Origin of the sequence: Wolbachia endosymbiont of Chrysomya megacephala (genome assembly GCF_008245065.1) — a bacterium.
Classification (GTDB): Bacteria; Pseudomonadota; Alphaproteobacteria; order Rickettsiales; family Anaplasmataceae; genus Wolbachia.
The window spans coordinates 922,742-1,153,427 of the sequence record NZ_CP021120.1 but is presented as its reverse complement, the minus strand read 5'-3'; the positions used below and the strand labels follow the sequence as shown (position 1 = coordinate 1,153,427).

The following is a 230,686-nucleotide window of genomic DNA, read 5'->3' as shown; positions in this document are numbered from 1 at the left end:
TTTTCTTTTCTATCTTTTCGGCGCTTAATTAATTCTCCATTTTCACTATCAGAATAAATACTACTATCTTCTAGATCTTGTTTCTCCAGTTCAGAGAGTATTGATTGTAACTTTAAGCTAAAGTATTCCAGTTGTTTTACGTTCATATATTCTTCATTTTCTGAAGGAACGTAATCTTCCGGTAACTTTATTTTTATTAATTTTTCCATAGCATTATCAATAAAATATATTAAAACTTATATAACATGTAAACACAAAAAATTATACTACCCTCAAAGTAAACACTATAATTTATAATAAACATTTAAAATCCTGGTATGATTAGTTTGGTAAAAAAATTAGTAATAAATGATAATAATCTTACTTATATAGTATGTATTTTTATTATAATGTTAAGTTTATCTTCATATACACTTGAAAACAACAGTAAACAAGAAGTCATATTAACATTAACATGGATATGTGCTACATTTGTTTTGCAGATCTCTACAAATAATTTATTTACATCTGATTATCATGATGGAATATTAGAGCAAATCTTTTTACAGCCACTCTCTTCTAGGCTGATAGTTGCTTATAAAATCTTCGCTCACTGGTTGTTATTTGGGTTACCGATTTCAGTGATTTCTTTCATGTTCAGCTTTGCAATTCTAGGCAATAATATTGAACATTCAATAGCAGTTGGAGTGTCTTTATTATTTAATACGCTGATAATCATTAATATTTCAGCTACTGGAAATGCATTGATGATTGGTCGAAATAACTTAGCATCAGGAGTGTCGCAAATTCTTGTTTTGCCAATGATAATGCCAACTTTTGTATATTTCAAATTGCTAACTCAATTTGAAAATTTATCCTTGAATATTTATACACTACTAATCACCATCTTAGTTTTTGTCATTTTAATTGTTAACAGCACTATAACTACTCACATAGCATTAAAATTTGCTGTGGAGCAGGATTGAAAAAACTTACTAGTTATAGCACTTCTCATAATAGTCCAAAAAAGGTAAGATATGGATTTATAGTAGTGATGGTAAGCATGCCAGCAGCATATAGTTATGACTTAAGGAAAAAGGTAATGGAAGCATTGGATGAAGGAGAGAGTGGAGAAACTGTTGCCAAGAGATTTAAGATTGGAGAAACAACTTTATATGAGTGGAAGAAAAGACGTGAGAAAACGGGAGATTTTCAATCAAAAAAGCTTGGAAGCGTGGCATAAAATTACCGACTGGAATGCATTTGCCGAATTTGCAAATGAGCAAGGTGGCAAAACTCAGTCAGAGATGTTGGGGCAATATTAGTAGACAAACAATTCATCGAGCACTTAAAAATATAGGATTCACAAGAAAAAAAAGACCTACGGATATAAAGAAAGAAATGAAGAAAAGCGAGCTCAATTTTCAAAGGTTATAGCAACAAAAGAACCTAAAGAATTAGTGTATATAGATGAGTCTGGCATTGATAACACTGAACCTATGGGTATTGCCAGAAAGGACAGCGGTTTTATGCCCTAAAATCTGGAAAGAAAACTCAACGAATTAGCATGGTTGCAGCCTTAAGTGGAAGAAAAATAATTGCTCCGTTAACCTTTAAAGGCCACTGCAATATGGATATCTTTAATAAATGGTTTGAGCAGTTTCTGACACCGATTTTGGAACCTGGACAAACTGTTATCCTTGATAATGCTACTTTTCATAAGTCTAATAAGATTTGCTAAAGGAGTTGGTGCAGAAATTTTATATCTTCCTCCATATTCTCCAGATTTCAACAAAATTGAGCATTATTGGTTTGCTATAAAAAACAGAACCAGAAAAAACATTCCTTTATTCAAATCTTTTCGTCATGCTGTCGATTCTTCTTTCTTATGACCTTTTTGGACTATTATGGGAAGGGCTATATTTACTTGTATCTGCTTAGTTAAGGGTGTTAACTTAAGTAGAGATGGAGACATTAGACTTCTTGCATGAATTACAGCGTGTGAAACCATTATTGGATTTCAGACTGGCTGGTTATGCAAGAAATCTAATATCTATCGAAGAGTCAGAAACTTTTATAACTTACCTTTAATCAACCTAACCCATGCGTGCCAATCTCTCTCACCAAGATTGCTTTCGAAAGACAGAAGATCCTTTACGGCTTTTGAGCAAATTTCTTCACTTGGAATTGACAACTCCCTATTCATTGCTAGCATCAGGCATTGAGTTTTACAAGCTTGTTCTAAGTGATACGTATAAAACATTGCTTCTTGTATAGTCTGACCACATGTTATAGATCCATGATTGCGCATTAACATCACAAAATTTTCTTTCAAATCAGCTATTAATCTTTTTCCTTCTGTATCATCAAGTGCCAGGGAATTATAATCATGGTAAGATACCTTATTATAAAAGTGCAGCGCCCACTGACTTATTGGGAGTAATCCATCCTTGAGAGAAGAAACTGCTACAATAGAAGGTGTATGTAGATGAAAAATTGCTTGAATATCTTTCCTTGCTTGATAAATGAAGCCATGGATTACATAGCCAGTTTTATTATATTGATATTCTTTGCCTTCAATTATATTCCCATCAAACGATACTTTCATCAATGAACTTTCATCTACTTCATAAAAACGTATACCAAACGGATAAACATAAAATGACTTTTTATCTTCAGAACGTACAGAGAGATGAGTATACGTATGATCATCTAATTTAAGATAAGATAAAATTTGATAGGCGTTAACTAGGTCTCTTTTCAACTCACTATTTGTTAATAACATAGCTCTTGACTAAAATTTTCTAAAGATTTATACGTAAAAAAAAGTTTATTACAAACTAAAAGGTGAACCTACGTTAAAATACTAAGCACTTTTACTTGCCTTAGGTGATTAGAGTTTACATTTCTAGATTACATAGTATTTTAACTATAAAAGCGACTTTTTATGTAATGTTTCATATGTTTTAAAGCCTTGTTTTTATGTTATTATAATTGTAGGTTTTAATATTAAAAATAATATGATAAACGTTGAGATAAAAAAACAGCTAACAAAATTTTTCATATATATCACTGGTCTTCCAGGAAGTGGTAAACTTTCTACAGCAATAGTATTATCTAGTATGATAAATGCAGTAATTGTAAGTGGACTTGAATATAATCAAACTTCCAAAGAAGCTCGAGATAGAATATATAACACTACACATGTTATGTTTCAGGCAATAGAAGCCTATCCTATGGTTCTGTCGCATCTATAAATTGTAGTACAAGAAGATTGTAAAAACTGGAATTATGAGAGTTATAGAGCCATTAACATAGCAAAATTTTCAAAAGTAGAACCATTATCATTAGCTTTAATAATTTGTCTTTTTTGAATCATACGAATATTTTCTATGCCTGTGATGGTAATCTTTGCAGAATGGAAGCTTTTAAACCCAAGCATTGGTTTTATTAATTTTTTGATAAATCTATGATCTTGTTCAACAATATTATTTAGATATCTTACTTGAAAAACCGTGATTCTATAAGGTTCAGGAATTTCCGTATTCAAGTCATCAAGAGCAGCAATATTACTGCCGCTTTTATCAATTACTACTTTCTCAGGAAGATTATTCCTTCTAAAGGCTTTACGAAAGAATGCAAGTGCTGCAGACTTGTCTCTACGAGTACACAGCAGAAAGGGTTCTGTCGCATCTATAAATTGTAGTACAAGAAGATTGTAAAAACTGGAATTATGAGAGTTATAGAGCCATTAACATAGCAAAATTTTCAAAAGTAGAACCATTATCATTAGCTTTAATAATTTGTCTTTTTTGAATCATACGAATATTTTCTATGCCTGTGATGGTAATCTTTGCAGAATGGAAGCTTTTAAACCCAAGCATTGGTTTTATTAATTTTTTGATAAATCTATGATCTTGTTCAACAATATTATTTAGATATCTTACTTGAAAAACCGTGATTCTATAAGGTTCAGGAATTTCCGTATTCAAGTCATCAAGAGCAGCAATATTACTGCCGCTTTTATCAATTACTACTTTCTCAGGAAGATTATTCCTTCTAAAGGCTTTACGAAAGAATGCAAGTGCTGCAGACTTGTCTCTACGAGTACACAGCAGAAAGTCTACAGTATTGCCGAGACTATCTAGTGCTCTGTATAGATAAACCCATTTACCGTTTAATTTTATGTAGGTCTCGTCCATTCTCCAGCTACTGCCAACCTGCTTCTTCCTTTTCCTCAACTCTTCATCTATCAGTGGCACAAATCTGATAATCCACCTTTGTAGCGTAGCATGATCAATTTTCGCTCCTCTTATACTCATCATTTCTTCCAAATCTCGATAGCTCAAAGAAAATCGACACTTCATGTATACTGATAACATTATTATCTCTGCTGAAAAGCTAAATCCTTTGAAATAGGGCAATAATTTTGGACTAATACGCAACATCTTTGCTTTTTTAAAGATGATTATATTACTTCTTTTCTATTTTCCTACAAATGAAACTGACTTCGCTCTATAGATGCGACAGAACCCTTCATTCGTAGTATGATTTTAGAGTATATTTTGCCATCTATAAAGTTTACTGATACAAAAAAAGGGGAGAATAGCGAGCAGTCCTCTGGTTATGCATCTGATTTAGAAGAAGATCAACCTCCAAAATCAAAAAATCTACAACTATTGCCAACAACTGTAATGAAAATTGATAATGTGGATCCAATAAATAGTGAAGCAAAAAAATCATCTTTATGGAAAAATCTTTTTAAGAAACACAAAAAGAAAGCAGAGCAGAAAACACCGGAGTGCGTTAGTAAAGTATAAGGTAAAGGGAGAAGATTTTCCTCTTTTTGACTATAAAAGTTAAGTTAAGGGAAATCTTCCAATATAACAACATTTAAGAAAATGTACATGATATCAAAGAAGGAATAAAGTAGGAGATAATGCATATAAGTTAGATATATGAGAAGTGTATACCCAAGTGACATAAGTCGTGAAAAATTCAAGATAATTTTACCAGATCTAGAATCTTGTAGAAAAAAACAAAGCCAAGAAGACTTGATTTGTATGATGTATCTTGTGGAGTGCTGTATGTCCTCAAAAGCTGTTGCCAGTGGAGCACAAGAGTTTCCAAAATGGAGAAGTTGTTACGACTACTTTAAAAAATGGGAAGATAAAGAAAGTACTTTGGAGAGTGTTTAAAAAAAATTAGTTAGAAAGAACAATGGTAAGAAAGAGAAAACCAGTTTCTGTATAATTGATGCTCAAAGTGTTAAAAATACAGATAACGCTGAAAGTAAAGGCTATGATGCAGGTAAAAAGATTTCAGGTATAAAGCGTCATATCGTAGTTGATACACAAGGTCTTCCACACGCAATTCATATAAAACGGCAGAAGCAGCTGATCGTAGCAGTGCTATAAAAATGGTTAAAAATGCTAAAGCAAAACTCTCTGAAGTTAAAAATATACTAGTTGATGCTGGCTACACTGGAGAAAATTTTGCAACTCAAATAAAAGATACTATTGGTGCAACTGTTGAGGTGAAGTAAATTGCACAGGTTTTTCGTATTGCGCAAAAGATAGGTTGTGGAACGCTATTTTGCTTGGTTGGAAAAATGTAGAAGGTTATGGAAAAATTGCGAGCGTAAACTCAACACCACCTTACAAATGATCGTTCTGGCTTTTATTGCTTTGCTTCTCGAAAGATTATAAACAGGTTCTAAAACATGTCAATTAGTATTGTAGGATTTTTTCTAACCAAAAGTAATATTTTGATAAAAGGGTTTTAACAGGCTTAATATAAGGTTTTTTATTAACTATACACATTTTTAGAATTTGGTTTAATTTTTTTTAAACTATAAGTTCAACGTATATCAATAAATAGAGTAGAAGAGAATTAAAGTAACCTATATGATTAGGAAGAGATTTTTCTTATTTAATTTTATTTTGCAGATGTATAGTATTTCTTTATTTAGAATTTTGATCTTCGTTCTTTTTTTTAATTTGCAGCTTCTTGCACAGGAAAAACTAGATATGTTTTATGATCAAGAAAGTGATTTGCACCTACCACTACCTGGTAATATGATTATAGATGATGATAATACTGCCCTGATAGCTCATTACAAAAATGACTCTCTCATAAAAGACTCAAGAAAAGTTATCTCATTCGAAATTGATAAGTCTGATATCTACCACTATCGCATAAGAGGAGATGTGCTGATTAGCAAGGGTGATGTTTCAGAAGAAAGATGTTATAGTAGTTACCCAACATTCATGAATTTTAACAGTAAGGAAAAAGTGTGGTTCTGTCGCATCTATAGAGCGAAGTCAGTTTCATTTGTAGGAAAATAGAAAAGAAGTAATATAATCATCTTTAAAAAAGCAAAGATGTTGCGTATTAGTCCAAAATTATTGCCCTATTTCAAAGGATTTAGCTTTTCAGCAGAGATAATAATGTTATCAGTATACATGAAGTGTCGATTTTCTTTGAGCTATCGAGATTTGGAAGAAATGATGAGTATAAGAGGAGCGAAAATTGATCATGCTACGCTACAAAGGTGGATTATCAGATTTGTGCCACTGATAGATGAAGAGTTGAGGAAAAGGAAGAAGCAGGTTGGCAGTAGCTGGAGAATGGACGAGACCTACATAAAATTAAACGGTAAATGGGTTTATCTATACAGAGCACTAGATAGTCTCGGCAATACTGTAGACTTTCTGCGGTTCTGTCGCATCTATAGAGCGAAGTCAGTTTCATTTGTAGGAAAATAGAAAAGAAGTAATATAATCATCTTTAAAAAAGCAAAGATGTTGCGTATTAGTCCAAAATTATTGCCCTATTTCAAAGGATTTAGCTTTTCAGCAGAGATAATAATGTTATCAGTATACATGAAGTGTCGATTTTCTTTGAGCTATCGAGATTTGGAAGAAATGATGAGTATAAGAGGAGCGAAAATTGATCATGCTACGCTACAAAGGTGGATTATCAGATTTGTGCCACTGATAGATGAAGAGTTGAGGAAAAGGAAGAAGCAGGTTGGCAGTAGCTGGAGAATGGACGAGACCTACATAAAATTAAACGGTAAATGGGTTTATCTATACAGAGCACTAGATAGTCTCGGCAATACTGTAGACTTTCTGCGGTTCTGTCGCATCTATAGAGCGAAGTCAGTTTCATTTGTAGGAAAATAGAAAAGAAGTAATATAATCATCTTTAAAAAAGCAAAGATGTTGCGTATTAGTCCAAAATTATTGCCCTATTTCAAAGGATTTAGCTTTTCAGCAGAGATAATAATGTTATCAGTATACATGAAGTGTCGATTTTCTTTGAGCTATCGAGATTTGGAAGAAATGATGAGTATAAGAGGAGCGAAAATTGATCATGCTACGCTACAAAGGTGGATTATCAGATTTGTGCCACTGATAGATGAAGAGTTGAGGAAAAGGAAGAAGCAGGTTGGCAGTAGCTGGAGAATGGACGAGACCTACATAAAATTAAACGGTAAATGGGTTTATCTATACAGAGCACTAGATAGTCTCGGCAATACTGTAGACTTTCTGCTGTGTACTCGTAGAGACAAGTCTGCAGCACTTGCATTCTTTCGTAAAGCCTTTAGAAGGAATAATCTTCCTGAGAAAGTAGTAATTGATAAAAGCGGCAGTAATATTGCTGCTCTTGATGACTTGAATACGGAAATTCCTGAACCTTATAGAATCACGGTTTTTCAAGTAAGATATCTAAATAATATTGTTGAACAAGATCATAGATTTATCAAAAAATTAATAAAACCAATGCTTGGGTTTAAAAGCTTCCATTCTGCAAAGATTACCATCACAGGCATAGAAAATATTCGTATGATTCAAAAAAGACAAATTATTAAAGCTAATGATAATGGTTCTACTTTTGAAAATTTTGCTATGTTAATGGCTCTATAACTCTCATAATTCCAGTTTTTACAATCTTCTTGTACTACAATTTATAGATGCGACAGAACCATGCGAAATCCTTATCACTACTTCGTTGATGATAAAACTTCAGTAGAAAATGCATATCGCTCTTTTAATAATGATATTGAGACTGTAAATAATATTATAAGAAATGCAAAATTTAATATTAATAAATAAGTCCACTAAAAGGTAAAAATGGATTAATATCTATAAAAGATTTTACTACTTGTTGATTAAATTAAAGGGCCAGTAATATTATAGAAAATTTTAGACTTGCAATAATTTTCAATAAGAGCCTCTTGATAAGGTCAATCTGATCTTTCATTTTTTTTTAATTCTGTTTTTATCATACGCTTATTAATTCTTCCGCAAGTAAAATACTATTAATTTGGCAAGATATATGATTAAGATCTCAAGCAAATTAACCATTTCCAGTGCTCAAAATCAAGAGACGTGAGAAGAGTTTGTTTTGGAATGGATTGGTCTACCAAACGATACATACGAACTTTTCTAGATAATAATTTCATTATACGCTGAAATCAGCTATATTGGCTCACTTTTACTAAACCTACGTACGAACTGTTTTGCCTAAGCTTATGAAAATAATTTAAACCTTCTATTTTTATAACCTTATTTCTATGCGGCTTGTTCTCGCAAATATACGACCTTTTTTGCAATTTTAGAAAGAGTCAATAATTCAAATTTTTGCAGCACTAAAATAGACGTTTCTTTAGTTACAACAAGGTCTATTTTTTCGTAAATAAAAATGTTTTATAATAATTAATTATTAGAATGAAAATATCATACTTGGCTCTCAAGAAATTTCCTGTTGTGCAGTGGTAAGGTTTGGAGAAAAAGATTGACTTGGCAACGATAATTTACTAGACTAAAGTTTATATTAAAATACAAAATGGGGTTGCGGGTATGGAATCTGGTTTGGATCACAATTACAATAAAATACTTGATATATTAAAAGGTGCTATTAAAGGCGACGATAATCAAGTTAAAGCAAGAAAACACCTTAGAGTAGAAAGATGGTTGAGGGCTTATATTCAATTAATTGAAGATTTTGATGAGGAAAAACTAATTTTTTTTTCTGATATATTCTCTGATAATTCTTGTTGGGATGGAATAAAATTAAAGAATAAAGCTGTTGGTGAAAGGCTAACTGAAGAAAAAAATAAAAATGGAAAAGAAAATCCGCTTGATCTTGCAGATAGATATTACTTGGCATGTAAATATTGTCTAGAAGATAAGATTCCTGGATTATTTGAACAAGTATTTATGAGATTTAAGAGAAGTGCCTTTGAAGAAGATGGATCTGATGATGATCTGAGAAGAGAATTATTGGAAAATATCGAAGAAACTAGCCCTATAGAAGCTTTCTGGTCTTTTCTTATTGATAAGCAGATTGGAAAACTAAACGAATATAAATCAGTTGAAGGTTTGCAAAAATCCATACAGATAAATTCTAATAAAAACTGGGAAGAAGGTATAGAGTTCTTCTATAATAAATTACACAATGATTCCAGTATTTCTAGTCAAGATAAAGATGATCTGTTAATTGAAGCAGCTTTATCTGCAGTAAAGGGTTACAAAGAAGTAGACACCATAGAGTTTTGCCTGTCTAAAATGGATGATGAGCAAAAGAAAAAATTACTAGATAGAGGTTATAAGGAAAATACTTATTATGCAGTGTTGAATGTGCTAGTAGGTCAGTATTACTTTGATTCTTTTATGGAATTAATCCGATTGTGTAGTCAGATTGAATGTGAACGTTACACAACTTTTTTATCTTCATTATCAGATCAAGTACTGAAGAATCCAGATCTGTCTGAAGAAACAAAAAAATGTATGATGAATGTTTGGGAACGTATAATAAAATTAAAAACTCAAGACCGCGGGGAGCAATCTATTTCCTCTATTTTTGTAGACTATTCAGTTACATATACAATAGCAAATTTAATTGTGGATCCAAGTAGACAAGGGGTAAGTAAAGAAGAAATATTAGGGAAGATATTAAAGCACGTAAAAGAAATGAGTGGTGAAGAGATGATAAAGGTTAAAGATTCTGTATTAAGTAAAATTCAGTTATTTCATGGGGGTAAAAAATTGCAGTTAGGAGAACAAGTATTTTCTAAATTAGCTCAAGAAGCTTCTAAAGAATCAATTTTGCGTGAAGCTGGTGATACTTTGCCACAGTCAAGTCTCAGTACGACTGATACCCCATATAATATAAAATCTTTAAGCCATAGCAAATAGGAGTAATATGCCAAGTAATGTCAAGCCGCTTGAGTTGGTACAGCTTCTGTTAATGAGAAATAAATCAAAAGACGAGTTCCTAGATTTTCAAAAAAGGTTCCAATCGTTTATCAATCAATCTCCTTCTTTTTTGCATTCAGTTGGAAAGCCAGGCTTTTTCCCTAGTTTCTTTTTTGGTATGTTTGCTACTGTATTAGACACAGAACTTGCTACTAAAATTGGTATTAAAAAACTTCATTTTCGTTTTGATGATAATAGAACTTTAAAAATAGCTATATTAACTAATGAGGGACTTAAGTGTATAACGATGTCTGATCAAGTTGATGGTAACATGCATCTAAAGTTCTCTCAAGGAGAGTTAGAAAAAATAGCACAGAAATGGAAAATGGGAGCAGAGTTTGATAAACTAGAAAAAGAAGAGCATGAAATAACAATTACAGGAAAAGAAGTAAAGTACGGAAAGGTTGATCCAGCTTTTAGTAAAAAGACTGATTATTCACAAAAAGGTTTTACAGAAATAGAAAAAGATCGTGACCAACAAGACCTAGAGAGCTTAATTTCAAAATTGAGTAATCAAGATTTCGAAGAAGTAAAAAAGAACGCTAGAAGAATGTTTAATTATATTACAAATGTCTATAAGAAATATGAAAAAGAAACTCTATTTAGCGGTAAAGAATCAAGTCATCATGGGTTTTTAGCTGGGTTTTTGATAAATTTTAAGTATCGTTTTCACCTAAAACTTTATCTCGAATTATTTGCTGGAAAAGGTTACGCAGACATTATTTTACTTGTGCGCGGTTCTGATAAGTCGCTAAGCTCTATTCCTATTATTATTGAGCTTAAAGCAGGTACTGGTGAGATAAGTACAGTGATAAAAGCATTGAAGCAAGCACAAGATTATGTTAAGGGCTCTTTTTCTAACTCTATAAGAATGATTACTATAGCTAATGAAGCTATTTGTGTAGGATTAAATTTTGACATGGTTCATCACGAAAATGTTAAAATTGATGTAGAAAATTTTCTTAGTCGAGAAGGTAATTCTGTAATAGAAAAGTTACTTGGCACTGAAGCAGCGAATGCTGAGGTGATAAGAACACAGCTAGAGTATCTTTACTATGGAATTGTTTGGAGCAATGGTGGAAGTGATAATATTAATTATGTCAGCAGAATGATCTTAGGTCAGCTAGTACTTATTTCTAATATTATTAAGCGTGAAAAGTTAGGTAAACATATTTTTATTTATGATCAAAATGATAAAATGGTTACTGGATCACAGAAACGCCCAGAAGCAGCAAAAGAAAGTATTGAGGATTGTGTTACAACTATAGTGCTAACTTTAGGTAAGAAGGTGCTTATACTCAACATAAATGAAAAAAATGAATTTGCATTGAGAGTGCCAGATAATAAAGGAATTCCTATTGAAAATATTAGGAGAATTCAAAACGTCAATGACATAAAGATACAAGAAATAACCTGTAACTTATACAGTACGCCTAGTAATAAGAATCCATTTGATCAGTACTGTAATAAGAATAAGGGAATTACAGTAAATACGTATGACTCATTGGACAAATACAAAAGAGGTAAAGAAATTTTACAAGGTAATTTTACTCGAATTGTGGAAAATAAAAAATTTAAAGCAGCTTTGAGCAAAGCTATAGAATCTGGTAAATATGATGATTACAAAAAACTATTTGAAGAAATTTCTCATATACTACATCCTTTCAAATCATTAATAAGCAATGAGGCTACATTTCAAGCTGTATTGCATGGTTTATTTAGTAGCTACGGAGAAGATAATATAAAAGTTATTACTGAATTTCAAATAGGTGGTGGAGAGAAGTTGGATGTTATTTTGGTTATAAATGCTACTGATCAAAAAAAAGAATACCCCCCAGTTGGAATAGAGCTAAAATTTGCTAAGAAAGGAGAATTGGATAAAAAAGAAAAAGATGCTAAGGACCAGTTGAAAAGATATAAAGAAGGTGAAGCGTATAAGGTAATTACTGATGCTGGCAAAGTGAAACTGATATATGCTGTTTTTAATAAAGGTGCAACAGATGAAGGTTCCCTTATAAAAATTGGTAATGAGTTTGTAGAGGTAGATGTAAGACATAGCTCTGTGGTTGCTTTTGGTCAACAGCCAGGTAGTCTCCAACAACCTTATGTTAAACAAGCAGGTCTATCTCGAGCAGTTAATCAGTGATCTAGTCTTAAGAAATAGTCATCTTAAGTAGGTTATGCTGTCGGGAAGTTTTGTGACAAAGTTATAGAAGGAAAACAAAATGATCCTGATACGAGTACATGGAGTGCTGTTAAAAGTTCGTTTTCCGATACATTTATTACTAAGCATAATATGAATTACATTTATAGTAATCAATCTCCAGTGAATTCCTTAGATAGCTAAGAGCTAAAAGTATGTATTGTGTAAATAGTTACCAAGGCTGGAAGGTTTTGAACTTTTTTTCACAACACTGATGTTCTTGCTAAAATATTTTTGAAAAAGTTAGTTGACTTATAAATAATTCTCTACTAATACTGGCATGTGTTTGTTTATTCTGCTGAAGTGGCTCCGCAGGTTACTGTATAAGCTTCAGCAGTTTCCGTGCTCCTTTAAAGCATCATGCTCTTATAGTAGTGATATCAAGTATAGGTCTTAACCATGTTGATTTATAGTAAAATTAGCTCAAATTTGGAGTCATAAGCAACTTTTAACCTCTCTATATACTCCATTGTTACTCACCATAAAAACTTAACAAAAGCTTAACGACGTGAGCAGTAAAAAGATTATGGTTATTGACTTAATGTTACATATCGCATACAATATATCATATATCTTAGCTTAAGGGGTAAGTATGAGTGAGTCTACTGGGATGGTAAAATCTATCATCAATCTACTAAAGCCAAAATCCAAATCAGAACTATATGATTTCGAATATGAGTCCATTATAGAACATCTATCATCTAAAGAGCATTTATTAAATGAGCTGATGAATGATATGTGGTACTCAGGAGACTTACCATCAGTCAGAAACTATAATGAACCATTATCTTTGATAGATAGCAAACTTGGATTAAGTGAACAAATTTGTGTTTGGTTTGCTCTGGACCATGATCTTACGCCAAGTCAAAAAATTTTAAACAAAAAGTTACTTAGTGCTCTAAAATGTTTAGCTTCTAACTGTGGTTCATTTGATAATACTGAGCCCCTTGAAGAATTTTTACATGATAATAAAAACAATAAAGATTTAAAAGTGATTCTTAACCTAAGAAGAGGAGAATCTCAATCAACAGTATTGCATGCAATTGCAGGAGCAAACATTGGTGGATTTCGTCGCACAGGAAATCAGGCTATAGATTTACTCTTAGAAGCAGGCGCAGATCCTAACATACAAGATAATAAAGGAAAAACACCATTATACCTTGCTGCTGCCAAAGGTCACCACGATAATGCAAACTCTCTTCTTTTGAAAGGAGCTAAACCTAATATAACAAGTAGAAAGGGCAAAACTCCACAACAAATAGCAACTAATAAACTCTGCTATAATATAGAAGAATTATTTTTAACTGATAAACAGAAAAAGTTGAATAAGGAATTGTATGACTTACTTGTACTCGATTCAGACTGCACTAAAAATTTAAAGGAGTTTTTAAGTAAGCATAAAAGAGATTCAGACCTAAAAGTAGTGCTAAATATTAGGCAAGGAATGGGTGAATCAAAAGTGTTTTCGTATGTTGATCGTTTTGCTTGGGATAATGAAGATCTTGCTCAAGAGTTAAGAAAAATATTTCTAGAAGCAGGAGCATTAGATTATGGTATAAATATTTATCGTCAGCAAAAGAAAGGACAGGTCAGTAAATTACTCGTTAATTTAACCTCAAATCAAAAGGAAAAGTTAAATGAGTTTTCTGATAAGGTGTTTCAGGCTCAAAACATGGCTGAACTTGAAGAGATTGTAAACGATGCTATAAAGTCTGGTGTACGATTAAACTATTCTCTTTCACAAGATTTCTTTTCAGGTAATGAGTACACTTTTACCGATTATGTGATGAAAAAAATCAGTGAGTTGGAAAAAAATCCTAAAGTTGCTAGTAATATAATATGTCAATTAGTATCAAAAGGGGCAGTGTTTGGTAATACAGTTGATGCTAACACACTGACATCAGAATTTAAAGAGCATAAAACTAACCTAAAAAAAGCTTATAGAGATTATATTAGCAATTCTCATAAGTTTATTGAAATCGCAAAAAGTGCAACCAATAGCGAGCTAAAAGATGCAAGAGTAGACAACTCCGTTTTTTACTTAGAATATTCTAAAGATAGTAAAATAGACATTATAAAGATAACAGATGGGGCAAGGGATTTAGGTCTAACAGATGGAGATGTAAAGTGTGGAAGAAATATAGTAAAGATCGGTAATAGTGAAGTAGAAATTAAAACTGAAGATGGCATAAGGAATTATACAGATCTTACAGAAGGCAGCAGTATAGTATTAACTTTCTATACTAGTTTGGGAGAATTGGAAGTTAGATTATATCCTGATGAGAACAATAAAAAATTGATAAGAGTAGAAGTGAGCGATGAAGATCTATTTGAAGAAATAGCAAGTCATGAAGAAATAGGGCAAAATTGCTTATTGGGAGGTTTATCGGTTATTGAAGCTATAGATCAAGGTGTTTTTGCTAGATCTGGTGGATTAATGCATCCTGAAGTAATAAGCGAGTCTAACAACAAATGGACAGAACGTGAAGAGTTAAGAAGAGTTTCTGACTCTAGGGGAGAAATTGCTAGGTAAATTATGCAGCTAACCACTTTTGCATCTAGAGTGATTATGCTTTAGTATATAATCAAGTTCTGTAACACTGTTCTAACCCCAACTATGAATTAGATTGTAGGTAAATTATTGAAAATCACTACTTTTTTAGTTAAGTTTGATCAAATTTAAAAGTAGCGTATGCATCATGCAGCTAATACCAACACTCATTGTTGGGAACGCAAATGATAAATTTGTTTAACTTCTCAATTATAGGCAAAAACAGCTCTTTTTCATGTGTTTCATAACTAACGGAAATTGGTATTAGAAAAATTATACTTGCATTAGCTTTTATTCATGCTAATTATGTACATAATATATCTATAGATTGAGGGATTATGATATTAGAATATATTTTAGGAACTAAGCAAGTTCATGCAAATGGTGGATTAGCTACTGAAGAACAGCACATGGAACGTTTTGGTCAGCAAACTCTGGAGCCTAGTCCATCATTGTTAGATCAAGAACAAACTGATGACTGGCATGAGTCCGTTGTTGAAGACAACAATACTGTTGTTGAAAGTTCTTTTATTCCAGAGAACTCAATTTTAATGAATTTAGCAAATCTGTTAACTGAAAGCGAAAAAGTTTCGATTGATGAATTTCATGACAAGATGGAAAGTATAATGAAAGAGTTTCATGAAAATAGATACGAAAGTTCTGCAAAGGTCACTCTAGAAAAGATGGAACGTTTAATAGATGAACATTTGAAAAGAAAAATAAAGCTAAATTTACGCTGTGATCACTATGAACGTAGTGTGTCGAATTTTATATTTAAAAAAATAATTGACATTGCTAATGCTAGCAGTGTTATGCGTATAACTCCTACTACTATATCACGTTATAAGGACAATGGGGAAGAGGCAATAGATGAGTGGGAAGAGGCTTTAGAACCTTTATTCAATATTGTCAATAAGCTACTATTAGCAGGTGCAAAAATAGAGTCTGATTTTTACAATGATAGAATGATAGGTGAAACTATGTGGGGAAGTGATGAGCCTATTTTTACAGAGTGTAAAAAAATTAAGGACAAACTGAAAAGTATCGCATATGAAGGTTTAATAAATAAGAATGAACAAGTTCAAGATGATGATCTGCAAGTAGAAGTAGATAACAATCTTGTTCTTTTTAGGTGGCCAAAAAACAGTATTGTTGAAGTTGGAAAGGTTATGAATAGTAAGGTGAATGAAAACTTTAGTATAGAAAGTAGCATCCTACAGATTGGAGAGAGTATAGTAAGAGTTGAAAATATAGGAGGAAAAAGAAATTATACAGATGTCTTAGGAGATAGCATTGAAATGTCCTTTACCACTGAAGTAGGCGAGATTAGTATTCATCTGTATCCTAGTGATAGTAATATAATAAAAGTAAAGCTTGATGGAGAGAACCAGGAGAAGTTTAACAAATTAAAAGATAAATCAAGTCTAGGAGAAAGCTGCTTTTTAGGAGGAAAAAGTGTTCTACAAGCTGTTAACGATAAAGGTTTTGAAAGAAACGGTAGAATACTTATAGAGTCAGCTGAAACTATTAAACAATCAAATTTTGTAGTGAAAGAATCAGGTGTCCCATCTACTCTTATGAGGCCAATCGATAGTTTAGACCAGCTGCAAAAGGTGGGAGCTTCGAAAGAAATAGTAGTGTGTTAATGAAGTCAACTAAAATTAGTAAACAAAAGAAAGGTCTTGGAGGGTAAAAAAATTGATGTATCTTCAAAGTAAGATTTTCTTAGGTATAAACTATACTCTCAAGGTGAGAAGAAATAGTAGGGGGATAAGTGTTGACTTAATAATTTAGAGATTCTTCTAAAGAAATTATTTTTCTCTCTTGATGTTTATTCTTTTATAGGTATAGCCTTTTGTGTTTGATTGAATTGACTTTTGTGATACCTACAGAATTTCCTTTATCACCCCAACTATGGATTAAATAAAGAGATAAAAGTGCAGCTAAGAAGAGGAAAACAGGGTAAGCTCAAGTATTTTATCAATAATTAAGAGGTTACCCATGAAGAAAGATATTACAGAACTTTACTGTTGCGTCGAGGATTTTTGTCGCACAGTCGATGATAATTTTGCTAATATGCTCCTATCAAAAGGAAGAAAACCCACTAGAATAACGGACTTCGGAAATTCTCACCATAATTCTATTATATCATCAATCCCCTTGCAAAAGTTTCAAAGCTTTTTACCTACTTTATCTGCCACTTTATAAATCTGAGTTTTCTAAATTGCCAACATATGACCGATTTATCGCTCTTAAATCACGGGTTTTATGGATTACTTTTGCAATGGTTCTGCAAACAAGCAAAAATGACAGGTATTGCCTACATAGACACTTCTACAATCGCTGTTTGCCACAAAAAAAGAATCTCCAAGAACAAAGTTTTTGATGGTTTGGCAGAAATTAGTAAGAGCACATATGGTTGGTTTTTTGGCTTTAAATTGCACTTGGTAATTAATGAAATTGGAATCACTTACTCTAACCAAAGGTAACGTTGATGACAGAAAACCTGTGCCAACTCTCACTAAAAGACTGACCGGACTTTTGTTTGGAGATAAGGGCTATATAAAGAAAGAGCTCTTTGAGAAACTCTTTGATAGAGGCCTAAAACTCGTCACTAAAGTAAAAAAAGGTATGAAAAACGTACTCATTTCACTTAAAGAGAAGATTTTACTAAGGAAAAGATCGATTGTTGAGACTGTTTTCGACTCCTTGAAAAACAAATTTGAGATTGAGCACACAAGACACAGATCGCCAACAAATTTCCTAATTCATGTTTTTTCTGTTCTGATTTCCTATTCCATGCAGTCGAAAAAGCCCTCTATTTCTATGCCTTTCTTTGCTGGCTAATCCATAGTTGGGGTTTTATCAGACCCACCACAAAGTTTAATATTGATAGTACATTAACCATTTATTTCCCAATTCTAGTCTTGTACTTCTCATTCCTACTTCATCCATGTTAGTATTAGAACCATCAAACTTGCTAAGGGGATCTACCACCTCCACTTTAAATTCTATTATAAGCTTTTCACTATTTGGCATATTATACCTTCCATATTCTCATCTACTTACTCAAAGTATTTCCAAGCTTGGTTACTCCTACATCAGAAAGACAAGTTGATACTTTGTCCTTTGAATGGCTGTGAACTGAAGCATTACTTAAATAACTTTGAGGCTCTAAACTTATCTGCTGTTTTTTTGTACCATCAACTTCTAATCTACCATCTCTGTTGTGTAATATCTGCTCTATTGATTGATTTAGCAGACCCTTATTAAATTGAGCTATAAACTTTTCAAATTTCTTCGGACTTAATTTACCAGCTTCTTTACCAGAACATGCTTTCTCTACATATGAGTTGAAAATCCCCGAAATCTCATCAAATTTACCACTCATGATTTTTCCTGTAACTTCTTTCTGTATTTCCACAAAATCAATATTTAATCGATGCATTGACACACCACTTTTTAATCCAGCTTGCTCTACTACTTTCTCAAATTCCTCTGTAATATTTAATGCATAGCCCTGCGCTTCCAGTAATGATACGTGCTGATCTGCTGTAGAAATGTATTTTTGACCTGTAACTTTTCTAATAAGCACATCAAGTAACATGATTGTGCCGTTTATATCTACTGGTGAATCAACTTGTGAGATTGGACTTGTAGTACTTGATACTCCGTCAGACAATGTAGGTTTAGAATCTAATAACCGACCTATTGAGGTTTTTACTGAACCGAACAAACTGTTTATCCATGAAGATAGTGCACTTGCTCTGCTTGTAGCTTTCTTATAGCGCACCTCTTCTGCCTTATTCACTTTGATTTTTTTTCTATTTATTGCAGCAATCTCTATGCCACCTATTACCATAACCTCTACATCATCATATCCTACTGTAGGACTTTTTTCATCTATCATAGACTCAATTTTACCTACTATAGCTTTTCCTTCTATTCTAGCTTTTGTTGTCTTTTCAATAGGTGAATAACGATGACGGTTCCCTCTATGATAAGCATGTCTTTTATGATGACGTATATGCTTTGGTGCAACGTATTCATTTCTTCTTTCTGCCTTCTCTAAAAAGGAAATTATGTTTGTGAAACCTTTATCTCTTGCAATATCTAAAGGCTTCTTACTATTATTGTCACGAATATTAACATCAGCATTTTTAAAAATCAGAAGTTGTAACAAACTAAAATCATGATTATTTTGAACTAAATAACCCATTAGAAGGACAACGCGGTGCAAAGACGTCTTGCCCTGGGTATCCTGAGCATTAACATCAATACCACTGTTAAGCAGCAGCTCTACAATCTTTAACTTAGTATCTTTTAGGTTATTAACGCCGTTATCAACAAAACACTGAGAGATAGCAAGGTGCAGAAATGTCTCGCCGAAATCGTTTTTAGCATTGATAAGAGTATATCTATCATCCCTGTTTCTCATACCATCAAGAAGAGCTTCAAGCAAGTTCGACTTATTCTCCTGGATAGCTTTTCTTATAAGTGACTTTGCTTCTTCAGGCCCTGAGGTTTTTATTAGCTGAGAATACTGTTTCTGTTTTTCTTTATTAAAGTCCATTATAACATCTTGTGGATTGCAAGTAGAAGCTATACATTTTGAGTTAGAAACTATTGTATCATTAAAAGCAAACATCATTTCTCTTGCTGGTTGATAAGTATTCCAGTTCTCTACTTTTACAAGAGTGTTATTTTTATGTGATAGCAATAAGGTATCATTCATAACTTTCATATCGAAATCTAATATAGACTTACCTTTCAAATCAACTAAACCAATATCATTCTTATTAATAGGCTGATTATGATAAATCTGTAACCCTTGTTCATCTGGTTTATAATACCTGAAAGAACTAAAATCATCAGCTCTTTCTCCAAATTCTTCTGGTTCTATAATTCTATTGTTTAGTTCTATAGATAAATCCCAGTTTCTATGAACAAAAGAATAGTAATCTGTGATATATGCTCCTTTATCTGATAACAATAGCAAATCATTATTGAGTTTTAAAAAAAGCACCTTATCTGAATCAAATGTGAAACAATTATAATGATTTAACAGATCAGTACCATTAACGCTAAATCTTCCATCTATTTTTAAGCTATGAGAACAATAATCACGCTCTAGTTCACCATTCTGAAGTTTATAATATTTTTCCCTATCAAATGTTACCGTAACATCTTTATAATCTGGTAGCAGGGTTACATTTAGTCTACTTTTGTTAATCTTTATTTCTCCTTCATTATTCTCTGCAAATTGTATATCATTTAATGTGCTATTTAATTGACTAAAGTCTAATATACCATTTGCTTGAGCAATCGTAATATTAGCACTTTTTTCATCGAAAAGATAAAGATGGTTTATATTACTTGGAGCTTCCCAGTAAAAATTATGGTGCTCTTTATCAGGATAAAAAATATGATTACTAAAACTACCTATAGTACTACGATAATTAGTACTTGATAATTGCTTTGTAATATTAAAGTTCCGATTATCTATTGTTTGCAACTTATCTAACTCATCATCTAATATAACATCACTACCAACGCTTTTTGTTATTTGTAGACTTGCTACTGTTCCAGTATTACTCTCTACTTTCGTTGGAGTTACAAACAAACCATCTGCTGTTTTTATTAATGTCTGTTTATCTACACTTATAGAATCTCCACTTTTATTATAAATATTTGTTCTGTCGTTAACATGAGTTATTTTATCTATATCACTAAAATTTATCGGCAATAATACTAAGCCACTTCCGTGAATAGAATCACCAAAATAACCTTTTATTGTAGCAAAGTTTTTTGCTGTTATTATATCATTTCCACCCTTACCATCTACATAATCTGCATTAGAGAACTTTATATAATTAGTTCTATTACTGCCGATAATAGAATGTATGTTTATTGAATCTGTAGTAAGATTACCTTGTGTTATAACTATATTCTTTTGTCTATCTGCTCCTAAATCACAAGAGAACTTCCCTGCTATGTAAAAGAAATTTCTACCTGAGTTATACACCTTGCAACTATCTAATGACTTTTCAAAATAGTACCTATTTTCTACCTTACCTCTTCTACCTCGATCACCATTTAAAATATCCTTTTCTTGAAAAACAACATTAATATTAGCATTTTGAGCTGTTATATAGTATACGCTTCCATACCCACGGAAATTCTTATTTCTGTATATAACCGCATTATAACAGTCGCTAGGGTATTCTTGTAAAAACCACTTTTCAAATGTTCTATTTAGTAATACATTACTATGATCATATAAGTTATCACATCCTGAGCCAATTCCATTTACAACACAGTCAGTACAGGGAGGATTATCAATTTGTACTTTAATATCGCTATCGTGTGGTCCGCAAACGACACTATAACTTTCAATGTTCGTAGGAATCACTCTAGAATTAATATCACTGATATGAAATGGATATGTAACATTCGTATTGAATCCAAAATCAAACTTAGTATCAACTATTTTTGTGTTAGTACGACAATAAACTCTGAGGAGTTGTATTTCCCCATAAACACGCTTTTCCTTTGTAACCAATATATAAGGCAGCGACATAACTATTTTATCATAATTACCTTTATATTGGCTTATAAGCTTTAATACATATTGTTTATATATACTTTCTGCCTCTATATCATTTTCTATATAATCTGGTACTTTTTTACCAAGAAAGAAATCCCAATACAAATCATGCTTCTCCTGATCTGTAAGATTTATGTGCTCTTCCAATTTCTCTACCTCAAGCTCTGCTTCTACAAATTGCGATATAATAATAACAGCAACTGAAATAGCAGTACCAACTGGACCAGCAAATTCTCCCATTACTCCAGCTTCTATTCCTACGGCTGACATTGTCTCAGTAACAATCGCAGGTACATCTGCAGCTATAAAAATGGAGTTAGTTGCGATGTTTAGGTCAGCAATCTTTATATCTACAGGATTCGTTGCACTTTCCCGAGCTTTTATCGACTCTGCTAACCCTAAAAATGCTGCAAAGTTACCTATAGCAGGTCCCATAACTGGGGCAAACCCCTTTAGCATTTGAGAATCAAGTTTTTCTCCTAATCCTAATATTTTTCCAGAGATTTTCTCACCAATCTTTGGCATTACCCAGAGATTTAATGCATCATAACCTAGGCCTTCTACATCTCCATTTGCTATATGTTTACCAACTAAAAATACTGTAAAGGCAAAACCTGCACTTTCTGCTACTTTCCCTATTTTTTCTGCTACCCCATATCCTCTGAGAATATTTTTGATTTCTTCTTTATTTTCTTTCATCTCCTTTACAATATCCTTGATCTCTGGGTCTATTGAATTTAGATCTACATTTTTAACCTTTGCAATAAATGCTTCTTCAACATTTTGGTCTGTAGCTTCACCTCTAGAGATTCGTTCAGAAACTTTGAAAAGCTGATCATAAAACTCAATATTCTTTACTCTTTCCGCTACCTTGTTAGCATTAAACAACTCTTTAATACGTTGCTCTTTTTCTTCCTCTGTAATATTTTCTTCATCACGTGAGTCTATGCAGTACATGCCTATATTTCTTATTTTTCTTCTTTTAGCTTCTAAACATTCCATTTGAGGCCCAGTTTCAAGCCTTAGCCTTTTTCTTGCACCACCTCTTTCGGGAGAGCTAATCTCACCTTGAGATGTGGTATGATAGACTTCAATACTTTTTATGCTTGCTGTAATTAAATCTTTATCGGACCTACTAGATTGATTAAAAACCATGGCTAAAAACTTGGCTGTTCTCTTATCAGTAAAAGATCTAAGAATTTTATATTTGTCACTCATCTGTTTTTCTGCATGTCCTAATTTTTTCTTTACACTACTATTAGCACATTTTAATTCTATGATAATTGGTTCATCTTCCTCAATAGTAGATTCATCTCCTTGCAAATATGTAAAAGATAGCGCCAGGTCCATTTTCCCTAATGAAGATATATTAGATTCCACATACACTTTAATCTCTTTACCATCTTGCGTTTTTCCATTTATCAATAACCCTTGCATTATTGCTTGAAAGTCCACTTCTCTTTTTATTAATTCCTTAAAAGGCAATAAAGCTTCTACTAAAGGAGATAGTGACTCTTTTAACTTATTTCCCATCATCTCTTCATCTTTACTTTCCTTAAGCAAGTCTACAACATCAATTCCACGTAATTGTTCAATTAAGCTATTTACGTCAACATTCCCTATTCTTTCAAATTTACCCTTGTATCTATTTTTAGAGTTATGAGAGACTTCTTTTATATTTATATCCTGAAAATAAGACTTATCTTTTCTTTCTCCTACTTCAAACCCACCTAGGTTATTCTTTACTCCTGTGTTTATTATCAGGTCGATTTTAACTGCAGAATCAATATCCAGTTCATCAATTGGAGGAATTTTATTACTGTCAAATCTCTTTTGCCTTCTAAGTTCTCTTAATTCACCACTACGTTCTATAATATTTAATATTACTGCTCTATCTTCCCCTTGATTGAATAGTAGAAATGTAGTAGCCTCTCTTCCTATACTTCTATCTTCATTCTGATAAGTGAAAATATTTTTATCTATACTATCCATAGCTAAAATCTGTCCGAACACTAGTTTGCTTAAATAGTTTTTATCCTTACTTGGTATCAAGTGATATAAGTTCTTTAGTTCTGCCTTTAAATTTTCCTTTGCTTCATTGCCATCAAAATCTTTAGCACCTTCTAATAATTGATGCACAAAACCTTGGGATTGAAAAATCTTAGCTTGTTCTGTCTTTACTTCAGCATAACTAATTCCCACTATAACCGCCTCTTCTGCTTTAGTTCTAATGCTGAGGTTATACAAATAACCTTTGTTCTTGATCTGTGTTATAGCTTCATCAGCAGTATGACCTTCTCCTTTAAACTCAACAACTACTGGAACAGGTTTAGGATTTATCCTACCATTTGCATCTTTTGTACGTGACATAAGTATTAAATCTGCACGTCCGTTACCTGCAGCACGTTCAACATAACAATTAAGACCATAACGATATTTAAAATTTAATGCTAAAGCTCCATAAACAAACCTATGATATGCTGCTTCTGAGTTGCCCAGTGAAAACTTTCCCTGATTACTTTTGTATATTTCGGCCAGTTCAAGAAAAATTTCTCTAATACCAACTATTACTTGATCTATACTCTTATCAGAAAGCTGTTTAAATGCACCTTCAAGACTTGTAGACCGACCTATATTGATCTCCTCAAATTCACTAGTTTGAGATGGAGAAGACACCAAATCCTTAAATTTTTCTTTTACTCTATCTCTTTGTTCTCTATATAGTTCGAATGACAGGTTGCCTAAATCTTCTTCAGTACGCATATGAAACGAATACTCATTTATATCTGTGTTATCTATGTCAGAGATCTCTAGTGTTTTTGCTATCTCTTTAAGTTCATCATCATTATAACAATATTTCCGTTTTAAATCCCCATAACCTGTAATTTGATCATTTGTAAAAGCTCTAAGAACCACTTGTTTTCTTCCACTTTTTTCAAGAAAAAAGCATAGTTTTACAATGCTAATCTCATTTTTCAATCCCTCTACTTTCAAATTAGTACGCTTAATATACACCTTATTGATGCCAAGCTTTTCTACTAGACCACTATTAGGAAGGGTTAAAATCGATCCTAATATGCTATGAATAAAAAACTCAGGACTAGATGTTGAACCAATATTTGGAGTTTCACGAAGAAATAAACTAAACTTTTCAGCAAATCCCTTAGGTGCATCGAAATTTACTGAGAGAACAGGGTTACCCTTACTGTTACCTGGATTAATTGGTTCAGTGAGTAATAATTCTATTAACTCAAGCTTGTGTTCAATATGTTTCGCTTCAGCTGTTGCTCTTGGCATTTTCTTATCTATTTCTTCATACTGTGTGTCACTTCCTCAAGTTCTATACTACGAAGTTTCTTTGCTGGACTACTTTCTTCTCCTTCTATTCCTCTCTTTTTGTCATTTTCTTGAATAAGATTATCCAGTAATTGAAAAAACTTATCCCATTTATCTTTCCTCTTTGTAAATTCCTCTCTTGAACAACACCATGTTATACGTTCTTTAAATTCCTCCCTAAATTTTACCATTTCATTTTTTGATGATATACATTCTCGAATGAAGAACTCAATAAATCCCCCCCTATCACCATAAATCAAATCTTGGCAAATATCTTGCCCCCTACTACAAAAAATAAGCCTTTCTTTCTCTTTGGGAGTTGCATCTTGAAAGATCAGTTTGATATTTTCCACATCTTCAACCTTAAATAAGTCTAGTAATAATAACCCACCTGATCCGCATTTATCTATTACATGTTTTGTGTGAGTACTAGGACCTTGCTGCCAAAATATTCCAAAGAGCTTTTGATAATTGTAATCTTTATTACCATCTATCATCTTATTAACGATTACTCTCAATAAACAATCATAACCTTCTTCAGAAAGGAAAGCCCACATATGCTGCGCTGTTTCCATAAAAAAACTCTGCCATGGCCAATCCAAAAAGCACTTTAGCACTTCATAAGAGCAGCTCTTGAACACTTCCATTTGTTGTTCTCTATCCATTTCTGAAAGTAAAAAGCACAAAACATCAATATAATTCTCCCTGGAAAAATCTGTAAACTCACTAACACAGTCACAACGTCTTTTTGCCACATATTCTGCAGTTCTTACTAAGACCTTATCTTTTTCTTCAGGAGTTAACTTTTGTAGGAAATATCTGGTTGCTGCTTCATTGCCACTAACTGCTGAACGTCGAAATGCATACTCATAATGAGTAACACTATCATCTTGACAATATCTTCTTATTATATCGCCTAACTGAGCTGTTTCTTCTTCTATATGATGGGACCAGAACGATACTAGAGGTGATTCATTTATTCTTATTTTCCTAAGATCTTTTCCATAGAGTTTCCTACCACTGATTTGTTTCCATAGGGTGAGAATGTTATCTTCTAAACAATAAGTGCATGCTAATCTATAGCGCTTAGCAATATCTAAATTTTCATCTTGCACTAATATCTTTGCTGTTTTCTCTTTATCAATAGTGCCTTGTGGTGTCCAACAAAGCTTGCTTAAGCTTGCTCTAGCATCTTTGCCACCTAAAAGATTTTTATGATATTGTTTCCATATGAGTATCTGCCAACCTATTGCTTCAACAAAACTTGATAGTTCCTTTTTTAACAATTCTGGCAGCGGAAGTTTTAGTACCTTTTTTATCACTTCATCCTCTACCTTTTGCCATTCTCTTTTTCTTTCACTGACATTTAGGATTGGTGATGAGAAGTAAAACTTTGACGCTAAATCCCAGGCATCATCTTGATTCCATAACGTAATAGCTATTTCCACAAGAGCTTTATGCTTAAGTGATGGCATTAGAGTGTAATTCATTACCTAACCCGATTAAAATACTCAATATACTATGATTTTCTATCGGTTCAAGATAAAACACAGCTAAAAAATTGTGTAAAGTTTAACGGCACAAAAAAAATTCTATTAACCCCAACTATGGGTTAGAAAGAAGTGAAAAAAGGCTGGAAAGTGGGTAAACTCCAAGTAATTCTTTCAATTTAGGAGATTACCTATGAAGAAAGATATTACAGAGCCCAACTTTCGAATGTGTGCCAAACCTTGATTCATCAAAGAAAAATAGCTCTTTTTCTGGATACTTGCCAATAACTTCATTGAGATTTTTTTTTGAATTCCTCTTGTTTACTTTTATCTTGTACGTTGTGTACTGGTCTTGGTGTAATATATGAAAATTTCATCTTTTGTATATGGCGGTGTACTGTAGATTTGCTGATATTTAATCCGAACTTTTCCTGGATTCTTATTCTCATTTCTTTAATGGTAATATTAGGATTTTCTTCTATCCATGCTTCAACTTGCTGTAGTTGAGCCTGATTTAATTTAGTTCTTTTACGGCGTTGTGGAGGAGCAAACAGTTTTTCTTCTCTGCCAAATTTTAAGAATTTTATCCACGAAGTTAGTGCGCTTCTTGAAATGCAATATATTTTTGCTACAGCCGTTATACTATGCTTTTTTGCCGCAATTACAGCATTTAGTTTTTTTGAAACATATGCATTGTTCCTTACTTTCTTCAGCATTTCTTTTCCTCACTTTTTCATCCAATAATTTTGATCTTAATGCCATTTAAACCTCGCTACTTCACTTACTTTAGTATGGCTTTTTTTCCATTATTGTCTATCCGTTCTTTGTATAGTGGGAATGGGAATTGGTATTACTTAATAAATTTACTGATATCGGTATGCCTCTTTTCGAATTTGCCTTGTAAATTCCTTCCATCTCTACATCTTATTGACAGCTATGCAACAAAGCCATTCAGGATCTGCATTATTGTTTAACAGAATTTCGACAATTTCTCTGTAACCTTTTTGAGCTGCAAGGTGTAATGGTACACAATCCTGATTTTCAAGTTAGCATTTTCTCCATTATCTAGCAGCATTTTAGCTATCTGATTCACAATACAAGAGTTCTATTTAGAGCTATTTTCAAAAATCTTTGTGCTTTGTATATGTAGCTTATATTTGTTTGGAATGCTTGACTCCTGATTTATAAAATGCTATCATTAATGATACTACAATGTGTAAAGTGAGGAGGTTATGAATCTTAGACTAATTCAGGAAGAAACAAAAGAAATTCCATTTTGCACAACTCCTTATTCATTGCATTATGAAATTCGAAGGCCACTAATGGAAATGTTTGGGCTAGGGTCTAAAAAAGGCTGTTGTTCTAATCCGTACACTGGGAAGTGCATGATAACTGATAATAAATTAGCCCCTATTGTGCAGCTTACACAAGGAGTGGATGCGGATATAGTAATAGATAACACAACTAAAACAGTATATGCAAAAGAGATTAAAAATAAACAACAAAAAATAGATTTAATATATGATAAGGATCGTATTGGCGCAAAAGAAGTGCATGATATTCAGCTTCTTAAGGCTGGTAAAAGAGTAACAATACCATCTAAATATAAAAGTTTTGAAGATTATAGGAGAGAGCTACAGAAAAAATCTTCTTATATAGTTATAAGGGCTGAAGTAACACAACATTTAGATCATTCAGGAAAGCTGCTGAATGATCCTATAGAAAGCGTTGTTCATTATACTACTTTTCCTAAGTTAAAAGGAAATACCTTAGACTACAAGTATTTTGCTAGAAGTCGAAAGTTAATAGGTAGCAGAAAATCTGAGCTACAAGATAAGTTTAAAAACGTAGTAAAACTGAATGCCTTAATGGCTGCCAAACATAAAGAAGGATTAAGCATTGTGGTACCTAATGCTTTTTTGAGTGGTTTGAGTAATGATGAGCAAAAAGAAGCAAAAATAGCTTTTGTCAATGCAGCAATAGAAGCTGCTAAGGAAATAGAGCAAGATAGTGGAAAATACTCAGGATTTTGTGGGATATTTGTCAATACTGGAAATACTCAAGATTTAAATAAGCTGATAAGCGACAGTGGCATCAAAAGCATTGCTATTAATTATGGTGATCTTAGCGCGCCAAGTAGGGTATCAAAAGAAGGAAAGTTTGCAGAATCTATAATGGGTGAGGGAGTTGGATACGTTGGTAATGGTGCATTATCCGCACGAGGTAATATTGCAGTGGAGGAAAATCTTACTAGAAGAACGTTAGGAGAAACTGTGTTAATGTTTAGTGGAGCATTTAATGAAAAGGTGCTAGATAAAAATTGTGGTTCTGTCGCATCTATAAATTGTAGTACAAGAAGATTGTAAAAACTGGAATTATGAGAGTTATAGAGCCATTAACATAGCAAAATTTTCAAAAGTAGAACCATTATCATTAGCTTTAATAATTTGTCTTTTTTGAATCATACGAATATTTTCTATGCCTGTGATGGTAATCTTTGCAGAATGGAAGCTTTTAAACCCAAGCATTGGTTTTATTAATTTTTTGATAAATCTATGATCTTGTTCAACAATATTATTTAGATATCTTACTTGAAAAACCGTGATTCTATAAGGTTCAGGAATTTCCGTATTCAAGTCATCAAGAGCAGCAATATTACTGCCGCTTTTATCAATTACTACTTTCTCAGGAAGATTATTCCTTCTAAAGGCTTTACGAAAGAATGCAAGTGCTGCAGACTTGTCTCTACGAGTACACAGCAGAAAGTCTACAGTATTGCCGAGACTATCTAGTGCTCTGTATAGATAAACCCATTTACCGTTTAATTTTATGTAGGTCTCGTCCATTCTCCAGCTACTGCCAACCTGCTTCTTCCTTTTCCTCAACTCTTCATCTATCAGTGGCACAAATCTGATAATCCACCTTTGTAGCGTAGCATGATCAATTTTCGCTCCTCTTATACTCATCATTTCTTCCAAATCTCGATAGCTCAAAGAAAATCGACACTTCATGTATACTGATAACATTATTATCTCTGCTGAAAAGCTAAATCCTTTGAAATAGGGCAATAATTTTGGACTAATACGCAACATCTTTGCTTTTTTAAAGATGATTATATTACTTCTTTTCTATTTTCCTACAAATGAAACTGACTTCGCTCTATAGATGCGACAGAACCTTTAATACTGGATGAAGCAACTTCCGCCCTCGACTATAAAAGTGAAAGCCTAGTGCAAAAAGCACTTAGCAAGTTGATGCAAAACAGAACAACAATTATAATTACGCACAGGCTATCAACCGCACTCAAAACTGACAAGATTATAGTGATTAATTGCGGGAAAGTGGAAGAAGTTGGTACTCATGATTCTCTAATGAATAAAGATGGGCTGTATGCAAAATTGGTGAAGATATAGTAAAAACTGAAGGAAAATTTAAATCATATCGTTAGTTGGTATGCTAGATTCATAATCAAAGTTATTAAATTTTTAATCATTTTAATTTATAATAATCTCATAGTATTTTTTTAAGGATCATTATGGTTTATAATTACAGTAATTTACCAAAACTACCATTTACGGGTTATAATCTACCAGCAGCTTTACCAGTATCGAACTATGCACAAGCTTGCACACCTCCAATGGCTTATAATTTACCAGCAGCTTTACCAGTACCAGTATCGAACTGTGCACAAGCTTGTACACCTGCATTTGTACCTTGTACTACTAATTCCTGCCACAATCATTTTAACTCATATCATAACTATTATGATACATGTTATAATCCTTGTGATACGTTTGATTTTTTCTGCTAAGAGATTAGATTTAAATCACTCACAAACGTACGTTCTTTCACTCTTGCTATACGTACTTCCAATAGCACATGGGAAACCGTGTGCTTCACATTTTGCTTTAAAATACAATAAATTTGACTACTGACAGCTTTTTCTTGAAATCTTAGCAGCATTTTGCTGTGGCAAAGCTTTTCAATGCGAATATCTTCTATATTAAAGTCATATTTTGAAATGTACTGTAAGTTTGTATATTCTAATTTTAGCCTCAAAATTATTAAATCATTAACTTTTTTATCCTATAATAATCTAATAGTTATTTTTTAAAGGATTCTTATGAATTATAATTTTTCCTCATCTCCACGTGTTGGTTCATGTATTCCTACGCGCACAGCTTGCACAACTGACCCACGGTACCATAATAATTTTGGTCCACATTGTCATAACCACTTTAACCCACATTGCCATGACCACTTTGATCCGTGTTGTGATAGACTCGAATTAAATATACAGCTTCCTGATATAAAAATACCTCCTTGTCCTGATGTAAAATGTCCTGAGGTAAAAATACCTCCTTGTCCTGATGTAAAATGTCCTGAGGTAAAAATACCTCCTTGTCCTGAGTGTCCTGCTTGTCCAGAACCTAAAAAACCAATTGACTTTTCAAAGCTTTCAATAGTAGTTGATGCAGTTTCTGGAGAGATTAAAGATGCCATTACTAAGAAATCTAGTGGTTTAATGTTTGCAAAATGTAAAGACATTATTGATAAAAGTGACAACAATCTTGAAATTGGTCCAGACAATCGTCTCAAAGGAGCATGTGATAGTAATCCTGAATGCAAAGCTTGTGTGGATGCGATAAATGCTTCTATAATAGATACGCGCACAGAATCAGCATTTTCTCCTGAACAAATGTCAGTACCAGAAGGTATTGTTTATATTATATGAAAGTAATGAAGGTGTATACATTGTTAGTATACACTTCTATTTTATGTTAACTTTTTAGTAACCTTTATTTATTAATGGAGCAATTTTATGTTAAAGAACACTTCCCCTTATTCAAATAATAGGCATGTAAGTCATATACGTCAACTGCCACATATATTGAAAATTAATTTACATACAAGGCTGGATGATGGTAAAGACCCTAAATCCAAGATTGATGATAAAACTAAGAATGAACTGAAAGAAAAGATTAAAAATGAACTAGAGAAAGATCTTAAGTTTGAGATTGGTGAAAAGACTAAGGATGAACTGAAAGAAAAGATTAAAAATGAACTAGAGAAAGATCTTAAGTTTGAGATTGGTGAAAAGACTAAGGATGAACTGAAAGAAAAGATTAAAAATGAACTAGAGAAAGATCTTAAGTTTGAGATTGATGAAAAGACTAAGGATGAACTGAAAGAAAAGATTAAAAATGAACTAGAGAAAGATCTTAAGTTTGAGATTGGTGAAAAGACTAAGGATGAACTGAAAGAAAAGATTAAAAATGAACTAGAGAAAGATCTTAAGTTTGAGATTGATGAAAAGACTAAGGATGAACTGAAAGAAAAGATTAAAAATGAACTAGAGAAAGATCTTAAGTTTGAGATTGGTGAAAAGACTAAGGATGAACTGAAAGAAAAGATTAAAAATGAACTAGAGAAAGATCTTAAGTTTGAGATTGGTGAAAAGACTAAGGATGAACTGAAAGAAAAGATTAAAAATGAACTAGAGAAAGATCTTAAGTTTGAGATTGATGAAAAGACTAAGAATGAGATAAAGGATAAAATAAAAAAAGAAATAGAGGATGAGATAGATTGTAAGCGTGATAAAAATGGCCACGATAAAGGCGACAAAGATAAAGACGGCTTTAATAAGGATGGCTATGACAAAGATGGCTACAATAAAAAAGGCTTTGATAAGGATGGCTACGATAGAGCAGGCTTTGATAAGGATGGCTACAATAAAAAAGGCTTTGATAAGAATGGCTACGACAAAAATGGCTTTAACGAAAAAGGCTTTGATAAGGATGGCTACAATAAAAAAGGCTTTGATAAGAATGGAAAGAAAAAAAGATGGTGAAGATGATGAAAATGGAAAGAAAAAAAATGATGAAAATGAAAGAAAAAAGGTGGTGAAGATGATGAAAATGGAAAGAAAAAAGGTGGTGAAGATGATGAAAATGGAAAGAAAAAAGGTGGTGAAGATGATAAAGATGGAGATGATAAAGTCATAGAAGGTAAACTTGTCGGTCTGGGTCATATTGATAAAGAAATGTGCGGGGCGGATGCTGAAAAATATTCAACAGAAAAGCACGTGGGTAAGCCTGCTTGGTTTACAAGAGACCTTTTGAAACAATTTTTGCCTGAGTTAATGAGCAAAAAGGAGATCATGAGTCATTTTGATAAAGATAGTAAGGATCAATATCATGCACAAAATTTTGGTATAACTTTTAGGTGTGAAGAGGATGAAGAATGTGGAAAAAATATAAATTTTACGTTTGCCGCACCTAGTAACATGTGGTGTAATAAAGCAGGTAATCAAGGAAATGCTGGTTTACAATGTCGACAAGAGATTCGAAGCATCAATACAAGTGCTTGTTGTCCAACTGCTGCACCTTACGGCAATCCTATTTATAGTGAAAACTTTTTTCTGAATGACAAGTGTCCTAATTTGATTTTAGATCTTCCGTTAAAAAAATTAAGGGAGTGTGAAGGTAAAACTATAGTTGCAAAGCTAAAGTCGCCAATGGTTATCGTCGCTCGGGACAATTCTATAATAGATAAAAATGGCCACAAAATTGCTGAACACAAGTATAATATAGTAAAGGATCGTCTAAATTATGAAGGTGAGATACTGGATTCATCTGGTAAGTTGCCTGAAGAATTAGAGAAAGTTCAAGAGACTATAAAGAGGGGTCTGTGGAGTTCTGATAAGGAAGTAAAGCTGAAAATACCTGTTCTCCCAAGTTATTCTCCTGGTGCTAATGATGATGAAGATGAGACTTTCTTGTACTATGATAACGAAGCGGAATGTAAAGAGGAGGTTCTGCAAGCAAAAGCAGAAGCTGAGAAGTTAAAAATACAGGTCCAAAAGGATGGCTATGATGAAGATGAATTTAACAAGGATGGCTTTAATGAAAAAGGCTATCATAGAAGTGATAAGGAAGTACTATTAAAAAGTGCTTTTTCTCATAGTACGCAAGAAGCAAACCTTAACTATTATGACAATGAGGATAATTCTGTTTCCGTTGATACTAATTTTATATAAGACTGAATGTTTTCTGGGCTTTTCAGCTCAGAAAACACTTTTGTAGAAAAATAGAATGAGTGACCTTACTCAGCGTGACGGTAAAATTCTAATCAAATTACATATATGGATTTTGTGACACTTTTGTATAGTTCAACATAGGTAAATTTGAATAATAGCAACAAATAAAACCTTTATATAATGCTGTCAGCGAATAGATGTTCGCTTGGCGTTTCTATGCTTTCATCATTAGTAGGATTAAAGGGGAAATTAAACTGAACAAGATTTGGAAGCTTATTGTTGTTCAATGATTCGTGTAATGCTACTATACCTTTATCGCAGACACTGTCAGAAAGTAAATTAAACTCAGTAATATTTGAAAAACTACCATTCTTTAGCGCATTTATAAATTCCACTCCACCATCAGGGCTTATATTATTAGAAATTAAATCAAGCTTAACAAGATTTGGAAAGTTACCATTCTCTAATAATTTAGTGATTGCTATTGAACCTTGATTACCCATAATACTAGAAGTTACTTTACACTCAGTAAGATTCGGAGCATTAACATTCTTTAATGTCTCATCTAAAACTTCTGCACCCTCAGCATCAATATAACAGTCGTGTAAGATAAGGCTTGTAATATTTGGATTCTCTTGTAAAAAGTTTATTAACTTCTCCATGTGTATATGTAGACTATTTAAGTCTAAGGTATTACCATTAACATATTTATTAAGTTCTACTTCCATCATGTTTATAACTCCTCTGTTAATATAATTCTTATTATAGCATAGATTTCAGTCATTGTCAAGTGTATTAACAAGCTGACACAAGATAACCCTTCAACTAGCCCCACTTATTCGCTATACTGCTACAGGTCTTATAGCTTTTTAGTTAATGAACATTTTCAAGCAGGTTTCCTCTCTAATTTCCAGCAAGTTAAATGAGTTGAAGCAAAGGGGTATTATAAGCACGAATGCAACAAACTTTATTGTAGAACCTCCGAGCAATAGAGCGCATGGAGATATTTACACAAATGTTGCTATGGTGCTTGCAAAGCATGAAAAAAAGAATCCAGTTGAGATTGCAGGGATCTTAGCAGAAGAATTTAAATCTTTTGATGAAGTTGCAAAAGTGGAAATAGCAGGTCCTGGGTTCATCAATATGCACTTGAAAATGGAAGTATGGCATGGGATTTTAAAGCAAATAAATGAGCTAAAAACGGAGTTTGGCACTCTCAACATTGGAAACAATCAGGCCATCAATGTTGAGTTTGTATCCGCAAATCCAACTGGGCCACTACATATTGGTCATGCAAGAGGGGCAGTGTTTGGTGATGTTTTAGCAAATTTGCTAAAGAAAGTTGGTTATAAAGTTACTAAGGAGTACTATATCAATGATGCTGGAGCGCAGATAGATACGCTAATTCGGTCAGTATATTTGCGGTATAAGGAAGCTCTGGGAGAGAAAATTAGCATCGAAAAAGGTTTATACCCAGGTGAATATTTAAAGCCAATAGGGAAGGGGCTAGCTAAAAAATATGGCAAGGAGCTTAGAGAAGAGGAGGATAATCAAATAATTAGAGAGTATACTTTAAGTTCCATTTTAGAGATAATAAAGGAAGACATGAACTTACTTGGAGTAAGTCATGATGTCTTTACTTCAGAGTATGAGCTACAAAAAAATGGCAAAATCGAAGAGAGTATAAAGATATTATCTGATAAGGGTCTAGTGTATGAAGGGTACCTGGAGAAACCAAAAGGTAAAGAGAATGAAAATTGGATTTCCAGAAAAGAAATGTTATTTTGCTCTACAAAATTTGGTGATGATGTTGACCGCGCACTAAAAAAAGAGGATGGTAGCTGGACTTATTTTGCATCGGATATTGCTTACCATTTTGATAAGATATCACGTGGTTTTAACAATATGATCGTAGAGCTCGGCAGTGACCATGGCGGTTATATTAAAAGGCTTAGAGCAGTTGTCTCTGCGCTCAGTGATGATCAAGCAAAGATAGAGGTAAAACTGCATAATATTGTGAATTTCTTCGAAAATGGCAAACCTGTTAAGATGTCGAAAAGATCAGGAAATTTTCTTACAGCTAGGGATGTAGTGGAAGAGGTTGGCAGGGATATAACTCGTTTTATAATGTTAACACGCAAGAATGATATGGTCTTGGACTTTGATTTTGCTAAAGTTAAAGAACAATCAAAAGACAATCCTATTTTTTACGTGCAATATGCGCACGCTCGTGCTCATTCACTAATGCGTAATGCTCCAAAAGAGCTCCCAACAGCAGACCCTTCACTTTTAAAGAAAGATGGGGAGCTATTCCTCATAAAAACCTTAGCAAAGTGGCCAGATGTGGTAGAAATATCTGCAAGGCTTTGTGAGCCACATAGAATTACTTTCTACTTACTTGAAGTTGCAGAAGCGTTTCACGTTTTATGGGGGTATGGCAAAAGTGATTTAAACATGCGGTTCATACTAGAAGATAACTTGAACCTCACCGCTGCAAGAATGTTTCTCGTCCAAGCCTTAGCGCACGTAATCGCTTCTGGGCTTTCTATTTTTAATATAGAGCCTTTGAAAGAGATGAGTTAATTTTAATGCGTAATATTAAATGTGATAATAAATTATTGATGTAAGTACAATAAGGCCAAAAATTATACAAGAGGTCTGTTAAAATCACGTATGTCGATTGTCTTGAAGTCACACAATTGTTCTGTAGAGCTATGTCCTGTAATAATTACTATACCGTTTTGCTCAGAGCGTATTGAGATTAGATTTAATATTAATTCACACGTTGCACTGTCGAGATTACAAAATGGTTCGTCTATCAGCCAAACGTTTGCATTAGAAATTAAAAGGCGAGCAAGCGCAACTCTTCTTTTCCAGCCTGCAGAAAGTTCACCATATCTAATGTTAAATACAGGCTGCAACTGTAAGCAACAAACGGCTGCCATAATTAATTCTCTAGTATTCCGTATTCTTGCCCAGAATTGTATGTTTTCACCAACTGTTGAGCTATCTTTACAGGCATTTTTATGGCTTATATAGACCATGGAAGGTATATAGGATTTTAAGTCATCATATATATCTTTTCCACAGTACATTATATTACCTGACACTGGCGGCAAAAGTCCAGATAAACTTCTGATTAAGCTGGTTTTGCCGCTACCATTTGGACCAGTGATTAAGATTTTTGATTTTGGTTCAGCTTTAAAATTGAGGTTTTTAAATAATACTTTGTTATTACGAGCACAGGATAGATTTTTACATTCAAGCATCTATTGGACCTTTAAAGAGAACTTGGAGCCTAAACACTTCAGTGTATGAACATTGGATAGCTTGCACAACAAACAGTCAGTGTTTGACATACAACTGTACGAACATTGGGTTTGTAGGTAGCAGATGGTGTCATCCCAGTGCTTGACACTGGAATCCAGGAATTTTAAGTAAGCACGCTGAGCTGGTTGGCATAAAAGTAGTTGCTTTATGTTAAAATTAATATTTTTAACTAGATTACATGAAGAGCTGGATCCCAGTGTCAAGCACTGGGATGACACCCTTATACTTGACTGACTATAACACTTAAGAAGTTTAATGCCAGAAAGCAGGTTATACAACGGATACGTCATCTGCCTTTTCCTTTATATTTACCCTTAGTTGAAGACTGAGCTTTTATAAATAGCTCCCAAAATCCTTTCTTATCACCTTCTCTGTGTATCAATTGTGCAAAATGTTTCATTAAACTATTACCCATCATAACCATCTTTGTCCATTTGCCTAACGGTTTTGCTATATCAACTATTTCTAGATCTTCTTTGTAAACTTGCATATTCTTTTGTTTCTCCCTTAGCATTTCCTGTTGTTTCATCAACTCTTTTTGCTTATTTTTTTGATATAATTCATTAAATCTTCTATTTTCTTCCCATTCTTCTTTGAGAACTTTTAGAGGAAATATAATTTTTCTAATGTGATTTTTGTATATTTTTTTCAAAAAGAGAAATACTGCAATTACAGCAAGTAATATTGTACTATATGTAATGATTTGTCCGAACGGCATTTTTATACTCAGCTTATTGGCAAGCGGTATTTATAATTATACCATAACTATAGAAATTTTACAATTTTTTTCTGGATAAAGATAGTAGACTAAAAATTTCTAAAGAACAAAAGCAACGTATTTACGTACAGGCTATCAACTACTACACTCAAAACTGACAAGTGATTAATCATTGGAGAAGGAATCACGGCTCTCTAATGAATAAAGATGGACTGTGTCAAGCTGGTGAGTAAGGTGGAAATTGAATAATTGTTGGTTATCATGCTAGATCTAAAATATAAGTTATAAAATTTTTAATCATTTTGGCTTATAATAATTTCTAAGTTAACCTGAGATTTCCTGAGCTGTGGTTTCTTTTACCCATGTTGAATTCTCAGCTTTTATACTCTAATTTAATTCCAGTTTTGACTGTATAGGAGGTCACAATGTCAAACAATATCTATAGCGATCAAGTTAATAATAGTAATTTATATGCCAACAAACTTTTTTATGGTGAAGAGGGTGAGCAAGTCGAAAATCTAGGAGATCAGGTTGCGGAAGAAGAGGATGCTGTGGAATCACAAAAAGAAATTACAAAATTAGAAGAAGAAGTTGATAAGTTAAAAAAATAAGTTCAAGAAGAAAGAAGGTAGAGGCAGAATTTAAAGGTAAGTTAAAAGAAGCTGAGAATAAAGCTAATAAGGTAAAAGAAGAAAATGATAAGTTAAAATTACAGTTTCAAGAAGAAAGAGAGAAGGTAGAACAAACTAAGAATGAAGCTGAGGCAGCAAAAGAGGAAGTTTTGAGGTACAAAATTGAACAGGAGAAAGAAGAAGTGATGCAGAGTAAGATTGAAGGAGTAAAAGAAGAACTTTTAAAGTGTAAAATTAACATGGCAAAAGCAGAGACTGAGTGGTATAAAAAAGCAGCTGAAGAATGTAAAAATGAGAAAAGAATCGGTACAGATAAACCTAGTATTAAGGTAGGGAATGAAAATGATAGAGGCAAACATGTTACCAATGAAGGAGGGAATGAAAGTGGAGAAATTACATCTCTAGAAATAACACCAGATCTTAGCCTGCCAGGAATTTGTGGGCCTAAGGCTACTTTGTATAAATCGAATAATAAGGACAGGTTCATTAGCTTCCCACACCTTTACATGATAAAGATCTTGAAACTTAATGTCAACATTTCGGTGGCAAATTTATGTTGAATCTATATTCTGTAAGTATGGGCGAAAAAAAGAAGGTTATAATATATACAGATGGAGCATGTTCTGGAAATCCAGGTCCTGGTGGATGGGCAGCTGTGATGATGTATGAAAATAAAAGTGTCTTTATCAAAAAACGTATCTCTGGAGGTGAAAACGAATAACAAAATGGAGTTAAAGGCTGTGATTAACGGGCTAAAGATGTTGAAAGTTTCTTGCAAAGTTGTTTTACACACTGATAGTCAGTATATTAAACAAGGTATAACAGAGTGGATCAATAAGTGGAGAACAAATGGTTGGAAGACAGCCAATAAAAAATCAGTAAAAAACGTTGAGTTATGGAAGGAATTGGATGAAATTGTCTTGCAGCATGATATTAACTGGAAGTGGGTTAAGGCTCACAGTGGTAATACCTATAATGAAGAGGCAGATAGACTTGCTAGAAAGGAATCTAAAAAGCTAAAATATAGAGATTGTGAGGTCAAGAAATCACCAAAAAATAGAGGGAACTCTAAGTTTCATAGATTGGGTGGAGTATTATGGCAATAATTCTTTTAGACACAAAAACTATAAATCGTATAGCAGCGGGAGAGGTAATAGAAAGGCCAGCGAGTGTAGTAAAGGAATTAGTAGAAAATGCAATAGATGCTGGAAGTTCAGAGATAGAGATCAAAATAGAAAGTGGTGGACGTAATCTTATAACTGCGACAGATGATGGAAATGGAATAGAAAAGGACGACTTAGAACTAGCATTTATGAGGCATGCCACTTCAAAATTAAGCGATAGTGAGTTAATAGAAATCAAGCACCTTGGGTTTAGGGGAGAAGCTTTACCTTCAATTGCAGCAGTAAGCAGAATGAAATTATCATCCAAGGCAAGTGGAGCAAAGGAAGCATGGTCTATAAGATATGAGGGAGGAGAAAAAATAAGAGAGATTACCCCTTGTTCTTTGTTGCAAGGTACATATATTGAAATTCGTGACTTATTTTTTGCCACACCAAATAGATTAAAATTTCTAAAAACCGAGAGGGCAGAAACACAAAGCATTGTTGACATTGTAAATAACTTAGCAATGATTAACTATAGTATTGGGTTTACTCTCACTTCCGGTAATAAAAAGCTCTTAAAATATGTTAAGCAAACTTCATTATTTAACAGATTATGTGAAGTAGAAGAAGAATTTCAGAGCAATTCGCTGGAAGTAAAAGAGGAAGAGGAAGGCATCAAACTTACGGGACACATCTGTAAACCAACTATTAGTCGTGGTAATTCAACTCAGATCTATACGTTTGTTAATGGAAGGCCAATAAAAGACAATCTACTCATTGGTGCAATTCGATATGCGTATCAGGACTTTATTCCAAGTGGGAGGTATCCTTTTGCAGTGCTGCACTTAGAGATACCATACAATCAAGTAGATGTAAATGTGCATCCAAATAAATCAGAGGTAAGGTTTCAGAACAAGAGGCTAGTATATGAAATAGTGAGAAGAGGGCTAATAAAAGCGTTGTCAATGAGAATAGGTACTTCTTCAGTGAGTGATATTGATGGATCTAGGTGTCAAGGTATTGGAAAAGAACTGGGTGGTTCGTTTTTTGATGTTAGTGAAAGTCAAAGGAATAATGAGCGTGTTAATAATGGAAAAAGCAGAGAAGTAAAGGGTCGAAAAGAATTTTACGAAAGAAGGCCAAGTCCTTTTGAGAATCAGCTAATGAAAGAATTCAACTTGCCAAATGCAGGAGAGAAAGGCTTATCAGAACGGTCAGAATCATTTGACTATACTGGTATACAGAGATTACCGCTACAAGCGGAGACTATGGTTTTAGAAAGGGAGCAAATTGATTTAATGGAGGATCATCCTCTGGGGTATGCATGCTGTCAAATCTATAATACTTACATTATTGCTGAGGCTAAAGGCAAATTAATTATAGTAGATCAGCACGCAGCTCATGAGAGATTGATATACGAGTGCTTAAGGCAAAAATCAAGCATAAAAAGACAAAAACTTCTTCCTGAAACAGTTGAAATTAAAAACCAAGCTGGAATGGGGATGGTTAAAACTTATAAAGATGAGCTTTTTGAAATGGGTTTTGATATTGAAATACAATCAGAAGATAAAGTAACGATAAAAGAAATACCTGCAATCTTGGGAACAATAGATATAAAAGAGATACTAGTTGATATAGTAGATAAGTTAATGGAAATGAAAGATACGTTGCCAATAGAGGATAAGGTGAATAAAATATCAGCCACAATCGCTTGCCACGGAGCAGGAAGAAAAATGAAATTGGAAGAGATGAATGAGATACTAAGACAAATTGAGAAAACTCCATATTCTGATCACGGAAGACCAACGTATATAGAAATGAAACTAAGTGATATAGAAAAATTGTTTGAAAGGAGATGAGTTCAGTTTGTCAAAAAGGTTGCCAATTAAGTATACGTAACAGCTCTTCTGGTTATGGAGTATAAAATGTGAAAAAAGAGAACAAATGCTCTAATTTTTTAGATTACAAAGTGATAGGACAGGAAGTAAGAAATCTTAGATTAGCAAAGGGATATACTCAAAAAGATTTAGCAAAAAAAATCGGAACAACATATCAGGTAATACTGCAATATGAAAAAGGAACACGCAGAATTTCAATTAAGAAGTTATATGAATTAGCAGAAGCATTATCAACAACTGCTAGAGATCTAGCTTGCGGACAAGAAGTATCAAATGAGGAAAGGTATGAGGAAGAAGAGATATTAAATCTAGTAAGAAGACATAAAGAGATTAAGGACCAAGAATTACGTGAAACGTTTTATTTATTAACTAAATTCATCCGTATTAGTGAGGAAGAAAGTGGAAAGGCAGTAAAAGTAGAGGTGGCAAAGGGTTTAGTTAAGGAAGGAATTTCTGCTCATGTTATCTCTCAAACGACCAGTTTATCTATTGATGAATATGATAATGATGAGAAAAAAATTTCTATTCCGTATAAAGTAGGTCAAAGAATAAAAGAATGGAGGTTGAGAAGAGGATACACTCAGGAAGATTTAGCAAGTAAAGTGGGTATAATAAATCAAAGAATATATGAATATGAACAAGGACGAGCTGGTGTTTCACTTGAAATGTTAGATGAAATAGCAAAGGTACTATTAATTAATATTACAGATCTGCTTCCAGAAACAAGAGAAAATGAGAATAGTGAAGCAGAGCTATCAAGGTTAATAGAAGAATACAAAAAGATTAAAAGCCAAGAACTACGTAATGTACTAATAAAATCTCTGTTTGAAAGCATACAAGTTTGCAAAGAGAAAGTGAAGAGAGTAGAAAAGATGAAAATTGCAAAGAATTTAGTTAAGGAAGGAATTTCTATCAATATTATTTTAAAAACAGTGGGCATCTCTTTAGACGAAATTCAACAAATTTAAAATAAAAAAATCAGTATCTATTAATATCTTTACTTTTTGATGAAAAAATAAGTAAAAAAGATTTAAAAATTGATTTGACTTCACTCAAAAGCTATGGCCTTATGCCAATGCTGACAAAAAAACAGCAGTAAATATATAAAAACATTTTGTTATTAGTGAAGGGTAATTTTTATGAATAATAAGAAAAGTAGTAAGGATCGTAGAGAAGAAATAGAATTCAGAGCATTAGAAAGCAACGGTAAAGCTCTACTTGATCGTGAAGTAATAGAAACGTTTCTAAGTGCAGTGCATGAGAGGGAAGAAGCTCGAATTATTGCTAGAAAGCTAATAGATAGTTTTGGAATAGGAGGAGTTTTAGGCCAGGAAATAGATGACTTGAAAACTATAGAAGGGATAACTGACTCTACAGTAGCAGTAATTTTATGCCTAAAGGAAGCTGCAAAAAGAGTACCAAGAGAAGAGTTAAAAAAAGGGGTTCTGTCGCATCTATAGAGCGAAGTCAGTTTCATTTGTAGGAAAATAGAAAAGAAGTAATATAATCATCTTTAAAAAAGCAAAGATGTTGCGTATTAGTCCAAAATTATTGCCCTATTTCAAAGGATTTAGCTTTTCAGCAGAGATAATAATGTTATCAGTATACATGAAGTGTCGATTTTCTTTGAGCTATCGAGATTTGGAAGAAATGATGAGTATAAGAGGAGCGAAAATTGATCATGCTACGCTACAAAGGTGGATTATCAGATTTGTGCCACTGATAGATGAAGAGTTGAGGAAAAGGAAGAAGCAGGTTGGCAGTAGCTGGAGAATGGACGAGACCTACATAAAATTAAACGGTAAATGGGTTTATCTATACAGAGCACTAGATAGTCTCGGCAATACTGTAGACTTTCTGCTGTGTACTCGTAGAGACAAGTCTGCAGCACTTGCATTCTTTCGTAAAGCCTTTAGAAGGAATAATCTTCCTGAGAAAGTAGTAATTGATAAAAGCGGCAGTAATATTGCTGCTCTTGATGACTTGAATACGGAAATTCCTGAACCTTATAGAATCACGGTTTTTCAAGTAAGATATCTAAATAATATTGTTGAACAAGATCATAGATTTATCAAAAAATTAATAAAACCAATGCTTGGGTTTAAAAGCTTCCATTCTGCAAAGATTACCATCACAGGCATAGAAAATATTCGTATGATTCAAAAAAGACAAATTATTAAAGCTAATGATAATGGTTCTACTTTTGAAAATTTTGCTATGTTAATGGCTCTATAACTCTCATAATTCCAGTTTTTACAATCTTCTTGTACTACAATTTATAGATGCGACAGAACCCCTTATCGCTATAAATCTCCAGGAATTTTTTCTGAACTTTCGTACCAGTTTTCTATAGCTTCATCGATAAAATGAAAGACATTTCCTCTTTTTTCTAAAAATTGATTATACTCTTTAATGATTACTGACCTTCATCTTCTTTGGCATATACTCTACACAATGTTCATTTCTTAATAAAGTAACCACTTTCTTTAGATTTTCTCCCTTTTTTCTCCCATCTCTACTCGCTATGCAACAAAGCCAACTCAGGTTACCTTACTATGTTGTCATCATCTTTGAGTAAGTAATGTTAATAAAAAATGAGTAAATGATCTATTTAATATTAAAAAGATGTTGAATATGGATAAATTGAGTCAAGATACAAAAAAAAGCTGCATTTTTGGTGGCTTATAACATTAATAGTATGTATTATTGCTACCTATTACTACATGAAGTCAAAAGCTGCAGATAATTATAAAACGATATTACGCATTGCTTCTCAAAATTGTAACTTAGAAACTGTAAAATTCTCAGTAAAAAATTTATTAGATACTGATACACACATGCCTAAGTTAACTGCGTTACATTATGCTGCAGAAGGGGATATTTAGAGATAGTTAGGTTTTTAATAGATGAGGGAGTTAACGTAAACATTATTAACAAGTATGTAAGCACAGCACTACATAATGTTGCATATTATGGTGATTTAAGGATTATCAAATTTTTGCTAGAAAAAGGCGCTAATCCTAACATTATAAACGATGATGGAAAAACCTAGAAATGTAGCTGTGTTAAGGTCAAGGCATAACAAAGATAAGCCCTACGATCAAATATTCAACCACTATGGATTAAAATCCATAGTGGTTGAATGCTGAATGACTTTAAGTTTAAAATTGAGAAAGTAGTTGTTATATATATCAGCAAGTATGAGTTAAATTTGTATTATGGACTTGAATAAATTTACCGAAAAAGCAAAAAGCCTAATCCAGAGCGCTCAAATGAAAGCATTGGGAGCTGGGCATCAGATTTTTATGCCTGAACATTTACTTAAAGTAATGCTTGAAGATGAGTCAGGTTTAGTTCAGGATTTGATAGGCACCTGTGGTGGAAATGTTCAGAATATTTCTGATGCTGTGAGTAGTACAATTAAAAAGTTTCCAGTGGTTGGAGGACCAGGTAGTGTTGGACTTCAGCTTTCAAGAGAGGTAGCAAAAGTTTTTGATGATTCAATTGGTATTGCGAGGAGAAATAAAGACACATTTGTTACTGTTGAGCGGTTGTTGCAGGGCCTTGCTGCACAAAAAGATGAAATTGTAGGTAAAATTTTAGCAGAAGGTGGTGTAACACCGCAAAAATTAAATTCAGTTATTGCAGAAATGAGAAAAGGTGGCAGTGCAGACTCTCCAAATAGCGAGGAAAAATTAAATGCGGCAAAGAGGTATACAAAAGATATTACAGAGCTTGCTATGCAAGGTAAGCTTGATCCTGTAATTGGTCGTGATGAGGAAATCAGAAGAACTATGCAGGTATCGTTGAGGCGAACAAAAAATAATCCAGTACTGATAGGTGAACCTGGTGTTGGAAAAACTGCAATAGTTGAAGGTTTAGCAAACAGAATTGTTGCAAATGATGTACCACTTGGTTTGCGTGATGCAAAAGTTTTAGCTTTGGATCTTGGTGCATTAATTGCTGGAACAAAATTTAGAGGGGAGTTTGAAGAGAGACTAAAAGCAGTGATTAATGAGATTTTAAAAGCAGAGGGCAAAGTTATTTTGTTTATAGATGAGCTTCATACTTTAGTGGGAGCAGGAGCGACAAGTGGTGCGATGGATGCTTCAAATTTGCTCAAGCCTGCTCTTGCGCGTGGAGAAATTCGCTGTATAGGGGCTACAACTTTGGATGAGTATCGTCAACATATAGAGAAAGACCCTGCGCTTGCAAGGCGTTTTCAGCCTGTGTTTATTTCTCAACCGACTGAGACTGATACTATTTCAATACTGAGGGGTTTGAAGGAGAGGTATGAGGTGCACCATGGTATTAGAATCACAGATGGTGCAATAATCGCTGCTGCAACGCTTTCTAATAGATATATAACAGATAGGTTTTTACCTGATAAAGCGATCGATTTAATTGATGAAGCAGCAAGTAGGGTTAGAATTGAAATGGACAGCAAGCCTGAGGTTGTTGATGAGCTTGAAAGAAAGATTATACAGCTGAAAATTGAGTCAGAGGCTTTGAAAAAAGAAAGTGATGAAAACTCTAAGCAACGTTTAAAAAAGATAAATGAGGAAATTGAGAGTCTAAACAGTAAATTTGCTGACTTAAGCAGTAAATGGCAGATGGAAAAGAATAAAATAGCTAAAATACAAGAAACTGCTGAAAAATTGGATAATGCGAGGAAAGAGCTAGAATTGGCTCAGCGGAATGGAAATTTAGGAAGGGCAGGGGAATTGATGTATGGTGTGATTCCTCAACTTGAAAATGAGTTAAAAAATCAGGAAAAAGTTACTGATAGTTTCCTAAAGAAAGAAGTTACTGAGAGTGATATTGCAAATATTGTTTCAAAATGGACAGGCATTCCAGTTGATAACATGATGCATAGTGAAAAGGAAAAGCTCCTTAACATGGAAAATGAAATAGGAAAAAGAGTAATAGGGCAGAGAGATGCAATTGAAGCGATAAGTAATGCAGTAAGGCGCTCCCGTTCTGGTGTTCAGGATACTAATCGACCTTTTGGTTCATTTTTATTCTTAGGTCCAACCGGAGTTGGAAAAACAGAGTTAGCAAAATCTCTTGCCGAATTTTTGTTTGATGATCAATCAGCACTTCTACGCTTTGATATGTCAGAGTATATGGAAAAACACTCCGTTTCAAAGTTAATTGGTGCGCCTCCAGGATATGTTGGTTATGAACAAGGTGGCAGATTAACCGAAGCAGTAAGGAGAAGACCATATCAGGTAATTTTGTTTGATGAGATAGAAAAGGCAAATCCAGATATATTTAATATACTACTGCAGATTTTGGATGAAGGTAGACTAACCGATAGCCATGGCAAATTAATTGATTTTCGTAATACCATACTAATTTTAACTTCTAACCTTGGAGCTGAGATGATGCTAAGAGGAGCTACCGAATCTGTGAAAGATGAGGTGATGAAAATAGTTAAGTCAGCGTTTCGTCCAGAATTTTTAAATAGACTGGATGAAATTATTATATTCCACAGCTTAACCAAAGATGACATTGATAAAATTATAGATGTTCAATTCTCTTATTTACAAAAGATGCTTGCTAAGCGTAAACTGAGTATTAGTTTATCGCAAGAAGCTAAAGGACTAATAGCACAAACTGGATATGACCCTGAATATGGAGCGCGGCCTCTGAAAAGGGTAATACAAGAATGCATTCAAAATAATCTAGCTAAGTTAGTTTTATCTGGGGAAATAGTAGAAGGAGATGAGCTAATAGTGTATACTTCTGGTAACGAAATCTTAGTTAAAAAGATCTAGATTCGCTGTGTATTTTTGTTTTGAAAAATGTGTATAAATCATAATGTTAATGTTGAGTCTTTATTTAAGCTAGTTGATCAAGGGAATAAAAAAGAGAAAGAAAAAATTAAAGAGTTTATACAGTACTTTTATAATTTTGTTTATAATAGTGACCTAAAAGTCAACGATAAATTTCTTTTATACATTGCAGAAGATGCATACAACTTCATTCTTAAAAAAGAAAAAGAAGAAAGTAAATTGGCAGTAAGTAATGTAAATGATATTTCAGGAATAGAAGGCAATTTCACTATAATTAAAATCACAAATTATGACATGCCCTTTTTAGTGGATTCTGTCATTTCCACTATTAAGTCAAACGGTTTAACTATATGCTATTATAGTAACAGCATAATTAATGTTCAAAGAAAAAATAGCCTAATAGATAAAATTCATCTTTTAGAAGAAAGTAATGGAATCAAAGAGTCAGTAATATATGTAATTATTAAAGGCATAAGCGGTAGCTTTGTTGATACACTAGAAGAATCTCTACGAAAGACGCTAAAAGCAGTTAACTGCGTTGTAAAGGACTGGCAATTGATGCTCAAGAAGCTTCTTGAGCATCCGGCATTGGATGCTGGAGGCAGAGATTTTCTAGCTTGGTTGAAAAATAACAATTTTGTATTTTTAGGTTATCAAGAATACATTACTAATAAAGAAGGGAAGCTTGCTCTAAGTGGTAAGGAGAGCCTCGGGTTAATGAGAGCAAGTGAAGAGTACCAAAATTCATCAATTTTTTCTGAAAGCTTGAATTCTTTATACATACTAAGATCAGACCTAATCTCAATAGTTCATCGGCGTACCTATATGAATTGTATAGGAGTGAAAGAATTTAATGATCAGGGTGATGTAATAAGGGAACAGCATTTTTTTGGGCTATTTACTTCTATAGCAGAAGTGCAAGATATTCGAACTATTCCGGTAATAAAGGATAAGGTTACAACAATAGAAAAAAAGGCAGGATTTGTTCCTGGTGGCCATAACAATAAAGCTTTAATTTCCATTTTACAGGCATTTTCTTGTGACGAATTATTCCAATCAAATGAAGACGAGTTATTTGAAATTTGCACCTCGATCATGTCTCTTGCGATTAGACCAAGAGTCAAATTATTTTTGAGAAAGGTAGGGAACTTTATTAGTTGCATAGTATTGATACCGATGCGTTATGCTAGTGCAAGACTAATGTTTAAGATACGCGATATATTGAAAGATGAAACGAATGCAGAAAGTTCAGATATTTATAACAATCACATTATCAATGAATATGATTTGATGAAATTACACGTGGTGCTAAGAACCAAAAGCGCTAGCATTTTTGATGATGAAGTTTTGCGTATCGAAAACAAGTTAAGAAACATTACAGAAAAGTGGGAAGATCGTTTTATAGACAATTTATATAATACTTTTAGCACTGTTGAGGATATATTTATCCGCTATTGCAAGGCATTTCCGATAAGTTATCAAGAGAATTTTGAACCTCATGATGCGTATTATGATATGAAAAAATTGGAGATAGTGAGAAAGAAAAAAGTCAGCGAAGTTGATTTGAGGCTTACTCGTGACAATCTCAACTATCAATTGAAGGTTTACACTCCAAGCAACGGAGGCCTTGAATTGTCAAAGATATTAAAGGTTACTAAGAATTTAGGGGCTAAGATTCTATCTCATAATGGTTATTATATAGAAATCAACGGTGGAATATGGATACATCATTTTGTGTTGTCAAGAGTTGATGAATTAATAGACAACATTACTTTAAAAGAGCAGTTTGAGGTAACACTTGTAAAAGTGTTCAGCAAGGAAATAAAAAATGACTATTTTAACAGCTTGATCATTATTGCTGGGCTCGAGTGGAAGGAAGTACTTCTGATTAGAGCGCTAAGCGCCTACCTAAAGCAGACATCATTTAGCTATAACCCAGAATATATCCAGAAAGTAGTATCAGAGTATCCAAAAGTAGTAAGGTATTTAGTAGAATTATTTCATTCAAGATTTGATACTAAAATAGATATTGATAGGGCAGAAACTACTAGCATTTTGATAGAAAAAATTGAAGAACTACTAAAAGAGATCAGCAACGTTTCAAATGATTACGTTTTGCGTTCGATATTTAACTTGATAATGGCAATTTTGAGAACCAGTTATTATCAAGATGATAAGCCATACTTATCTATCAAATTTGATTCAAGTAAAATAAATGGTTTACCTGACCCGCGCCCATACCGTGAATTGTATGTTTATTCAAACCTTTTTGAGGGAATACATCTAAGAGGAGGGAAGTTGGCTCGTGGTGGTTTGAGATGGTCGGATAGAACGGAAGATTTTCGCACTGAAGTTTTGGGACTCATGAAAGCCCAGATGACAAAAAATGCGGTCATTGTACCTGTTGGCGCAAAGGGTGGGTTTGTAATAAAGCAAGTTTATAAAGACAAAAACATTTCAAGGGAGAAAGGTGTTGAATGCTATAAGAATTTCATCAGAGGAATGCTTGATATTACTGATAATGTAGTTGATGGCAAAATAACTCCACCAGAAAATGTGATTAGGTATGACGAAGATGATCCATATTTGGTAGTTGCAGCAGATAAAGGCACTGCTTCATTTTCTGATTATGCAAACGAAATATCCTCTGAATGTAACTTTTGGCTCGAAGATGCATTTGCATCTGGTGGATCAGCAGGTTATGACCACAAAAAGATGGGTATTACAGCAAGAGGTGCATGGATTGCAGCACAACGCCATTTTTGGAGAATGAATAAGGATATTTACCAGGATACAACTGTTATTGGAATTGGAGATATGGCTGGCGATCTATTTGGGAACGGCATGCTGCTTTCAAGAAATATGAGTTTAATTGGAGCATTTAATCATATGCATATTTTTGTTGATCCAAATCCTGATGCGGAAAAGAGTTTCGTGGAGCGTAAACGGCTCTTTGAATTACCGTTTTCCACTTGGATGGATTACAATAGAGATTTGATTTCTCATGGTGGCGGGGTATTTGAACGTAGTAGCAAACAAGTAGAAATTTCTCAAGAAATGAAAAAGTGCTTTGATATAACGGAAGATACATTATCTCCAAATGATTTGATTCGATATTTGCTCAAGGCAAAAGTGGATTTCATATGGAATGGAGGAATTGGCACCTTTGTTAAGGCAAAAAGTGAAAGCCATGGCATGGTTGGCGATAAAGCAAATGATGAATTAAGAGTAAACGGTCATGATATTAGAGCTTCTATGTTTATAGAGGGTGGCAACCTTGGTTGCACGCAGCTTGGAAGGGTAGAATACGCTAAAATAGGTGGGTATATCAATGCAGATTTTATTGATAATTCAGCAGGAGTAATATGTTCTGATCTTGAAGTTAACATCAAGATTGCTTTTGTTGCAATTATGAAAGAAGGGGGAATTTCCTTGGAAAAAAGGAATGAAATACTGGCTAGCATGATAGATGAAGTTGCATCTAAGGTACTTGAAAACCATAACAGGATTGAAACAAAAGCATTGCTTCTTGAGTGCTTGCAAGCTAAAGAAAAGTTGGAGCAGCACCATAAATTATTACTCAGTTTAGAGAAATTTGGGCTGCTAAACCGAGATGTAGAATTTCTTCCAGCTGAAGAAGAGGTAGCAAGAATGTTAACTGATGGAGAAGGTTTCAGTTCTCCTCAGCTTTCTGTTCTGATGTCTTATGCAAGAACAGCAATAAAAAATGAAGTTATACACTCTGAGCTACCTGAAAAAGATTTTTTGTGCCGTGATTACTTACTAAATTACTTTCCACAAAGGATGGTAACAGAGTTCAAGGATTCCATATTGAAACACCAACTTTGTAGGGAAATTATTTCTACTTGCATTACAAACGATGTAGTAAATAGGATGGGCTGTATATTTATTAATAATTTGGTTGAGAGTACTGGAATTAAAGTACATGAAGCAGTTAACATATATATCGTTGTTAATCACCTATATAATTTAAGTAGCCTTTGGCAGAAAATTGATGAATTGGATGGAAAAATTGATGTTGATTCATATTTGCAAGTAGTGAGAAGTGTGCAAAAATTTATTGGTAGGGTATCATTTTGGTTAGTAAAAAATCTTGGTAAGCTTAATCTTGTAGAACTAGATGGTGTTACAAAATTTAGGGGTGCAATTGAAACTTTAGGCCATGATATTTTAGATGATCGCCTGTTAAAGATCTATAATCATGGATTAACCTCTTTGGTAGAGCTTAACATAAATAAAGATCTAGCAAAAAAGGTTGCTGATTTACATATTCTTATTTATGCGCTGGACGTTATATCTGTTGCTGAGCAGACATCTTTGTCCATCCTTGAGGCTGGTAGAATATACTTTGAATTAAAGTCGCTGCTAAGATTTGATATGATTAGAACAGTTGCTGGCAAGATGAAAAGCCATTCTTCCTATTGGGATCGCAGCTTAATTAATGATTTATTAGATGATTTAAGCAATTATCAACATAAGCTAGCTGTTAAAGTTATAAAAGCTACTGATAATCATATAGATAAGGTTCAAACTTGGGCTCTTAATGATAAGGATTATATAGAGCGTTACAATAGCTTTTTAGATGAGATGGTTGCTTCTAAACTTGATTTAAGTAAATTAATACTCATAATCAGGAGAATTAAAGTACTTGCTTCATAGGAAAAATGTTTAATATAGGTCTTTCAGAAATTTTAGTTGTAGCTTTAGTGAGTATAATTGTTTTTGATAAAAGTAAAGTACCTGTATTTCTTAATCTTATTAAAAATATATATAGGTATTTCTGGGTTGTAAAATCAAGAGTTAGGAAATTGTTGAAGGATACCGGAATTAAAGAATTATATGAAGGGCATAACGTTGAAAAAGTCAATTACATAATTGGTGAAGATGGCAAGCTTTATCCTACTTACAATGTAGATAGTACAAAAAATGACAGCAAAAATCCTAGTAGTAGATGATATACCATCTAATGTTAAGCTTTTGGAGGCTCAGCTAAAAGCAGAGTACTATACAGTTATTGTAGCTTATGATGGCGAGGAGGCGATAGATTTAGTAGCGGAACAGCAGCCAGATATTATCTTACTTGATGTCATGATGCCAAAAATGAGTGGTTTTGAGGTTTGTAAGAAGCTAAAGAATGATCCCTTAACGACTTATATTCCAATCATTATGGTAACTGCGCTGCATGACACTCATGATAGAGTGGAAGGAATTAATGCTGGTGCGGATGACTTTCTAACTAAGCCGATAGATGAAACTGCTTTATCTGCAAGAATTAAGTCTCTTGTGCGCTTAAAGATGATAATAGATGAGTTGTGCTTGAGAGGAGAAACTAATGCTGAGATTGGTGGAGTAGCAGAAAGCAGTATTATGGATTATTCTAATCAGATTTTTGATGCTAACATACTTGTTGTAGATGAGGACACCTTTCAAGCAGAGCAGATACACAATGTTCTAAAGCAACGCTTCAGATCAATTAAAATACTGCACGATCCAAAAGAAGCATTAAAGGTTGGTATTAAGGATAATTACGACCTGATTATTTCTGACATGCAGTTTTCAAAAACTGACGGCCTACGGTTGTGTTCTAAGTTTCGTAGTAAAGTAGAAACACGTTATACACCAATTCTGATCCTTTCTGAAGATTATGATAAAAGCAATTTAGTAAAGGCACTTGATGTAGGTGCTAATGATTATTTAACAGTACCTTTAGATGAGAGTGAATTAATAGCTAGGGTTAATTTGCAAGTGAAACGCAAAAGGTATCAAGATGCCTTGAGAATGAATTTATTTAATAATGTAGAAATGTCTATAAAGGATCCATTAACTAACTGTTATAATAGAAGATATTTTGATGCACACTTAAGAAATATTGTTAAGGATTCTGTGGAAAAAGATAGAAGTTTATCTCTTATGATACTTGATATAGATTATTTTAAGATGGTGAATGATAACTTTGGGCATAATGCTGGAGATGAACTTTTAAAGGAAATACAGAAAAGAATTTCTGAAAATATCAGAGTGACAGATTTATTAGCTAGGTTTGGTGGTGAGGAATTTGTTGTTGTAATGCCAGATACCAATGTATCAGATGCGTATACTATTGCAGAGAGAATAAGGAAAATTATTGCCAAAGAACCTTTTATACTTGTGGGTAAAAATACAACCCATAATGTAACTGTGAGCATTGGAATTTCAGCAATGCAAAGATCTGACCTTGATGATGTTAAAAAATTTATAGTACGTGCTGACAAATATTTATATAAAGCAAAAAACAGTGGTAGAAATAGAGTGGTTACTGGTTGAAGTTCTTTCAAATAAGTAGTAACTAAGATTCAAATGATAGCATAAAATTTCTCAACTCCGGAAATTTCGCATTTAACTGTAGAAATAGATATTTATTTAAAAAATACCCTGTAATTTTTAGCCCTAGTCTGAATTCTTGATATGAGTAGCTATTTTGTAGGTTGTTATTGTATACATCGTGCAACATCTGTGGAAAAGGTAGTAATTTATCTGCATAACAGTCACCTACTTTTTTTGACACTGCTCTACCAGTTTTTGGAGAAATAAATTGTAGATTTTCTTTCACACCTGTTACAGCACATTTTGATAGGTCTAACTTAAATCCAAGTTGCGTAAGAAGCAGAAGCTCTAAGTTAAGGTAATGACTTTGCCAAAACTGGCTATTATGTTTTATTACATCGATGAAGTGTCTAAAATTATCATATAACTTGATGCAGGATTCACTTTCTGGAAGCACTTTTTCTAATATAGACGAGAAAGAAACAATAGCAATGCTTTTTAACCTATCTTGAAAGAAATGATGAAGTGGAGATTCAATCAATTCGCACTTTAAAAAACCTAGATTTTCAGGTAATTTAGCACTCCATTCTGCATGTAATAGATTGCTTATTTGAAACTTATAATTACTATTATTTGTTAACCTAGTTAATCCTCTGCACTTTCCATGATTTTTTGTAAATAGAGAAAGAATTAAATTTTTATCACCGTATTTTTTAGCAGCTATAATAACACCTTCATCTTTCCATCTCATTTAGAGTATATTAACCGTATGATATTATAGAGATAATAAAATTAGTGTAGCAAATTTGGGTTTAAGTCAACTGAAATATATTGACTTTATGTGCAATATTAGCTTTAAACCAGTAAAACAAGCTGCTCAACATATGCGCCCTCTCTATTTTAATTATATTCTTCTTTTATCTCTATGTTGTTTTTTGCTTTTTTCAATGAAAGCCCAACCGGATGATTCGTCAGTTATTCCTATACCACAAAGAAAAAAAGAATTAGTTGAAGTAGTACAACCGAGGCAAATTATTGAAATACAGGAAATTGATGAGGGTATTCCAATTCCCAAAAGAAAAAAGGGTGTAGAAAGAAAACTAAGAGAAGACATCAAAGAGGTGAAAAATGAAATAAGAGATAAGAAAAATATTGAGAACAAAGATGATGAATTGGCTGTAACAGAAATTATTAATTCTATAAGGGATAAACTGACAGAGTGTTGGAGCATTCCTGAGGGCATAGTTTATAAAGAAAATTTTAGTATAAAAATTAACTTATTATTATCCAGTAAAGGCGAGATCGTTGTAGCCAACGTAGCAGATAGTAGTTCTTATCAAAATAATCCTCTTTTTAGATCAGCAGCAGATAATGCAATGCGTGCAGTATATAAATGTAGCCCGTTAATTGGCTTACCTGCTGAGCAGCATCACATTTGGCGCGAAGTCACGTTAGATTTTATTGTCCCAAATTTAGGAGAAAAACACTGGACTTAAAGTCCATCCTTTTAAGAATATAATTTTAAGGTGAAAAATCTCAAAGAATGTGGAATATTATAGAAAAAGCAGTCACTCTGTATATATATCACATAGTGTGGATAACAAAATATCGATATCCAGTACTAGTTGGAGATATTGGATGGCTTTGTTGCATGGCTACCAATGAGAAGGTGTGATGTAAGGGATTTACGAGGCAAATTCGAATAGGCGGGAATGTTCAAAAAAGTGTGTCAAGCCGCATTTTTAGTTCAACTCAATTTTCAATCTGTTGGGAAAGAAGATGTCAAGTTGAGACATAGTTAAAGCCCAATTAGGGAGAGCCATAATCCACTTTTGCTCCACTTTTTTTATAGCACAATATACCAACTTATACAAGGCATTTGTACTAGTAAATGAGCCCTTGGTTTTAATGAATTTCCTGATTCGTCTATGCAACCCCTCAATTGGATTGGTGGTATAAATTAGCCTTCTAACAGGGCCAGAATACTTAAAATAACCAGACAAATTTTCCCAATTGTTTTGCCACGATTTTATGACCAAAGGATATTTTCACCCCATTTTTCTTCCAGCTCAAGCAAATAATTTTCAGCGATTTCTTTACTTGAAGCACGATATATTTTTTTCAAATCATTCATGAAAATTTTCACATCTTTGCTGGATACATATTTCAATGAATTTCTTATCTGATGCACTATACATATTTGTACTTCTGCTTTGGGAAATACACTATTTATAGCCGCAGGAAAACTTTTTAGACCATCAACACATGCAATCAGAATATCCTCTACCCCTCTCTCTTTTAGGTCATTTAACACTCCTAACCAGAACTTCACTTTCGGCTAAATAAAAGCCTAGTACTTCTTTTCTGCCATTTTGATCTATGCCTAATATATTATACATGCATTTACTTACACAATGCCCGTCCTCCTTGACTTTGAAAAACATGCCATCCATGAATACTATTGGATATACAGATTGCAGTGGACGACTGCGCCATTCATTGATTAACGGCAGTAATTTGTCGGTAATACTTGATATCTCTGCTGCCGATATTTTGTGGTCATACATCTCCTCTACATGCGATGCTATGTCCCTATACCCTTACTATTACCCACAAATGTAAATGGACTTATAAATAAAGGATTAGAATATTAAAGTTTGTGAATATTGAGGGTATAAAAATGGCAAACAAGGGTAATGAATGGGCTAGAAATGAATTGGGGGATGCTGCACTTGGAGATAAAAGACTGACAGATCGATTAGTAAATATTGCTGATAGTTTAATAAGTTTACCTGAAAGTTCAATCAATCAAGCATGTGGAAGTTGGTCAGAAGCAAAAGCAGCTTATCGTTTTTTTCAAAATGAGAATGTAAAAGGAAGTGATATCTTAACATCGCATATTGCAAAAACTGTTGAAAGAACAAAAACTCATAAAAGGATTCTTGTGATTCAGGATACAAGTTGCATTTCATATATGGGACATGAAAAAATAAGAGGATTGGCAGTTGTTTCAAAAAAACAAAGTAAAGGTATTATGATGCACACAGCTTTTGCGATTAGTACAGAAGGCTTGACATTAGGAATACTAGACCAAAAGCTTTACTCGAGACCATCTATATCTAAAGAAGACCAAGAGCTAGAAAAAAGAAGACGTTGTAGAAACATTAGTATTGAAGATAAAGAAAGCATAAAGTGGCTAGAAAGTTTAAAGAAAACAAATGAAATTATAGATTCAACTCAAACAGAAACTATAACGGTATGTGATAGAGAAGCAGATATTTATGATTTTTTTGAGCTTGCTTACCGTCTTAATTCAGCGGTTTTGATAAGAGCTTGTAGAAACCGAAACGTAAATAAAACATCTAGGTATTCTCGAGAAGAAAAATTATGGCAATTTATAGAAAGGGTTCCTTGTACTGGAAAAGTAGAAGTTGAAATTCCGGCTAGAGATAACAAGCCAAAAAGGATAGCATCTTTAGAAGTTAGAGCTTGTCCGCAAACCATTAAATTCAAGCATATTCCCTCTTTAACATTAATCTATTCATAGCCAGATATATAAAATTTTCAGTAGATGTTGTCAGCAAATCATATTCTTTCGATAGCCTCCTATTCCTATTTATCCAAGCAAAAGTCCTTTCTACAACCCACCTTCTCGGCTGCACTTTAAATCCTGGCTCCACTTTTGGTAATAGCTCTGGTGGTGTATCTTTATGCACCCAAAATCTGCACGGGGGCCTTTTGACAATTTCAATTTCTATGTCATATTCTCTCTTTATGTGATCCTTTAAATCTTTTCCTTGGTATCCCATATCAGCCCACATCCTCCTAACATTAGTGTGTTTTCTCCTCATATTATCCAGCGCTATTTTCACACCATCTCTGTCATTTTCATTCGCAGCTCCGACATAGCAACCAAGCACAAGCCCTTGAGTATCGGTGACTATATGCCTCTTTCTACCTTTTACTTTTTTACTCCCATCATAACCTTTGACCCCCCTTTTTCTGTCGTTTTTACCGATTGACTATCTACTATACAAGCACTTGGCTCCTCATTACTTCCCATTTTGACCTACTATATTTAGTGATATCATAATTCACTTTCTCAAAAATTCCCTGCTTCTTCCATCTCCTAAATTGTTCATATACTGTCTTCCATGGCGGAAAATCGTGCGGTAAATAGCGCCATTGACATCCTGTGCGTAGTACATAAAAAATTGCAGACAATACCTCTCTTTTGCTATGTTTCAGAGGCCTTCCTCCTTTCTTGTATGATACTCTAAAGTTTCTCTCTATTAGCGACCACTCTCTTTCACTTAGATCTGTTGGATACTTTTTTCTCATTTCTAACCCCATTCTAAAACTCATATACTATCCCTTTTCTTGTTTGCGGACAAGCTCTTATAGCACTTCTCATAATAGTCCAAAAAAGGTAAGAATGGATTTATAGTAGTGATGGTAAGCATGCCAGCAGCATATAGTTATGACTTAAGGAAAAAGGTAATGGAAGCATTGGATGAAGGAGAGAGTGGAGAAACTGTTGCCAAGAGATTTAAGATTGGAAAAACAACTTTATATGAGTGGAAGAAAAGACGTGAGAAAACGGGAGATTTTCAATCAAAAAAGCCTGGAAGCGTGGCATAAAATTACCGACTGGAATGCATTTGCCGAATTTGCAAATGAGCAAGGTGGCAAAACTCAGTCAGAGATGCTGGGGCAATATTAGTAGACAAACAATTCATCGAGCACTTAAAAATATAGGATTCACAAGAAAAAAAAGGGTTCTGTCGCATCTATAGAGCGAAGTCAGTTTCATTTGTAGGAAAATAGAAAAGAAGTAATATAATCATCTTTAAAAAAGCAAAGATGTTGCGTATTAGTCCAAAATTATTGCCCTATTTCAAAGGATTTAGCTTTTCAGCAGAGATAATAATGTTATCAGTATACATGAAGTGTCGATTTTCTTTGAGCTATCGAGATTTGGAAGAAATGATGAGTATAAGAGGAGCGAAAATTGATCATGCTACGCTACAAAGGTGGATTATCAGATTTGTGCCACTGATAGATGAAGAGTTGAGGAAAAGGAAGAAGCAGGTTGGCAGTAGCTGGAGAATGGACGAGACCTACATAAAATTAAACGGTAAATGGGTTTATCTATACAGAGCACTAGATAGTCTCGGCAATACTGTAGACTTTCTGCTGTGTACTCGTAGAGACAAGTCTGCAGCACTTGCATTCTTTCGTAAAGCCTTTAGAAGGAATAATCTTCCTGAGAAAGTAGTAATTGATAAAAGCGGCAGTAATATTGCTGCTCTTGATGACTTGAATACGGAAATTCCTGAACCTTATAGAATCACGGTTTTTCAAGTAAGATATCTAAATAATATTGTTGAACAAGATCATAGATTTATCAAAAAATTAATAAAACCAATGCTTGGGTTTAAAAGCTTCCATTCTGCAAAGATTACCATCACAGGCATAGAAAATATTCGTATGATTCAAAAAAGACAAATTATTAAAGCTAATGATAATGGTTCTACTTTTGAAAATTTTGCTATGTTAATGGCTCTATAACTCTCATAATTCCAGTTTTTACAATCTTCTTGTACTACAATTTATAGATGCGACAGAACCCCTAGCAATGGTAAAATTACTTCTTGATCACTGTGCAAACGTTAATATTCAAGAGAGTGAAAGTTATGCAGAACATAATTTTGGTTATGGACGCACACCCTTAATGTCAGCTGTTGTAGCTTGTAATACAGAGATAGCAAGGCTTTTACTTGATAATGGTGCTGATGTTAGTATTAAAGGCCGCGGTTTAACAGCATTGGATTTTGCTAATACTAACAAGGATAAATGCCCAGAAATGTTAGCTTTATTGAAAGAAGGTAATATTAAAAATAGTGATAGCAGAAATCATTGCACATTTACTATGGCAACAAGCAGTGCAACAAAACCTTCTTTTTTATTAATAGTATGTTGAATTGGGTAGGAGCTTCAACTACTGCTGCACTCAGTGGCGTATTTCAAGGCACTCCTGCTTTACCTTTTGCACAACAGCCCATTACCTATTTAGGTGAAAACTCAATCAATTCTTCACAGGTTGGTTTTGGTGGAATGGCTTTTCTAGCTGATGTGGCAATTAGAAAGTTCACTGGGCAAAAATATTCAAGGCCATTCGATGATTCGCTTTTGACATTGGAACAAATTAAAGAAAGAAGGCTTAGCGCTATAGAGAAAGATGTTAAAATGGCAATTAGTAAGTTTGAGAGGCTTGATCAGTGTCCTAGGAGCTCGCTAAGCAACACAACAATATCTAAAGGCATGGATTATCAAAAATCCTTTTAATTCTATCTGAGAAGGCTTTGTTAAATAACTACTTGTGAGGATGTAGGCGTAGAAAACTCAAAATGTACTGTAAGCTATATGCTTAACGCAGAAAAATGGCAGGAGGGTTTAGAAATATTGAGTTAATAATTTATAGATTCTTCTGAAGAAATTATTTTTCTTTCTCGGTGTTTATTATCTTTTAAGTATAGTTTTCTGTGCTAGATCCAGAAAAGGTTATCTGCTTCACATTTTCTACTTTTTCGAGTTTTGTATTTGACAGAACTTCCTTTATCAGACCCACCACATGATTCAGCGGGAGAAGTGCGTTCAGGGACATTTAGGTCTTACGCAATAACTTTGGAGTTCTGGAATCGTTTCATATGCATATTTAAGATTATCACTATTTTTATTATATAATTAAGTTTCAGTTCCTGTAACACAGGTTTACCTCCATTCTTTGTTTGAAACTATTACACATAACATAAGAAAAACTAACCTCTTTTTCAGCCAATACCAGGCTAGTTTTTCTTTCAATTCTAAATTTGTTTTCAACTTGAATTATCATTTCTTATTGAAATTACGTTTATGGAATTACTCAAATCATACTACACTATACTAACTTGATCAGAACTCATAAGCACTTCTTCTTGACTAGCCATAAGCTCTTGTAACTTATTTTCCTGCTTTGCAAGGCACTCAAGTTTCTCTAATTCTGTATTATTATATTCAATGCATCCAAGCTTTGCTGACATCAATTCAGCTGGTTCTGTCGCATCTATAAATTGTAGTACAAGAAGATTGTAAAAACTGGAATTATGAGAGTTATAGAGCCATTAACATAGCAAAATTTTCAAAAGTAGAACCATTATCATTAGCTTTAATAATTTGTCTTTTTTGAATCATACGAATATTTTCTATGCCTGTGATGGTAATCTTTGCAGAATGGAAGCTTTTAAACCCAAGCATTGGTTTTATTAATTTTTTGATAAATCTATGATCTTGTTCAACAATATTATTTAGATATCTTACTTGAAAAACCGTGATTCTATAAGGTTCAGGAATTTCCGTATTCAAGTCATCAAGAGCAGCAATATTACTGCCGCTTTTATCAATTACTACTTTCTCAGGAAGATTATTCCTTCTAAAGGCTTTACGAAAAAATGCAAGTGCTGCAGACTTGTCTCTACGAGTACACAGCAGAAAGTCTACAGTATTGCCGAGACTATCTAGTGCTCTGTATAGATAAACCCATTTACCGTTTAATTTTATGTAGGTCTCGTCCATTCTCCAGCTACTGCCAACCTGCTTCTTCCTTTTCCTCAACTCTTCATCTATCAGTGGCACAAATCTGATAATCCACCTTTGTAGCGTAGCATGATCAATTTTCGCTCCTCTTATACTCATCATTTCTTCCAAATCTCGATAGCTCAAAGAAAATCGACACTTCATGTATACTGATAACATTATTATCTCTGCTGAAAAGCTAAATCCTTTGAAATAGGGCAATAATTTTGGACTAATACGCAACATCTTTGCTTTTTTAAAGATGATTATATTACTTCTTTTCTATTTTCCTACAAATGAAACTGACTTCGCTCTATAGATGCGACAGAACCATAGAATTTAATTGATCACTAAATTTTACATCCTGTTCAAAGCTCCAATCACTTTCCCTACATTTACTAATGCATGCACTACGTAGTTCGTTATTATCCTGATGACTTTTAAGACATGCGTGTATGCAATGGTAATATTGTTCATACGCTTCTTCTCTAGTATTATACGCAGCAGCACTTTTTGTATTACTTTTCATAATATTCTCCTTAATTAAAAAACTAGTATAATATTAATATATAACTGTGAATTTTATACTAAATATAGTACATCTTCTTTTCAGAACAACATAAAAAATCAAACTACCCATACCCTCTCCTAGCATTTGGTTAACCAGCAATCATTTATCGCTCTGCCGTAAGAAGTGTTAGCCACTGCCAAGTATAGCCCTTCCCAGGTTTTGTTGAATGGCAAGGAATAAGGAGGAGTAATGAAAGGAATTTACGAGGCAAATTTGAAAATAGGCATACCTATATCAGTAAAGTTATTAATAAAATAGCATTTTAAAAGCACCTCTTGAGAGCGATTTACCTCAGATTTATTCTTAAAACTAAATCCAAATGTTTTTTTGAGCCTCAGGAAAAAACTCTCGATACGTGAACGTATTTCATACCTTGTCTTCTTTTTCCAGTGGGTAAGTTTTCCTTATACTAATGTTGTTGTTTCTTTCTGATAGATAATCTATATTGCTGCAGATTTTTGCATTTTTTCTTGGCTTTATAATGGGTTTCAAATTGTATTGATTGCACAACTTATATAAATTATCTGTATCATAAGTTCCATCTGCACGCAGAGACTTAATCTTATAGATATCACCCATTTCCTTTAGTATTTTAGATGCTATCATGTGAAAGAAAATTAGTATATCGAACTGCTATTGCCTTTTTGCTGTTTACGTCCAAAGCAACATATAGCTTTCTTATTTGATCTGTACCATTATACTTCCTTATCTTGGCGTTATCTTTGTTATGTTGAGTACTGTTACTATAAATATGCATTACAGTACTATCTATAGCAATTTCAATATTCTCTATGTCATTTTTGGTTCTGTCGCATCTATAGAGCGAAGTCAGTTTCATTTGTAGGAAAATAGAAAAGAAGTAATATAATCATCTTTAAAAAAGCAAAGATGTTGCGTATTAGTCCAAAATTATTGCCCTATTTCAAAGGATTTAGCTTTTCAGCAGAGATAATAATGTTATCAGTATACATGAAGTGTCGATTTTCTTTGAGCTATCGAGATTTGGAAGAAATGATGAGTATAAGAGGAGCGAAAATTGATCATGCTACGCTACAAAGGTGGATTATCAGATTTGTGCCACTGATAGATGAAGAGTTGAGGAAAAGGAAGAAGCAGGTTGGCAGTAGCTGGAGAATGGACGAGACCTACATAAAATTAAACGGTAAATGGGTTTATCTATACAGAGCACTAGATAGTCTCGGCAATACTGTAGACTTTCTGCTGTGTACTCGTAGAGACAAGTCTGCAGCACTTGCATTCTTTCGTAAAGCCTTTAGAAGGAATAATCTTCCTGAGAAAGTAGTAATTGATAAAAGCGGCAGTAATATTGCTGCTCTTGATGACTTGAATACGGAAATTCCTGAACCTTATAGAATCACGGTTTTTCAAGTAAGATATCTAAATAATATTGTTGAACAAGATCATAGATTTATCAAAAAATTAATAAAACCAATGCTTGGGTTTAAAAGCTTCCATTCTGCAAAGATTACCATCACAGGCATAGAAAATATTCGTATGATTCAAAAAAGACAAATTATTAAAGCTAATGATAATGGTTCTACTTTTGAAAATTTTGCTATGTTAATGGCTCTATAACTCTCATAATTCCAGTTTTTACAATCTTCTTGTACTACAATTTATAGATGCGACAGAACCGCTGTGAGTGTGAATGTGTATTTAAATACAAATATTGGCACTATTGTGTACAACAGATATGGTTATTCTGGATTTCAAATTAATTCAGTAGAAAGAGTGCTTGGTAGAAAAGCTAAGGCAGATCATATATTTAGTGCATGTGAAACTAAATTCTTGGATGGTAATGGTGGTAAGGAAGATCAACTTGATTATTTGGAAATAAAAGATAATAACTGTGTCTATGATATACAAGTAATAGTTAGAAATTACACTGAAGTAAATAATCTAGCACTCAAAGGTAACTTTAACTATATTGTACCATTTCAAAAAGGTAGTGCATCTGTTAAATTACTTGCTAATTTCGAAAATAACCATAGGTTTATATTCGACTACTTGCTTGCTGATATTCAGAGTATTGATATTAAAGATCACAATAGTATAAAGTTCGATTTTTCCTCAAAAGTTGCAAATAGTAACTTTAGTATATCTATCTCATATAACATAATGAACAATATAATCTATCAATTAAAAGACAGTGCTGAAATAAAAGTAGGTAAGGAAAGAAACTTGTATGCAATACAGAATACTAATAAAACTATTGATGAAATTATAGAAAGTTACCCAGCTATAGCAAATAAACTCAATATGACTATCGCTGTTCAAGATGGTGATGAATCTATACTTGTTGGCTATGGGAAGTGTGAGGTAATTTACAATAATCCAATCTATAACAGTCACTTAATTGGAAATGGTGGTAAAAACATATACGTAATTACTATAGCCTCAGGTGAGCAAAGATATGAACATAATATTTTTTCTATGCCACAAATAAACATCTACAATCCTGATCAAGCAAGTTCTATAGATACGTTAGATTTACGTAACGTGATAAAAATAATACAAGATGATTTGAAAATACATATTAATCTGCCAAGAATTTTTCAAGATGGAAATGATTTGCTAGTTAGGTTAGAAGCAGAAATGGGACAAAGTTTTTTATTAGAAGTGCTAACAGTAAGATTAAAAGACGGTTTGGATTGGTATGAAAATCTTCATATTATCTCAGATAGTGCGCCTATGAAAATAAGTTCTGAATTAGAATTAAAGCCACTACCTTTGATCTTTGAAAAGGATAAAGAAATTATTGTGGTAACGGGTCAAGATGTGGAGAAAGATGCTGAGCTTATCACGCCTAGAAAAGGAGGAAACAATACGTTTGTTCGTAGTAATGGTCATGATCTAATAATAACTAATGCTTTTGATTCGACTATTACTAAAGATGATTTTTGCAGTATTACACTTAGTAAATTCTATAAAACACCTAAGATGAAAACGTTATCAATAAAATTTACTGATAAAGAGATAGTGTTAAAAGATTATGAGAAAGAAATAAGTACAGCAAGAGAAGTTAATGTTGTGAAAAAAGAATATAAGGATCAAGTGTACGATGATGTGTTTACAGAAGTCATGTTATCTGATCAACCTCATAGACATAGGCAGCACATTAGAAATCGTAGAATGGTGAGTAGCAGTGCAAAACCATCTTCGTGGATAAATCATTTATTTGGTTGGGTAAAAAGCTCTGTGAGTGGGTTATTAGATTCGAGAGCTGCTCTACCTGAAACTTCAGCAAATTATTCTAATACATCTGGTACTAGCCAATTTAGTAGTGAAGTTTGTATCAGTAACAATTTTGGTTTAGGATTCTTCTTATTACAAAGTTTCCTAGATAAAAAATATCCTCTGCCTAAGTTTTGTTCTGCTACTCATGAAGAAGTGCTGGCTGATACACTTAATATAATGGAAGAATTTAAAAAGACACTTAAAAAAACAGCTAAACAATCTGGTGTATCAGTGAAAGGTTTTGACTTTTTTAAAGTGTATTCAGATATAGCAGGTCATGTAAGGAACGAAAGATATTCTAAAATACCAAGTACATTATATTCAGCCGCAGAAGAAGCCTATCCGGAAAATGAGAAGTTTTTGAGTATTTTAAAAGGCAATATTGAAAAGATGTTTGATAAGCAGCAGATAGTTAATGGTGGATATCAACCTAATGACATTGCTGATAATAAACCTAGAAGCTATTTTAATAACACAACAGTGGACAAACAGCTACAAACCCCAGTTATGGATTATCCGAGTCAATAAAGCTTAGAAATAGAGGACTTTTTCGACTGCATGGAATACGAAACTAATGTTGAAAAAGTATGTACCAAAAAATTTATGGGGGATCTGTGCCGAAGCTCAAATTTATTTTTCAAACAACCAAAAACTGTCTCAATAATCAATTTTTCTCAATAGAATCTTCTCTTTTAAAGAAATCAGTGCGTTTTTCATGCCTTTTTTTCACTTGAGTGACGAGTTTTAGACCTCTATCGAAGAGTTTCTCAAAGAGGTCCTTCTTCTTTATCTCTGAACAAAAGTCCTGTCAATTTTTTAGTCAAATTCGGTGTAGGTTTTCTGTCGTCAACGCTGCCTTTAGTTAGCGTAATAACTTGAACTTCGACTATTTCATTGATTACCAGATGCAATTTAAAACCGAACATAGGTAGTCTTTCCTATATTTGCCAACTCTTTGAAAACTTTATTTTTTGCGATCCTTTTTGTGTGGCAAACAGCGATTGCAGTTGTATCAATATAGAGTGATTTTTGCTTGCTCGCAGAACCACTGCAAAAGCATTGCCAAATACCATAAAACCCTGAGTTTAGAGCAACAAATCTATGATACGAAGGGAGTTTTGAAAACTCAGAACTGTACAATAATTTAAGATAACTCAAGTAAAAAAAACTTGAAATTTTTGCACAGCGATTGTGGTAAAGTAAGATTATAGTAAGTATTTCTGGCACGGTAATTTCAGGTATTCTTTTTGTTTTTTTGCCACTTGATAGAAGCTTTTCTGAAAGTTTTTCATCAGGAATGTGACAAAAATCTTCTATGAAACAGTAAAATATCTTTCTTCATGGATAACCTCTTAATTTTTGCTAAAATACCTGAGTTTACCCTATTCCTCTCTTTATTAATTCTACTTTCTAATCCATAACTGGGGTTAATAAGATTACTGAACTTGCTAAAGGAGTTGGTGCAGAAATTTTATATCTACCTCCTTATTTTCCAGATTTTAACAAAATTGAGCATAATTGGTTTGCTATAGAAAATAGAATTAGGAAAAACATTCCTCTATTCACATCTTTTCGTCATGCTGTCGATTCTTACTTCTTATGATTTTTTTTGGACTATTATGGGAAGGGCTATATTTTAACAGTTTTAAAGCTGAAATAAAGAATATAGGTGTAACCACCGAAAAAGACTTTTTCTTATCAAAAAAACACCGTAAAACCCCATCCTTCAGGGCGGGGATATAAGGCGGAAGCGGGTGTTGACACCGAATATGCACAAAAGCATAATAGATTTAGCGGCAGGGCATGCCGTGTTGTGCCTGTGGAGGGGATAGTGCATTTAGCCTCCCGATGAAGCAGGAACCCACCGAGATGATTCAGACTTCGGTCTGAACGTGGTAGGAATCCTTACCCTTTAGGGCGGGGAGGATGTCAACACACGAAGGCACCTCCCCTTCCTTTTTAATAAAAAATATCTATATACCTATTATAATATACGCAAATGTATATTATGCAAAATATAAGCAAGGTTATGCGCTGCTTAAACTTCTCTGATTAGTGACACTCAACTATAAGAGTAGCTTGCATAGCAAAGAAGATACTAAGTATCTTCTTTTTTATAGTTTCATTAGATTTAGATCTGATGACAACTCAGATAAATCGTTCAGCCCTTCCTGGAGCTGAGACGTAATAGAATTGGTTCTGTCGCATCTATAAATTGTAGTACAAGAAGATTGTAAAAACTGGAATTATGAGAGTTATAGAGCCATTAACATAGCAAAATTTTCAAAAGTAGAACCATTATCATTAGCTTTAATAATTTGTCTTTTTTGAATCATACGAATATTTTCTATGCCTGTGATGGTAATCTTTGCAGAATGGAAGCTTTTAAACCCAAGCATTGGTTTTATTAATTTTTTGATAAATCTATGATCTTGTTCAACAATATTATTTAGATATCTTACTTGAAAAACCGTGATTCTATAAGGTTCAGGAATTTCCGTATTCAAGTCATCAAGAGCAGCAATATTACTGCCGCTTTTATCAATTACTACTTTCTCAGGAAGATTATTCCTTCTAAAGGCTTTACGAAAGAATGCAAGTGCTGCAGACTTGTCTCTACGAGTACACAGCAGAAAGTCTACAGTATTGCCGAGACTATCTAGTGCTCTGTATAGATAAACCCATTTACCGTTTAATTTTATGTAGGTCTCGTCCATTCTCCAGCTACTGCCAACCTGCTTCTTCCTTTTCCTCAACTCTTCATCTATCAGTGGCACAAATCTGATAATCCACCTTTGTAGCGTAGCATGATCAATTTTCGCTCCTCTTATACTCATCATTTCTTCCAAATCTCGATAGCTCAAAGAAAATCGACACTTCATGTATACTGATAACATTATTATCTCTGCTGAAAAGCTAAATCCTTTGAAATAGGGCAATAATTTTGGACTAATACGCAACATCTTTGCTTTTTTAAAGATGATTATATTACTTCTTTTCTATTTTCCTACAAATGAAACTGACTTCGCTCTATAGATGCGACAGAACCCTCACAGCTTCTTGAGCAAATCCAGTCAGATCTAAGGTATCAATTCCATCTTCTCCGTACAAGGACCCTTCTATCAGATCTCCCTGTAAAACAAAGATATCATTCTTATTTCCCCCATAATATTCTTTAGACCCATCATTCACTACAAATACGTTCGGACTATCCTTAAATCCCCTGGCATAATCTTCACCTTCTCCTAAATTAATTAGATTATATCCTTCTATCTTGTTATTAGATAAACCAATCGCATTTTCGCATAAATATGACCCATAATTTGGAGCAGGTTCGTCATTTCCCTGCGAGAAACAAAACAATTTTCCACCACTTGGATTATTCGGCCTTGCTCTACTCCATTTTATATCGGTTCCTTTTCCATCAAGCAGTACTTTACTGTCTAAGTCTATCTTAAACTTAACTTTGCATTCTTCAGTGTAAAGTGTAACATTAATTCTTCTCATGCATAATTCTCCAAATCCAGCGCCATCACACTGAAGCACTTGGTATGGCACCTGACGACAAGAACTAACAACTGATTGACCAGTAGGGAATACATAACTTTGAATATCATTATGCTGCTTCAAATACTCAAATCCTTGCTTAACTAATTGGTTGTAAAGTTGTTTTTCTTCTATTAATTCTTCTATATATTGTTCAGGTTGCATACCTATAAATGCACGCAATCCTTCAATAAATTTTTCTCTTCCACTTAAGTGAATCAATTGATCAATCTTATCAACTCTCTTTACTGCCATGTAAACATCAGTACCAATAAATACTACATCTCCAATTTCTGCTCCAATTAGTCCAGTAACACTTGATATTCCTTCTAATATTTCAAAACCTTCAGCAACTTCGATGCCAATCTCTGCAGTATTAACACCTAGGTAAATACTATCTCCTACTACGCCAACTAATTCTTCTTCCGTACCGTTTCTAAATGCTTCTACCTGATTTACCAGATCATAAACAACAAAGGTAGAAGTACCACGAGCAAGAAAAGAAGATGCTACTCTTAAAGATTTACCGAGTAATGCTTTTCCTTCTGAGAGTAAATTTAATCCTTTACGAGATGCAACTTCAGCAACTTTAGCAAATCCTTGACCACCGGCAATAAAGCCAACATTAATCGCTACACCCTGATAATCTCTGTTTAAAAAATCAGCTAAAATATTTTTAGCCATCATTCCATGCATAGTTATGCTAGAGATTTTTTTTACTCTATTTAAATGATTCATGACCTTCTGATTACTGGTAAGCCTATTGACCAAATTGCTAAACCTACCCTTAACTTGCACTTTATCTGCTAGCTCAATTAGCTGAGAACGTTTTTCTTCTGGTATATCTTTTATATAGTCAATAAACTTTTTACTATCTATTTTAATTTTACTAAAATCTCTTTTCTCATCTTTTTCTGTATTGAATTCATCTACGTCTTCCCAAGACAGTTCACATTGGTTCTGTCGCATCTATAAATCCTGGTATGTAACATTTGTAGGAAAGTAGAAAAGAAGTGATATGATCATCTAAAAAAAAAGCAAAGATGTTTCGTATTAGTTCAAAATTATTGCCATATTTCAAAGGATTTAGCTTTTCAGCAGAGATAATAATGTTATCTGTATATATGAAATGTAGATTCTCTTTGAGCTATCGAGATTTGGAAGAAATGCTGAGTATAAGGGGAGCAAAAATTGATCATGCTACGTTACAAAGGTGGGTTATCACCACTGATAGATGAAGCGGTAAGGAAAAGGAAGAAGCAGGTTGGCAGTAGCTGGAGAATGGACGAGACCTACGTTAAATTAAACGGCAAATGGGTTTATCTATACAGAGCACTATTGGTAATACTGTAGACTTTCTGTTGTGTGCTCGTAGAGACAAGTCTGCGGCACTTGCGTTCTTTCGTAAAGCCTTTAGAGAGAATAACCTTCCTGAGAAAGTAGTAATTGATAAAAGCGGCAGTAATACTGCTGCTCTTGATGATTTGAATACAGAAATTTCTGAAGATTGTAGAATCATGGTTTTTCAAATAAAATATCTAAATAATATTGTCGAACAAGATCATAGATTTATCAAAAAACGAATAAAGCCAATGCTTGGTTTTAAGAGCTTCCACTCCGCAAAGATTACCATTACCGGCATAGAAAATATTCGTATGATTCAAAAAAGACAAATTATCGGGGCTAATGATAATGTTTCTACTTTTGAGAATTTTGCTATGCTAATTGCTCTATAACTCCCATAATCCCAGTTTAACGATCTTCTTGTACCACAATTTATAGATGCGACAGAACCCCTCCCGAATCTCCTGGATAGGCATCTATCTCATCAAGAAAGAGGTATTTTACTGGCATAGATCGGAGGCCTACACTGCTGTTTGCTCCAGTTATTACTACTATTCCACCTGGAAATTCCTTACTTTGCACAGTATTGCCTGAATCTCTTGACCTTGGGTCTTTTACTTTACTTTTTAAACATGGTGTACTCTCTATTAACGGCGCAAATCTTCCTTTTGACCAACGCTTTCCCATTTCAACTGTTGGCTGTACTACCAGCATTGGACCTGGTGTCTGATCTATGATATAGCCTATCCAATTGTTACCAGCTTCTGTTCCTCCAATCTGCGCTCCTTTCATGAATACTATTTTTTCAGTTGGTGAAGAAGGAGATAGTGAATCCATAATTTCTTTTAAATAAGGAGTTCTTTCCGTTCTCCATTTTCCTGGCTCTGATGCTGCAGTTGGTGCTAGAACTCGATACTCATTCGCCCACTCTGATACTTTAAGCTCTGGATCTGGTTTTAAACCTTCAGAAAATGATGTGGCGTATATCATATTGCTAGCTCTTCACCATCATTAGATGATACTTCAACATCACTTAAATTAGGACTACTTGTTTTCTCACTTTCGAGTTCATTCAACCACTATGGATTAAAATCCAAAGATTGAGAGAGAGCATAGAATGCTAACTTTCGACTTGAAAGTCACCAAATTTATCTTCTTTTTTAGAGTGATTTTCAATATAATTTTTTATCATTTCGTCAGTTACATTTCCGCTAGTCCTGACAAACTAGCCTACTGCCCACAACCCAATATCTCTTTTTTAGCTCTGGAAAGTTTTGCTGGATTTTTCTGGAACTTTTTCCTTTTATTAACTGCACTAACTTACTAATACTTAAGTATGGGGGTACAGAAACGTATACGTGTACATGACTTGACGCAACTCTACCTCTGATAATTTCTACTTGATTATTTGCACATACTTCTTGTACAACTTCTTTAGCTTTCTGTCCAATATCTCCAACTAGTACTGGATATCGATATTTTGTTATCCACACTATGTGATATATATACAGAGTGACTGCTTTTTCTATAATATTCCACATTCTTTCAGATTTTTCACCTTAAAATTATATTCTTAAAAGGATGGACTTCAAGTCCAGGGTTTTTCTCCCAAATTTGGGACAATAAATTATCCTTATCCTTAAGCTTTTCATTGCTAAATAATCTGTATGCACCCTTAGCTTCTTTCCATCCACTACAGCTTTGATTAATTGATCCAGACACCTTACCCTCTATACAATAGCCTGTTTTAATAAGTCTCTTATTAAGTCTTGTATCTCCTAAATTAACGTGTTTTAACTCTCTTTCCAGCCATTTATCCCCTAAGCCATCAGTATATTGCACATTTGTACTTACTTCACTCATTTTAATCCCAAATTTATTTGGTATCCATTTTACTCACTTTTTTATTTGTGGGTAAAAGTGAGATTTGAATCCGATTGAGAAGTTCTGATCAAGCACGCCATAAGAAAGTCTCTACAAACCTTTTGGCCCAATATTAATTCGGCTATTGATTTTGTCTTTCAGAGTGCTCGAGCAGATCTGACTTCGGTTAGCTATAGCAGCTATAATGTGCTTGCAACAACTAATTCACTACGGCAACTGCACCGTGACAGTGTTTGTATTTTTTTCCAGAGTTACAAGGGCACTTGTCATTTCTTGAAACTTTTGGAAGTCTGCTATTTTTAGTAGAGCGTGACCTATTGCCTATTTCTTGATTGTCTAGCAACTTAAAGTGCGCTAGGCGGTGAATGGTAAGCTCCCTCCACTTTTCAAGCATCGACTCAAACATTAAGAAAGCTTCGCGTTTAAATTCATTCAGTGGGTCTTTTTGCCCCATGGCACGCAAATTTATGCTTTGTCTTAGGCTCTCTAAGACCGAAAGGTGCTCCCTCCATAAATGATCAAGTGTCATGATCATCACTTGTTTCACTATCGTATTCCACAAATCTGTAGTTTGTTGACTATTGAAATATTTTTCTTTCTCAGTAAAAAATTCTTGTATTTTGTCATTTATATAATCCAAGGCTTCTTGTTTATTCAAAAACTCTGCTAGATTAAGCGTTATCCCGTATCTTATGTGGAATTCTTTTGCAATATCTTCAACATAATCTTCGTAATAACCACTTTGTACTATACCTTCTATTATATCCTCATTTACTTCACTATATACTTCAACTAAATCATTGATTTCATTGTTTAAAATATGATTTCTCTGCTTAAAAATAACCTTACGTTGATTGTTAATTACATCATCAAACTTTAGCAAAGACTTCCGCACATCATAATTTCTAACTTCAACTTTCTTCTGTGCTTTCTCAAGTGCTTTATTAATCCATGGGTGATGAATAGCTTCATTGTTCTTTAGTCCCACTTTTTGTAAAAAATTCCTCATTCTATCAGAGCCAAATATTCTCATTAAATCATCTTCAAGTGATAGAAAGAACTTAGAAAGTCCAGGGTCACCCTGACGACCAGAACGGCCACGCAGTTGATCATCTATTCTCCTGCTTTCATGCCTTTCGGTTCCGATAACACATAAGCCACCAGCTTTTATAGCAATTTCCTTATCTTTTTTTACTCTTTCGACTATTTCTTGATATTTTTTTTCTCTTTCATCAGCATTTTTTATTTTCTCGAGCTCTATTTTTGCAATCATTTCAACATTTCCACCAAGCTGAATATCAGTTCCACGTCCTGCCATGTTTGTTGCTATAGTAATGCTGCCTGGTATTCCAGCTTGCGCTATTATGTACGCTTCTTGTTCATGATAACGAGCATTTAGTACTGAATGCTTAAGAGAATAGCTTTGCAAAAGCGCAGAAAGTTTTTCAGAGTTTTCAATACTTACCGTACCAACAAGGATTGGTTGTAGGCGTTTGTGGCATTCTTCTATGAACTTCAATACAGCACTAAATTTTTCTTTTTCTGTGCCATAAATTTCATCGTCAACATCTATTCTTTTAACAGACACATTAGTTGGAATTTTTACTACATTTAATCTATATATATCATGAAACTCCTCTGCCTCTGTTACTGCTGTTCCTGTCATACCAGAAAGTTTGTTGTACATACGAAAGTAGTTCTGAAATGTGACTGATGCTAAAGTTTGACTTTCATGCTGAATTTCAAGATTCTCCTTTGCCTCCAATGCCTGGTGAAGACCATCAGAATATCTCCTACCTTCCATCATGCGCCCAGTAAACTCATCAATAATTACCACCTTACCGTTTTTCACTATATAATCTTTATCAGCAGTAAACAGCTTATGTGCACGAAGTGCTTGATCTATATAATGAGTCAGTATAATATTGCTAGTATCATAGAGCGAGGAATTTTCAGGAATGATGTTATACGATTTTAGTAATTCCTCCACTCGTGAAATGCCATTTTCAGTGAGGAACACTGCTCTACTCTTTTCATCGACTTCATAGTCAGAATCAACTAATTTGATTACTATTTTATTGATATGCTTATATATCTGATTATTTTCCTCAAGTGGGCCAGAAATAATGAGCGGAGTACGCGCTTCATCAATCAGTATAGAGTCTACTTCGTCTACTATCGCGTAATTGAAGCCTCTCTGAACCATATCTTCTTGAGAAAATTTCATATTATCTCGTAGATAATCAAAGGCAAGTTCATTATTTGTTGAGTATACGATATCTGCGCTATAAGCCTTTTTTCTCTCGTCGTCTGTCAAATTATTTGTAATAAATGCAACAGAAACTCCAAGAGAATTATATAATTTACTCATCCACTCTGTATCTCGTTTTGCAAGATAGTCGTTAACAGTTACGATGTGCACACCTTTTCCTTCTAAAGAATTTAGATATGCAGCTAAAGTTGCGACGAGTGTCTTTCCTTCTCCTGTTTTCATTTCTGATATCATGCCATTATGGAGAACCATGCCACCAATTAGCTGAACGTCGAAATGCCTCATGTTAAGGAATCTTCGTGATGCTTCTCGTACAACCGCAAATGCAGGTACGAGAAGGTCATTTAGTGTTTTTCCATTTTTCAGTTCTTGTTTTAATTCCGCAGTTTTACTAGCAAGATCCTCATCAGATAAGCTCTGCATTTCTTGCTCTAGCGCATTAATCTGCTGAGCAATTTTTCTGAAGGATTTTATTATCTTCTTGTTCGTTGATCCAAATATCCTTTTTATAAAAAAAAGTGACAACGTAAAGATGAAGAATATAAGAATAGTTGTTAAAACTAACGTAGAGTCTGGCATAAACTTAGGTAAAGTTTTATTTAATATGAGATTATATTACTAAACGTAACCTGCGGCAATTAGATTCAGAAAATCTTTATTTACAAACTAAGGAAAAGATTCTTGCAGATGAAATGTAAAAGAGTCTATTTATTTTATTAAATATTATAATTAATAATTAAACTTTCTTGATAAATTATTAAAATAGTCTTAAGCTACATGTATAAAACGGTTAGTGGAGTTACAATGTTAAGCAATATTATAAAAGTAAAATTAGAGAAAAATAGTTGTCCTTTTGAAGAATTAGAAGAATTTTTTGCTTCATTAAAATTTGGTACAAAAGGGTTTAAAGATTCTTCATTCAACCACTATGGATTAAAATCCAAAGATTGAGAGAGAGCATAGAAGGTTCTGTCGCATCTATAAATTGTGGTACAAGAAGATCGTTAAACTGGGATTATGGGAGTTATAGAGCAATTAGCATAGCAAAATTCTCAAAAGTAGAAACATTATCATTAGCCCCGATAATTTGTCTTTTTTGAATCATACGAATATTTTCTATGCCGGTAATGGTAATCTTTGCGGAGTGGAAGCTCTTAAAACCAAGCATTGGCTTTATTCGTTTTTTGATAAATCTATGATCTTGTTCGACAATATTATTTAGATATTTTATTTGAAAAACCATGATTCTACAATCTTCAGAAATTTCTGTATTCAAATCATCAAGAGCAGCAGTATTACTGCCGCTTTTATCAATTACTACTTTCTCAGGAAGGTTATTCTCTCTAAAGGCTTTACGAAAGAACGCAAGTGCCGCAGACTTGTCTCTACGAGCACACAACAGAAAGTCTACAGTATTACCAATAGTGCTCTGTATAGATAAACCCATTTGCCGTTTAATTTAACGTAGGTCTCGTCCATTCTCCAGCTACTGCCAACCTGCTTCTTCCTTTTCCTTACCGCTTCATCTATCAGTGGTGATAACCCACCTTTGTAACGTAGCATGATCAATTTTTGCTCCCCTTATACTCAGCATTTCTTCCAAATCTCGATAGCTCAAAGAGAATCTACATTTCATATATACAGATAACATTATTATCTCTGCTGAAAAGCTAAATCCTTTGAAATATGGCAATAATTTTGAACTAATACGAAACATCTTTGCTTTTTTTTTAGATGATCATATCACTTCTTTTCTACTTTCCTACAAATGTTACATACCAGGATTTATAGATGCGACAGAACCCTTTTTCTTACCTCCTATAAACCTCTCGAAGTGTCTTTCAATTTTGCTATAGGATTAATAAACTCAGTGCTTGGTGAAATAATTTCTTCAGTAGTAAAAGGCTTAACGTTTTTCTCAAGATCATTTTTAACTTCATTTGCTTTATCAACAACACTATTGATAATTTTTTTATCTTCTTCTGAGCTTTGCTTATTTTTTGCTGCACGAGAAGAGTCACCAAGCAGTGGAGAGATAACATAATCTGCAGCTTCTTTTGCCAATTTTATATTTTCTCTTTGTGACAAAACCTTTAGCTCATTTAAGTCATTTTTACAAACACTTTTAGCTCTACCTTTTTGCCACTTTAAGTATAGATTTCTCCTACTTTGTAACTTCTCGTCCTCTATAACGTCAAATCTACTATTAACCCTATAATCCAATAACTTAGCAGGAATAATATCACCTTTGTACTCTTCTACTCTATAATAATGATTATTATACATTCCAATTCTTTCAATTATACTCTGCAAATAAGATTGCACCTGTTCTATGTCTCCTAAGTCATCTTTTGTGAATTGAAAAGATTTGTCTTTTAAATTTTTCCTGAATTTTTTCAAATTCTCCACTTTATTTTGATTGTTTTCTCCTGGATAAATCTGATCAAGTAACTTGAGTAAATAATCGCCTTTCATCAATGGTGATATTATTTTATCAAACAATTTAAGATGCACTGGATGTTTCAAACATGCATTAATATGCTCTAAGTAATTATTGAAGCTTTTAGTGTCAACTTCGTCCTGTGTTTTTTCTTTCTGTTGATAAACTTCATTAAATTTCTGATTTAACAAATTAATCTCTTCAACATTTTTAACGCTATATTCTGCTATAATATGAGCATAAGTATCCACATTAGGATCACTTTTTAATCCATTAACTTTCTTTAAAAAACCATTATAAGTACTCCTTGTTTCCAAGTAATACTCGAAACGGATCAAAAGATACTTAGCTGTGATAAGAGCCTTATATAGTATTTTAATTATTTTTACGCCCAAAGTATCACTTCTTTTGTATGGAAAGAACAGTAGTGCATGTTCATCTAAATTTGGAGTGGCATCTTCTTCATTATCCCTTAACTCTTTTTCATAATTATTAAGCTTTCTTCGTGCATGTTTTAATACACCAATAAATTCCTTCTTACTTTTATTGAAGTCATGCTCATTGGTATTGTAAACCTCTATAAATGAATTTAAGGTAATTTGAATACTGTGATCAGCCAGATCGTCAATTCTTTTCAGGCTTTTTATTTCCTGGTTAATATAATCTATTATCTCTGTTGCAAGTTTACTTCCATAAGCTTGTTGATCTGACAGCTTTGCTACTGATTCATTATAGGCATCAATATAATCTCCTTTTTTGAGTAGGTTTATGTCAAAGCTCAATTCACCACTCGAATAGCAAAAGAATGTAGAGTGCCTATTAGAATTTAGGCATCTAAGTCTACCTGGAGCTTGAATAAGTTGTGCAGGCTTGTTCAAGTCAGTAGATATTGGGTCTACTAGCATTCCAACATGTTGTAAATTGATATCATTGTATCCCTGTACCTTGGTAGGATTTACATCATTACCAACTAATCCCATGCGGCACAAAGCATGATAATAATTTTCTTCTTCTAATAGATTTTGATATAAATCTCCTAGCTCAGCTTCTGATAAATAGTCAATTGCTAACTGAGCCAACTGTTCCTGGTTTAAGTCTTTTAAAATTCCTTTTTTATTATAACTGATAGACCAATTATCCTTCTGAGTTCTTGCTTTCTTGAGTTCCTTAGCATGGTATGTATCTAGCTTCATTAGATCTTCATATATGCTTTGATTATCACTCGACAACAATTTCTTTCTTACAAGCTCTAATTCTTCTAATGGTTGGCCACTTATATAGTCTGAAAGCTTACTCTTAAGATCTTCTACAGATAAATTGCCTGAGCGATTTAAATTTTCTAATTTTACTTTGTGCTTATTTTCGTAACAAAAATCTTGTAGTGCTCCTAATGGATATGCTTTTTCATCACAAGAATACGAAGAACTAGAATAGTCTGAATAAGTTAGCTTACTACCATTTTTTAATATCATTTTAAGCGCTTTCCCAAGATCTTCAAGTAGTTTTTTCTCATTTCCTCCTAGAGGTGTAGATCTTGCGAGCTCATCTTGTTCTTTATCACTCAACCCTCTTAAAGAATTCATAAACTTTCTTCTTTCAGCAGATGCTTCTTTTCCCAGTTCACATAAGTCATCTATTTTACTTTCTTCTACTCCATAATATTCAAGATAATCTCTCACTACAGAGTAATTGCCTCTACTTAGCAAAGCTACCAGCTTTTCAGGAATTTGTTCTAATTCTTTAGATGACATCAAGAGGTGAAGTTTTTTATCTTGGTTCCAATTTCTTATTAACCTTATAAACAAATCAGAGCCTTTATTTTCCTTTAGAACATTAATTACAGATTGCATTTGCTGAACAAGCTCTTTCTTTAATTTATCGCTTTGAACACCTTGATCTTTAACATATATTTCTAAATCATGAGTATTATCTAACGCCGCTTTAACTTCTCCAGCTAAGCCTTTCAAATCTGCACACCTCTTTTCATCAAGCTCGTGTCTGTTTAGACCAGTTAAGCATGAAAGTGTATTCTCAATTATTCCATGCATTACGCGAAATACAGAATAATCTGCAATGCCACTGAAATCATAATATTCTTTCACAATTTTTTCTGCTTTTTCTTTTGTAATATTGAACTGCTTAGCAACTTGCTCTGTTATGAGAGCAAACTTTTTTGACTGGGTTACTAACTTATAGCCCGGTTTAGGTTCGAACATTCGCTCTAAGAAATCATAAATCTTCGATTTACTAAACTTTGGTAAGGTTTCGTTTCTACCATATTGCAATATTTCTTTCAGGTTATCTATCTGCTTATTTGACTCAGCTAAAATCAACGCTGGTTCACCAATTACGCTTTGAACATTTCTATACAGATAATTCTCTACTTCTTCTTTTAACTCACCTTCTGTTAAAATTTTATCGCTATATTTATCTTTTTCTTCCTTCTTGAAATCTACATACTCTTCAACGCCATTAGAGTATTCCTTTGCTAGATTTTTACTTTTTACTTTTGTATGAACTTGTAGATTTAAATCTCCATACACACCTGACTTCATTTTATCTGTCAAAGAAAGAGTTTTAAGTAAACCATCATTTTCTCTAATATATTTATGAGTGCTTATTGAAGGCGTTGCACTTAAAAACAGTGTAGGCACAAGTGCAGATAAGATTCCCATACGGTGTTTATACAACTCCTGCTCTGCCACTCGGTGCTCTTCATCAAAGGATAGAGATATAGATTTTTCAATATTTAGCCCAAATTCTTGATCATCAATTGTAACTTTACCATCTTGAATTTTATATTCCTTATCTCCAAATTGAATTTTATCTGCAAGAATCAAAAAATCTTTGCCATCTACGTTTATTTTTCCATTTCTTATTTCAAATCTTTTGTCTCCAATATTAAGAGCGTTTATAATATCAGGAAGCTGTCCAAGACCTATTACCTCTAAAAATTGATTCCAATTTTTCATCAAGCTTTCGCTGCTCAATATAGAGCACCCTTTATCACCGCTTATCTCTTTCAACTCAATATCTTCAATATCGGAGTCAGATAATACTTTTTTCCAATCATCACGTTTCTGTGTTACAAGATCTTCATTAGGTGCTAGGGATATATAAGGTACACCGATTAGCCTAGCAGGCAAATATTCAACAAGTAATTCTATGAATGTTTTTCCAGTTCCTGTTGCAAGTGCAAACTCTTTAGTTGGACTCTTACCTTCTTTTAAGTGTTCTATTGTTTCTTTGATGTAAGATAAATGTTGTGGAAATATTACAATTTTACCAGGCCCACCTACTGTTGCACTTTTTTCTTTACCTTTGATTGTTACACTATAATGGTGATTACCTTTCTTATCTCTGCTGATTGTCAACTCATGCTGTGTGCACAAAGTAAGTAGATCCTCGGCAGTGTAATCTTTCGTATCTTTAATATCTACCGAAGAAGGATCACTTTCATCAAATTTAACACTGTATGTACCTTCTTCCTTCTTCGTTAAAGTTACACTAATTTCTCTTTCACCTATTGTTACTTTATCATTTATTGCATCTTTATTGCTACTCAACAAACTTTCTATTTTTTCTTTAATGCCCTTCGCAATTTGAGAAGTTTTGCTATTTAATTCAATTGACAGCAAGACTCCCAAGTAAGTCTTTTCTAGCCCTTCTATATTTCTCTGTTTTGAATCGTTATCAAACTTTGTGAATATTTGCGCAGATGAATGTACCATGTTTTTACCTTTAAAATACAGTGTTAATATTCTAAAATGAATTATAAAATAGTCATAAATTTTCTATTATTTTCAAATAAATCAGTATTAACTCTTTAATGTACGTTAGTAAAAATCCAAATGATATAACCATTAACAGCAACAAAAACCAAATATCGTGAAAACTGTTTTTCTTTGAATTTGCAGGTCTAATTTATTAATTAATTTAAAATATTACATACTATATTTATTTATATTACTATTAAAATAATAAATTAACTATAGAGAGGTATATAATGAAAAGTATATTTAATAAAGCTAATGCACCTTATCTTGTGAGCGGTGCTTTGGCTACTTCGGCTTTATTGGCATCAGGAGTGTTTGCTATAGCCCCTTACATTGGGTTTTTAGCTCCAGTTGAGCTTTTATAGTCTTGGCCTTCCACTTATTGTTGTTGCTGCTGTGTTTTCTTTTGTAACTATTGCATTTTCATGTGCTGCAATTAGTAAAAACAACACTATTGCTGAGAAAAAAGATCAACTTAATCAACAAAGTAATGAGATTGCTAGCCTAAAAAAGCAACTTGATGAGAAAGAAATTGACGTACGAAATTACAAAAACTCAGAAGAAGGTAATTCTGCTTCTAGGTTAGCAAAAGCAGCAGTAGCAGGAACAATGGCAACAGGAGGAATAGTAGGAGTGATGTTAGGAGGAATAACAGGAGGGATTTTAGGAGCAATAGTAGGACAATCAATATTAGGAGTATATGTTGACAATTCTAAAGAAGGAGAAGCACGGAGAAAAGCGACTGTTGATAATGCTGTACATGTTTGGGATGTATCGCAATCGGCGTTTGGCGTTGTTAAAAGTAGTGTGAAATATACTTGTGGTAGCATTATTGAGTGTTCAAAAAGTAGCATTAACAGTGTAGGAACCGTCTTGAAAAGTGTTTGTAATGTCATTCCTCATTCCACAGCGAATTTAAATTTCTCTTCAATGATTGACTGATAAAAATTAACTCTATTAGGGGAGAATGGCTGAAATTATTTTTTCCTTTGATGTTAAATCTCAAAAAAAAACTGGCGTAAGTTTAGGCGGTGTTGTGTCTGAGCTTACGCACATGCTATATAATATTCTAAATCATATTATCCTTTTGGAATGCATGTAGGCTCCAGGTTATAACAAATGATCTCACCATTCCAAACAAATTATATTAACTTAATATTATTTATCATTAAAAACTCAAATAATATGATCACTTCCGGCAACCAAAACCAAGGACGGTGAGAAGTGTTTTTCTTGGAATCAATTGGTCTACCGCTAGATCCGTGCGAACTTTTCTTTATATCAATTTATTATATAGTAAAAGCAGCTATATTAGCCTACTTCAGCCATATTTACATGCGAACCAATTTACTTGGCTTTGTTGCAAAAATTTCAAGCTTCTATTTTCATAACGCAGCTTTTGCTTAAATTGTTCTCACAAATATACGATCTTTTTATGTTTTTTGGAGAAAGTAAATAATTCAATTCCTTATAACACTAATTAGTATGGTCTTTTCATTAAATTTATCCTTTCAAAAAGACTATGCTTTATTCACCTGCTTTAATGGTATTATAATATTTTACACCTAAACCTACTCTATAAAAATTCACAATACGAATTAGTAAATAGATTATATTCAAATTGATTGTATTTATGATATATAGCGCATACAATATATTACTTGTTTATTTTAGTAGGGGGTATAGGTATGTTTAGTTTTAAGCAGGTAGTACAATATAATTTATTTGGTAGTAACGACCTTGAAGGCAATTCATCTTGTGAATTTGAAGATTTTCCTGAAGAGGTATTTGAGATTAGCAATGAAGAAAATCAAACAATAGATAGTTTAGAAAGCAAAATAGAAAATCTACAACAAGAAAATTTTGATCTTAAAAAAAATGTAGAGTTACAAAAACACTATAAGAAAAGAGTAGAAGAGTATTACGAAGAAGTAAGTGAACTTACCAGAAAAATGCAAACCCTAGAAGGGAAAATTAAAAAGCTTGAAGTTAAATTACAAAAAAAGACGAGAAGTTTAACTGAAAATGATCAAGACATCGAACAGCTAAAACAGAAAGTAGAAATGTTATTATTAGAAACTCAGAACAAAAGTGATGTAATTAAGAACTTAAATAACCAATTAAAAAAGGCAAAGAATGAAATTCAGTTAACAGACAAAATAAATGAAGAGTTACAGCAAAAACTGGATTTGACTGAAGCTGAGTTAAACAGAGTAAGAAAAGAAAGTACAGTGCTGATAAACAGTATAGAGGATTTGAAAGGTGACTATGAAAATCAGATATTAGAAAAAGAGAAGGAACTTAATGATGTAAGAGATCAATTTTGTATTTATTTATTAGAGTATAAAGAACTATTTGCAGAATTCAATAGACTGCAGAAGGAAAACGAAAGTTTAAAACAGAAAAATTTCTATATTAGTAATGAAGTGTCTCTTACAGATGAAATAAACAAAGAAAACGTAAGAGAAGAAATAGCAAAGCTTCAGTTTGTACCTGAAGTGAAAATTAAACATATTATTGATAATAATGACCAAGAATCAACCTTACCAGATAGAGAAGCAGAAAATTATCGAACAAGTGAAGATAAAAACCTTGAAAATAATGATTTCGAGATTGGATTATGGAATGAAGCTGACGATGAAAGTAGCGATGACCAGAAATCAACCTGGCTATATGGAAAAACAGAAAATTGTCGAACAAGTGAAGATGAAAACCTTGAAAATAATGATTTCCCAATTGAAGTATGGAACGAAACGGATAGTGAAAGTGACAATGTTAGCCCTTGCCCTGATTATGATGAAAGTTTTGGTAGGCGTTACAGTCAACTATTCTATGATGAAGCCATAATTCATAAAGAAAAAGATACTTTTGTTTTAATTCGTCAAAAAGATTCTTTTTCTTTAGCGAAAGTAAAACCGAATACAAGAGAAGAAGAAAAGTATGAAAGTATTTGGCAAAAAATAAATAAGATCCATGATTATCTGGACACTTTAGGTTACTCTGGTAGCGAAGAAGATTATGAGGAGTGCGAAAAAGAACTTGATAAAGTTATAAACGAAGCACTGAAACAAGGAATAATGTTCACTTTTCCATATAAATCTGATATGTCCTTGATAGATCGTATAGCTGACACATTCCCAAAGCTATATTTATCTGCTGACACTACTCGAATTTATGAGTTTTTACACAAGAAAAAAATATTTCAGATAATATCAGAAGGTGCATCTTTAAACAGATTTAGCGATGAAGAGCATGGAGATGTAGTAAACGTAATTTGTTCAGATAAAGATACCTTAGGTCAGCGAAAAGCAAACCTTTCAAAGCTGAAGGAGTTAGCACTTGAAAGTATTATAAGTAAAAATGAGCAAATTGATAAACATGACTTTGAACTAGAAATAGATAATGGATATTTTTGTATAGATTACCCACAAAATAGTACTATTGAAGTTGCAAAGATATTCAATAATCAAAAAGCTAAAGATTTAAATCTAAACATTGGTGTACTTCAAGTTGGAAAAAGTATAATTAGAGTTGAAAATATAGGAGGAAGTAGAAATTACACAGACGTATCAGGAGATAGCATTAGAATGTCTTTTACTACCGAAGTAGGAGAAATCAGTATTCATCTATGTCCTAGTGAGAAAGATAGTAATAAAATAGAGGTGAGGCTTGTCGATGAAGTAAGATTTAACAAGTTAGAGAATAAATCAAGTTTAGGGCAGAGTTGTCTGTTAGGGGGAAAAAGTGTTTTGACAGCTATAGAAAATGGATATTTCGAAAGAAATAGTAGTGTTTTTAAAGAGTCAGGTAAGACTATTAAACAGTCAGAGTGTACAATGGAAAATCCATCTAGCTTTCTAGAGGGGGTGAATAAAAATCAATTACTCAGAGTAAATGCAAGAGCTTATGGTCGGGGATTATGATAGTTGCTGTACATTGTAGATATAAAAATAAGGGGGATGAAGATGCGTTTTAATTTAGAGCCGGGAGGTGCTTTTTGTAATGGTAAAAATAAGCTTGTAACTGTTAAAATAAATGATGAAGAAAAGATTAATTTATCTGTAATAGTTTAGACTTAATCGGGAATGTTCAAAAAAGTGTGTCAAGCCGCATTTTTAGTTCAACTCAATTTTCAATCTGTTGGGAAAGAAGATGTCAAGTTGAGACATAGTTAAAGCCCAATTAGGGAGAGCCATAATCCACTTTTGCTCCACTTTTTTTATAGCACAATATACCAACTTATACAAGGCATTTGTACTAGTAAATGAGCCCTTGGTTTTAATGAATTTCCTGATTCGTCTATGCAACCCCTCAATTGGATTGGTGGTATAAATTAGCCTTCTAACAGGGCCAGAATACTTAAAATAACCAGACAAATTTTCCCAATTGTTTTGCCACGATTTTATGACCAAAGGATATTTTCACCCCATTTTTCTTCCAGCTCAAGCAAATAATTTTCAGCGATTTCTTTACTTGAAGCACGATATATTTTTTTCAAATCATTCATGAAAATTTTCACATCTTTGCTGGATACATATTTCAATGAATTTCTTATCTGATGCACTATACATATTTGTACTTCTGCTTTGGGAAATACACTATTTATAGCCGCAGGAAAACTTTTTAGACCATCAACACATGCAATCAGAATATCCTCTACCCCTCTCTCTTTTAGGTCATTTAACACTCCTAACCAGAACTTCACTTTCGGCTAAATAAAAGCCTAGTACTTCTTTTCTGCCATTTTGATCTATGCCTAATATATTATACATGCATTTACTTACACAATGCCCGTCCTCCTTGACTTTGAAAAACATGCCATCCATGAATACTATTGGATATACAGATTGCAGTGGACGACTGCGCCATTCATTGATTAACGGCAGTAATTTGTCGGTAATACTTGATATCTCTGCTGCCGATATTTTGTGGTCATACATCTCCTCTACATGCGATGCTATGTCCCTATACCCTTACTATTACCCACAAATGTAAATGGACTTATAAATAAAGGATTAGAATATTAAAGTTTGTGAATATTGAGGGTATAAAAATGGCAAACAAGGGTAATGAATGGGCTAGAAATGAATTGGGGGATGCTGCACTTGGAGATAAAAGACTGACAGATCGATTAGTAAATATTGCTGATAGTTTAATAAGTTTACCTGAAAGTTCAATCAATCAAGCATGTGGAAGTTGGTCAGAAGCAAAAGCAGCTTATCGTTTTTTTCAAAATGAGAATGTAAAAGGAAGTGATATCTTAACATCGCATATTGCAAAAACTGTTGAAAGAACAAAAACTCATAAAAGGATTCTTGTGATTCAGGATACAAGTTGCATTTCATATATGGGACATGAAAAAATAAGAGGATTGGCAGTTGTTTCAAAAAAACAAAGTAAAGGTATTATGATGCACACAGCTTTTGCGATTAGTACAGAAGGCTTGACATTAGGAATACTAGACCAAAAGCTTTACTCGAGACCATCTATATCTAAAGAAGACCAAGAGCTAGAAAAAAGAAGACGTTGTAGAAACATTAGTATTGAAGATAAAGAAAGCATAAAGTGGCTAGAAAGTTTAAAGAAAACAAATGAAATTATAGATTCAACTCAAACAGAAACTATAACGGTATGTGATAGAGAAGCAGATATTTATGATTTTTTTGAGCTTGCTTACCGTCTTAATTCAGCGGTTTTGATAAGAGCTTGTAGAAACCGAAACGTAAATAAAACATCTAGGTATTCTCGAGAAGAAAAATTATGGCAATTTATAGAAAGGGTTCCTTGTACTGGAAAAGTAGAAGTTGAAATTCCGGCTAGAGATAACAAGCCAAAAAGGATAGCATCTTTAGAAGTTAGAGCACTTCTCATAATAGTCCAAAAAAGGTAAGATATGGATTTATAGTAGTGATGGTAAGCATGCCAGCAGCATATAGTTATGACTTAAGGAAAAAGGTAATGGAAGCATTGGATGAAGGAGAGAGTGGAGAAACTGTTGCCAAGAGATTTAAGATTGGAGAAACAACTTTATATGAGTGGAAGAAAAGACGTGAGAAAACGGGAGATTTTCAATCAAAAAAGCTTGGAAGCGTGGCATAAAATTACCGACTGGAATGCATTTGCCGAATTTGCAAATGAGCAAGGTGGCAAAACTCAGTCAGAGATGCTGGGGCAATATTAGTAGACAAACAATTCATCGAGCACTTAAAAATATAGGATTCACAAGAAAAAAAAGACCTACGGATATAAAGAAAGAAATGAAGAAAAGCGAGCTCAATTTTCAAAGGTTATAGCAACAAAAGAACCTAAAGAATTAGTGTATATAGATGAGTCTGGCATTGATAACACTGAACCTATGGGTATTGCCAGAAAGGACAGCGGTTTTATGCCCTAAAATCTGGAAAGAAAACTCAACGAATTAGCATGGTTGCAGCCTTAAGTGGAAGAAAAATAATTGCTCCGTTAACCTTTAAAGGCCACTGCAATATGGATATCTTTAATAAATGGTTTGAGCAGTTTCTGACACCGATTTTGGAACCTGGACAAACTGTTATCCTTGATAATGCTACTTTTCATAAGTCTAATAAGATTTGCTAAAGGAGTTGGTGCAGAAATTTTATATCTTCCTCCATATTCTCCAGATTTCAACAAAATTGAGCATTATTGGTTTGCTATAAAAAACAGAGCCAGGAAAAACATTCCTCTATTCGAATCCTTTCGTCGTGCTGTTGATTCTGCCTTCCTATGACCTGTTCGGACTATTATGAGAAATGTTATAACCCCAGCATTAACATGAGTATAAGTGTTGGTAGTGTGTCCAACAGCGAAGCAAGGGTCTCATCAAAATGTAAAGAAGTCTATGAACAAATAGAGGAAGAAATGAAAGCAAGCGAAATTTTGCATATTGATGAAATCAGTCACTACAACAAAGGCAAGTTGGGATGGTGCTGGATGTTTGCCAACAATAACGCAAGTCTTATGAAGTTAGCAGATACAAGAGGAATGAGGTTTTTAAAGAATAGTGCATTTTGTGATTACAAAAATCGTGTAATTACCGACAGATATGCAGTTTACAACTACTTCAGTGATGAAAAACGACAAATTTGTTGGGCTCACTTGTTGAGAAATTTCGAGAGGTTATCTCATAGCTGGAATAGTGAAGTAATGAGACTTGGCAATTGTTTAAAAGATGCAGCTAATGGATTATTTGCATTAAAAAATGCTTTGTCAGAAAATGAAATTAGTATTTCAAAGTTCACTAAGCAATCTAAAGAGTTGCGAAGATTTATGCAGTACTGCATGATAAAAATATCTTATATACTTGAAGCAAAAGGAGCTTCACGAACGGTAAAGGGTATTATAAAATCCGAGCCAATGATGTGGACATTTTTGGATGACCCAAAGAATATTCCATTAACGAATAATCATGTTGAACGACAAATACGGCGTTATGTTGTCTATCGTAAGAATTCATATTTTGCACAGTCAGAGCGAGGGAATAGATTCCTTGAGCGGATAATTTCTCTGTATCTCACTTGGAGACAAAAAAAAGTTAAATCCATTTCAAAACCTTTTATCTATTGTCTCTTAAGCCGCACCTCTGAACGGATACCCGTAATTGGGTTTTAAAGCGATTCTACAACCTCAGGGTACAACTATACCACCAAGACCCAAGTTACTCATATAGGGTAGCTTAAAACTCGATTATGAGGTACTTCTAAAGTATCTTTTACCTTAAACTTTCACTTACTAGAAAGAGCCCTGTTCAATTTTATTATGTTTTTTATTCCTTGTAAAATATTTTTTCAAAAAAGTGAACAGTTTTTGTAATTTCGGTGAAACAAGAGCTGGTTTTGGAGGTCTTATTGAAATATAACGACTTTTATCTAAAATTCTTAAGTTGAGTTTTTAGGTAATCTGTATAAATAATTTGTAGATGAAGCTAAAGGAAAAAAGTTTTGCCATAAACATAAGCTACAAAACCCTCTCAATAATTCAAGATGGAGACAAAGATCTAAATTTATTTATTTACGTCTCTAATTTTATCTCGTATAATGGAGACAAAGATTTATATTTTGTGTTTTATGTCTCCATTATTTATTGGTAGAAAAACTGAGTTAAAACAACTACTGGAGCTTACAGAAAAAAATACTGCATCTTTTGTAGTAGTCAAAGGAAGGCGTCGTATAGGAAAAAGTCGTTTAATTCAAGAGTTTGGTAAATACTTCGAGCAATATTACTCCTTTATAGGTTTGCCACCAGAAAAGCATACTACAATGTCCTACCAACTTAATGAATTTTCTAGACAAGTTGCTAGACAATTTAATACATCTTTTGCTAGGTATGATGACTGGAGCGATTTACTATGGGCAGTTGGTGAACGTCTACTATCAGGAAAAACATTATTGCTGTTTGATGAAATTTCTTGGATGGGCTCAAAAGATCCAACCTTTTTAGGCAAAATAAAAAATTTTTGGGATACGCAGCTAAAAAATAATAACAAGTTAATTTTCGTTGTTTGTGGATCAGCTTCATCCTGGATCGAGAAAAATATACTTAGCAGCACTGGTTTCGTAGGGAGAATATCGTTAACTTTAACACTCGGAGAATTATCACTTTCTGATTGCAATGAATTTTGGCCGAAAAATATTTCAGCATATGAAAAATTTAAGGTGCTTGCAGTAACTGGCGGAATTCCAAAGTATTTAGAGGAGGTAAATTTTAAACATAGCGCTGAAGAAAATATTAAAAGGCTTTGTTTTACAAAAGGTGGGTTTTTAGTTGAAGAATTTAATCAAATATTCTCAGATTTATTCATGCGAAAAACGGCTTTTTATAAGCAAATAGTCAGAGCTCTTTCTACTGGAGCTAAAGAACAAGAAGAAATTTGTGCTACTTTAAATATCGTAAGACATGGACGCATTTCTGAGTATCTATATGAACTTGAGCTTGCTGGTTTTATTGCAAAGGATCATACTTGGAGTATAAAAACTGGTACTGATTCACGACTCAGGAGGTACAGACTTCAAGATAATTATTTAAGGTTTTATCTAAAATATATCGAAAAAGATCTAGGAAAAATTAGTCGTGACACCTATTCTATAGGGTTCTTACCAGAGTGGTATACAATTATTGGGCTTCAATTTGAAAATTTGGTGCTGAACAATAGAAAGAGTATACATAATATCTTAGGAATTGATAGAATAATAAGCGAGAATCCATTTTTTCAGAAAAGAACACGTAATAGTGCAGGTTGTCAAATTGATTATATGATTCAAACGAAGTTTAACACTCTCTACATTTGCGAAATCAAATTTTCAAAAGATAAAATTGGTCATTCAATAATACAAGAGTTACAAAAGAAAATAGATGCACTAAATCGTCCAAAAGGCTTTTCATGTCGTCCAGTCCTTATCCACGTTAATGATGTAAGTGATGATGTTATAGATAGTGGTTACTTTTCACACATAATTGATTTTGGAAAATTATTAAATTGTAAGTAATGGTTTTTCTGACTTTAAAATAGTGTCTTTTTAGTTTTTATGTTTATTCTTAACTTATAGAGGTTGCTTATGACTGATACTTTAACTTTAAAAGAGGGAGATATTGAAACGGTTCTGTCGCATCTATAAATTGTGGTACAAGAAGATCGTTAAACTGGGATTATTTTATGTGCTGATAAGGATCAAGAGGATATAGAATATCTTGAACTCGAAGGCTCTAATATTCATGTTGCACAGTATTTAACACAGCTTCCTTCTAAAGAAATTCTTGAAAAGAAGTTGAGAAAGGCTATTTCTATAGCACGTGAAAAACATGCAAGTATTAAGTCAAATCCATGAAAAATATATGAAAGGAATGGATGCTAAAACAGGGAAAGAATTAGAGGGAATAGAGCACTTAAAGCAATCGATAATTGATATACTGACCACTCCTATTAACAGTAGAATAATGAGGAGAGATTATGGGTCAAGATTATTTGAATTGGTGGATAAGCCAATAAATAGAGATTTAACACTTGAGATATATGCAGCAACTGCAGAAGCTTTGGAAAAATGGGAGAGAAGGTTTAAATTAGAGAAAGTGAAGATAACAGAAGTAAAAGAAGGGAGAGTAACATTGAATTTAGAAGGTGTCTATCTTTCAGAAGGTAAGTTCATAAATATTAATGGAGTAGTTGTTTAAAAATGCAGCAGCCAAATATTATCGAACCACTGAACTTTGAGGAAATATTTTTCAGAATGAAAGAAGAGTTAGTGAGTCGGGATGCAAGCTTTACAGGATTGGTGGAAAGTGATCCAGCGATAAAGATTCTGGAGGTAGCAGCATGGCGAGAACTTTTGCTCAGACAAAGGATGAACGAAGCAGTAAAGAGTAATTTACTGAAATTTGCAAAGGGAGAAGATCTTGATAATTTGGCTGAATTTTATGGAGTAGAGAGAGAGAAAAAGAAGAAGAGGATGAAAGATTTAGAAAGAGGGTAAAAGCAAAAATAGCAGGTTGGTCAACAGGAGGAAGTAAGGAATATTATAAATATCATGCACTGTCAGCAGATAGTAGAGTAAAAGATGCACTAGTAGAATCACCTATACCAGGAAAAGTACAAATTTCAATCTTATCAACACAAACTGGCATATTGTCAGAAGAGCTACTAGAAATTGTAAAAAAGCAGGTTACTAGAGATGATATAAGGGTTTTAACAGATACAGTAACAGTAGTTGGTTGCAATATTACGGAAATAGATATTCACAGCAGAGTGAGCGTAAGTTCTTTAATATCAGAGGAAGAAATCAAGAAGCAGTTTATTGAGAAGTTTGAATTAGCAAAAAGATTAGGGTGGAATGTTACAAGATCATGGATAATAGCAAATTTATTTGTAGAGGGTGTAGAAAACGTAGAATTAATCGAGCCAAGAGAGAATGTTGTGGTGCTAGGTAATGAGTGTGCAGTTCTTAGTCATGTTAAATTAGAGGAAATATAGGATTTGAAACGTATTCTTTTACTAGCAAGCACTTTTAAGAAGTTCATAATATTTTTGAATATATTACATTAGCAGTAAATCAATTGACACGATATTACCTCAGATTATATTGTATGTGTGGAGGATACAAAACTTAAATAGGTAACATTAGGGGGTATTTTAATGGCACAGGAACAACAATCAAATGCAAACTTTTGCGGGGCTGTAGGCAGAGCACTACTTTTGCCATTACATGCAATAGTTTATGTGTTTAATCCATGTAACTGGTGTAATTCATCAGATAAGGTTAAAAGAGATGCAAGAGTTGCATTAAAAGAAGTGGTGGATGGCCATCCAAGGGTTTGTTTACACGCAGAAATGTTAAGAAGCAGTGCAGAGTTGGGCATGAAGATCTTGAAAGTTGGATCTGGATTTGTTGCGTTTTCAATACCCAGGTGCTTTTCAAGTAAACTGAAGCAGAAAGAAATTGACGATCTGCAAAGAGAACATCCCAACATCAAGCTTAGTAAGGAAGACAGAACAGCTATTATTGAGATTGATATTGTGGAAATTCAAAGAGGGTTGCATGGCAGAAAAGCTATTATTAACCAAATTGCAAGCAGGATATGTTCAGACCTAAAAGCATTGACACGAGCTGGCATTGAAAAAGTATCATATGGTGATATGAAGCTCATTTACAGTATTGCAAAAGCGTTGCATGATAGCCATAACTATACTAGAAGCGAGGAGAAAGAGATATTCACAAAATCTGATGGTGATATGATAATTTGCATTGCCAACAAAGGTATTGTATCTCTCGGTGGTAGAAATCATAGAATAGAAGATAATAAAAAAAACAGAGTATCTCTCAATGAGCCTGGAAGTAGTATGTCTAATGTAACGGCAAGCAGTTTTTACGTTAAGCAAATTTAGTAACAGATACACTTTTAATGAGGAAATTTCCGTACCAAGGTCAGAACTATCTCTTGTTTACTTATGTATCATATAAGCAAAAGAGTTAGAGCAAGAAAAAGCAAATGAAAAGTTTATTACCGCCAAACGCAACAAAGCAAGAAAAAGTGCTAGTAGAAGCAATCGACTACAAAGTTAATCCAAGTTGCATCAGGGAATTTAAATTTAGTCTCAAAGATGAAATACTGCCGTGGTTGATTGAGGAATATGAATTGGGGGAAATTCTACGTTGGATAAAGGATAAAAGAAAAGCCGTAGTAGAAGGAGTAAAATTTCAAAGACTGAGAGGAACTCCAGCATCACTCAAAATAGCACTAAAGTGGGCGAATATAGAAGATATTACAATTATTGAGGAGCCATCTGGCAAGCACTTTTTTGAATTACAGATAGGAATAAAAGATGTTCCAAATGACTTTTTTGTAGATGCAGTAGTAGAACTTGCAAAACTATCGTTACCAGCAAGATCGCGGCTAATGAGGATTTTCAATGATCACTATAACGTTGATAGGTTTATATTAGATGAAAGCTTTTTTGGAAATTTGTTATCGGATTACTCAGGGATAAAAATTGAAAAAGATGGACCAGTATTATCGTTTGGAAGAGTAAATTTTTTCAGGTCTAGTGGTCCAGTTATTAGGATTATAGAAAACTATCTACGCGATCATTATGAACGAGCTTTAAGCAATGATATATATCGCCTAGAGGTTCTGTCGCATCTATAAATTGTAGTACAAGAAGATTGTAAAAACTGGAATTATGAGAGTTATAGAGCCATTAACATAGCAAAATTTTCAAAAGTAGAACCATTATCATTAGCTTTAATAATTTGTCTTTTTTGAATCATACGAATATTTTCGGTTCTGTCGCATCTATAGAGCGAAGTCAGTTTCATTTGTAGGAAAATAGAAAAGAAGTAATATAATCATCTTTAAAAAAGCAAAGATGTTGCGTATTAGTCCAAAATTATTGCCCTATTTCAAAGGATTTAGCTTTTCAGCAGAGATAATAATGTTATCAGTATACATGAAGTGTCGATTTTCTTTGAGCTATCGAGATTTGGAAGAAATGATGAGTATAAGAGGAGCGAAAATTGATCATGCTACGCTACAAAGGTGGATTATCAGATTTGTGCCACTGATAGATGAAGAGTTGAGGAAAAGGAAGAAGCAGGTTGGCAGTAGCTGGAGAATGGACGAGACCTACATAAAATTAAACGGTAAATGGGTTTATCTATACAGAGCACTAGATAGTCTCGGCAATACTGTAGACTTTCTGCTGTGTACTCGTAGAGACAAGTCTGCAGCACTTGCATTCTTTCGTAAAGCCTTTAGAAGGAATAATCTTCCTGAGAAAGTAGTAATTGATAAAAGCGGCAGTAATATTGCTGCTCTTGATGACTTGAATACGGAAATTCCTGAACCTTATAGAATCACGGTTTTTCAAGTAAGATATCTAAATAATATTGTTGAACAAGATCATAGATTTATCAAAAAATTAATAAAACCAATGCTTGGGTTTAAAAGCTTCCATTCTGCAAAGATTACCATCACAGGCATAGAAAATATTCGTATGATTCAAAAAAGACAAATTATTAAAGCTAATGATAATGGTTCTACTTTTGAAAATTTTGCTATGTTAATGGCTCTATAACTCTCATAATTCCAGTTTTTACAATCTTCTTGTACTACAATTTATAGATGCGACAGAACCATTTCAATATATGTACCTTGCAACAAAGAACAAGGGGTAATCTCTCTTATTTTTTCTCCTCCCTCATATCTTATAGACCATGCTTCCTTTGCTCCACTTGCCTTGGATGATAATTTCATTCTGCTTACTGCTGCAATTGAAGGTAAAGCTTCTGGTTCGGTTCTGTCGCATCTATAAATTGTAGTACAAGAAGATTGTAAAAACTGGAATTATGAGAGTTATAGAGCCATTAACATAGCAAAATTTTCAAAAGTAGAACCATTATCATTAGCTTTAATAATTTGTCTTTTTTGAATCATACGAATATTTTCTATGCCTGTGATGGTAATCTTTGCAGAATGGAAGCTTTTAAACCCAAGCATTGGTTTTATTAATTTTTTGATAAATCTATGATCTTGTTCAACAATATTATTTAGATATCTTACTTGAAAAACCGTGATTCTATAAGGTTCAGGAATTTCCGTATTCAAGTCATCAAGAGCAGCAATATTACTGCCGCTTTTATCAATTACTACTTTCTCAGGAAGATTATTCCTTCTAAAGGCTTTACGAAAGAATGCAAGTGCTGCAGACTTGTCTCTACGAGTACACAGCAGAAAGTCTACAGTATTGCCGAGACTATCTAGTGCTCTGTATAGATAAACCCATTTACCGTTTAATTTTATGTAGGTCTCGTCCATTCTCCAGCTACTGCCAACCTGCTTCTTCCTTTTCCTCAACTCTTCATCTATCAGTGGCACAAATCTGATAATCTACCTTTGTAGCGTAGCATGATCAATTTTCGCTCCTCTTATACTCATCATTTCTTCCAAATCTCGATAGCTCAAAGAAAATCGACACTTCATGTATACTGATAACATTATTATCTCTGCTGAAAAGCTAAATCCTTTGAAATAGGGCAATAATTTTGGACTAATACGCAACATCTTTGCTTTTTTAAAGATGATTATATTACTTCTTTTCTATTTTCCTACAAATGAAACTGACTTCGCTCTATAGATGCGACAGAACCACTCCTCCCTTTCGGTTGATAAATAATTAAAACTAAATAACTCAGCCCCTTCGCTCCATTTCCATTACAGAAACTTCTTCGCTACTACGAGCCGATCCGCCCCTGTTTTCCGCATCGGTACTCTCATCCTTAGAGTTTAGCTCCTCGAATTTCTCCCTTATCATCGAAACGACAGGTTCCCGCAGTTCCACACAATAGCCTAAAATAGATTCACGCCACCTCTATGCCGGACGCCACCTATCCAGTAAACAAGTTCCTGATAGGTTTATCCCAAGAGATTCAGGAGCCCATGGTTTTGACGTCGTCTTTGGAATTTCGACACTTCATCAGTGGTTCATTTTCATTCGCCTCTCTATTTTACACATGATGCATAATTGCACCTTTTCCATAACGCTCACTACCATAGCTCTTTACCACAGCAGCTTATGGCTGTTTGAAGCCTATTCTTGCAAACCGACTTCAAGGGGCCCACCCTCATCTATTGTGCAGCTTTGCACTTAGTTTGCTCATTTTTTTTTAAGCATTCTTTGTGTCTCTACGGCACACCCTTGAATTTTCCATATTTTACTTGAAGAATCTTTTAACGGCGGTTCAAAAATCTTGTAGAACCTTTTTTCAATCTTGATATAATCACCTATGCTAAAGGAAGTAACGTCCTGATCACGTATTTCTATAGAAGCAATTTGATGAGTTAATGCTCCATCTGCACCTAAAGAATACGTAGTATCGGGACGTTTAATTAGCACTTTTATTTTACGAATACCTTCCTTATTTCGATTACAATATATGGCTTCCACTCCTAGATGATCAAAACAATCCTCTAATAATCTTCCTATATTCATCAACTAGAACTAATTTTTACCAAAACTCCCGGACGATGGCACATTGGCAATGGATTCGACTGCGTATGCAAATCAGTTCCTCTATCAAATCTTCTTGGCTCTTGTTTTGCATAGAGTGGCTGACCAAGCGTATTCACTGTCTCATTAAAGTCTGCTGGTGCAAAATATGTTGTAAATGTACTTGCTGTTCCTACTGGAAAACAGTGACCTGTATCTTTCTCAATAAATCTTCTCACGGTTCCTTCAGGGTCAGTTGCTTGCCCTCTATATTCTTCAAATGTTATTCCACAGAATGTAAATCCTGATCTCATATCATTTCGAAGTGCTGCTCCTTCTTGCCATCTCTCATATGCTTCTTTTACTTTAGCATGAGAAGTTAGTGCATCAAAAAACTCAGGGCTTACCAGTGCATGAATCCCGGTCATATATTCACCACTTAAGTTGTCTTCAATATGCCGCAATACTTCCAGACACTTACGTTTTACATCAGTTGTTGCTGTTCCCAGGGCAAAATTTACTACTTTTGGTGTTATTTCAAATTCGTTGTACAGATTTAATAATTCTGACCCATCAGCATCTAAAATTATTCCTTTGAGCGCTCCCATTCGCAAATGCTCTAATGTTATTGCATGTTTGTTTCTCATTAGCTGCAAATGATCAGTTATTACATCTGCCAGCGCTTTCAGTTCACTCTCTGATCCAAATGCCCTTATTCCTTGTACTTCTTCTGGCAGCACTACATCATCATGCGGAATGTGCGGAATCGTAAATGTTCTTACCTTTCTTTTTCCTCTTTTTCCTACTGTTGCTGGTGCTCCGGGTACTTGCGTTGGTAGTAAACTTAACACTCCGTTGTGTTCTTCTATCGTAATATGTCTAAATCTTACTGACCTACTTGGAAACAAATTTAAATTTTCAACACGTCCATAATTTATCGGCAATATATTCATCGCATTTGTTAGTGCCGTCATGCTAAATGCTGTATTCGTAAATGGATTTTGCATTCTTTTTTCCCCTTATTAATTTAAGTTACACTCCCTTGCGGACAATGATCCCTCGTCCTTCAAGTTGCTTTATTGCTGCAGCTTTTTGCTCTTCAGTGATACCTGTTGGCCACACAATTGCATGATCTGCTAGCATTGCTATACGTGTAATGATTACTGCTTTGGCATTTTCTGTCGCATTTACATCACTTACTATCGCACCTATTGCTGTTTGTGTACCATCTGTTGCAGTTGGATTTATTATCTTAATCATGTTATCCTTATCACTACCAACAACTGTACCAAGTTTAAGATTTTGTCCCTTGGCTACCGTTATTTGGTCTCTTGAATATAGACTTGATGCCTCATACTTTAATAAGTCACCTAGATTATTTTGTTCGATTATACAACTCATAAAATTTCCTCATTTATTTTCCCCTTTAGTTTTACCGCCATGTTTGTAATTGTTGTACGCGGCGGTTATAAAAAAACTTAAATACTTGATTGCGCTCTAGTCCTTGCTACCTCCATCATCAACTCTTCTCCTGAATTCTGCGGTATTGCACTCAGTATCTCTGTCTTTTTCGTTCTCTCTGCAAGTAATTCCATTAAAACTTCCCTGGCTTGCTCAATACTTACGCCTTGCTCTATAAATTCTTCTATTTTCTCTGGCATTCGTGATAAGTTACATAAACGTATTAATTCAAGAACTTCAGTACGATACTTAGTTAAATTATCAGTTTCTAGGTCAGTTGTAGTTTGTTCATTCATAGTAATACTCCTGTTTTTATTAATAGATGAAAGAATTGTAATTCCATCTGCAAGACCTATTTCTATTGCTCTCTCGCCAAAATATAGCCCTGCCTCCGTTGATCGAATCTTTTCAATTGAAAGACCTCTGTTCCTCGCTATTAGCTGCACAAACATTTCATATAGTCGGTCTATTTCTTTTTGTAAGCTTTCCAGACTTTCAGACGTCATTGGCTCATGTGGATTTAAATCATTTTTTCTACTTCCTGCAAATACTGTGGTATATTTTATTCCACATTTTTCATTAAATCCACTTTGATCTATATGACTTGCAATTACCCCTATGCTTCCTACTCCTGAGGTTCTGCTCACAAATACCTTTTCAGCGCTAGAGGCTATAGCGTACGCAGCAGAATATGCATCATCATTTGCTATCGCTATTATCCTCTTTTTTGCTCTTGATTCATAAATAAAGTCAGCTAGGTCAAATATACCGTTTACCTCTCCTCCGGGGCTATCTATATCAAGCAGAATAGTTTCTATATCTTTGTTTGATAATGCTTCTTCTATTTCTTCTTGAATTTTCTCATATGATGTCATTCCCAGAAAGACGTCAAAAGCTCCTGGTTTTTTGGTCAAAATTCCATGTATTGCTATTACTGCTGTTTTTTCTATATTCTGATTTACTGCATGTTTTATATTTTTCAAGATAGGTTGTTTTCCGTTATATAGTGACAACAGGTCAAAGCTTTTTTGCTCTATCATCATCGGCCTACATAGCCAGTTGGTTTGTAAAATTTCCATAAAGTAAACGAGATTTATTTTGTTTGTGTCCTGACATCAGAATCAAAGAAAAGGTTGAGAGAATTAGCACGCTTTTTATCTTCTGCTATTTCTTGGTCAATTTCTTCTACATCGTAACCCATTTCTGATACTACTTCCGATCGACTCTTAAATCCATTCCTTACTACCATTTGTTGTGCTTGCTGATCTTTCAGTGGATCGACCCAATCAAACCCTTGTGCTATCCATTTTACTTCTTTTTTTGCTCCTTCTTTTCCCTTTGTCCATTCTTCACCTATGTCTAGTTCTCCAGAAAGTAGTCCTAACTCTAACCATCTATCCCATATAGGACGGCAAAACTGAAATACCATTATGTTATGCTGTAACATTGTACATCTCCTACGAAACTCTATTAATCCTGCTCTAATTGATGAATAATTAACACCTGTTAAATCTCCTGTTAGTTGCTCATATGTTATCCCTGTACCAATCGCTATTGCCCTGAGTTGCTGTCTTATAAACGCTTCATAACTTCCTCCAACATCTGACGGTTCTGAAAATTTTATGTCTTCTCCTGGGTCTAAAAGCTGCATTGTTCCAGGTTCCAGGCCAGATAGTGCTACTCCTTGCTCACTTGCTTCACCTTCTCCCATGATATTTGCTTCTGGATCGAGTCTCGTAATAAATCCAGCAAACATTGCTGCAGTTTTCTTTCTCACCAGCTCTGCATCATCATATTGATCAAGCTCATAAAGCTTCAGCAGTATATTAGAAAGCCAAGGCTCCCCTCTGATTTGCCCAGGTCTTAATGGTCTATAAATATGTAAAACATCATTTGCTGGCACTCTCACTGATTCACCAAACGAGCCTTCACCAGGGTGTTCTTTAAATAGGTAATATGCTTCTCTTTGCCCAAGCTTGTTAAACTCAATCCCGTTTCTTATTACATTACCATTTCCTAAAGTTTGATTTGTTTTATTATCTAAATGTTCAGACTCAAGTACTTGCAGTTGTAATGGCACAGAAAATCTGTCTTCCAGCTTTCTCGTTCTTAAACGTACAAAACATTCTCCTCCCTCTATCATACTTCTGCATACTAGAGCTTGTAATCCATAAAAATCACTTACTCCGTTACTATCTGCTTCATCTGTCCATTTTAGCCATAATTCTTGCACTTTCTTTCGAAACTCCCCATTTCTTGCTTTTGATTGTGGTTTTATTCCTGTTCCAATAGAGTTACTTACTATTGTATCAATAATATTTGCTGCATATGGATTTTTTCTCACCATATCACGTGATCTACTACGTAAAGTTTCAAGGCTTTGAGACAGCAAATTGTTTATACTTCCTAACTCTGGTTGAAAGTGAAAAAATCTTCTTCCTGAGCCTGCTGCATCCCATGCTGAGCTTTTTATCTTTGGCTTACTAAATAGTTGTTTGAATGATTTTAATAACATTTTGCCTCTTTGATTATGCAGCAGTTTGTTGCACAATTTTACATTAAAAAATTACAGCAAGCTGCTGGAGAGTCTGGCTGTTAACACTTATGCATGAGGCTCTTGCACAAATACCAACGCTTATTTTGGGCTGCGTTCATAAATGTCCTTCCGATGTCCCATTGCAGTAATAGTTACTGTGTGTTTTAAGTAGTTTATCCTATAAATTACACGATAATCACTTACTCGTATCCTAAAATACCCTTTGAATTCATGCGATAATGCTTTACCTATTGCTTTAGGGTTGGTTGCAAGACGACTATCTACAGCTCTTCTCACTCTAGATCTTATCGTTTGTGGTAATGCAAGAAAGTCCTCCTCAAGAACTCTTTTTGAATAGATAATATCGTATCCCAGCTTGTATCTCCACCTTTAGACTGTTTTTGCAGATAATATTCTATTCCAATCTACATCCTCACTTCTAATTTCTTCATCACCTCTAGCATCACGCTCAAGAGAAAGCTTAGCCAACTTTATATCTACTTCATCTATTTTATCATCTTCTTCAGATAATTTGCTTGCTTCAATTTCTTCTTCCACTAGGTCCTTTACAACTTCTCCTATAGTTCTATTTTGAACTTTTGCCATTTCTATAAGGTAGTGAGCAAATTCCCCCTCAAAATTTACATTAACATTAAGCCTTTCTTGACTTTGATCCATATTTTAACTAGAAAATACCAATTTTAAACTATAACATTTTTACACAATTTTGTCAATCCCCTTACTTGTCGCAATCACAATTCTTCTCTTCGGTCTCACACCTGCAACTTTCAGTTCAGCTTTAATACGTTGTCTTAAGTTTAGTAAATCATTTATCTGAACTTCAGCATACCTCACAACATGGTCACCATATGCAATTGATACGGTTCTGTTGCATCTATAAATTGTGGTACAAGAAGATCGTTAAACTGGGATTATGGGAGTTATAGAGCAATTAGCATAGCAAAATTCTCAAAAGTAGAAACATTATCATTAGCCCCGATAATTTGTCTTTTTTGAATCATACGAATATTTTCTATGCCGGTAATGGTAATCTTTGCGGAGTGGAAGCTCTTAAAACCAAGCATTGGCTTTATTCGTTTTTTGATAAATCTATGATCTTGTTCGACAATATTATTTAGATATTTTATTTGAAAAACCATGATTCTACAATCTTCAGAAATTTCTGTATTCAAATCATCAAGAGCAGCAGTATTACTGCCGCTTTTATCAATTACTACTTTCTCAGGAAGGTTATTCTCTCTAAAGGCTTTACGAAAGAACGCAAGTGCCGCAGACTTGTCTCTACGAGCACACAACAGAAAGTCTACAGTATTACCAATAGTGCTCTGTATAGATAAACCCATTTGCCGTTTAATTTAACGTAGGTCTCGTCCATTCTCCAGCTACTGCCAACCTGCTTCTTCCTTTTCCTTACCGCTTCATCTATCAGTGGTGATAACCCACCTTTGTAACGTAGCATGATCAATTTTTGCTCCCCTTATACTCAGCATTTCTTCCAAATCTCGATAGCTCAAAGAGAATCTACATTTCATATATACAGATAACATTATTATCTCTGCTGAAAAGCTAAATCCTTTGAAATATGGCAATAATTTTGAACTAATACGAAACATCTTTGCTTTTTTTTTAGATGATCATATCACTTCTTTTCTACTTTCCTACAAATGTTACATACCAGGATTTATAGATGCGACAGAACCCCTTCATACGAGGAATCGTGTTCATCACCACCGTCATACGAAGAATCGTGTCACAGTAGTTTAGGTTATATTCAATCATCTAATCCAATACAGCAAAATCAGTTGTTGTGATGAAGGTATTAAAGAAAACAAGCAAAATTACATTTGTAATTTTGCTTCCTTTATCATCACTTAGAAATAGCTGGTTATGTTATGCTTGCCTATACTTGATTAAGTATATCAATAGGTAAATAAATCTTAATACAACTTTATTATACTGGTAAATACATTTTATAGAATGAAAGCATGGAAGATTTTATAACGGCAAGAAGGAAAGATGATGCTGTGATATCTGTTTCTCAGGATAATGAGAAAAAAAACGTGTTAATCTTGGGACTCAATCAAGCAGCAAGGAATTTATTAAAATGTGAAGAAGGGAATTTACTTAATAAGCCGTTAATCAATATTTTAAGTGCAAGAGCAGCTGAAGATATGAAAAGCTATTTGGAGTATACTGAAGATGGGCGCGATTTGCCCGATATATTGCCAAAAGTGATAGGCTTTTCTTTAATCGACGCTAAAGGAGAAGATATAAAAACAAAGGTAAAAGTTTTTCGCACAACGCAATTTACTAATAGCAAGATTAATTATGAGCTATTGATACGTGACATTAGCCTGTTTCATAAGCTAGCAATGTTTAGGGATAAATATCTGATGGGTAAGAAATATAGAAAACACAACTTGTTTGATATACCAGACAATGATTCAACGATTTTGGAGTTATATGTCATATTGAATTTTGCCTTTGAATATCAAATTAATGCAGTTATAGGAATAATAGGTTTAAACAGCAGTTGTAATAAGGAAAATGATACACTAAAAATTATCATAGAACATTTTTATAAAAATTGCCGTAGTGATGATTTTTTAGGATGTATTGATGAGAATAAGGTACTTTTTATTTTGATGAACTGTGATGCAAATAACACATCTAAAATAGTTAATCGTATACATTCTTCCATTAACAAGCAGTTATTAAAGCGAAAACTATCAAGCATATCAATTATTTATGGAAATATAATTCAAAAACATAGTGTGAAGAATGCTTAAACGCTTTTGTCATTAATTGGTTTGTAGTATCTAAGTTCTACACAATATAAGGATTGTTTTTTATTTCTGTTAAGCTTATATTAAGAATTTAAGCTTACCTATGAGGTTACTAATCACACTATTTTTATCATTACTTGTGGGAGGAAGTGCTAACGCTAGGGTAATTCTGGATAAGGAGATGTTTTATGTAGAACTAGATGGAAAAGTAGATTTAAGATTTGGCTACGCTTTCAATAAAGATTCTTTTAGCTCTACAAAAGACAAGACCTCAAGCTATTCAGACCTGCGCTTTCTTTATTTGCAGCAAGTTTATCCAAATACACAACTGGGGTTTAATGTTAAGGTAGGAGTTTCTGGTATTGCAAACTTAAAGGCACTAGACATAGAAAAGTTAGAAATGGAGAAGTGGTATTTTATCATAAAGAACCAGGAATTTGGATCAATTGAATATGGTAAAGGAAGTTTAGTTAGTCAGAGTATGTTAATTAACACTTCAAAAATTTACACAGCTGCCGGAGGAATAAATGGTCATTGGACAAATTACTCAAATTTGCGCGGTAATGAAAAAAAAGATAATGATCCTGGGTATGATAAAGATGAGGTATTTTGGGTAAAACCCAATATTTACAGCGACTATAATGGACTAGAGCTGAAGTTAAAACAACCAACGATAAACTATATTTCTCCTGAAATCTATAACTTTCAACTTGGACTCAGTTATGTTCCAGGAAAAAATAATTTGCAATATAACAATCTAATAGCCGCTGGTCTTTCCTATAAAAATGGCTTATCAGATGAAATAAATTTTACTACTGCTTTTACTGGTGAGTTTGCAAGAGAAAATTTAACTGATTGCTCGGATGGTACTTCTGAAAATTATAAATGCCGTAATCAATTGCTACACTGGAATTTTGGCTTGAAGCTAAAACTTTTTGAACTTGATTGCATTTTTTCGTACGGTAATGGCGGTAAATCTGGTGAGAAACGTAGTCCTGAAACAAGTAATATGAATTATATAAATGCAGGTGTTGCTTATCATTCTGATTCTCGTAAAGTGAGCTTAACATATTTTAGTAGTAGCAGGGATATTGTAGGCAAAGGTACAAACGAATTAACATCACAGGCTTTCAGTCTTGAATATCCATTAGCTCTTGGCACTTCATACTACTTCGATATTGTAAAATTTAGTACCAAAGAACCTGAAATCGAAAGTAATAACTCCGGGTATGTGCTTTTGGCTGGGCTGAAGCTAAGTTTTTAATGAAATAACCGGTTTGTAAGTGTTGTAATGTGGTAAATAGTAAGCAATGAGAGTAAAATCGAGTTGTTAATATATGTGCTATTTGATATGATAAAAATAACTATTATATAAGATTTTTAATAAAAAGACATTATGTCACTAATCCAAGTGTAGGCGATTATTAATTAGTAAACCAAATCCTTCACAAAAGAGTACCTCATTTGATTCTCTTTTTTCTTTTTTATATATAGAAAAATTAGATAGTATTGTGAGTGCGGTTTTTTCTGTATTCTGATGCTTCTCAATTCTATAGTTCTCGGGTTAAATTTTCTTTTTTTACTGTTATTTCTCTTTTTCGTCGTAAAAAAGAATAGAAAGCTAAGTGAGGAGAAAGCAAATCTTGAACTTAAATTAGAGCGTGAGCTTCAAGAGGCAAAGCGAACTTTACTGAATAAGGATGAAGAGATAGTTGGGTTGAAAGTCAAAAAAGCAGAGCTTGAAGTAATTCTACAAAAAGAGCGTGAGGAAAAGAAAAAGGAAATAGAATTACTAACAAAAGCAGAGGAGAGGCTTACAAACACTTTTAAAGCTCTCTCTCTTGATGCTTTGCAGGTAAACAACAATAATTTTCTGAATTTAGCGAAGGAAGTAATCGATAGTAAGCTAAAAGAAACAGAAAGTGATTTCAAAAAAAGGCAAGCAACGATCAACGAAGTTGTCACTCCAATAAAAGAAAAGTTAGAAAAATTCGATAGTGAAATACGTGACCTAGAGAAGGAGAGGGTAGGGGCCTATGAAGGTTTAAGGGAGCAAATTGGAGCATTAATGAGTCAAACTTCTAGCCTTGCTAACGCCCTGAGGAAGCCTCACATTAGGGGAAAATGGGGTGAAATGCAGCTAAAAAGAGTAGTAGAAATGGCGGGAATGATTGAATATTGCGATTTTTTGACTCAAGCTTCAGTAATTGATAAAAATGAGGACAATTTGTTGCGTCCTGATTTGATAATAAAAATGCCATCAGGAAAGCAAATAATAATAGATGCTAAAGTACCACTTGATTCTTACATGGATGCTATGTCGCAAAATGATTTACAGATACAAAAGGAAAAATTGAAGAATCATTCTCTGGCAATAAAAAAACATATAAATGATCTAGGCAGAAAGGAATATTGGAACCAATTTGAAAATACGCCAGAGCTTGTGGTACTTTTTTTAACAGGGGAAGGGGTTTTCAGTGCAGCACTAGAATGTGAACCAGCTTTGATAGAAATTGGAATAGAAAAAAAAGTAATTATTGCAACACCAATCACTTTAATCGCGCTACTTAGGGCAGTAGCCTATGGATGGAAGCAAGAGATGATAGCTGAAAATGCAAAGAAAATAAGTGAACTAGGCCATATTTTATATGAGCGAATCTGCACAATGGGCGAAAATTTTGATAATTTACGCAGAAGCTTAAAAAGTGCTGTTGATCATTACAATAAAACTGCTGGTTCGCTTGAGGCAAGAGTGTTTCCTGCTGCCCGAGAATTCAATAAGCTTGGTATACATGCAAAAAATAAAGAACTCACTGCTGCAAAAGAGTTGGAATCTTTACCACGCAGTTTACATGCTGAGAGGTTGAAAGTAGATTAGTATTTCAGGTCTCCTTAACTTACATTTGCTGATTAAAACAACTTTCTAAAAATTTTTTTTATATAGCTCAATTTCTGCACATCATTTGCTGTATAAACAGGTATAGTTTGTTGCTCAGTACCAGGTATTTCTACAAAAATTTTGCCCACTTCTTGACCTTTTTTAATTGGTGCGGGTACCATATCTTTATACTCAATACGCACTTTAATTTTATCATGTAATCTGCGGTTATAAGTTATGGTAACATCGTTTGCAACTGTAACGGGCACCTTTTTATCTTTTCCATAAACAATATTTATTTCTTCAACTACGCTATCCTTAGCAAATATTTTCTTGGTATTAAAATGATTTAAGGAATATTGTATTAGTCTTTTTGCTTCCTCTATTCGCTCTTTCTCGGTATCCAAACCATTCACAACAGCAAAAATTCTCCTATCGTTCCGTTTTGCAGATACTATAATTCCATAACCACCAGCACTTGTATGACCTGTCTTTAGACCATCAACTCCAATATCATGGAAAAGTAAAAGATTTTTATTTTTTTGTACAATATCGTTATATGTCAAATATTGTTCAGAGAATAGATCATAGTATTCAGGAAAATCAGTAAAAATCCTTTTTGCCAGTGTTACCAAGTCTTTTGCGCTCATAAAATGGTTTTCATCTGGCCACCCGCTTGAGTTAACAAAATGACTATCATTAAGATTTAAATCTTGTGCAACTTCATTCATTTCAGCAACAAAATTCTCTTCTGATCCTGCGATACCCTCGGCTAGCGCTATGCATGCATCATTACCTGAGGCAATTGTAATTCCTTCAAGTAGTTCTTTTACCGTAACAAATTGACCTTCTTTCAAAAACATAGAAGAGCCTTTCCTTTCCCATGCTTTTCTACTTACTCGAAATTTATCTTCCATTTTTATTATTCCAGCTTTTAGATAGTCAAAAGCTACATATAAAGTCATTAACTTACTCATTGAAGATGGGGCCATTTTTTCCCTGGAATTGTGTTCAAAAATGAACGAGTCTGAAGCTAAATCTAAGACAATTGCTTGCTTTGCTTTGGTTCTAAACTGATATGAGTATGAGTAAAAAGGAAATATAAAAATTAATAGCAAAGTTACTAATTTGCTTAACATATTTATAATTTTAAATTTATAGTGTACTAATTAATAGTATGATTTTGCACGAGCATTTCAATAGATCTCTCGCATAAAACTTCCTTGACAAACTGCGCCAGCCCCCTTATTATGACAATAAGAGTATTTATCCTTGTTTTCGATCCGCGCGGGTTCAACAACAAAAATTCAGTAAAAAACTCAGATATTTATTGGCAAATTACATAAAAATTATAGCGGCTGCATGTCTTTTTTATTTTTTCTACATTCAGCCAAAACGCGCTTATTTTAAGCGTTAGCACATTATTACAGCGCCAATTTACATTATTATAGGGTCAAAACTCGTTACACGGGGATTTTTTTGCCTTTTTTTTTCGCTTGGTAAATTTCTTAACATTTACAGCTAAAGCTTCAGGCCAGCACTTGATGCTGGAAATTTTTTGAGCACAAAAGTTATGCTAGGTTTTTGTTGGTAAGAAACCAGTGTCAAGCACTGGGATGACATAGAAGGAGCACTGGGATGACATAGAAGGAGCACTGGGATGATATATAGAAGGGACACTGGGATGAGGCTACTTGAATGACAAGAAGGAGGGAGCAGGGGATGACAAGAGAGGGGCTACTTTCATTTGCTGTCTTCAAAAATTTACAATTATGCTTCATGTGTTTTATTAAATATTTTACTTAAAAATTCAATTTCTTATTATAAGAGATAAGCAATTCATGAATAATGAAAGATTACAAAAAAGGTCATAGAAAGCGCCTAAGAGAGAGAATTATTTTAGATAACGGACAATCATTGCTTGATTATGAGATTTTAGAACACATTTTATATTCAGCATATAGTAGAATCGATGTAAAGCCAGTAGCAAAGAGTTTGATAGAAAATTTGGGCAGTTTAAATAAAGTTTTTAATGCCGATTTAGAAGCACTGCAAAATATTGAAGGAGTTAATAATGCAGCCATATCTGCTATCTTTTGTGTGAAACAGGCTTTTGTTCGTTCTGCACGAGAAGAAATAAAGGACCTACCTATAATCAATAACTGGGAAAATTTGCTTGATTATTTAAAAGTAAGTATAGGAAGCCTTAATAAAGAAAATTTTCGCGTCATCTATATGAATAAAAGATATCGTCTAATAGCGGAAGATCTGCAGAACTTTGGTACAGTAGATCAAACTCCTATTTACGTTAGAGAGATCATAAGACGCGCTCTTTTGATTGGCTCAACATCGATTGTAATATCCCACAATCACCCAAGTGGAGATATACAGCCTTCAAGTAGCGATATGTTTCTCACTAGACAGCTTGCAGAAGCTTGCAAAAGCATAGGAATAGAATTAATAGATCATATTATTATCACATTTAGTAGCTATTTTAGTTTCAAGGAAAATAGGCTTTTATTAGAGTAGATCTAAAATTGCTTTTGCCATTTTTCTTATTATGAAAGTAAAGCTATACATGAGGTGGTTGCCAGTGGAACAAAAATTTTCCTTCTGGAAGACAATGTGTGATTTAGGTAGTGGCAAATTGAAAGAAATACATGGTATTTGCCACTATTAGAAATCTCCTATTTTGATAAGACTTATGAGGTCTTTATTGGTTTTTTGAATTTTGTTGAAGCACTCACATGCTTACTCTAATATTTTGTTCACAGAGCCTAGTTAGCTCAATTTCAACGTTGATTTGTGAAGCTCTGAGTTCTGTTAGGGGATTTTCTGGTTGAATATCTAGCTTATTCTGTATGTTCGATAAACAAATTAAAGCCGAATCAAAAATTTCATCATACTGCTCTGCTTCATGCACACAATTGATTATTTCCTTAAATTTTTCCACATCTTGCGGCGTATCTTTTAATATTGCTCTTATTTGGTTTAGGTTTTGACGAATTTTTTCCTGATATCCAGCAATTCTCTCTTGATATATATCAATCATTTTTTGACATGAGGTGCCTCTAAATGGGTGTTCTGCTTTTTCCTTTATGTAGGAGCTCTGAAAATTTTTGCAACTAAGGACTGCTTCTCTACATTTTTTTATGTCACTAATTATACTGGTTATTGACTTACTTGCTTTCTCATGTTCTTCTTTTTTGATTATACATTCATCCTTTGTTTGGCTCATTTTATCATACAGATTTCTGCATTCTTTATATGATACCAGCGGTTGTAGTATTCCTTCCTCTACACCTTTATTATAAAAATTCTTCAACTCATCGCTTGATAGTATTCGTATAGCATCTTCCCTTTTACCTTGTGATTTAGGATACTTTTTGTTCAGTGAACTAATATAATTTAATAGGAAACTCTTAGTTAAATCTTCCTTTTTAACTTCTGATAATTTTTCTAGTGTTTCTATATATTTCAAAGTTTCCGCAAAAAGCTGTGCACCAGATGTAGCAAATCCTGGCAGTGGTTTGCTCTGCGCCTTATAAAAATCGGTTTGTAAAAAATCTTCGGCTTGTTTTTTTATTACTGAAAGTTCATTGAAGGCTTTTTCTGGATTGATTTTTTTTAAAATACTAGTAGCTTTTTTAATCGCTCTTTCTCTCTTTTTATTATCTTGTTTTTCGTTTAAGATTAAGCTTTCAGCTTCAGTAAAAGCATTGCCTTGGGCACTTTTGGCAATATTACAAACAACGTTTTTTACAACTTGCTTAGTTGCTACATAATCTATTTCCTTTGTAAAGCAATCAATAAATAGCTGCCAAATTTTTTTGTTAACGGACTTACTTGTCTTATGTTCTAAATCTTCTACATCTTTGAATCCTAAAATAGTATAGAGATTTTTTTCAATTATTGGTTCAGCATGTTGTTTTGCCACTTTACCTTTTATATTGAATAGAAATTCACTAATCTTAGTTGTGCCCATAATATTACCTCACAATATTAATGTTATATAATATAAAGTATAAAAGCTTAATGCTTAATTTTTACTTACTATTAATATAATTGAAGATTAACTTTGTTCCTATATTAAAACTTTAACTCCCAATTTATTATTAGTAATATCATTATATGAATCTTATGCCTGAATTTGGGAATATATTGTTATTGGTAGCCTGTTTGTTATCTTTAACGTATTTGTTTCTACCGTTTAGTTCTTACCGATTCGTCTCCTCTGCCATATTTTTTTGTGTGTCAGCATCAATGGCTATTTTGATCTACTGCCACATTAAAAATGATTTCTCACTTGAAAACGTATATTACCACTCACACACAACAAAACCTTTAATCTATAAGATTTGTGGTGTTTGGGGAAATAAAGAAGGGTCTATGTTGCTTTGGACCTTAGTGCTTGTCATGTATTTATTACTAATGGATATTTATATACCTTCTGTCATCCCAGTGCTTGACTACTTGGATCCAGACAATTTAATTGCAAATGAGTACATCAAATGGCAGTGTAATAAAAACTGGATTCCAGTGTCAAGCACTGGAATGACACCAGAACGAACTAATGGTAGTAAATTAAAAAAAATATCTCTTATCACCCAAGGCTTGATTTGCTTTTGTTTTTTACTGTTCACTTTACTTGAATCCAGCCCCTTCACTAAAATGCCAGGCATTGAAACAGATGGACTGGGTTTTAATCCGATATTGCAGGATATAGGCCTTGCTATTCATCCACCGGTATTATATTTGGGGTACCTTGGATTTAGCATTCCTTTTTCGCTCTCTATAGCTGGATTAATTTTAAATACTGAAGGAAATGTTTGGGCTAAAATTGTCAGGCCTTGGGTACTTATTTCTTGGTCGCTGCTCACTTTGGGCATCAGCTTGGGTAGCTGGTGGGCATATCGTGAACTCGGTTGGGGTGGATTTTGGTTCTGGGATCCAGTGGAAAACGTTTCTTTGATGCCTTGGCTAATTGCAGTGGCGCTGACACATTTGTTGCTCGTTGTACGAAATTTCAATACTTTAAGGAATTTCGCTATTTTACTTACGCTTACAACTTTTATATTGAGTGTGACTGGAACATTTCTAGTCCGCTCAGGAATACTTACCTCAGTGCACACGTTTGCAGATGACCCAAGATATGGACTGTATATATTAGCTCTACTTGGTGTAATTACAGTCAGTAGCTTAGTAATATTTGTAGTGTTTACGAGAAAGAATCACACATCTTTCCAGTATTCGATATTGGAATCTGAAAAGAAATCTGCTACTCAAGTGACAGAAGGTAGAAGATTCTTTTCACGCCTTACGATGATGCTGATGAACAATTTATTATTCATCACTGCCTTTTTCATCGTGTTCGTTGGCACTTTATACCCTACAGTGCTTGAGTATTTAACCGGTGAATTAATTTCAGTTGGAGCACCATATTACAATTCTTTATTTAACTCTATTGCACTAGCTATTCTAGTACTCACCATGATAGGGCAATACTGCAGTTGGCAGGGAAATAGTCTATTGCCAATATTCCGTGAATATAGATTTTCATTTTGTAGTGCTGCAGCTATTTTGCCGTTTATCTTTCACATGGAGCTAATGATTGTGCTATCAATTACCATCTCCATAGCATTATTAATCTTTGTTTTAGAAGCATATAGTAAAAGAATTTGTTTATTTAAGGTAGCATTTGGTGAATCAATTTTATTAGCAAGAAGAGTTTCTAAGTCCTACTATGGAATGATGCTTGCTCATGCTGGAGTGGCAATTCTAGTGCTTGGTATATCTTATTCCGTTGGTTGGCAGGAGAAAAAAGAAAACTACTTGGGAATAGGAGACAGCATAACAGTCAATAAATTTAAAGTTACTTTACGAAATATTGAGCTAATAAAAGAAAAAAATTTCCATGCAGTGAGGGGTACAATGGATATCAGGAATTTGCTGAATAATAAGATATTAGGTGAAGTAACTCCTGAATATAGATTTTACCTTGCGGAAGGTCAGAAAAATGTTGAAAGCAGTATCTACCACAATTTATTTTCTGATATTTATGTTGTAATTGGAGAGATTGATAAGAGTAAGAGCAAAATCGCAGCTAAAGTGCACTATAAACCTGGAATGTCTATAATCTGGCTAGGATCCTTTCTTATCGCTTTTGGCTCGCTCCTTGCTGCTTTGCCTTCTACCAAAAAAGTAGTTCCTTCAGTATCATAAAGTTTGCATTTTTTGGCAATTTAAACTTAAGCTAAGCAACACTAACCTCGCTAGCGAATTTTCTCTGTGTTCTGTTGTACAATAGGAAATAAAGATATATTTTCTAATGAAGAACTTACATGATATATGGAATCTACTTCCTCAGGCCTTTTAAAATATCCCTGCTTAATAGCGTCGTAGACAGAAGAACCACCAAGCAAGCAGTTCTCACCTAACTCTTCTTTATAATTTTTAAACTTTTCCAATATTTCCTCCTTGTTACTCACTTCTACTATAATTTTTCCTTCATCTTGCACATCAGAATACAATCTAGCATCTACTTTTCCCAAATCAGTATGAAAAGTCAGTACTATATTACCTATAAGGTCAGTATAATTTCTTACCCCACCTTCCGTTAAAATTTCTATCTCGCTTTCACCGATTGCTATCACGTCTCTTCGAAATTCTGTGCTTTCATCTGTTCCATTTATGATTTTTGCAACCTCGACTATACTATTCTTTGAGTATTTCAAGCAGAAAGTGAAGTTGTCCATTTTTGCCTCTTTTACCTTACCAGTAGTTGCGTTTTTTGCAGCTTCCAAAAACCTTAGAGAATAATGTATATAGCTTTTACGTGCTTCTTTCAGATTAGCTTTGTGGTCTTTAAACTTCTCTAGTTTATCAATTACAATTATACTACTTAGAGTTTCAAGTACTGCACCTCTTTTTACCAAATTACATACTATGCGACTAGCAACTTCTATGTCCCTTTCAACTTGAAAAATCTTTAATTCACTAATTCTTCTTATTACATAATCTGTAAAATTATACTTATTCTCATAAGTATTTTCATATATATTTCCCTCACAAGTAAGATTGAACCTTACCCTAGATTTTATAGCTTCATTTACAACCTGTTCTAGCTGATTTATGTCTTGAACTTCATCTAATTTACAAAAATATTTATCTGGATCTTGCTCATCTAGTAGAAAATCATTCCCCCATAGATTTACACTTTTGCGCAAATACTTTTTTCCATTATAGTCAGCTTGTGTTTTTTTACGAAAAGTTCCATAAATAACATCATCAGTTAAAAAGCACTCTTTAATATTAAGGTGGGGGTTATTAACTGCAAATTCTATTGGGGTTTTACCTTTTTTATCCTTTATATCAAGATTAGCTCCTTTCCTTAGAAGCAATTTGATAATTGTATCACAATGACCAGAACGAGTAGCATAATGCAAAGGCGTCCTTCCTGTGTCGTCCTTTTCATTAGGATCAGCACCTGAATTCAACAGTAAATCTATGCATTCTTCTGAATTGCTACATTCCATACTTGATAGAATATGCAGTATTGTCAGTTTAGATTCTCCTCTTTTAAGGTTGAGAATGGTTTTTAGATCTTGATTACTTTTATGATCTAGTAAAAATTTTTTAATTTTTTCAACATCGTTCTTATAATCCTTATAAGTAACATGTGGAAAGTCTTTAAAAGTACTTAAGAATTTTTTATTCAATTCCTTCTGACTCTCTGTTAAGTTGGACATGTCAACAAGCCACGTAGATATCAGCTTGCCAAATGCACTTCTTTCGACAACATCCGTTAAGGAGCAGTCATTGCGAAGTAGCAACGAGTATTTAATCAATTCATATTCATCATCTTCTTGTTGCTGTGTTTCTTCTGCTTTCTTAGAGTGCTTAAAATCATTTTTTATTAATTCAATCAAAAGCTTTAATGTGTTAAAACTTTTATGTCCCAATAAAGGATCTGCTTTGTTTTCAAGTAGAATTCTTGCTATTTCTGAATAGCCATTTCTAATAGCCCAGCATAACGGAGTACGCCCGTATTCATCCGCTACGTCAACATTAGCCCTTTTCTCTAATAGGAGTTCTACTATTTCTTCATGTCCATTGATAGTAGCACAATGCAAAGGAGTACACCCATTTTGATTTACTGCATCAACATTAGCCCCCTTGTCTAATATGAGTTCTACTATCTCTTTATTTTCATTGTGAGCAGCACAATGCAAAGGAGTAAACCCATTTTGATCTGCTACATTAACATTAACCCCGTTTGCTATGAGAATCTCTACCACTCCTATACTGCTACTTGCAGCAGCAAAGTGTAAAGTATTCCATCCATCTTGATCTGCTGTATTAACATTACCCCCTTTTTTTATTAAAAGCTCTGCTATCTTTACAAGATCATTTCTAGCAGCTATATGTAACAATGTACTTTGATCATCGAATGTATAATTTATGTTAAATCCATTATCTTGCCACTTTTTATACGTGTCTGGATCTTCTTTTTCCAATTCCTCTTTTACCCTTTCGATTATATTGTTCTCATTTAAGTCACTTATTGTCCTTAATATTTTTAACAACCGTTCATATTTCATAATTCTACCTCAAACTATTTGTTTTTGTACTATAGCTAAAAAAAATTATTGATCCATAATAAAATAACCAACACCAGAGTAAGTGGTTTGCTGCTAACATATTTAAAAATGTTATGAACTTAATAAGAGAAAAAAATACCCCTGTAATGGAGCAATATTTAAATTTGAAAGCTCAATACACGGATCATCTATTGTTTTATAGACTGGGCGATTTTTATGAATTGTTTTTCGATGATGCTATTAAAGCTGCGAAATTGCTGAATATAGTGCTAACCAAGAGGGGCAATTCAAATGGGCAAGAAATACCAATGTGTGGAGTGCCAGCACACAGTAGCGAATCTTACCTACACAAGCTAATAGATTTAGGATTCAAAGTAGCAATCTGTGACCAATTAGAAACTGCTGATGAAGCAAAAAAGAGGGGCTATAAATCCATAGTAAAGCGTGATGTAGTGCGAGTTGTAACTCCAGGTACAATTATAGAAGATTCACTACTGGAGGATAAAAGCAATAATTATCTCGCATCCATAGTTGAACAAAATGACGAATATGCTATTAGTTGGCTTGAATTATCGACGGGAAAATTTTTTCACACTTTAACGAGTTTGAAAGCTCTAGATAGTGATTTATTGCGTATATCACCAAGAGAATTATTAATTTCTGAAAAATTCACTGAGGATGAAAAAATTAGATCGATTTTAAAAAATTATAAAATATCAATTACGCAACACGCACAGAGCTTTTTTGAGTATAGTAAATCTCACAGAACATTATGCGAGTTTTATAAAATCAGGGAACTTGGGAGTATAGGAAATTTCAGCAAAGTAGAAATCATGGCGTGTGGTGCACTGCTTGAATATGTCAGAGTAACGCAAAGGGGCTCCATTCCAAGGCTTGAATTCCCAAAAACCTATAAGCAACAAAATTTCATGCTTATTGATGCTTCAGCAAGGAGAAATCTTGAGTTGTTTTCAACTCAATTTGGTGAAAAGAAAGGTTCACTAATTTCAGTTATTGATCATACAGTTACAGCTTCTGGTGGACGCCTGCTCAAACAAATGCTCGCTTCACCCCTTGCTTGCTCTAAGGCAATTAATTTGAGGCTCAGCACCGCTCAATTTTTTGTAAATAATCATGATTCACGCAGAAAAATACGAGAGATATTATCTAACATTCCGGATATTGAAAGGTCTTTATCGCGCTTAATACTAGGGCGTGGTTCACCAAAGGATATGAACCTATTGAAAATAGGCCTAGGAAAGACTTTAGAATTGTCTGAGTTTCTGTCTACCTTGCATAATTATTGTTTAAGTGAAAAATCAGAAATTAACTCTCAGATGTCATTCCAGTGCTTGACCAGAGAAAAGGAACCAGTTCAGGTGATAAGTAGTGACGAGAGTGAACTAAGCACAATACATAAAAGTCTTGGTAATCATAAAGATCTATTCGAGCTTCTAAACAGCGCTATACTTGATAACAACCTCAGTTCCGTAAAAGAAGGAGGATTTATCAATCCAAAATACAACTCAGAATTATCTGAGTTATCTTATATATTGAACAACAGTAACAAGTTGGTAACTAAGCTCCGTGAATCTTATCGCGACCTAACTGGCATTGCTGCACTCAAAATATTACACAACAATATACTTGGTTATTACGTTGAAGTGTCGGCAAATCACAAAATAACTTCGGATATATTTATTCATAGACAAAGCTTAGCAAATAGCATGCGCTACACTACTAATGAATTGAAAGAACTAGAAAATAAAATTCTTACGGCACGTGATGCTGCAATCGGCTTAGAAATGAAAATTTTTAGTGAACTGTGTAGTGAAGTCGCTAAAGAATCTGAAAAAATTGCTCTTGCTGCAAATGCTTTGGCAAAACTTGATATTAGAACCGCATTTGCAGAGCTTGCAGTGCAAAATAATTACGTAAAACCCATTATTGATGACAGCAAAGAGTTCAATATCTGTAGCGGAAGACACCCAGTGGTTGAAGTTAACGATAAATTCATTGCAAATAGCATCAATTTAGCTGGTATACATCTAATTACTGGTCCTAATATGGCTGGAAAAAGCACTTTCTTGAGGCAAAACGCTCTCATTGCAGTTTTAGCTCACATGGGGTCATTTGTGCCAGCAGAGAGTGCGCATGTAGGAGTGATTGACAAGATATTCAGCAGGGTTGGCGCAACGGATAATATAACAGCTGGTTATTCTACCTTCATGGTAGAGATGATCGAAACAGCAACGATAGTAAATCAGGCAACGGACCGTTCCTTGGTGATACTTGATGAAATTGGTAGGGGCACAGGGGTGTATGATGGATTATCTATTGCACAGGCAGTGATTGAACATATTCACAATGTAAATAAGTGCCGCGCCATTTTTGCAACTCATTATCATGAATTGACTAAAGTAGGTGAATACTTAGAAAATGTGAAATGTTTTTGTATGAAAATAAAAGAATGGAAAGGAGAAGTCATCTTTTTACATGAAGTAATTGAAGGCATTGCAGATGAGTCATATGGAATACATGTAGCAAAACTTGCTGGTTTTCCTGATTCTGTTTTAAACAGAGCAAGAGAAGTATTTGAGGAGCTAAAGGCTTGAGGAAAGTAACATTATATTACTCCACAATTATGGATTTTAGCAATCTATGGCGCTTTAATTTTAGTCAGCTTTCTGAGTAACTGAATTAACGTAGCATTGATCGATTGCCACATTAGTCAAGATTCCAATTCCACCACCTACAACTGCACCTACAGCTCCTAATGCTAGTTGAGTACCAATTCCAGCAGAAGACCCAATGATTAATGGAGCAAGAAAATATAATGCTAAAGCGCAAGTTATTGCAGCTACACTTATAACAGCCAGCTTTCTCGGACAAAAATTTTCTGGTGCCTCAGCACTAGATATAAATGATGATTTTACTAGATTTTTTCTACTTTCATGATCTAAAAAGCCACTCACTGTTCTCATTATAGGACGGGTAGAGCCGTCACCAGTCAAGTCAATTCTATCTTCCACTATATCATGAAGCTCTTTAACTTGAGCTTTATATTCATCCCAATAGTTTGATAACTCTTGTTGGTCATTGAGAAGATCTGGTTTATTTGAAGTTGTTAACCAGTGTGAGTCATGTTCCAAAATATATCGAATTGTAGCTTTCCCTATATCTATATGCCCTTCAGTAATTGCATACTTTAAAACACCTTCTGCTTTTTTCCTTCCAACATTAAGATCAGCACCAGCTTTTATCAATAATTCTACTATCTTTGGAGAATTATGAAATATAGCAATATCTAAAGGGACCATCTCATTACAATCTTTGATATTTAAGTTTGCTTTGTGTTCTATTAAATAACTTATAAATTTTAAGGTTTTATCAGATTTTTGATCGTCTATGTCTTTATGTCTGTAATATATTCTAATTGCAAAATTCAACGCAGTTTGACCCTTTAACGCACTACCACCAATAATTAAGTTCTGATAGCTTTTTACCTCTTGATTTATTAAGTTAACATCCGCACCGTTTTCTATTAAAGCCTTAGCTCCTTCGAAATTGCCTTGTGCAGTTTGCAGATGAAGTAAGTAACGACCAAGATGATCAGTTGCATTAGGATTTGCACCTTGTTCAATCAAATACCTTGCAATTTTATCATTAAATTTGTGATCATAAGTTGCAGATTCTAGTGGCTCAGGATTTTGCGATAACTCATCTTTAGCTATTAAGCTGTTAATCTGACAGATTGATTTTACTGACTCTAAATCTCTTCTTTTAACTGCCTTTGTGACTGCAGCGCTAAAGCTTATACCCTTTTCTATTAGATATTCGGCCATTTTGTTATTAGTAGAACACTTTAATAAATTTGTACCGCTTTGGGAATTAACCTAAGTGACAACATCTCGAATAATGGAACTATTTTCCTCAAAAATTGACTTTACTTTTTCTAAATCATTTTTGGTGACAGTATCAACAAGATCTTTTATTACAGCATTCACCCTCTCTATTTTTAGCTAAAATTTCTTTTAATTCTTCAGGGTTCATAAATACACCTCAACACACATAATAAAAAAGTATATCTAAATCAGAATTGCTTGTGAAGGATCTTTAGATATTATCTTGCCCAAAGGTTAATTTATTTTATAATCTTTTTGTATTCTAGAAATTTCAATTAAATGAACTGTTATAAAACTCACGAGTGTAATGAATTAAGGAAGAATGATGTAGAAAAGGAAGTTATTCTCTCTGGTTGGATGTATCGCAAACGTGACCATGGTAACCTAATCTTTGTTGATTTAAGAGATTTTCATGGGATTACTCAGTTGGTATTCAATAACGATAAAGATTTTTTTGATGAAATTTCGAATTTAAAATCAGAAAGTGTGATTACTGTCACAGGAATAGTCAAAGCTAGAACTGAAGATACGGTAAATAGCTCTATTTCCACAGGAGAAATTGAAGTTATAGTTAGTAATTTACAAGTTGAATCTGAAGTTGAGTTCCACTGTGATGAAGAAATAGCAAAAGAAGAAAGGAGTATATTAGCAAGTATCGCCGGTGAGCAAGAATACCCAGAAAACATGAGATTTAAATATCGTTTTCTTGATTTAAGACGTGAAAAGGTTCGTAATAACATTATTCTACGTTCACAGATCATTTCAGAGCTCAGGAGGCTCATGATAGAGCAAGGATTCTTAGATATTCAAACTCCCATACTTACTGCCTCTTCTCCTGAAGGAGCACGTGATTATTTAGTGCCAAGCAGACTAAATCCTAGTAAATTCTATGCATTACCACAAGCTCCACAGATTTTTAAGCAGTTGCTTATGGTTTCAGGGTTTGATAAATATTTTCAAATTGCACCTTGTTTTCGTGATGAGGACGCAAGGGCTGACCGTTCTCCTGGGGAGTTTTATCAGCTAGATCTTGAAATGTCTTTTGTAACTCAAGAAGATATATTTCAGGTTATTGAATCTACCTTATATAAAGTGTTTGCCAAATTTTCTCGCAAATCAGTTGATAAAGATTTTCCACGTATTACATACAAAGACGCAATGCTCAAATACGGTTCTGATAAACCAGATCTGCGCAATCCACTATTGATCAGCGATGTAACAGAAATTTTCCGTAATTCAGAGTTCAATATTTTCAAAAGCAATATTGAGCGAGGTATGGTAGTCAGAGCCATTCCTGCTCCCAAAACAGCGGAGGAACCACGCAGCTTTTTTGATAAAAAAATAGAACATGCGCAAAAAGAATTAGGTGCTAAAGGTCTTGGGTATATAACATTTGATAAGGACGGCATTGCAAAAGGACCAATTGCTAAATTTCTTGATGACAATAGGTTAAATTCTATAAAAGAAATAACAAATGTAAAGCCTGGAGATAGTGTATTTTTTGCTTCTGATAAGGAAAATGAAGCAGCAATAATTGCAGGGAAAGTTCGCTCTCTCTTAGGATCACAACTAGGTCTTATAGATGACAATATCTTTAAGTTTTGCTGGGTCATCGATTTTCCATATTTTGTATATGATGATAAAAGCAAAAAAATAGATTTCTTTCATAACCCATTTTCCATGCCACATGGTGGCTTGAAGGATTTAGAAGACAAAGATCCACTAGATATCCTTGCTTATCAATATGATCTCGTTTGCAATGGAATAGAGCTTTCAAGTGGGGCGATTCGTAATAACAAACTAGATATTATGTACAGAGCTTTTGCCATTGCAGGCTACAGTAAAGAGGAAGTTGATACAAAATTTGGCGCGCTTGTGCGTGCATTCAGGTTTGGAGCGCCACCTCATGGTGGAATAGCGCCAGGGGTTGATAGAATGGTTATGCTACTTGCAGATGAGCCGAATATTCGTGAAGTAATCTGTTTTCCTATGAATCAGCAAGGAGAAGATGTTCTAATGGGCGCTCCTTCTAAAGTAGATGATAAGCATTTACGTGAATTATCCTTGAAGGTTATTGAATAAAAATTTTTATAGCGGAGTGTGGTAAACTGGAAGTTATGAACGATATTCAAAAAGCAATACTATCAAGCATAATCTGCAATATGATTATATGGTATGAAGTAACTCTGTTTGGAGTTTTAACTCATATAATAAGCAACGTTTTTTTTCCTTCAGAAAATAATTATTTGAGCACAATCAAATTTCTTGGCAGTTTTGCAATTGGCTTTGGATTTAGACCACTTGGTGCGTTTATTTTTGGTTACATTGGAGATAAGTATGGCAGGAGAAAAATTTTACTGACTTCCGTAATATTAGCTTCAATATCGTCTACTGCAATTGCAATTATACCAAGTTTTAGAGAAATAGGAATATTTTCTCCTATATTGCTTCTGCTTTGTAGAATAATACAAGGAATGGCAACAGGAGGGGAAACGAGCATTAACTCAGCCTTTTTAATAGAGCATTCAAGCGATAAAAAGAATTTAGGCTTTTTAGGTAGCATAAAAGCTTTTAGTGGTGCTCTTGGTTCTATTACATGTTTTATAATGATAGCCATTTGCAAAAAGTTTACAGGTGAAAATTATGAGATTTGGGGCTGGAGGTTGCTTTTCTATTTCTGCTCTGTTATGGGCATTATAGGTTTTTTAATAAGATACATAATGGAAGAGAGTCTAGCATATAAAACTCATGACCAAAATAAAAGCTTATCTAACTCTCCCTTTTTAGAATTAATCAAGAATTATAAAAGAGCATTTGTGATAGCAATTGGACTTGGCATTGCTCAAAACGCAATTGTTTATTCAGTAATCATGTTTTACAACATATCTGTAAAAGAGCTTATTCTTTCAGGCATTGATATTAAAAATCTAGTAAGGATCATGGTTGAAATCACATTTGGAACGTCTGCAGTGCTGTTTGCAATACTTTCTGATAAAATTGGAAGAAAAAATGTGATAATTCCTACATTAGTAACTTTAGCTTGTGTTAGCTTGCCGGTACTTTCGCTATTATCATATGCTAATCACTATATTATAACATTCACTTTTCTGTTGATGAGCATACCGATAGGTGCATCTTTTGGAATATATAATTCTCTCGCCTGCGAGTTATTTCCAACGAAAGTTAGATGCACTGGCTTCAGCTTAGCACATAACATATCTGCAGGTATTTTTGGCGGCCTTTCTCCATCGATATGCATATTTCTTATAGAAAAAACTCAAACAAAATTTGCAGCAGGTATTTATCTTACTGCCTGCGCACTAATTAGCCTAATATCTGTACTTCAAATTAAAGCCAAAGATAGAAAAGTTGATTGGTGAAATCGTTTCAGTTGAAAGATAGCACTTCAATAGATTTTTCGATGTGCCTAGGGATAGGAGCAGTAATAGTGATTTCTTTATTATTTGGCAATTTTAAAGATAAAGAATGCGAATGAAGGTGGATCTGATTTACTACCCCATCGATAAAAGCTTTTTTACCACCATATTTACCGTCACCAAGAATAGGGCAATTTATATGAGCTAAATGTGCACGTAACTGATGTGTTCTGCCGGTAATTGGTTGTAATTTTAAATAAGCAATATTATGTTTTAATCTTGATATAATTGAAAAATGCGTAGTGGCATTTTGAAGTGAGTCTTCATCAACGACTACTTTTTCTTGCCCTGAAATATATTTTTTCACCAACGGATAGTCTATTGTTCCATTATCTTTGCTCGGTATACCAAAAGTTAATGCTAGGTAAGTTTTTTTTATCCTCCGTCCTTTAAATTCTTCCATAAGGTATTTGGCAACGCTGGCATTGCATGCGAATATTATTACTCCGCTTGTATCCCTATCCAGCCTGTGAACAATTTTAAATATTTCTCTCTCTCTTATTTGGTCAAGTAAATCACTAATGCTAATTTTTACCTTTATGCCGCCTTGAACAATGACCCCTGCGGGTTTGTTTATAGCTAGTATATATTCGTCTTCATATAATATGTTCTCTCTTAGTAGATTCACTAACTTTTCATTATATTTGCAGTCAGAATTAGTGTTCTCAATATAGTCTAAGTATCTTATCATTATAGTTTGCCCAGAGCTTACCCTATCGCTGGATTTTGCCGTGCAATTATCAACCTTGATTAATCCTTTCCTTAAAGACTTCTCAATTGCAGATTGTTTCAAATTGGGAAAAATTCTTCTAATGTACCTATCGAGCCTAACATTATTGTCTTCTACTAATATGGTTTTGATACCTTCTGACATCTTACTTATAAAAATTTTATTGTGTAAACTAAAATCTAACATACCTAATGTACTTCTCAGTTTCAGCTACTTGCATCGAGTGCTACGTGCTGGAATTTAGAGGATTATTTAACTATTTATAACGGCTTCATATTTTCCTACAGCTGAGTAAAGTGGTAACAATGATAGTTTCTCGATCATAGAGAGGTGAGTATTAGGCTCTTTAGTACTAGGGCCTTGACACGCTTCAGTGTTAGGCCCTAACTTCATACACTCAATGCCGTTAGCTAAAGATGTTACTCTTCTTACATTAACATTTTTAGTGCGATATGACCACCTGCAAGGACTATGTAATATTTGTTCTTTTACTCCATCCATTTCAGCTGAACACGCTTTAGTGTTAGTCTCTAACTGCACACATTTAATGTGGTCAGTTATAAATGCTACTCCTTTTTCATTAAGTTTAGCGTTATACTGTAATTGTTCAATTTGATTAGCTTGATCTCTTATCATACGTTCAAAGCTGATAGATAGATTATGTGATTCTATTTCTCTCAACATATGTGATTCTATGTGTTGCACTGTCATTAATTTTTTGTTTCTGAGTATACTTGATTCTAAGTTAAGCCGCGTAAGTATATCTAGTGCTCTTTGTTCTGCTTCCACTAGAAGATTACTTATGCCTTGATGTTCAGCTAAATCTCTTACAGTTTCACCACAGTGATCAGGCAATAAAGTACTTGCGCCATAACATAGTAAAGTCATTACTACTATCCAGTGTCTATGTTCGAAAGCATAAGCTAAAGGAGATTGCCCTGAGCTATCCTGTGCATTAACATTTGCTCCATATAAAATTAAGGTCCTTACTACTTCCGCATGGCCACCTTTGGCAGCTTTATGTAAAGCAGTTGATTCTAAATCGTCACGTGCATTAGCATTTATTCCAGATTCTAATAGAGCATGTACCATTAGTGTATCACCATGTCCGGCAGCACAACGTAAAAACTCAGCTACCATCAATTTCATCACATCCTTCCATATTCCAAGTTGTGTTATAGTAGTTACTGCTTCTAGATAATTATATGGACAAATAGAAAGTAATATTTTCTGTGGATCATTTGTCTCAATACTTGCTCCATGGGCTATTAGATAATTCATTACTTTTCTATTGCCTTTTGCGGCAGCACAATTAAAAGGAGTCCATCCCCATGCATCCTTATGGTTAACATTTGCTTCATAGTTTATTAAGAGCTCTACTGCTTCCACATTATCATTCGTAGCAGCAATATGTAAGGGAGATCGCCCAATTAACTTATCCTCTATATCAACACTTGCTCTATATCGTGATGTGGCCTGTAATAGGATCTCTAATATTAATGTATTATTCTTTGCAGCAGCCCAATATAAAGGACTCCATCCAAATACATCTACTATCTCAATATTTTCAACAATATTCTTATCATTTTTTATTATACAATTCACCATTGCTTCATCAACATTTGCAACAGCAATATGTAAAGGAGTAAGTTTAAGCGCTCCATTCTTCTTAACATCTGCTCCATTCTCCATTAAGTACTTTGCTACTTCTTCATGGCCATTATCGGCAGCCTTATATAAAGCAGTCAATCTCGCTAGATCCTCTGCATTAACATCTGCATTATTTTTTACTAAGATTTTTGTTATTTCTATATCGCCATTTACAGCTGGCTGATATAAAGTAGTTCGTTGAGATGAATCCAACTGATTAACATTTGCCCCTTTTTCTATTAGCTTGCGTGCTACTTCTGTGTTCCTATCTTCAACAGCCCAATGTAAAGCAGTCCATTCGGAAAACGGACTTGGTGCATTAATATCGATTCCTTTTACTTTAAGCATAGCATTTATTAAATTGTTCAGCTTAAAATCAATAGCTAAATACAATAACGTGTATGAAAAGCGTTCATGCAAACAATCTACTTTAAACCAATGATTTACATCAAACTTATTTTTCTCCCACTCTCTATACACATTTTTACTTGCTCTCTTTAGTGCCTTTAGTGTCTCTAATATCTTTCCTACATCTAGCATCACTGGTACCTTTTCTGAGATCTTTCGTGCATTTAGCACATCCTCTAGCGCCACTGCTTTTGATTCTTCTGATGTCTCTTGTACACCTAACCTTTTTAGCATTCTTTTTACCATCTGTTGAGCATTTGATACCCTTGACTCCTTTAGTATCTTTTTTGCTTCTTCTTTTGTCTGCGGTACATTTACCACCTTTAGTCTCTTTTTTAATGGCTCTTGTGTCTCTTGTACTCTTGGAATCTTGCTTGGTACTTCTAATCCATGCGATATCTCTTCTAACATTCTTAATATTTCTGCTTGCCCTAGTATCTTTACTTCCTTTAATAGCTCTTTTATTCTTTCAATTACATTGTCTTCACTTAAATTTACCTCTTGATCAATTACACCTAATATTATGTTCCACTGTTCATATGTCATTACCATGGCTTTACCTCATACTATAGAGTATTTTTTGATGCTATATATTATGGTAGAATAGTCAACGCATTTTCCATAGCGTAACTTGAGAGTCTAAAAGGACTGTTATTAACTTACAGAAAACCAAGCTTGCCTGAAATCACTTAATTGATTATAATCATAGCTTTTAAGGCAGTAAAATGACAGCTTTTTTTCCTTTGGTTATTTTTTTAATCTTATACCTTGGAAGTGGTGTCTATTTTTTCTTTATTGGAATTGATAATCCGCTTCGCCAAGTTTCACCGGTAATTTGCCTACTACCGGCGCTATTTTTTGCTGTTGCATGCAGTGCAGGTAAAATTCAACGTCACATCGATACTGTCATCGAGGGTATGGGCGATAAAAACACCCTTACTATGTGTTTAACTTTTCTATTTTCTGGAGCATTTTCTGTGGTGACTCAATCAATTGGTAGTGCAGATACTGTTGCTGATTTAATTCTCAAATTCCTTCCAGCAAGATTACTACTGCCTGGAGTATTTTTGGCTTCCGCTTTTATATCAACTGCAATTGGTACGTCTATGGGAGTTGTTGTATTAATGGTACCAATAGCTGTTAACTTAGCAAAAAATGGGGCTTTTGGTCTTGAAATAGGAACTGCAACTGTAGTTGGAGGTGCCGTATTTGGTGATAATCTTTCAATGATATCTGACACTACTATTGCATCTGTTTCTTCACAGGGGGCCACGATAAAGGATAAACTTAAAGTGAATTCTAAAGTAGCATTTGTTGCCAGCATTATAACGCTTGTCTATCTGGCAATTATGGCAGATAGTACAAAAATTATTCCTACATCAAATTTAGATTATTTATCAGTAATAAAGATTATTCCTTATATTTCTTTAATAATCATGGGGTTATTTGAAGTTACTACTTTAGTAACAATAACTATAAATATAATTGTTGCTAGTGTATTAGGGATGGCTTTTTTTGACTATACTATCATTCAACTCTCTCATGACATATATGACGGTTTCAAAAAAGTAAACGAGATAGTGATATTTGCTCTATTTATTGGCGGATTGAGTCATATAATGTACAAGCAGGGTCAAAAGGCATTACACAAACTTATCGATGAAAGCAATATCACAAAAACTAAAGCTGAATTTGTAATAGCGGGCATAGCATCTATGTTTACTGTTTTAGTTGCTAATAATACCATTGCTATTTTATTAAGTGGCGATATTGCAAAAAGGCTCGCGCAAAAGCATAATATTCCGTCATACCGTAGTGCATACTTGTTAGACATTTTTGCTTGCGTTACAAAAGGCATTTTGCCTTATGGTTCCCAGCTGCTGCTAGCAGGTAGCATTGCTTCTGTCTCACCTATTTCTTTGTTAACACAAGTTTATTACTGCTTTATTTTAGCAGCAGTTACAGTAGGTGAAATAATCATCAATGGCAGACGTTGCGCAGCTACAACGGTTCTGTCGCATCTATAAATCCTGGTATGTAACATTTGTAGGAAAGTAGAAAAGAAGTGATATGATCATCTAAAAAAAAAGCAAAGATGTTTCGTATTAGTTCAAAATTATTGCCATATTTCAAAGGATTTAGCTTTTCAGCAGAGATAATAATGTTATCTGTATATATGAAATGTAGATTCTCTTTGAGCTATCGAGATTTGGAAGAAATGCTGAGTATAAGGGGAGCAAAAATTGATCATGCTACGTTACAAAGGTGGGTTATCACCACTGATAGATGAAGCGGTAAGGAAAAGGAAGAAGCAGGTTGGCAGTAGCTGGAGAATGGACGAGACCTACGTTAAATTAAACGGCAAATGGGTTTATCTATACAGAGCACTATTGGTAATACTGTAGACTTTCTGTTGTGTGCTCGTAGAGACAAGTCTGCGGCACTTGCGTTCTTTCGTAAAGCCTTTAGAGAGAATAACCTTCCTGAGAAAGTAGTAATTGATAAAAGCGGCAGTAATACTGCTGCTCTTGATGATTTGAATACAGAAATTTCTGAAGATTGTAGAATCATGGTTTTTCAAATAAAATATCTAAATAATATTGTCGAACAAGATCATAGATTTATCAAAAAACGAATAAAGCCAATGCTTGGTTTTAAGAGCTTCCACTCCGCAAAGATTACCATTACCGGCATAGAAAATATTCGTATGATTCAAAAAAGACAAATTATCGGGGCTAATGATAATGTTTCTACTTTTGAGAATTTTGCTATGCTAATTGCTCTATAACTCCCATAATCCCAGTTTAACGATCTTCTTGTACCACAATTTATAGATGCGACAGAACCAGTGGAAATCAAGTGGATTACAAAATTAAATTTTTAAAGAATATTACTGAAAAAGATCTTCCAGTTTTACTTGCAATCTGGTGTCTGATCATAAAGGAACCAGTTTGCATGACACCATCTGCAAGTTTCAATATCTGTACAGCTGTGGAATTTTTCAAAGCGTTTTTTCTATTGAAGATAAAAGTATCTTTTATATATGATATATAGCAAAATATTAGGGTGCTTATGGTTCCAAATATAGCAATTTTAAGTGGTGGATTTTCTTGCGAAAGAGAAATATCGCTTATGAGCGGAAAAGCAGTAAAGAAGGCGCTTGATAGCCTTTCATATAATGCAATAGAAATAGATGTTGATAGCAACATTGCTCAAAAGCTTAAAAAAACTAATCCCGCTCTTGCTTTTATTGCCCTACATGGACCTTATGGTGAAGATGGCTGTATTCAAGGTTTACTGGAGATTTTAGGTATAAAATATACACACTCAGAAGTTATGGCTTCGGCTGTTGCTATGAATAAAGTGATGTCAAAGCATATATTCCATTCTCTTAATATCGACACTCCAAGAGGCTATGTAATTAGTCGAGAAGATGTGCTAAAAAATAATATTAAAGTTGATTATCCGTACGTCTTAAAACCGATTAACGAAGGCTCAAGCATTGGAGTACACATGATTTTCTCACATGAGGATTACTTAGAGCTGAAAAATAATAGTTCTACTATAATGGAAAAGATGATCATAGAAGAATACATACCGGGTATAGAGTTACATACTGCTGTATTACTGAATGAAGCAATTGGCACTATGGAAATACGACCGAAAAATAAATTCTATGATTATGAAGCAAAGTATACAGATGGATTTGCAGAACATATATTTCCTGCTGAAATTCCTAACAACATATATAGAATAACCTTGGAACACGCGTTAAAAGTTCATCAATTTTTAGGATGTAAAACTGTTTCCCGCTCAGACTTCCGTTATAATCCCCAAAATAACACTTTAAAAATGCTTGAGGTTAATACACATCCTGGCTTTACTGAATTGTCGTTAGTACCAGAAATTGCAAAATTGACAAGAGGAATTGATTTTAATGAATTAGTCAAAATTATTGTCGAAGACAGTTTACACCACAGGAATATTAGAGATCAAGCCGATGTTGAACAATGTTACTAGAAGCCAAAGAAGTTTTTTGCGCAAGTGCGCTCTTGTTATTATCACTGCACTTTTTCTCACATTAGTACTTTATAGTTCACTTGATAAAATAACAAATCGATTCAATTACTACTTTACTTGGTGTAACAATCGCTTATCGAGCTTATTACTTAGCAATGGATTTTTAATCGACAAAGTAACCGTTACTGGAAACAAATTTACAAATGAAAAGGACATTCTAAGTTTAGTAGATAGAACGCAACCTATCATGTATGTATCACTCTCAAAACTAACAGATAATATACAATCTGTAAGCAAATGGATAAAATATGTAAAAATTTATAGAATTTTACCTAATACCTTACACATTGATGTAGATGAACATACACCTTTCGCTCTTTGGAAAGATGATAACAGAACTTCAGTAATTGATTCTGAAGGTAAAGTGATCGTAAATGACTACCCGATAGATAACCTCGTTGTAATTAAAGGACAAAATTCGTTATCAAATCTAAAATTCATTAAAGATATACTAGAGAGAAAAACTCAATTAAGTGATCATATTTCTTCTTGTATTTATGTAGGAAATAGAAGATGGAATATCATACTCGATGACAGTTCCACAGTAAAATTGCCTGAAGATAATCCTTATAGCGCATGGGATTATTTAAGCCACTTGCAAAATACAACCGACTTTACTTTTAGCAATTGGAGCATAATTGATATGCGTGTTGCTGATAAGATCTTTGTGAAGAAGTGATCTGCTCGGTGCTCCTTTTCATTTCATGCAAGTAGCCCTTTCTCTGTCATCCGAGTAGCTTAAAACTGGAATCCAGATTGCAAGTAATTGATTAGGTTGGGTGAGTATGGGTTTTGGTTCTGTCGCATCTATAAATTGTGGTACAAGAAGATCGTTAAACTGGGATTATGGGAGTTATAGAGCAATTAGCATAGCAAAATTCTCAAAAGTAGAAACATTATCATTAGCCCCGATAATTTGTCTTTTTTGAATCATACGAATATTTTCTATGCCGGTAATGGTAATCTTTGCGGAGTGGAAGCTCTTAAAACCAAGCATTGGCTTTATTCGTTTTTTGATAAATCTATGATCTTGTTCGACAATATTATTTAGATATTTTATTTGAAAAACCATGATTCTACAATCTTCAGAAATTTCTGTATTCAAATCATCAAGAGCAGCAGTATTACTGCCGCTTTTATCAATTACTACTTTCTCAGGAAGGTTATTCTCTCTAAAGGCTTTACGAAAGAACGCAAGTGCCGCAGACTTGTCTCTACGAGCACACAACAGAAAGTCTACAGTATTACCAATAGTGCTCTGTATAGATAAACCCATTTGCCGTTTAATTTAACGTAGGTCTCGTCCATTCTCCAGCTACTGCCAACCTGCTTCTTCCTTTTCCTTACCGCTTCATCTATCAGTGGTGATAACCCACCTTTGTAACGTAGCATGATCAATTTTTGCTCCCCTTATACTCAGCATTTCTTCCAAATCTCGATAGCTCAAAGAGAATCTACATTTCATATATACAGATAACATTATTATCTCTGCTGAAAAGCTAAATCCTTTGAAATATGGCAATAATTTTGAACTAATACGAAACATCTTTGCTTTTTTTTTAGATGATCATATCACTTCTTTTCTACTTTCCTACAAATGTTACATACCAGGATTTATAGATGCGACAGAACCGGTTTTTTTACTGAAAGATACATTAGCGTTTGCCGTAAGTTTTACCAAAGTTCATGAGTAATTGTACAATATTTTCCTGAAATTTTCAATAAAGTAAACTTATCTGGAAAGTAATTATGCTGATATAAATATTACAATTTTATTAACACATAAATGCTACCGTGGCGTTAGTTTTTTAATTTAGGAGTATATTATGGTTATACCTACACAAAACTCGAATTCATTAACGTTTCAGGCACGTAACCTATCTCATAATCTCTTTTGCCACAAAAACTGTGAAGAGGCGTTCAATGAAACAGACAAACCTCTATGCAAGGCTAGATGTGACGTTTTCTTTCCAGTGCCTGAACCTCGTTCACAAATTAGTGAGAAATTAATAGATATTGCAAACAATCTCCGTTTTGAGAGTGCACAATTATCGTCTATGGCAGATGAAATAGACGCTTACAATTCAATGTCTATTTAATCAAAAAAATGTAAGTCTATTTTTGTACTCTATGACCCTAAATTTTCATCAAAATAAGCTGTCTTATCCTTTTTTTCTTTATACTCTTCTGCTGTATCTAGGGATTGCTTTTTAGCTGTAATGTTTGGCCATTTTTGCGAATATTCTACGTTTATATTGTAAAATGATTTAAAGATTTTTTGTTCATTATTCAGTAAGCCTTCATCTAGCTCTAGAATATCTTTTATGGAATCATCAGTTACAATTGCATCTACTGGACATTCAGGTATACACACTCCACAATCAATACACTCATCTGGGTTAATCACGAGCATATTTTTACCTTCATAAAAGCAGTCAACTGGACATACTTCCACACAGTCTGTATATTTACATTTTATGCATTTATCTGTAACAAAATGCGTCATAAAACACTGTATATTTACATTATCTTGGGTACACTAAATTGATAAGAAATTCAAGCCTTTTATGAAGATAAATAAATTAAATAACGAAGAATTAGAAATATGGCTAAGCTTGGCTAGAACTGTGGGACCAGTAAAGTTCTTTAGTATACTTAGAGCATGTGGGTCGCTATATGAAGTGCTTAAATATCTTAATAAGTTGACTAACAAGGATTATGGAATTCAAAATGCACGAGAAGAAATTAAGAATGCAGAAAAAATTGGAGCTAAAATAACACCAGCATGTGATCCAGATTACCCTGACATTTTAAGGAATATCTCTGGTTTTCCTCCTGTAATAACTACACTTGGTGATGTATCATTATTAAGTCGTGAGATAATTGCAATAATCGGTGGACGTAATTCTTCAATGAATGGAAGAAATTTTGCCAATAAGTTGGCACTCGATTTAAGCCAAGCTGGTTTCATCATAATTTCTGGGCTTGCAAGAGGGATTGATACTGCAGCAAACAGTGTAATATACAAAAATTACCCCACTATTGCTGTTACAGCAAGCGGAATTGACGTAGTATACCCAAGAGAAAATTTTGATCTATACAAAAAAATTACTGAAAATGGCGGATTAGTAATGACTGAGCTTCCATTTGCTACTAAACCAAAACCTCAGTATTTTCCTCAAAGGAATCGAATTATATCTGGTCTATCGCTGGGTGTTGTAGTGATTGAAGCATCGAAACGTTCTGGCTCTCTAATAACAGCAGATTTTGCTTTAAATCAAGGGAGAGAGGTATTTGCAGTTTCTGGTTTCCCTCTAGATTCACGCTGTAGTGGTAGTAATTATTTAATTAAAAACGGTGCTAAGCTTATCGAATCCGCTGATGACATAATAGAGAGTATTAGGTTTAGTTTACCTCCGCAGCAAAAAAACCTATTTAATGTTGAGCACTATGCTGTTAACCAAAAACAAGAAAAATTGCAACAGGCAAAATATGTTATAGTTGATCATATTAACTCTGTACCTGTTGATATAGATGAACTTATATTAGCAAGCGGACTTTCTGCCAACATAGCTCTAATGGCTCTTTTAGAACTAGAGTTGGAAAACAAAATAGAGCGTTCTCCGGGGAATAAAATATCATTAATTTTCTAGATTGCTTTAGTTATAAGTCCACAACCGTACAAACATTATGGTTTGAGTCCACCAAGAAAGATGTCATTCCAGCGTGTGACGCTGGCTTTCCGTAATCTCACTAAAAACGTTGTATTTTTACATAACTTTTATACTTACTAACTTAATATATAATCAGAATTCCTAGATTCCAGACTCATGCATCAATAGACCTGCTGCAAAAGGTAATGATAAAATGATGGGAGAGAGGTAGAAGAGGAATAAGCAGATAGAGTAAGGTAAAAAAATGAGCTTTAGTTACTACAATATAAAGAAACACCCAAGAAATTTTCGTAATATAACAGGCTTAACTGTAGAAGAATTTGAAAAGTTGATAGAAAAAGTGGGGAACGTTCAAAAAAGTGTGTCAAGCCGAAAAGAAAAGTAATAAATTGATATAAAAAATGAAGGTTTGAAATGAGTCAAGCAAATAGAACGGTTCTGTCGCATCTATAAATTGTGGTACAAGAAGATCGTTAAACTGGGATTATGGGAGTTATAGAGCAATTAGCATAGCAAAATTCTCAAAAGTAGAAACATTATCATTAGCCCCGATAATTTGTCTTTTTTGAATCATACGAATATTTTCTATGCCGGTAATGGTAATCTTTGCGGAGTGGAAGCTCTTAAAACCAAGCATTGGCTTTATTCGTTTTTGATAAATCTATGATCTTGTTCGACAATATTATTTAGATATTTTATTTGAAAAACCATGATTCTACAATCTTCAGAAATTTCTGTATTCAAATCATCAAGAGCAGCAGTATTACTGCCGCTTTTATCAATTACTACTTTCTCAGGAAGGTTATTCTCTCTAAAGGCTTTACGAAAGAACGCAAGTGCCGCAGACTTGTCTCTACGAGCACACAACAGAAAGTCTACAGTATTACCAATAGTGCTCTGTATAGATAAACCCATTTGCCGTTTAATTTAACGTAGGTCTCGTCCATTCTCCAGCTACTGCCAACCTGCTTCTTCCTTTTCCTTACCGCTTCATCTATCAGTGGTGATAACCCACCTTTGTAACGTAGCATGATCAATTTTTGCTCCCCTTATACTCAGCATTTCTTCCAAATCTCGATAGCTCAAAGAGAATCTACATTTCATATATACAGATAACATTATTATCTCTGCTGAAAAGCTAAATCCTTTGAAATATGGCAATAATTTTGAACTAATACGAAACATCTTTGCTTTTTTTTTAGATGATCATATCACTTCTTTTCTACTTTCCTACAAATGTTACATACCAGGATTTATAGATGCGACAGAACCATTATCCATGGTGCTTTAACTTTTCCTTCATTCAGTGCTCCAATCATGCTTACCTCTTTCTTTTAAACCCTGGGCAAATAACCTCTTGACTCTTTGAGACTACCCATATTCATAAAATTCATTGTCCTCTATTCCAGACTCATCTATGTATATCAAGTTTTCTTTCTTCTACTTTTTTTATGAACTCTTTGCGTTTCTCTTTCTCGATAAAGAAAAGTTTTTTTATATGTATAGTTTACTTTGCTAAGGTAGTTATATACTGTGCTTCTACACATATTACAAAATTCTTCAATTATCTTTTCAATTCTAATATCCATCCAGAAATTTGATAAATCTATCCATATCTTTAATCTTATGGCCATATCCTTTGTGATAGCCTGAAGATGGTTTCTGTTTCTTCTTTCCTTTTCCTCCACAAATATATTGTTTTTATGCTCACTTTGAATATTTGACTGATTTTTTTATCGTCATTGTTTTTTTATCGACTACTTTGAAAACACGTTCTTTCAGATCCTCACTATATGGACTTGGCATCTTCTTCTTTCTCATTACTTATTATACCATTATAACCAATTTTGCCATATAGCTAAACCTTTCTTGGGTTAGCTATAGATGATAAAATATTTGATTCTAGTTCTTTATAGTCTACTAATCCGGTAGTTCTATTGGTTCTGTTGCATCTATAAATCCTGGTATGTAACATTTGTAGGAAAGTAGAAAAGAAGTGATATGATCATCTAAAAAAAAAGCAAAGATGTTTCGTATTAGTTCAAAATTATTGCCATATTTCAAAGGATTTAGCTTTTCAGCAGAGATAATAATGTTATCTGTATATATGAAATGTAGATTCTCTTTGAGCTATCGAGATTTGGAAGAAATGCTGAGTATAAGGGGAGCAAAAATTGATCATGCTACGTTACAAAGGTGGGTTATCACCACTGATAGATGAAGCGGTAAGGAAAAGGAAGAAGCAGGTTGGCAGTAGCTGGAGAATGGACGAGACCTACGTTAAATTAAACGGCAAATGGGTTTATCTATACAGAGCACTATTGGTAATACTGTAGACTTTCTGTTGTGTGCTCGTAGAGACAAGTCTGCGGCACTTGCGTTCTTTCGTAAAGCCTTTAGAGAGAATAACCTTCCTGAGAAAGTAGTAATTGATAAAAGCGGCAGTAATACTGCTGCTCTTGATGATTTGAATACAGAAATTTCTGAAGATTGTAGAATCATGGTTTTTCAAATAAAATATCTAAATAATATTGTCGAACAAGATCATAGATTTATCAAAAAACGAATAAAGCCAATGCTTGGTTTTAAGAGCTTCCACTCCGCAAAGATTACCATTACCGGCATAGAAAATATTCGTATGATTCAAAAAAGACAAATTATCGGGGCTAATGATAATGTTTCTACTTTTGAGAATTTTGCTATGCTAATTGCTCTATAACTCCCATAATCCCAGTTTAACGATCTTCTTGTACCACAATTTATAGATGCGACAGAACCGCTACAACTTAATGTACGAAGATTTCTCTTCATATTACATTTTTGTGCCCATAAGAAACGAGTTGCCATTTTCATCAGCTACTTGGATAATAGATATATTCACAAAATTGTTCCATTTTTCTCAATAGATTTTGGTTTTCTTTTCCCCTTATTAGCAGAGCATAAAACTTAGCTTTTTAATAAATCTCATTTTAACTCCAATACACTAACTATGAAACAATCTATATTGCCATCAAAAACGGAATTTATATTGCCAACTTCATGTCCAGTCCTTAAATCCTTTACCATTTGATATGGATGCATAACATACGATCTGATCTGACTGCCCCAACCTATATCGCATTTCTTGCCATATTCTTCGGCCATTTTCTGTTCTTTTTTTTCCAATTCAATTTGATATAAACGTCCTTTAAGTAGTTTAAGTGCTTCATCTTTATTTTTATGTTGAGAACGACCATTTTGGCATTGAGCTACAACGCCTGTTGGAATATGCGTAATACGTACCGCGCTTTCAGTCTTATTGACATGCTGACCACCTGCTCCAGAAGCACGGTAAGTGTCGATCTTTAAATCCTTTTCATCCACAACAATATCTATTGAATCTTCAATCACTGGAGTTACTCCTACACTTGCAAAACTGGTATGACGTTTACCATTTGCATCAAATGGTGATATTCTAACCAATCTATGAACTCCACTTTCGCTTTTTGCCCACCCGTAAGCTTTTTCTCCGATGATCTTTATTGTTGTAGATTTTATACCAACTGCATCACCATCTAATTTTTCTACAACTTCAACTTTAAAATTGTGATAAATTTCTGCCCATCTTGTATACATGCGCATGAGCATCTCAGTCCAATCATTGCTCTCTGTTCCACCGGCTCCTGAGTGGATTTCTAAAAAGCAGTTATTGTTATCTGCTTCACCAGTAAATAAGGATTCTGTCTCTTTAAGTTTGATTAATTTCTCTAGCTTTACTAACTCACCTTTAACTTCAGAAAAAAATTCTTCATCATTCTCATCAATAGCAGATTTCATCAAGCTGATAGAATCGTTGTAATCGCTTTCTAGCTTTGAAAACGATTCTATTTCATGCTTAATTTTAGAGCGTTCTTTTAAAATCTCTTGTGCTTTTTGATTATCTTGCCACAGATTATCATTCGACGCTTGAGAATCCAGCTCTTCAAGACGCAACTTCAATTTTTCTATGTCAAAGACACCTCCTGATAAGAGAAATACTTTTATTTAAGCCTTGAAAGTATTCAAGGATTTCTGGATGGGTTTTCATTATACTTTAGACTTTAATATATTTATTATCACTAACAATAACAGCAAACAAAATAGAAATTTAACCATATAATAGTTAATTCAAAATAATTTTATTATACTTGAATGTTCAATAAAATCAAGTGTGTATATTTATTAAAAAAATAAGGTAAAGTAATGAATATTAAAACAAGTTCTCATTATGGTTTAGACAAAAAGGCTATTGATGATTTAATAGAGTCTCTCGATAATCAAGAATTAGAGAATGTTCGTAATATTGTAAAAACGATAGATAGCGTTCAGTTAGCTTATTTTTTATCTACTTCGATCAATGATCACAGGGAGAAATTAGTTAATATCCTCGATCAACATTTGTTAAGTGATGCCTTAGTACATGTAGTACCAGATTTACAAGTAGAGATCATAGAAATATTGGGAATAGAAAATACAGCAAAGTTACTAATGCTTCTTGATATAGAAGACATAGTAGCTATAGTGAAAGATTTAGATAGAAAGTCTATAGAAAATATACTTAACTACTTACCCAATGCAACTCAAAAATTAGTAGAGGAATTGTTATCATACCCAGAAGAAAGTGCAGGAAGGTTGATACATAAAAATATGGTTATAGCTCCATATTATTGGACGATAAATCAGCTAATGGAATTCTTGCGCAACTATAAAAAAATACCAGAAACATTTTATCAAATTTTCATCATTAACTCAAAATTAGAACCCATAGGCATTTTCAACTTAAATAAGGTAATATCTCACTCAGGAGAAACAATAATAAAAGAGATAATGAGTCAAGATATAAAAATAATTAAAACTGGAATGGACCAAGAAGAAGTAGCAAGAATATTTAAAGATTACTCTCTATTATCAGCTCCAGTAGTAAATAAGAATGGTAAAATTATAGGTGTAATCCTTATTGAAGATGTAATCAAAATTGTTCAACAAGAAGCAGAAGAGGATGTGCTTAAAATAAGCGGTGTATCTTCTAAATCTGATATAAATGCCCCTATACATAAAACTATAATTAAAAGACTACCTTGGTTACTGTTTAACCTCTTAGCTGCAACAATATGTTCTATAGTAGTTGGCTTTTTCGATAACGTAATACAAAGTTTTATAGTACTGCCAATAATTATGCCAATCATTGCATCGATGAGCGGAAATGCAGGATCCCAAACAGTAACACTAACTATCCGGGCAATCGCAACAAAATATCTAACTGAGCAAAATGCAAAAAGAATACTGATGAAAGAATTTTTAATAGGTCTTATAAATGGAGTGATTTTATCTACAATTTCGCTCGTAGTATTAGCAATAAGGTTCCATAGTTTAAAAGTAGAGATCATTTTCGTAGTTTCCATGATTGCAATGTCGATCATTGCAACATTTATCGGCACTTTTATTCCTATAATGCTTCATCGTTTAAGATCCGATCCTGCTGTTTCGTCTTCAATCTTAACATCAGCAACAACTGATATTCTCTCAGCTCTTATATTTTTTGGTCTAGCCACGATCTTTTTATTAAATAGCTGAATCTTGCTATATAAAAATTGCTTTACAAGCTTTAACTGCCACGTTATCATTACTCACAGGTGCATTGAAGAAGAAAAATAACAGTCAATAAAGAAGTAAAAGTACATGAAACTGAGCTGCTTTAGTTTTAAAATAAAAACTAAAATAAGATGCTAAAGTATGCAAAAAAATTCTTGCTTTGCTAGATCTTTTTAGCTACAATGCAGTCTAACGTAATGAAAACATGAGGTGTGAGTTAGATGCATTGTATTATGTATATCACTCAGAAAGCAATTCTCGATTTTTTAAGAGTATATCTAATTTAGTCAGAAGTCAAAAGAAAAGCACACTGTTACTCAGCAATTAAAGTTACCTGGGGTTACCGTGAGGTTTCTACAGTAAATTTGTAGAGCAGTTTAGTACAGCTGTATAAGAATCAAATGAATTAGATATTAAAACCAATCTTCAGAAAAGAGATTTACGGTAAAATAATCAAGTATGAATATTAAAATATAGGGGGTTTTATGTTAGGTAAAGGAAATAAAGGAGAACAAGTAGCAGATGATCGAATTGATTATGTAGATGATGAGTTAACAATAGGAGCAAAAGGAGGTCTTGATCATGAAGATAGATTATCTAGTGGAGAACTTCAGTGTGGACCAAGTCAAGAGAGTCTTGGAGTAACAAGATCTTCATCTATAAGCAGCGGTAGTGTATGGTATAGCGCATCGAATGATACAGCCAATGTTATAAGTCTTACAGATAATGAAGTAGTGGAAAAAGCAACTTTTTTTGTTAAGACTTTTGTTAAAGAATTCGAGGAAAAATTATCTAAATATTTTGAGGAGGCAGAACCAGATTCAAATATACAAAAAATAAGTAAAGTTTCAGCCAGCTTTAATTCTATTTTGAATAATACTATTCCAGCAAGTCCACTAAAATTATTTAGTGTTAAAGTTAATGAGAGTATCAATTATTGTGTTATAGGAAAACAGCATAAGAAAAGAGCGAAAAATATTTTTACAATAATTATACCTTGCTACAAAGCTGAAATGAGAGAGATTTTAGTAAAAGCTGGCTTAGAAATTTTTCACAGGTTTGAGGAACCATTCATAAAGGTTGTAGATATCAATCCCTCTTTTTATCATAGGAGAGTTAAGAAGTTAGCAATAGATGCTGTACATAGAACAATGAATTACCTTTTAACTTCTGAGGAACAAGACTTTTCTGTTGATCTTATAACACAAGGTGTTGTTCTAGATAAGTCAAAAAAGAAAGGATATTTTACGCGTCCTGGATATGAAATAAAAGATGAGCAAGGTGGTGAAAGTTTAGTAACCTCAGAATTGTATGAATGGGTAGGAATAAAGAAAAAAGAAGAAGATGAAACTGTTAATTATTATCAATATAATTCTGAGGAACATAATCTAGAGGAATATAGATGTGCTGAAAAATACGGCTATCGGCTTCCCTTTGAATGGGAGTTAAGAAAGTGGGAAGAGGTAAAACAAAAGTATGTATCCATTAAAGCACCCATAGAAGGATATGTGTATATTTTAAATGATGAAAAAAAAGAAGAATTAGCTCGTTTTATATTAAAGGAGATTAATGGACAAGATCCTGTGAAAAGGAAAGATATAGAAGATGTAAAAGAACATCTTAGAAAACAAGATGAAGATAGGCGTCAATTTTCCTATAGTTTTGGCAAGACACCAGAAAATTTCATTGAAAGAAAAGAGGTGGTAAAAAATTTGAACCTAAGGTTACACAGTAGTAGTCAAGAAGTAAAAATGTCACGAGTAGTCTTAATTAGTGGGAAGTCTGGAATAGGGAAAAGCGAACTTGCTAGAGGCTATGGGTTTAGTGAAAGGCGTAAGGGTACTTGGGCAAGGATTATGTGGATAGATGCCTCGTCATATAACAAGCTTTCAAATTCATTTCATGGGTTGGCTGAAAGGTTAGGGATTTCTAGAAAAAGTGAGCAAAGGAGAGAGAGAAACATTAAATCTATTGTCGAGGATGTATATGAGTATCTTCAAGACACAAAAAGTTTGTTTGTTTTCGATGATGCTAGTAGTTATAAGGAGATTGAAAATTTTTTGCCATCAAGCTTTCCTGTTTTTTCTAATAGAGAAAAACCTTACGTTTTAATTACTTCTCCTAACAAGAATTGGAAAGAAGAAATAGAAGATATAGAAGAAATAAAGTTGGGTAATTTAAAAAAAGAAGAAGCCGAGGAATTTACTCGAAAAGCCTTAGGGGAAGATGAATCACAAGGTAAATCTATATCAGAGTTAATAGAAGAGTTTAATTGTTTTCCATTAGATTTGAAAGCAGCAACATCATGCATTAAACAAAAAGGTCTTAGTATTAGAGAATATCTGGAGGAATATAGAGTAGCTCAGCAATCAAAAACTGATTTTTTGGAGACACAAGTTGTTAATAAAAAATCTTTTAAAGCTTTGAAGGTTAACATTGATAAAATAAAAGAAGAAAAAAATGTTGGACAGCAAGCATATGTTATTTTAGTATTCATGGCTTACCTGGACCCTAATCAAATTAATACAAAAGAAATTTTTTTCAAGAGGGAATCAAAAGAAAATCAACAAAGGGTTTTGAATGCACTTGATCTACTTAATCAGTTCTCATTGATTGGATTAGAGAAAGGGATAGCAAAAATTCATCAAGAAGTACAAAAAATTGTAAGGTTAGAGCAAAGAAAAGAAAAAAGAGAAGAAGAATTTTTAAGAAAAATAATGACATCATTGATGAATAATAACTGTAAAAATGTAAGCCATATCATATCCATTTGGAATTATGCAAGTGAATATAAAAAGTTAGTTAATGAATTTATTGAATCTGATTATGATGGAATGAATATCTTACATTTTCTGGCCAGAGATGATAATGAAGAAGTTATTAAGCTTATATTCAAGAATGTAGATCTAAGTAAATTAAGTAAAATTGTTAATATCAGTGATAAATATGGATCTACTCCTTTAGAATATGCTGTTATATATGATCACTTAGCGTTAGTTAAATACTTTATAGAAAAAGGGGCTGATTCTAAGATAAATAGTGACCAGAGCTTTACCCTTTTAGACTATGCTGCTCTCCATAATCGACTAGAAATAGTTAGGTATTTTATTGATAACGAACATTTTCAGTTTGATAGTACTGTTTTATACTATGCTATTGAAAATAATTGCTTAGAGGTCGTTAGATACTTTATAGAGGAAGAAGAGATTTGTATAAATTTACAAGATGGAGAAGGTAAAAGTTATTTGCACTATGCTGTTGAACATAGTTCCTTAAAGATTTTTGAGTACCTTTTAGAGTACGGGGCTACAGTAGATTTACAGGATAAAAAGGGTATGACTCCTTTGCATTTTGCTGCTAAAAATGGTAGCTTATACATGGTTAAATCCCTTATAAAGAAAAAAGCTGTAATAGAGGTACCGAACAAAGATGTTATGACTCCTTTGCATTTTGCTGCTATATATGGTCACTCAAGCATTGTTCGCTGCCTTGTAGGTCATGGAGCTGACATAAATTTACAGAATAAAAAGGGTATGACTCCTTTGCATTTTGCTGCTATATATGGTCACTCAAGCATTGTTCGCTACCTTGTAGTGAATAACGTTAATACGAATCCAGAGGATATTAGTAATAATGTTCCTCGCTACGAAAGCGCTAGGTACCTTTTTTCTTTAGAACAAGGAGTTAATGTGAAACTTGAACTCAACGATGATTTGTACCATTATACTACCAATTATTACCCAAGTAGTATTTGTTGCTATCAACCTCAATCTACTGTGTGCTCAGCTCCATACTTAAAAATGCAATCACATGAAAGACACCAAAAAGCATTTGATGAATACACTACTAAAAAAAGAAAATTAGAAAATATAAGTGAAGAATTGCAATTTGAAGATAAAAGCACGGTTAACTTAACTCATAGGTCACCTATATCTTCATTTAACAGCGTCTCTGTACAACCTGCAAACAAGGACTTAAGACTATAATTTTACAGTAAGCTATTTAATTTTATTAGGGGAATTTCAAAAAAACAGAGAAATAAAGTAATAAATTGATATAAATTCGCGTAGAACAAGTGGTAGACCATACGATCTCAAAATAAAATCTTCTTACAATAGCTGGTTTTGGTTGCGGAAGTGATTGTGTTGTCTAAGTTATTAGTAATATATACTATTAAGTCAGTATTAATTCGTTAAGAACTTTCATTAAAGATTATCAAAAAAACTTCTAAATAGGGATTGACAAGTTTTAGAGATGGAGTATTTTATGAAAAGTATATTGAGCTACTAATTTTTTATGTATAATAAATATGATAGTGAAAATATTTTTCTTTATATTATGAGGTAGCTGTTTTATTCAGAAAAAGATTTTTTTCTTACTTTGAAATTGAGTTGTTTTTATGGAGGGTTAAATGATTTCTGGTGATGATAATGAATTATTTGCTGCTGTACGTAGTGGAGATGGTGCGACCTGAAAGTCTTCGGTCATATTGTTTAAAAGGAGAGGAATTCATTCAGAAAGAAACTGAAAGGATTCTAAAACTTATTAAACCAGATGTTTTGCCGTCTGAGTCTACGCATCAGTGCGAATCGGGCAACCGGTTGGTGCCAAGCGATGCGGACAATGAACCTCCTCTTGAAAAAGAAGATGCTCAATCGTGAGAGGGGCATAAACTGCAAGCATCATGTGGTTGGAGGGCTAGGCTAGTGGTATGGTGAACGTAAGTGAAGCTTTATAAGTACCGATACGATGAAAGAGCTAAAGATGCTGATAAGCTCTGACCAAAAGGTAATGTGGATAAGTTACATTTTTCATTTCTAGATGTACGCAAATAATAACTCCACCGGTATAGAGAAGCCACCTAACCCACTGTTGTATGACTGGAGAAACAGGGTAAGCCTGTATTTTCGCCTACATGGCAAGCAAACCGCAAGGAATGCTGATGGAAGTGCAGGTAAAGGAGAATGGAGAAAGCGAATGCCATTTTGTAACGAAATGGATAGAATTTGTAACATTAATTCGCGTGAAAACGAGCAGACTTCCATTTGGTCCCTCGTGACAAGAAACTTTGTTAACCACTTAAGGTAGGAAAGCAGATGATTACAAGTAAACCCGTAAGTGCATCTACCGAAAGCTTTGAAGCATGGAAGCAATTGCCATGGAAGAAATGCCAGAAAGTTATTGTGAGGCTACAAAGACGTATTGTTAAGGCTGTCCAAGAAGGAAGATGGGGTAAGGTAAAAGCTTTACAACATCTTCTCACACGCTCTTTTAGCGGAAAAGCTTTGGCTGTTAAGAGAGTAACTGAAAACCAAGGAAAAACCACAGCAGGTGTAGATCGTCAACTATGGTCAACTTGCAATGCTAAATTTCAAGGAATAAAGCAGTTAAAGCAAAGAGGATATAAACCTTCTCCGCTAAAACGGATTTATATCAGTAAATCTAATGGCAAAAGAAGACCTCTTGGAATACCCACGATAAAAGATAGAGCCATGCAAGCATTATATCTGTTTGCTCTGGAACCGATAGCTGAAACGATCAGTGATCGTCACTCCTATGGCTTTAGACCTAAAAGATCCTGTGCAGATGCTACAGTAGCTTGTCATTTGTTACTGGCAAGTCGTAATCAACTACAATGGATACTTGAAGGTGATATCAAAGGATGCTTTGACAACATTAATCATGAATGGCTTATGAAGCATATTCCTATGGAGAAAAAAATTCTGCATAGTTGGTTAAAAGCTGGCTTCCTAGAATCAAAAACTCTGTATCCCACAACTGCAGGTACCCCGCAAGGTGGTATAATTTCTCCAATACTAGCCAATTTAGCCTTAAACGGACTTGAAAAGTTATTGGAAAGTCGATTTGGTAAACTCGGCAGTAGAAAAAGAAACAAAATCAGAAGTGGAGTGAATGTAATCAGATACGCAGACGACTTTATTATTTCAGGTTTCACACATGAAGTACTGGAAAAGGAAGTTAAGCCTTTAGTATCATCTTTTCTTCATGAGCGAGGTTTAATTCTGTCAGAAGAGAAGACAAAGATTACATCTATCACAACAGGGTTTGACTTTCTTGGTTGTAATGTACGTAGATATAATAAGAAGTTAATTATTAAACCTTCGAAAGAAAGTATTAAAAGACTTCTTAATAAAGCACGTACATTGATAAAAGCAAATATAGCGAACACTCAGGCTATAGTAATTAAGTCACTCAACTCTCTACTGAGAGGATGGGGAAATTACTATCACCATGTGTGTGCTAAAAAAGCGTTTAGAAAGATCGACAATGAAATTTGGCATAGTTTATGGAAATGGGCAAAGAAAAGACATCCTCGTAAAGGATTACGTTGGATAAAGAATCGTTACTTCAAAGTAATGGGTCAACGCCAATGGGTTTTTGCTGCACCCATATGCAAGAACAAACCAAAAGAGATACGGTATTTAAGACTGCTTAAGCTGATTGATATACCTATCAGACGACATGTTAAAATCAGAGCGGATGCAAATCCCCTTGACTTAAAATGGAAAAAGTATTTTGATGAGAGAGTGAAACGAACAAGAATGTTAGCAAGCTCTTTCTCAAGAGAAGGTTCTCTACTGTTGGTGTCACCATTAAGAATGATGTTTCCTGAGGAATCATGAAGGACAAGCCGGTTCTAGAAAAGAAGAACTTAGATAAGGGGCTCAAGCGTAGTGTGGGGAAACCTGCATGCTGCGTTTCTAAGGGAGGGGTAGTAGTAATACTGCTTCCTTACCTGACCTAGTCTAGTTGCAGATCTTATCAATAAAGGGGCTGATGTTAATGCTAGGGACAGTAGAGGCAATACTCCTCTGCACTTAGCTGCTCTTGCAGATAAATTACAGGTAGTAGAAAAGCTTATAGAGGGAGGGGCTGATGTTAATGCTAAGAATAATCATGGCGCTACTCCTCTGCACTGGGCTGCTCTTAATCAGAATGTCAATATAGTAGAAAAGCTTATAGAGAAAGGGGCTAATGTTAATGAGAAGAATAAATATGACAATGTCCCTCTGCACTATGCTGCAGGTTATGGTAGCTTAAGTGTAATAGAAAAGCTTATAGAGAAAGGGGCTGATATTAATGCTAAGTCCAGTAATGGCGATACTCCTTTGCACTTGGCTACTAAAAATAGTCATTTAGATGTATTAGAAAAGCTCATAAAGGAAGGAGCTAATGTTAATGAAAGAAACAAATATGGTAATATCCCTTTACACTGGGCTGCAAGTTATGGTAGGTTAAGTACAGTAGAAGAGCTTATAGAGAAAGGAGCTGATATTAATGCTAAGAACAATAATGGCAATACTCCTTTGCATTGGGCTGTTAAAGGCAGTCATTTAGAAGTAGCTAAATTTCTTATAAGTAATCATGCTGACGTTAACGCTAAAAATAAAGATGGTTGGACATCTTTGCACTTTGCAGCTGCTTATGGTAATTTAAATATAGTTAAGCTCATTCTTGATAAAAGTGATTATGTTGATGCTAGAGGAGCTTTAGCCATGGCAAATACGCTTAATGAAGAAAACAGCTTAGAAATACGAAACCTTCTAGAAGAAAGAATAAGAAGAAATGAAGAAATCACCCAACATCTTAATTTACAAGAAGAAAGCAGCTCCCTATCAACACGTGTCCATAATCGCCGCAGTATTGCACAAAAAGATGAAAATTCGTTGCAAAATGATAAGATAGGTCCTAATAAAATAGGAGTTACAAGCGGAACAAGTAAGCCATCTTCATTTATCAATATTTTTGCTTACACTACGGTAGATACTATTAAAGGTATTTTTCAGTTTGTTTCTTCTCCTTTTAAGGCAGCTATAAGTATGGAACCTTCTAAAGCTATTACAGTTCAAGGTATTGATAACAACGGTATACTTCTTTTATTAGATGTATTTATAAGGAAAATCACAGGTCAGAAGTATATTTCCACAGTAGTTCAGTCTATATCACCATTAGAAGCACAGGGCTATGCATTAAATATTATAGAGGAATTTGAGAAAGTAGTAGAGCAAGCTGCATTAAAAAGTGGGATATCAATGCATCGGTTAAATATTGATTTTGTAGAAATGCAGAAAGAGGTTACTGCAAAAATCACGGGTGGTAAGTTTAATGACATTTCAGGAGTTTTAAACTCATATGTAGAGCAAGCATGCCACGATAGAGAAACAGGTAAGTTAAGTCCAAAGAAGTTTAACAAATTTATGGTTATATTTAATAAGGAACTAGATTTAATAGTAAATCAATCAATAGAGCAGATATTACACAATAGAGATAGTACATTAGAAGTTGAAGAACAGCAAATAAACTTAGAGCCTCAAAGTTATTTAAGTAATACTTCTGTTCAAGGTCATTTAATTCAGGATAGAGGTTTAATAAATCAAGGTAAGGCTTAATTCCTTAGCTTTTTGATTTCATGTAGTAAAAGGTTGGTAATTTGATCTTATAACATCAATGGGCACACCAGCCTTTGTTTTGTATGCATTCAAGCAATGTGTGACTATTACGCCACCTAAAAAAATAATCATACACTGTCTTCCATAGAGGAAAATCTTTTGCTCTACTGGCAAATACCTTTCATTATGTATTGTATAACATTAATAATTGTTCTTATTTTGTGCTTTCTTGGCCACACCTTGTGCAACTCTTGGCTCAAGAAATTTCCATTCTTTGTCACTTACATCACCTGGATATATTTTTTACTGATCCTATCATATTATCTTCCTGATTTCCTTTCAAGATATGTTCTAAAAAGTAGAATCCGTTCAGCAGGGTGACAAAATAAGATAGAAAAGACAGCCATAGAAATAAATGGTGTCATTTCAATATGATACTTTCTCTGTCATCCCAGTACTTGACACTGGAATGACACCATTTTTGCTTCGATATTTACACATTAGCCATGCATCTGAACGGATACAAAAGTAGAATTTAGAATTCTATCTAAAAGGATACCGAAAAAGAGCAGGAGTCCTATCTGGGAATTATTTTTAAATATGGACATGCATTGATTAGAATCGTCTGGATTGAAATTTTTGTGTTGGTGGTGAAATATGAATCCTATGGCAAGTAAAGCAATATAAAAGATGTTATTTAATGATGATAGTATACCAGCGTACAACCATGCCATTAAGGATATTAAATAAAATCTTTTCAACCAAGATTTTGTTGTATTGCCAAAATATAATGCAGTAGATTTCATTCCTAATTTCTCATCATCTTTTTTATCTTGATGAGCGTATATAGTATCATAACTAAGCGTCCAAAAGACGCATCCTATATAAAATAGCAAGGATTCTATGCTAATCTGGTTTGTTATTGCTGCTGAACCCATGAGTGATCCCATGTTGAAAGTAAACCCTAAAAACAATTGTGGCCACCAAACGTAACGCTTTAGCAAGGGGTAGATAACTATCATGCACATTGAAATTATTCCAAGTATAAGAGTAGTTTTATTGGTTAATAATAAGATTACCAGGGCAATAGACAGTAACAGTGAAAGTAAAGCCAAAGCCTGCTTTATGTTTAATGCACCACTTGCAAGTGGCCTATATTTTGTTCGTTCAACGTGCGCATCTATTTCTCTATCGAAGATATCATTGATTATGCACCCTGCGGGTCTCATTAAAAATGCACCTATAGTAAACAAAACAAGGAGAAAAAGAGCCTGATACGATAGAGAAGTTGAGGCTAAAAGAATGCCGCTTAAGCTAGAAAATAGCACAAGCCATAAACCTGTTAAACTGTGTATTCTCATTAATGAGAAATAATGGTTGAAATACATTAATTAAGTGTGATTATGTAATATTTTGCTTACATTGACAAAATTATCGAATGCTAAATCAGGCTTAAAAACTAACTCAGGTATAAATCGCAAATCAACATAACACAATATAGATTTACGTATTGACCATGCAGATTGGTTCATTTCATTAACAACAGTGCTGATATCATCATTATCATTTTGGGTGTTTAATGAAGATAACACAATATATACATCTGCTTTCTTCAAATCTTTGCTTAGCTTTACATCAGATACTACTACTTTTTCATTAAGAACATTACCTTCCATTAAGACTTTTGATATTGCCCTGTGTAATACCGATGCTACTTTTAGGTTTCTAATTTCCTTTTTCATATTCAACTACTATAACGTCCTTTCTTCTTGCACTAATTGATAAGCTTCCAAAATGTCTCCAACTTTAATATCGATATTACCCTCTAGCGATATTCCGCATTCAAAGTTTACACCTACTTCTTTAACGTCATCTTTAAATCTACGTAGTGCTTTTAACTTTCCTTCATGCACCAATTTGCTGCCACGTACTACCTTAATTAAAGAATCTTTTTTTATAACTCCATCAGTGACATAACATCCAATTATATTACCGGCTTTGGATGCATTAAATATTTGCCTTACAGATGCAGAACCAACACGAACCTCTCGTGTAACAGGCTTTAACATTTTAGTTAGATACATCCTCATGTCTTCAATAAGCTCATATATTATATTGTAAGTATGTATTTCTATACCTTTTTGTTTTGCTAATTCTCTTATTTTTGAATCCACTTTTACATTAAAAGCTAAAATTACTGCGCTTGATGCTTCTGCAAGCAGCACATCTGAATCTGTTACTCCTCCTACTGCTTTGTGTAGAATATTTAATTTCACTTGGTCTTTACCAAGCTTATCAATTGAACTTGATATTGCTTCAATAGAACCAGTTACATCGCACTTTAAAACTACAGATAGTTCTTCTGTTTCACTATCATTACGACTGAATATATCTAAATTATTTTCGTCTAAATCTTCTTTCTTTTTCTTGATCAATTCCAACCTGTATTCAACGATTTCACGAGCCTGCCTTTCAGAGTTTACAACAACAAATTTATCTCCAGCATTTGGTACACCGTTTAGACCAGTGACTTCAACTGGAGTAGAGGGTAGTGCCGCTTTTTCTCTTTGACCAAGGTGATTAACCATACTGCGTACTTTGCTGTATGTTGTACCAACTACCAATATGTCACCAATCTTTAATGTTCCTTCTTCAACTATTAATGTAGCTGATATTCCTTTAGCTCTATCTATTTTAGACTCTATTACCCATCCAAGTGCTCGACAACCCTCTATCCCTTCTAGCATCATTAATTCGGCAATTAATAAAATTGCCTCTTCTAGTTTATCTAAGTTGATTTTCTTTTTTGCTGATACTGGCACAATTATAACATCACCACCAAGTTCTTCGGGGATGAGGTCATACTGAGGCAAACTATTAATTATTCTTTCTACATCGCCAGGTTGTGATTTATCAATTTTATTAATGGCAACTATAATAGAGACATTTGCTGCTTTTGCATGGTTTATTGCTTCAACTGTTTGTTTCATGATTCCATCATCAGCTGCAACTACTATCACAACTATATTAGTAATATTGGCACCACGTGCACGCATTGCAGTAAATGCCTCATGCCCTGGTGTATCAATGAAAGTAATTTTTTGCTTATTTTTTGTCGTTAATTGATAAGCACCTATATGTTGAGTGATGCCACCTGACTCTCTTTCTGCAACATTGGATTCACGAAATGCATCAAGCAATGATGTTTTACCATGATCCACATGTCCCATAAAAGTAACGATAGGTGGTTTTGGTCTTTTAGGTAAGTTTTCTCTGTTGCTTATGAAGAGTAAATTCTTTTCTTTATCAGCATCACTTACTCGTTTAGCCGTATGACTAAATTTTTTTGCTATTTCGCATGCTATATCTGGATCTACTAGATCATCTACTCTATAGCTCTCCCCAACTTCTTCTTTGAGCATTTTTAGCACATTCTTGCTATCTTCTGCCATACGAATAGATAACTCCCTGATAGTTATTTTGTCTGGTATAATAACTTCTCTTGATATATTTTTACCCTTAGTAAACTTTGATTGTTTACTTCTTATACCAAATTTTTGCTTAAATACAGGGAGGTATTCATTTCTTTCATCTATTGCCTGTGTAATTACTAGCTTAGAATGCTTAGAGTATATATCTTTGCTAGCTTTAAAAGACTTTTTATCATTGTTCTCATATTCAATACTATCTTCTTTTTGTTCAACTGAGTTAGTATTACTTAAAACTTCCTTATTTATTTCTTTAGGTACAGAGTGTGATTCATTTTTATCTTCAACTTCTTGATTGCTTTCTTCTTTTTTTATTTTCTCTTCTTGTTCTCTCTGATTCCTTTCTTTCAGCAAAGTAGCATTCTGTACAGCATTAATGCGGGAAATTTGTTCTTTTTTAGTTAAAGAGCCTAATTTACTCTCGTCAAATAAACTATATTCTTCTGCAGAATGAATTTTTCTTCTTTTTTTTACTATTGTAGTACCAGTACTTTGACTATCTAAAGAGTTCAAATTAATGTCTAATTTAAGCTTGCTTAAGCCTTGTAGGGTTAATTTTTTATTACTGATATCTTCATTATTCATATTGTTTTTATATTAATCCAAGCTTTTTACGTGCTTCTATGATTATTAAATCTGCTGTATCTTTTAGATTGTCTTTATTATTAGTTGAGGAAGAGAGTATGCTACAAAACTCATAATTTGATAAATCTGCTATGTCCTCTAAAGTTTTAATATTATGTTTACTAAGAGCAATTTTATTATCTATTGATAAGGCTAAGTTGATTACATCGTCTTCCATACCTAAATTTTTTAGCTCTTCTATTTTTCTATCATTCTCTGCTTTCAGGTAATTATTTGCTCTATTATGAAGTTCATTTGCAATATCTTCATTGAAGCCCTCTATTGAAGCAAGTTCCTTAATTGAAGTGTTAGATATATCTTCTACACTTGAAAAACCTTCTGTTACCAATAATTGGCCCATAATCTCTTCTAAGTTTAAAGCTTCAGCAAATAAAACTGAACATTGACTAAATTCTTTATTTCTTCTTTCTGATTCTTGCTGAGTGCTTAATATCTCAATTTTCCATCCAACAAGCTCTGAAGCTAATCTTACATTCTGACCCTTTTTTCCTATAGCTAAACTCAATTGATCTTCAGCAACTATTAACTCTATACAATTTTCATTTTCGTCAATAATGACCTTTGATACTTCTGCAGGAGTAATGGCTTTAATAACAAATTGACCCAAATCTGATGAGTAATGTATGACGTCGATTTTTTCACCGTTTAATTCGTGTATAATAGTTTTTATTCTATCTCCTTTAACTCCAACGCAAGCACCTACTGGATCGATATTCCTATCAGATGAAAAAACAGCAATTTTAGATCTTGAACCAGCGTCTCTAGCTATACCTTTAATTGTTATCAATCCGTCAGCAATTTCTGGTACTTCTTGATTCAACAATGCTTCTAAAAAGCCTTCATGAGTCCTAGAAAGAATGATTTGACGTCCATCGTCAGAGCGCTTAACAGCCTGTATGTAAGCTTTAACCTTATCGCCTTCACGAAATGACTCACCACCAATTAAGTTTCGTAAAGGGAGGTATGCTCCAATTCCGTTTATGTCTATAATAAGATCTGAATATTCTACTTGTTTAACGATGCCATACCTCATTTCTCCTACCTTATCTTTAAATTCCTCATATTGCTTTTTTAACTCTTCATTTTTGATTATTTCAGAAATCTTTTGCTGGGCAATTCTTGCTGAAACAAGATCAGTGTTAAGAGAAATCAATTCACTAATAGTATCTCCAACTTTTGCATCTTCTTTTATTAACTTAGCTTGTGTCAACTTAATTAAGTCACACTCATTTTCATTTGATTCATCATTAATGACTTTTAGTTGTCTATATGAGGTAACTTTGCCTGTGTTTCTATCTATATTAACTACAATTTTACTTTTGCTACCATACTTTTGTTGAGCTACTGCTTCGATAGCACTTTTAAGTGCATTTATTATAATATTAAAATCCAAACCTTTTTGAAGTGAGAGCTCTCCCGCTGTTTTTATTACATCAAGGCTTCCAACTATGTTATTCTTGTTGCCTTTCTGATTAACACTGCTTTTACGATTAGCAATCATATAAATAAATCCAATTTAATTAGTTATAATTATAGCTTCAACAGGTAAAGAACGCTATCTTAAATGTTAAATGATTGCTAATTTAAGTCAAGTTTTTTCATGTCTTTGTATGATAAGCAATGCCGGAGTAAAGAATAAAGTTAAGACCGTTGCAGCCAATATTCCACTTGCTATGGTTGCTGAAATATCAACCCACCACTGGCTTGATGGAGCATCATATGTGATTTGTAGCGTAAAAAAACTGATATTTAACCTAGTAATCATCGGTATTAAACCAAGAACTGTAGTTGCAACGGTAAGTAGTATTGGCCTGATGCGAGAAATTGAAGCGTTTATTATACATTGCTTAATGTTATTTTTGCGCACCTTAATTTGCTGATGAAAGGCATCAAGCAATAGTATATTATTATTCACTATAATTCCTGCTAAAGCAATTATCCCCACTCCACACATGACAACTACAAAAACTTTCTGAATAAGAAAGAAAATGAAAAATACACATGTTGTTGATAAAAACACTGCTGTCATTACGATAAATGTATAGTATATGTTGTTAAACTGTGCCACTAGCACCAATATCATCAATGTAATTGCTAATATAAAAGCCTTTAATAAAAATGCTCCTGATTTTTGTTGATCTTCCTTATCACCTTTGAAATCAATCTTTACTCCTTTACTATAGTCTTGAGTAATCGAATTTTGAATGAACTTAACTCTTTCATCAACAAGATAGCCAGTATCAACGTCAGCAGAGATTGTTACTGTGCGTGATCCATCAATCCTACTTAGTTTATTTGCCTTTTTTTCGGGAACGTATTTCACTATGCTACTCATAGAATATGGTCCATTTGCTGTATTAATAAAAAGGTTATCTATAGTTTTCATGTTGCGATTCTTTCTGGGAAAGCGTAGTACAATATCAATTTCTTCATCTGTGTTATTTGGTCTATATTTTCCAATTAATACTCCATTTGTAACCATCTTTATAAAATCACCGATGGTTGCAACACTTACTCCAGAGCTTGTAGCCTTACTCTTATCAATACTCATATTCCACTCTATTTCAGGTGCTGATCTACTATCTTGAATATTTATAAATCCAGATGAAGGTTGGTCCATAATTTTTAGGATTTTCTCTGCTACTGAATTCAAGTTGGATGCACTTCCGCTTAAGTTAATTTGTATTGGCTTGTCAGCTGATGGTCCTGACTTTTGTTCCTGTACATCAATTATTACTCCTTTTATGTTTTGTACACTACTCCTTATATCATTTAGTATTTGCGTAGCTTTGCGCCTGCAGCGCCAATCTACAAGTTCCAATTGAATTTTGGCAATAACGTTGTCTGAAAATTTTCCTGATCGAGCATAAAAAACATAAATTTCCTTTTCAACACCCAAAATACGTTCTTCTACTTTCTTAAGTATCAAATCTCGTTCTTTGGCTGATAAGCTTTCTTTTACTTTAACGCTGATTAAAATGTTATCTGAATCTACATTCGGAAAGAACTTTAATCCAGGACCAAAAGTAAAATATAATATACTAGACAAAAATAAAACAAACACAACAACACATACAAATTTTTTGGGGTGATCTAAGACTTTCTCTAACATACGTACATAAGTTCTTATTATAAGCCCAGTATTTTTTACCTCACCACTTTCTATAGCACTCATTCTTATTATTTCTTTTTTTGAAGTTATTGAAGGTTTACCAAATATTGCACCAAGTGTTGGTATAAAAACCAAAGCCATAATTAGCGATCCAGTTAAAGTTAGAATTATTGTAATTGGTATGTACTGCATAAATTTACCGACTGTATCGGGCCAGAGTAACAGAGGGAAAAACACTGCTAATTTAGTCAATGTTGATGATAAAACTGGATAAAACATATCATGAACTGAGGTGCAAAAGGCTTCTACTTTATCCATGCCACAAATCATCTTTCTATCAGCATATTCGCTGATTACAATTGCATCATCAACCAGCATGCCAACTGCCATAATTAAACTGAAGAGCACAACTATATTTAGAGTAATACCCATGAGGTAAAGAGCCATTATTCCTATTAGAAAGGAGCCAGGTATTGATAGTGCAACAAGAATAGCAGCCCTTGTTCCCATAAAGAGCATTATTATGGTTAATATTAGTAATACGGCAAATATTATACCATTTTCCAAGTCGTCAAGCACATCACGTACATTTTTTGACTGGTCATTCAAATAAACTACTTTTAAATTTTCAGGTAATTGATCTTTTGCTTTGTCCATTAAGTATTTTACTTGATTTACCGTGTCTATTATGTTTTTTCCATTACGTTTTGAAATTTCTAGTACAATGCTAGGTAGTCCATTAATACGAGCAAATCCTTGGTGATCCTCAAACCCAAGGTATACTTTTGCTATATCTTTGATTCTCAAAACTGCATCACTTTGAGATCTAATAGGAATATTCATAATATCTTCTATGTCTTTTAATAACCCTGATATTTTAATCGAATATTTACCGGTATCATTTTCTAGTGATCCGGCTCCTACCAATCTGTTGTTGTTTGATATAGCTTGAAATATCTCATTTGATTGAATGTTATATTTTGTTAGAACTGTGGGCTCAATTATAACTTCCACTGTTTCTTTACGCATACCTGCTACTTCAACTTTAAGAACATTTGGCAGAGATTCTATTTCTTTCTTTAGTTTGCGTGCTATTTCAGTTAAAGTTCTTTCCGGCAAATTACCAATCAAGCCAACGTTTAGTATCGGAAATAAGCTCAAGTCTATTTCATTGATTATCGGAGATTCTGCTTCAATAGGTAATTTTGATTTTATGTTTAAAAGCTTTGAACGGACATTATCGAGCACTTCTTTATTATTATACTCTGTTCTAAATTCGATTATCATGTGAGCACCATCATTAGTTGCAAAAGCTCTCAATTCTTTTACACCTTCGATGGATCTTAGTTCATTTTCTATAGGAAGCACTAATAGCTTTTCACTATCCTCGACAGAAATACCAGGAAACCCGACAAATACACTAATTATAGGAATCTGTATATCAGGATTGCTTTCTCTTGGCATCTTTATATAAGTGTATGAGCCGAAGGTAAAAATCACGATAAGCAATAATATTACTGTTCTATTCCTCTCTACAAGTAAGCTTTTCATGCCAAACATTATACGTATTTATATCATATTATAGCTAAGATAAATTATATATTAATTAATCCTCATATAGCTTTATGTAAATGATTAAAATTTTTACAGTTTTGCAAGCGTAAGAAAATTTCTATATAATATGACTTTAGTATGGTATTTGAGGGATTATTGTGGTAGCAGTTTTAAGTGTGATAGAAGGCAAGAATAAAGCGATCGTATCTGGGTTGGTTGGTGTTTCATCAACTTTAGTATTTTTAACAATGATTCACATTGCTGCAAAGATAGCCATTATAGTTACTGCTGCTGCAGTTACTTACGCATTACTTTCATTGCTTAATAAAGCAAGACCTAAGTCTGTTAAAACTGATGATATGTCAGAAGATGAAGGGTATAGCAGTGTTGATGAAGGTGAAGAAAAAGATACCGTAAAAGAACCAAAAAGAACTGAAACTGAGCTAGAAGAAGAATTAAAAAATAAAAGAGCAGAAGAAGAAATGAAAAATGGACTACCTAAACATATGGATTTCAAAGGTAATTCACTTTCTAAAAGTGCTGATACTACAGATAGTCATTTCGTTTCTAGTGCTACAAATATTGTTATGGAACCTTTACCTAAACACATGGATGCACTTGGTAATCCACTTCCTGAGCAGCCACCGAGCAACCTTACCAATATAGGGCTTGGATCATCTAAAAGTACGCAGAAACTATCTGCTGCAGACTTGCTATTACAGTATGGGAATGTAAATAATGATGTGAGGAAAGTGCTAGAATGGCCAATTACCTCAAAGGAGTTTAATGGGTTAGGGTTTAACAGGTAGTTGCTATATCAAACTCTCCATCTTATATTGAGGATCAGATGCAATGCCATACACTCTATTTGGCGGAGCAATTTTGTTCTCTATACCAAAAACTATACCTTCAATTATTGCTGTGAGTACTTTTTCAAGGTTACAATCTGCTCCAGGAACACGGTGCTCTAGGCGGCATCTTTTGGAATCGTTGCCAAAATAGGGAATTCTTATCGCAGCAGTTCTGTTATTCACTCCCCAACTAATCGTAGTTGGAGTATGAATATCTGGGTACTGAAATCTTAAATATGAATCATCATTTGGAGCAAAAAACAACATATGTTTTTTCATCATTGCACATAATCCACCTATGCTGTGAATCAGGTGGTCACTATATTTTTGCTTATTGCCATAAAATAAGTTATTATTATTTGAATCCATGAGGCTAACATGTACATTTAGTGCGCTGCCTGCTCTATCCAAATAAGGTTTTGCTTTAAAAGAAACATTACCATCGAACTCTTGTGCTGTTCCAATCAGTAATTTTTTTACTAACTCAAAATGCATAATTAAATTATCAGGACTCGTATAACAATCACTTTTTATCTCGTATTGGTTTAAAGAACTCTCTTTCTCACAAAAAAATCCAAGAGAAGCTATTTTATTTTTGATGCTATTCAGAAATAAATATTCTTTTTTTATTCCCTCAGTGTAAAACTCCAGTTCAATACCGAATACAGTATTATGACTCAAATTACTTAATATAATCACAAATTTACTTCAATAAATTTATACTAAATCATCTATATTTATACAAGTACTTTACTTATTTATCAGTAAATTTAATATCTTATTTATACATAATATATTACTATTTTTTAATAACATACTTCTAATCCTCGGTACAAGCGACATTTACAAATTGATTGTTTTTATTTCAAAAAAATGATCAATTTTAGTGCTTTTATACTCTTTACAACTCGTCAAAAAATCCTCATAATTTTAGATATGTATTAAGTAGTGTTAGCTTTTTATCTTACAGTAAGCTATTGATTATCTTGCATCTTTCTGATTATTATTCTTTCTTGGTGTGGTATATGAACTTAACTAACCCTAAGGTTTCTACTATGTTTTTTGATCAGATTATTACAGTAACGGACCACAATGTTACTTGGGAAAAAATCCAAAATTATCTCCATAATCTCTATGGAGAAGCAACATATAACAGCTGGCTGAGTTCACTAAGATTTATCAGCAACAGAAATGGAGAAGTTTTGTTGTCTGTACCAACAAGATTTATAAAGGAGTGGATTACAGTTCACTACATGGAAAAAATATTGTCATTATGGCAAAGCGAAGATCAAAGTGTATGTTCTATTGATATTCAATTAATTGAAGAAAGAAATTCAAATTCTAATACGATACTAAAAAATAGAGAGGAAAATAATCATAATCTTGGTTCACCACTAGATACCAGATTCACTTTTGATAATTTTGTGGTAGGAAAGTCAAATGAGTTAGCATTTACAGCGGCAAAGCGTGTAGCGGAATCTATAGATCCAATATCAGGAAGCAACCCTTTATTTCTATATGGTGGAGTGGGACTTGGTAAAACACATTTAATGCATGCTATAGCTTGGGACATAGTCAATTCTCCGTCAGCAAAAAGAAAAGTGGTATATTTATCAGCAGAGAAATTTATGTATCAATATATTACGGCGCTGCGGAGCAAAGATATTATGTTATTTAAAGAGCAATTTAGATCAGTAGATGTATTGATGGTAGATGATGTGCAATTTATCAGTGGTAAAGATAGTACACAAGAAGAATTTTTTCACACTTTCAATGCATTGATAGACCAAAATAAACAATTGGTTATATCAGCTGATAGGTCTCCTAGTGATCTTGATGGAGTAGAAGAAAGAATAAAATCACGACTTGGTTGGGGATTAGTTGCAGATATTAATGAAACAACTTTTGAATTAAGACTTGGTATATTGCAGGCGAAAGTGGAACGAATGAATATGTATGTTCCAAAGGATGTCCTAGAATTTTTGGCAAGGAATATAAAATCCAATATAAGAGAACTAGAAGGAGCATTAAATAAGGTTGCTCATACCTCTTTAATTGGAAGAAGCATGACAGTAGAATCAGCTAGTGAGACCCTAATTGATCTTCTTAGGTCAAATCATAGGTCAATCACAATAGAAGAAATACAGAAAAAAATAGCTGAATTTTTCAATATAAAGATTGCAGATATGCAATCTAATAGAAGGCTCCGCAGTCTTGCGAGGCCGAGACAAATAGCTATGTATTTCGCAAAGAAGTTTACGCAAAAAAGTTTACCAGATATTGGAAGAAATTTTGGTGGTAGAGATCATGCTACTGTTATACACGCAGTCAAACAAGTGGAAAATTTCATAAGAACTGACCCAAAATTTGCTGATGAAATCAATCGATTAAAAAAGATGTTTAAGTAGCACTTTATTAATGACAACCAGGCTGTTTTCATTTTTTTGATCAAATATCTTTTTCAAGTAGATTAAGTAAATCAAAGATCATTATTAGTATAAGCTAAGAGAAAATAGCTAGTCGATTGCTTAAAAAGTATATAAAATCACAATTTAAGTAGGAAATATGGCAATTAGACTTATTCCAGATAATCTTGATATAAGATTTAGTAAATATAGAAATTTGACAGCACTTGTTAGCGTTATTCTTATCATTTTTTCAATGCTTACTTTTATGCTGCGTGGAATGAATTTGGGTATAGACTTTACAGGTGGAATTTTGATAGAGATAAAATCTTCAAGCAAGGATGATGCTATTCTCGGTATATTAAAAGAGAGTGGATTTACGATACAGAGTTCAAAAGCTGGTGATAACTTAGTTGTGCGGTTTAAAGATGAGGGAGATGAAGATAAAATTAAAAAGGTTAAAAGTATATTAGAAAGCAAATTAGGTAATTTAGTAACTTATCGTAAAATAGATTATGTTGGTCCACAAATAGGCTCAACGCAGATATTTGAAGGGATATCAGCCATGTTAATTGCAATTATTGGAATATTTTTTTATGTTTGGCTTAGATTTAGCTGGCAGTGTGGACTTGGTGGAATAATGGCACTGATCCATGATGTGATTTTAACTCTTGGCTTTATCAGCTTAACGAGTATTGAGTTTAATATTTCATCAGTTGCAGCTCTACTTACCGTGATTGGCTATTCAATCAATAATTCAGTGGTTATATACGATCGGATTCGAGAGTATAAAAAAAATAGAAAAGATGTAGAAATGGATGAAATAGTTGATGCTAGCATTAATTCTACACTATTTCGTACTATGTTAACTTCAGGTACTACTCTTCTTGCTGCTCTTCCTTTAGTGCTGATTTGTACAGGTGTGGTCAGAGACTTCTGCTTAATCATTTCTTTTGGCATTGCAATCGGCACCTGTTCCGCAATATTTATCTCTGCTCCTATATTGACCTGCAGAGCGTTGATAAGTAGAGTATAGAACGTTTAACTACGATATAATATTAGCTTATTATCCCTAATAGTGAAATGAAAATATCTCAAAAAGCTCATACCAAGTAATGAATGGGACATAGAGTGAGTATTAACACTAGCGTGTACATCATTAATTAAAAAATTTCCTATTTTAACTTGAGGGATGTGAACAACACCAGCTTTTATTTGACCTTTTGCAGTTTCATATATTTTAAAGTCTTGAATGTTTTGTAAGTTAATACCAGCATGTAACGCATCTTTTTGCGATAGAACAATATCAGTTGCTCCGGTATCAAGCAAAAACGTTATATTACGATCATTGACTTGAGCTTGAATATAAAAGTGTCCATCGTATGACTTTGTAAATTCAATACTTCCGCCATTTTGAACCCTTCCTTTGTACGGTAGAAAAGTGCTCAGAAACCTATTGCTTAGTTTATCCCCTTGTGAATCAATAAACATTGCAGTAATGACTATTATCAGTAGCCAAATAACTAGATTTTTTGCTGCATTCATATTATTAAAATTTGAAGCCATAAGAGTAAATTTTTAAGATTAGCGTTAAAAGCTATTATTAAAAATAAGTAAATTTTATTGTTTTAGTACAATATTTAATATATACTTTAAGGAGGTATGTTCGATTTAATTTCATGTCAGAAGCAAAAAATTTAATTTTAGCAACAATTCTTTCTATATTGATTATAGTATTATGGCATATTATTTATGATAATTTTCTTAACACGAGCCAAAGCCAACCATCGATTGAAAATATTGAACATATCGAATCTTCTAACGACCTTGCTCCTATGATATACCAAAATCGTTCTGAAATTATTAATTCTACTAGAGAACAGAGAGTTAATTTAACCAATAACATGCTTGAAGGATCAATTTCTCTGAAAGGTGCAAGGTTTGATGACTTAATCTTAACTAACTACCACTTAGAACCGAGTTCTTCTTCTCCACAAGTGGTGTTACTGTCACCTGCAGAATCAAAAGATGTATATTTCGCAGAATTTGGGTGGCTCGATCCGAATGAAAAGATTAAAGTTCCAGATTCTAAAACAGTATGGCAAGCAGATAAACTCAATCAAAAAGAGGTCAATTTATTTTGGGATAATGAAAATGGCATTTTATTTAGAATGAAAATTAGCCTTGACGATAACTACATGTTTAAAGTTGAGCAAATTATTGAAAACAATACAAAAGATAATGTAGTTTTGGTTCCCTATGGTAAAATCAATCGTAAACGTGATAATATTAACGAATCCTATTGGATATCACATGAAGGAGTACTAGGTGCATTTAACAATAAACTAGAGGAGTGGACATATAAGGATATTTCCAAGAAACGTTTAATAAAGGCCAGCACAAGTGAAAAAAGTTGGTTTGGTTTTGCTGATAAATATTGGTTTACAGCTATCATACCTGAAAAATCTGATCAAATAAATGTAAGTATTAAGCATACGAATGTTAATAACATTGATAAGTTTCAAGTAGATTTTGTTAAACCTTACAAACACATACTCCCTGGTGCAAGTGTTTCTACTCTGAACTACTTTTTTGCTGGGGCAAAGAAATTGAATTTACTTGATTCTTATAAAGACACTCTCAATATACCTTTGTTTGATAAGGCTGTAGATTTTGGTGTTCTTTATTTTATAACCAAGCCGGTGTTTTTACTGCTTGAATATTTTAACTTTGTTTTGAAAAATTTTGGCTTAGCAATATTATTGCTAACTTTAGTAATCAAACTTTTGATGCTTCCCTTATCTAATAGATCATATATTTCGATGTTCAAGGTGAAAAGCCTGCAGCCTGAATTAACTCGTATAAAAGAGTTGTACAAAAATGACAGCTTAAAGCAGCACAAAGAGACAATTGCGTTGTTCAAGAGAAACAATGTAAATCCAATGTCGAGCATTTTCCCTATGCTCATACAAATACCAGTATTTTTTGCTCTGTATAAAGTATTATTTGTTACTATAGAGATGAGACACGCCCCTTTTTATTTATGGATTAAGGATCTTTCAGCTTCTGATCCAACAAACATTTTTACATTATTTGGGTTGTTTAATTATAACTTTCCTATTTCTATAGGCATTTTACCTATAATTTTCGGCGCTACCATGATAATTCAGCAGAAGCTAAGTGAGAAAGATCAAACCAGTAAAGATGATATTCAAGTAAATGTTATGAAGTTTTTACCTTACATTTCCGTCTTTATTTTTTCTTCTTTTCCTGCCGGCCTGGTAATATATTGGATATTTAGTAATATTATAACTCTGGTTCAACAATACTTAATAAAGTTCTTCTTAACAAGAAAAGTCGGGATAAATGTCGAAAATACTAATAGTTAATTCAATTTATTATACCGAAATAGCGAACCTTTTGCTTGAAGGTGCAGTCGATAGATTAAAAGAAAGTCATGCAAGCTATGACATAATTGAAGTTCCTGGTGCATTTGAGATACCAGCTACAATTCTCTTTGCAGTAAAAAGCAAGAATGCTAATTATGACGGTTATTTAGCTCTTGGGTGCGTGATTCGCGGTGAAACTGATCATTATAAATACGTTTGTAAAGGAGTAATCGAAGGCTTAAATGAAGTTATTATGCATTATGCAATACCCCTTGGTATGGGCGTAATTACCGCTGACAGCAAAGATAAAGCACTAATTAGAGCTGACAAAAATAAAAAGAACGTTGGTGGCCATGCAGCCTCAACTGTTTTGCATATGATAGATCTACACAATAAATTAAAATAATGGAGGAAAAACCAGTAGATAAAAAGTGGCGCATAAAAAGAAGTACGGCAAGATTTCTTGCTGTACAAATTGCTTATTCAAATATTTTTGTAAGTTACAACAAAAGCACTTTTAAATTGGAAAATTGTGAGCTTAAGGACTACATAAGTACGTTGAAAGATATATTTGAATGTGAAGAATTTGAACATCAGTTCTTAGAAAACTTGTTATGTAAGGTTATAAAAAGCAGTGAAGAATATGATAAAATAATAGAGTCTTATTTACACCCAAGCTGGTCACTTTCACGATTAAATCTTATAAGCTTATCTATTTTGCGTATTGCAGTATGTGAGTTAATTGATTTTGATACACCAGCACCAATTGTTATTAATGAATATACTAACATTGCATCTGATTTACTTGATGCTCCAAACAAAATTGGCTTTATTAATGGGTTGTTAGATAAGGTAAAGGATGCAGTCAGACTAAATAAAAATCCTTAGCAAATTTCTTACAAGTATGTGAATATCTATTTTTTGAGACAGTTTCTACAATAAGTTTAAGTCATTAACACTAAAAAATGAAGGGAAGACTTATTCCTTTTATACTTGGCTGATTAATAATCTTTCTGGCTTTTCGTGTTCAACTTTTGGTGACTTAACAATTGAGCTTGGCACAAATTCGATGGTTAGTTCTTGAACATTATTTTCTTCAACGTTTAAACCTAACGTTTTTAACTCCTGTCCACAATTTATCTGTTCAAATGTACTATCCCCTTTCTTCTTGTATAGCTGATGTATATCAAGGAGTTTAGTGTTGCCAAGCAAGATTGGATCAGGATTACCAATATATCTGATCTGACCATAACTCTCAGCTTTGAATACTTCGCCTTTTGAGTTAGTAAAATCTATAGTATATTCACCATTTTCGTTCTTATAGTTCTTTTCAATAAATTCAAGATCTTTATTTGTTACCTGCAACATCAGGTATCTTTGAGAGCTACCAGCAACAATTCTCGGAGCTTTAAGTTCAGATATTTCATTATTTTTCATGAAGGAATATATTGCTAAACTAATCAGTGCAACAGTAACAAATGCTAAAACACTCATTCCAAGTGGTGTAGCTGCAAAAGCTGCAAGTGGAACAAGTATATAAGTTGAAGACATCAAATATGGTGATGAAAGTGCTACTGCTGCGCCTATAACATACAGAGAAGTAAGTACTAAAAGTGCAGTATTTGTTTTGTGGAGCTGGCCACGGTGGTTTTTAAAAATTAACATAATTGCCTCATTTAAATTAATTAAAGTTGTATGTAAAGAATTATTATTGTCAACTTATAAACAATAAATTATCTACCACTTGAGCCGAAGCCTCCTTCATTGCGAGCAGTTTCTTTTGCATAGAATTCTTCTATGTTGTTCCAAATTATCTCAGGTACAGGAGTGATAAGAATTTGTGCAATTCTATCTCCTCTTTTTATTTCATATGGCTGATTACTTAGATTGATTAGGCAAACTTTAACTTCACCTCGATAATCGGAGTCTATAGTGCCCGGAGAATTTAAGACAGTGATTCCATGTTTTGCAGCAAGCCCAGAACGTGGGCGAACTTGTCCTTCAAAACCGTTTGGTATTGCAATTACAATGCCAGTTGGAATAAGTAACCTTTCAAGTGGATTTAAAATAACAGAGTCGTCCAATGCAGCATAAAGATCCATGCCAGCACTCTGCATAGTTGCATAACAGGGAAGAGGCAAGCTTTTGTCATGTGATAACTTTTTTATTTCTACTTTAATTTTATCTCTTTGCATTTTTATTCACCAGTTATGAAAATTTGATTGTAGCATGTAAATTATGCCTGTAAAAGATAAGAAAACTACTTGACAAATCTTTCAGCTTCCTTACTATAAAATTCAAAGTGTTTTATTACCTTCAATCTGTTCAGATTAAACGACAAAAGTATTATACAGTTGGCGTCTTATAAATCTTTCCGCTATGTGCACTTTATGTCTTCACAACAATTTCTACCTAATATAAGCTGAAGCGGGCTTATAAAATGTTTAAATACAGTATAGAACGCCAATTTTTAGGATGAGAGAGTAACAACTAGCTAACGCTTTTGCCTTTTTTTATTAGTAAATTTCTTAACGTTTATATAGAGGGTGTCATTCCAGCACTTGATGCTGGAATCCAGCCTTTCTGCAATCTCATCGAAAACGTTGTACCACCTTTCTATGCTAGTTTGCTTGTGAGCAACTTAGATCCCAGTGTCTGGGCACTGGGATGACAAAAAAGGGCTACTTGAATGACATACTTGAATTTACGCTATAAAGTGAACCGGTTTGGTGTGCTGCTGTTGTTTGCAGTATTGTAGTGCTAATTTTTTACTTCGGTAGTCTTTTTATTGTCATTATAATTACAAGAATAGTTGAGGCCAATTAATATGAAAACTTTTACGAAAAATTTTAAAGGTAAGGAAAGAAAGCTAGAAGAGTTCAATGAGAAAGTTGAAGACATATCAGCTGTAGCTCAAGATAAGTTTGCACATGAACTTGAAAACATCGCATATGAAAGTGTGCAGAAATTTCGCAGTCTACTTGCTAAAGAGCTAAACTTCACTTTCAATAACATTCATTCTCAGAATGTCAATCTACTAAAATCCGGCCTAAAAAAAGGAGAAACAGCGTTAATACGTTCTCTTCTCAATATACTTGTACGATAGAGTTGCTGCTGCAATTTAATATTAAGTGATAACTAAAATAAGTAAGATTTTTTATAGATAAGTCTTACTTATTTTAGCTATATATAGAAAAGGAGGGTTGTTATGTCAACAAGACTAAAGTATCCAATCATAAATATACAACGTAAGTCTAAGCCTAAATCTTTTCCAGTAACTTTAGGAGAGGTTAAATCTTTTTTACGAATTGAAAATGATCAAGATGATAAGTTGATTTCAAGTTTTATTTTTATGGCAACTGATTATGCTCAGTGGCATATGGAAAAGTCTCTAGTAAAGCAAACGTGGCAAGTTTCATATGAAGGTTATATACCTCGTAGAATCTATTTAAGCTATGGTCCTGTGAATAAAATAATATTGGCTACTGATAAGAATAGAAAACTTAGTTATTATTTTAGTGATATAGGAAGCTATATTGAATTTTTCAATTATTTGAACATAATAAGGGCTGATGTTGTATATGAAGCTGGTTATGATAGTGTTCCTGAGCAAATAAAGCTAGGTATTATACAGCATGTTTCTGCTCTCTATAAAAATCGTGAATCAGAAGTAAGTAGCCATTTATCTGAGGTAAAGAAGGTGTATTCTCCATTTCGCGAACCAAAGGTTGTTTTGTAGTTCCTGTTTGTCATTCAATAGCAGATACAACAGATGGTGTCATCCGAGTAGCCCCTTCGATGTCATCCCAGTACTGGGATCCAGTTTTTTCATGATCATCAAAACGTTGTATTTTAAAATAAAACGGCTACTTTTATGCTTACCAACTTAATAAAATTCCTGGATCCCAGTACTGGGATTACAAGAAAGAGCTACTGGAACGACATCATTATAAAGTGAACCAGTGTCTGGGGATGGGATGACATCTTCTTGACAGATAATGTTCGTGCAGTAAGCACTAGGATGATACCATCTGTTGTACCTGCAAATTGCAATCTTCGTAAACGTATCTGTGAGATGGAAAAAATTCAAATTATAAATGAGTTGTATGATAGTATTTATGCAGCATTAAAAGCAAACTCTGATTTAAAGAAATATGTTACTAACATCTATGATTACCTGCCTAAGCAGGTTACTATTCCTTATCTGAGATTGCGCATAGTAAATTATGTTAACCTGCATATGCTATCTAATTTTGCTACAAAAGTAAGATTTTCATGCGACATATATACTTATCATATAAGCAGCATGCTTGCTGCTATAAAGCATGTTGGCTTGGTGGTAAAGAGCATTAGTAGTGAGACCATTTTGGAAAGTAATTGTGTTATAAATCAGCATGATGAAGTTTTACATTCAACAATTAATTTTGATATTTTAATACAAGGAGGTAGCGATGAGCAAATTACAGCTGAAAATTAAAGGTCATGACAATAATTTTGTTGTGCTGAATAATATACGAAACTTAAGGTTTACTTTGCGTAATAACAAAGAGGAGATGAAAGATATTTCCTCTTTTGGCTGGAGAAAAGTGCTTGATTGTGCTGGAAGTAGAAAGATTACAATAAAAATTAATGGCATTTTAAATTCAGTATTGGCTGATGAATTATTGCGTAATTCTGCAATGTTAAACTCTAATAATGATTATGAGATTAGTTTTAATGCTAAGGAGAAGATAAAACTCAGGTGTTCGGTTGAATTGTATGAGAGATATTATGATCCTGCCACTTTTGACAGCTTCACTGTAGTTTTAGCCAGTGCTGAAGTTGTGAACACTTTTCATTAGTGTTAATTTAATTTTTTCATATACAATAATAATAAGTGGGAATAAATTAAAAAAAATTATGAACGATGAGGATCTTTTCGAAGAAGGCGATGATAATGTTGAAGAGAATAGCGATGACAGAAGAGAAAGGAATTTGAAGAATGAAAATCAGCTCGAAGAGCAATTTAAAGAGTATTTAAAACCTTTCGAGGATATTTTAAGTCAAATTGATGAAGGAGTTGATAATTTAGATAGTTACGAAAGGACTATGCAAGTAAAGCGAAGTATAGATAGGCTCATAGAAACCTTATATAGCCAAGCAGCATCTGAGGATATTGATGTAGAACTTGAAACCACAAAACACACTCGCGATAAATCAGAGTCCAAGAAAAGAGTTCTGGAAAAGAGAAAGAAACAACTGATGGAAGAGATCTTAAGTTTTCAACAACAAAAGGAGCTAATGAATAGTAGGGAAAAACATGAAGTAGCAAGTGATGGGGATGTTCAGAAGGCAAAAGCACGAGTGAAGTCTTCAATTAGGGGGGTGTTGTTTTCAGTTATTGCTCATAGAATGGATCCACGAAGGAGGGCAGGGGAAACTGCTGATGACAATGAAAAGCAAGCTCGTATGTACGGTAGAGAAGCAGTTGGTGGAGTTTTAGGTGGATTGTTCAAGGCGTTTTTAACTGCAGTTGCTGCTGTTGTGCGCGAAATTGCTAAACCACTTCAACATATGAATACACAAGAGACGTCTTTTGCAAAACAAGTTGAAGAAAGCAGAAACCAGGATTCACAGAAAGGTCGATCTGTGTAGGTCAAAGTATAATTTCAAAAAAATTTTTGAAATCATATGTACTAAACAATATCTACTCAACGCAAATTACAACAAACGCAGTAGCATAATCTTGATCATCACTTAGAGAAAGGTGTATCTTGTAGTCTTTCGAGATGAAATCCTTTGTGATAGCAAGATGTGGTTTTCCCCTGATAGTACTGTATATTTCTATATCTTTCATTATAATTCCTTGGCTGAATCCAGTGCCTAGCGCTTTAACAAAAGCTTCCTTTGCAGCAAAGCGTTTAGCAAAATATTTTGCTCTTACTTCTTGGCTATTATATTTTTTGCTTATCTCTATTTCCTTCTTAGTATAGACTTTATTGAGAAATTTTTCCCCGTATTTTTGTGATATTCTCAATATTCTGGGTATATATACTATGTCAGTGCCAATACCGTATATCATTTTGCGCTAAAACAATTTATTGCTTCTTCAATTTGTATTTCCTTTACCTTGCCAGTTGCTCTATTTTTTACTTCAACTATATTTGAAGTTACTGCTTTCTTTCCAATAATTATTTGCCACGGCAAGCCTATCAGATCCATTCTGGCAAATTTCACTCCTACACTTTCGTCCGTATCATCATAAAGCACTTCATCGCTTTTCAAAGCTTTGTATATTTTATCTGCAGCCTCCGTTACTTTTGTTTGTAAATTGATCAAACCAACTTTAAAAGGAGCTACTGCCTCTGGCCAGATAATTCCTTTATCATCATGGAAAGCTTCTATTATTGCGCCAACAAGCCTTGAAACTCCAATACCATACGAACCCATATGCATGTTAACATTTTTTCCATCTTGAGAAGTAACACTTGCCTTCATAGGTTTCGAATATTTATCACCAAAATAAAAAATATGCCCTATTTCAATACCCTTGCTAACATTTAACTGTTCTTGCGTTATAGGACAACTTTCAGGATCATGCATATCGTCTGCAACTGCATATATGCTCTTCAGGCTTTCAATATCTTCGCTTTCTAGTAATTCAAAAAGTTTATTGTCATAATATAGAGTGCTCTCACCGGTGTTTGCCAATATATGAAATTCATGACTTAAATTTCCTCCAATTGGTCCTGTATCTGCCCTCACTCCAATTGGAGTAAGCCCCATTCGTTTGAAGATTTTTATGTAAGTTTTATACATCAAATTATATGAATTCAGTGCACCTTCGTAATCTACATCAAAACTGTATGCATCCTTCATCAGAAATTCCCTGCCTCTCATAACGCCATAACGAGGTCTTACTTCGTCACGAAACTTCCACTGAATTTGATATAAACAAAGTGGTAAATCTTTGTAACTTTTTACCGTATTTCTAATCAAATCAGTTACCACCTCCTCATGTGTTGGACCAAAAAGCATATCGCTTTCATGTCTATCTTTAATACGTAGCATTTCTTTGCCGTAATCATCGTAACGTCCTGACTCTCGCCAAAGACTTGCTGGCTGCACACAAGGCATCAACACTTCAATTGCACCAATTTCATCTCTGATAATATTTTCAATATTTTTAAGTACCAAAAGACCAAGCGGCAGCCAAGAATAAATTCCAGATGCTGTCTGCTTGATTAAGCCCGCACGTAACAAATATTGATGAGAAATAATTTCAGCACCAGCCGGGGTTTCTTTTAAAGTTGGCAGGTAATATTGAGATAAACGCATTTAATAAATCTGATTGTACTAAGTAATCTTAGTACAATCAGACCTGTAGGTAAACTTATTTTAAGAAGGGTGCACTACTGCTCTTACCTCGATCTATGACACTTTTAAGTTGACATGCGTGTGCTTTTTCACCAAAAAATTTAATCTTTTGACTAACCAAAGAAGATGGTTTTTGCACCTCATTATTCACTGGGTCAACATTATTTGCTTGTGCTCCAGGAGAAGCTTCAGATTTCGTTTGTAAACCAGCAGTCTTAGGCGGTACCAGTGGCTTACCTGCTTTTGGCACAGAATGTAACGGAGATGTAGGTTTAGATTTTTCATTATCATCAGATTCATGACCACTGTCAGAACTATCCCTTCTTTTTTTATTGTCTCGTTGAGGGTTTAGAGGTGTTGAATATGTACTTTCATTATCGCTCCAATCTTGTTCAGACTCTTCACTACTGCTACTCGATACACTACTACTACGACTCCGTGGTGGTGAGATCATAGCTGACATTTTACTGAATGCCTCGTCCAGGTTACTTGGCTGTTGTACGTTGCTCCCTTGCTTTCCATGAAGGCCTGCCCTTCGTTTCTGAAGTACTTTATTCAAATCAGCTATATTATCTTCTTTTTTTTCTTGTTGCCCACCTCCTTTATTGCTTGACTTCTTTGCTTCCTGTTCTTTTAACCTCTTCTTCTCAATCTTGTCACGCTCTTCCTTGCTCATGAGGTTTTTTCCTTTTTTTATTTCTGCAAACAAAGCATCAGTTTCGTTATGACTCCCAGGTTTACCTGCAAAAGAATCAGTTTTCTTTAGTGTCTTACTCTTCATCTCTGCAAACATACCAGCATCCGTTGCAGGCCCAGAAGGGAAATTATTCCCTAAAGATGGAGGAGGAGGTGGTGGTGCACCAAATGGAGGAGGTAGTAGTGGTACAATGGGTATTCCAGACATTACTGGAAATGATGGTGTAGGAGTATTGCTATGTTCAAGTTCTTTTGCTTTCTGTAAATCACTATATTTTCGCTGTTGTACGTCGTCCTCTTCATCAGTTGCTTTCCTTCGGCTTTTGAGCTTTTTGGCCAAATCAGCCATCAAATCTCCACTTTCTTGTTGCTTGCCACCTCCTGAGGGTATGGATTTATTAATAGTATTATTCTTTAGAGTAGGTGGTGTCGGTACACTGGATGTTCTAAGCGCTACTGGAGGTGATGATGTATGAGTATTGCTGTGTTCAAGTCCTTTTGCTTTCTGTAAATCTTGTGATTGTTTTCTACCAGGATCAACTCCTTTCTCGCTGTTTATTGCAGAAAGGTGTGAATTGATAAGATATGCAGCTAAGCTCAACATAACCGATGCAGAAACAAAAGCAATAACTGCAGAAGACACTGGCACTGCAGCACTACTTAATACCGCTGAAATGATGAAATACGTGTATACTCCAGCTACAGGACCGGATGTACACAATAACAAAATAGCAATTGAATATTTTAAGCCAGTTGCCTTTTTTTGTTCTGCTACAGATGACTTTTGATTTTCACTATCATAGTGTACACCATTATGTTGTTCAGTCATAGGTTTTTTCGGCACACCCTGTTTAGTATTGCTTCTATCATTTTTAGTTTTGTCACTCGCATTATCTTCTTCTTTATGACTGAGCGCTATTTCTGGATTCTTAACATGAGTACTATTCTTGCTTCCTTTATCTGCAGTTTCGCCATTCGCATTATTTGCTTCCTTGAATTTTGAATTATTTTTCAACTCTGCAAAAAGATTTGGATTAGAAACCTCAGATAGACCTCTTTTTAATTGAGTGCTATTGCTGGTTTTTGATGGAGTACTACCAAGAGTGTTTTCATTTTTATCGTTATTTTTCGCTGGCTTCCAATTTTCTCTCCAATCTGCAGGTGGTGGAGGTGGGGGTGGTGGCGGAGCTGATGATGGTGTGTTATTATTATTAGTAAGCATTTTTCTTCCTTATTATTAATATTATATTAATAATAATTAAATTATTAGTACTTGTCAATAATTTATGAGTAAGTTAGTATTAAGATAATAAAATAAAAAGGAAAGAGAGAGGAGCAGTCTTCTAAGAAGAAATAGAAGCTATCTTAAACCTCAAGTCATCACTTTGTTACCACAGGTCAGGTAAGGAAGCAGTATTACTACTACCCCCTCCCTTAGAAACGCAGCATGCAGGTTTCCCCACACTACGCTTGAGCCCCTTATCTAAGTTCTTCTTTTCTAGAACCGGCTTGTCCTTCATGATTCCTCAGGAAACATCATTCTTAATGGTGACACCAACAGTAGAGAACCTTCTCTTGAAAAGGAGCTTGCTAACATTCTTGTTCGTTTCACTCTCTCATCAAAATACTTTTTCCATTTTAAGTCAAGGGGATTTGCATCCGCTCTGATTTTAACATGTCGTCTGATAGGTATATCAATCAGCTTAAGCAGTCTTAAATACCGTATCTCTTTTGGTTTGTTCTTGCATATGGGTGCAGCAAAAACCCATTGGCGTTGACCCATTACTTTGAAGTAACGATTCTTTATCCAACGTAATCCTTTACGAGGATGTCTTTTCTTTGCCCATTTCCATAAACTATGCCAAATTTCATTGTCGATCTTTCTAAACGCTTTTTTAGCACACACATGGTGATAGTAATTTCCCCATCCTCTCAGTAGAGAGTTGAGTGACTTAATTACTATAGCCTGAGTGTTCGCTATATTTGCTTTTATCAATGTACGTGCTTTATTAAGAAGTCTTTTAATACTTTCTTTCGAAGGTTTAATAATTAACTTCTTATTATATCTACGTACATTACAACCAAGAAAGTCAAACCCTGTTGTAATAGATGTAATCTTTGTCTTCTCTTCTGACAGAATTAAACCTCGCTCATGAAGAAAAGATGATACTAAAGGCTTAACTTCCTTTTCCAGTACTTCATGTGTGAAACCTGAAATAATAAAGTCGTCTGCGTACCTGATTACATTCACTCCACTTCTGATTTTTCCTCTTCTTTTGCTACCTAATTTACCAAAGCGACTTTCTAATAACTGTTCAAGACCATCTAAGGTAAAGTTAGCTAGTATTGGAGAAATTATACTTCCTTGCGGAGTGCCAGCAGTTGTGGGATACAGAGTTTTCGATTCTAGGAAACCAGCTTTTAACCATCTATGAAGAATTTTCTTTTCCATAGGAATATGCTTCATAAGCCATTCATGGTTAATGTTGTCAAAGCACCCTTTGATATCACCTTCTAGTATCCATTGTGGTCGATTGCGTCTTGCCAGTAATAAGTGACAAGCAGCAATAGCATCCGCGCAGGATCTTTTAGGTCTAAAGCCATAGGAGTGACGATCACTGATCGTTTCAGCTATCGGTTCCAGAGCAAACAGATATAATGCTTGCATCGCTCTATCTTTTATCGTGGGTATACCGAGAGGCCTTCTTTTGCCATTAGATTTACTGATATAAATTCGTTTGAGCGGAGAAGGTTTATATCCTCTTTGTTTTAACAGCTTTATTCCTTGAAATTTAGCATTGCAAGTTGACCATAGTTGACGATCTACACCTGCTGTGGTTTTTCCTTGGTTTTCAGTTACTCTCTTAACAGCCAAAGCTTTTCCGCTAAAAGAGCGTGTGAGAAGATGTTGTAAAGCTTTTACCTTACCCCATCTTCCTTCTTGGACAGCCTTAACAATACGTCTTTGTAGCCTCACAATAACTTTCTGGCATTTCTTCCATGGCAATTGCTTCCATGCTTCAAAGCTTTCGGTAGATGCACTTACAGGTTTACTTGTAATCATCTGCTTTCCTACCTTAAGTGGTTAACAAAGTTTCTTGTCACGAGGGACCAAATGGAAGTCTGCTCGTTTTCACGCGAATTAATGTTACAAATTCTATCCATTTCGTTACAAAATGGCATTCGCTTTCTCCATTCTCCTTTACCTGCACTTCCATCAGCATTCCTTGCGGTTTGCTTGCCATGTAGGCGAAAATACAGGCTTACCCTGTTTCTCCAGTCATACAACAGTGGGTTAGGTGGCTTCTCTATACCGGTGGAGTTATTATTTGCGTACATCTAGAAATGAAAAATGTAACTTATCCACATTACCTTTTGGTCAGAGCTTATCAGCATCTTTAGCTCTTTCATCGTATCGGTACTTATAAAGCTTCACTTACGTTCACCATACCACTAGCCTAGCCCTCCAACCACATGATGCTTGCAGTTTATGCCCCTCTCACGATTGAGCATCTTCTTTTTCAAGAGGAGGTTCATTGTCCGCATCGCTTGGCACCAACCGGTTGCCCGATTCGCACTGATGCGTAGACTCAGACGGCAAAACATCTGGTTTAATAAGTTTTAGAATCCTTTCAGTTTCTTTCTGAATGAATTCCTCTCCTTTTAAACAATATGACCGAAGACTTTCAGGTCGCACCACATCATCGATGTTTTGGTATAGAGTAATCAGAATCATAAAAATAGCTTAGTGTAAGCTATTTTTATGATAACCTCTCTTAAACAATTGATATTTTACAGTGTTTTTGGTAAAATAATAGCTTAAGGCTTAGAATAAAAGTTTATGAGTGAAGCACAAGGTCCAAATATTGCAGAATGGCAGGCACAGCAGCAACACCAGGAAGCCGCTAGTGAGAAAAGTGGTTTCGGTCTTGGTCATAGCGACTCTGTTGCAACAATTGTGGATGGAATGAAGTGGATGTTCAACTTTCATGAAGGAGCAATTGCTGCTTATAATAATGTGTTTGAAGGTTTGGTCAGTGGTAGCAGTCTAGTAACGTTATTTGGGAAATCAGGTAATATGTTTGGCATAAAATTTCTTGAGAGTCTTGCTGAATATTTTTCAGGTGGTGGTGGAGAAGATATGCCATCAGAAGGAATGGGTATGGACTACGGTGATGAGGGGCATCATCCGGATGATTATCCCCACTCTAACAATGAAATAGCTCAAAGTGCTGATGGTTTGCATGATATGCATGATGCAGGTGATCATCATGGCCAATCTTTTTCACCTGGTCCTTCACCATCTGTTGGTGATGATCATGAGCTTGGTTACTAAATAACTAAGAAGATTTTATTGTAATTAGTGAAAAAAGTTTCAGTTTTAGGATCAACAGGAAGCATTGGAAAAAAGACTGTAGATTTGCTCTCAAAGAGAAAGGAAGAATATCAGGTGGAAGCACTAAGTGCCAATTCTAACTTTGCTCTACTAGCACACCAAGCAAAACTGCTTAATGCAAAATATGCTGCCATTTCTGATAAAAGGTTCTACAAAGATTTAAAAGAAGATCTACTTGGTACAAACGTCAAAGTAGAAGTTGGTGCTCCAGGTCTAGCAAATGTTGCTTCTCTACCTGTTGATCTCTCAGTTATTGCAATAGTTGGCATCGCAGGCCTTGAGCCAGTTATAAAGGTTATAGAAAGTGGTACTAAAGTTATTGCCCTAGCAAATAAAGAAAGCATTGTTTGTGGTGGCAAGTTACTGCTTGAAAAAGCTAAAGAAAGGAGCGTACAAATAATTCCCATCGACTCTGAACACAACGCAATTTTTCAAGTTTTGCAAAATGATGATAAATGTGTAGAAAAGATTATACTCACTGCCTCTGGTGGACCATTTTTAAATTATAGCCTTGAACAATTAAAAAATATTACAGTAAATCAGGCACTAAGTCACCCTACTTGGAAAATGGGAAAGAAAATCTCAGTTGATAGTGCAACAATGATGAATAAAGCACTAGAAATAATAGAAGCACATCATTTGTTCAATATCAGTCCAAATAGAATTGAAGCAGTAGTGCACCCTGAATCGATAGTACATGGAATTGTCGTTTATCACGATGGATTCAGCTTTGCTGTGCTTGCAGAAACTGATATGGAAATTCCCATTGCATATGCTTTGTCTTGGCCAGAAAGATCAACTTTAAATCATAAATTAGATTTAACAAAACAAAAAAAATTGACTTTTCAAGAACCAGATCATAAACGTTTTCCTGCACTAAAGCTCAGTATGGAAGTGTTAAATTCTTCTTCTCCACATACAAATAGTATTGTTTTGAACGCTGCAAATGAGATAGCTGTTAACGAATTTTTGAAGTCACGAATCGGCTTTTTAGAAGTAGTAGAGGTAGTAAAATCAACAATAGAAAACTTTGACAAGTACTCTGATATTAACTCACTATCCGACATAATAAGTGTCGATTTTGAAAGCCGTATTCTTGCCAATGAAATCATAAAAAGTAAAGGTATCTGTTCAGTAGAGTGATAAAATAAGGTAGACGAGAAAAGACAACTAAATGGTCAAGTAGCCCCATTTCATACTCCTGTCATCCTAGTAGCTGACACTGGGATCCAGAAAAATTTACAAGTAAACTGAGCTTATGCTAAATTCAATGAGATTAAATGAAAACCAGCATCAAGTGCTGGAATGACACCTTACCTGAACAGATAAATCACTAGCACGTTCGTTCACAATAACTTGAGAGAAGCTTACATCATTAATAACTGTATTTGCTCTATACAGAAAACCACATCCTATTGCAAAAAAAAGCAACGAAGTTGCAGCAAGTGGAACTGGGTTGTCAACTACGAAACATAGACCAACAGCAAATACTCCAGATAACAAAAAAGCACAAGCATAATTAGTTTGTTTCCTTTTTTGAGCGACTGCTTCTATCTTTAGGAATTCTGGTTCTATTGCTTTCTTGACATGTCCTGCAATACAATTTCTTGGACTTTTGTTTTCATAGTTTTTAATATTAGGTTTGATATTTGGATGTGTAAGTAATATTTCTATCATGTTTACATTTCCCAACTTGCAAGCAATGTGTAGAGCTGTATTTTTTTCCTTCTTGCCGGTCTTAATTTCCTCCTCTGCACGAGCATAATTTTGAGGTATAAATCCTTCATTAACAGGTTGTGAATTGTCAAGGTATATGCAGCGAAGATATGGACTCCTATCTACTACTTCTCTCTCCTCAAATTCGTAAACTGGATAACCATCATGTTCCTTTGGTCTTCTCTCCATAACAGCTTGCTTGCTTTTAATATTTACATCAATTTTTTTATGCTGTACAAGCAACTTAGCCATAAGCTCTAAATATTGATGTTCCTCGTTATTACTAGTAACAAAAGCTGAAATAATGCACATCAAAGGTGTCATCCCATCCTCAAAAGCGTTAACATTCGCTCCTTCTTTCAATGCTTGTTGAAAATGATTCCAAGCTTCCTCAGGTGTTATTCTTTCACCACTAGCATTTTGAAATTCAATAGCTTTAAACAACTTTTTTGTTGCTTCACTTGTACTAAACATTTTAACCCCCTATCACAATAAACTTGATAAAATTATACATAGAAAAAATTAAAATATCAATTATTAAGCTAATGATCCAGAATATACTCCTTCGTTAAAGGAGACTGAGCATTTTCAAAGATTTCTTGAGTACTTCCGAATTCAACAATCTTGCCATTGCAAAAGAAAACTATGCTGTCAGATAATTTTTTAGCTTGCTTCATCGAATGAGTTACCATAATTATGGTGAACCTCAATTTCAATTCTTGTATAAGATTTTCGATTGCATTGGTTGCCATTGGATCAAGAGCAGAGCATGGTTCATCCATTAATAAAATAGTTGGCTTTACTGCAATTGCACGAGCAATGCATAATCTTTGTTGCTGGCCACCAGATAAATTTAGTGCACTATCTTGCAATCTATCTTTCAACTCTTCCCATAAACCAACCTTAGTTAAACTACTTTCTACTATTTCATCTAATTTTTGCTTATTTTTTACCATGCCATGCAATTTAGGCCCATAAGCAACATTATCATATATTGACTTTGGAAAAGGATTGGGTTTTTGAAATACCATACCAACTTTTGCTCTGAGCAATACAACATCCATATCACGTGAATATATATTACCCAGCCCATCGATTACCAGCTCACCGGTCGCTTTACATCCAGGTACGTAATCATTCATACGATTGAAACAACGTAAAAATGTCGATTTACCGCACCCAGAAGGTCCGATAAAAGTTGTGACTTTCTTTTTGCAAATATTCAAATTTATATCGAATAAAACTTGTTTAGAGCCATACCAAAGATTTAAATTTTTAACGAAAGCGTATTTATCGTTCATACTAAATCCTGCATTGAATAAAGTCCTGGAGTTTTATTCTCGCACAACCATATTGCTGCCTGAACCGCCCCTCTAGCAAACGTTGTACGATCAATTGCCTTGTGATTTAATTCTACTCGTTCATCGGAATTGACAAACATGACACTGTGATCTCCTATTACTCCACCTCCACGAGATACTGCAAAGCCTATTCCTCCTTTCCCTCTTATATTTGAATTATTATGTGAATATTGATTGAGCTCAAAATCCACTTTTGCAGCGTTAGCAACTGCTTTACCAAACTCTATAGCTGTTCCAGATGGTGAATCCTTTTTTAAATTGTGATGCATTTCCCAAATTTCAACGTCATACTCATTACCTAAAAGCTTGGCAGCTTCTTTGACCAATTTCAGCAACACATTAACTCCTATACTCATATTTGCTGACCATAATATTGGAACTTTAGCAGCATATTCTTTTAAATTTAGACCTTCTATTCCAGTTGTGCCACTAACTAGCGGTTTTTTAAATTTCACGGCCGCCTTAAGGCAGTCTAGCATACATTCTTTAGTTGTAAAATCTATTACAACATCGGACGATTCAAATACCTCACTAATAGAACTTGTAACTTTGATTCCTAAATTGCAATTATTGCCTACAATAGGCCCAATATCTAAGCCTATATACTCACTGCCCAAGCGAGCAACAGCACCTGCTATTTCCACTTTGGTATTCGTAATTAATTCATTGAGTATTTTCTTACCCATTCTGCCTAAGCAGCCTATTACTCCAACTTTGATTTTCATAAAGCTTTTTTCACTATGTTAGGCTTTTTTTGAAGCTTTGTCATCTTTATAAGCTTAGCATATTTAGCCTTACACTGATAAAACTATAGCTATACATCGATAAATCTATTGAAAATTGATACGAAAAATTGTAATTAGTCAATTTTCTCCTATGGAGAAAACTTATAAAGAAAAAAAGAGCACCAACTTTGGTGCTCTTTTGTGAAGGGTTTGTTTTAATAATAACCGTTTCCTACTTTGCTCGGATTAGATATTTGTGCTTCTGGTTCTCCAGTTATTGAGCGAAGTTGATTACAAAAGTCCCCTGGTGCATCATGAAAATCACCATCTAATTCCTCTTCTGCATCATAAAACTTCTCTGATTCAGTAGTTACTTCCTCAGAGTAAGATCAGATAAATCTTCTCTAAACTTAGAAAGAGATGCAGTAAAAGCATTTATTAACTCTTGTTTTTTTCTTCAATAGTAGTTTTACCTGAAGATTGTCCTTGCTGTGATATGCTTTGTTTCGCAACACTTGTTTCACTTTTTTTACCACCAAACAGCCGCTTACAGCCTGATGAAATTTTTCTTGCAATCCATGAAATTCCTATGTGATCAGCAATCCACTTAAAAAAGTTTTTTATTTTTTTAAACATATTTTACTCCTTAAATTAATAATTTATATTATTATATAAAAAGTATAGTATATCAATTATTTAATAAAAATTTTAGTACTTGCTCGCAATTTTCAACAATTTAATAGCACTGGTGTTGACAACCTCCCCGCCAACACGCTTAGTGACAAAAAATCTAACATAAGGTTTGTTTGTATAAGGGTCTCTAAGTATTCTCATTCCTCTGTTATCTACGATCTTATAAGCTTGTTTGAAATCCGCTACTGCAATCATTGTAGGTGGCATATCAGCAGATTGATATACTGGTATTCCCATCAAAGTATCTGGTGTTTCAAGCGATAAACTTGGCTGCCAAAGATACTGACCTGTTTCAGATTTTAGTAGCCTCACGTCCTTTAACGTACTCCTGTTCATCAAAAATGATGCATTTTTAGAGTAATGTTCATTTAGAGAGTAGTACAATATCATTATGGCGTCGCTGTCTAGCTTATCAGCTTTAATTTGCTCTATCTTGTTATGACCATTTCCATTTTCGTAAGTTAAAATTCCTTTAGGCTGAAAAGTGCCATCACCTTTAATAAAGGCTTCATTCTCCTTCTTACTGAAAGTTTCGGTAACCTTTTCTACAAGCCAATTTTCAACATTGACAAATGCATCATCGAGCAATTTTTGTGATATTTGCGGCTGAGCATAGAGCTCATAAGTTGTGATGGAAATCTTTTGAATTTTAGGTGTACTTGTGTCTTGTGAAAAATCATACTTAGATTTATATCCACCATCTTCATCTTCTACTGTTTCGCCACTCCAACCTGCACCAGCACGGTCACAATCCTCTATAATATAATCTAATGTTTCAGTAGAGATTCTTTGACTAGAACATATCTGCCGCATTGGAGATGAATCAGCTATACGCTTGTTTATGCGTTTTACAATATGAGGAGTAACTAAATACCCTCCAATATCATTGTCATCTCCACTTAGGGTTTTGTGTGATAACCTGTTTTCCATTCCTTTGCGAATATAATCAGAAAAATATTTATCACCTGTATTAAAATCTGTGCTAATCTCTGGGCGTTGAGCTGAAGTTTCAATAAAATCTAAGCGCTCTTTACAATTATCAATATTACTATTTATCTTGCATAGCTGCTCAGGACCTTTGCTTTCGATTTCTTTTAGTTTGCGATCATTTATTAATTTAAATTGCTCCCATGATGAAGCGAGTTCATTAACACGGTGAGCGATATCAGTAAGTGACATAATAGCCTCCTTTAAAAATAAAATTAGAATAGTTATTGTAATTTGAAGGTAATCTTTATCAGTAATCTCAGCGTTGTCATGCAACCTGCATTCAGAAAAAAGACCGGTGAATGGCAGCTTAGTATAACTCAAACGCTTGTTTACAATATGGATCCCAGTGCTGGGAGGCGCCCTCATGGTAAACAACGTTCATACAACTGTATACGTATAATGCTAGTGCCTGCCATTCACCGGTCTTTTTTCTGGATTCTAGCATTGGCTTCATGGTAGATACAAATGAACGTAAGCTGCTTGGTAACGAGAGAAAAATGATAATGATTACTTGTTGAAGTAAAAAAAGCAGTGTGGTATTACACCACGCTAAGCATTATACTTAATTGTCAGTACTATACAGCATCCATTTTTTTGTGTCAAGCACTTTTTTTCACTGAGTATCTATTCAGGAGAATGTGCAAATAAAGTACGTAGCCGTATAAAGCTGGGATCCATTTTTCTATCATCACCAGAAACGTTGATTACTTTTATACCTGTAAATTTAACTGGATCCCAGTTTCAGGGCACTGGGATGACAGAAGAAAAAGGCCTGTATCGGCTACTTCGATGACACTCACAGCCCTGTCATTCCAGTGCGTGAAGCTGGAATCCAGAAAAAAAAGAAAAATGGTCAAGCACTGACCCATTTAGTTATCTTTTCTCGTCTACCTTGTTTTGCCACCCTGCTGAACGGATACATACCGTTTGTTGCTTTTACCCTATGCTACCTTATCTGCCCTGCTTCAATCAATAAAAGATTTCAATATTAATTCTGCACTACTTGCGGGATTGCTACTCTCTGTAATGGGTCTGCCAATTACGATATAATCAGCTCCTGAATTTATTGCTTCTTTTGGTGTTGCTGTCCTTTTTTGATCATCATGACCTCGATTCATACGGATTCCTGGAGTAATAATTTTAAAGTCTTTACCACATTCTTGACGCACTTCTTGAGCCTCTAGTGCAGAGCAAACTATTCCATGTAGACCAATCTTTTTTGCAAGCTTTGCCAGCAAAATTACCTGTGATTTTGTTTCTCTTGCCACTCCAAGCTCACTTAGATCTTTATTACTCATGCTAGTTAATACTGTTACTCCAATTAGCTTTATTTTAGTGCCTTGCACTATACTTAGCGCTTCTTGAAGCATTTTTGTTCCACCATTGATATGCAATGTTAGCATTTCAACATCTAGAATCTTGATTGCTTCAATCGTTCTAGCGACAGTGTTTGGAATATCATGCAATTTCAGATCTAAAAAAATTGGTATATTGCATTTTGCAACTTCTCTCACTCCAGAAGGGCCATGTGCAGCAAAAAATTCTAACCCAAGCTTTACCATGCCAACCTTATCGCGCAGAGCATTAGCTAAAGATATAGCTTTATTCAAATCTTGTGTATCCAGTGCGCATATTATTGGGTTCATTATCTTGTATAATTTTTTTTATAATAAGAGTAATTGTTGCATTTTACAATCCATATTCAGGGATTGGTCCACTTGCAATGCTTTGTACAGACACTGAACCCGATAATCTGGTCGGAGTGGGTGAACGACTGGCATATCCAAGATCTTCCTGTAAAGAATCAGACGTTTCCTCCGATGTTTTGGAACCGTTAACTGGAGTGAATTGTGCAAGTTCCCCTAATATAAATTTTATTTTCTGAGTCTCCCCTAATATTATTTTTGTGCTATAATCTTTAATTGCTCTATTTTCTCTTATTGATTCTTCTACCTTTTCTATCACATATTGAAGTTGTTTTATTTGACTGTCTCGCTCTAAAAGTGAATTTCTTAAATTTTTCACTTTGTTATTACAATCTTGTCTTATTTTGTCTAACTCAAAAGATTGATTTTTAATTAAACCATCTGCTTTATCTAGCTCTTCAAATTTCCTTTTTAACTCTTGAGATAAGTTTTTATTTTTCTGATCAATTTCTTTAAATTTATAATGTAATTCATCTAATGCCACACAAAGTTCTTCTTGCCTTTTATATAATTCTTCTTTTTGTGTATATAGCATATGTTTCTCTTTACGTAATTTATCTATTTCCTTAGATAACTCCTCGTTTTCTTTGAATAATTTTTCTATTTCCTTATTCAATTCTTCATGTTTATTATTGTCTATTTTTCTTTTCAATTCCATTATGTGTTTTTCCCTCTCAGTTAGAGTAGCTTCTTTTTCCTGTAACTGTTTACACAAATATGAGATTTTATGGAGTAGTTCTTTTTCTTGTGCAGCAAGCTCATCTTTCTCCTTCGTTACTTTTTCTAATTCGTCTGTTATTCCAATTATATGGATCATTTTTGCTTCTAATTTCTCCTCCAAAGATTTTTTTTCTTTAAGAAAAGATTTCCTCTCAGCTTCTATTTTTTGACCAAATTTTCTTCCTTCCTCGTATAAATTGTGCTTTTCTTGAGTCAACTCAAGCTCTTTGTGAGCAAATTCCTTTCCCACTTTCCTAGTGTCAATAATTATTTTATACGAAATCATAAAAGCCAAAACAGATAATACAGCTAAAGCGAGAATTAAAGAACTAGGTACATTAATAAGCGCTAAAGATGTAAGTAATGTAAGAGTAGCCAGAGAACTAGCTATAAAATAAAATGTATTATATTTATTAAGTAAATTGCTCATCACCCATATACAAAACTTCAGCAGTCTTGTATATATTGATTAAAATTATCTTACCCGTAGAGGAGAACACTTATCACAATTGTACCAGTGATAAACTTTAGTTGATATGCTAACTAAACTCAAAATACAAGGTGGCATCAGACGGGAGTAGAACATCTACTAGAATATCCAAAATCTTCTGAATATGAAGCTTCAACCAGCTCTTTATTTGGTAGTGCTGATAAGTCTCCATTACTTATATCTGAAGGAGCAAGGCTATCGTTAGTTTGTACAGATATTTCTTCAATTACTCCTTTTATTTCTTGATCACTGACTCCAACATTCTTGATTAATTCCTCCAATCTATTCAAAATCTCTAATACAGTTTCCTGCGATATAATCACTTTATCTCCTTCTCTTACATTCTCTTTGAACAAATATATCATGTTTTTTGCCAAATCTTGTGCTAAGCTCACACGATTCTGATGAACTAATGAAGATTGATCATTCAAATCTGAAATTTCTTCTTTTATAGAATGCTTCTCAAATAGTAACTCTTTGTACTTTTCATGTTGAATTTGACTTTCTTCCTCCAGATTGATACTATAATTTTCTAACTCTTCACTGTTTTTTCTTTCTTTATTAAGAATTTTTTCTAACTCTTTAATCCTACTGAAATATTTAGTTTCTTTCTCTTCCGATTGCTTACTTAGTTCTTCTAAATCTGCAGTTAGTTCAATCGCTTCTTGAGTTTTTTCATTTAACTTTTCTTCTAATCGTCTTTTTTCTTCTTCTAAATCCCATGATTTAAGTCCTAGATCAGAAGCTTTAGACCTTTCTTTTTGCAACTGCGCTTCTAACTCTGCTATTTTTTTCTCTTTCGCTGCTAAACATGTCATCAATTCTGTTACTTTTTTAGATTCTAATTCATGTGATTGATTTGCTAATCTCTGGATTTCACCATACTTACCATCCAACTCTTTTTGAGTATCATTCAATTTTTGTTTTAATCTTTTATTTTCATTCACTGCTACAGCCACACTGTACTCTAATTGCCTTATTTGATCCTTTAGTCTTTGTACTTTAACATCTAGACCTTCAGCAAATTCTTCTAAATCTTGCTTTTCTTGCACTAATTCAGCTTTTTCTTTACTTAACTTTTGTATCTCTTTTTGCGCTTTCCTTAACTTCTCCTCTAACTTTTCCTTCTCTACAAATTCACTCTCTACCGAATCACTTAGCTGCCCGAATTTTTGTGTTACTTCAGCCAAAACTTCATCTTTTTCCCTTACCTTTCCATTTAATTCCTCTATCTCTCTCACTTTCTGCTGCAATTGTTCTGACATAGTTTCTTTATCTTCAGTCAATCTTGTATTTTCTTTTTCCAATTTATTAATTCTTTCGTTTAAGCTTTCATCTACAACTTGTGTACTTTTGTCTTGCATTTTAGTACTGCCTATTTGAGCTTCTTTGCTGCCACGCTCAATTTCTTGAGTTGTTTTAATGTTAATATTTCTATTACCATTTTCTATCACAATCTCAGATGATTTATGATTGCCTTTCTCCTTATTTCTAAATTTTATTTGATACAAGAATAAGTTACCTATTTTTACATCTTTATTTGCTTTCAATTGATCATCAGTAACACGATTACGCTCGATAAGTTCTATACCATTAGCATCAATATTAATTATAATAGTGCACTTTTTTCCGTCCTCATCACACCAATTCAGAGTCATTTCGTATGCACCATCAGTTACAACATAGTGCCTTATTCCTTCTTCAGAAACAAAACCGTGCATTCCATTTTTTCCATTGCTATGCAGAGTTGAAAACCCTGTAATTCCATTATCTTGACAGAAATTACTATTCAAAAACTCACTGACTTTGAATTCGTTTTTATTAGATCCCAATTTAACTTCTGCACAACTACCATATATTGACACTGTTTCAACACCACTTTCAATATACCCATTCAATACTTTTTTAGCCTTATCTTGAAGCTCTAGTCTCGCCTCCTTTACATTATTGAAATCTTGGATAACGGCTTTATACACTTCATCTTCATTAAAATTGGCATTGTATTTTATTAAAAAAGATAATATGTGAAAACTAGCTACAGCAGTATGAATTGATTTATTCTTTTCTTTTATCTTACCGAGCAAAAACAAAAACCTTTGAATGAAGTCATGATAATCATCTTTTTGTTCTTCAATTTTATTATCATATGAATTACCAAACATTATTACCTCACAACTAAATAATTAGTATAGTAATACGAATGCTAAGTTACATCAATCAATAAACTTACAGTAAATTTTCCATTCTCAGTTATAAGCTCTGCTTCTGTACTCTCAACCCATTCTATCACTTCAGCATTGCAAACTGACTGCAAATCATGCTGAGCAGAATAATTTAACTCATCCTCTTTTACACTCGCTTTTATCATCAACTTTTGTATAAGATGCTTAACTGATACGTTATTATCTGCTTTTATTTTTCTCACAAGGTTTAATATCTGCACGAAATTATCTCCCATTTCTTCAGAATACTTATCATAGATAAGTTCTTCCTTGTTAGGCCAATTACTTTTATTGTGAACAGAGTTATAACTATACAACTGATGATATATTTCCTCTGTAATATATGGCAAAAATGGTGCAAATAACCGCAAAATAATATTTAGTACATATGCCAAACTCTGTTTCGCACTCATGTTTGCCTCGCTGTCCAATGCATCTCCATATGCACGTTTTTTAACTAACTCTAAGTAATTATCACAAAAATCTTTCCAAAAAAATTCTTCTATTGCGCTCAAAGCTTCGCAGTATTCAAACTGTAATAGGTTGTTCGTCGTTTTTTCTATCACTTTATATAATTTGGACAATATCCACTTATCCATCGTCTCACTGATGGAATTTATGCTCAATGCTTGATGTTTTTCCATAAACATGGAAACAAATTTGCTAGCATTCCAAAGTTTCGTAACAAGTCGTTTGCCAATTTTGAAGATATTTTCAGAGTAGACTGTGTCAACTCCAAGTCTTGAGTTTGCTGCCCAATAGCGTACTACGTCAGCTCCATAGGTTTCAAGCATTACATGAGGAGTGATGATATTACCTTTTGATTTACTCATCTTTTTTTTATCGTCAGCCAAACACCAACCACTAATCATGATATTTTTCCACGGCAGTGAATCTGCATGATAATGTGCCTTCAAAATCGTATAAAAAGCCCAAGTTCTTATTATCTCATGGCTTTGGCTGCGCAGATCTGCAGGAAATATCTTATCATACCGATGGCTTGGTAAACCGAGCTCACTGTTTACTGCCAGTGCACTTAATTGAGGAGTGATCGCACTTGTTGCCCAAGTATCCATCACATCTTGATCTGAAGTAACTTCTTCTTTAATATACCCTTTCGGCAAATCTTTGAGTGGATCTACAGGTAAATCCTTTACTTCAGCTAGAATGATTTTGCCTTCTTCTCCCTTACGTTTTGAATACCAAACTGGAAATGGTACACCAAAATAACGCTGTCTTGAGATGCACCAATCCCAACTTAGCCCTTCTATCCACACCTCTATACGTTTACGCATAGATTCTGGATGCCAATTACATTTACTCACTTTATCTAATACTTGAGTTTTTTGCTCTAAAGTCTTGACAAACCATTGATAAGTAGGTAATATTTCAAGCGGCGCACCAGATCTTTCAGCACATTTAACAGAATGAGAAATGCTAGTGCTTTCTATTAAAAGGCCCTTTTCAGTTAGGATTTCAATAATTCTCTTTCTTGCTTCTTTAACTCTTAGGCCATTTACTTCATCGTAGATTCCAGCGTCACGCGCTGGAGCGTGTGTCTCCTCTAATGTCTGGATTCCAGTGTCAAGCACTGGAATGTCACTCCCCTTTGTCATCCCAGTGCCTTGACACTGGGATCTATTATTACCATACACTGAATCTAGACTTATCCTACCATCCTGATCGATAATAATTTTCATCGGCAGACCATGCTTTTGCTGCCAATATATGTCGAGCTCATCACCAAACGTACAGCACATAACAAGCCCAGTACCTTTATCTATTTTAACTTTATCATCAGCTATTATTGGAACTTTTGCTCCTGTTATTGGCACTACGGCTATTTTTCCAATCAGCTGAGTGTAGCGTGCATCTTCTGGATGGCAAAAAACTGCAACACATGCTGGAAGCAACTCAGGCCGTGTAGTTGCAATCTTAATCTGCTCATTTTCTTCAGTGGAAAAAACTATCGTGTTCAAAAATGACTCAAAGACTTTATCCTCTATTTCTGCTTGTGCAATTGCAGTTTTATCGACTGGGTCCCAAAGAATAGGTTGCATTTTTTTGTATGCATACTCTTTATTATATAGATCGATGAATGACATTTGAGAAAGTGCCACAGCTTCTTTACTAATTGTGTGATACTCTAAATTCCAGTCATAACTAATACCGACTGATTTAAACAATTCCTTGAATTCCTGCTTTGACTTCTCAATAACTTCATGGCACATCTCTATAAATTCTTCTCTGCCAACTTCTTTTGCACGGGTTTTATAGGTCTGCTCAACTAACCTTTCAGTGGGAAGCCCATTATCATCAAACCCAATTGGATAAAATACATCTTTCCCCAGCATACGTTGAAACCTTGCAATAAAGTCCGTATGGCAATAGCTAAATATATGACCAATATGCAACTTTCCAGATATCGTTGGTGGAGGCGTATCTATAGTGAAAGTATTATCCTTTTCACCATTCCATTTATAAACTTTACTCCCTTCCCATAATATGTTGTATTTGTCTTCAATTTCCCTAAAGCTATACTTTTCTTCTAACATAAATATTTCTCAGTTTTAAGCTTTAAGTTATCACAATTGAGCAAATACAGCAATTTTAATGTCTGCCATTTAATTTAGCCTTGTTATGATACAAATTTTTCTTGATCTTATAATTTTTAATGTATTACATAATAAATTTTTAGTATTGAGGTTTATTATGCTTAACTTTCATAACTTAAAAGAGCTTATAGATATTCTAAGTAATCCATACTATGTGCCTCACCCAGCAAAAGTAGACTTAGTAGAATTGCTTGAAGATGTGCTGGAATTAAAAGATAAAAAAAGCCCAGAAGAGGCAATAACTGCATTGAAAGATAAAATAAGAAATGAACTCAAAAGTGAAATGTCGAATGAACTGAAACAAAAAATAAATACTCAAATCCAGCAGTTACAGCAAGAAAAGAAAATATTAGAAACCAAAAATGAAGCAAATAAACAACTAAAAGAAAAAGCAACATATATCGCTACTGCTAGTACTGGTCTTGCTGTTGGGTTAGTAGTGTATATTACACTTGAACATACAAATAAATTGGACATGTGGTTAATCGTTGTTATAGCAACAGTATCTGCATTCTTAGCTGGTGATTTAATAATGAAACCTAGCTCTCAAGTAAATGGAACACAAGAACCACAAGGAGTAGCAAATAAGAATTCAGTGTAGCTTGATATAGTTTTTTTCATTTCACTGCCTTTCCAAATTTGAAGCAGGTTGTTTGAGCCATAGTACAAAGTAAATATAGTAATTTTACACTAAAATTTTTAGTTTTGTTTCTGTGGGTTAGTTGGTACGAGCCTTGCCTTTAAGAAGATGTAAAATCACAATTATTACGAATAACATTCCACCAATAACTGATATAGCTCCACCCGTAATAAAACAAGCACGTGCCAACATTGATGAAATACTTGGCAGATCTGCAACTTTTCTTAAGGCACCATATCCACCAAGCCAAACAAGTCCAGTAATGTGGAGAAAATGTCCCAAGCTATATGCATAAATCTGTAATCTTACTATGGAGCTTTTTATTTCTTTACAGCCCAATTTTGGTAACAGCCAGTAGACAAAATTCATAAAAGCTATAGTAATACCAACTACAGAACCATGATAATGCGCAGGAATAGTGACATTTCCTTCAATAGTTAGCACTCCAAGCACACCTCCATAAATGAACAATACAAACGAGTGAAGAAGATAATTGCCCTTATCATTGAGCAGAGTTTTTATGTTGCAATACACTAATATTGTTAAAAAGCACGGCAGAACTGCTCCAGCAATTCTCATATGCCAGGTAAAAAACTGTATCAATTCAGCACTATCCGCCGAATAAATAAAGTATATAAACGGCGCACCTACGGTCAAAACTGTGTTTATAAATAGTGGTAAAATGGTAATTTTATTTAGACTAATATAGCGAGCATTCAGTATGATCAAATAAACTAAAAACATTGCTTGAGCAAAGGCAAACTGCAGTAAATGTCCGCCTCCCCAAAAGAGATATTCATAAAATAAATTCTTGTCTGAGTGATATAGACCTGGAGGCATATTTTTATGTGCTAAAACAACACAAAGAAATGATGACACAAGTATAATGACCAGGCCAATTTGTCCGATTGAAAGATATGAGTCTTGTTTATTTGATATGTAGGCTAGAGCTGTATTTATCAATATGCTGGTAATGAAAAGACTGAGTCCAAGTAAAAATAATTTGTTTTGTAATACAGGTATATAGTTACTTTTGATAACTTCAGTATTTGGAACAAATGCAGATATAAACATTAGCAGCATGGAAAGGATTGAGAGAATCCATGAGAAGTTAAACCAATGATTGGTGTTTTTTAAGTTTATGATGAAGAGCAGAGATATTATAGAGCACATCCATACCAAAATTGACAAATTTACGTGTATCACCAGTGCATTATCAAAGATATATTGTGCAGAAGGAATGAGAGAAGAAATAAAAGGCAATCGTAGAAAAATAACAATTATTGACAGCAGTCCAGAACAAGCAAGAGCAAGTACTGCCAAGAATATCCATTGCCTGCAAAGTGAAGCGTTATTTTGTATGTTGAGCATTTATTTTTAGGTACTATAGCATAAGATAGTATACATTTTTCAAATTGATATGAGTAGTTCAAATGAATGACATCACAACAATATCTTTCATCCTGAAAATGCTGCCTGTTTCATATTGGAGTAGTATTACTGACAGCATTAGTTTGAGCTATAGATATTTCTTTTAGTCCATACTTGATAAAAGTTATTACAGTAAGAGAATCTTTACATAATGGTATGACATTACGTTAATGCTTTTGATCCACAATTAAGAACATTTTCGTTGTGATTTACGTTTCTAGTATGTATATTAATGAATCTTGTTTTCACTAAATAATGAAAATAATAATTGTCATGATAATGTTATTGTATAGTAACTATACAATGGCAAGCGAACGAATAAGTTTAGTAGATAAAAAATTATCTCAAGGATATGTAGCTCCAATACTTACAGAAAATAGCGTTATTTTACCAGACAAGCACGGTACCTTATATTCCTTTGATATCGATAACCCAAGAGTTATAAATTGGAAATTATACCTCTCAAGTAGGAAAAAAATTGGTAATATGAGTTTATCGAGCTACAAAGAAAACGTTTTCTTCATAGTGGATAACATTCTACACACAATAGATGCGAAAACAGGAGAGATTCAATGGGAAAAAGAATTAAGAGCTCCGGTAAGAGGGAAAACAGTAGTAATAAACAATAAGTTGGTAGTGTTGACTATTGATAACTATCTGCATGCATTTAGTATAAAAGATGGCAGTTCCATTTGGAATTATCAAAATGGTATAAATGAGGTTCGAGGTTTGTATTCCATCTCACCAGCAATCTCCAATGATAAAATAATAGCACCATTTTCAAATGGTGAATTGATAGCTTTTAATGAAGACGGTAAAAAATTGTGGAGCCAAAAATTGGCTACAAACCTTTTGGATACACAGCTTACAGATGTAACTACTACACCTAGAGTACACGATAATATCTTAATAGCTACGAGCAACTCTTATATTTATAGCATTGACGTAAACTCAGGAAATATTTTATGGTCAAGGCCACTACAAGTAAAAAGTATATCAAACATTGAGTCATATTATAGCCCTCTTATTCCTGCAGAGAAACAAAAAGAAGGCGGAAGAATTTTCATGGTGACTAAAGATAATAAGGTAATTGGCATCGACATACAAAGTGGAAAAACAGTTTGGACATCTGATTTTATAGAGAATGTGCAATTGTTTGTTCCAATTATGTATGCCCATACGCTTTGGGTAACAAGTAATAAAGGTTCAATATTTGCTTTTCCTGGATCTGAAAGTACAGGAAGGGTAATTAAAATACCCGGTAATGTGTTTCATGCTCCAGTATTTACCCATGGTAAGATGTATATAACGACTGAAGGAAATGGTGTTTATTCTTTAGAAAATAGGTTTGTTTTTTATGACTGATTATGATTTGATTATTATAGGTGGTGGTCCAGGTGGTTACAAATGCGCTATTGCTGCTGCAAAACTTGGACTCAAAGTTGCTTGTATAGACAAAAATAGCATTTTTGGTGGCACGTGTTTGCGAGTTGGGTGTATACCATCAAAAGCATTACTCCATTCCTCTTATCAGTATGCTAGCGCGAAAAATAATCTATCAAAACTTGGCATAAAAGTTAAGGATGTAAGTCTCGATTTGAGAGAAATGATAGGCTATAAAGACGCTAGAGTTCAGGAGCTTGGAAAAGGCATAGAATATCTGTTTAACCTTTACAAAATTACTAAGATCAATGGACTTGGAAAAATTACTTCTTTTGATCAAGGCAATCTTGAAGTTTCAGTTGAAGGTAAGGTACTGAAGACAAAAAATATAGTAATTGCAACCGGTTCTGACGTTATTTCTTTGCCAGGAATTAATATCGATGAGAAAAGTATTATTTCATCAACTGGTGCATTGTCTTTAACTGAAGTACCAAAAAAACTTGTCGTAATCGGAGCCGGGGCAATAGGGCTTGAAATGTCTTCTGTATGGAGGAGGCTGGGGTCTGAAGTCACTGTAGTAGAATTTTTTGACAGAATCGCTGCAGCAATTGATGGAGAATTAAGTAAGTCTCTACTTTCTAGTCTACAAAAACAAGGAATAAAATTTTTACTTAGCACTAAAGTTGAGGGAATAAAACAAAGTAGTAACTCTTTGAGTGTGAAAGTTTGCTCTGTAAAAGATAATCAAACAAATACTATAGAGGCGGATAAGGTATTGGTGGCAGCAGGGCGCAAACCATGCTCTGAGGGTCTTGAAAAAATAGAAAAAGACAGTCGTGGCTTTATTAAAGTCAACAATAGTTATGAAACCAACGTAAAAGGAATATTTGCTATTGGTGATGTGATTGGTGGAGCAATGCTTGCTCACAAAGCTGAGGAAGAAGGGGTGGCAGTTGCAGAGATACTAGCAAGGCAATTGCCTCACGTTGATTATGAAATCATACCGTCAGTCATTTACACCCACCCTGCAGTTTCTTCAATCGGTAAAACTGAAGAAGAACTAAAAAGTGCTGGTCGAAAGTATAAAGTTGGTAAATGTCAATTTGCTGCAAACGGTAGAGCAAAAGTCACTGACGATGCTGAGGGATTCGTGAAAGTTCTGACTTGTAGCAAAGCAGATACAATACTCGGTGTACATATCATAGGAGCATACGCTGATACGCTAATCAATGAAGCAGCGGTTGCAATGGCATATGGTGCAGCAGCAGAGGATATATACAGAATTTGTCACTCTCATCCTGATATAAATGAAGCCTTTAGGGATGCGTGCATCGATGCTTTCTTTAAAAAGTAACTGTGGACCTCGGTTCAATCATTGAAAAATGGTATGATTGGCTAAAGTACAACAGGTCTTACTCACCAAACACTTTGGAGTCATACATGAGGGACCTCAAGGATCTTATAAGTTTCCTAAATACTCACATTGGTGAAGAAGTAAATGTTGGCTCTTTAGAAAAATTAAGCATACCTGAACTGAGAAGTTGGTTTACCTCTCGTTATGCAAGAGGTGTAAATGCGAGATCTAACACTCGCGCATTGTCAGTAATCAGAAATTTTTTCAAATATATAAAAAACAATTATGAAATAAATAATGAAGCGGTATTTTCTTTATCAAGGCCAATTCAGAGAAGAACTCTACCTAAAGCACTTTCAATATCTAACATAGAAACTCTATTGAAAGAAATGAAATTGCCTGATCTAGGCGAGCCTTGGGTGGTAAAAAGAGAAATTGCAATTGTCGTTCTGCTATATGGTACGGGCTTAAGAATCACTGAAGCACTGAATCTTAAGGTTAGTGATATTAGCAATGAAAGTTTAATAGTAACAGGTAAGGGAGATAAACAAAGGCAGGTATTTATTCTTCCAGTAGTAAAAAAGTGTATACAAAAATATATAAAAGCTTGTCCCCACTTTGACGAAGCGGGACATCTTTTTGTCGGGGTAAGAGGAAAAAAATTGGGAAGAACTTATGTTGCTAATCGTTTGCAAAAAATAAGAAGATTTTTAAACTTACCAGAAATTTTATCTCCACATGCATTTCGCCATAGTTTTGCTACTCATTTGCTTCAGGAAGATATTGACATAAGATCAATACAACAGCTGCTTGGCCACTCAAGCCTTGAAACTACTCAAGTTTACACTCACCTAAATTATCAAGATGTCTTCAATATGTATAAAAACTTTCAGAAGAGTTTGAATAAAAAATCGAAATCTTAACTTCGTCTTAAATCGATAATATTGCCGAACTGAGTGCTTGCAACATCATTCAGTACTGTACTTGCTTTATATAAGCAATAGTGACCAGCAGAGAAGAAAGCAAAAACGTTTTGCAAAAGGTTATGAATGAAAGAGAATAGACAGCAGAATTTAAATTAGAAGCTATGTAAAGAAACAAGTCAAGCAAATAGCAAAAGAGCTAGGCTCTGTGTACAAAATGTTAGCAGGTCAAATTAATTGAGGACGGGGATTTGCGACTAAAGTTCATGCACTTGTTGACGTACTGGGAAACCCATTCAAATTTATTTTGACCTCAGGCTAGAGGAACAAAATTACTCAGTTGACTAAAAATGTCTCTAGCTACACTATATGGCTTCTTTAAAATTTTGTTTACAGAGCCTAGAAAGAAAGCTGAGGAAAAGTAGAGGTTACCTTTACATATGAACTACATCTCAACCTGATATTGTCGTTCCTAATATGTTGGATTTCTTGCATAACTCGAATTCAAAAGTTGATGTCATTCCAGCGCGTGACACTGGAATCCAGATATTGGGTTCCAGCTGGGATGACACCTGTTTATGCAAGAAATCTATTGAAAATTGAGTTAAACTAAAAATTCAGTTTGACACACTTTTGTTAAACATTTTTGGGACGTAAAAATAAACAGATAAATAATTTTCTCTTAAGCTACTTCAACACTTTCATCATGGGTTAAAAGCAACTCCACAAGTTCTTGGAAGTTATCAACTGCACAGTCCAGTACTGTATTCCCTAAATTATTTCTAGCGTTAACGTTTGCATTGTGTTTTAGTAGCGTCCTCGTTATATCAACCTTTTGCCTAATAACAGCCAAGTGTAGTGCAGTGTTGCCATCTTTATCCTTAGCATTAACATCAGAACCTTCTCGAATAAGGCATCCTGCAATATTGTAGCTCCCAGATAAAGCAGAGTAGTGTAATGGAGTTCTACCATCTCTGTTCTTAGCATTAACATTAGCACCCTTATTGATTATATACTCTACTATTCTTAAATCTCCACTAAAGGTAGCCCTATAGACAACGCGGTGTAATGCTGTTTCGCCATATTCATTCTTGGCATTAACATTAGCACCTTTTTCAATTAGGCACTTCACTACATTTAATTTTCCATTCTCAGCAGCAAAAAATAATGGGGTTCTGTAGTGTTCGTCCCTAGCATCAACATAAGCATCCTCATTAATTAGGTGTTCCACTATACCCAATTCCCCAACGTCAGCAGCTAAATGTAATGGAGTCATACCACAATTGTCTTTAGCGTCAATATTAGCATACCTTTTGATTAGATATTCCACCATATCTAGATCTCCATTTATAGCAGCAATGTGTAATGGAGTCCTGCCATATTCGCCTTTAGCATTAATGTTATTATTTTTAATAATCAGGTATTTTACTATATCCAATTCCCCAGCGTAAGCAGCTGAATGCAATGGAGTATTATAATATTTATCTTTAGTATTAGTGCTAGCACCTTTATTGACTAGACATTTCATTACATTCAAATTTCCACTCTTAGCAGCAATATGCAACAAAGTTTGACCGTGATTGTCCTTAACATTAACAATTTTTACCAATTCACCTGGGTAATATTTTTCTATATGTGTTATTATTGCACTAATTGCTTTACAATCACCACTTTCAGCAAGCAAGTGCAAAGGGGTGCTTTTCCTTATAAACAGTGTTCCTCCATATACATAAAATGAGTGAAAGTAAAAGTTATCAATCAACTTACCGTATGTACTTGCGTATCCCCATACAAATGCAATATGGCTCATACTACCTTGTGCTAAACCACCACTGTTTATCAATTCCAAAGCTTTCCTTAGAACTTCCTCTTCTTGGCCCTCCTTTTGTAATTTTAATCTAGTTATTCCCTGCACTACTCTGTGAATACTTGCCACTTCCTCTTTCAAGTCAATCATTGAATATCTATCGAGTAGTTCAACAGCCTTCCATAACTTTTCCTTATCCTCTGCTATTAACTTTGAAAAGACTTCTTCTATATGAATCTTGTCAGGAGCAAGGTAGGCCATTATCTCCAGAATATTCAACGTTTCACAGCCGTATTCTTTTTGTATATGTGTCATCGTAATGGTACAAGTTATTGAAACTGCTTCAGTATAACGATCTTCGCCTTCACAATCTCCTTCTTTAAGTGACTTTCTTGTATGTTGTTGGAACTCCTTTAAGTAATCACTTACCTCAAATCTTCCATAACCTCTCAACTTTGATTTTTTATTTTTGTTGCAAATATATACGGTTGCTTGTTTTAAAGCCAAGGGAACATACTGCAGCTTTTCTGTTAATTCTTCTATTTCCTGATCCTGTAAATTGTCCTCTATGTTCAAAGCTTTTTTAACAAACTCGCAAGCTTCTGTTTTACAAAATTCATTTAACCGTATTACTTTTATATCTCCTTCTTCTACCGAATCCCATTTTTGATCATGAGAAGTAATTAAAACATAAGGTTTTTTATGTCTAGAATGTAAAGATGAAGGTAAAAACTTTCTAATGTATTTATATTCTCTTGCATTATCGAAAATAAAAAGACTTTTTACATCTTTAAAATATCTATATACACTCTTAATAATAGATCTGATTCCCTTTTCTTGTTCAGTATCTTCATCTGTAATAAAAATTTTCGAACCTTCAGGTAACCTTCTATTTAACTCCTTAGCTAATCCTTTAAACGATTCTTCAAGATCCTTTTGTGTTCCTGCATTTACCCATACAAGATTACCATCATAATGCTCTTTATATTCACAAGCATATTTCCTAGCTAACTCACTTTTTCCCACTCCTCCAAGGCCACTAATAGTAGCAACCTGCAATATCACCGCTTGTCTGCCCGTACTCCTTTGTAGTGCATCATGTAAGGCTTTTAATTCACTATTTCTTCCAGTAAAAAATGCAACTGGCTCTATTATTTTAAACCAAATAGGCTCCTCTATCTGCTTGTTATTTTGTGCTGTTACAGCTACATGTATTTCATGCAGTTTTTTACTATCCTTACGCTGTTGTTCTACTATTTCATCTATTCCTTTATTCCCTTTTTTTACTTCTCTCTCTATTTCACTTAAAGTCTTAGGAAATTGCTCAATTTCTCGAAAAAGCTCTTCTCCCTCTTTGTGCGAAAAAGGACGCGCTTTTATATCTTTTACCCAGTCTGATATTTTTTTTAGAAGATTATTACAAAAGATTTGATTGTCACCAATATAGCCAAACTTTTTGTTCAACCTACTACTCAACTCACCTAGCAATAATTCTCTTAGCTGAGCTTCATGGGGTAAGTTAACGACGAACACCAGTTCATTTAAAAAGTCCTCTATCTCTTTATTGCTGACTTCCTTACCTATCTTACGCTTTATAAAATCCATATTTTGTTTCAAGTATTGAGCAATACTACCATCTGAATCACTAATTCTATATTTTGCACTATCACCTATATCCAGAAACTCATCTTTTGTGTCTATTCTTACAAATGAAAGTTCTTTTCCTTTATTTTCTCCACTTAACATTGCTCTTAGATTTCTTACTTCGTGTTGTATTGAATATGGTGAATCAAGATCCATATTCGTAGCAAAAAGAAAATGCTTTGTTCCACCACTAAACTTTGCATTATTTTTGATCTTTAAATAAGCAATAAAGTATTTCAACAAATTAAACTTACCACTCTTTGTTAATAAGCTACCTACACTGATTTTTTTAGTTCCATCTTGGTTGTGTTTAACTTGTGTAAACTCATATACTATACCTTTATTTTGCTCATGCCGGACAACAATATCATCAAAACCTTGAACTGGCTCTAACTCTGTGTCTATGGAGAAAGAATATTCTTTACCCATCTTAGACATGAGAGATGTTATATCCATCTCATGCATTAGAGATATTACGATCAATAACTCTTGGAAGGTAATACCAGGGTAAGGGCGTTTGAACCCCCCATAATTAGAATCATCTTCTAGATACATTACCCCTGTTTTTACCCTAATCTTTCACTCAAAACCAAGTTTACGACATCAGGGCTGGCTTTTCCCTTAGTGGATTTCATAACTTCGCCAACAAAGAATCCGTATAGTTTTGTTTTACCGCTTTTGTATTCTTGAACTTTATCTTGGTTGTTATTGACGATTGTGTCGATAATTTCCGATATTTGATCTCTATCGGTTATTTGCTTGAGGTCCTGTTCTTCTATAATCAAAGACGCAGGTTTGCCAGTTTCAAACATAATATCAAAAACTTGTTTGCCAAGTTTAGCAGAGATCGTTCCATCGACGATAAAGTCGAGGAGCTCGGACAAAGCATCTGCTTTAATTGGGGAGCTAACAATATCAATATTTGCTTTGTTTAAACGACCGAAAAGCTCTACGGTTAACCAGGTAACTGCAATCTTTGAATCATGCTTTTTTATTAATTCCTCAAAGTAATCAGCGGTTGCTTTATCAGAAGTGATAACGTCTGCATCGTATTCATTTATACCTAATTCATTAATGTACCGCAATTTTTTTTGATCTGGTAACTCGGGTAAAGATGATTTAATAGAATCAATTTTGTCTTGGCTTATTTCAACAGGTAGCAAATCAGGTTCAGGGAAATATCTATAGTCACTTGAATCTTCTTTGCTTCTCATCACTTTTGTTTTTCCTAAAGTGACATCAAACAATAAGGTATCTTGACTTATTTCTCCTCCGCTTTCCAAAATTTTGATCTGCCTTTGTGCTTCATAATCTATAGCTTGTACAATATAACGTATTGAATTTAAATTTTTTATTTCACAGCGGGTGCCAAATGCACTACTACCATTTGGGCGAACAGAAACATTTGCATCACAGCGAAGCGACCCCTTTTCCATATCACCATCACATGAACCGATATAACGCAAAATCTGCCTCAATTTTTTCATGAATTCTGCAGCTTCTGCAGATGAACGAAGATCTGGCTCTGAAACAATTTCCATTAAAGCAACCCCTGCACGATTTAAATCTACGTAAGTTTTGCTTTCTTCATGAATACTCTTTCCTGCATCTTGCTCTAAGTGAATTCTTGCGATTCTTATTTCTTTTTCATTATTATTGATAAACACTTTACCATTTTTAACTATTGGCTCAAAGAACTGGGTTATTTGATAACCTTGTGGTAAATCGGGATAAAAATAATTTTTCCGGTCAAAGTAAGAGCATTTATTAATTTCTGCAGAAATTGCAAGACCGGTACATATTGCTTGCTCTATGCAGAAATAATTTAATATTGGCAATGTACCTGGCATTGCTGCATCAACTAGAGAAACTTGAGTATTGTGCTCAGTGCCAAATTCCGTTAGTGAACTAGAAAATAGCTTTGTCTTAGAAGAAACCTGAGCGTGTACCTCAAGTCCAATTACTGTCTCCCAGTTTTCTTTTGTCATGTATTTTATTCAATTAATAACTTTATATTCTGCAAACTAGCACAAAAAGTCAAATAAAACTCATTTAACCTATGATCCAAGAGCGGTGTATATCAATAATATAAGAGTTACTACAGTTTCTATTGACTAGGCTGTTATATAATAAAGTTAAGTGCTGCCAAAAAATATCTATAGTAGGCCAAAACATAATTTTGATGGCAACTGATTAGCTAACAAATTTATAAACATCAGTATACAGCTCATCAATCTCTGGCTCTTTACTACTTTTAGCAAAATCTTCTGACTTTTTTACTAAGTCTCGTATTTCCTTATCAATAGCTTTGCATTCTTCATCAGAAGCTATTTTATTATCTTTCATATACTGCTTTAAATTACTTATAGGATCATGATTTTGCTTCATATCTTCAACTTCTTCTTTTGTGCGATAAGTAGCAGGATCTGACATCGAATGGCCACGATATCGATATGTCTTCATTTCAAGCAAGAGAGGTCCTTTTCCCCCACGTACGTGCTCAGCTATTTCACTTGTTACCTCATAGACAGAGAAAAAATCCATTCCATCAACTTGTTTTCCAGGAATACCAAAACTCTCTCCTCTTTTATATAGTTCAGTTACTAAAGTTGATCTTTGCACAGAAGTTCCCATTGCGTATTCGTTATTTTCTATGATATAAACCACAGGTAACTTCCACAAAGATGCCATATTAAATGATTCATATACTTGTCCTTGATTTGCAGCACCGTCACCAAAATATGTGAATACAACGTTATCTTTTTTCTTGTATTTATTAGCAAATGCTATTCCTGTACCAATTGGGACTTGTGCACCTACTATTCCATGTCCACCAAAGAAATTTTTTTCAACATCAAATATGTGCATGGAGCCACCTTTACCTTTTGAACACCCTGTTTCTTTGCCGTTTAGTTCTGCCATCACAACATTTGGATCAGAATTACATGCAAGCATTAAGCCATGGTCTCTATAGCTTGTGATAAAAGCATCACCAGGTTTTGATGCAGCTTGAGTCCCAACTGCAACTGCTTCTTGCCCTATTGATAAGTGACAGAATCCGCCTATTAATCCCATTCCGTATAATTGTCCTGCTTTTTCCTCAAATCTGCGTATTAGAAGCATTTTTCTGTAGAACCCAATCACTTGCTCTTTAGTGAAATTTCCTGCTTTCATATTGACTTTCTTTTATTAAACTGAGATCATACCAGAAATCTTTAACATTTTATAATACTATCTATATGGACTACTATCACTGGCTTGAAGCTTTTCACGTTATCTCTGTAATTATGTGGGTGGCAGGTATGCTCTATTTGCCAAGGCTTTATGTTTACCATGCATCTGTAAAACCAGGGTCAGAAAATGACAGCTTACTTCAAATAATGGAGAAGAGACTCCTTAGATATATCATAAACCCTGCAATGCTTTTCTCCCTTAGTTTTGGAATTATGCTAATGATTATTAGGGAAGCATATCGCGAAGGGTGGTTTCATGTAAAAGCGCTAGCATTATTCTTAATGTTTGCTATTCATGTCCTACTTGCAAAGCATAGGAAAAATTTTGCAGTGGGCTTGAATAAGAAAACTCACGTTTATTTTCGTGTTTTAAACGAAGCAGTAACAGTGTTAATAATAATTATAGTTATTATGGTTATTGTAAAACCTTTTTGATTTTCTAGCCTAATGATGAACCATTGAATGGAGTATAAGAATTGTTACTAAATAGTTTATTCTGATGTTCCGTAGTCTAAGTAAAGTACTTAAGGTATAGATTCTTTGTTTTTGTGTGTTATCCTGGTTAACAAGAATTCGCAGTAGTATTATAATGAGTAAGTTAAAAAAGCTTAGTGCTGGACTTTCTTTGACAGGCCTAATTGGTAGTGATGATATAGATATGCAAAGGGCAGGAAATAGAAAGAAGAAATATCAATTTTTGGATAAGACGTTCGCATGGATTGATGCGATGATAAATTTTATTTTTAAACGTGAGAGTAATAACGTAAATGAAGTCCTAAAAGTCACATGGGGACCACTATTTTTTGGTTTAGTGGTGATATTCATCTTTTTTGGAATAGGTGGTATTTGGTCAGCTATAGCTCCAATTGACGGAGCAGTGCATGCAAGTGGAGAAGTTATTGTCTCTTCAAATAGAAAAATAGTGCAACACTTGGGTGGGGGAATAATAAGCAAAATTTTAGTAAAAGAAGGTCAAGCAGTTAAAAAAGATGAGCCTTTAGTTTTATTAAGTGATGTTAACGAAAAGGCAAATTTGAGTATAATTAAAGAAAAACTCTTATCACTTTTGGCAACTGAAGCAAGACTTATTGCAATCAGGGGAGACTTAGATACGCTAGAATTTTCTGATGAGGTTAAAAGATTATCTAACGATGAACTTGTAAATAAAGCGATAAAGAATCAGGTAAAGTTGTTCAACTCTCAGAGAAAGAGTATATTAGGAAAAACTGACATACTGCAACAACGTATAAAGCAGTTAAATGATGAATTAGCAGGGCTAAATTTTCAACTAAATGCAGCCCATAAGCAATATGACTTGATAACTGAGGAGTTAGAAACAAAAAGACAATTACTTGATAGTGGCCATATAAGCAAACCACACATTTTAGCTTTAGAAAAACAGTTTGCTGAAATTGAGGGTAGAGTTGGACATTACCGTTCTGCAATATCTCAAGTACAGCAAAAGATTGGAGAAAATGAGTTAGAGATTATAAATGTGAAGAATGATGCTCAAGAAAGAGCAAATGCTGAGCTTAAGGAAGTTAATACATCTATTGCAGACTTAAAAGAGAGGCTGATGGTTGCTGAAGATTCGTTAGCACGTACAATAATTAAATCACCTCAAGATGGTATAGTTACAGATATAAGATACCACACTGAAGGTGGTGTTATACAATCTGGAGTCCCAATCCTGAGTATAGTACCATCAGATGATGATCTAATAATAGATGCTAAAGTTCTAACCAGAAACATAGAAGAGATACTGTCAGCAAAAAAGAAAGATAGCAATATAGTCTCTATCGACGGACTAGAAGGGCTGAAAGTTAAAGTAAGGCTGAGCGCTTATAGTGCACGTCGCTTAAGTTTAATTAACGGTATAGTAAACCATATTTCCCCTGATGCTCTTGATGATCCAAGGATGGGGCGTTATTATTCAGTGCGAGTGGTGATACCAAAATCAGAACTTGCTCAATTTAAAAACGTATACCTATATCCTGGTATGCCAGTAGAAGTATATATAGTTACTCAATCTCGCACTCTTTTATCGTTCTTGTTTACACCTATAATTGCAACATTCGATAGATCTTTCATAGAGAGATAATTTATTTGGCTTTTCTAGAAAATTTGTTTACAGAGTTTGATATGCAAAAAAATTTACACACAAGTAGTGTATTATTTTATAATTATTTTCTATAACATGTAAATCTTTGATTTAAGATGCAAATGCTAACGTAAACATTAAAGGTTAATTAGTAAACTCAGCTGTATAATAGAATTAAAGGAATTAGTAAGATTTTTACCTCAATGAATTATAAATAGGCAAACTTACTTAAAGTTTAATAGTGTCTGTTACTGCTTTTAGGTGTGAGGCTAGAGGGTTATTAGCAATAACAGACACTATTAAACTTATTATAGAACTTCCTTAAAGTAAATACTTAACTTAAAATATTATAATATTTTAACTTAAAATAGATTCATGTAAATGCTTTTTCCTCAAGTTAGTATCGTATTATTATATTTATTAAATGCTAAAAAAACATTAATCATCATTTACTTTTGATTCAATATTTAGCAAAACACTTGTGTAAATTCTATAATCTCTGTTTGCATAGTAAGTGTATATATATTATTATACAGTTAGTTTTACAGCAAAAAATATGGTGAAGTTACTTGCATTATTGATAATGTTTTACTCAAATATATCAATTGCTTCTGCTCCTACTTCTTGGCAATTTGGATTTCCTGCGCCTGCAACTGAGATAATGGAGGTTGTAGTTAAGTCACATTCGTTTGTGATGAGTGTAATGATTGCAATTATGCTTTTTGTATGGGCCCTGCTTGCTTATGTAGTATTTCGCTTTCGTAAGGGCAAAGTGAAAAATGTCAGTAAAATAACTCATAATATCTTTGTAGAAATTATCTGGTTTGTTATACCAACGATTATTGTTGGGGTATTGGCTTTTAAAAATGCTGAATTAATTAAACTACAGGAGAAAGTGCCAAAAGCTGACATAACACTAAAAGTTATTGGTCATCAATGGTATTGGAGTTACAAGTACCCAGAATATCAAGGTATTTCATTTGACAGCTATATAAAAGGAAAAGAAGACCTTACCGAAAGAGATTTAAAACTATTCTCTGTTGATAATAACGTTATTTTACCTATCAATACTAATATTCGTTTACAAGTGACAGCAGGAGATGTAATACATAGCTGGGGAATACCTGCTTTTGGTATAAAAATTGATGCAATACCAGGTAGGCTGAATGAAGCATGGTTTAACGTTACAAAGCCCGGTATTTATTATGGGCAATGTTATGAACTATGTGGTCAAGGTCATGGATTTATGCCAATTGTTGTTGAAGCAGTGAGTAAAGAAGATTTTAATAAGTGGATTGAAGATAAAAAATTAGTAAGTTAAGTTTGGAGTATAGATATGAGTGATGTACCAAAAGGTATAAGACGTTGGCTGTTTTCTACTAATCACAAAGATATAGGGACACTATACATTATTTTTTCCATATTAGCTGGAATTATTGGTGGATTATTATCGGTAATTATTCGTACTCAGCTAATGCACATTAATATACTTAACAATAATTACCAGCTATATAACGTAATGATTACAGGGCATGCGGTAATAATGGTGTTTTTTATGATAATGCCAGCCTTAATGGGAGGATTTGGTAATTGGTTCGTACCTCTCATGATTGGTGCACCAGATATGGCATTTCCTCGTATGAATAATTTAAGTTTTTGGTTGTTAGTTTCATCTTTTATTTTGCTTATCCTCTCGGTATTTGCTGGCGAAGGTCCTGGAACAGGATGGACTTTATACCCACCTCTATCGCAAATCATGTCTCACCCAAGTGCAGGAGTTGATCTTGCTATACTTGCACTTCATGTTGCTGGTATGTCATCAATTGTTGGGGCGATCAACTTTATAGTTACCATATTCAATATGCGTGCAAAAGGTATGTCACTAACTAAGATACCACTATTTGTTTGGTCTATTTTACTCACGTCATTTATGTTAATTGTTGCCTTACCGGTACTTGCTGGTGCTATAACTATGCTGCTCACTGATCGTAATATAGGTACCTCCTTTTTTGATCCTGCTGGTGGTGGTGATCCTGTGTTATTTCAACATCTGTTTTGGTTTTTTGGTCATCCAGAAGTTTACATAATTATTTTTCCTGCATTTGGTATCATCAGTCAGATTGTGTCAACTTTTTCTCATAGGCCAGTATTTGGTTATATGGGAATGGTTTATGCCATGATAGGAATAGCAACGTTTGGCTTCATGGTTTGGGCTCACCATATGTTTACTGTTGGGCTTAGCGAGGATGCTGCTATATTTTTTAGCACTAGCACAATTTTCATTGGTGTTATAACTGGTGTAAAAGTCTTTAGTTGGATTGCAACTATGTGGGGTGGAGCGATTGAATTGAAGACACCAATGCTGTTTGCATTAGGTTTTATTTTCATGTTTGTTGGAGGTGGTATAACCGGAATAATTCTTTCTCACGGTGGAATAGATAAGCTTTTGCACGATACCTATTATGTCGTTGCTCACTTTCACTATGTCATGTCGCTTGCTGCATTATTTGGAGCTTTCGCCGGTTTTTATTATTGGATAGGCAAAATGTCAGGTAAGCAATATAACGAGTGTTTAGGAAAGATACACTTTTGGCTCACTTTTATTAGCACCAATGTCACTTTCTTACCCCAGCATTTCCTGGGATTAGCAGGTATGCCAAGGCGTATACCTGATTATCCCGACGCGTTTATCCCTTGGAATTATATATCCTCAATTGGCTCATATATGTCCTTTGTTTCAGTTATGTTTTTTGTATTTATAGTTATACATCTCTTTAAGTGGGGCAAAAAAAATGGAGATAATCCTTGGGGGGTGATACCTTAGAGTGGACGGTATCTTCACCACCACCTTTTCATACTTTCGAAAAGCCACCAGTGGTAAAATAAAGTGTATATAAGTGCTTTGTTAAACGTTGAATCGACAATATTGGACTTTTGGCATTTGCTGAAGCCAAGGATAATGTACCTTGTAGTGTTTACTGCAATTGCTGGAATGGTTGCTGCACCAGGTAGCATTCATCCTTTCCTTGCACTAATATCTCTTATGTGCATTGCTCTTGGTTCAGGATCTGCAGGTGCAATAAATATGTGGTATGACAGAGATATAGACTTGGTTATGGAGAGGACAAAAAATCGTCCTATACCTTCAGGTAGAGTTTTTGCAGAAAGCGCGCTTGAGTTTGGCATAACTATTGGAATATTGTCAGTATTTATCATGGCAATAGCAGTAAATTATATTTCTGCTGCTTTACTTGCAGTTAGCATATTATTTTACGTTTTCGTATATACAATTTGGCTAAAAAGGCGTACTCCGCAGAATATCGTTATCGGTGGTGCAGCAGGTGCTTTTCCTCCAATGATTGGCTGGGCGGTTGTAACTGACTCTGTAAGTTGGGAAAGTTTTATTCTATTTTTAATAATTTTTATGTGGACTCCACCACATTTTTGGGCTCTATCTTTAAATAGATCTGAGGACTATGTAAAAGCATCGATACCAATGTTTAATGTTATCCATGGACCGAAAAAGACAAGAAAACATATATTAATTTATAGTATATTGTTGGTATTAACTAGCTTACTCCCAGCACTATTTTTGAAAAAGTCATTATTCTACCTCAGTATGGCAATTATTGAAGGTTGCGTTTTTATTTGGTTTGCCATATCAGTTATAAGGCTTAAGAATCATAGCTCGCAGAAAAAAATGTTTTCTTACTCAATTTCTTATCTATTTTCTCTATTTGCTAGTATTATTTTTTGTTCTATTGACTTATTTTAACTATGAAAGAACATAAAAACTATCTTTTACTTTCTCTTCTAATAATGCTCGTTGTAGCACTTTTTTTTATTTCCATAATAAAATTTAAAGGTGCGGCTTAAATTGCCTCTATATCTATAAAAATTGTGATTTTATAGAAGCAACGATATACTTTATTAATTCACTACAGTTAAAGATGAAGAAAAAGGAAGTGACAATATACACAGATGGAGCATGCTCTGGTAACCCAGGGACAGGAGGGTGGGCAGCAATCATATTATTTCAAAATCATAGAAAGAACATCTGTGGTAGAGAAGAAAATACTACAAATAATAAAATGGAGTTAACAGCAGTGATCAATGGACTGAAGGTATTAAAATTTCCTTGTAATATCAGTTTGTATACGGATAGCCTCTATATTAAATACGGTATAACAGAATGGATAAATAAGTGGAAAATGAACGGCTGGAAGACAAGTAATAAGAAGTCAGTAAAAAATATAGAATTATGGAAAGAATTAGATAATGCTGCTTTGCAACACGAAATTAATTGGAATTGGGTGAAAGCGCATAATGGTGACAAATACAATGAGGAAGCTGATATTCTAGCAAGAAAAGCAATAATCAATGCTTAAAAAAATTACTATATCATTTTCTATAATTTTATTATTTATATCCTGCTTCTTTATCTTTTTTAAAGGTAAGGGACCTCTAGAAATCAATATTAGTTATATTAATTTTTATATAAAGAAAAAAATATTAAAGATATTTACCAATTCGGATGTCAGCATGGAGAGTACTTCGGTTATTTGGCATCAAGATGGCAAGCTAGTCATTACAGATTTAAAAATAACAAATCCTGATTTTACAATAGAAGTTCCTGAGCTTTTCGTACACTTTAAGTTAAGTTCCAAAAAGTTCTCTCAGGTTTTAGCTGATAATGTACACATATATATCAAGAGGGAGGAGAGCAAAGAGATAACATCTGTAATGACAGAGAAGATGAGTAGTACAAAAAATCTGCTAAAGACAATAAGAAAATTTTTTTTCTACTTCAATGCAGACTCAAGGATTAAAATTACTAACATTGCTATCAATAAAAGCATGGAAGGTGAATTTTTTATTGATAAAGTATATGTAGGGAAGGGGGAAGATTTCAATGTTTTGGATATTCGTGTCCATACAAAAGAAGGTAAAGGGTTTCTAGATGATTTATCCATTACGATAAAAAACCGTAATAATTTACTAAATTTCTATGGAACATTCTATAACCTAAAGTTGGGGCTATTTAACGAATTTTCCACACTAGTTAAAAGTTACAATTTGGACAAAGAAATAGGATTCAAAGGAAACTTTTCAATTAGAATTAATGGAAAGGATGAAGTTGTGGACGGAAACATATACGTGTTAAATACAGAGAGTCACTCAGGTAAAAACTTAGCCTTGACTAATGTAAATGTAAATTTGACATATAGTGATGAAATCATTAGCATAAAAAACTTTCATTTTAAGTTAAATGATACTTACCTTTCTTTGATTGGTAAAATGAACTTTGGCACAAATCATGCTTTGCTTAGAGTTAATATTAGTAAACTTGTTGCAAAAGATTTATGTACTTATGTACCAGATGGTCTAGTGAACAATGAATTTAGAAAGTGGTATTGTAATAATATTGATGGGAATATTATAAATACAATTATAAGTTTTAACGGTAAAATCGATAGTTTAATAAATGATGATCTGTCAGGTATTGTAATTGTTGCTGATATAGAAAATGGCAGCGTTCAATTTGATGAGGATTTTGAACGAGTAGAGAACTTGAACGGTGAGTTAACCCTCAAGGATAACAATCTCAAAATTATTGTAAATAGCGCTAAGTTCCAGAATTTCAATATTGATGGTGGCGAAATTGAGATGCAATCTCTTAATAAAGAGGATTCTGTTCTCACAATTAATGGTCAGGCTGTAAGTGATGCTTATGGGTTATATGAACCTATAAAATTTAAGCTGGATGATATGATGAAGATTACAAGGGACAGTATAGGTGGAATAGCAAAATCTGTATTCAGTTTTCACATTTTTAATTTAAATGCTGATGATAAAAAAGTAGATTTTTTAGCCAAATTTCATTCTGAAATTGATAATTTTGTCGCGTATAATGGCAGTCTTGGTAAATATGAGATTAAGCTTGATTTCGGCGGAGATTTTATTGATTTAAATGGCAGTGGTATGGTAAATAATACACAGCTGCTATTTGACCTCAAAAGTAGCAATAAAAATGAAAATTTTGCCTGGAGTTTGACTGGAGATTTGCCTGCTCAAATACTTAATTTCGGTGATGGCTATATCAATGCAAATATAGAGTCAGTAATGTATCAAGACAAAACAGGGTATGTTAATGGTAATATAGATTTATCAGAGCTCGAGTTGCGTTCAAGCTACTTAGGGTGGAAAAACCATTTTGAAGATCACAATGAAGTTTTATTTTCTACAAGGCTAAAAGGAGTAGGTAAGTTACTAATAGATAAACTAGATGTTGTAGGAAATGATCTAGACATAAAATTTAGCGGAAGAGTAGAAAATGGAAATCTATATTTAAATTCTAGCAACTTTAAATTACCTGATAATAATTTTAGTATAGAAATTGAATCAGGTAAGGAGAAAAATGCCATAACTATTCACGGTGAGAAAATCAACTTAAGTGATGTGTTAGGTTTACTTGGCAAAGATAGTAATCGATTAAATAACAAAATAGAAGTTACTATGAATGTTGATAATATAATTATGAAAGAAGGAATTATCATAAAAGATGCTAAGCTAAATGTAACTTGTGCTAAAGGTGATTGTAGTGGAAGTCAATTCACAGGACAGTTTTTAGAAGATAACAGTAATATACTAGTAGAACATAGTGAAATAGGGCTTGAAATATATTCGGATAATTCAGGTATGCTTTTGCGTTCTTTAGGTATTGGTAAATCAGTTAAAAATGGCAAATTATCTCTTTATCTATCTTCTAAGAGAGAAAATGGAGAACATTATGGTATGTTATCTATCAGCAATTTCTATATCAAAGATGCTCCACTGCTTACCACTTTATTATCAATGTCTTCACTGCCTGGTATTGTAAATGCTATAAAGAACGAAGGTGTACATTTTTATAAGTGTAATGCACCTTTTTCATATAAAGATGGCACTGTTGAAATTGAAGAATCTTGGCTTGAAGGAGCGGAACTAGGCATTAGCACTAGTGGTACGCTCGATATTAAGGGTTATAAATTCCAGGTTGAAGGACAAGTAATACCGGCATACTCAATTAACAAATCTTTGTTGAAAATCCCTATAATCGGAAAACTTCTGACTGGTGGAAAGAGTAGGGGGATTATTTCAATAGACTACAAAGCAAATGGTGATGATAAAAACAACAACGTATCTGTTAATCCTATCTCTTCGCTAACCCCAAGCTTACTTAAGAGGTTATTAGGAGTATTTGATCGTATTATGACAAAAAGTAATAAAAGCATTTTAAAAGGTAGTTTGAAGAAGAAATTTAGCTCAATATGACCAGAAGAAAAGTTGTTTATTGATGTTTAGTTAGATGGTAAACGTTAGATACAACAAACAGAGGAAGTTAGATAAAATAATTAAGGGAACAAGAATATAAAGGTTTAACTTGAAGTAACCGGATAAAATCTGAGTCACACTTCCAAGTGCTGGTACCCACGAAAGCAATGCAACTGCACAAATCAGTAGGTGCCTTACAATTTTTGGTGTTTTGTCTTCATTCTCTAATTTGTGATGTGATCTTCTGATAAAAATTGTTATTCTACCTAAATACCAGTTAGCTATTCCACCAAGACTGGATCCTAATACTCCAAAAAGTAATATAAGTAGTTGATCGTAGTTTGACCTAAAGCATAACATAGTGTAAAGTACAAAACCTTGATGTATGGGTAAGATAAGCGATGATACTAGGCTATCTATAAACAATAGGAGATAATTTTCCATACCAAGTTGTTGTACCATCTTCGTTGTCAGAAATTGTAACCCCCATTTGTTTCAATTGCTCTCTTATTTTGTCTGCAGTATCATAATCTTTATTTTGTTTTGCTACTTTTCTTAAGTCTATCAACCTTTCTATTTCTTGATGACTCACACCACTTGCAAACCACTCTTGATAACTTGACTCAAGAATACCAATGAACCTTGCGCTTTTAACAAACTTCTTAGTTAATTTGAGCTTCTCATATTCATTACTTGTCTTATTGATTTCTGTAGCCATTTCATGCAATATGGCTACAGCTTCAGGAATGTTTAAATCGTTTTTCAAAGCCTCTATAAAATCTTTAGAGACTTCTGTATCACTTTCCTCAATACATGTACTACGTAATAACCGATAAAACTTGTTTAAAGTTTCTTGCGACTCAGAGATAACATTTTCTGTCCAATCAAGTGGTTTTCTGTAGTGAGTTTTAAGCAGCGCATAACGTATTACTTCACCCTTTATTCCACTATCTAACAAATCCCTTACTTTGACTATATTAAATAAGGATTTGCTCATTTTCTCTTCATTTACCGTAAGAAACCCGTTGTGTACCCAATATTTTGCAAACGTTGACTCAGCAAATGCAGATTTACTCTGTGCAATTTCATTCTCATGATGAGGAAATTGCAAGTCTATACCCCCACCGTGAATGTCAAAATCTTTGCCAAGGTAAGCATATGACATTGCTGAACATTCTATATGCCACCCTGGTCTTCCCTCTCCCCATGGACTATTCCAGTGACTTGAAAGTTTATAGTCAGTTTCGTTTGCAGGTTTCCAAAGTACGAAGTCTCCTGGGTGTTTTTTATTTTCACCAACTTCAACTCTACTACCGTAGTTTAATTCATCAATTTTTTTTCCTGATAAAACGCCGTATTCAGGGTAAGATTCTACACTAAAATATACATGTTTATTGGATTCATAAGCATGACCAGCTTGCAGCAAAGACTCAATTAACTTGATAATGTTATCTATGTTTTCCGTTGCTTTTGGTTCATATGTTGGTTCTGCACAATTTATGCTTTCCATGTCTTCATGAAAAGTTTTAGTGTAATATTTGCTAATGCTTTCTATATTACTATTTTTCTCATTTGCTGCATTGATTATCTTGTCATCGATGTCGGTTATATTACGCACATAAGTAACTTTTCCATAACAAAATTTAAGCAGTCGAAATAATACATCGTAAACAACAATAGAACGTGCATTACCTATATGTGCTGTATCATATACTGTTGGCCCACAAACGTACATTTTTATATGATCTTTATCGATCGGTGTAAAGGGCTCTTTTTTTTTTGTTAAAGTGTTGTAAAGCTTAACCATATACAAAGCTTTTTAGAAAAGAAAATGCTCCAAATATAAGCTGTGGTCCTTTAACTATTACGACAAGAGTAAGTAATAACCCACACAATGATACTAATACTCCCATTATAGAGAGAAATCCATCTTTGCTCATGATACCCAGTGAAATGAGAGTTGTACCAATTGCAGGAATGAAGTTAGTTAAAGGAAGTGGGATTGCTATCGATAATGCACAAAGCAGCATTATAAATGCTAAAATATTTTCACCAGGACCACGAAAAATGAAAGACATTCTTGGTTTCATGAACTTTTCTATTTTTTTTAATGTAGGTGAAGTTTTCTCTACCACGAGAGCTAGTGTTGAACGTTGAAAAGATTTCCTTTCTAGCCAATTAGGCATCCAAGGAGAATCAAACCCAAATAGAAGCTGCAGTGAAAATAAGATTAAAGGTATAGAAAGAATGGTTGTATAGCCAGGTGGAACAGGTATAGGTACTGATAGCGGTAAAGAGAAGATGATTATTAAAATACCAAAACCACGCTCATGTAAAGCTGTTTTAATATCAAATAATGTTACTTTATCATTATCGTTATTATTAGTATCTGCAACCTCTTTTAGAATATCAGAGGCCAATTTTTTATCTTCAGTCAATTTCACACTTTTTTCCACAGTTACCCTTTAATAACAATATAACTTCTAACTAACATAGTTATTGCTATATTTCAATATCGATTATTCATTTCATGCTGTACTTCATTCTTTTATTAAAGTGTTGTAAAGCTTTTAAGTTATAAGGCTTTTAAGAAGAGAAAGTGTTCCGGCTATAAGTTTTGGTCCTTTAACTATTACAATAAGGGTAACCAATAACGCACAGAATGAAACTAACACTCCTAACGTAGATAAAAATCCATCTTTACCCATAATGCCGAGTGAAATAAGAGTTATACCAATTGCAGGAAGGAAGTGAGTAAAAGGTAATGGAAGAGCTATTATTATTGCACAAAGCAACATCATAAAAGCTAGAATCTTTTCACCCGGACCAAGAAAAATAAAAGACATTCTTGGTTTCATGAACTTTTCTATTTTTTTTAATATAGGTGAAGTTTTCTCTACCACGAGAGCTAGTGTTGAACGTTGAAAAGATTTCCTTTCTAGCCAATGAGGCATCCAAGGAGAATCAAACCCAAATAGAAGCTGCAGTGAAAATAAGATTAAAGGTATAGAAAGAATGGTTGTATAGCCAGGTGGAACAGGTATAGGTACTGATAGCGGTAAAGAGAAGATGATTATTAAAATACCAAAACCGCGCTCATGTAAAGCTGTTTTGATGTCGAACAATGTTACTTTATCACTATCGTTGTTATTGGTATCTGCAACCTCTTTTAGAATATCAGAGGCCAATTTTTTATCTTCAGTCAATTTCTCACTTTCTTCCACGATTAACCTTTAATAACATTCTAACTAACATAATTATTACTGTACTTCAATCATACCTCTTCAATTCTTTAGCCTTGTTTAAACAAATGACACGCACTTTAGTGCGTGTCACGAAACATAAGGAAGCTAACGATCTGGTTCATTAGATGATAGTTTCTCTGAATCCTTAAGTTCTTGTTTAAGGTTTTTAATGCCTTTGCCTAAATCACCCATAACTTGTGGTAACCTACCTGCACCAAACAGAACTAAGATTATTATTAAGACTAGAAACAGCTGCCATGGACCTAAACTCATTTGTACCTCCGTTGAAAATATTAACTTTTAGGTATTAAAACTTGACTGAAGCCAAGTGATACATAAATTATATCACTTTTATTAAATTATAAATCAAGAGTTTTTAATTATCTTATAATAGTTTTAGCCTAACATTAAGTTTAGTTTAGCTGTAGAGTAAAAGGAAGCTCACTAAAAAATTTTGCTAACGTATCATCTTTAGGTCTGTGGTATATGTAGCTAGGAACTCCTGATTGAATAATTTTACCATTTTTCATCACGTAAATAAAATCTGCAACTTTCAACGCTTCTTGCGGATCATGAGTTACCATGAGTACAGGAATATTTTTGCTTCTAAAAAGTGACAATATATGGTGCCTTATTCGATATTTGAGCAGTATATCTAAATTAGAAAATGGTTCATCGAGCAAAACAACATCAGGATTTTGCGCCATTACTCTTGCTATTGCAACTAATTGTTGCTGTCCTCCTGATAAAGCATGAGGGTACATGTTTTCATATTTTTCTATATTAAATAGCTTTAAGATTTCCAATGCAGTAAGGTATTTTTCTTTCTTAGAAGTACTGCAAATAGCAAAAGTTATATTTTCTATTACTGTTTTATGAGGAAATAATGCAGAATGCTGAAAAATCAATCCGATATTTCTACGCTCTATAGCAATTGACACTTTGTTACTTGCAACTAATTTATCATTTATAACAATGGTTCCAGATTTTGGATTTTCTATTCCTGCGATTAATTTTAGAATTGTTGACTTGCCACAGCCAGAATGACCTAGTAAACAGGCAACACTTCCTTTCTTCACTTGAATGTTGATGTTGCTTAAAGCAAAGCCATCTTGATTACTATAAAAGTAACTAATATTGTTAACTAGCATTAATCTTTCAATTGGAATCGTATTATTAAATATAACAGTATTACATTCAAGAAATACAGAAATATTTTTTATTATTGTGAATTAATTGTACAGGGTGCCTAGAAAAATGCGAGACTTTTTGCTATAATTTTGCATAAATAGCAGAAGACATGGGACTATAGCTCAGTAGGATAGAGCGTTGGATTCCTAATCCGAAGGCCGTGCGTTCGAATCGCACTAGTCCCACTTAATCTTAATAAAGTAGAAGAAACTAACACAGGTTTACAACACCGTTCTAGGAGTTAGAGTCCCAGTTTCTCAACTTACAGCGTTTGCATGCTTGGGTTTATATGCTCAACCTTATTTTCTTCCATTGCTCTATAACTTGGCAGTGTAGAATTTTTTACATGTAATCCAGTTACTATTACAACTAAAATAGCTAGGACACTGCAAACTAATGCACCAGCTAAAGATGGAACCATCACAGCAGCAGCAACAAACAATCCTGCAATAACAACTCCAACAACATCACTCCTTAATGAGGCGTAAAAACTCTCCTTACTTTTTTTGTATTTAGTTTCTTTTTCATGTGGTGGAGAAAATTGAGCCTCTACAAAGCCGTTAGCTTTCTTATCATTATTTGGTGTGACAGTTGGGTCAGCCCTTGTTGATACAGGCGTTTCATTTTTGTTATTATTACCGTTAGTACTAACTGGAGGCACTGTTGCTACAGGTCTATTACCAATATTTCCATTACTGCTGCAAGGTTTTGCTCTATTTTCTTTTACATTGGGTGTTTCTGGTGTAATAAAGTTTAAAAGTACCTGAGTAATTTCTTCTTGTGTATTATTTTGTGTATTATTCACAGCACACTCTAAAGCTGCTTGTCTGCTTTCAGCATTTACATAACCTAAAAATGCTTTAACTTCTTGAACATTGCCTTGAATAATAGCAAGACGCAGAGCGTTAAATTTTTCTTCTTCATTAAATTTACCACTATCCAAGAGTATCTTTATAACATCAGCTTGTTTATTTATTGCAGCTGTACCCAACACAGTTTTGGAAGCAGTATCTTTAAAATCGATTCCGATGTTTAAATTTGTGAGTAACTCAACAATCTTTAGGAATATAATGCGATCGTCGATAATACCAGGTCCTTCTGAACGGACAGCATAATAAAGCAAAGTCCAACCATCTTGGTTTGTTATTTTTATATCTATTTTCTCTTTTTCAAGCTCATTACAAAACTCCTCAGCAGTTATATTAGGGTTGCTAGCTACAATTTTCTTTATCTTGTTGTATGAAGTAGAAAATTGATCATCTTCATTTTTGTTGCTAAGTTCTGCTCTATCTTCTTCTAAATTAGGTGTATTTTGCTCTTCCTTTTCCTTGTTTTCATCAGCAGTTACTTGTTCTTGCTCAGGAAGCTTGAATCCGTTTTTAAGGAAAAATTCTTTAATACGTAGGTTGTCATTTTCATCTGCAAGTTTTAGAAGTAAATCTCCTAATGAATGGCCTCCTTCACATTTATCTTGAAAATTAATTTCTTTCCAACTTCCTTCCTTTGTTAGATCTTCAAGACTAGCAATCCCTTTATTATCAAATTTTAAAATTGCAGCTATTTTGCGATAAAACTTCTTAACATCACCATCACTATATGCCATAATTAAATCCACTACTATAATGCTTATGTTATACTAACTTTCCCACAATCAGTCAAGGAATCTTGCAGTCTCAAATGGCATGATATATATTGATTTATAATTCTCGAGTAAATGATGGAAGATTTAGCCTATAAGTTAGTGAAAGTGACCGAAGCTGCAGCACTTGCTGCATATAAATTGGCAGGCCTTGGTAATGAAAAAAAGGCCGATCAGGTTGCAGTTGATGCAATGCGTACGGTGCTAAACTCAATGGAAATAAATGGTACAATTGTGATTGGGGAAGGGGAGAGGGACGAAGCACCGATGCTATATATCGGAGAAAAAGTTGGCACAGGAAGTGGCCCTGAGATTGACATCGCTGTTGATCCACTTGAGGGCACTACGATTTGCGCTCATTATAAACAAGGAGCAATGTCTGTTCTTGCTGCAACAAAAAAAGGTAATTTTTTACATGCACCTGATGTTTATATGGAAAAGATAGCAGTGGGAAAAAATCTCCCAGAGGGTGTAGTCTCACTAAAAAATAGGATTGAGAAGAATCTGGACAATTTAGCCAAGGCAAAAGGATGTAAAGCAAGTGATCTTATAGTAACTGTACTTAAACGTGAAAGACATGATGAATTAATAGCAAAAATTAGGAAGCTAGGAGCAAAAGTGAAATTAATAGATGATGGTGATGTTGCAGCCATAGTTTCGCTAATAAATGGCAATCACGATATGTATATCGGTACAGGAGGAGCTCCAGAAGGAGTGCTTGCAGCAGCAGCGCTAAGCTCAATCGGTGGGCAGATAGAAGGAAGATTAATATTTGACACGGATCAATTAAAAGAAAGAGCAAAAAATTTGAATATCACTGACCCAGAAAAAATCTACACCGTGAAAGACATGGCAAGAAGTGAATCAGTGTTCATTGCAACTGGAGTAACAAATGGAGAGTTTGTGGATGGAGTAAAGTTTGGCCAAGATATTTGTCTGACTAATTCATTAATAATATTGCCTGGTAAAGTAATAAAAATACAAACAAAATCAATATCTTAAACATTTGTCATATGCTGATTATAAAATTTTTATAGAAGGAAGATACTTATAATTGTCTTAAAAAAATGAATTTACATATTAATTTTAGCTTTACAACATTTGGCATTAAGTTATAGTTAAATAGTAATACTAAGAGGTGCTTAATGTTTAGTTCACTAACTAATTTTTTTACTAATACGTCTAAAAAGAAAAGTTCTCAATCTGAAGAAAATAATCATTCTTTCTCTAACAGCACAGAAAGTTTATTAGTCCAATCTACTAAAAAAAATCCTCAACTTGATTATCAAAGTAGAACTGACGCATCTCCTCAAACAAATCTTCAATTTAGTGAGGATGATGTAAAAAACGTGCTCCAAGACTTCGAAAAATTGGATTTTAAGAACAGTAATGAGTGTTTTAACGAAATAGCAGAAGATTATGAAAGGAGGAAAAAAAGTGACCTTTTTAACTACGTAATATTGAATAAGCGAAAATATATAACAGATATATTAGATCAGAGGCTTGCCCACAAAGATCAAGAAAATTTTAGGAAGAAATTTAGTGAATATCTTCTTAAAATAAATGAGAAAATGAATTATGGGAAAGAATTTCAAAATAAACTTCAATTTTTTGAAGATAGGGTAGAAGAAGTATTATCAGATTTTAGAAAATTGAATTTTGGCCTTAAGGATAATTTGTGTAAAGATGATAAGGATAACGTAAATTATAATAAAGGCTGGCCTGCAGATCCATTTGACAAAATAGCGAATTATTATCGATGGAATAAGAACATTTTCCTTTTTAATTATGTAGTATTAAGTAAGCAAAAAGAAATAATAAGTATATTGAATGAAAAGTCTATTCCTGAAGACAAGCGAAAGAATTTTAAAAAGAGGTTGGGTAGATATCTTCTTCGAGTCGAAGAAGGGATGAGTAACGGACAGGAATTTCTCAAAACTGATAGTGCAGTTGCCTTTTTTGATGGATGTTATGTGCCATGCGCATATGCAAAACGTTCTCTTAATCATTATGATCATCTTAGTATTAATATTTCTAAGCCTGGGTGTAGCTTAGAAATCAGCCGTCTTTTCACGGTTCTGTCGCATCTATAAATTGTAGTACAAGAAGATTGTAAAAACTGGAATTATGAGAGTTATAGAGCCATTAACATAGCAAAATTTTCAAAAGTAGAACCATTATCATTAGCTTTAATAATTTGTCTTTTTTGAATCATACGAATATTTTCTATGCCTGTGATGGTAATCTTTGCAGAATGGAAGCTTTTAAACCCAAGCATTGGTTTTATTAATTTTTTGATAAATCTATGATCTTGTTCAACAATATTATTTAGATATCTTACTTGAAAAACCGTGATTCTATAAGGTTCAGGAATTTCCGTATTCAAGTCATCAAGAGCAGCAATATTACTGCCGCTTTTATCAATTACTACTTTCTCAGGAAGATTATTCCTTCTAAAGGCTTTACGAAAGAATGCAAGTGCTGCAGACTTGTCTCTACGAGTACACAGCAGAAAGTCTACAGTATTGCCGAGACTATCTAGTGCTCTGTATAGATAAACCCATTTACCGTTTAATTTTATGTAGGTCTCGTCCATTCTCCAGCTACTGCCAACCTGCTTCTTCCTTTTCCTCAACTCTTCATCTATCAGTGGCACAAATCTGATAATCCACCTTTGTAGCGTAGCATGATCAATTTTCGCTCCTCTTATACTCATCATTTCTTCCAAATCTCGATAGCTCAAAGAAAATCGACACTTCATGTATACTGATAACATTATTATCTCTGCTGAAAAGCTAAATCCTTTGAAATAGGGCAATAATTTTGGACTAATACGCAACATCTTTGCTTTTTTAAAGATGATTATATTACTTCTTTTCTATTTTCCTACAAATGAAACTGACTTCGCTCTATAGATGCGACAGAACCTATCCTATTGACTCAAAAAATTATATATTTGTTGATGAATTAATTAAAAATAATGATTACAACATAAGAATATATAACTCAGTAGTAGAACTTAGTAAAAAAATGAGCACAAAAATCCTCCCTATAGTACTTAGGTGCAATCCATTGATATTACAAGAGCGTACTATATCAAAAAAGCAAAGAAAAAATAGGAAGGTTACTAATATAAATAGTATTAAATTTAGGGAGGAAGATTTATTTGTACCACAAAATGCTATAGAGGTAGAAAATTCAAATATGAGTATAAAAGAAGTAGCAGAAGAAATAGTAAGTCAGATGTACAAACTTGGCCAAATTAATAGTGTTTACGCAATAGGCAACGATTTCATATACTGAGGCTCATTTAAATATAGAGCCTCAACTCCATTTAATTTTTGTTTATTTTTTAGTCTATAACGGACTAATAGCCCTGCATGGCTAGCATCCAACTTTGGTAAACTGCAATCCATATATGTAATGCAGTGCGTTTCAGGCTGGAGTTCACTTACTACAGCAGGATTTGATAGCGGTAACAAATTGAAATCAAATAACTGCGTATAAAACTTTTGATCATCTTCGATTATAGCTTTAATATTTTTTTTGCTATTTGTACAAAGTAGCGATATTGCATATGCTTGAGCTTCCAGGGCACTAACCCCATATAACGGCTTATTTGTAGCAAGATTTATACCTTGTGCAGTTGATATACCAACTCTGATTCCAGTAAAACTTCCTGGTCCAACTATCACTGCTAAATGGTCTATTTTATCGTAGCTGTAATTATGCTTATCAAACAAAGTATTCAGTATTTGAAAAAATGATTCTGCATGACTATTGTTTGCAGAATTGCGTTCTACAAAACAATTACCATCGTAATCAATTACTGCTATTGAACTACCAGCACCTACAGTATTAATTGCTAGAATGGACATCACTTAAGCTTATCATAGAGCTTTGTAAACATCATAGTGAACGCACCGTTACCCATAACATTTGCTGAAGTTATTATTGGGTCAAACACTATATACAATGCTGTAATTAATGAAAGCATCTCTGGGGAGAATTTAAGATACTTCTCAAGAACGGGCAACATTACCATAATCCCTCCCGCTGGAACTGCAACAATAGCAAATTTAAATAACAGAAAGTAGAGAAGGAAAGTCACATAGTCTGTTGCAGACAATGCACCACCAAAAGTCATTATCATTGATAGTATTATAATAAAAAAGCAATCACCTACTAAATGAAAGCTAGCGGTTATTGGCACAACAGACGATGCTATATCATGCTGCTTTACATTTTTTTTGCTTCCTTCAAGAGTAAGCGGCATAGCTGCATTACTAGACATTGTGCTCATTGCAGTAATAAATGCTGGTATCATATTACCTATACTAGCTATCCAGCTTGTGATCTTGAACGAATTTGCTGCTCCATATAAGAGAAAAACATAAAGGTAGGTTGCAGATGATATAATAATAAAAATTATTGAGTAATCCTTAAATATTATGGGTAAAACCTGATCATGTTCCATTTTTAAAGCAAGACCAAGTACAAACATTGGAATAATTGGCGTCAAAAATGTCTTCAAAATAAAGAGAGTTAAATCTAACATTTTGTTCGAGAGCTCTTTGCTTTTTTTTGGTAATATTGTGGACACTAATATGCTTAACACAAATCCACAAGCAAGGGCATAAAAATTAGAAAGCAATGCAGGTATCCTAAATGACCATAAAGGAACAATTGTTTCTTCATATGTTATATCTTGTATTGAATAAGTGTTTTGTGTGATGAAATGCCCAACAGAATAAGCTATTAAACTTGAAGCTAGATTCGACAAGAAAATCGTTATAATAAGTAACAATATAAACTTTATAGCCGACTGCTTAAGATTGTTAACACTACTAAAGATTAATGCAAAAACAATAAAAGGCATTATAAATAGTAAGATCTCTTTTATACTAAGGCTTATTGAATACAAGAAGGTTTTCACTTCCATTGGAACTAGATGACCAAAGAATACAACCGAAGTGATAACAGCAAGTAAGGTTAGTAATTGTAACATATTCTAATATAGCGATACCCTATGGAAATACATATGATAAATTAGCTGCTAAGTAAAGTAAAACTGCCTAGAATATTTGCATTACCTTCTAGTACTTGAATGAGATTTCAAGTTACAACGTTTCCACAAAGTATATAATTAACATCCACACCTTTGGTCAAGTTCCATTCACGCTTTATTACATTATATTCCATACCAGCCATGTTTTGCAGTATTACGTTGTTTTCCCTTAGATGATTTGCAATTTCTGATGGCTTGAGAAATTTATTCCAATTATGTGTGCCTTTTGGCAGCCAGTTTAATATGTACTCTGCGCCGACTATTGCAAGACAGAAGGATTTAATAGTTCTATTTATCGTCGATATAAAAATTAGCCCTTCTGGCTTCAACAGCTCTATTGCTTTTTTCATGAAAAACTCTAAATTATCGACATGTTCAACCACTTCCATCAACAAAACCACGTCATACTTCTTGTCATTGCTTAGCTCTTCAATGCTAGTGTGTGTGTATTCTATATTTAACCCTACTTTCTTCGCATGCGATTGTGCCACTTTTATGTTTTCCTCACATACATCTATTCCTGCAACGCTAATACCAATACGCGCCATTGACTCTGACAAAATGCCACCACCACAACCAACATCGAGCAATGATAGTTCTTTTAAATCGCATTTTTTTAATTCTTTTATTTTCTCAACGATGTATGATACTCTCACAGGATTCATCATGTGCAATGGCTTGAATTTGCCATTCTCATTCCACCATTCACCTGCTATTTTAGCGAATTTTGATATTTCATCTTCGTTATAAGTTTTTGTGGTTTTTTTCTTGCTAATATTGCTAAGTTTATCAAGGCGTTCTTTATGTCTACTTTCTTTTGAAAATTCTGTTTCGAGGAATTGTTTGACTATGTCTTTTGCTAATCCACTCGCAGTAAACCCTGCACCAAGACAAAGTATATTCGCGTTGCCATGCTCGCGAGCTAATTTTGCGATCTCAACACTATTACATAAAGCAGCGTAGATTCCTTCAAAACGATTTGCCACAGTACTCATGCCCAAACCTGTACCGCAAATTAATATTCCATAATTTGCTTTTTTGTTTGTTATATCTTCTACAACTTCAGCAGCATAGTCAGGGTAGTCTACACTCTTTTGTTCAGCAGTGCAGCCACGGTCTATCACTGTATAATCTAAAGTTTCCAAGTAAGCCTTTATTTCTGATTTTAGTTCATAACCTGCGTGGTCTGAAGCAACTGATATCACATCTGACATATAAGAAATTGCAACTTAAGGGTATTTATATGGGTAATTTATTTTGAGCTTTTTGTCAAGCTCTCCTGATCTTTCTGAATAAATTTCGAGTCAGATATGCATAAATTCTATATAATTTTTATCCTACCACTACTCATTCGGTAAAATGGATCATATAGATATTATAAAGTCAAAATTATTGTTGTCCGACATAGTAGGAAAAAAAGTTAGGTTAATAAAAAGAGGAGATAGTTTTGTTGGACTCTGCCCATTTCATAACGAAAAAACTCCATCTTTTTCGGTCAGCAATGTTAAGGGCTTATATTACTGTTTCGGTTGCTCAGCTCATGGTGATGCGTTTGAATTTATTTCACAAACTGAGGGCTTAAGTTTTAAGGAAGCGTTGGAAAAATTGTCATCTGTTGCAGGTGTTGAGTTACCCAAAAACCTCAGCTTTGCTAAAGAAAATGACAAACTGTTTTCAGCACTGAATTTAGCTGCAAGTTGGTTCGCGCAGAAAAATCGAGGTGTTATGGCTTATTTAAGGCAGCGCAAGATCTCACTCAAAATCATAGATAAATTTAAGATAGGTTATGCACCAAGTTCTGGCTTGAAGGAATATTTGAACTCCTCTGGTATTAAAGACGAGATTTTGATCGATGTTGGGTTAATAAATAAGAATTCTCGTGATTATTTCTATGATCGGCTGATATTTCCTATACACAACATCACGGGCAAAGTTATTGGTTTTGGCGGACGTGCGCTGAACTCTGAGCAACAGCCGAAGTATCTAAACAGCCCAGAGAGTCAGCTCTTTAAGAAAAGAGAAAATTTATATGGATTAAACTTTGCTTTGAGTGAAATACGCAAAAAACAGCATCTATTTGTTGTTGAAGGATATATGGATGTAATAGCACTACATCAAGCGGGAATTAGCAATACAGTTGCTCCGCTTGGTACCGCAATTTCTGCAGAGCAGATAAAAAATCTATGGAAATTTGCTAAAGAAATTTCCATCTGTATGGATGGCGATAGTGCCGGACGTCATGCTGCTATTCGAATTGCAGAACTTGTTCTACCGATACTGGAGCCTGGATACACATTGAAGTTCGTAACTTTGCCAAACAATAAGGACCCATACGATATATGCAATGAGCTAGAATATAAGACAGAAGACGTACTCTCTGCTTTTAACCACTCAACAGAACTGCACTCTGAATATTTATGGCATCACATAATTGGTAGCAATTTGCAAAATTATGAAAAATTTGCTCCGGAAAAATATTCAATTCTTGAGCACAAGTTCATGAAATATGTCAATGCTATCGGTAACAGCAGTATTAGAAGGTATTATAGAGATTATTTTTACAATAAGGTCAGTGAATTAAGAAGAAACTTTAAAAAGCTGATTTTTAATAGCAAAGCAACAAGAGGTGAGTATCTTTACAATAAATCTCCAGAGCTAATTGAAGCAGAGCAAAATCAGGCCATAATTTTGCGTATAGCCGTAGAATTTCCTGAAATCTTGAACCGTCCTATATTTTTTGAGCAATTTTCTCATTTCGAATTTACTAATGAGATGAAAAAATTACAACAGTGCGTAATTAATATGGTAACTAGTGAGAGCAACTTTAATAAAGAAATTCTGCTACAGGAGTCTAGTGTTATAAAGTTTATATTTGAAAAAACTAGCGTACTAAATAGTCAATTAAGTGAGAAGAGATCGGCAGAAACTGTCTGGAATAACATAGTATTACGGAAAGAATTAAATGTATTACAAGAAGAAAAAATTAAAGCAAGGCTGGGCGGTAATTTTGACTTAGAGGAAAGGCTAATAGAACAAATAAAGCAAATAGAGGATAGTATACAAGAAATGCAAATGGAATTTATTCAAAAGTAGATGGCTTAAGATGTTCAAAATTATTAGAAAAACACTGTATTAGTATTTGCTTAAAATAGCTTATTCTAGTATATTTCTGGTTTATTCAACTACGATAAGTGTTTTCATTTCTTCCTCTTATTATCTTTCTAGCCTTATACCTTGGAAGTGGTATTTATTTTTCTTTTATCGGACTTGGTAATCCTCTTCATCAAATTTCACCGTTAGTTTGCTTATTACCAGCATTATTTTTTGCTATTCTATTTAATAAAAACAAAATTCAGCATAGCGTTGATACTCTTATAAAAGGTATGGGGAATAAAACTACTCTTACCGTGTGTTTGATTTTTCTCCTTGCTGGGGCATTTTCTACTGTTACTCAATCGCTTGGTAGTATAAATGTTATTGCTAGCTTAACTATTTGCTTTCTTCCAGCACAATTATTACTTCCTGGAATGTTTTTACTTTCTACTTTTATTTCAAGTGCAATCGGCACATCAATCGGAGTTATTGCACTTATAACACCAATAGCTGTTAATTTAGCACAAAATGGAGCTTTTGATTGTGCAGTGGGTGTTGGAGCTGTGATAGGTGGGTCTATGTTTGGCAGCAACCTTTCAATGATATCTGACACTACTATTGCTGCTACTTCTTCACAAGGAGCTTCAGTAAAGGATAAAATAAAACTCACTTTCAAGACAGGATCTGTTACAGGTCTTATAATACTTATTTATCTAGTAATAATTTCAAATAGTACAGAAGTTGTTTCTATCTCAAGTCTGAATTATTTATCCATAGTCAAAATTATCCCTTATATATCTTTAATAATTATGGGTTTATTTGAAATAAACACTCTAGTAACATTAGCTATTAATATGGTTATTGCTGGGATATTAGGAATAGCTTTTTTTGATTATTCTCTTATTGAATATTCTCGTGACATATATAGGGGTTTTTATAAGATGAATGAAGTAATGATATTTATTCTCTTCAGTAGTGGATTAAGCCACTTAATGTACGAATACAGTCAGAAAAAGATAGATATATTCACCGATAAGGTGAATATGACAAAAACTCAAGCTGAATTTATGATTGCGGGAATATCATCTCTGTTTACTATTTTAGTTTCCAGCAATGTTGTTGCTATTTTATTAACTAGTAATATTGCGAAAAGACTTGCACAAAGATATCACATTGCACCACACCGTAGTGCGTATTTATTAGAAATATTTACTTCTATCACAAAAAGTATCTTACCTTATGGTTCTCATGTATTACTAGCAAGCAGCATTGCCTCTCTGTCACCTATCATCGTACTAACAAAAGTATATTATTGTTTTGTTTTTGCAGCAGTTGCAATAGGTGAAATAGTGATTAATGGCAGACTTCATGCGGTTGTAGCTCCTCAATTACCATAAACAACTCTTTAAATTTTCACTCAATTTGTTGATAAATTAACAAATATTATAATCTTTGCTAAAATACTTATATAGTACCAATTCTTTTAAAGACATAGTATTACTAATGTTATAAAAAATGTATCAAAATAGTGGAGAAAAAAATGCCTGATTATTATGAAATATTAGGAGTAAAAAGAGATGCTACTCATGGTGAGATAAAAAAAGCATATCGCAAATTAGCATTGAAGCTTCATCCAGATAAATTGCTTGAGGAAGTGAAAGAGCTAGATAGGCTAGAAGGAAAGAAGAAGGACGGAAGGCTACTATCACAGTCGGAAGAAGATCAACGGGCTCAACTTGAAGAGAAATTGACAAAGTTCAAGGAAATATCAGTAGCACGCAAAGTGTTATCTGACCCAACAAAAAAAAGCCAGTACGATAAAGGAAAGTATGAGTATGGGGATTGTAGTGATGAACTGGAGTTGTTGAGGGAAGAGATGAGTAAACTTAAACAAGAAGAGAAAAGAGAAAAATTTTTTAATGAAATATATATTATGTATTGTTCGAAAAGTCAAAAATTAATCGAAGAGAAAATAGAAAGGCTAAAGAAGAGTTTAAAAGAAATAGGCAAGATGGGCAAAGCTAAAGAGACTGAAGAACCAACTGAATCCGAATATGTAAGAACTATTCTGGGATTGTTGTTACATATCCAGTCAAATAAGTATGAAGAGTGTGATGATATAATAAAGAAAGTTACAATTGATGCTGGTGACATTACATTTCTAGTGCAAATTGCTATTATGTACGATCGTGTGGCATTTTTCAAGCTCTTTGAAGGAAGGATAGAAATATCACGAAATGAAATCTTAAGCTATGCTTATGAATACCAATCTGAAGAGTTTTTGGATTATTTTTTTAATAAGTACTTAGATAAATTAGATATCAACTATAAAGATAAAGAAGGAAATACAGCTTTACATCATACATTAAAATGGTTGGATTTGGGTAAATCGAAATACCAAGGTTTTGTCAAGTCACTTCTTAGTAAAGGTGCAAGGCTTGATGTTAAAAATAGCAAAGATGAAACTCCATTTGATCTCTTGGTCAATTATGCTACATACTTCTCTCGTAAGGAAAAAGTAGTAGAAAAATTAAATAATCTTTCGGTGGTGCTTAGTGGTTGTAAAACCGATGAGCTAAAGAAGCTAGAAGGTACTTCTGCGTTGAATGAACTAGTAGATACTATTGTTAGATATAAGCATAAAAAAGCTCTAGATCTTCTAGTTGAAAATAACATAAAGATTTCAAGTACTATTTTAGAAGGTATTGTTAAACACAATTGGAAAAAAGAGATTTTTGATTGCTTTTTACATAGAAAGAAATATAATTTTCAGGATGAAAATGGGAATACACCTCTACATCATGCTTTAAGAAACTTACAGCCCTATACGTCAATGCTTCGCAAAGTTGAATCACTTGTGAGTGCAGGTGCGAGATTTGATGTTAACAATGACCAAGGTGAAACTCCGTTTGATCTCTTGGTTGAATATGTTGAGAAGGGGTTTTATGGTCAAGCGTCAAGGTTAAGTTATGCTTGGAAGTTGTTTAACAAATGTGAAAATAAAGATGTACTAAGAGAGCTAAAATATAAAGATGGTACTACTGCATTAGATAAACTAAATGAGCTTCGTATTAAGTGTCGTAATACTTCTATCATAGTTGCTTCTACGTTAGCAGTAGTAGGAGTTGCTTTAGAAGTAGCTATTGCAGTTTACTCAGGAATGTTAGCGTTAGGAATAGGAATTGGAGTTTGTTGTCTTGTTGTTGCTGCAATCATATACCATTGTAATAGTCCTGCAAATTTATTGAAAGATAGCAATGCTGAAGTTGCAATTAATCAAATGGCATTAGTAAAATTATAACTTAAGATCAGAAGAAATGGCAGATCAAGTTTAATAATGTTAATTCAGTAATATATTTAGTAAAATCTAAAACTAAGAAAATTCTATACTTGCAACTCTGTGAGATGCTGGTGGTATCTATCTTACTTTCTTGATAGGAATACAGATTACAAGAGATAGGCGATGGAATTTCAAAGAGTTTGCAAATAATAGTTATTATTTGTAGAATATAGAAAAGTTAATAGAGATTTTAATAGTATGCCATCCGTTACTTTTATTTTACCTGATGGAAGTAAGAAAAGCTATGAAGCTGCAGAAGGAGAAACTCTGCTTAATTTAGCCCACAGAAGTGATCCAGATCTGCTTGAAGGTGCATGTGAAGGCTCTCTTGCTTGTTCTACATGCCATGTGATTGTTGATTCAAAATTTTATGATGTTGTAGAAACACATAACCCTATATCTGATGAGGAAAATGATATGCTGGACCTAGCTTTCGGTTTAACAGAGACATCGAGGCTTGGATGCCAAATAAAAATCACAAAAGATATTGACGGTTTGTGCGTAACCGTGCCCAGAGGTACAAGAAATATATCATTAGATAAATAAGAGGATAATGCGTAAAATTTTTATCTATATTCTTATCTCCTTACCTTTGTTTATTCCTCTAGCTTATAGTGGTTTTTGGTATTTTTCTGCATTTAAGGTAAAAAGTCTTTTAACTGATTACATTAATGACGAAAAAGTTGATATTTCACATGATTTTAAGGGGTTTCCTTTTAACCTAGTTTTTCGTGTAACGAATCCAAAATTTTCTAATGAGCAATTAACTGTTTCATCTGAAGCTTTAATGATAAAAAACAGATTATTTGATAAGTCAGTATATATCTATATACCAAGCAATAAAGTAAACATTGCTGTCCGTAGTGATGAGAAAAAGAATATAAAGTGTCACACACACGTGAGTAGCCACTTTGTTGTTAAACTAAATGATTTACTATCTTCATTAAAATTCAACAGAAATAGCACTGTAATAGACTATATAGATACATTTCGTTACGAAGATTATGGATTAAAATGTGATGTTTTAGAAAATCAGCAAAGTGTTATAACTGAAGTGAATGATAAAAGTAATTACATTCAATTTCACTTTGATAAAGAACTGAATGAAAATACTAAACTAGAATTTGATTTTTATACTTACCGTTATAAACATACTGCAAGTCCTGAAAATTACCTTAGTGTCGACGCTAAATTAGATTATGAATTTGTAAACCATATTTCAGCTTCTAAGATTAATTTCAACATAGAAAAATTTTTGATTGAGAGTAATAACTTTTCTATTGCTGCGAATGGTGGAGTAAGTAATTACAATTTAGTTACATCTTCATTTGAAGATAAAATCAATGTAGCCATATCAAATTATAAAGAATTAATTTCGTTTGTGACTAATGATTCAAAGACTGCAGATAAATTGGAAAAATCAATATCTTCCTTATCAGAAAAAATCACTAATAACGACATTCAATTTTCAATAAAGTACGACAATAATGTAGGTTCAGGCTTTATTGGAAAATTATCCACTACTGATTTTATCACTCAATTCACCAAGAATGAGAATAGTAATTAGCTTACTTTTTACATTGATATTCCATTTAAGCATAAATGCTTTTACTTTGGATGATAAACTAAGAGACGAAAGCATGGAAGAGCGAGCAAGTAGCTTATTTGCAGTAATAAAGTGTCCAGTATGCTCTGGTGAATTATTATCCGAATCTGAGTCTCAAGTTGCATATGGTGTGCGTAAGACAATTCGCAAGAAGATCAGTGATGGATATACTAACGAGCAAATAGTTTCAGAGTTAAAAAATTCTTATGGAGATTCAATTATCATTGTACCACCTGTAAAATCTAGTACCTACATTTTATGGTTTACTCCTTTTATAATTCTTCTTATTGGATGTTTTCTAGTACGAAAATCAGTTCAGAAAATAGATAAAGTAGTAAAAAGATAACTATAGAGTAAAAGTGAGTTTACAACAAATGCAAGTAGCTACTATACGAACATTTGAGTTTAGATCAAAGATTGTAAGGTTAAATCTTCCATCCAAATAACCACGCACTCTACCTGCTTATCTGGGTAGACTTCTTGCACTAAGGTTTTATAGATCAACATTTGCTTTTTTATTTCATTTGATGAGGAAATAGAAACGTTATGGTGTGATTTATAGTCAATTATGATTGCTTTGTCTTCTGTTATGCACAGTCTGTCTAGCCGCACTAATACTGGTTTTCCGTCAATTGTTCCACTAAGTGGAATTTCTGATTTGCCCTCCAAGTCGAACAGGTAATCATATTTTTCATTAAAGGTTAATATTTTGCTGTAAATTTCATCCTTATCTTCACTAGTGTTTATGCTATCAAGATATTTCCTAACCCAATTTTTTCTCCTGTCTTTCTCTATCTTGGGCATATATTGCAATATACTGTGAATTATTAAGCCTCTTGCATAGCTGTCTGTCGTCCCAATGCTCCTTTTTGTCATTCCAGCATTCTCATCTGTCATCCCAGTGCTTGACACTGGCTTTTTTTCTCCAGGTTCCAGCGTTACGTGCTGCAATGACATTGATAGGTTTGATGGAGGTGAAATCACTGGAACATCAAAATAATCACGTTTTTTATAAATAGAAGGGTAGTTTGCATTCATGCATAGCACTTCAACTTTTTCTTTAAATATCGGCTGTAAGTATAGTTTTTTCCTCTCATATAATGCTCCATATTGAATAACTAGATCATACCAAGAGCCCTTTTGCACTGGCTCTTTGCCTAAAATGTATAACTCATCTTCAGCACGCGTAAGTGCCACGTACAGCAAACGCAAATATTCGTTATAATCCTCTAGTTTTTTCTCTCTTTTTACTTGATTACAATAAGCATTACTATTTTTGCCACACCAAAATGGTGCTTCCGTTGCATCAAACAAAATATTTTCGCTGTTTCTTGGTACCGTATTTGTGTCAACTAAAAACACTATTGGAGCTTGTAGACCTTTTGATTTATGAATTGTCATTATTCGTACAGCATTGAGTTTTGATTGCATATCGTTTTTAATCTCAGGATTATTTTCTTTGATCCACTGAACAAATGCTTGAAGAGATGGGTGCTCAAATTGCAATACGAGGTTCATAAATTCGTCTAGAATCTCGAAGCACTCAAGACCTAGCCTTGCAGCAAATTTCTTCCTGCCTGTGCGCAATATATGAGTGAATAGTGTAAGGGGGGATTTTGTCTGAGATAAATTAATTAGATAGTTTAATTCATTAGAGATAATCTCCTGATAATCTTGAAGTTTTTCCCACAACGACTGTTCTTTACGATCGTATGCAATATTGAATAAATCATCCTCAGTGAAGTTAAATAGCGGTGATTTTAAAACATTTGCAAGAGCAAGATCATTTGCCTGGAGGAGCAAAAATTCAGCTAAAGCTATTAAGTCCTGCACAGCTATGTAATCCATAATTCTAAAATAATCTCGGCCTATAACTGGTACATTTACTTTTTTTAGTTCACTTATTATGTAATCAACTAACACATTTCGCTGCCGTACCAAAATCATAATATCCCTTGGTTCTATATGACGATCTTTGGCGACTAAAATCCGCCCTTCGTTTAACCAATTGTGAATTCTTTGGGCTATTGCCTGAGCAAGTAATCGATCCTTTACTACATAATCTTTCCTCTGTGTTAAATGAATTTGTAAGGCTTGCTGCTCTTCCTCTTCATATCCTGGCAGTAACGGCCAAATTTCAATGTATCCTTGATCGTTTTCTCTATATGGAATATGTTTTATCTTGTTATCATTGAAAGATATTTCTTCACGAAAATTGTTAAATATTCTGTCTACAAGCATCAAAACTTCTGGAGTTGAGCGAAATGACTTTTCAAGTTGACATGATACCCAATCTCTGCCACCGGTTTTCGTGTGAAAATATTGCTGCATGTAATTAAATAGATGGGGATTTGCTCCTTGAAATCTGTAAATGGATTGTTTTACATCCCCAACAACGAATAAAGTTCTCTTTTCGTCACCACCGGTAAAAAATTCATTGCAGAGATTTGTTATAATTTTCCATTGACTGATACTATTGTCTTGCGCCTCATCAACAAGAATGTGGTCTATTTTTTGATCTAGATTAAACAATATCCAATCTTTATAGCCTGGATTGCTAAGGAGATTTGTTGCTAAATTGATGATATCATCATAATCAAGCAGTGCATTCTTTGATTTTTCACTATTATATAGATCAACATATACTTTAAATATACTAAGTAAACTACTGGTTCTTGCGAATATTTGATAAGAATTTATGTCCTTTACATGGGTAAACAATGCATTTTGAATGCTTTCTATCATTTGCTCTACGTCTTCAAATTTTTCCAAAGCACCCTTTGTTATAATGGATGATATGCTCTTTTTTTCGTACGATTCTGATTTGAGAAATACTTTAGCTAAGTTCTCTATCTTGTTGTCATCCAAGTAGCTGACACTGGG

General features: G+C 33.8%; 166 protein-coding genes, 1 tRNA gene and 39 pseudogenes (2 of these 206 cut by a window edge). 113 read left to right on the top strand and 93 right to left on the bottom strand.

Annotated features, from left to right (window positions below; translation table 11 throughout):
• Nucleotides 1–209: the 5' portion of a TraR/DksA family transcriptional regulator gene (locus CAI20_RS05515; protein WP_007302671.1), read on the bottom strand. The gene continues 169 nt to the left of window position 1, outside the view; the window shows 209 of its 378 coding nt (coding positions 1–209); the start codon lies at nt 207–209; the stop codon falls past the left edge of the window.
• Between the two features lie 108 nt (nt 210–317).
• Between CAI20_RS05515 and CAI20_RS05510 the strand changes: the two genes are divergently transcribed.
• Nucleotides 318–965, top strand: coding sequence for a heme exporter protein CcmB (locus tag CAI20_RS05510; RefSeq protein ID WP_007302672.1), 648 nt, complete (start codon nt 318–320; stop codon nt 963–965).
• A 77-nt stretch (nt 966–1,042) separates the two neighbouring features.
• Nucleotides 1,043–1,871: pseudogene (locus tag CAI20_RS05505) on the top strand (IS630 family transposase).
• A 182-nt stretch (nt 1,872–2,053) separates the two neighbouring features.
• Here CAI20_RS05505 and CAI20_RS05500 read toward each other — a convergent pair.
• Nucleotides 2,054–2,764: a class II aldolase/adducin family protein gene (locus CAI20_RS05500; protein WP_007302673.1), complete on the bottom strand. Its 711-nt coding sequence runs from the start codon at nt 2,762–2,764 to the stop codon at nt 2,054–2,056.
• 235 nt (nt 2,765–2,999) lie between these two features.
• On the opposite strand from CAI20_RS05500, the pseudogene CAI20_RS05495 reads away from it, so the two are divergent.
• Nucleotides 3,000–3,218, top strand: a pseudogene (locus tag CAI20_RS05495) (hypothetical protein); the annotation flags it as partial.
• 59 nt (nt 3,219–3,277) lie between these two features.
• Here the strand turns inward: CAI20_RS05495 and CAI20_RS05490 are convergent.
• A pseudogene (locus CAI20_RS05490) lies at nt 3,278–3,667 on the bottom strand (DDE-type integrase/transposase/recombinase); the annotation flags it as partial.
• 52 nt (nt 3,668–3,719) lie between these two features.
• Complete coding sequence (locus CAI20_RS05485) at nt 3,720–4,427, bottom strand: IS6 family transposase (protein ID WP_149168876.1); 708 nt, start codon at nt 4,425–4,427, stop codon at nt 3,720–3,722.
• Nucleotides 4,428–4,544: 117 nt separating this feature from the next.
• Between CAI20_RS05485 and CAI20_RS05480 the strand changes: the two genes are divergently transcribed.
• From CAI20_RS05480 to CAI20_RS05430, 11 genes and pseudogenes are all read left to right on the top strand, one after another.
• Entirely contained in the window at nt 4,545–4,799 is a 255-nt protein-coding gene (locus tag CAI20_RS05480) for a hypothetical protein (protein WP_149168927.1), read from the top strand.
• 138 nt (nt 4,800–4,937) lie between these two features.
• Nucleotides 4,938–5,687: pseudogene (locus tag CAI20_RS05475) on the top strand (IS5 family transposase).
• A gap of 321 nt (nt 5,688–6,008) precedes the next feature.
• Nucleotides 6,009–6,326, top strand: coding sequence for a hypothetical protein (locus CAI20_RS05470; protein WP_149168926.1), 318 nt, complete (start codon nt 6,009–6,011; stop codon nt 6,324–6,326).
• Between the two features lie 36 nt (nt 6,327–6,362).
• Nucleotides 6,363–6,692 (top strand): annotated as a pseudogene (locus tag CAI20_RS05465) (IS6 family transposase); the annotation flags it as partial.
• A 90-nt stretch (nt 6,693–6,782) separates the two neighbouring features.
• A pseudogene (locus CAI20_RS05460) lies at nt 6,783–7,112 on the top strand (IS6 family transposase); the annotation flags it as partial.
• Nucleotides 7,113–7,202: 90 nt separating this feature from the next.
• Complete coding sequence (locus CAI20_RS05455) at nt 7,203–7,910, top strand: IS6 family transposase (RefSeq protein WP_149168876.1); 708 nt, start codon at nt 7,203–7,205, stop codon at nt 7,908–7,910.
• A gap of 936 nt (nt 7,911–8,846) precedes the next feature.
• The gene (locus CAI20_RS05450; protein ID WP_149168925.1) at nt 8,847–10,184 is read left to right on the top strand and encodes a hypothetical protein; all 1,338 of its coding nucleotides are present in this window, start codon (nt 8,847–8,849) and stop codon (nt 10,182–10,184) included.
• Nucleotides 10,185–10,191: 7 nt separating this feature from the next.
• Complete coding sequence (locus CAI20_RS05445) at nt 10,192–12,390, top strand: hypothetical protein (RefSeq protein WP_096097234.1); 2,199 nt, start codon at nt 10,192–10,194, stop codon at nt 12,388–12,390.
• Between the two features lie 649 nt (nt 12,391–13,039).
• Nucleotides 13,040–14,980 carry an ankyrin repeat domain-containing protein gene (locus CAI20_RS05440; RefSeq protein ID WP_149168924.1) on the top strand — a complete coding sequence of 647 codons (1,941 nt, stop codon included), beginning with the start codon at nt 13,040–13,042 and terminating at the stop codon, nt 14,978–14,980.
• A 356-nt stretch (nt 14,981–15,336) separates the two neighbouring features.
• Nucleotides 15,337–16,644, top strand: coding sequence for a hypothetical protein (locus CAI20_RS05435; protein WP_019236482.1), 1,308 nt, complete (start codon nt 15,337–15,339; stop codon nt 16,642–16,644).
• A 355-nt stretch (nt 16,645–16,999) separates the two neighbouring features.
• Nucleotides 17,000–17,845, top strand: a pseudogene (locus tag CAI20_RS05430) (IS982 family transposase).
• 36 nt (nt 17,846–17,881) lie between these two features.
• Here CAI20_RS05430 and CAI20_RS06585 read toward each other — a convergent pair.
• The 5 genes and pseudogenes from CAI20_RS06585 to CAI20_RS06830 all read right to left on the bottom strand — a co-directional run.
• A complete protein-coding gene (locus CAI20_RS06585) occupies nt 17,882–18,037 on the bottom strand; it encodes a hypothetical protein (protein ID WP_167495309.1) in 156 nt (51 codons plus the stop codon).
• 22 nt (nt 18,038–18,059) lie between these two features.
• Complete coding sequence (locus CAI20_RS05425; RefSeq protein ID WP_149168923.1) at nt 18,060–24,902, bottom strand: latrotoxin-related protein; 6,843 nt, start codon at nt 24,900–24,902, stop codon at nt 18,060–18,062.
• An 8-nt stretch (nt 24,903–24,910) separates the two neighbouring features.
• Entirely contained in the window at nt 24,911–26,431 is a 1,521-nt protein-coding gene (locus CAI20_RS05420; protein WP_149168922.1) for a hypothetical protein, read from the bottom strand.
• A gap of 214 nt (nt 26,432–26,645) precedes the next feature.
• Nucleotides 26,646–27,193: pseudogene (locus tag CAI20_RS05415) on the bottom strand (IS630 family transposase); the annotation flags it as partial.
• A gap of 155 nt (nt 27,194–27,348) precedes the next feature.
• A pseudogene (locus CAI20_RS06830) lies at nt 27,349–27,450 on the bottom strand (hypothetical protein); the annotation flags it as partial.
• A gap of 213 nt (nt 27,451–27,663) precedes the next feature.
• Between CAI20_RS06830 and CAI20_RS05405 the strand changes: the two are divergent.
• Nucleotides 27,664–28,797: a hypothetical protein gene (locus CAI20_RS05405; protein WP_149168921.1), complete on the top strand. Its 1,134-nt coding sequence runs from the start codon at nt 27,664–27,666 to the stop codon at nt 28,795–28,797.
• An 18-nt stretch (nt 28,798–28,815) separates the two neighbouring features.
• Here CAI20_RS05405 and CAI20_RS05400 read toward each other — a convergent pair whose 3' ends face one another.
• Nucleotides 28,816–29,523 (bottom strand): IS6 family transposase, encoded by a 708-nt coding sequence (locus CAI20_RS05400; RefSeq protein WP_149168876.1) that lies wholly within the window; start codon nt 29,521–29,523, stop codon nt 28,816–28,818.
• A gap of 87 nt (nt 29,524–29,610) precedes the next feature.
• On the opposite strand from CAI20_RS05400, the pseudogene CAI20_RS05395 reads away from it, so the two are divergent.
• The 5 genes and pseudogenes from CAI20_RS05395 to CAI20_RS05380 form a co-directional block, all read left to right on the top strand.
• Nucleotides 29,611–29,844 (top strand): annotated as a pseudogene (locus tag CAI20_RS05395) (multidrug ABC transporter ATP-binding protein); the annotation flags it as partial.
• A 710-nt stretch (nt 29,845–30,554) separates the two neighbouring features.
• A complete protein-coding gene (locus tag CAI20_RS05390) occupies nt 30,555–31,166 on the top strand; it encodes a hypothetical protein (protein ID WP_149168920.1) in 612 nt (203 codons plus the stop codon).
• 87 nt (nt 31,167–31,253) lie between these two features.
• Nucleotides 31,254–32,282, top strand: a complete 1,029-nt coding sequence (locus CAI20_RS06715; RefSeq protein ID WP_246111583.1) for a hypothetical protein — start codon at nt 31,254–31,256, stop codon at nt 32,280–32,282.
• Complete coding sequence (locus CAI20_RS06580; RefSeq protein ID WP_167495308.1) at nt 32,260–32,436, top strand: hypothetical protein; 177 nt, start codon at nt 32,260–32,262, stop codon at nt 32,434–32,436. Before CAI20_RS06715 ends, CAI20_RS06580 begins: the two co-directional genes overlap by 23 nt.
• A 38-nt stretch (nt 32,437–32,474) precedes the next feature.
• Nucleotides 32,475–33,470 (top strand): hypothetical protein, encoded by a 996-nt coding sequence (locus CAI20_RS05380; protein ID WP_149168919.1) that lies wholly within the window; start codon nt 32,475–32,477, stop codon nt 33,468–33,470.
• A gap of 173 nt (nt 33,471–33,643) precedes the next feature.
• Here CAI20_RS05380 and CAI20_RS05375 read toward each other — a convergent pair whose 3' ends face one another.
• A complete protein-coding gene (locus CAI20_RS05375) occupies nt 33,644–34,201 on the bottom strand; it encodes a leucine-rich repeat domain-containing protein (protein WP_246111582.1) in 558 nt (185 codons plus the stop codon).
• 145 nt (nt 34,202–34,346) lie between these two features.
• On the opposite strand from CAI20_RS05375, the gene argS reads away from it, so the two are divergent.
• Entirely contained in the window at nt 34,347–36,053 is a 1,707-nt protein-coding gene (gene argS / locus CAI20_RS05370) for an arginine--tRNA ligase (RefSeq protein ID WP_149168918.1), read from the top strand.
• A gap of 62 nt (nt 36,054–36,115) precedes the next feature.
• On the opposite strand, the gene ccmA is transcribed toward argS, so the two are convergent.
• On the bottom strand, nt 36,116–36,739 hold the full coding sequence (gene ccmA / locus CAI20_RS05365; protein ID WP_149168917.1) for a heme ABC exporter ATP-binding protein CcmA: 624 nt from the start codon (nt 36,737–36,739) through the stop codon (nt 36,116–36,118).
• A gap of 347 nt (nt 36,740–37,086) precedes the next feature.
• Nucleotides 37,087–37,518, bottom strand: coding sequence for a hypothetical protein (locus CAI20_RS05360; RefSeq protein WP_149168916.1), 432 nt, complete (start codon nt 37,516–37,518; stop codon nt 37,087–37,089).
• Between the two features lie 425 nt (nt 37,519–37,943).
• Here CAI20_RS05360 and CAI20_RS06710 point away from each other — a divergent pair, with 425 nt between their 5' ends.
• The 7 genes and pseudogenes from CAI20_RS06710 (at nt 37,944) to CAI20_RS05325 (ending at nt 43,389) form a co-directional block, all read left to right on the top strand.
• Nucleotides 37,944–38,129 (top strand): hypothetical protein, encoded by a 186-nt coding sequence (locus CAI20_RS06710; RefSeq protein WP_149168915.1) that lies wholly within the window; start codon nt 37,944–37,946, stop codon nt 38,127–38,129.
• Nucleotides 38,130–38,299: 170 nt separating this feature from the next.
• Nucleotides 38,300–38,710, top strand: a complete 411-nt coding sequence (locus CAI20_RS06705; protein WP_149168914.1) for a hypothetical protein — start codon at nt 38,300–38,302, stop codon at nt 38,708–38,710.
• A gap of 17 nt (nt 38,711–38,727) precedes the next feature.
• Nucleotides 38,728–39,256: pseudogene (gene rnhA, locus CAI20_RS05345) on the top strand (ribonuclease HI).
• A complete protein-coding gene (gene mutL / locus CAI20_RS05340) occupies nt 39,247–41,115 on the top strand; it encodes a DNA mismatch repair endonuclease MutL (protein WP_149168913.1) in 1,869 nt (622 codons plus the stop codon). Before rnhA (CAI20_RS05345) ends, mutL begins: the two are co-directional and overlap by 10 nt.
• 68 nt (nt 41,116–41,183) lie before the next feature.
• The gene (gene wmk / locus CAI20_RS05335) at nt 41,184–42,122 is read left to right on the top strand and encodes a WO male-killing family protein Wmk (protein WP_149168912.1); all 939 of its coding nucleotides are present in this window, start codon (nt 41,184–41,186) and stop codon (nt 42,120–42,122) included.
• 171 nt (nt 42,123–42,293) lie between these two features.
• A pseudogene (locus tag CAI20_RS05330) lies at nt 42,294–42,596 on the top strand (DNA repair protein RadC); the annotation flags it as partial.
• Nucleotides 42,597–42,681: 85 nt separating this feature from the next.
• Nucleotides 42,682–43,389: an IS6 family transposase gene (locus CAI20_RS05325; protein ID WP_149168876.1), complete on the top strand. Its 708-nt coding sequence runs from the start codon at nt 42,682–42,684 to the stop codon at nt 43,387–43,389.
• Between the two features lie 77 nt (nt 43,390–43,466).
• Here CAI20_RS05325 and CAI20_RS06930 read toward each other — a convergent pair.
• Nucleotides 43,467–43,596, bottom strand: a pseudogene (locus CAI20_RS06930) (IS5 family transposase); the annotation flags it as partial.
• A gap of 192 nt (nt 43,597–43,788) precedes the next feature.
• Between CAI20_RS06930 and CAI20_RS05315 the strand changes: the two are divergent.
• From CAI20_RS05315 to CAI20_RS05295, 5 genes and pseudogenes are all read left to right on the top strand, one after another.
• Nucleotides 43,789–44,303, top strand: a pseudogene (locus tag CAI20_RS05315) (ankyrin repeat domain-containing protein).
• Between the two features lie 69 nt (nt 44,304–44,372).
• A complete protein-coding gene (gene clpB / locus CAI20_RS05310; protein ID WP_149168911.1) occupies nt 44,373–46,934 on the top strand; it encodes an ATP-dependent chaperone ClpB in 2,562 nt (853 codons plus the stop codon).
• A 27-nt stretch (nt 46,935–46,961) separates the two neighbouring features.
• On the top strand, nt 46,962–51,632 hold the full coding sequence (locus CAI20_RS05305; RefSeq protein WP_149168910.1) for an NAD-glutamate dehydrogenase: 4,671 nt from the start codon (nt 46,962–46,964) through the stop codon (nt 51,630–51,632).
• 5 nt (nt 51,633–51,637) lie between these two features.
• Complete coding sequence (gene tatB / locus CAI20_RS05300; RefSeq protein WP_007302915.1) at nt 51,638–51,928, top strand: Sec-independent protein translocase subunit TatB; 291 nt, start codon at nt 51,638–51,640, stop codon at nt 51,926–51,928.
• Entirely contained in the window at nt 51,900–53,276 is a 1,377-nt protein-coding gene (locus CAI20_RS05295) for a PleD family two-component system response regulator (protein ID WP_007302914.1), read from the top strand. The genes tatB and CAI20_RS05295 overlap by 29 nt, the downstream gene beginning before the upstream one ends.
• Nucleotides 53,277–53,298: 22 nt before the next feature.
• Here CAI20_RS05295 and recO read toward each other — a convergent pair whose 3' ends face one another.
• Nucleotides 53,299–54,027: a DNA repair protein RecO gene (gene recO / locus CAI20_RS05290; protein ID WP_149168909.1), complete on the bottom strand. Its 729-nt coding sequence runs from the start codon at nt 54,025–54,027 to the stop codon at nt 53,299–53,301.
• Nucleotides 54,028–54,223: 196 nt separating this feature from the next.
• On the opposite strand from recO, the gene CAI20_RS05285 reads away from it, so the two are divergent.
• The gene (locus tag CAI20_RS05285; protein ID WP_149169012.1) at nt 54,224–54,772 is read left to right on the top strand and encodes a hypothetical protein; all 549 of its coding nucleotides are present in this window, start codon (nt 54,224–54,226) and stop codon (nt 54,770–54,772) included.
• Between the two features lie 49 nt (nt 54,773–54,821).
• A pseudogene (locus tag CAI20_RS05280) lies at nt 54,822–54,915 on the top strand (IS200/IS605-like element ISW1 family transposase); the annotation flags it as partial.
• Nucleotides 54,916–55,018: 103 nt separating this feature from the next.
• Here the strand turns inward: CAI20_RS05280 and CAI20_RS05275 are convergent.
• Nucleotides 55,019–55,876, bottom strand: a pseudogene (locus CAI20_RS05275) (IS256 family transposase); the annotation flags it as partial.
• Nucleotides 55,877–55,956: 80 nt separating this feature from the next.
• On the opposite strand from CAI20_RS05275, the gene CAI20_RS05270 reads away from it, so the two are divergent.
• Entirely contained in the window at nt 55,957–56,823 is an 867-nt protein-coding gene (locus tag CAI20_RS05270) for an IS4 family transposase (RefSeq protein ID WP_256365554.1), read from the top strand.
• Here the strand turns inward: CAI20_RS05270 and CAI20_RS05265 are convergent.
• Nucleotides 56,786–57,617 (bottom strand): annotated as a pseudogene (locus tag CAI20_RS05265) (IS5 family transposase). The gene CAI20_RS05270 and the pseudogene CAI20_RS05265 overlap by 38 nt on opposite strands.
• Before the next feature lie 120 nt (nt 57,618–57,737).
• Between CAI20_RS05265 and CAI20_RS05260 the strand changes: the two are divergent.
• From CAI20_RS05260 to CAI20_RS05245, 4 genes and pseudogenes are all read left to right on the top strand, one after another.
• Nucleotides 57,738–58,066: pseudogene (locus CAI20_RS05260) on the top strand (IS630 transposase-related protein); the annotation flags it as partial.
• Nucleotides 58,067–58,139: 73 nt separating this feature from the next.
• Nucleotides 58,140–58,847: an IS6 family transposase gene (locus tag CAI20_RS05255; protein WP_149168876.1), complete on the top strand. Its 708-nt coding sequence runs from the start codon at nt 58,140–58,142 to the stop codon at nt 58,845–58,847.
• Nucleotides 58,848–58,914: 67 nt separating this feature from the next.
• A complete protein-coding gene (locus CAI20_RS05250; protein ID WP_149168908.1) occupies nt 58,915–59,259 on the top strand; it encodes an ankyrin repeat domain-containing protein in 345 nt (114 codons plus the stop codon).
• Nucleotides 59,253–59,624, top strand: a complete 372-nt coding sequence (locus CAI20_RS05245; RefSeq protein WP_149168907.1) for a hypothetical protein — start codon at nt 59,253–59,255, stop codon at nt 59,622–59,624. The genes CAI20_RS05250 and CAI20_RS05245 overlap by 7 nt, the downstream gene beginning before the upstream one ends.
• A 587-nt stretch (nt 59,625–60,211) precedes the next feature.
• Here CAI20_RS05245 and CAI20_RS06575 read toward each other — a convergent pair.
• From CAI20_RS06575 to CAI20_RS05225, 5 genes are all read right to left on the bottom strand, one after another.
• Nucleotides 60,212–60,358, bottom strand: coding sequence for a hypothetical protein (locus CAI20_RS06575; protein ID WP_167495307.1), 147 nt, complete (start codon nt 60,356–60,358; stop codon nt 60,212–60,214).
• Nucleotides 60,359–60,428: 70 nt separating this feature from the next.
• Nucleotides 60,429–61,136: an IS6 family transposase gene (locus tag CAI20_RS05240; protein WP_149168876.1), complete on the bottom strand. Its 708-nt coding sequence runs from the start codon at nt 61,134–61,136 to the stop codon at nt 60,429–60,431.
• Between the two features lie 67 nt (nt 61,137–61,203).
• Nucleotides 61,204–61,419, bottom strand: a complete 216-nt coding sequence (locus CAI20_RS05235; RefSeq protein WP_149168906.1) for a hypothetical protein — start codon at nt 61,417–61,419, stop codon at nt 61,204–61,206.
• 408 nt (nt 61,420–61,827) lie between these two features.
• Nucleotides 61,828–62,040, bottom strand: a complete 213-nt coding sequence (locus CAI20_RS06700; protein WP_230440375.1) for a hypothetical protein — start codon at nt 62,038–62,040, stop codon at nt 61,828–61,830.
• A gap of 13 nt (nt 62,041–62,053) precedes the next feature.
• Nucleotides 62,054–62,299 carry a hypothetical protein gene (locus tag CAI20_RS05225; protein ID WP_149168905.1) on the bottom strand — a complete coding sequence of 82 codons (246 nt, stop codon included), beginning with the start codon at nt 62,297–62,299 and terminating at the stop codon, nt 62,054–62,056.
• 50 nt (nt 62,300–62,349) lie between these two features.
• Here CAI20_RS05225 and CAI20_RS05220 point away from each other — a divergent pair, with 50 nt between their 5' ends.
• Together CAI20_RS05220 and CAI20_RS05215 are read left to right on the top strand one after the other, a co-directional pair.
• Complete coding sequence (locus CAI20_RS05220; protein ID WP_149168876.1) at nt 62,350–63,057, top strand: IS6 family transposase; 708 nt, start codon at nt 62,350–62,352, stop codon at nt 63,055–63,057.
• Nucleotides 63,058–63,132: 75 nt separating this feature from the next.
• A complete protein-coding gene (locus tag CAI20_RS05215; protein ID WP_246111580.1) occupies nt 63,133–65,247 on the top strand; it encodes a hypothetical protein in 2,115 nt (704 codons plus the stop codon).
• Here the strand turns inward: CAI20_RS05215 and CAI20_RS05210 are convergent.
• Nucleotides 65,241–66,051 (bottom strand): annotated as a pseudogene (locus CAI20_RS05210) (IS982 family transposase). The gene CAI20_RS05215 and the pseudogene CAI20_RS05210 overlap by 7 nt on opposite strands.
• Nucleotides 66,052–66,148: 97 nt before the next feature.
• On the opposite strand from CAI20_RS05210, the pseudogene CAI20_RS05205 reads away from it, so the two are divergent.
• Nucleotides 66,149–66,322, top strand: a pseudogene (locus CAI20_RS05205) (transposase); the annotation flags it as partial.
• A gap of 652 nt (nt 66,323–66,974) precedes the next feature.
• Here CAI20_RS05205 and CAI20_RS05200 read toward each other — a convergent pair.
• A complete protein-coding gene (locus tag CAI20_RS05200; protein WP_149168876.1) occupies nt 66,975–67,682 on the bottom strand; it encodes an IS6 family transposase in 708 nt (235 codons plus the stop codon).
• A gap of 67 nt (nt 67,683–67,749) precedes the next feature.
• Nucleotides 67,750–69,234, bottom strand: coding sequence for a hypothetical protein (locus CAI20_RS05195; protein WP_246111579.1), 1,485 nt, complete (start codon nt 69,232–69,234; stop codon nt 67,750–67,752).
• 74 nt (nt 69,235–69,308) lie between these two features.
• Between CAI20_RS05195 and CAI20_RS05190 the strand changes: the two are divergent.
• Nucleotides 69,309–70,001: pseudogene (locus tag CAI20_RS05190) on the top strand (IS6 family transposase).
• 58 nt (nt 70,002–70,059) lie between these two features.
• Here the strand turns inward: CAI20_RS05190 and CAI20_RS05185 are convergent.
• The 4 genes and pseudogenes from CAI20_RS05185 to secA form a co-directional block, all read right to left on the bottom strand.
• Nucleotides 70,060–70,599 (bottom strand): annotated as a pseudogene (locus CAI20_RS05185) (phage terminase large subunit family protein); the annotation flags it as partial.
• 130 nt (nt 70,600–70,729) lie between these two features.
• A pseudogene (gene tnpA / locus CAI20_RS05180) lies at nt 70,730–71,148 on the bottom strand (IS200/IS605 family transposase).
• Nucleotides 71,149–71,163: 15 nt separating this feature from the next.
• Nucleotides 71,164–71,472 (bottom strand): IS4/Tn5 family transposase DNA-binding protein, encoded by a 309-nt coding sequence (locus tag CAI20_RS05175; RefSeq protein WP_038227401.1) that lies wholly within the window; start codon nt 71,470–71,472, stop codon nt 71,164–71,166.
• 220 nt (nt 71,473–71,692) lie between these two features.
• Nucleotides 71,693–74,344, bottom strand: coding sequence for a preprotein translocase subunit SecA (secA, locus tag CAI20_RS05170; protein ID WP_012481813.1), 2,652 nt, complete (start codon nt 74,342–74,344; stop codon nt 71,693–71,695).
• Between the two features lie 225 nt (nt 74,345–74,569).
• Here secA and CAI20_RS06570 point away from each other — a divergent pair, with 225 nt between their 5' ends.
• On the top strand, nt 74,570–74,716 hold the full coding sequence (locus CAI20_RS06570; RefSeq protein WP_007302910.1) for a hypothetical protein: 147 nt from the start codon (nt 74,570–74,572) through the stop codon (nt 74,714–74,716).
• Between the two features lie 73 nt (nt 74,717–74,789).
• Here CAI20_RS06570 and CAI20_RS05165 read toward each other — a convergent pair.
• Both CAI20_RS05165 and CAI20_RS06695 read right to left on the bottom strand, forming a co-directional pair.
• Nucleotides 74,790–75,482: pseudogene (locus CAI20_RS05165) on the bottom strand (IS6 family transposase).
• Between the two features lie 101 nt (nt 75,483–75,583).
• Complete coding sequence (locus tag CAI20_RS06695) at nt 75,584–79,936, bottom strand: DEAD/DEAH box helicase family protein (RefSeq protein ID WP_246111578.1); 4,353 nt, start codon at nt 79,934–79,936, stop codon at nt 75,584–75,586.
• A gap of 275 nt (nt 79,937–80,211) precedes the next feature.
• Here CAI20_RS06695 and CAI20_RS06800 point away from each other — a divergent pair, with 275 nt between their 5' ends.
• The 3 genes from CAI20_RS06800 (at nt 80,212) to CAI20_RS05145 (ending at nt 83,904) form a co-directional block, all read left to right on the top strand.
• Complete coding sequence (locus tag CAI20_RS06800) at nt 80,212–80,346, top strand: hypothetical protein (RefSeq protein ID WP_007302921.1); 135 nt, start codon at nt 80,212–80,214, stop codon at nt 80,344–80,346.
• Nucleotides 80,333–80,923 carry a hypothetical protein gene (locus CAI20_RS05150; RefSeq protein ID WP_007302922.1) on the top strand — a complete coding sequence of 197 codons (591 nt, stop codon included), beginning with the start codon at nt 80,333–80,335 and terminating at the stop codon, nt 80,921–80,923. Before CAI20_RS06800 ends, CAI20_RS05150 begins: the two co-directional genes overlap by 14 nt.
• A gap of 746 nt (nt 80,924–81,669) precedes the next feature.
• Complete coding sequence (locus tag CAI20_RS05145; RefSeq protein ID WP_149168904.1) at nt 81,670–83,904, top strand: coiled-coil domain-containing protein; 2,235 nt, start codon at nt 81,670–81,672, stop codon at nt 83,902–83,904.
• Nucleotides 83,905–84,096: 192 nt separating this feature from the next.
• Here the strand turns inward: CAI20_RS05145 and CAI20_RS05140 are convergent.
• Nucleotides 84,097–84,954: pseudogene (locus tag CAI20_RS05140) on the bottom strand (IS256 family transposase); the annotation flags it as partial.
• 80 nt (nt 84,955–85,034) lie between these two features.
• Here CAI20_RS05140 and CAI20_RS05135 point away from each other — a divergent pair.
• From CAI20_RS05135 to CAI20_RS05095, 8 genes and pseudogenes are all read left to right on the top strand, one after another.
• Nucleotides 85,035–85,841: pseudogene (locus CAI20_RS05135) on the top strand (IS4 family transposase); the annotation flags it as partial.
• Between the two features lie 59 nt (nt 85,842–85,900).
• A pseudogene (locus CAI20_RS05130) lies at nt 85,901–86,729 on the top strand (IS630 family transposase).
• 41 nt (nt 86,730–86,770) lie between these two features.
• Nucleotides 86,771–87,572, top strand: a pseudogene (tnpC, locus tag CAI20_RS05125) (IS66 family transposase); the annotation flags it as partial.
• Nucleotides 87,573–88,065: 493 nt separating this feature from the next.
• A complete protein-coding gene (locus CAI20_RS05120) occupies nt 88,066–89,484 on the top strand; it encodes an AAA family ATPase (RefSeq protein WP_012481774.1) in 1,419 nt (472 codons plus the stop codon).
• A gap of 346 nt (nt 89,485–89,830) precedes the next feature.
• Nucleotides 89,831–90,166, top strand: a complete 336-nt coding sequence (locus CAI20_RS05110; RefSeq protein WP_096097272.1) for a GPW/gp25 family protein — start codon at nt 89,831–89,833, stop codon at nt 90,164–90,166.
• A 2-nt stretch (nt 90,167–90,168) separates the two neighbouring features.
• A pseudogene (locus tag CAI20_RS05105) lies at nt 90,169–90,962 on the top strand (baseplate assembly protein).
• A gap of 162 nt (nt 90,963–91,124) precedes the next feature.
• Nucleotides 91,125–91,874, top strand: a complete 750-nt coding sequence (locus CAI20_RS05100) for a hypothetical protein (protein WP_019236525.1) — start codon at nt 91,125–91,127, stop codon at nt 91,872–91,874.
• Nucleotides 91,875–91,978: 104 nt separating this feature from the next.
• Nucleotides 91,979–92,620 (top strand): annotated as a pseudogene (locus CAI20_RS05095) (phage tail protein); the annotation flags it as partial.
• A 56-nt stretch (nt 92,621–92,676) separates the two neighbouring features.
• Here the strand turns inward: CAI20_RS05095 and CAI20_RS06795 are convergent.
• The gene (locus CAI20_RS06795) at nt 92,677–92,805 is read right to left on the bottom strand and encodes a hypothetical protein (protein ID WP_256365553.1); all 129 of its coding nucleotides are present in this window, start codon (nt 92,803–92,805) and stop codon (nt 92,677–92,679) included.
• A 50-nt stretch (nt 92,806–92,855) separates the two neighbouring features.
• Here CAI20_RS06795 and CAI20_RS05085 point away from each other — a divergent pair, with 50 nt between their 5' ends.
• Nucleotides 92,856–93,563: an IS6 family transposase gene (locus tag CAI20_RS05085; RefSeq protein ID WP_149168876.1), complete on the top strand. Its 708-nt coding sequence runs from the start codon at nt 92,856–92,858 to the stop codon at nt 93,561–93,563.
• A gap of 59 nt (nt 93,564–93,622) precedes the next feature.
• Here CAI20_RS05085 and CAI20_RS05080 read toward each other — a convergent pair.
• From CAI20_RS05080 to CAI20_RS05035, 10 genes and pseudogenes are all read right to left on the bottom strand, one after another.
• Nucleotides 93,623–93,775: pseudogene (locus CAI20_RS05080) on the bottom strand (DNA mismatch repair endonuclease MutL); the annotation flags it as partial.
• 66 nt (nt 93,776–93,841) lie between these two features.
• Nucleotides 93,842–94,549 (bottom strand): annotated as a pseudogene (locus CAI20_RS05075) (IS6 family transposase).
• 592 nt (nt 94,550–95,141) lie between these two features.
• Nucleotides 95,142–95,477: a head-tail joining protein gene (locus tag CAI20_RS05070; RefSeq protein ID WP_149168903.1), complete on the bottom strand. Its 336-nt coding sequence runs from the start codon at nt 95,475–95,477 to the stop codon at nt 95,142–95,144.
• Complete coding sequence (locus CAI20_RS05065; protein ID WP_149168902.1) at nt 95,477–96,481, bottom strand: major capsid protein; 1,005 nt, start codon at nt 96,479–96,481, stop codon at nt 95,477–95,479. Before CAI20_RS05065 ends, CAI20_RS05070 begins: the two co-directional genes overlap by 1 nt.
• Nucleotides 96,482–96,506: 25 nt before the next feature.
• Nucleotides 96,507–96,875, bottom strand: coding sequence for a head decoration protein (locus tag CAI20_RS05060; protein ID WP_077188124.1), 369 nt, complete (start codon nt 96,873–96,875; stop codon nt 96,507–96,509).
• 77 nt (nt 96,876–96,952) lie between these two features.
• On the bottom strand, nt 96,953–98,014 hold the full coding sequence (locus CAI20_RS05055; RefSeq protein ID WP_149168901.1) for a S49 family peptidase: 1,062 nt from the start codon (nt 98,012–98,014) through the stop codon (nt 96,953–96,955).
• Between the two features lie 14 nt (nt 98,015–98,028).
• Complete coding sequence (locus tag CAI20_RS05050) at nt 98,029–99,450, bottom strand: phage portal protein (RefSeq protein ID WP_149168900.1); 1,422 nt, start codon at nt 99,448–99,450, stop codon at nt 98,029–98,031.
• Nucleotides 99,451–99,570: 120 nt separating this feature from the next.
• Nucleotides 99,571–99,831 (bottom strand): type II toxin-antitoxin system RelE family toxin, encoded by a 261-nt coding sequence (locus tag CAI20_RS05045; RefSeq protein WP_256365557.1) that lies wholly within the window; start codon nt 99,829–99,831, stop codon nt 99,571–99,573.
• 30 nt (nt 99,832–99,861) lie between these two features.
• Nucleotides 99,862–100,149, bottom strand: coding sequence for a hypothetical protein (locus CAI20_RS05040; RefSeq protein WP_127463630.1), 288 nt, complete (start codon nt 100,147–100,149; stop codon nt 99,862–99,864).
• A 263-nt stretch (nt 100,150–100,412) separates the two neighbouring features.
• Nucleotides 100,413–101,105: pseudogene (locus CAI20_RS05035) on the bottom strand (IS6 family transposase).
• Between the two features lie 372 nt (nt 101,106–101,477).
• Here CAI20_RS05035 and CAI20_RS05030 point away from each other — a divergent pair.
• The 3 genes from CAI20_RS05030 (at nt 101,478) to CAI20_RS05020 (ending at nt 105,156) form a co-directional block, all read left to right on the top strand.
• A complete protein-coding gene (locus CAI20_RS05030) occupies nt 101,478–102,281 on the top strand; it encodes a hypothetical protein (protein ID WP_007302848.1) in 804 nt (267 codons plus the stop codon).
• 100 nt (nt 102,282–102,381) lie between these two features.
• Nucleotides 102,382–103,542 (top strand): porin, encoded by a 1,161-nt coding sequence (locus CAI20_RS05025; protein ID WP_007302847.1) that lies wholly within the window; start codon nt 102,382–102,384, stop codon nt 103,540–103,542.
• Nucleotides 103,543–103,815: 273 nt separating this feature from the next.
• Nucleotides 103,816–105,156, top strand: a complete 1,341-nt coding sequence (locus CAI20_RS05020; RefSeq protein WP_007302846.1) for a DNA recombination protein RmuC — start codon at nt 103,816–103,818, stop codon at nt 105,154–105,156.
• A 32-nt stretch (nt 105,157–105,188) separates the two neighbouring features.
• Here CAI20_RS05020 and CAI20_RS05015 read toward each other — a convergent pair whose 3' ends face one another.
• The gene (locus tag CAI20_RS05015) at nt 105,189–106,295 is read right to left on the bottom strand and encodes a D-alanyl-D-alanine carboxypeptidase family protein (RefSeq protein ID WP_012482049.1); all 1,107 of its coding nucleotides are present in this window, start codon (nt 106,293–106,295) and stop codon (nt 105,189–105,191) included.
• A gap of 709 nt (nt 106,296–107,004) precedes the next feature.
• Here CAI20_RS05015 and radC point away from each other — a divergent pair.
• A complete protein-coding gene (gene radC, locus CAI20_RS05010) occupies nt 107,005–107,685 on the top strand; it encodes a RadC family protein (RefSeq protein ID WP_019078756.1) in 681 nt (226 codons plus the stop codon).
• 214 nt (nt 107,686–107,899) lie between these two features.
• On the opposite strand, the gene CAI20_RS05005 is transcribed toward radC, so the two are convergent.
• Nucleotides 107,900–109,141, bottom strand: coding sequence for a hypothetical protein (locus tag CAI20_RS05005; RefSeq protein ID WP_007302893.1), 1,242 nt, complete (start codon nt 109,139–109,141; stop codon nt 107,900–107,902).
• A 155-nt stretch (nt 109,142–109,296) separates the two neighbouring features.
• Between CAI20_RS05005 and CAI20_RS05000 the strand changes: the two genes are divergently transcribed.
• On the top strand, nt 109,297–111,378 hold the full coding sequence (locus CAI20_RS05000; protein ID WP_458694651.1) for a heme lyase CcmF/NrfE family subunit: 2,082 nt from the start codon (nt 109,297–109,299) through the stop codon (nt 111,376–111,378).
• A gap of 50 nt (nt 111,379–111,428) precedes the next feature.
• Here CAI20_RS05000 and CAI20_RS04995 read toward each other — a convergent pair whose 3' ends face one another.
• Nucleotides 111,429–113,756: an ankyrin repeat domain-containing protein gene (locus CAI20_RS04995; RefSeq protein ID WP_052264658.1), complete on the bottom strand. Its 2,328-nt coding sequence runs from the start codon at nt 113,754–113,756 to the stop codon at nt 111,429–111,431.
• Nucleotides 113,757–113,869: 113 nt separating this feature from the next.
• Here CAI20_RS04995 and mutS point away from each other — a divergent pair, with 113 nt between their 5' ends.
• Nucleotides 113,870–116,371, top strand: coding sequence for a DNA mismatch repair protein MutS (gene mutS, locus CAI20_RS04990; RefSeq protein ID WP_052264659.1), 2,502 nt, complete (start codon nt 113,870–113,872; stop codon nt 116,369–116,371).
• Between the two features lie 60 nt (nt 116,372–116,431).
• Here mutS and CAI20_RS04985 read toward each other — a convergent pair whose 3' ends face one another.
• Nucleotides 116,432–117,601 carry an ankyrin repeat domain-containing protein gene (locus tag CAI20_RS04985; RefSeq protein ID WP_246111575.1) on the bottom strand — a complete coding sequence of 390 codons (1,170 nt, stop codon included), beginning with the start codon at nt 117,599–117,601 and terminating at the stop codon, nt 116,432–116,434.
• Nucleotides 117,602–117,940: 339 nt separating this feature from the next.
• Here CAI20_RS04985 and aspS point away from each other — a divergent pair, with 339 nt between their 5' ends.
• Nucleotides 117,941–119,743, top strand: coding sequence for an aspartate--tRNA ligase (gene aspS, locus CAI20_RS04980; protein WP_149168898.1), 1,803 nt, complete (start codon nt 117,941–117,943; stop codon nt 119,741–119,743).
• Nucleotides 119,744–119,778: 35 nt separating this feature from the next.
• Nucleotides 119,779–121,041 (top strand): MFS transporter, encoded by a 1,263-nt coding sequence (locus tag CAI20_RS04975; RefSeq protein WP_149168897.1) that lies wholly within the window; start codon nt 119,779–119,781, stop codon nt 121,039–121,041.
• Between the two features lie 7 nt (nt 121,042–121,048).
• Here the strand turns inward: CAI20_RS04975 and CAI20_RS04970 are convergent, their stop codons facing one another.
• Together CAI20_RS04970 and CAI20_RS04965 are read right to left on the bottom strand one after the other, a co-directional pair.
• A complete protein-coding gene (locus CAI20_RS04970; protein WP_149169008.1) occupies nt 121,049–121,972 on the bottom strand; it encodes an RluA family pseudouridine synthase in 924 nt (307 codons plus the stop codon).
• A 108-nt stretch (nt 121,973–122,080) separates the two neighbouring features.
• Complete coding sequence (locus tag CAI20_RS04965; protein ID WP_149168896.1) at nt 122,081–124,438, bottom strand: ankyrin repeat domain-containing protein; 2,358 nt, start codon at nt 124,436–124,438, stop codon at nt 122,081–122,083.
• A 173-nt stretch (nt 124,439–124,611) separates the two neighbouring features.
• Here CAI20_RS04965 and CAI20_RS04960 point away from each other — a divergent pair, with 173 nt between their 5' ends.
• From CAI20_RS04960 to CAI20_RS04945, 4 genes and pseudogenes are all read left to right on the top strand, one after another.
• Nucleotides 124,612–125,913 (top strand): Na+/H+ antiporter NhaC family protein, encoded by a 1,302-nt coding sequence (locus tag CAI20_RS04960; protein ID WP_007302903.1) that lies wholly within the window; start codon nt 124,612–124,614, stop codon nt 125,911–125,913.
• 68 nt (nt 125,914–125,981) lie between these two features.
• Nucleotides 125,982–126,674, top strand: a pseudogene (locus CAI20_RS04955) (IS6 family transposase).
• 278 nt (nt 126,675–126,952) lie between these two features.
• On the top strand, nt 126,953–127,906 hold the full coding sequence (locus tag CAI20_RS04950; protein WP_012481821.1) for a D-alanine--D-alanine ligase: 954 nt from the start codon (nt 126,953–126,955) through the stop codon (nt 127,904–127,906).
• A complete protein-coding gene (locus CAI20_RS04945) occupies nt 127,887–128,645 on the top strand; it encodes a cell division protein FtsQ/DivIB (protein ID WP_007302888.1) in 759 nt (252 codons plus the stop codon). The genes CAI20_RS04950 and CAI20_RS04945 overlap by 20 nt, the downstream gene beginning before the upstream one ends.
• A gap of 174 nt (nt 128,646–128,819) precedes the next feature.
• On the opposite strand, the pseudogene CAI20_RS04940 reads toward CAI20_RS04945, so the two are convergent.
• Nucleotides 128,820–129,512 (bottom strand): annotated as a pseudogene (locus CAI20_RS04940) (IS6 family transposase).
• 280 nt (nt 129,513–129,792) lie between these two features.
• Here CAI20_RS04940 and CAI20_RS04935 point away from each other — a divergent pair.
• A complete protein-coding gene (locus tag CAI20_RS04935) occupies nt 129,793–130,065 on the top strand; it encodes a hypothetical protein (RefSeq protein ID WP_149168895.1) in 273 nt (90 codons plus the stop codon).
• Nucleotides 130,066–130,094: 29 nt separating this feature from the next.
• Here the strand turns inward: CAI20_RS04935 and CAI20_RS04930 are convergent, their stop codons facing one another.
• On the bottom strand, nt 130,095–130,472 hold the full coding sequence (locus tag CAI20_RS04930; protein WP_007302780.1) for a ferredoxin family protein: 378 nt from the start codon (nt 130,470–130,472) through the stop codon (nt 130,095–130,097).
• Between the two features lie 61 nt (nt 130,473–130,533).
• Between CAI20_RS04930 and dprA the strand changes: the two genes are divergently transcribed.
• Complete coding sequence (gene dprA, locus CAI20_RS04925) at nt 130,534–131,619, top strand: DNA-processing protein DprA (RefSeq protein ID WP_007302781.1); 1,086 nt, start codon at nt 130,534–130,536, stop codon at nt 131,617–131,619.
• A gap of 265 nt (nt 131,620–131,884) precedes the next feature.
• The gene (locus CAI20_RS06565; RefSeq protein ID WP_019078789.1) at nt 131,885–132,025 is read left to right on the top strand and encodes a hypothetical protein; all 141 of its coding nucleotides are present in this window, start codon (nt 131,885–131,887) and stop codon (nt 132,023–132,025) included.
• Nucleotides 132,026–132,133: 108 nt separating this feature from the next.
• Here the strand turns inward: CAI20_RS06565 and CAI20_RS04920 are convergent.
• Nucleotides 132,134–132,825: pseudogene (locus CAI20_RS04920) on the bottom strand (IS6 family transposase).
• Nucleotides 132,826–133,666: 841 nt separating this feature from the next.
• Between CAI20_RS04920 and CAI20_RS04910 the strand changes: the two are divergent.
• A pseudogene (locus tag CAI20_RS04910) lies at nt 133,667–134,359 on the top strand (IS6 family transposase).
• 245 nt (nt 134,360–134,604) lie between these two features.
• On the opposite strand, the gene prfB reads toward CAI20_RS04910, so the two are convergent.
• A protein-coding gene (gene prfB, locus CAI20_RS04905) for a peptide chain release factor 2 (protein WP_230440360.1) occupies nt 134,605–135,706 on the bottom strand; the annotation gives its coding sequence in 2 pieces (ribosomal slippage) (nt 134,605–135,639 and nt 135,641–135,706; 1,101 coding nt in all).
• Nucleotides 135,707–135,861: 155 nt separating this feature from the next.
• Between prfB and mgtE the strand changes: the two genes are divergently transcribed.
• The 6 genes from mgtE to CAI20_RS04875 all read left to right on the top strand — a co-directional run bounded on the left by mgtE (nt 135,862) and on the right by CAI20_RS04875 (nt 145,661).
• Entirely contained in the window at nt 135,862–137,232 is a 1,371-nt protein-coding gene (gene mgtE, locus CAI20_RS04900) for a magnesium transporter (RefSeq protein WP_007302783.1), read from the top strand.
• Between the two features lie 503 nt (nt 137,233–137,735).
• Nucleotides 137,736–141,236, top strand: a complete 3,501-nt coding sequence (locus CAI20_RS04895) for an ankyrin repeat domain-containing protein (RefSeq protein ID WP_149168894.1) — start codon at nt 137,736–137,738, stop codon at nt 141,234–141,236.
• Between the two features lie 435 nt (nt 141,237–141,671).
• The gene (locus CAI20_RS04890; protein WP_246111574.1) at nt 141,672–141,911 is read left to right on the top strand and encodes a hypothetical protein; all 240 of its coding nucleotides are present in this window, start codon (nt 141,672–141,674) and stop codon (nt 141,909–141,911) included.
• Between the two features lie 435 nt (nt 141,912–142,346).
• Nucleotides 142,347–143,894, top strand: a complete 1,548-nt coding sequence (gene ltrA / locus CAI20_RS04880) for a group II intron reverse transcriptase/maturase (RefSeq protein ID WP_149168704.1) — start codon at nt 142,347–142,349, stop codon at nt 143,892–143,894.
• Nucleotides 143,891–144,016, top strand: coding sequence for a hypothetical protein (locus CAI20_RS06790; protein ID WP_256365559.1), 126 nt, complete (start codon nt 143,891–143,893; stop codon nt 144,014–144,016). Before ltrA (CAI20_RS04880) ends, CAI20_RS06790 begins: the two co-directional genes overlap by 4 nt.
• Nucleotides 144,017–144,032: 16 nt before the next feature.
• Nucleotides 144,033–145,661 carry an ankyrin repeat domain-containing protein gene (locus CAI20_RS04875; protein WP_149168893.1) on the top strand — a complete coding sequence of 543 codons (1,629 nt, stop codon included), beginning with the start codon at nt 144,033–144,035 and terminating at the stop codon, nt 145,659–145,661.
• 500 nt (nt 145,662–146,161) lie between these two features.
• On the opposite strand, the gene ubiA is transcribed toward CAI20_RS04875, so the two are convergent.
• The 5 genes from ubiA to CAI20_RS04850 form a co-directional block, all read right to left on the bottom strand.
• The gene (gene ubiA, locus CAI20_RS04870) at nt 146,162–147,049 is read right to left on the bottom strand and encodes a 4-hydroxybenzoate octaprenyltransferase (RefSeq protein ID WP_007302787.1); all 888 of its coding nucleotides are present in this window, start codon (nt 147,047–147,049) and stop codon (nt 146,162–146,164) included.
• A gap of 3 nt (nt 147,050–147,052) precedes the next feature.
• Nucleotides 147,053–147,403, bottom strand: a complete 351-nt coding sequence (locus CAI20_RS04865) for a ribosome-binding factor A (RefSeq protein ID WP_017532600.1) — start codon at nt 147,401–147,403, stop codon at nt 147,053–147,055.
• Nucleotides 147,404–147,412: 9 nt separating this feature from the next.
• Complete coding sequence (gene infB / locus CAI20_RS04860; RefSeq protein ID WP_149168892.1) at nt 147,413–149,734, bottom strand: translation initiation factor IF-2; 2,322 nt, start codon at nt 149,732–149,734, stop codon at nt 147,413–147,415.
• Between the two features lie 7 nt (nt 149,735–149,741).
• The gene (gene nusA, locus CAI20_RS04855; RefSeq protein WP_149168891.1) at nt 149,742–151,295 is read right to left on the bottom strand and encodes a transcription termination factor NusA; all 1,554 of its coding nucleotides are present in this window, start codon (nt 151,293–151,295) and stop codon (nt 149,742–149,744) included.
• An 87-nt stretch (nt 151,296–151,382) separates the two neighbouring features.
• Nucleotides 151,383–154,457 (bottom strand): efflux RND transporter permease subunit, encoded by a 3,075-nt coding sequence (locus tag CAI20_RS04850; protein ID WP_179951424.1) that lies wholly within the window; start codon nt 154,455–154,457, stop codon nt 151,383–151,385.
• Nucleotides 154,458–154,618: 161 nt separating this feature from the next.
• On the opposite strand from CAI20_RS04850, the gene CAI20_RS04845 reads away from it, so the two are divergent.
• Entirely contained in the window at nt 154,619–155,269 is a 651-nt protein-coding gene (locus CAI20_RS04845) for a hypothetical protein (RefSeq protein ID WP_007302791.1), read from the top strand.
• A 3-nt stretch (nt 155,270–155,272) separates the two neighbouring features.
• Here the strand turns inward: CAI20_RS04845 and CAI20_RS04840 are convergent, their stop codons facing one another.
• Complete coding sequence (locus tag CAI20_RS04840; protein ID WP_007302792.1) at nt 155,273–156,010, bottom strand: type I glutamate--ammonia ligase; 738 nt, start codon at nt 156,008–156,010, stop codon at nt 155,273–155,275.
• 326 nt (nt 156,011–156,336) lie between these two features.
• Here CAI20_RS04840 and dnaA point away from each other — a divergent pair, with 326 nt between their 5' ends.
• Together dnaA and secF are read left to right on the top strand one after the other, a co-directional pair.
• Nucleotides 156,337–157,719 carry a chromosomal replication initiator protein DnaA gene (gene dnaA / locus CAI20_RS04835; RefSeq protein ID WP_012481713.1) on the top strand — a complete coding sequence of 461 codons (1,383 nt, stop codon included), beginning with the start codon at nt 156,337–156,339 and terminating at the stop codon, nt 157,717–157,719.
• A 157-nt stretch (nt 157,720–157,876) separates the two neighbouring features.
• The gene (gene secF / locus CAI20_RS04830; protein ID WP_007302794.1) at nt 157,877–158,752 is read left to right on the top strand and encodes a protein translocase subunit SecF; all 876 of its coding nucleotides are present in this window, start codon (nt 157,877–157,879) and stop codon (nt 158,750–158,752) included.
• 5 nt (nt 158,753–158,757) lie between these two features.
• On the opposite strand, the gene CAI20_RS04825 is transcribed toward secF, so the two are convergent.
• Nucleotides 158,758–159,282 carry a TIGR02281 family clan AA aspartic protease gene (locus CAI20_RS04825; protein ID WP_007302795.1) on the bottom strand — a complete coding sequence of 175 codons (525 nt, stop codon included), beginning with the start codon at nt 159,280–159,282 and terminating at the stop codon, nt 158,758–158,760.
• Between the two features lie 113 nt (nt 159,283–159,395).
• Between CAI20_RS04825 and yidC the strand changes: the two genes are divergently transcribed.
• From yidC to nusB, 3 genes are read left to right on the top strand one after another with little or no spacing between them, the layout of a single operon-like run.
• Nucleotides 159,396–161,105 carry a membrane protein insertase YidC gene (yidC, locus tag CAI20_RS04820; protein ID WP_019236304.1) on the top strand — a complete coding sequence of 570 codons (1,710 nt, stop codon included), beginning with the start codon at nt 159,396–159,398 and terminating at the stop codon, nt 161,103–161,105.
• Nucleotides 161,083–161,511, top strand: a complete 429-nt coding sequence (locus tag CAI20_RS04815) for a 6,7-dimethyl-8-ribityllumazine synthase (RefSeq protein ID WP_052264871.1) — start codon at nt 161,083–161,085, stop codon at nt 161,509–161,511. The genes yidC and CAI20_RS04815 overlap by 23 nt, the downstream gene beginning before the upstream one ends.
• Nucleotides 161,511–161,993: a transcription antitermination factor NusB gene (nusB, locus tag CAI20_RS04810; RefSeq protein WP_006014794.1), complete on the top strand. Its 483-nt coding sequence runs from the start codon at nt 161,511–161,513 to the stop codon at nt 161,991–161,993. The genes CAI20_RS04815 and nusB overlap by 1 nt, the downstream gene beginning before the upstream one ends.
• Before the next feature lie 99 nt (nt 161,994–162,092).
• Here nusB and CAI20_RS04805 read toward each other — a convergent pair whose 3' ends face one another.
• On the bottom strand, nt 162,093–162,770 hold the full coding sequence (locus CAI20_RS04805) for a hypothetical protein (RefSeq protein WP_007302798.1): 678 nt from the start codon (nt 162,768–162,770) through the stop codon (nt 162,093–162,095).
• 68 nt (nt 162,771–162,838) lie between these two features.
• The gene (gene dut, locus CAI20_RS04800) at nt 162,839–163,300 is read right to left on the bottom strand and encodes a dUTP diphosphatase (protein ID WP_149168889.1); all 462 of its coding nucleotides are present in this window, start codon (nt 163,298–163,300) and stop codon (nt 162,839–162,841) included.
• Between the two features lie 632 nt (nt 163,301–163,932).
• Between dut and CAI20_RS04795 the strand changes: the two genes are divergently transcribed.
• From CAI20_RS04795 to CAI20_RS04775, 5 genes are all read left to right on the top strand, one after another.
• Nucleotides 163,933–164,211 carry a hypothetical protein gene (locus tag CAI20_RS04795; protein WP_019236305.1) on the top strand — a complete coding sequence of 93 codons (279 nt, stop codon included), beginning with the start codon at nt 163,933–163,935 and terminating at the stop codon, nt 164,209–164,211.
• 102 nt (nt 164,212–164,313) lie between these two features.
• The gene (locus tag CAI20_RS04790) at nt 164,314–164,844 is read left to right on the top strand and encodes a head-tail connector protein (RefSeq protein ID WP_007302801.1); all 531 of its coding nucleotides are present in this window, start codon (nt 164,314–164,316) and stop codon (nt 164,842–164,844) included.
• A gap of 336 nt (nt 164,845–165,180) precedes the next feature.
• Nucleotides 165,181–165,582, top strand: a complete 402-nt coding sequence (gp17, locus tag CAI20_RS04785; protein WP_033445336.1) for a tail completion protein gp17 — start codon at nt 165,181–165,183, stop codon at nt 165,580–165,582.
• Nucleotides 165,557–165,946 carry a phage tail tube protein gene (locus CAI20_RS04780; RefSeq protein ID WP_007302803.1) on the top strand — a complete coding sequence of 130 codons (390 nt, stop codon included), beginning with the start codon at nt 165,557–165,559 and terminating at the stop codon, nt 165,944–165,946. The genes gp17 and CAI20_RS04780 overlap by 26 nt, the downstream gene beginning before the upstream one ends.
• Nucleotides 165,947–166,004: 58 nt before the next feature.
• Entirely contained in the window at nt 166,005–166,739 is a 735-nt protein-coding gene (locus tag CAI20_RS04775; protein WP_006013937.1) for a hypothetical protein, read from the top strand.
• Nucleotides 166,740–166,791: 52 nt separating this feature from the next.
• Here CAI20_RS04775 and CAI20_RS04770 read toward each other — a convergent pair whose 3' ends face one another.
• The 6 genes from CAI20_RS04770 to CAI20_RS04745 form a co-directional block, all read right to left on the bottom strand.
• Nucleotides 166,792–167,166 carry a holo-[acyl-carrier-protein] synthase gene (locus CAI20_RS04770; RefSeq protein ID WP_010401163.1) on the bottom strand — a complete coding sequence of 125 codons (375 nt, stop codon included), beginning with the start codon at nt 167,164–167,166 and terminating at the stop codon, nt 166,792–166,794.
• Nucleotides 167,163–168,422 (bottom strand): proline--tRNA ligase, encoded by a 1,260-nt coding sequence (gene proS, locus CAI20_RS04765; RefSeq protein WP_149168888.1) that lies wholly within the window; start codon nt 168,420–168,422, stop codon nt 167,163–167,165. Before proS ends, CAI20_RS04770 begins: the two co-directional genes overlap by 4 nt.
• Before the next feature lie 55 nt (nt 168,423–168,477).
• A complete protein-coding gene (locus CAI20_RS06690; protein ID WP_246111573.1) occupies nt 168,478–170,379 on the bottom strand; it encodes a hypothetical protein in 1,902 nt (633 codons plus the stop codon).
• 166 nt (nt 170,380–170,545) lie between these two features.
• On the bottom strand, nt 170,546–170,677 hold the full coding sequence (locus CAI20_RS06785) for a hypothetical protein (RefSeq protein ID WP_256365558.1): 132 nt from the start codon (nt 170,675–170,677) through the stop codon (nt 170,546–170,548).
• The gene (ltrA, locus tag CAI20_RS04755) at nt 170,674–172,221 is read right to left on the bottom strand and encodes a group II intron reverse transcriptase/maturase (RefSeq protein WP_019236826.1); all 1,548 of its coding nucleotides are present in this window, start codon (nt 172,219–172,221) and stop codon (nt 170,674–170,676) included. Before ltrA (CAI20_RS04755) ends, CAI20_RS06785 begins: the two co-directional genes overlap by 4 nt.
• A 435-nt stretch (nt 172,222–172,656) precedes the next feature.
• Nucleotides 172,657–172,893: a hypothetical protein gene (locus CAI20_RS04745; protein ID WP_246111572.1), complete on the bottom strand. Its 237-nt coding sequence runs from the start codon at nt 172,891–172,893 to the stop codon at nt 172,657–172,659.
• A 105-nt stretch (nt 172,894–172,998) separates the two neighbouring features.
• Here CAI20_RS04745 and CAI20_RS04740 point away from each other — a divergent pair, with 105 nt between their 5' ends.
• The gene (locus CAI20_RS04740; RefSeq protein WP_010406678.1) at nt 172,999–173,493 is read left to right on the top strand and encodes a hypothetical protein; all 495 of its coding nucleotides are present in this window, start codon (nt 172,999–173,001) and stop codon (nt 173,491–173,493) included.
• Between the two features lie 27 nt (nt 173,494–173,520).
• Nucleotides 173,521–174,696 (top strand): 1-deoxy-D-xylulose-5-phosphate reductoisomerase, encoded by a 1,176-nt coding sequence (gene dxr, locus CAI20_RS04735; RefSeq protein WP_149168887.1) that lies wholly within the window; start codon nt 173,521–173,523, stop codon nt 174,694–174,696.
• Nucleotides 174,697–174,846: 150 nt separating this feature from the next.
• Here dxr and CAI20_RS04725 read toward each other — a convergent pair whose 3' ends face one another.
• From CAI20_RS04725 to CAI20_RS04680, 9 genes are all read right to left on the bottom strand, one after another.
• On the bottom strand, nt 174,847–175,743 hold the full coding sequence (locus CAI20_RS04725; RefSeq protein ID WP_019236312.1) for an ankyrin repeat domain-containing protein: 897 nt from the start codon (nt 175,741–175,743) through the stop codon (nt 174,847–174,849).
• Between the two features lie 68 nt (nt 175,744–175,811).
• The gene (gene pstB / locus CAI20_RS04715; RefSeq protein ID WP_012481738.1) at nt 175,812–176,570 is read right to left on the bottom strand and encodes a phosphate ABC transporter ATP-binding protein PstB; all 759 of its coding nucleotides are present in this window, start codon (nt 176,568–176,570) and stop codon (nt 175,812–175,814) included.
• A complete protein-coding gene (dapB, locus tag CAI20_RS04710; RefSeq protein ID WP_149168886.1) occupies nt 176,567–177,355 on the bottom strand; it encodes a 4-hydroxy-tetrahydrodipicolinate reductase in 789 nt (262 codons plus the stop codon). Before dapB ends, pstB begins: the two co-directional genes overlap by 4 nt.
• 438 nt (nt 177,356–177,793) lie before the next feature.
• A complete protein-coding gene (locus CAI20_RS04705) occupies nt 177,794–177,991 on the bottom strand; it encodes a hypothetical protein (RefSeq protein WP_149168885.1) in 198 nt (65 codons plus the stop codon).
• 72 nt (nt 177,992–178,063) lie between these two features.
• On the bottom strand, nt 178,064–179,227 hold the full coding sequence (locus tag CAI20_RS04700; protein WP_149168884.1) for a phage major capsid protein: 1,164 nt from the start codon (nt 179,225–179,227) through the stop codon (nt 178,064–178,066).
• Between the two features lie 776 nt (nt 179,228–180,003).
• Nucleotides 180,004–180,684 carry an orotidine-5'-phosphate decarboxylase gene (gene pyrF / locus CAI20_RS04695; RefSeq protein ID WP_127463566.1) on the bottom strand — a complete coding sequence of 227 codons (681 nt, stop codon included), beginning with the start codon at nt 180,682–180,684 and terminating at the stop codon, nt 180,004–180,006.
• A 43-nt stretch (nt 180,685–180,727) separates the two neighbouring features.
• Complete coding sequence (locus CAI20_RS04690; protein ID WP_149168883.1) at nt 180,728–181,894, bottom strand: hypothetical protein; 1,167 nt, start codon at nt 181,892–181,894, stop codon at nt 180,728–180,730.
• A 137-nt stretch (nt 181,895–182,031) separates the two neighbouring features.
• Entirely contained in the window at nt 182,032–184,116 is a 2,085-nt protein-coding gene (locus CAI20_RS04685; RefSeq protein ID WP_149168882.1) for a coiled-coil domain-containing protein, read from the bottom strand.
• Nucleotides 184,117–184,157: 41 nt separating this feature from the next.
• Complete coding sequence (locus CAI20_RS04680; protein WP_149168881.1) at nt 184,158–186,731, bottom strand: valine--tRNA ligase; 2,574 nt, start codon at nt 186,729–186,731, stop codon at nt 184,158–184,160.
• 157 nt (nt 186,732–186,888) lie between these two features.
• Between CAI20_RS04680 and CAI20_RS04675 the strand changes: the two genes are divergently transcribed.
• Nucleotides 186,889–187,392 (top strand): hypothetical protein, encoded by a 504-nt coding sequence (locus CAI20_RS04675; protein WP_246111571.1) that lies wholly within the window; start codon nt 186,889–186,891, stop codon nt 187,390–187,392.
• A gap of 117 nt (nt 187,393–187,509) precedes the next feature.
• Here the strand turns inward: CAI20_RS04675 and CAI20_RS04670 are convergent, their stop codons facing one another.
• Complete coding sequence (locus CAI20_RS04670) at nt 187,510–188,802, bottom strand: cbb3-type cytochrome c oxidase subunit I (protein WP_007302752.1); 1,293 nt, start codon at nt 188,800–188,802, stop codon at nt 187,510–187,512.
• A gap of 315 nt (nt 188,803–189,117) precedes the next feature.
• Here CAI20_RS04670 and CAI20_RS04665 point away from each other — a divergent pair, with 315 nt between their 5' ends.
• Genes CAI20_RS04665 through CAI20_RS04655 form a run of 3 tightly spaced genes read left to right on the top strand, consistent with a single transcriptional unit; the run spans nt 189,118 to nt 192,522 of the window.
• Nucleotides 189,118–190,227 (top strand): outer membrane protein assembly factor BamB family protein, encoded by a 1,110-nt coding sequence (locus CAI20_RS04665; protein ID WP_007302753.1) that lies wholly within the window; start codon nt 189,118–189,120, stop codon nt 190,225–190,227.
• On the top strand, nt 190,220–191,599 hold the full coding sequence (gene lpdA, locus CAI20_RS04660; RefSeq protein WP_007302754.1) for a dihydrolipoyl dehydrogenase: 1,380 nt from the start codon (nt 190,220–190,222) through the stop codon (nt 191,597–191,599). The genes CAI20_RS04665 and lpdA overlap by 8 nt, the downstream gene beginning before the upstream one ends.
• Nucleotides 191,600–191,601: 2 nt before the next feature.
• Nucleotides 191,602–192,522: a tyrosine-type recombinase/integrase gene (locus CAI20_RS04655; protein ID WP_010401376.1), complete on the top strand. Its 921-nt coding sequence runs from the start codon at nt 191,602–191,604 to the stop codon at nt 192,520–192,522.
• 682 nt (nt 192,523–193,204) lie between these two features.
• Here the strand turns inward: CAI20_RS04655 and CAI20_RS04645 are convergent.
• From CAI20_RS04645 to pdhA, 3 genes are all read right to left on the bottom strand, one after another.
• Complete coding sequence (locus tag CAI20_RS04645; protein ID WP_149168879.1) at nt 193,205–196,528, bottom strand: ankyrin repeat domain-containing protein; 3,324 nt, start codon at nt 196,526–196,528, stop codon at nt 193,205–193,207.
• Between the two features lie 11 nt (nt 196,529–196,539).
• The gene (gene gatB / locus CAI20_RS04640) at nt 196,540–197,961 is read right to left on the bottom strand and encodes an Asp-tRNA(Asn)/Glu-tRNA(Gln) amidotransferase subunit GatB (RefSeq protein WP_007302757.1); all 1,422 of its coding nucleotides are present in this window, start codon (nt 197,959–197,961) and stop codon (nt 196,540–196,542) included.
• Between the two features lie 205 nt (nt 197,962–198,166).
• The gene (gene pdhA / locus CAI20_RS04635) at nt 198,167–199,147 is read right to left on the bottom strand and encodes a pyruvate dehydrogenase (acetyl-transferring) E1 component subunit alpha (RefSeq protein WP_007302758.1); all 981 of its coding nucleotides are present in this window, start codon (nt 199,145–199,147) and stop codon (nt 198,167–198,169) included.
• A 65-nt stretch (nt 199,148–199,212) separates the two neighbouring features.
• Between pdhA and hemJ the strand changes: the two genes are divergently transcribed.
• The 7 genes and pseudogenes from hemJ to CAI20_RS04600 all read left to right on the top strand — a co-directional run bounded on the left by hemJ (nt 199,213) and on the right by CAI20_RS04600 (nt 208,621).
• On the top strand, nt 199,213–199,641 hold the full coding sequence (gene hemJ / locus CAI20_RS04630; RefSeq protein ID WP_012481732.1) for a protoporphyrinogen oxidase HemJ: 429 nt from the start codon (nt 199,213–199,215) through the stop codon (nt 199,639–199,641).
• Between the two features lie 154 nt (nt 199,642–199,795).
• Nucleotides 199,796–201,307: an HlyD family type I secretion periplasmic adaptor subunit gene (locus tag CAI20_RS04625; RefSeq protein ID WP_007302760.1), complete on the top strand. Its 1,512-nt coding sequence runs from the start codon at nt 199,796–199,798 to the stop codon at nt 201,305–201,307.
• Between the two features lie 556 nt (nt 201,308–201,863).
• Nucleotides 201,864–202,628, top strand: coding sequence for a cytochrome c oxidase subunit II (gene coxB / locus CAI20_RS04620; RefSeq protein WP_007302761.1), 765 nt, complete (start codon nt 201,864–201,866; stop codon nt 202,626–202,628).
• A gap of 15 nt (nt 202,629–202,643) precedes the next feature.
• A pseudogene (gene ctaD, locus CAI20_RS04615) lies at nt 202,644–204,193 on the top strand (cytochrome c oxidase subunit I).
• Nucleotide 204,194: 1 nt separating this feature from the next.
• A complete protein-coding gene (locus CAI20_RS04610) occupies nt 204,195–205,082 on the top strand; it encodes a heme o synthase (RefSeq protein ID WP_007302763.1) in 888 nt (295 codons plus the stop codon).
• Nucleotides 205,083–205,257: 175 nt separating this feature from the next.
• Nucleotides 205,258–205,695 carry a ribonuclease HI gene (gene rnhA, locus CAI20_RS04605; RefSeq protein WP_007302764.1) on the top strand — a complete coding sequence of 146 codons (438 nt, stop codon included), beginning with the start codon at nt 205,258–205,260 and terminating at the stop codon, nt 205,693–205,695.
• Nucleotides 205,688–208,621, top strand: coding sequence for a YhdP family protein (locus CAI20_RS04600; protein WP_149168878.1), 2,934 nt, complete (start codon nt 205,688–205,690; stop codon nt 208,619–208,621). The genes rnhA (CAI20_RS04605) and CAI20_RS04600 overlap by 8 nt, the downstream gene beginning before the upstream one ends.
• Before the next feature lie 30 nt (nt 208,622–208,651).
• Here the strand turns inward: CAI20_RS04600 and CAI20_RS06855 are convergent, their stop codons facing one another.
• The 6 genes from CAI20_RS06855 to CAI20_RS04570 form a co-directional block, all read right to left on the bottom strand.
• Nucleotides 208,652–209,065, bottom strand: a complete 414-nt coding sequence (locus CAI20_RS06855; RefSeq protein ID WP_012481730.1) for a YqaA family protein — start codon at nt 209,063–209,065, stop codon at nt 208,652–208,654.
• A complete protein-coding gene (gene cysS, locus CAI20_RS04590; RefSeq protein ID WP_012481729.1) occupies nt 209,034–210,428 on the bottom strand; it encodes a cysteine--tRNA ligase in 1,395 nt (464 codons plus the stop codon). The genes CAI20_RS06855 and cysS overlap by 32 nt, the downstream gene beginning before the upstream one ends.
• The gene (locus CAI20_RS04585; RefSeq protein WP_007302767.1) at nt 210,421–211,077 is read right to left on the bottom strand and encodes an exopolysaccharide biosynthesis protein; all 657 of its coding nucleotides are present in this window, start codon (nt 211,075–211,077) and stop codon (nt 210,421–210,423) included. Before CAI20_RS04585 ends, cysS begins: the two co-directional genes overlap by 8 nt.
• 114 nt (nt 211,078–211,191) lie before the next feature.
• A complete protein-coding gene (locus CAI20_RS04580) occupies nt 211,192–211,845 on the bottom strand; it encodes an exopolysaccharide biosynthesis protein (RefSeq protein WP_149168877.1) in 654 nt (217 codons plus the stop codon).
• A gap of 126 nt (nt 211,846–211,971) precedes the next feature.
• On the bottom strand, nt 211,972–212,139 hold the full coding sequence (tatA, locus tag CAI20_RS04575) for a twin-arginine translocase TatA (protein WP_006013840.1): 168 nt from the start codon (nt 212,137–212,139) through the stop codon (nt 211,972–211,974).
• 140 nt (nt 212,140–212,279) lie between these two features.
• On the bottom strand, nt 212,280–213,017 hold the full coding sequence (locus tag CAI20_RS04570) for an ABC transporter ATP-binding protein (protein WP_007302769.1): 738 nt from the start codon (nt 213,015–213,017) through the stop codon (nt 212,280–212,282).
• 151 nt (nt 213,018–213,168) lie between these two features.
• Here CAI20_RS04570 and CAI20_RS04565 point away from each other — a divergent pair.
• Nucleotides 213,169–213,242: transfer RNA gene (locus CAI20_RS04565), tRNA-Arg, on the top strand.
• A gap of 77 nt (nt 213,243–213,319) precedes the next feature.
• On the opposite strand, the gene CAI20_RS04560 is transcribed toward CAI20_RS04565, so the two are convergent.
• Nucleotides 213,320–214,660 carry an ankyrin repeat domain-containing protein gene (locus tag CAI20_RS04560; protein WP_007302770.1) on the bottom strand — a complete coding sequence of 447 codons (1,341 nt, stop codon included), beginning with the start codon at nt 214,658–214,660 and terminating at the stop codon, nt 213,320–213,322.
• Nucleotides 214,661–214,774: 114 nt separating this feature from the next.
• Here CAI20_RS04560 and glpX point away from each other — a divergent pair, with 114 nt between their 5' ends.
• Nucleotides 214,775–215,698, top strand: a complete 924-nt coding sequence (gene glpX / locus CAI20_RS04555; protein WP_007302771.1) for a class II fructose-bisphosphatase — start codon at nt 214,775–214,777, stop codon at nt 215,696–215,698.
• Nucleotides 215,699–215,841: 143 nt separating this feature from the next.
• Nucleotides 215,842–216,789 (top strand): hypothetical protein, encoded by a 948-nt coding sequence (locus tag CAI20_RS04550; RefSeq protein ID WP_246111570.1) that lies wholly within the window; start codon nt 215,842–215,844, stop codon nt 216,787–216,789.
• A gap of 41 nt (nt 216,790–216,830) precedes the next feature.
• Here the strand turns inward: CAI20_RS04550 and CAI20_RS04545 are convergent, their stop codons facing one another.
• Nucleotides 216,831–217,538: an IS6 family transposase gene (locus CAI20_RS04545; RefSeq protein WP_149168876.1), complete on the bottom strand. Its 708-nt coding sequence runs from the start codon at nt 217,536–217,538 to the stop codon at nt 216,831–216,833.
• Between the two features lie 83 nt (nt 217,539–217,621).
• Between CAI20_RS04545 and CAI20_RS04540 the strand changes: the two are divergent.
• A pseudogene (locus tag CAI20_RS04540) lies at nt 217,622–217,999 on the top strand (hypothetical protein); the annotation flags it as partial.
• Here the strand turns inward: CAI20_RS04540 and tsaB are convergent.
• From tsaB to ubiG, 3 genes are all read right to left on the bottom strand, one after another.
• Nucleotides 217,969–218,574 (bottom strand): tRNA (adenosine(37)-N6)-threonylcarbamoyltransferase complex dimerization subunit type 1 TsaB, encoded by a 606-nt coding sequence (gene tsaB, locus CAI20_RS04535; RefSeq protein ID WP_007302675.1) that lies wholly within the window; start codon nt 218,572–218,574, stop codon nt 217,969–217,971. The pseudogene CAI20_RS04540 and the gene tsaB overlap by 31 nt on opposite strands.
• Nucleotides 218,574–219,704, bottom strand: coding sequence for a cation:dicarboxylate symporter family transporter (locus CAI20_RS04530; RefSeq protein ID WP_007302676.1), 1,131 nt, complete (start codon nt 219,702–219,704; stop codon nt 218,574–218,576). The genes tsaB and CAI20_RS04530 overlap by 1 nt, the downstream gene beginning before the upstream one ends.
• Nucleotides 219,705–219,811: 107 nt before the next feature.
• A complete protein-coding gene (gene ubiG / locus CAI20_RS04525) occupies nt 219,812–220,978 on the bottom strand; it encodes a bifunctional 2-polyprenyl-6-hydroxyphenol methylase/3-demethylubiquinol 3-O-methyltransferase UbiG (protein WP_149168875.1) in 1,167 nt (388 codons plus the stop codon).
• A 145-nt stretch (nt 220,979–221,123) separates the two neighbouring features.
• Between ubiG and dnaG the strand changes: the two genes are divergently transcribed.
• The 6 genes from dnaG to CAI20_RS04495 all read left to right on the top strand — a co-directional run bounded on the left by dnaG (nt 221,124) and on the right by CAI20_RS04495 (nt 228,149).
• The gene (gene dnaG / locus CAI20_RS04520; RefSeq protein ID WP_149168874.1) at nt 221,124–222,857 is read left to right on the top strand and encodes a DNA primase; all 1,734 of its coding nucleotides are present in this window, start codon (nt 221,124–221,126) and stop codon (nt 222,855–222,857) included.
• 98 nt (nt 222,858–222,955) lie between these two features.
• Nucleotides 222,956–224,254 carry a Na+/H+ antiporter NhaC family protein gene (locus CAI20_RS04515; RefSeq protein WP_149168873.1) on the top strand — a complete coding sequence of 433 codons (1,299 nt, stop codon included), beginning with the start codon at nt 222,956–222,958 and terminating at the stop codon, nt 224,252–224,254.
• A gap of 143 nt (nt 224,255–224,397) precedes the next feature.
• The gene (locus tag CAI20_RS06805; RefSeq protein WP_149168872.1) at nt 224,398–226,158 is read left to right on the top strand and encodes a TomO hydrophobic C-terminal domain-containing protein; all 1,761 of its coding nucleotides are present in this window, start codon (nt 224,398–224,400) and stop codon (nt 226,156–226,158) included.
• 237 nt (nt 226,159–226,395) lie between these two features.
• On the top strand, nt 226,396–226,743 hold the full coding sequence (locus CAI20_RS04505) for a ferredoxin family 2Fe-2S iron-sulfur cluster binding protein (RefSeq protein ID WP_007302681.1): 348 nt from the start codon (nt 226,396–226,398) through the stop codon (nt 226,741–226,743).
• A gap of 7 nt (nt 226,744–226,750) precedes the next feature.
• Entirely contained in the window at nt 226,751–227,764 is a 1,014-nt protein-coding gene (locus CAI20_RS04500) for a hypothetical protein (protein WP_007302682.1), read from the top strand.
• On the top strand, nt 227,748–228,149 hold the full coding sequence (locus CAI20_RS04495; protein WP_012481753.1) for a cytochrome c-type biogenesis protein: 402 nt from the start codon (nt 227,748–227,750) through the stop codon (nt 228,147–228,149). The genes CAI20_RS04500 and CAI20_RS04495 overlap by 17 nt, the downstream gene beginning before the upstream one ends.
• A 59-nt stretch (nt 228,150–228,208) precedes the next feature.
• Here the strand turns inward: CAI20_RS04495 and CAI20_RS04490 are convergent, their stop codons facing one another.
• Nucleotides 228,209–230,686, bottom strand: partial view of a UvrD-helicase domain-containing protein gene (locus tag CAI20_RS04490; protein ID WP_149168871.1) — the 3' portion only. It continues 792 nt past the right edge of the window; only the last 2,478 of its 3,270 coding nucleotides appear in the window; the start codon falls outside the window, past its right edge; its stop codon occupies nt 228,209–228,211.

What these genes read in the sequence shown, in the direction of transcription:
- CAI20_RS05510 (WP_007302672.1), top strand. Translation starts at nt 318, where the DNA reads ATGATTAGTTTGGTAAAAAAATTAGTAATAAATGATAATAATCTTACT.
- CAI20_RS05500 (WP_007302673.1), bottom strand. Translation starts at nt 2,764, where the DNA reads ATGTTATTAACAAATAGTGAGTTGAAAAGAGACCTAGTTAACGCCTAT.
- CAI20_RS05485 (WP_149168876.1), bottom strand. Translation starts at nt 4,427, where the DNA reads ATGTTGCGTATTAGTCCAAAATTATTGCCCTATTTCAAAGGATTTAGC.
- CAI20_RS05470 (WP_149168926.1), top strand. Translation starts at nt 6,009, where the DNA reads ATGTTTTATGATCAAGAAAGTGATTTGCACCTACCACTACCTGGTAAT.
- CAI20_RS05455 (WP_149168876.1), top strand. Translation starts at nt 7,203, where the DNA reads ATGTTGCGTATTAGTCCAAAATTATTGCCCTATTTCAAAGGATTTAGC.
- CAI20_RS05450 (WP_149168925.1), top strand. Translation starts at nt 8,847, where the DNA reads ATGGAATCTGGTTTGGATCACAATTACAATAAAATACTTGATATATTA.
- CAI20_RS05445 (WP_096097234.1), top strand. Translation starts at nt 10,192, where the DNA reads ATGCCAAGTAATGTCAAGCCGCTTGAGTTGGTACAGCTTCTGTTAATG.
- CAI20_RS05440 (WP_149168924.1), top strand. Translation starts at nt 13,040, where the DNA reads ATGAGTGAGTCTACTGGGATGGTAAAATCTATCATCAATCTACTAAAG.
- CAI20_RS05435 (WP_019236482.1), top strand. Translation starts at nt 15,337, where the DNA reads ATGATATTAGAATATATTTTAGGAACTAAGCAAGTTCATGCAAATGGT.
- CAI20_RS06585 (WP_167495309.1), bottom strand. Translation starts at nt 18,037, where the DNA reads ATGCCAAATAGTGAAAAGCTTATAATAGAATTTAAAGTGGAGGTGGTA.
- CAI20_RS05425 (WP_149168923.1), bottom strand. Translation starts at nt 24,902, where the DNA reads ATGCCAAGAGCAACAGCTGAAGCGAAACATATTGAACACAAGCTTGAG.
- CAI20_RS05420 (WP_149168922.1), bottom strand. Translation starts at nt 26,431, where the DNA reads ATGAATTACACTCTAATGCCATCACTTAAGCATAAAGCTCTTGTGGAA.
- CAI20_RS05405 (WP_149168921.1), top strand. Translation starts at nt 27,664, where the DNA reads ATGAATCTTAGACTAATTCAGGAAGAAACAAAAGAAATTCCATTTTGC.
- CAI20_RS05400 (WP_149168876.1), bottom strand. Translation starts at nt 29,523, where the DNA reads ATGTTGCGTATTAGTCCAAAATTATTGCCCTATTTCAAAGGATTTAGC.
- CAI20_RS05390 (WP_149168920.1), top strand. Translation starts at nt 30,555, where the DNA reads ATGAATTATAATTTTTCCTCATCTCCACGTGTTGGTTCATGTATTCCT.
- CAI20_RS06715 (WP_246111583.1), top strand. Translation starts at nt 31,254, where the DNA reads ATGTTAAAGAACACTTCCCCTTATTCAAATAATAGGCATGTAAGTCAT.
- CAI20_RS06580 (WP_167495308.1), top strand. Translation starts at nt 32,260, where the DNA reads ATGGAAAGAAAAAAAGATGGTGAAGATGATGAAAATGGAAAGAAAAAA.
- CAI20_RS05380 (WP_149168919.1), top strand. Translation starts at nt 32,475, where the DNA reads ATGTGCGGGGCGGATGCTGAAAAATATTCAACAGAAAAGCACGTGGGT.
- CAI20_RS05375 (WP_246111582.1), bottom strand. Translation starts at nt 34,201, where the DNA reads ATGATGGAAGTAGAACTTAATAAATATGTTAATGGTAATACCTTAGAC.
- argS (WP_149168918.1), top strand. Translation starts at nt 34,347, where the DNA reads ATGAACATTTTCAAGCAGGTTTCCTCTCTAATTTCCAGCAAGTTAAAT.
- ccmA (WP_149168917.1), bottom strand. Translation starts at nt 36,739, where the DNA reads ATGCTTGAATGTAAAAATCTATCCTGTGCTCGTAATAACAAAGTATTA.
- CAI20_RS05360 (WP_149168916.1), bottom strand. Translation starts at nt 37,518, where the DNA reads ATGCCGTTCGGACAAATCATTACATATAGTACAATATTACTTGCTGTA.
- CAI20_RS06710 (WP_149168915.1), top strand. Translation starts at nt 37,944, where the DNA reads ATGTCAAACAATATCTATAGCGATCAAGTTAATAATAGTAATTTATAT.
- mutL (WP_149168913.1), top strand. Translation starts at nt 39,247, where the DNA reads ATGGCAATAATTCTTTTAGACACAAAAACTATAAATCGTATAGCAGCG.
- CAI20_RS05325 (WP_149168876.1), top strand. Translation starts at nt 42,682, where the DNA reads ATGTTGCGTATTAGTCCAAAATTATTGCCCTATTTCAAAGGATTTAGC.
- clpB (WP_149168911.1), top strand. Translation starts at nt 44,373, where the DNA reads ATGGACTTGAATAAATTTACCGAAAAAGCAAAAAGCCTAATCCAGAGC.
- CAI20_RS05305 (WP_149168910.1), top strand. Translation starts at nt 46,962, where the DNA reads ATGTGTATAAATCATAATGTTAATGTTGAGTCTTTATTTAAGCTAGTT.
- tatB (WP_007302915.1), top strand. Translation starts at nt 51,638, where the DNA reads ATGTTTAATATAGGTCTTTCAGAAATTTTAGTTGTAGCTTTAGTGAGT.
- CAI20_RS05295 (WP_007302914.1), top strand. Translation starts at nt 51,900, where the DNA reads ATGACAGCAAAAATCCTAGTAGTAGATGATATACCATCTAATGTTAAG.
- recO (WP_149168909.1), bottom strand. Translation starts at nt 54,027, where the DNA reads ATGAGATGGAAAGATGAAGGTGTTATTATAGCTGCTAAAAAATACGGT.
- CAI20_RS05285 (WP_149169012.1), top strand. Translation starts at nt 54,224, where the DNA reads ATGAAAGCCCAACCGGATGATTCGTCAGTTATTCCTATACCACAAAGA.
- CAI20_RS05270 (WP_256365554.1), top strand. Translation starts at nt 55,957, where the DNA reads ATGGCAAACAAGGGTAATGAATGGGCTAGAAATGAATTGGGGGATGCT.
- CAI20_RS05255 (WP_149168876.1), top strand. Translation starts at nt 58,140, where the DNA reads ATGTTGCGTATTAGTCCAAAATTATTGCCCTATTTCAAAGGATTTAGC.
- CAI20_RS05250 (WP_149168908.1), top strand. Translation starts at nt 58,915, where the DNA reads ATGGTAAAATTACTTCTTGATCACTGTGCAAACGTTAATATTCAAGAG.
- CAI20_RS05245 (WP_149168907.1), top strand. Translation starts at nt 59,253, where the DNA reads ATGTTGAATTGGGTAGGAGCTTCAACTACTGCTGCACTCAGTGGCGTA.
- CAI20_RS06575 (WP_167495307.1), bottom strand. Translation starts at nt 60,358, where the DNA reads ATGTCAGCAAAGCTTGGATGCATTGAATATAATAATACAGAATTAGAG.
- CAI20_RS05240 (WP_149168876.1), bottom strand. Translation starts at nt 61,136, where the DNA reads ATGTTGCGTATTAGTCCAAAATTATTGCCCTATTTCAAAGGATTTAGC.
- CAI20_RS05235 (WP_149168906.1), bottom strand. Translation starts at nt 61,419, where the DNA reads ATGAAAAGTAATACAAAAAGTGCTGCTGCGTATAATACTAGAGAAGAA.
- CAI20_RS06700 (WP_230440375.1), bottom strand. Translation starts at nt 62,040, where the DNA reads ATGGGTGATATCTATAAGATTAAGTCTCTGCGTGCAGATGGAACTTAT.
- CAI20_RS05225 (WP_149168905.1), bottom strand. Translation starts at nt 62,299, where the DNA reads ATGAAACTGACTTCGCTCTATAGATGCGACAGAACCAAAAATGACATA.
- CAI20_RS05220 (WP_149168876.1), top strand. Translation starts at nt 62,350, where the DNA reads ATGTTGCGTATTAGTCCAAAATTATTGCCCTATTTCAAAGGATTTAGC.
- CAI20_RS05200 (WP_149168876.1), bottom strand. Translation starts at nt 67,682, where the DNA reads ATGTTGCGTATTAGTCCAAAATTATTGCCCTATTTCAAAGGATTTAGC.
- CAI20_RS05195 (WP_246111579.1), bottom strand. Translation starts at nt 69,234, where the DNA reads ATGCGACAGAACCAATGTGAACTGTCTTGGGAAGACGTAGATGAATTC.
- CAI20_RS05175 (WP_038227401.1), bottom strand. Translation starts at nt 71,472, where the DNA reads ATGAGTGAAGTAAGTACAAATGTGCAATATACTGATGGCTTAGGGGAT.
- secA (WP_012481813.1), bottom strand. Translation starts at nt 74,344, where the DNA reads ATGCCAGACTCTACGTTAGTTTTAACAACTATTCTTATATTCTTCATC.
- CAI20_RS06570 (WP_007302910.1), top strand. Translation starts at nt 74,570, where the DNA reads ATGTTAAGCAATATTATAAAAGTAAAATTAGAGAAAAATAGTTGTCCT.
- CAI20_RS06695 (WP_246111578.1), bottom strand. Translation starts at nt 79,936, where the DNA reads ATGGTACATTCATCTGCGCAAATATTCACAAAGTTTGATAACGATTCA.
- CAI20_RS06800 (WP_007302921.1), top strand. Translation starts at nt 80,212, where the DNA reads ATGAAAAGTATATTTAATAAAGCTAATGCACCTTATCTTGTGAGCGGT.
- CAI20_RS05145 (WP_149168904.1), top strand. Translation starts at nt 81,670, where the DNA reads ATGTTTAGTTTTAAGCAGGTAGTACAATATAATTTATTTGGTAGTAAC.
- CAI20_RS05120 (WP_012481774.1), top strand. Translation starts at nt 88,066, where the DNA reads ATGTCTCCATTATTTATTGGTAGAAAAACTGAGTTAAAACAACTACTG.
- CAI20_RS05110 (WP_096097272.1), top strand. Translation starts at nt 89,831, where the DNA reads ATGAAAGGAATGGATGCTAAAACAGGGAAAGAATTAGAGGGAATAGAG.
- CAI20_RS05100 (WP_019236525.1), top strand. Translation starts at nt 91,125, where the DNA reads ATGGCACAGGAACAACAATCAAATGCAAACTTTTGCGGGGCTGTAGGC.
- CAI20_RS06795 (WP_256365553.1), bottom strand. Translation starts at nt 92,805, where the DNA reads ATGAAACTGACTTCGCTCTATAGATGCGACAGAACCGAAAATATTCGT.
- CAI20_RS05085 (WP_149168876.1), top strand. Translation starts at nt 92,856, where the DNA reads ATGTTGCGTATTAGTCCAAAATTATTGCCCTATTTCAAAGGATTTAGC.
- CAI20_RS05070 (WP_149168903.1), bottom strand. Translation starts at nt 95,477, where the DNA reads ATGAATATAGGAAGATTATTAGAGGATTGTTTTGATCATCTAGGAGTG.
- CAI20_RS05065 (WP_149168902.1), bottom strand. Translation starts at nt 96,481, where the DNA reads ATGCAAAATCCATTTACGAATACAGCATTTAGCATGACGGCACTAACA.
- CAI20_RS05060 (WP_077188124.1), bottom strand. Translation starts at nt 96,875, where the DNA reads ATGAGTTGTATAATCGAACAAAATAATCTAGGTGACTTATTAAAGTAT.
- CAI20_RS05055 (WP_149168901.1), bottom strand. Translation starts at nt 98,014, where the DNA reads ATGGAAATTTTACAAACCAACTGGCTATGTAGGCCGATGATGATAGAG.
- CAI20_RS05050 (WP_149168900.1), bottom strand. Translation starts at nt 99,450, where the DNA reads ATGTTATTAAAATCATTCAAACAACTATTTAGTAAGCCAAAGATAAAA.
- CAI20_RS05040 (WP_127463630.1), bottom strand. Translation starts at nt 100,149, where the DNA reads ATGGATCAAAGTCAAGAAAGGCTTAATGTTAATGTAAATTTTGAGGGG.
- CAI20_RS05030 (WP_007302848.1), top strand. Translation starts at nt 101,478, where the DNA reads ATGGAAGATTTTATAACGGCAAGAAGGAAAGATGATGCTGTGATATCT.
- CAI20_RS05025 (WP_007302847.1), top strand. Translation starts at nt 102,382, where the DNA reads ATGAGGTTACTAATCACACTATTTTTATCATTACTTGTGGGAGGAAGT.
- CAI20_RS05020 (WP_007302846.1), top strand. Translation starts at nt 103,816, where the DNA reads ATGCTTCTCAATTCTATAGTTCTCGGGTTAAATTTTCTTTTTTTACTG.
- CAI20_RS05015 (WP_012482049.1), bottom strand. Translation starts at nt 106,295, where the DNA reads ATGTTAAGCAAATTAGTAACTTTGCTATTAATTTTTATATTTCCTTTT.
- radC (WP_019078756.1), top strand. Translation starts at nt 107,005, where the DNA reads ATGAAAGATTACAAAAAAGGTCATAGAAAGCGCCTAAGAGAGAGAATT.
- CAI20_RS05005 (WP_007302893.1), bottom strand. Translation starts at nt 109,141, where the DNA reads ATGGGCACAACTAAGATTAGTGAATTTCTATTCAATATAAAAGGTAAA.
- CAI20_RS05000 (WP_458694651.1), top strand. Translation starts at nt 109,297, where the DNA reads ATGCCTGAATTTGGGAATATATTGTTATTGGTAGCCTGTTTGTTATCT.
- CAI20_RS04995 (WP_052264658.1), bottom strand. Translation starts at nt 113,756, where the DNA reads ATGAAATATGAACGGTTGTTAAAAATATTAAGGACAATAAGTGACTTA.
- mutS (WP_052264659.1), top strand. Translation starts at nt 113,870, where the DNA reads ATGAACTTAATAAGAGAAAAAAATACCCCTGTAATGGAGCAATATTTA.
- CAI20_RS04985 (WP_246111575.1), bottom strand. Translation starts at nt 117,601, where the DNA reads ATGGCCGAATATCTAATAGAAAAGGGTATAAGCTTTAGCGCTGCAGTC.
- aspS (WP_149168898.1), top strand. Translation starts at nt 117,941, where the DNA reads ATGAACTGTTATAAAACTCACGAGTGTAATGAATTAAGGAAGAATGAT.
- CAI20_RS04975 (WP_149168897.1), top strand. Translation starts at nt 119,779, where the DNA reads ATGAACGATATTCAAAAAGCAATACTATCAAGCATAATCTGCAATATG.
- CAI20_RS04970 (WP_149169008.1), bottom strand. Translation starts at nt 121,972, where the DNA reads ATGTCAGAAGGTATCAAAACCATATTAGTAGAAGACAATAATGTTAGG.
- CAI20_RS04965 (WP_149168896.1), bottom strand. Translation starts at nt 124,438, where the DNA reads ATGGTAATGACATATGAACAGTGGAACATAATATTAGGTGTAATTGAT.
- CAI20_RS04960 (WP_007302903.1), top strand. Translation starts at nt 124,612, where the DNA reads ATGACAGCTTTTTTTCCTTTGGTTATTTTTTTAATCTTATACCTTGGA.
- CAI20_RS04945 (WP_007302888.1), top strand. Translation starts at nt 127,887, where the DNA reads ATGTTGAACAATGTTACTAGAAGCCAAAGAAGTTTTTTGCGCAAGTGC.
- CAI20_RS04935 (WP_149168895.1), top strand. Translation starts at nt 129,793, where the DNA reads ATGGTTATACCTACACAAAACTCGAATTCATTAACGTTTCAGGCACGT.
- CAI20_RS04930 (WP_007302780.1), bottom strand. Translation starts at nt 130,472, where the DNA reads ATGACGCATTTTGTTACAGATAAATGCATAAAATGTAAATATACAGAC.
- dprA (WP_007302781.1), top strand. Translation starts at nt 130,534, where the DNA reads ATGAAGATAAATAAATTAAATAACGAAGAATTAGAAATATGGCTAAGC.
- CAI20_RS06565 (WP_019078789.1), top strand. Translation starts at nt 131,885, where the DNA reads ATGAGCTTTAGTTACTACAATATAAAGAAACACCCAAGAAATTTTCGT.
- mgtE (WP_007302783.1), top strand. Translation starts at nt 135,862, where the DNA reads ATGAATATTAAAACAAGTTCTCATTATGGTTTAGACAAAAAGGCTATT.
- CAI20_RS04895 (WP_149168894.1), top strand. Translation starts at nt 137,736, where the DNA reads ATGTTAGGTAAAGGAAATAAAGGAGAACAAGTAGCAGATGATCGAATT.
- ltrA (WP_149168704.1), top strand. Translation starts at nt 142,347, where the DNA reads ATGATTACAAGTAAACCCGTAAGTGCATCTACCGAAAGCTTTGAAGCA.
- CAI20_RS06790 (WP_256365559.1), top strand. Translation starts at nt 143,891, where the DNA reads ATGAAGGACAAGCCGGTTCTAGAAAAGAAGAACTTAGATAAGGGGCTC.
- ubiA (WP_007302787.1), bottom strand. Translation starts at nt 147,049, where the DNA reads ATGTATTTCAACCATTATTTCTCATTAATGAGAATACACAGTTTAACA.
- CAI20_RS04865 (WP_017532600.1), bottom strand. Translation starts at nt 147,403, where the DNA reads ATGAAAAAGGAAATTAGAAACCTAAAAGTAGCATCGGTATTACACAGG.
- infB (WP_149168892.1), bottom strand. Translation starts at nt 149,734, where the DNA reads ATGAATAATGAAGATATCAGTAATAAAAAATTAACCCTACAAGGCTTA.
- nusA (WP_149168891.1), bottom strand. Translation starts at nt 151,295, where the DNA reads ATGATTGCTAATCGTAAAAGCAGTGTTAATCAGAAAGGCAACAAGAAT.
- CAI20_RS04850 (WP_179951424.1), bottom strand. Translation starts at nt 154,457, where the DNA reads ATGAAAAGCTTACTTGTAGAGAGGAATAGAACAGTAATATTATTGCTT.
- dnaA (WP_012481713.1), top strand. Translation starts at nt 156,337, where the DNA reads ATGAACTTAACTAACCCTAAGGTTTCTACTATGTTTTTTGATCAGATT.
- secF (WP_007302794.1), top strand. Translation starts at nt 157,877, where the DNA reads ATGGCAATTAGACTTATTCCAGATAATCTTGATATAAGATTTAGTAAA.
- CAI20_RS04825 (WP_007302795.1), bottom strand. Translation starts at nt 159,282, where the DNA reads ATGGCTTCAAATTTTAATAATATGAATGCAGCAAAAAATCTAGTTATT.
- yidC (WP_019236304.1), top strand. Translation starts at nt 159,396, where the DNA reads ATGTCAGAAGCAAAAAATTTAATTTTAGCAACAATTCTTTCTATATTG.
- CAI20_RS04815 (WP_052264871.1), top strand. Translation starts at nt 161,083, where the DNA reads ATGTCGAAAATACTAATAGTTAATTCAATTTATTATACCGAAATAGCG.
- nusB (WP_006014794.1), top strand. Translation starts at nt 161,511, where the DNA reads ATGGAGGAAAAACCAGTAGATAAAAAGTGGCGCATAAAAAGAAGTACG.
- CAI20_RS04805 (WP_007302798.1), bottom strand. Translation starts at nt 162,770, where the DNA reads ATGTTAATTTTTAAAAACCACCGTGGCCAGCTCCACAAAACAAATACT.
- dut (WP_149168889.1), bottom strand. Translation starts at nt 163,300, where the DNA reads ATGCAAAGAGATAAAATTAAAGTAGAAATAAAAAAGTTATCACATGAC.
- CAI20_RS04795 (WP_019236305.1), top strand. Translation starts at nt 163,933, where the DNA reads ATGAAAACTTTTACGAAAAATTTTAAAGGTAAGGAAAGAAAGCTAGAA.
- CAI20_RS04790 (WP_007302801.1), top strand. Translation starts at nt 164,314, where the DNA reads ATGTCAACAAGACTAAAGTATCCAATCATAAATATACAACGTAAGTCT.
- gp17 (WP_033445336.1), top strand. Translation starts at nt 165,181, where the DNA reads ATGGAAAAAATTCAAATTATAAATGAGTTGTATGATAGTATTTATGCA.
- CAI20_RS04780 (WP_007302803.1), top strand. Translation starts at nt 165,557, where the DNA reads ATGAGCAAATTACAGCTGAAAATTAAAGGTCATGACAATAATTTTGTT.
- CAI20_RS04775 (WP_006013937.1), top strand. Translation starts at nt 166,005, where the DNA reads ATGAACGATGAGGATCTTTTCGAAGAAGGCGATGATAATGTTGAAGAG.
- CAI20_RS04770 (WP_010401163.1), bottom strand. Translation starts at nt 167,166, where the DNA reads ATGATATACGGTATTGGCACTGACATAGTATATATACCCAGAATATTG.
- proS (WP_149168888.1), bottom strand. Translation starts at nt 168,422, where the DNA reads ATGCGTTTATCTCAATATTACCTGCCAACTTTAAAAGAAACCCCGGCT.
- CAI20_RS06690 (WP_246111573.1), bottom strand. Translation starts at nt 170,379, where the DNA reads ATGCTTACTAATAATAATAACACACCATCATCAGCTCCGCCACCACCC.
- CAI20_RS06785 (WP_256365558.1), bottom strand. Translation starts at nt 170,677, where the DNA reads ATGAAGGACAAGCCGGTTCTAGAAAAGAAGAACTTAGATAAGGGGCTC.
- ltrA (WP_019236826.1), bottom strand. Translation starts at nt 172,221, where the DNA reads ATGATTACAAGTAAACCTGTAAGTGCATCTACCGAAAGCTTTGAAGCA.
- CAI20_RS04745 (WP_246111572.1), bottom strand. Translation starts at nt 172,893, where the DNA reads ATGATTCTGATTACTCTATACCAAAACATCGATGATGTGGTGCGACCT.
- CAI20_RS04740 (WP_010406678.1), top strand. Translation starts at nt 172,999, where the DNA reads ATGAGTGAAGCACAAGGTCCAAATATTGCAGAATGGCAGGCACAGCAG.
- CAI20_RS04725 (WP_019236312.1), bottom strand. Translation starts at nt 175,743, where the DNA reads ATGTTTAGTACAAGTGAAGCAACAAAAAAGTTGTTTAAAGCTATTGAA.
- pstB (WP_012481738.1), bottom strand. Translation starts at nt 176,570, where the DNA reads ATGAACGATAAATACGCTTTCGTTAAAAATTTAAATCTTTGGTATGGC.
- dapB (WP_149168886.1), bottom strand. Translation starts at nt 177,355, where the DNA reads ATGAAAATCAAAGTTGGAGTAATAGGCTGCTTAGGCAGAATGGGTAAG.
- CAI20_RS04705 (WP_149168885.1), bottom strand. Translation starts at nt 177,991, where the DNA reads ATGTTTAAAAAAATAAAAAACTTTTTTAAGTGGATTGCTGATCACATA.
- CAI20_RS04700 (WP_149168884.1), bottom strand. Translation starts at nt 179,227, where the DNA reads ATGTCACTTACTGATATCGCTCACCGTGTTAATGAACTCGCTTCATCA.
- pyrF (WP_127463566.1), bottom strand. Translation starts at nt 180,684, where the DNA reads ATGAACCCAATAATATGCGCACTGGATACACAAGATTTGAATAAAGCT.
- CAI20_RS04690 (WP_149168883.1), bottom strand. Translation starts at nt 181,894, where the DNA reads ATGAGCAATTTACTTAATAAATATAATACATTTTATTTTATAGCTAGT.
- CAI20_RS04685 (WP_149168882.1), bottom strand. Translation starts at nt 184,116, where the DNA reads ATGTTTGGTAATTCATATGATAATAAAATTGAAGAACAAAAAGATGAT.
- CAI20_RS04680 (WP_149168881.1), bottom strand. Translation starts at nt 186,731, where the DNA reads ATGTTAGAAGAAAAGTATAGCTTTAGGGAAATTGAAGACAAATACAAC.
- CAI20_RS04675 (WP_246111571.1), top strand. Translation starts at nt 186,889, where the DNA reads ATGCTTAACTTTCATAACTTAAAAGAGCTTATAGATATTCTAAGTAAT.
- CAI20_RS04670 (WP_007302752.1), bottom strand. Translation starts at nt 188,802, where the DNA reads ATGCTCAACATACAAAATAACGCTTCACTTTGCAGGCAATGGATATTC.
- CAI20_RS04665 (WP_007302753.1), top strand. Translation starts at nt 189,118, where the DNA reads ATGAAAATAATAATTGTCATGATAATGTTATTGTATAGTAACTATACA.
- lpdA (WP_007302754.1), top strand. Translation starts at nt 190,220, where the DNA reads ATGACTGATTATGATTTGATTATTATAGGTGGTGGTCCAGGTGGTTAC.
- CAI20_RS04645 (WP_149168879.1), bottom strand. Translation starts at nt 196,528, where the DNA reads ATGTATCTAGAAGATGATTCTAATTATGGGGGGTTCAAACGCCCTTAC.
- gatB (WP_007302757.1), bottom strand. Translation starts at nt 197,961, where the DNA reads ATGACAAAAGAAAACTGGGAGACAGTAATTGGACTTGAGGTACACGCT.
- pdhA (WP_007302758.1), bottom strand. Translation starts at nt 199,147, where the DNA reads ATGAAAGCAGGAAATTTCACTAAAGAGCAAGTGATTGGGTTCTACAGA.
- hemJ (WP_012481732.1), top strand. Translation starts at nt 199,213, where the DNA reads ATGGACTACTATCACTGGCTTGAAGCTTTTCACGTTATCTCTGTAATT.
- CAI20_RS04625 (WP_007302760.1), top strand. Translation starts at nt 199,796, where the DNA reads ATGAGTAAGTTAAAAAAGCTTAGTGCTGGACTTTCTTTGACAGGCCTA.
- coxB (WP_007302761.1), top strand. Translation starts at nt 201,864, where the DNA reads ATGGTGAAGTTACTTGCATTATTGATAATGTTTTACTCAAATATATCA.
- rnhA (WP_007302764.1), top strand. Translation starts at nt 205,258, where the DNA reads ATGAAGAAAAAGGAAGTGACAATATACACAGATGGAGCATGCTCTGGT.
- CAI20_RS04600 (WP_149168878.1), top strand. Translation starts at nt 205,688, where the DNA reads ATGCTTAAAAAAATTACTATATCATTTTCTATAATTTTATTATTTATA.
- CAI20_RS06855 (WP_012481730.1), bottom strand. Translation starts at nt 209,065, where the DNA reads ATGGAAAATTATCTCCTATTGTTTATAGATAGCCTAGTATCATCGCTT.
- cysS (WP_012481729.1), bottom strand. Translation starts at nt 210,428, where the DNA reads ATGGTTAAGCTTTACAACACTTTAACAAAAAAAAAAGAGCCCTTTACA.
- tatA (WP_006013840.1), bottom strand. Translation starts at nt 212,139, where the DNA reads ATGAGTTTAGGTCCATGGCAGCTGTTTCTAGTCTTAATAATAATCTTA.
- CAI20_RS04570 (WP_007302769.1), bottom strand. Translation starts at nt 213,017, where the DNA reads ATGCTAGTTAACAATATTAGTTACTTTTATAGTAATCAAGATGGCTTT.
- CAI20_RS04560 (WP_007302770.1), bottom strand. Translation starts at nt 214,660, where the DNA reads ATGGCATATAGTGATGGTGATGTTAAGAAGTTTTATCGCAAAATAGCT.
- glpX (WP_007302771.1), top strand. Translation starts at nt 214,775, where the DNA reads ATGGAAGATTTAGCCTATAAGTTAGTGAAAGTGACCGAAGCTGCAGCA.
- CAI20_RS04550 (WP_246111570.1), top strand. Translation starts at nt 215,842, where the DNA reads ATGTTTAGTTCACTAACTAATTTTTTTACTAATACGTCTAAAAAGAAA.
- CAI20_RS04545 (WP_149168876.1), bottom strand. Translation starts at nt 217,538, where the DNA reads ATGTTGCGTATTAGTCCAAAATTATTGCCCTATTTCAAAGGATTTAGC.
- tsaB (WP_007302675.1), bottom strand. Translation starts at nt 218,574, where the DNA reads ATGTCCATTCTAGCAATTAATACTGTAGGTGCTGGTAGTTCAATAGCA.
- CAI20_RS04530 (WP_007302676.1), bottom strand. Translation starts at nt 219,704, where the DNA reads ATGTTACAATTACTAACCTTACTTGCTGTTATCACTTCGGTTGTATTC.
- ubiG (WP_149168875.1), bottom strand. Translation starts at nt 220,978, where the DNA reads ATGTCAGATGTGATATCAGTTGCTTCAGACCACGCAGGTTATGAACTA.
- dnaG (WP_149168874.1), top strand. Translation starts at nt 221,124, where the DNA reads ATGGATCATATAGATATTATAAAGTCAAAATTATTGTTGTCCGACATA.
- CAI20_RS06805 (WP_149168872.1), top strand. Translation starts at nt 224,398, where the DNA reads ATGCCTGATTATTATGAAATATTAGGAGTAAAAAGAGATGCTACTCAT.
- CAI20_RS04505 (WP_007302681.1), top strand. Translation starts at nt 226,396, where the DNA reads ATGCCATCCGTTACTTTTATTTTACCTGATGGAAGTAAGAAAAGCTAT.
- CAI20_RS04500 (WP_007302682.1), top strand. Translation starts at nt 226,751, where the DNA reads ATGCGTAAAATTTTTATCTATATTCTTATCTCCTTACCTTTGTTTATT.
- CAI20_RS04495 (WP_012481753.1), top strand. Translation starts at nt 227,748, where the DNA reads ATGAGAATAGTAATTAGCTTACTTTTTACATTGATATTCCATTTAAGC.